Source organism: Nonomuraea sp. KM88 (assembly GCF_052245635.1).
GTDB lineage: Bacteria > Actinomycetota > Actinomycetes > Streptosporangiales > Streptosporangiaceae > Nonomuraea.
In genome coordinates this window covers 56483-219121 of the sequence record NZ_JBQQCC010000017.1, presented here as the reverse complement: position 1 = coordinate 219121, position 162639 = coordinate 56483, and the positions used below count along the sequence as shown (strand labels likewise).

General features: G+C 70.2%; 158 protein-coding genes, 1 tRNA gene, 2 pseudogenes and 2 riboswitches (1 of these 163 running past the window's edge). Of the genes and pseudogenes, 97 read left to right on the top strand and 64 right to left on the bottom strand.

The genetic code is table 11. The annotated features are described in order from the left end of the window. Positions 1–173: pseudogene (locus ACTWPV_RS38775) on the top strand (NAD-dependent malic enzyme); the annotation flags it as partial. A gap of 102 nt (positions 174–275) precedes the next feature. Here ACTWPV_RS38775 and ACTWPV_RS38770 read toward each other — a convergent pair. The 4 genes from ACTWPV_RS38770 to ACTWPV_RS38755 form a co-directional block, all read right to left on the bottom strand. Continuing rightward, complete coding sequence (locus ACTWPV_RS38770; protein WP_443155586.1) at positions 276–833, bottom strand: hypothetical protein; 558 nt, start codon at positions 831–833, stop codon at positions 276–278. Positions 834–986: 153 nt separating this feature from the next. Further along, the gene (locus ACTWPV_RS38765) at positions 987–2537 is read right to left on the bottom strand and encodes a glycerol-3-phosphate dehydrogenase/oxidase (RefSeq protein WP_443155585.1); all 1551 of its coding nucleotides are present in this window, start codon (positions 2535–2537) and stop codon (positions 987–989) included. Then, the gene (gene glpK / locus ACTWPV_RS38760; protein ID WP_443155584.1) at positions 2534–4027 is read right to left on the bottom strand and encodes a glycerol kinase GlpK; all 1494 of its coding nucleotides are present in this window, start codon (positions 4025–4027) and stop codon (positions 2534–2536) included. The genes ACTWPV_RS38765 and glpK overlap by 4 nt, the downstream gene beginning before the upstream one ends. Positions 4028–4107: 80 nt before the next feature. Next, positions 4108–4857, bottom strand: a complete 750-nt coding sequence (locus ACTWPV_RS38755) for an IclR family transcriptional regulator (RefSeq protein ID WP_347649791.1) — start codon at positions 4855–4857, stop codon at positions 4108–4110. Positions 4858–5357: 500 nt separating this feature from the next. Between ACTWPV_RS38755 and ACTWPV_RS38750 the strand changes: the two genes are divergently transcribed. Then, complete coding sequence (locus tag ACTWPV_RS38750; protein WP_347649792.1) at positions 5358–5975, top strand: TetR/AcrR family transcriptional regulator; 618 nt, start codon at positions 5358–5360, stop codon at positions 5973–5975. A gap of 16 nt (positions 5976–5991) precedes the next feature. On the opposite strand, the gene ACTWPV_RS38745 is transcribed toward ACTWPV_RS38750, so the two are convergent. Beyond that, positions 5992–6498 carry a hypothetical protein gene (locus ACTWPV_RS38745; protein ID WP_443155583.1) on the bottom strand — a complete coding sequence of 169 codons (507 nt, stop codon included), beginning with the start codon at positions 6496–6498 and terminating at the stop codon, positions 5992–5994. Between the two features lie 112 nt (positions 6499–6610). On the opposite strand from ACTWPV_RS38745, the gene ACTWPV_RS38740 reads away from it, so the two are divergent. Further along, entirely contained in the window at positions 6611–7189 is a 579-nt protein-coding gene (locus ACTWPV_RS38740) for a YqgE/AlgH family protein (RefSeq protein ID WP_132331907.1), read from the top strand. 22 nt (positions 7190–7211) lie between these two features. On the opposite strand, the gene ACTWPV_RS38735 is transcribed toward ACTWPV_RS38740, so the two are convergent. Beyond that, a complete protein-coding gene (locus ACTWPV_RS38735; protein ID WP_443155582.1) occupies positions 7212–7820 on the bottom strand; it encodes a TetR family transcriptional regulator in 609 nt (202 codons plus the stop codon). 157 nt (positions 7821–7977) lie between these two features. On the opposite strand from ACTWPV_RS38735, the gene ACTWPV_RS38730 reads away from it, so the two are divergent. The 6 genes from ACTWPV_RS38730 to ACTWPV_RS38705 all read left to right on the top strand — a co-directional run bounded on the left by ACTWPV_RS38730 (position 7978) and on the right by ACTWPV_RS38705 (position 15454). Then, entirely contained in the window at positions 7978–9585 is a 1608-nt protein-coding gene (locus ACTWPV_RS38730) for a DHA2 family efflux MFS transporter permease subunit (protein WP_443155581.1), read from the top strand. Positions 9586–9691: 106 nt separating this feature from the next. Continuing rightward, positions 9692–9952, top strand: coding sequence for a DUF3039 domain-containing protein (locus tag ACTWPV_RS38725; protein WP_132509798.1), 261 nt, complete (start codon positions 9692–9694; stop codon positions 9950–9952). Positions 9953–10028: 76 nt separating this feature from the next. After that, positions 10029–10901: a zinc metalloprotease gene (locus ACTWPV_RS38720; protein WP_443155580.1), complete on the top strand. Its 873-nt coding sequence runs from the start codon at positions 10029–10031 to the stop codon at positions 10899–10901. 28 nt (positions 10902–10929) lie between these two features. After that, positions 10930–12315: an MFS transporter gene (locus ACTWPV_RS38715; protein ID WP_443155579.1), complete on the top strand. Its 1386-nt coding sequence runs from the start codon at positions 10930–10932 to the stop codon at positions 12313–12315. Between the two features lie 83 nt (positions 12316–12398). Next, complete coding sequence (locus ACTWPV_RS38710; RefSeq protein WP_443155578.1) at positions 12399–13568, top strand: hypothetical protein; 1170 nt, start codon at positions 12399–12401, stop codon at positions 13566–13568. Between the two features lie 134 nt (positions 13569–13702). After that, a complete protein-coding gene (locus ACTWPV_RS38705; protein WP_347649799.1) occupies positions 13703–15454 on the top strand; it encodes a DEAD/DEAH box helicase in 1752 nt (583 codons plus the stop codon). Positions 15455–15524: 70 nt separating this feature from the next. Here the strand turns inward: ACTWPV_RS38705 and ACTWPV_RS38700 are convergent, their stop codons facing one another. The 3 genes from ACTWPV_RS38700 to ACTWPV_RS38690 form a co-directional block, all read right to left on the bottom strand. Further along, the gene (locus tag ACTWPV_RS38700) at positions 15525–16028 is read right to left on the bottom strand and encodes a GNAT family N-acetyltransferase (protein WP_443155577.1); all 504 of its coding nucleotides are present in this window, start codon (positions 16026–16028) and stop codon (positions 15525–15527) included. A gap of 92 nt (positions 16029–16120) precedes the next feature. Beyond that, positions 16121–17266 (bottom strand): hypothetical protein, encoded by a 1146-nt coding sequence (locus ACTWPV_RS38695; RefSeq protein WP_347649801.1) that lies wholly within the window; start codon positions 17264–17266, stop codon positions 16121–16123. Continuing rightward, a complete protein-coding gene (locus ACTWPV_RS38690) occupies positions 17256–18353 on the bottom strand; it encodes a helix-turn-helix domain-containing protein (protein WP_347649802.1) in 1098 nt (365 codons plus the stop codon). The genes ACTWPV_RS38695 and ACTWPV_RS38690 overlap by 11 nt, the downstream gene beginning before the upstream one ends. Positions 18354–18742: 389 nt before the next feature. Between ACTWPV_RS38690 and ACTWPV_RS38685 the strand changes: the two genes are divergently transcribed. From ACTWPV_RS38685 to ACTWPV_RS38670, 4 genes are all read left to right on the top strand, one after another. Then, a complete protein-coding gene (locus ACTWPV_RS38685) occupies positions 18743–18967 on the top strand; it encodes a hypothetical protein (protein ID WP_443155576.1) in 225 nt (74 codons plus the stop codon). Positions 18968–19152: 185 nt separating this feature from the next. Then, positions 19153–19524 (top strand): STAS domain-containing protein, encoded by a 372-nt coding sequence (locus ACTWPV_RS38680; RefSeq protein WP_443155575.1) that lies wholly within the window; start codon positions 19153–19155, stop codon positions 19522–19524. A 144-nt stretch (positions 19525–19668) separates the two neighbouring features. After that, positions 19669–19914, top strand: coding sequence for a CopG family transcriptional regulator (locus tag ACTWPV_RS38675; protein WP_443155574.1), 246 nt, complete (start codon positions 19669–19671; stop codon positions 19912–19914). Then, a complete protein-coding gene (locus ACTWPV_RS38670) occupies positions 19914–20336 on the top strand; it encodes a type II toxin-antitoxin system VapC family toxin (RefSeq protein ID WP_347649806.1) in 423 nt (140 codons plus the stop codon). The genes ACTWPV_RS38675 and ACTWPV_RS38670 overlap by 1 nt, the downstream gene beginning before the upstream one ends. A 10-nt stretch (positions 20337–20346) precedes the next feature. Here ACTWPV_RS38670 and ACTWPV_RS38665 read toward each other — a convergent pair whose 3' ends face one another. After that, positions 20347–20916, bottom strand: coding sequence for an isochorismatase family protein (locus ACTWPV_RS38665; RefSeq protein ID WP_443155573.1), 570 nt, complete (start codon positions 20914–20916; stop codon positions 20347–20349). Positions 20917–20931: 15 nt separating this feature from the next. Then, positions 20932–22215 (bottom strand): nicotinate phosphoribosyltransferase, encoded by a 1284-nt coding sequence (locus ACTWPV_RS38660; protein ID WP_443155572.1) that lies wholly within the window; start codon positions 22213–22215, stop codon positions 20932–20934. Positions 22216–22261: 46 nt separating this feature from the next. Here ACTWPV_RS38660 and clpS point away from each other — a divergent pair, with 46 nt between their 5' ends. From clpS to ACTWPV_RS38635, 5 genes are all read left to right on the top strand, one after another. Continuing rightward, complete coding sequence (gene clpS, locus ACTWPV_RS38655) at positions 22262–22555, top strand: ATP-dependent Clp protease adapter ClpS (protein WP_132330654.1); 294 nt, start codon at positions 22262–22264, stop codon at positions 22553–22555. Between the two features lie 10 nt (positions 22556–22565). Further along, positions 22566–23090 carry a DUF2017 domain-containing protein gene (locus ACTWPV_RS38650; protein ID WP_347649809.1) on the top strand — a complete coding sequence of 175 codons (525 nt, stop codon included), beginning with the start codon at positions 22566–22568 and terminating at the stop codon, positions 23088–23090. A gap of 10 nt (positions 23091–23100) precedes the next feature. Beyond that, positions 23101–23502, top strand: coding sequence for a Mov34/MPN/PAD-1 family protein (locus ACTWPV_RS38645; RefSeq protein ID WP_132594099.1), 402 nt, complete (start codon positions 23101–23103; stop codon positions 23500–23502). Between the two features lie 216 nt (positions 23503–23718). After that, entirely contained in the window at positions 23719–23991 is a 273-nt protein-coding gene (locus ACTWPV_RS38640; protein WP_347621821.1) for a MoaD/ThiS family protein, read from the top strand. Position 23992: 1 nt separating this feature from the next. Further along, entirely contained in the window at positions 23993–24940 is a 948-nt protein-coding gene (locus ACTWPV_RS38635) for a PLP-dependent cysteine synthase family protein (protein ID WP_347649810.1), read from the top strand. Between the two features lie 117 nt (positions 24941–25057). Here the strand turns inward: ACTWPV_RS38635 and ACTWPV_RS38630 are convergent, their stop codons facing one another. After that, a complete protein-coding gene (locus tag ACTWPV_RS38630; RefSeq protein WP_443155571.1) occupies positions 25058–26815 on the bottom strand; it encodes a DUF3352 domain-containing protein in 1758 nt (585 codons plus the stop codon). A 277-nt stretch (positions 26816–27092) separates the two neighbouring features. Here ACTWPV_RS38630 and ACTWPV_RS38625 point away from each other — a divergent pair, with 277 nt between their 5' ends. From ACTWPV_RS38625 to ACTWPV_RS38615, 3 genes are all read left to right on the top strand, one after another. After that, positions 27093–27884, top strand: coding sequence for a thioesterase family protein (locus ACTWPV_RS38625; protein WP_347649812.1), 792 nt, complete (start codon positions 27093–27095; stop codon positions 27882–27884). Positions 27885–28007: 123 nt separating this feature from the next. After that, entirely contained in the window at positions 28008–28949 is a 942-nt protein-coding gene (murI, locus tag ACTWPV_RS38620) for a glutamate racemase (RefSeq protein WP_443155570.1), read from the top strand. Beyond that, positions 28946–29698 (top strand): MBL fold metallo-hydrolase, encoded by a 753-nt coding sequence (locus ACTWPV_RS38615; protein ID WP_347649814.1) that lies wholly within the window; start codon positions 28946–28948, stop codon positions 29696–29698. Before murI ends, ACTWPV_RS38615 begins: the two co-directional genes overlap by 4 nt. On the opposite strand, the gene ACTWPV_RS38610 is transcribed toward ACTWPV_RS38615, so the two are convergent. Next, positions 29683–30921, bottom strand: a complete 1239-nt coding sequence (locus tag ACTWPV_RS38610; protein WP_443155569.1) for an MFS transporter — start codon at positions 30919–30921, stop codon at positions 29683–29685. The two genes, ACTWPV_RS38615 and ACTWPV_RS38610, sit on opposite strands and share 16 nt — an antisense overlap. Positions 30922–30989: 68 nt before the next feature. On the opposite strand from ACTWPV_RS38610, the gene rph reads away from it, so the two are divergent. The 5 genes from rph to ACTWPV_RS38585 all read left to right on the top strand — a co-directional run bounded on the left by rph (position 30990) and on the right by ACTWPV_RS38585 (position 35482). Beyond that, positions 30990–31709 carry a ribonuclease PH gene (rph, locus tag ACTWPV_RS38605; RefSeq protein ID WP_443155590.1) on the top strand — a complete coding sequence of 240 codons (720 nt, stop codon included), beginning with the start codon at positions 30990–30992 and terminating at the stop codon, positions 31707–31709. Further along, positions 31706–32296 carry an RdgB/HAM1 family non-canonical purine NTP pyrophosphatase gene (gene rdgB / locus ACTWPV_RS38600; RefSeq protein WP_347649816.1) on the top strand — a complete coding sequence of 197 codons (591 nt, stop codon included), beginning with the start codon at positions 31706–31708 and terminating at the stop codon, positions 32294–32296. Before rph ends, rdgB begins: the two co-directional genes overlap by 4 nt. Before the next feature lie 46 nt (positions 32297–32342). Further along, positions 32343–34100: a molybdopterin-dependent oxidoreductase gene (locus tag ACTWPV_RS38595; protein WP_443155568.1), complete on the top strand. Its 1758-nt coding sequence runs from the start codon at positions 32343–32345 to the stop codon at positions 34098–34100. 84 nt (positions 34101–34184) lie between these two features. Continuing rightward, entirely contained in the window at positions 34185–35216 is a 1032-nt protein-coding gene (locus ACTWPV_RS38590; protein WP_443155567.1) for a toxin glutamine deamidase domain-containing protein, read from the top strand. After that, on the top strand, positions 35213–35482 hold the full coding sequence (locus tag ACTWPV_RS38585; RefSeq protein WP_347649819.1) for a hypothetical protein: 270 nt from the start codon (positions 35213–35215) through the stop codon (positions 35480–35482). Before ACTWPV_RS38590 ends, ACTWPV_RS38585 begins: the two co-directional genes overlap by 4 nt. 14 nt (positions 35483–35496) lie before the next feature. Here ACTWPV_RS38585 and ACTWPV_RS38580 read toward each other — a convergent pair whose 3' ends face one another. From ACTWPV_RS38580 to ACTWPV_RS38545, 8 genes are all read right to left on the bottom strand, one after another. Then, complete coding sequence (locus tag ACTWPV_RS38580; RefSeq protein WP_443155566.1) at positions 35497–37737, bottom strand: alpha/beta fold hydrolase; 2241 nt, start codon at positions 37735–37737, stop codon at positions 35497–35499. After that, a complete protein-coding gene (locus tag ACTWPV_RS38575; protein ID WP_443155565.1) occupies positions 37734–38675 on the bottom strand; it encodes an ATP-binding cassette domain-containing protein in 942 nt (313 codons plus the stop codon). Before ACTWPV_RS38575 ends, ACTWPV_RS38580 begins: the two co-directional genes overlap by 4 nt. Before the next feature lie 197 nt (positions 38676–38872). Beyond that, positions 38873–41362 (bottom strand): ABC transporter permease, encoded by a 2490-nt coding sequence (locus tag ACTWPV_RS38570; RefSeq protein ID WP_443155564.1) that lies wholly within the window; start codon positions 41360–41362, stop codon positions 38873–38875. Position 41363: 1 nt separating this feature from the next. Beyond that, positions 41364–42110: an ABC transporter ATP-binding protein gene (locus tag ACTWPV_RS38565; protein ID WP_443155563.1), complete on the bottom strand. Its 747-nt coding sequence runs from the start codon at positions 42108–42110 to the stop codon at positions 41364–41366. 115 nt (positions 42111–42225) lie between these two features. Continuing rightward, a complete protein-coding gene (locus ACTWPV_RS38560) occupies positions 42226–42876 on the bottom strand; it encodes a response regulator transcription factor (RefSeq protein WP_443155562.1) in 651 nt (216 codons plus the stop codon). A gap of 14 nt (positions 42877–42890) precedes the next feature. Continuing rightward, entirely contained in the window at positions 42891–44060 is a 1170-nt protein-coding gene (locus ACTWPV_RS38555; RefSeq protein ID WP_443155561.1) for a sensor histidine kinase, read from the bottom strand. A gap of 247 nt (positions 44061–44307) precedes the next feature. Then, entirely contained in the window at positions 44308–44802 is a 495-nt protein-coding gene (locus ACTWPV_RS38550) for a hypothetical protein (RefSeq protein ID WP_443155560.1), read from the bottom strand. Further along, positions 44802–45401 (bottom strand): DUF6286 domain-containing protein, encoded by a 600-nt coding sequence (locus ACTWPV_RS38545; protein WP_347649827.1) that lies wholly within the window; start codon positions 45399–45401, stop codon positions 44802–44804. The genes ACTWPV_RS38550 and ACTWPV_RS38545 overlap by 1 nt, the downstream gene beginning before the upstream one ends. Before the next feature lie 137 nt (positions 45402–45538). Between ACTWPV_RS38545 and ACTWPV_RS38540 the strand changes: the two genes are divergently transcribed. Next, positions 45539–46732, top strand: a complete 1194-nt coding sequence (locus ACTWPV_RS38540) for an amino acid deaminase/aldolase (protein WP_443155559.1) — start codon at positions 45539–45541, stop codon at positions 46730–46732. 84 nt (positions 46733–46816) lie between these two features. Here ACTWPV_RS38540 and ACTWPV_RS38535 read toward each other — a convergent pair whose 3' ends face one another. Beyond that, positions 46817–47149 (bottom strand): DUF3618 domain-containing protein, encoded by a 333-nt coding sequence (locus tag ACTWPV_RS38535; RefSeq protein WP_443155558.1) that lies wholly within the window; start codon positions 47147–47149, stop codon positions 46817–46819. A gap of 150 nt (positions 47150–47299) precedes the next feature. On the opposite strand from ACTWPV_RS38535, the gene bcp reads away from it, so the two are divergent. Both bcp and ACTWPV_RS38525 read left to right on the top strand, forming a co-directional pair. Then, entirely contained in the window at positions 47300–47773 is a 474-nt protein-coding gene (bcp, locus tag ACTWPV_RS38530; protein ID WP_347649830.1) for a thioredoxin-dependent thiol peroxidase, read from the top strand. Between the two features lie 133 nt (positions 47774–47906). After that, positions 47907–47989 (top strand) — tRNA-Leu (locus ACTWPV_RS38525). Between the two features lie 97 nt (positions 47990–48086). On the opposite strand, the gene ACTWPV_RS38520 is transcribed toward ACTWPV_RS38525, so the two are convergent. The 9 genes from ACTWPV_RS38520 to ACTWPV_RS38480 all read right to left on the bottom strand — a co-directional run bounded on the left by ACTWPV_RS38520 (position 48087) and on the right by ACTWPV_RS38480 (position 56077). After that, positions 48087–48344, bottom strand: a complete 258-nt coding sequence (locus ACTWPV_RS38520) for a Txe/YoeB family addiction module toxin (protein WP_443155557.1) — start codon at positions 48342–48344, stop codon at positions 48087–48089. Continuing rightward, on the bottom strand, positions 48341–48601 hold the full coding sequence (locus ACTWPV_RS38515; RefSeq protein ID WP_443155556.1) for a type II toxin-antitoxin system Phd/YefM family antitoxin: 261 nt from the start codon (positions 48599–48601) through the stop codon (positions 48341–48343). The genes ACTWPV_RS38520 and ACTWPV_RS38515 overlap by 4 nt, the downstream gene beginning before the upstream one ends. Before the next feature lie 48 nt (positions 48602–48649). Further along, a complete protein-coding gene (locus tag ACTWPV_RS38510) occupies positions 48650–50026 on the bottom strand; it encodes an L-serine ammonia-lyase (RefSeq protein ID WP_443155555.1) in 1377 nt (458 codons plus the stop codon). A 72-nt stretch (positions 50027–50098) separates the two neighbouring features. Further along, entirely contained in the window at positions 50099–50488 is a 390-nt protein-coding gene (gene gcvH / locus ACTWPV_RS38505) for a glycine cleavage system protein GcvH (RefSeq protein WP_347649834.1), read from the bottom strand. Beyond that, on the bottom strand, positions 50485–51570 hold the full coding sequence (gcvT, locus tag ACTWPV_RS38500; protein ID WP_347649835.1) for a glycine cleavage system aminomethyltransferase GcvT: 1086 nt from the start codon (positions 51568–51570) through the stop codon (positions 50485–50487). The genes gcvH and gcvT overlap by 4 nt, the downstream gene beginning before the upstream one ends. 34 nt (positions 51571–51604) lie before the next feature. Next, positions 51605–51704, bottom strand: a riboswitch (glycine riboswitch). Positions 51705–51723: 19 nt separating this feature from the next. Then, positions 51724–51821: riboswitch (glycine riboswitch) on the bottom strand. A 53-nt stretch (positions 51822–51874) separates the two neighbouring features. Then, positions 51875–52567 carry a gamma-glutamyl-gamma-aminobutyrate hydrolase family protein gene (locus ACTWPV_RS38495; RefSeq protein WP_443155554.1) on the bottom strand — a complete coding sequence of 231 codons (693 nt, stop codon included), beginning with the start codon at positions 52565–52567 and terminating at the stop codon, positions 51875–51877. A gap of 9 nt (positions 52568–52576) precedes the next feature. Continuing rightward, positions 52577–53341: a 3-oxoacyl-ACP reductase gene (locus ACTWPV_RS38490; RefSeq protein ID WP_347649837.1), complete on the bottom strand. Its 765-nt coding sequence runs from the start codon at positions 53339–53341 to the stop codon at positions 52577–52579. Between the two features lie 8 nt (positions 53342–53349). Beyond that, a complete protein-coding gene (locus tag ACTWPV_RS38485; RefSeq protein ID WP_443155553.1) occupies positions 53350–54696 on the bottom strand; it encodes an aldehyde dehydrogenase family protein in 1347 nt (448 codons plus the stop codon). Between the two features lie 10 nt (positions 54697–54706). Next, a complete protein-coding gene (locus ACTWPV_RS38480) occupies positions 54707–56077 on the bottom strand; it encodes a glutamine synthetase family protein (protein ID WP_443155552.1) in 1371 nt (456 codons plus the stop codon). A 124-nt stretch (positions 56078–56201) separates the two neighbouring features. Here ACTWPV_RS38480 and ACTWPV_RS38475 point away from each other — a divergent pair, with 124 nt between their 5' ends. The 6 genes from ACTWPV_RS38475 (at position 56202) to ACTWPV_RS38450 (ending at position 62965) form a co-directional block, all read left to right on the top strand. Next, positions 56202–56906 (top strand): FadR/GntR family transcriptional regulator, encoded by a 705-nt coding sequence (locus ACTWPV_RS38475; protein WP_443155589.1) that lies wholly within the window; start codon positions 56202–56204, stop codon positions 56904–56906. A gap of 57 nt (positions 56907–56963) precedes the next feature. Then, positions 56964–57719 (top strand): hypothetical protein, encoded by a 756-nt coding sequence (locus ACTWPV_RS38470; RefSeq protein ID WP_443155551.1) that lies wholly within the window; start codon positions 56964–56966, stop codon positions 57717–57719. A gap of 51 nt (positions 57720–57770) precedes the next feature. Then, a complete protein-coding gene (locus ACTWPV_RS38465; RefSeq protein ID WP_443155550.1) occupies positions 57771–58415 on the top strand; it encodes a nucleotidyl transferase AbiEii/AbiGii toxin family protein in 645 nt (214 codons plus the stop codon). A 228-nt stretch (positions 58416–58643) separates the two neighbouring features. Then, complete coding sequence (locus tag ACTWPV_RS38460) at positions 58644–60371, top strand: ABC transporter ATP-binding protein (protein WP_443155549.1); 1728 nt, start codon at positions 58644–58646, stop codon at positions 60369–60371. Positions 60372–60424: 53 nt separating this feature from the next. Further along, a complete protein-coding gene (gene hutU, locus ACTWPV_RS38455; RefSeq protein ID WP_443155548.1) occupies positions 60425–62074 on the top strand; it encodes a urocanate hydratase in 1650 nt (549 codons plus the stop codon). A 57-nt stretch (positions 62075–62131) separates the two neighbouring features. After that, entirely contained in the window at positions 62132–62965 is an 834-nt protein-coding gene (locus ACTWPV_RS38450; protein WP_443155547.1) for a MurR/RpiR family transcriptional regulator, read from the top strand. Here ACTWPV_RS38450 and ACTWPV_RS38445 read toward each other — a convergent pair. Together ACTWPV_RS38445 and ACTWPV_RS38440 are read right to left on the bottom strand one after the other, a co-directional pair. Further along, entirely contained in the window at positions 62945–63694 is a 750-nt protein-coding gene (locus ACTWPV_RS38445; protein ID WP_443155546.1) for an ABC transporter permease, read from the bottom strand. The two genes, ACTWPV_RS38450 and ACTWPV_RS38445, sit on opposite strands and share 21 nt — an antisense overlap. Next, on the bottom strand, positions 63691–64644 hold the full coding sequence (locus ACTWPV_RS38440; RefSeq protein WP_443155545.1) for an ATP-binding cassette domain-containing protein: 954 nt from the start codon (positions 64642–64644) through the stop codon (positions 63691–63693). The genes ACTWPV_RS38445 and ACTWPV_RS38440 overlap by 4 nt, the downstream gene beginning before the upstream one ends. Before the next feature lie 287 nt (positions 64645–64931). Between ACTWPV_RS38440 and ACTWPV_RS38435 the strand changes: the two genes are divergently transcribed. The 6 genes from ACTWPV_RS38435 to ACTWPV_RS38410 all read left to right on the top strand — a co-directional run bounded on the left by ACTWPV_RS38435 (position 64932) and on the right by ACTWPV_RS38410 (position 71450). Further along, positions 64932–65606, top strand: coding sequence for an SDR family oxidoreductase (locus ACTWPV_RS38435; protein WP_443155544.1), 675 nt, complete (start codon positions 64932–64934; stop codon positions 65604–65606). A gap of 26 nt (positions 65607–65632) precedes the next feature. Continuing rightward, the gene (locus ACTWPV_RS38430; protein ID WP_443155543.1) at positions 65633–66805 is read left to right on the top strand and encodes an allantoate amidohydrolase; all 1173 of its coding nucleotides are present in this window, start codon (positions 65633–65635) and stop codon (positions 66803–66805) included. A gap of 22 nt (positions 66806–66827) precedes the next feature. Beyond that, the gene (locus ACTWPV_RS38425; RefSeq protein ID WP_443155542.1) at positions 66828–68198 is read left to right on the top strand and encodes a formimidoylglutamate deiminase; all 1371 of its coding nucleotides are present in this window, start codon (positions 66828–66830) and stop codon (positions 68196–68198) included. Between the two features lie 85 nt (positions 68199–68283). Beyond that, positions 68284–69471 (top strand): imidazolonepropionase, encoded by a 1188-nt coding sequence (gene hutI / locus ACTWPV_RS38420; protein WP_443155541.1) that lies wholly within the window; start codon positions 68284–68286, stop codon positions 69469–69471. Positions 69472–69539: 68 nt separating this feature from the next. Beyond that, positions 69540–70481: a sigma-70 family RNA polymerase sigma factor gene (locus tag ACTWPV_RS38415; protein ID WP_132509943.1), complete on the top strand. Its 942-nt coding sequence runs from the start codon at positions 69540–69542 to the stop codon at positions 70479–70481. Positions 70482–70685: 204 nt separating this feature from the next. Continuing rightward, positions 70686–71450: an MOSC domain-containing protein gene (locus ACTWPV_RS38410; protein ID WP_443155540.1), complete on the top strand. Its 765-nt coding sequence runs from the start codon at positions 70686–70688 to the stop codon at positions 71448–71450. Here ACTWPV_RS38410 and ACTWPV_RS38405 read toward each other — a convergent pair. Then, on the bottom strand, positions 71434–72357 hold the full coding sequence (locus ACTWPV_RS38405) for an ABC transporter substrate-binding protein (protein ID WP_443155539.1): 924 nt from the start codon (positions 72355–72357) through the stop codon (positions 71434–71436). The genes ACTWPV_RS38410 and ACTWPV_RS38405 overlap by 17 nt on opposite strands. 205 nt (positions 72358–72562) lie before the next feature. Here ACTWPV_RS38405 and ACTWPV_RS38400 point away from each other — a divergent pair, with 205 nt between their 5' ends. The 7 genes from ACTWPV_RS38400 (at position 72563) to ACTWPV_RS38370 (ending at position 80932) form a co-directional block, all read left to right on the top strand. Beyond that, complete coding sequence (locus ACTWPV_RS38400) at positions 72563–73876, top strand: ammonium transporter (protein WP_443155538.1); 1314 nt, start codon at positions 72563–72565, stop codon at positions 73874–73876. Continuing rightward, positions 73873–74211 (top strand): P-II family nitrogen regulator, encoded by a 339-nt coding sequence (locus ACTWPV_RS38395; protein WP_132594180.1) that lies wholly within the window; start codon positions 73873–73875, stop codon positions 74209–74211. The genes ACTWPV_RS38400 and ACTWPV_RS38395 overlap by 4 nt, the downstream gene beginning before the upstream one ends. A gap of 61 nt (positions 74212–74272) precedes the next feature. Then, a complete protein-coding gene (locus ACTWPV_RS38390; RefSeq protein WP_443155537.1) occupies positions 74273–76498 on the top strand; it encodes a [protein-PII] uridylyltransferase in 2226 nt (741 codons plus the stop codon). Between the two features lie 209 nt (positions 76499–76707). Beyond that, entirely contained in the window at positions 76708–79542 is a 2835-nt protein-coding gene (locus tag ACTWPV_RS38385; RefSeq protein WP_443155536.1) for a nitrate- and nitrite sensing domain-containing protein, read from the top strand. 25 nt (positions 79543–79567) lie between these two features. Further along, a complete protein-coding gene (locus tag ACTWPV_RS38380) occupies positions 79568–79990 on the top strand; it encodes a roadblock/LC7 domain-containing protein (protein ID WP_132330743.1) in 423 nt (140 codons plus the stop codon). Positions 79991–80010: 20 nt separating this feature from the next. After that, positions 80011–80373: a DUF742 domain-containing protein gene (locus tag ACTWPV_RS38375; protein ID WP_347649859.1), complete on the top strand. Its 363-nt coding sequence runs from the start codon at positions 80011–80013 to the stop codon at positions 80371–80373. Beyond that, complete coding sequence (locus ACTWPV_RS38370) at positions 80354–80932, top strand: GTP-binding protein (RefSeq protein ID WP_347649860.1); 579 nt, start codon at positions 80354–80356, stop codon at positions 80930–80932. Before ACTWPV_RS38375 ends, ACTWPV_RS38370 begins: the two co-directional genes overlap by 20 nt. A gap of 8 nt (positions 80933–80940) precedes the next feature. Here the strand turns inward: ACTWPV_RS38370 and ACTWPV_RS38365 are convergent, their stop codons facing one another. From ACTWPV_RS38365 to ACTWPV_RS38340, 6 genes are all read right to left on the bottom strand, one after another. After that, positions 80941–81738 (bottom strand): TetR/AcrR family transcriptional regulator, encoded by a 798-nt coding sequence (locus ACTWPV_RS38365; RefSeq protein ID WP_443155535.1) that lies wholly within the window; start codon positions 81736–81738, stop codon positions 80941–80943. A gap of 110 nt (positions 81739–81848) precedes the next feature. After that, a complete protein-coding gene (gene betA / locus ACTWPV_RS38360) occupies positions 81849–83483 on the bottom strand; it encodes a choline dehydrogenase (protein WP_347649862.1) in 1635 nt (544 codons plus the stop codon). Then, positions 83480–84415: an ABC transporter substrate-binding protein gene (locus ACTWPV_RS38355; protein ID WP_443155534.1), complete on the bottom strand. Its 936-nt coding sequence runs from the start codon at positions 84413–84415 to the stop codon at positions 83480–83482. The genes betA and ACTWPV_RS38355 overlap by 4 nt, the downstream gene beginning before the upstream one ends. A gap of 52 nt (positions 84416–84467) precedes the next feature. Then, positions 84468–85442 (bottom strand): ABC transporter substrate-binding protein, encoded by a 975-nt coding sequence (locus ACTWPV_RS38350; RefSeq protein WP_443155533.1) that lies wholly within the window; start codon positions 85440–85442, stop codon positions 84468–84470. After that, positions 85439–87355 (bottom strand): ABC transporter permease, encoded by a 1917-nt coding sequence (locus tag ACTWPV_RS38345; protein WP_443155532.1) that lies wholly within the window; start codon positions 87353–87355, stop codon positions 85439–85441. The genes ACTWPV_RS38350 and ACTWPV_RS38345 overlap by 4 nt, the downstream gene beginning before the upstream one ends. Further along, positions 87352–88455: a quaternary amine ABC transporter ATP-binding protein gene (locus ACTWPV_RS38340; protein ID WP_443155531.1), complete on the bottom strand. Its 1104-nt coding sequence runs from the start codon at positions 88453–88455 to the stop codon at positions 87352–87354. The genes ACTWPV_RS38345 and ACTWPV_RS38340 overlap by 4 nt, the downstream gene beginning before the upstream one ends. A 287-nt stretch (positions 88456–88742) precedes the next feature. Between ACTWPV_RS38340 and ACTWPV_RS38335 the strand changes: the two genes are divergently transcribed. The 5 genes from ACTWPV_RS38335 to ACTWPV_RS38315 all read left to right on the top strand — a co-directional run bounded on the left by ACTWPV_RS38335 (position 88743) and on the right by ACTWPV_RS38315 (position 94080). Next, positions 88743–91394, top strand: coding sequence for a sensor histidine kinase (locus tag ACTWPV_RS38335; protein ID WP_443155530.1), 2652 nt, complete (start codon positions 88743–88745; stop codon positions 91392–91394). After that, positions 91391–91813 carry a roadblock/LC7 domain-containing protein gene (locus tag ACTWPV_RS38330; RefSeq protein WP_347649868.1) on the top strand — a complete coding sequence of 141 codons (423 nt, stop codon included), beginning with the start codon at positions 91391–91393 and terminating at the stop codon, positions 91811–91813. The genes ACTWPV_RS38335 and ACTWPV_RS38330 overlap by 4 nt, the downstream gene beginning before the upstream one ends. Before the next feature lie 99 nt (positions 91814–91912). Continuing rightward, positions 91913–93028, top strand: coding sequence for an RNA-guided endonuclease InsQ/TnpB family protein (locus tag ACTWPV_RS38325; RefSeq protein ID WP_443155529.1), 1116 nt, complete (start codon positions 91913–91915; stop codon positions 93026–93028). Between the two features lie 190 nt (positions 93029–93218). Continuing rightward, positions 93219–93533 carry a DUF742 domain-containing protein gene (locus tag ACTWPV_RS38320; protein WP_443155588.1) on the top strand — a complete coding sequence of 105 codons (315 nt, stop codon included), beginning with the start codon at positions 93219–93221 and terminating at the stop codon, positions 93531–93533. Further along, complete coding sequence (locus ACTWPV_RS38315; protein WP_443155528.1) at positions 93514–94080, top strand: GTP-binding protein; 567 nt, start codon at positions 93514–93516, stop codon at positions 94078–94080. Before ACTWPV_RS38320 ends, ACTWPV_RS38315 begins: the two co-directional genes overlap by 20 nt. 1 nt (position 94081) lies before the next feature. Here the strand turns inward: ACTWPV_RS38315 and ACTWPV_RS38310 are convergent, their stop codons facing one another. Next, positions 94082–95041 carry an SIS domain-containing protein gene (locus ACTWPV_RS38310; RefSeq protein ID WP_443155527.1) on the bottom strand — a complete coding sequence of 320 codons (960 nt, stop codon included), beginning with the start codon at positions 95039–95041 and terminating at the stop codon, positions 94082–94084. Beyond that, positions 95038–95958, bottom strand: coding sequence for a phosphotransferase (locus ACTWPV_RS38305; protein WP_443155526.1), 921 nt, complete (start codon positions 95956–95958; stop codon positions 95038–95040). The genes ACTWPV_RS38310 and ACTWPV_RS38305 overlap by 4 nt, the downstream gene beginning before the upstream one ends. Positions 95959–96347: 389 nt before the next feature. On the opposite strand from ACTWPV_RS38305, the gene ACTWPV_RS38300 reads away from it, so the two are divergent. The 4 genes from ACTWPV_RS38300 to ACTWPV_RS38285 are packed head-to-tail and all read left to right on the top strand — an operon-like array spanning position 96348 to position 100155. Then, positions 96348–97472 carry a polyamine ABC transporter substrate-binding protein gene (locus ACTWPV_RS38300; RefSeq protein ID WP_347649873.1) on the top strand — a complete coding sequence of 375 codons (1125 nt, stop codon included), beginning with the start codon at positions 96348–96350 and terminating at the stop codon, positions 97470–97472. A gap of 5 nt (positions 97473–97477) precedes the next feature. Continuing rightward, on the top strand, positions 97478–98344 hold the full coding sequence (locus tag ACTWPV_RS38295) for an ABC transporter permease (RefSeq protein ID WP_443155525.1): 867 nt from the start codon (positions 97478–97480) through the stop codon (positions 98342–98344). Beyond that, a complete protein-coding gene (locus ACTWPV_RS38290) occupies positions 98337–99119 on the top strand; it encodes an ABC transporter permease (protein WP_347649875.1) in 783 nt (260 codons plus the stop codon). The genes ACTWPV_RS38295 and ACTWPV_RS38290 overlap by 8 nt, the downstream gene beginning before the upstream one ends. After that, positions 99106–100155, top strand: a complete 1050-nt coding sequence (locus tag ACTWPV_RS38285) for an ABC transporter ATP-binding protein (RefSeq protein ID WP_347649876.1) — start codon at positions 99106–99108, stop codon at positions 100153–100155. Before ACTWPV_RS38290 ends, ACTWPV_RS38285 begins: the two co-directional genes overlap by 14 nt. Here the strand turns inward: ACTWPV_RS38285 and ACTWPV_RS38280 are convergent. Next, entirely contained in the window at positions 100149–100754 is a 606-nt protein-coding gene (locus ACTWPV_RS38280) for a TetR/AcrR family transcriptional regulator (RefSeq protein WP_347621882.1), read from the bottom strand. The genes ACTWPV_RS38285 and ACTWPV_RS38280 overlap by 7 nt on opposite strands. A 125-nt stretch (positions 100755–100879) precedes the next feature. On the opposite strand from ACTWPV_RS38280, the gene ACTWPV_RS38275 reads away from it, so the two are divergent. From ACTWPV_RS38275 to ACTWPV_RS38250, 6 genes are all read left to right on the top strand, one after another. Next, positions 100880–102151 carry a glycosyltransferase gene (locus tag ACTWPV_RS38275; protein WP_443155524.1) on the top strand — a complete coding sequence of 424 codons (1272 nt, stop codon included), beginning with the start codon at positions 100880–100882 and terminating at the stop codon, positions 102149–102151. Positions 102152–102178: 27 nt separating this feature from the next. Then, positions 102179–103576 carry an aminobutyraldehyde dehydrogenase gene (locus ACTWPV_RS38270; RefSeq protein WP_443155523.1) on the top strand — a complete coding sequence of 466 codons (1398 nt, stop codon included), beginning with the start codon at positions 102179–102181 and terminating at the stop codon, positions 103574–103576. Between the two features lie 251 nt (positions 103577–103827). Next, positions 103828–107016 (top strand): nitrate- and nitrite sensing domain-containing protein, encoded by a 3189-nt coding sequence (locus ACTWPV_RS38265; RefSeq protein ID WP_443155522.1) that lies wholly within the window; start codon positions 103828–103830, stop codon positions 107014–107016. Next, positions 107013–107435, top strand: a complete 423-nt coding sequence (locus tag ACTWPV_RS38260; protein WP_090935862.1) for a roadblock/LC7 domain-containing protein — start codon at positions 107013–107015, stop codon at positions 107433–107435. The genes ACTWPV_RS38265 and ACTWPV_RS38260 overlap by 4 nt, the downstream gene beginning before the upstream one ends. A gap of 19 nt (positions 107436–107454) precedes the next feature. Next, entirely contained in the window at positions 107455–107859 is a 405-nt protein-coding gene (locus ACTWPV_RS38255; protein WP_226898832.1) for a DUF742 domain-containing protein, read from the top strand. Then, a complete protein-coding gene (locus ACTWPV_RS38250) occupies positions 107840–108418 on the top strand; it encodes a GTP-binding protein (protein ID WP_132601556.1) in 579 nt (192 codons plus the stop codon). The genes ACTWPV_RS38255 and ACTWPV_RS38250 overlap by 20 nt, the downstream gene beginning before the upstream one ends. 142 nt (positions 108419–108560) lie before the next feature. Here ACTWPV_RS38250 and ACTWPV_RS38245 read toward each other — a convergent pair whose 3' ends face one another. Beyond that, entirely contained in the window at positions 108561–108911 is a 351-nt protein-coding gene (locus ACTWPV_RS38245) for an ArsR/SmtB family transcription factor (RefSeq protein ID WP_443155521.1), read from the bottom strand. Positions 108912–108965: 54 nt separating this feature from the next. Between ACTWPV_RS38245 and ACTWPV_RS38240 the strand changes: the two genes are divergently transcribed. Beyond that, positions 108966–109730 carry an SDR family NAD(P)-dependent oxidoreductase gene (locus tag ACTWPV_RS38240; RefSeq protein WP_443155520.1) on the top strand — a complete coding sequence of 255 codons (765 nt, stop codon included), beginning with the start codon at positions 108966–108968 and terminating at the stop codon, positions 109728–109730. Between the two features lie 10 nt (positions 109731–109740). Here the strand turns inward: ACTWPV_RS38240 and ACTWPV_RS38235 are convergent, their stop codons facing one another. From ACTWPV_RS38235 to ACTWPV_RS38215, 5 genes are all read right to left on the bottom strand, one after another. Next, positions 109741–110577: a DUF4429 domain-containing protein gene (locus ACTWPV_RS38235; RefSeq protein ID WP_443155519.1), complete on the bottom strand. Its 837-nt coding sequence runs from the start codon at positions 110575–110577 to the stop codon at positions 109741–109743. A 282-nt stretch (positions 110578–110859) separates the two neighbouring features. Continuing rightward, positions 110860–111630, bottom strand: a complete 771-nt coding sequence (locus ACTWPV_RS38230) for an ABC transporter ATP-binding protein (RefSeq protein ID WP_443155518.1) — start codon at positions 111628–111630, stop codon at positions 110860–110862. A 158-nt stretch (positions 111631–111788) separates the two neighbouring features. Continuing rightward, positions 111789–112595, bottom strand: coding sequence for an ABC transporter permease (locus ACTWPV_RS38225; protein ID WP_347649968.1), 807 nt, complete (start codon positions 112593–112595; stop codon positions 111789–111791). Then, a complete protein-coding gene (locus ACTWPV_RS38220) occupies positions 112592–113407 on the bottom strand; it encodes an ABC transporter permease (RefSeq protein ID WP_347649967.1) in 816 nt (271 codons plus the stop codon). Before ACTWPV_RS38220 ends, ACTWPV_RS38225 begins: the two co-directional genes overlap by 4 nt. Further along, complete coding sequence (locus tag ACTWPV_RS38215) at positions 113404–114405, bottom strand: ABC transporter substrate-binding protein (RefSeq protein ID WP_347649966.1); 1002 nt, start codon at positions 114403–114405, stop codon at positions 113404–113406. The genes ACTWPV_RS38220 and ACTWPV_RS38215 overlap by 4 nt, the downstream gene beginning before the upstream one ends. Before the next feature lie 607 nt (positions 114406–115012). Here ACTWPV_RS38215 and ACTWPV_RS38210 point away from each other — a divergent pair. From ACTWPV_RS38210 to ACTWPV_RS38195, 4 genes are read left to right on the top strand one after another with little or no spacing between them, the layout of a single operon-like run. Continuing rightward, positions 115013–117769: a nitrate- and nitrite sensing domain-containing protein gene (locus ACTWPV_RS38210; RefSeq protein ID WP_443155517.1), complete on the top strand. Its 2757-nt coding sequence runs from the start codon at positions 115013–115015 to the stop codon at positions 117767–117769. Further along, entirely contained in the window at positions 117766–118188 is a 423-nt protein-coding gene (locus ACTWPV_RS38205) for a roadblock/LC7 domain-containing protein (protein WP_132339573.1), read from the top strand. Before ACTWPV_RS38210 ends, ACTWPV_RS38205 begins: the two co-directional genes overlap by 4 nt. A 38-nt stretch (positions 118189–118226) precedes the next feature. Next, positions 118227–118607, top strand: a complete 381-nt coding sequence (locus ACTWPV_RS38200) for a DUF742 domain-containing protein (RefSeq protein WP_132601579.1) — start codon at positions 118227–118229, stop codon at positions 118605–118607. Then, entirely contained in the window at positions 118588–119175 is a 588-nt protein-coding gene (locus ACTWPV_RS38195) for a GTP-binding protein (RefSeq protein ID WP_132339571.1), read from the top strand. The genes ACTWPV_RS38200 and ACTWPV_RS38195 overlap by 20 nt, the downstream gene beginning before the upstream one ends. Before the next feature lie 15 nt (positions 119176–119190). Here ACTWPV_RS38195 and ACTWPV_RS38190 read toward each other — a convergent pair whose 3' ends face one another. Further along, positions 119191–120174 (bottom strand): ABC transporter substrate-binding protein, encoded by a 984-nt coding sequence (locus ACTWPV_RS38190; RefSeq protein ID WP_443155516.1) that lies wholly within the window; start codon positions 120172–120174, stop codon positions 119191–119193. Between the two features lie 526 nt (positions 120175–120700). On the opposite strand from ACTWPV_RS38190, the gene ACTWPV_RS38185 reads away from it, so the two are divergent. The 5 genes from ACTWPV_RS38185 to ACTWPV_RS38165 all read left to right on the top strand — a co-directional run bounded on the left by ACTWPV_RS38185 (position 120701) and on the right by ACTWPV_RS38165 (position 127249). After that, positions 120701–123250, top strand: coding sequence for a sensor histidine kinase (locus ACTWPV_RS38185; RefSeq protein WP_443155515.1), 2550 nt, complete (start codon positions 120701–120703; stop codon positions 123248–123250). A gap of 359 nt (positions 123251–123609) precedes the next feature. After that, the gene (locus ACTWPV_RS38180) at positions 123610–124407 is read left to right on the top strand and encodes a DUF1838 family protein (protein ID WP_443155514.1); all 798 of its coding nucleotides are present in this window, start codon (positions 123610–123612) and stop codon (positions 124405–124407) included. Further along, positions 124404–125789 (top strand): aldehyde dehydrogenase family protein, encoded by a 1386-nt coding sequence (locus tag ACTWPV_RS38175; RefSeq protein WP_443155513.1) that lies wholly within the window; start codon positions 124404–124406, stop codon positions 125787–125789. The genes ACTWPV_RS38180 and ACTWPV_RS38175 overlap by 4 nt, the downstream gene beginning before the upstream one ends. A gap of 2 nt (positions 125790–125791) precedes the next feature. Continuing rightward, a complete protein-coding gene (locus ACTWPV_RS38170; protein WP_443155512.1) occupies positions 125792–126235 on the top strand; it encodes a hypothetical protein in 444 nt (147 codons plus the stop codon). Next, on the top strand, positions 126236–127249 hold the full coding sequence (locus ACTWPV_RS38165) for a nitrilase-related carbon-nitrogen hydrolase (RefSeq protein WP_443155511.1): 1014 nt from the start codon (positions 126236–126238) through the stop codon (positions 127247–127249). Here the strand turns inward: ACTWPV_RS38165 and ACTWPV_RS38160 are convergent. Genes ACTWPV_RS38160 through ACTWPV_RS38150 form a run of 3 tightly spaced genes read right to left on the bottom strand, consistent with a single transcriptional unit; the run spans position 127239 to position 129756 of the window. After that, positions 127239–128024 (bottom strand): ABC transporter permease, encoded by a 786-nt coding sequence (locus tag ACTWPV_RS38160; RefSeq protein ID WP_443155510.1) that lies wholly within the window; start codon positions 128022–128024, stop codon positions 127239–127241. The two genes, ACTWPV_RS38165 and ACTWPV_RS38160, sit on opposite strands and share 11 nt — an antisense overlap. After that, on the bottom strand, positions 128021–128800 hold the full coding sequence (locus tag ACTWPV_RS38155; protein WP_347649957.1) for an ABC transporter permease: 780 nt from the start codon (positions 128798–128800) through the stop codon (positions 128021–128023). The genes ACTWPV_RS38160 and ACTWPV_RS38155 overlap by 4 nt, the downstream gene beginning before the upstream one ends. Next, entirely contained in the window at positions 128797–129756 is a 960-nt protein-coding gene (locus ACTWPV_RS38150; RefSeq protein ID WP_443155509.1) for an ABC transporter substrate-binding protein, read from the bottom strand. The genes ACTWPV_RS38155 and ACTWPV_RS38150 overlap by 4 nt, the downstream gene beginning before the upstream one ends. Before the next feature lie 225 nt (positions 129757–129981). Here ACTWPV_RS38150 and ACTWPV_RS38145 point away from each other — a divergent pair, with 225 nt between their 5' ends. Beyond that, positions 129982–130791, top strand: coding sequence for a class I SAM-dependent methyltransferase (locus ACTWPV_RS38145; RefSeq protein WP_443155508.1), 810 nt, complete (start codon positions 129982–129984; stop codon positions 130789–130791). A gap of 4 nt (positions 130792–130795) precedes the next feature. Here ACTWPV_RS38145 and ACTWPV_RS38140 read toward each other — a convergent pair whose 3' ends face one another. The 4 genes from ACTWPV_RS38140 to ACTWPV_RS38125 are packed head-to-tail and all read right to left on the bottom strand — an operon-like array spanning position 130796 to position 134812. Next, the gene (locus ACTWPV_RS38140) at positions 130796–132244 is read right to left on the bottom strand and encodes a dihydroorotase (protein WP_443155507.1); all 1449 of its coding nucleotides are present in this window, start codon (positions 132242–132244) and stop codon (positions 130796–130798) included. A 38-nt stretch (positions 132245–132282) separates the two neighbouring features. Continuing rightward, entirely contained in the window at positions 132283–133059 is a 777-nt protein-coding gene (locus ACTWPV_RS38135) for an ABC transporter permease (RefSeq protein ID WP_443155506.1), read from the bottom strand. After that, on the bottom strand, positions 133056–133865 hold the full coding sequence (locus ACTWPV_RS38130; RefSeq protein WP_347649952.1) for an ABC transporter permease: 810 nt from the start codon (positions 133863–133865) through the stop codon (positions 133056–133058). Before ACTWPV_RS38130 ends, ACTWPV_RS38135 begins: the two co-directional genes overlap by 4 nt. Then, a complete protein-coding gene (locus ACTWPV_RS38125) occupies positions 133862–134812 on the bottom strand; it encodes an ABC transporter substrate-binding protein (protein ID WP_347649951.1) in 951 nt (316 codons plus the stop codon). Before ACTWPV_RS38125 ends, ACTWPV_RS38130 begins: the two co-directional genes overlap by 4 nt. A 578-nt stretch (positions 134813–135390) precedes the next feature. On the opposite strand from ACTWPV_RS38125, the gene ACTWPV_RS38120 reads away from it, so the two are divergent. From ACTWPV_RS38120 to ACTWPV_RS38055, 14 genes are all read left to right on the top strand, one after another. Then, complete coding sequence (locus ACTWPV_RS38120; RefSeq protein WP_443155505.1) at positions 135391–138159, top strand: nitrate- and nitrite sensing domain-containing protein; 2769 nt, start codon at positions 135391–135393, stop codon at positions 138157–138159. After that, positions 138156–138578, top strand: coding sequence for a roadblock/LC7 domain-containing protein (locus ACTWPV_RS38115; RefSeq protein ID WP_443155504.1), 423 nt, complete (start codon positions 138156–138158; stop codon positions 138576–138578). The genes ACTWPV_RS38120 and ACTWPV_RS38115 overlap by 4 nt, the downstream gene beginning before the upstream one ends. A 131-nt stretch (positions 138579–138709) precedes the next feature. Beyond that, positions 138710–139033 carry a DUF742 domain-containing protein gene (locus tag ACTWPV_RS38110; RefSeq protein WP_132335392.1) on the top strand — a complete coding sequence of 108 codons (324 nt, stop codon included), beginning with the start codon at positions 138710–138712 and terminating at the stop codon, positions 139031–139033. Beyond that, positions 139014–139601: a GTP-binding protein gene (locus tag ACTWPV_RS38105; RefSeq protein ID WP_347649949.1), complete on the top strand. Its 588-nt coding sequence runs from the start codon at positions 139014–139016 to the stop codon at positions 139599–139601. Before ACTWPV_RS38110 ends, ACTWPV_RS38105 begins: the two co-directional genes overlap by 20 nt. 57 nt (positions 139602–139658) lie before the next feature. Beyond that, positions 139659–141209: a signal recognition particle protein gene (gene ffh / locus ACTWPV_RS38100; RefSeq protein WP_443155503.1), complete on the top strand. Its 1551-nt coding sequence runs from the start codon at positions 139659–139661 to the stop codon at positions 141207–141209. Positions 141210–141793: 584 nt separating this feature from the next. Continuing rightward, a complete protein-coding gene (rpsP, locus tag ACTWPV_RS38095; protein WP_132601374.1) occupies positions 141794–142237 on the top strand; it encodes a 30S ribosomal protein S16 in 444 nt (147 codons plus the stop codon). Between the two features lies 1 nt (position 142238). After that, positions 142239–142484, top strand: a complete 246-nt coding sequence (locus ACTWPV_RS38090; protein WP_132335352.1) for an RNA-binding protein — start codon at positions 142239–142241, stop codon at positions 142482–142484. A 68-nt stretch (positions 142485–142552) separates the two neighbouring features. Further along, the gene (rimM, locus tag ACTWPV_RS38085; RefSeq protein WP_347649947.1) at positions 142553–143053 is read left to right on the top strand and encodes a ribosome maturation factor RimM; all 501 of its coding nucleotides are present in this window, start codon (positions 142553–142555) and stop codon (positions 143051–143053) included. Continuing rightward, positions 143053–143832 carry a tRNA (guanosine(37)-N1)-methyltransferase TrmD gene (trmD, locus tag ACTWPV_RS38080; protein WP_443155502.1) on the top strand — a complete coding sequence of 260 codons (780 nt, stop codon included), beginning with the start codon at positions 143053–143055 and terminating at the stop codon, positions 143830–143832. Before rimM ends, trmD begins: the two co-directional genes overlap by 1 nt. Positions 143833–143969: 137 nt before the next feature. Further along, a complete protein-coding gene (gene rplS, locus ACTWPV_RS38075; RefSeq protein ID WP_132601383.1) occupies positions 143970–144332 on the top strand; it encodes a 50S ribosomal protein L19 in 363 nt (120 codons plus the stop codon). Between the two features lie 141 nt (positions 144333–144473). Continuing rightward, positions 144474–145331 (top strand): signal peptidase I, encoded by an 858-nt coding sequence (gene lepB, locus ACTWPV_RS38070; RefSeq protein ID WP_347649945.1) that lies wholly within the window; start codon positions 144474–144476, stop codon positions 145329–145331. After that, positions 145331–145924 (top strand): signal peptidase I, encoded by a 594-nt coding sequence (gene lepB / locus ACTWPV_RS38065; RefSeq protein WP_347649944.1) that lies wholly within the window; start codon positions 145331–145333, stop codon positions 145922–145924. Before lepB (ACTWPV_RS38070) ends, lepB (ACTWPV_RS38065) begins: the two co-directional genes overlap by 1 nt. 51 nt (positions 145925–145975) lie before the next feature. Further along, positions 145976–146644 carry a ribonuclease HII gene (locus tag ACTWPV_RS38060; protein ID WP_443155501.1) on the top strand — a complete coding sequence of 223 codons (669 nt, stop codon included), beginning with the start codon at positions 145976–145978 and terminating at the stop codon, positions 146642–146644. A gap of 39 nt (positions 146645–146683) precedes the next feature. Then, on the top strand, positions 146684–147007 hold the full coding sequence (locus tag ACTWPV_RS38055; RefSeq protein ID WP_026215037.1) for a DUF2469 domain-containing protein: 324 nt from the start codon (positions 146684–146686) through the stop codon (positions 147005–147007). Between the two features lie 231 nt (positions 147008–147238). Here ACTWPV_RS38055 and ACTWPV_RS38050 read toward each other — a convergent pair whose 3' ends face one another. The 4 genes from ACTWPV_RS38050 to ACTWPV_RS38035 all read right to left on the bottom strand — a co-directional run bounded on the left by ACTWPV_RS38050 (position 147239) and on the right by ACTWPV_RS38035 (position 152363). Beyond that, a complete protein-coding gene (locus ACTWPV_RS38050) occupies positions 147239–148147 on the bottom strand; it encodes a tyrosine recombinase XerC (protein ID WP_443155587.1) in 909 nt (302 codons plus the stop codon). A 530-nt stretch (positions 148148–148677) separates the two neighbouring features. Beyond that, entirely contained in the window at positions 148678–149928 is a 1251-nt protein-coding gene (gene dprA / locus ACTWPV_RS38045) for a DNA-processing protein DprA (protein WP_443155500.1), read from the bottom strand. Between the two features lie 540 nt (positions 149929–150468). Continuing rightward, the gene (locus ACTWPV_RS38040; protein WP_443155499.1) at positions 150469–152004 is read right to left on the bottom strand and encodes a YifB family Mg chelatase-like AAA ATPase; all 1536 of its coding nucleotides are present in this window, start codon (positions 152002–152004) and stop codon (positions 150469–150471) included. Continuing rightward, entirely contained in the window at positions 152004–152363 is a 360-nt protein-coding gene (locus tag ACTWPV_RS38035; protein WP_443155498.1) for a YraN family protein, read from the bottom strand. Before ACTWPV_RS38035 ends, ACTWPV_RS38040 begins: the two co-directional genes overlap by 1 nt. A 375-nt stretch (positions 152364–152738) precedes the next feature. On the opposite strand from ACTWPV_RS38035, the gene ACTWPV_RS38030 reads away from it, so the two are divergent. Continuing rightward, on the top strand, positions 152739–152900 hold the full coding sequence (locus ACTWPV_RS38030) for a hypothetical protein (RefSeq protein ID WP_443155591.1): 162 nt from the start codon (positions 152739–152741) through the stop codon (positions 152898–152900). Positions 152901–153054: 154 nt separating this feature from the next. On the opposite strand, the pseudogene ACTWPV_RS38025 reads toward ACTWPV_RS38030, so the two are convergent. Together ACTWPV_RS38025 and ACTWPV_RS38020 are read right to left on the bottom strand one after the other, a co-directional pair. Beyond that, positions 153055–153642 (bottom strand): annotated as a pseudogene (locus ACTWPV_RS38025) (M23 family metallopeptidase); the annotation flags it as partial. Positions 153643–153766: 124 nt separating this feature from the next. After that, positions 153767–155182, bottom strand: a complete 1416-nt coding sequence (locus ACTWPV_RS38020; RefSeq protein ID WP_443155497.1) for an MFS transporter — start codon at positions 155180–155182, stop codon at positions 153767–153769. 73 nt (positions 155183–155255) lie between these two features. Here ACTWPV_RS38020 and ACTWPV_RS38015 point away from each other — a divergent pair, with 73 nt between their 5' ends. From ACTWPV_RS38015 to ACTWPV_RS37980, 8 genes are all read left to right on the top strand, one after another. Next, a complete protein-coding gene (locus tag ACTWPV_RS38015) occupies positions 155256–155870 on the top strand; it encodes an ArsR/SmtB family transcription factor (RefSeq protein ID WP_443155496.1) in 615 nt (204 codons plus the stop codon). 338 nt (positions 155871–156208) lie between these two features. After that, entirely contained in the window at positions 156209–157357 is a 1149-nt protein-coding gene (locus ACTWPV_RS38010; RefSeq protein WP_347649973.1) for a sensor histidine kinase, read from the top strand. Next, complete coding sequence (locus ACTWPV_RS38005; protein ID WP_347649935.1) at positions 157321–157974, top strand: response regulator transcription factor; 654 nt, start codon at positions 157321–157323, stop codon at positions 157972–157974. The genes ACTWPV_RS38010 and ACTWPV_RS38005 overlap by 37 nt, the downstream gene beginning before the upstream one ends. Before the next feature lie 231 nt (positions 157975–158205). Continuing rightward, the gene (gene rpsB, locus ACTWPV_RS38000) at positions 158206–159132 is read left to right on the top strand and encodes a 30S ribosomal protein S2 (RefSeq protein WP_443155495.1); all 927 of its coding nucleotides are present in this window, start codon (positions 158206–158208) and stop codon (positions 159130–159132) included. A gap of 255 nt (positions 159133–159387) precedes the next feature. Next, complete coding sequence (tsf, locus tag ACTWPV_RS37995; RefSeq protein WP_443155494.1) at positions 159388–160221, top strand: translation elongation factor Ts; 834 nt, start codon at positions 159388–159390, stop codon at positions 160219–160221. Between the two features lie 145 nt (positions 160222–160366). Beyond that, complete coding sequence (gene pyrH, locus ACTWPV_RS37990) at positions 160367–161065, top strand: UMP kinase (protein ID WP_347649932.1); 699 nt, start codon at positions 160367–160369, stop codon at positions 161063–161065. A 43-nt stretch (positions 161066–161108) separates the two neighbouring features. After that, complete coding sequence (frr, locus tag ACTWPV_RS37985) at positions 161109–161666, top strand: ribosome recycling factor (RefSeq protein ID WP_347649931.1); 558 nt, start codon at positions 161109–161111, stop codon at positions 161664–161666. A 117-nt stretch (positions 161667–161783) separates the two neighbouring features. Continuing rightward, a complete protein-coding gene (locus ACTWPV_RS37980; protein WP_347649930.1) occupies positions 161784–162623 on the top strand; it encodes a phosphatidate cytidylyltransferase in 840 nt (279 codons plus the stop codon). Here ACTWPV_RS37980 and ACTWPV_RS37975 read toward each other — a convergent pair. Then, positions 162620–162639: the 3' portion of a suppressor of fused domain protein gene (locus ACTWPV_RS37975; protein ID WP_443155493.1), read on the bottom strand. The gene runs 1000 nt beyond the window's last position; 20 of the gene's 1020 nt are visible here — the last part of the coding sequence; its start codon lies beyond the right edge, outside the window — the gene reads right to left on this strand; its stop codon occupies positions 162620–162622. The two genes, ACTWPV_RS37980 and ACTWPV_RS37975, sit on opposite strands and share 4 nt — an antisense overlap.

Here is a 162639-nt window from a genome sequence, read left to right as displayed (position 1 = left end):
CGGAGGAGATGTTGCTGGCCGCCGCCGGCGCGCTCGCCGCCGTCGTCACGCCCGAGGAGCTCGGCCCCAACTACATCATCCCGAGCGTCTTCCACCCCGACGTGTCCACCGCCGTCGCCGCCGCCGTCCGCGAGTCGGCCGGCGGGCGCGCGCGGGGCTTCACCGAAGCATAAGATCATTTCCTGTTTACGGCACAGCCAAGGTCGCGCCGCCCGCCGCACGCGGCTGAGGGCCTCCAGGGAGACGCTCGCTGACCCGCACATGGAATCCCGCCGTCACGGCGCCTGGTGGGCCGGATACGTGGTCTCCCGCGTGCCGTCGGGCAGCGTGAGGTCCTCCTGGCCCGGCTCCTCCCGGGTGAGGGCGGGCATCAGACGATAGCTCTCCTGGAAGACCAGGTTGTGGGCGTCCCCAGCGGCGATCACCCGCAACGTGCCGAGCTGCGCCGCGGCGTCCGCCTCGTCGAAGACGTTCAGCGGCCAGTCGCCCACGGTGTTGCCCCGCAGGTGCGGATGGTTGAAGTCGCTGCCGTAGTGGGCGACCACCGCGACCGGCTGGGCGTGGCACGCGCGCTGCTCCTGCCACGTCAGCGACCACATCGCGTTGAGCCCGCCCTCGCGTGACCGGGTGACGCCGCTGGCGACCACCTCCCCGGCGCCGAGGAGCAGGTCGGCGTTGAGCTCGTTCAGGGCGGTGCGCGCCACCGGGTCCAGAAGCCCGACCGCCGTGATGAACACCTGCTCCTTGTCGTCCCGCGAGACAGCCTGCCCATGAGTGCCGTCGCGCAGGTCACGGAAGTGCCTGAGCAGGGCTTCGTTGATGGGAGTTCGCATGCCCTCCCCCTGCCCAGCCGGGTCGCCAGGCCACCTCCCGGGGCCCCGGCACCGCCCCGCCGCGCTCCGAACTCGGCGCCGCGGACCCGCCGCGCCGAACCGCGTGCCGAACCCCGGGTCCGCCGCGCCGAACCGTGTACCCGGACCAGGTCGTCAGCCGAGCAGCTTTTCGATCCTGGCGCGCACGTCGGGCGTGTCGAGGCCGCGCACCGTGAGCGTCGTGCGGCGGCGTACGACGTCGTCCACCGTGGCCGCCCACTCGCGGTCGCGGGCGTAGACCGCCTGGGCCCAGATGTCCGGCCCGTCGGGGTGGATGCGCTCGCCGAGCGCCGGGTCCTCGCGGATGAGCCGCGCCAGGTCGAACGCGATCGACCCGTAGTGCGTGGCCAGATGCCTGGCCACCAGCGGGTCCATGCGCGTGCCCGGGTCGCGGTCGGTCCACAGCCGCATGGCCACCGCGTCGGGGCTGGCCAGCCCCGGCAGCGGCACGGCCGGCAGGATGTCGGCGAGATCGTCGCCCAGCGGCTGCCCCGGCAGGCGGGCGAGCGTGTCGAGCACGTGCCTGCCGATGTGCCGGTAGGTGGTCCACTTGCCGCCGGCGACGGAGAGCATGCCGCCCGAGCCGCTGGTCACCACGGTCTCCCGCTTGGCCGCCGCGACCTGCCCGGGGCCGCCGGGCAGCACCCGGAGCCCGGCGAAGGCGTAGGTGATGTCCTCGCGCCTGAGCTGGGAGTCGCGTACGGAGTGGCCCGCCTCGTCGAGGATCTGCGCGATGTCGGCCTCGGTGGCCCGCACCGCGGCCGGGTCGCCTTCGTACGCCTCGTCCGTGGTGCCGAGGAGCAGGTGGTCCTCCCACGGGATGGCGAACGACACGCGGTATTTGTCGATGGGTGTGGTCAGCGCGGCCTTCCACGGCTCCTGCCTGCGCAGCACCAGGTGAGCGCCCTTGGACAGCCGGATGCTGGGCGCCGCTGAGGGGTCTTCCATGCGGCGCAGGTGGTCGACCCACGGCCCGGTGGCGTTCAGCACGAGCCTGGCCGACACGCCGAACTCGGTCCCGTCGAGCCGGTCGCGCAGGTCGGCGCCCGTCACGGTGCCGCCCGTCTGGCGCAGCCCGACGACCTCGGCGTGGTTGAGGACGACCGCGCCCGCGTCCACCGCGGCCCGCACGGTCATGACGGCTACCCGGCTGTCGTTCATCTGGTGGTCGCCGTAGACGGCGGCGGCCCGCAGGCCGTCGGAGCGCAGGGCGGGCACCCTGGCCATGGCCTGCTGCGGCGTGATCACCCGGCCCATGCCGTCGCCGAACACCGACAGCGCGGAGTAGAGGAACACTCCCGCGCCGAGCTTGGCGGCGCCGTGCGGGCCGCCCTTGTAGATCGGCACCACGAACGTCAGCGGCTTGACCAGGTGGGGTGCGATGTCGGCGGCCAGGGCGCGCCGCTCGCGGTGGTTCTCCGCGACCAGCCGCACGTTGCCGGTCTGCAGGTAGCGCAGGCCGCCGTGGACGAGCTTGGAGGAGGCACTGGAGGTGGCGCCGGCGAAGTCGCCCGCGTCGACCATCGCAACCCGCAGTCCCGCCTGCGCGGCCATCCAGGTCACCGACGTGCCGAGGATGCCGCCGCCGATCACGAGCAGGTCGTATGCGGTGCCGGCCAGCTCGTGCCTGGTCTCCGCGCGGTCGGTGCCGATCGTGAGTGTCATGCTCTGCTCCCCTCCTCCTGCTCCACCCAGCCGAGGGTGCGCGCCACGGCCTTCTTCCAGTTGCGGTATTCGCGCTCGCGTACGGTTTCGTCGATCGCGGGACGCCACTCGGCGGCCTTGTGCCAGTTGGCCCGCAGGCTGTCGACGCCGGGCCAGTAGCCGGTGGCCAGTCCCGCCGCGTAGGCGGCGCCCAGCGCGGTGGTCTCGGCCACCATCGGCCGGATGACCGGCACCGCCAGCACGTCGGCGAGCGTCTGCATGAGCAGGTTGTCGGCGGTCATGCCCCCGTCGGCGCGCAGCGTGGTCAGGTCGAGCCCCGAGTCGGCGTTCATCGCGTCGACCACCTCGCGGGTCTGCCACGCCGTGGCCTCCAGCACGGCCCGCGCGAGGTGGCCCTTGTTGACGAACCCGGTCAGTCCCGCGATCACCCCGCGCGCGTCGGAGCGCCAGTGGGGCGCGAACAGCCCGGAGAACGCCGGCACGAAGTAGCAGCCGCCGTTGTCGTCGACCGTCCTCGCCAGTGTCTCGATCTCGGCCGCGCTGGAGATCAGGCCCAGGTTGTCGCGCAGCCACTGCACCAGGGAGCCGGTGACGGCGATGGCGCCTTCGAGCGCGTACGTGGCCGGGCCCGAGCCGATCTGGTAGCCGACGGTGGTCAGCAGGCCGTGCTTGGAGACGACCGGCTCGTGACCGGTGTTCATCAGCAGGAAGCTGCCGGAGCCGTAGGTGCTCTTGGTCTCGCCGGGGGCGAAGCACGTCTGCCCGAACAGCGCGGCCTGCTGGTCGCCGAGCGCGGAGGCGACCGGGACGCCGCCCGCCGTGCGGCCGTAGACCTCGGCGGACGGGCGGATCTCCGGCAACATCGCACGCGGCACGCCCATCGCGGCCAGCAGCTCGTCGTCCCAGCCCAGCGTGTGGATGTTCATCAGCATCGTACGGCTGGCGTTGGTCACGTCGGTGATGTGGCGGCCCGTGAGGTTCCACAACAACCAGCTGTCCATCGTGCCGAACAGCACCTCGCCGCGCTCTGCCCGCTCCCGCAGGCCGGGGGTCTCGTCGAGCAGCCAGCGGATCTTCGGCCCGGAGAAGTAGGTGGCCAGCGGCAGCCCGGCCCGCTCCTTGAACAGGCTCTCGTGCTCGGCCAGGGACCGGGTCAGCGCGTCGGTGCGGGTGTCCTGCCAGACGATCGCGTTGCGGACGGGCCGGCCGGTCTCGCGGTCCCACAACACGGTGGTCTCGCGCTGGTTGGTGATGCCGAGCGCGGCGATCTGGGCGTCCTCGATGCCGGCGCCGCTCACGGCCTCTCCGAGCAGGCCGCGCACGGCCTGCCAGATCTCGTCCGCGTCGTGCTCCACCCAGCCGGGCCTGGGGAAGATCTGGCGGTGTTCGCGCTGGGCGACGGAGATGATGTTGCCGGCTTCGTCGAAGACGATGCACCGGCTGGACGTGGTGCCCTGGTCGATGGCTGCGACGTAGTGCGGTCGAGGCACGAGCTTCCTCGCTTGGATCAGGGTTCGACAATGTCGAACGACGTGAGAAATGTTATGCGGTCGTCATGGGGGTGGACAAGTCAGCGGGCGAGGGCGCGCGTGATCGCGCGGGCGGCGTCGCGCACGTACGAGACGTACTCCATGTGCAGGGCTCCGTCCGGGGCCAGCCGCTCGACGGCGCCCCGGATGCCGATGGCGCCGACCACGATGCCGCGCGCGTCCTTGATGGGCGCGGCGATGGCCACCTCGCCCTCCGTCAGCTCCTCCGTCTCGGCCGCCCAGCCGCGGGTCCTGACCTGGTCGAGCTCGGCCTCCAGCGCCTTGGGATCGGTGAGCGTGGCCCTCGTGTACGCCCGCAGCGGCGCGGCCGGCGCCTCGCCGTAGGGGTCGTGGGCGAGCAGGACCTTGCCGAGGGCGCTGGCGTGCGTCGGCAGGTAGGTGCCGACCTGGAGGGTCTGCATGCTGTCGTCCGGCCTGAACACGTGGTGGATCACCAGGACGTGCCCCTCGTGCAGGGTGCCGATCCAGGCGCTCTCCCTGCTGCGCCCCGCCAGGGCGTCGGCCCAGTTGATCGAGCGGGTGCGCAGCTCGTTGACGTCGAGGTAGCTGCTGCCGAGGTGGAGCAGCGTGGCGCCGAGCCGGTACTTCCCCGTCGTCCGGTCCTGCTCGACGAACCCCACGCGGACCAGCGTGCGCAGGATGCCGTGCAGCGTCCCCTTGGGCAGGCCCAGCGCCTTGGCCAGCTCGGCCACGCCGAGCTGGCGCGGGCCCGAGGCGAGCAACCGCAGGATCGCGGCCGCCCGCTCGACCGATTGAATCGTCTCTCCCACACCTCGCACCTTAGTGCAGAGGAGTTCGATATTGCCGAACGGTGGTCGTGCGGCGGTCGACGGGCGCGCGGTTCGCGAAAAGGTGCCCGCCCACCAGCAGCGCGGCAGCCGGAGTCGGCCTAGAATGGCGCCAGCGGTGAACCCGGCAGACCACAACGCCCCGTTCAGCCCCGCGCCCGACCCCGGAATGCCCCCTCAGCAACGACATGGTCAGCAGGGAGAGCCCGGCGGGCGTGCGATGGCGGAGGCGAGTCCCCGGGTCACCTGCCACGAGCACAACCCCGGCGAGGTCGCCAGCCCTCCCGTGAATGAGGAGAGCCCGAGCACGCCATGCCCACAAGGAGATGCCCGCGCCGCCTGACCAGACCGGCGGCCCTGTCGATGAGCAGGGCCACCTGGTCCGCCGCGGGCCGTAAAAGGCCGGGGTCGTAAGAACATGCGCCATTAACGGGATGAGAGTCCCGTTAGCCGGGCATGCCGGTATGCGGTGAGGAGTTTAGATGGAACAACCTTCCCGTCTGGCGGGAACCGTGCGGCCGGGGGGCCGCACCGCGAGGGTACGCGCAGCCGTACTCGAGGCCACCCAGGACATCCTGGTCGAGCACGGCTTCCACGGCCTGACCATGGATCAGGTGGCGGCCAGGGCCGGCGTCGGCAAGACCACGGTCTACCGGCGCTGGGGGAGCACCCCCGGCCTGGTGACCGATCTCATGAAAGAGCTGGCCAACCAGTCGTCGCCGCACGCCGACACGGGCGACGTCGAGCGGGACCTGCTGGCCAACGCCGTGTCCGTCTGGGAGGCGGTCACCGACGGGCGGCTCGGCGCCACGCTGCAGGCGGTGATCGCCGCCGGGACCTGCGACGAGGAGGCCGCCGACGCGCTGCGGGCCTTCTTCACCCGCCGCATCGACGAGTGGGCCACCGTCGTTGACCTGGCGGTCAAGCGGGGAGAGCTGCCCGAGGGGACCGACGGCGGTGAGCTGGTCAGGGCGATCTCGGCCCCGCTCTACTACCGCCTGGTGGTCACGAGGGAGCCGGTGACGCGGCGGGACGCCGAGCGGTCGGTGTCGCGCGGGCTGGCCGCCGCGCGGGCCGGCGCGTTCGTTGCCGACTCCTAGCGGGCGCCGTCCGGGCTCACGGGGCCGAGCGCGGCCAGATCCAGCCGTACCACCACAGAATGCCTCCCATGATCACCAGTCCGCCCGCCGTGGCCAGCTTGGCCATGAGGTCCACGGGCGGACCTGTGAAGGGGAGGCGGTCGAGGTGGTGGCCCCAGGGGCAGTCGTTCTCCACGTCGGTCGAGTCGATCAGCGTGTCGGGGTTGTGCTCGGCGACCGAGTACGCCTCGATCTCGGCGCGGCTGCCCTTCCCCACCCGGACCTGCTTGACGACCGTCTTGCGCGCCGGGATCGAGCCGCTCGCCACCGTCCTGCCGTCGGCCCGCAGGTCGTACCTTGCCAGCTGGCGGGTCACGTTGCGGAGCGTGACGGTCGCCCGGCCGGAGCGGCAGGCCACGTCGTCGACCGTCATCGTGAACGGGTCTCCCGGATCTAGCCGCGGCCACGCCCAGGCGGTGGCAGGGAGGAGCAGTGCCACGGTCATGGGCAGCGTGGCCAGGACGACACGAGTACCGATACGCATGCGCTCCCCCCGGAGTGTGATCTTTGCTACGTAAGGTGCCCAAGGGGACACGAAAAGTAACATCGACTCACGAGGGGAGCGCACGCCCCCGGATACACGCCATGATGGATGTATGGCGGAAGCGATCTACGTCGGCGGGTTGTTGGTGGCGACGCCGCTCCTCGATGACCCCAACTTCCGGCGTAGCGTCGTGCTGATCCTCGAACACGACCACGACGGGGGCACTCTGGGCGTGGTGCTCAACAGGCCGAGCGACATCTCGGTGACGCAGGTGCTGCCCGTGTGGGATCCGCTGGTCACGGGGCCTCCGGTGCTCTTCGAGGGCGGGCCGGTGCAGACCGACAGCGCGCTCGCGCTGGCGGCGGTCCCGAGCGGTGAGGAGCCGCTCGGCTGGCGCAGGCTGCACGCCGGCACCCCGGCCGTGTCAAGGCTGGGGACGGTCGACCTGGACGCGCCGCCCGAGATCCTGCAGGGGGAGATCGCGCAGATGCGCATCTTCGCGGGGTACGCGGGGTGGACGTCGGGCCAGCTGGAGAGCGAGATCGCCGAGGGCGCCTGGTACGTCGTCGACTCCGAGGTCGGCGACACCTTCCACGCCGATCCGGGCTCGCTCTGGCGGCACGTGCTGCGGCGCCAGCACGGCGAGCTGGCCTTCGTGGCGACCTGCCCGGACGATCCGACGATGAACTGAGCCCGTCGGCGAGCCCCGCGCCTCAGAGGTCCCACCCCGGCCGCAGCGAGCGCTCGGCCAGCTCGATCGTCTCTGCCATGCGGCCGGTGATCTCCGGCACCGAGCCGTCGCGGCGCGGGCACTCGAAGCCGACGCGCATCGCCGACATGGCGAACGCGACGATCAGGTGGGAGAGCTGGTCGGTGTCGGCGTCCACACCCCTGCGCCCGGCGACCAGCTCCGCGAGACGGCGCTCCGTGCCGGCGCTCCTGGCCACCGACTGGCCGATCAGCTGCGGATTCTCGTCGAGGATCCGGCGGAGTTTGAGGAACCTCTGGTGCTCGTCCTCCGTTGAGCCTTCCATGTCGCTCATCACCGCTCGCACCGCGTGCATGAGCGCCGTGAACGGCGGCTCGTCCTGCGGGCGGGAGCACAGGGTCTCCACCATGAGCTGCTCGCCGTGGTCGTGGAACCACAGCACCAGGTGGTCCTTGCTGGTGAAGTAGCGGAAGAAGGTGCGGGGGGAGATCTCGACGGCCCCCGCGATCTGCTCGACGGTGGTCGACTCGTATCCTTGTTCGAGGAACAGGTCGAGCGCCGCGTCGAGGATCGCCAGGCGCGTCTTCTCCTTCTTGCGTTCACGCAGACCCACAGCGGTCACTCCCTCGAAACCTTTCTGTCATAGTGTGCCATAAGTCATACGCCGTCATGTGAAAGTCGGTTGTCTGAAGTCGTCGGCTGCCATAAATTAGTGAGGCTTGCGATATCTATGCCCTGATCTGGGGCTATATGTCATTTGAGGGGGAGTCATGGCTCAAGCGAAGGCGGTCAACGCGCCGTCGTCGCCCGGCCCGGACCGGACGAGGGCCGGCGGCAATCCGTGGCTGGTGCTGCTGGCGGTCAGCCTGGGCGTCATCATGGTGATGCTCGACGGCACGGTGGTGGGCATCGCCAACCCGGTCATCCAGGCCGACCTGAAGGCGACGCTGTCGGACCTGCAGTGGGTGACCAGCGGCTATCTGCTGGCGCTGGCGGTGTTCCTGATCACCGCGGGCAAGCTCGGCGACCTGTTCGGGCACAAACGCGTCTTTCTCATCGGTGTTGCCGGCTTTGCGATCACGTCCGTGGGCATCGGTCTCAGCGCCGAACTGGCCGGCGTCATTCCCGGCCTCTCGCCCGTCGGCGCGCTCATCGGCCTGCGTGTGCTGCAGGGTCTTTTCGGCGCGCTGCTCCAGCCCGCCGCCCTGGCGCTGCTGCGTGGAGCGTTCCCGGGGGAGAAGCTCAACCAGGCGATGGGCGCCTGGGGCGGCATCATCGGCCTGTCCAGCGCCGCAGGGCCGATCGTGGGCGGTGTGCTGGTCGAGAACGTGAGCTGGGAGTCGGTCTTCTTCATCAACGCGCCGGTCGGGATCATCGCCCTCGTCATGGGCGTCTTCCTGATCAAGGACAACCGCGCGCAGACGATGGCGCGGATCGACTGGCTAGGCGTGCTGCTGCTGTCGGGCGCGATGTTCTCGCTGGTGTGGACGATCATCAAGGCCCCCGACTGGGGCTGGGGCGACAGCACGACGCTGACCTTCCTGGGCGCGTTCGCGGTGCTGATCGCCGCGTTCATCCTCTGGCAGAACAGGGCGCAGAAGATCGGCAGGCAGCCGCTGGTCCCGCTGTCGCTGTTCAGGAACGTCTCGATCTCCATCGGCACCGTGCTGATGATGATGGTGGCGTTCGCGATGTTCGGCGCGATGTTTTTCCTGGGCTTCTTCTTCCAAGGCGTGCACGGCCTGACCCCGCTGGAGGCCGGCCTGCGCATGTTGCCGATGAGCGCCGGCATGATCGTCGCCTCGCCGCTGGCGGGCATGGCGATCGGCAGGCTGGGGCCGAAGATCACGATGGCGGCCGGTCTGCTGATCACCGCGTTCGCCATGTTCCTCATGTCCCAGCTCAGCATCGACGCGTCGTTCCTCGCGAGCGCCATCCCGTTCGTGCTGCTGGCCTTCGGCATGTCGCCGGTCTTCGTGGGCGCCACGGAGATCATCGTGGGCAACGCGCCGCTTGAGCTGAGCGGTGTCGCGGGTGGCGTCCAGCAGTCGGCCATGCAGGTCGGCGGCGCGCTGGGCACCGCGATCCTGGGCGCCGTCATGGCCGCCGAGATCTCCGGCACGCTGCCCGGCTACCTCGGCCCCGCCGCGCAGACGATCCCGCCCGCGCAGATGATCGGGCTGGAGAAGGCGGCCGCCTTCGGCGCGGCGCCTCCCGGGGTGCCGCAGCCGATCGTCGACGCCGTGCACCACTCCTTCATGGACGGCATGCACCTCGCCTTCCTGGTGAGCACCGGCATCGCCGTGCTGACCGCCCTGCTGACGCTGTTCGTCAAGGCCGGGCGCAAGGCCGAGGGCGTGCAGGTCCATGTGGGCTGACCATGTGGGCTGACCGGGCGGGCTGACCGGGCGGCCCTCGCCTTCGCGGCGGGGGCCGTACCGCTGGGTGGAGGACGCGGTCGCGAGCGGGCATAAACTCGGTGGGGTGAGCAGCACGAAGATCCTCCCAGAGCAGGAGACCACGCCGCGGACCTCGCACGGCGACGGCGATCACGAGCGCTTCGCCCACTACGCGGACAAACACAAGATCACCGAGAGCATGGTGACGGGCACGCCCATCCGCGCCCTGTGCGGCAAAATCTGGGTGCCCAGCCGTGACCCCAAGAAATACCCCGTTTGCCCGGAGTGCAAAGAGATCTACGAGGGCCTTCCCTCTGGTGACGGCGAGGGCGACGACAAGCAGTGAGTGTTGCTGAGCGGTAATCCTCCGCCAAACAGCTACGGTCTGTAGCCATATCGGCTCATTCCGTGGTGGAGGATCTATGGCTCGGCGTGCGACGGCCGCCTCGTTGGCATGCCTGCTGGCGGTATGGTTCGCCCCGGCGGTGCAGGCCGGCGCCGCCTACGCGGCCCGTTGCAGCCGTCATGCGCCGGAGGAGCCCTGGCCGCGCTCGCCCCAGCCGGGAGACGTGGCCAAGGTCCGGTCCGAGCTCGCCCGGCGCCTGGCGGGCGTCACGCCGCCGACTCAGATCACCGTGCCCACCGTGGTGCACGTCATCACGCGGCCTGACCGCCAGGTCTCCGACGAGGCGGTCGAAGCGCAGATCAACGTGCTCAACTCCGCGTACGCCGGCCGCTTCGGCGGCGTGGACACCGGCGTGCAGTTCCGGCTCGACGCCATCACGGTCCGGCAGAACGCCGCCTGGTTCGGCGACCCCGTCGGTCACGAGCGGGCCATGAAGAGCGAGCTGCACCAGGGCGGCCCCGGCACGCTCAACCTCTACATCGCCCAGCTCAGCGAGCACATGCTGGGCTTCGCCAGCTACCCCTACTGGTACACCGACGCGCCCGTGCTCGACGGCGTGGTCATCGACTGGCGCGGACTGCCCGGGGGCGCGATGACCAACTACAACCGCGGCTTCACCGGCGTCCACGAGATCGGCCACTGGCTCGGGCTGTTCCACACCTTCGAGAACGGCTGCAAGGAGCCCGGCGACGGCATCGACGACACCCCCGCCCAGGCCAAACCGACGAAGGGCTGCCCCGAGCGCGCCGACTCCTGCGCGAAGGCGGGCCTTGACCCCGTGCACAACTTCATGGACTACGCCCACGACCGGTGCATGTCGGAGTTCACCCAAGGACAGGCCAAGCGGATGCACGAGATGTGGGCGGCGTACCGGCAGGCGACGCCGTGAGCGATGCGGCGCTGACTACGATGTGCTGGTGACAGCACCGAAGGCACTCGACACTCCATACCAGCCGCCGCGAATCTTCGGTTCGCGCTACCGTACCGCGACCCTCGGCATCCTCCTCGTGGTCACGCTGGTCGCTTTCGAAGGCATGTCGGTCGGCGTCGCCATGCCCGCCATCGCCGAGGAGCTCGACGCGCTCAACCTCTACGGGATCAGCTTCTCGGCCTTCCTGATCGCCAGCCTGTTCGCCAACGTGGTGGCCGGCCTCTGGTCCGACCGACGCGGCTACCCCGTCCCGTTCGTGACGGGAGTGGTGCTGTTCGTCATCGGGATGGCACTGGCCGGGGCCGCGACGTCGGCGGTGATGTTCCTCGTGGCGCGGGCCGTGCAGGGGCTGGGGGCGGGAACCACCATCGTGGCGCTGTACGTGATGATCGCCCGGGTCTATCCGGTGGAGTCGCGGCCCAAGGCGTTCGCGGCCATCTCCGCGGCCTGGGTGGTGCCCGCCATGGTGGGCCCGGCCGTGGCCGGATTCGTGGCGGAGAACTGGGGCTGGCGCTTCGTCTTCTTCGGGATCATCCCGCTGGTGGTGCCCGCGCTGGTGATGCTCGTTCCGGCGCTGCGGCAGCCCTCATCGCCGGGCGAGGCTCCGTCGGGCGGGCCGAGGTCGAGGCCGGTGGCCATGACGCTGGCCGCCACCGCCGCGGCCGCCGGCGCGGGGGTGCTGCTGCACGGCGTCGACCGGCTGCACCTGCATCCCGTCACGGGGGCCCTGGAGACGGTGGCGGGGCTGGCGTCCCTGTCGTACGGGCTGTTCCGGCTGCTGCCTCCACGGGCGCTGCGGTTCGGGCGCGGGCTGCCCACCACGGTGATGATGCGCGGCTTCTTCTCGGCCGCCTTCTTCGGCGTCAACTCCTTCATCCCGCTGGTGTTGCAGGAGGTGAAGGGCTTCGACCTGTCGAGCGCGGGCGTTGCGCTGACCACCGGGGCGCTCGGCTGGTCCGCCGGCTCCTACCTGCAGAGCAGGAAAGAAGGGCAGGCGCACCTGCGGATCCGGCTGGGCATGGGATGCATCGCCGTCGCGGTCCTGCTCTGCCTGCTGGCCGTCCTGCCCGGGGTGAGCGGATGGATCGCCGTGCCCGCGTGGATCATCGCCGGCTTCGGGATGGGGTTCGGCATGACCACGGTCAGCATCACGGCGCTGAAGCAGTCGCCGGTCAACGAGCAGGGAGCCAACTCGGCGTCGCTGTCGGTGACGGACATGCTGGGCTCGGCGCTGTCGATCGGCGTCGGCGGCGCGCTGGTCAACCTGATCGGGCACTCCTCCTCCGAGATCGCCACCGGGTTCGTCGTCATCTCGATCCTCATGGCCACCATCGCGCTGAGCGGCACCGTGCTCGCCGGCCGCACCCGCTGAATTCCGCCTCTCCTGTCACAACGACAACGGATCGCCTGATCCTCGTCGCGAGGAGTGATAGGACAGCGGGACAAGGAGGTGTCATGGAGGGTGATCACCGTGTCTGGCCCCCGCAGACGGGCGCCCGGCACCGCCGTACCCCTCCCGAGGACGGCACCCCTCCCGAGGGCCGCACCTCTCCTGAGGACGGCAAGCCCGTGTGGGGCGCGCACCGCGACGGAAGGCCGCGGCGGGGCAAGAACCCCTTCGCGAGCGTCAGGGACACCGACGCCGATGCCAGGCGCTCTCCCGCGCCCGCGGATCCCGCGCCGGAGCGGAACGAGAGGCCCGTGCCCGATCCTGCTCAGGAGGCGGGCTGGGGGTCTGCTTCCGAGCCTGGCGACACCGGCTGGGGGGCTTCTCCCGAGGTCCCGTACGAGACGGGCTGGGGGGACCTCCCAGAGCGTGATGACGGGCCGTCGCAGAGAGGGCGGGAACGGTCCCATCCGCTGGACCTCGGCCCTGACCCGGAGGACGAGGAGCCGTGGAACCCGCGGATCCGCCGGGCCACGTACCCCGGCCTTCAGAACGGCGCGGACAACGGGCAGGACAACGGGTTCGGCGGCGGACGCGGCCGTGGGAGCGGCACGTCGCCGGTCGGCGAGCCCCTGCCGCCGTCGGCCCGCCTCTACGGCTCTCCGGCCGATCCCGGCGCGCGCGGGCGGGTGGGCGGCAGGAGGTGGCGCCGGTGGGCGGGAGCGCTGGTGGCGTTGCCTGCCGGGGCGGGGCTGATCGTGGTGGTGGCCGTCGTGGTGCTGCGGTTCACCGCCCCGCCGGCGGAGACGGGCCGGCTGAGCGACTCGCGGGCGGGGGTGTCGGCGGCGCTGCCGCAGGGGTGGCGCGAAGGGCCGGTGCCGCCCGTGACCGGGTTCACCTCGGTCATCAGGGACGACGCCGGAGCACTCGTCATGGCCAGACCGATGCCGTCGGTGGAGGACGCGGGGAAGGCCGCCAAGGAGGCGGCGGCGCTCTACTCCAGGCTCCTGCTCAAAGGGGACCGCGTGACCGTCGTCGAGGACAGGCAGGTTCCGGGTGGCCACACCCGGGCACTGCGGGCGGAATATCGGGACGTGGTCAACCGGCCGGCCTTCCTGCGAGTGATGCTCCTCACTCGCGGCGCCAGGACCGTCCTGCTCGTCGGGCTGCTCCAGCCCGCCGGCACCGAGCGCAGGCAGGAACTCGACACGGTCATGACGAGCCTGCGGCCGGGATGAGAGCCCGCCCGCCCCCTAACACGTGAGGATCACCTTGGCCAGAATCCTCGGCTCACGGCACGTCTTGTCGGTGGGCCCGATTACTCTAGGGTCACTGTGAGAAAGCGAAGCACACCAACCCCAGAGGTGATGCGGTGAGCACCTTCGCCGCGTCCCACCTTTCGCCTTCCTATCCCGACCGAGCCGCATGGGGCACCGCCCCCAAGCTGCGCGCGTGGCAGCAGGAGGCGTTCGACCTCTACTTCAGGCGAGACCCGCGCGACTTCCTCACCGTGGCGACCCCGGGCGCGGGCAAGACGACCTACGCCCTGCGCATCGCCAGCGAACTGCTCGCCAACGGGGTGATCAGAGCGGTCACCGTCGTGACGCCCACCGAGCACCTCAAGCGCCAGTGGGCCGACGCGGCCGGGCGGGTGGGCATCAACATCGACCCCGAGTTCAAGAACAGCCAGGGCGCCACGTCGCGCGACTACACCGGGGTGGCGGTGACCTACGCGCAGGTCGCCATGCACCCGGCGCTGCACAGGGCGCGCACCGAGGCGCGCAAGACCCTGGTGATCTTCGACGAGATCCACCACGCGGGCGACGCCAAGTCATGGGGCGACGGCGTGCGCGAGGCGTTCGAGCCCGCCGCACGGCGGCTCCAGCTCACCGGCACCCCGTTCAGGTCCGACGACAACCCCATCCCGTTCGTTGCCTACGAGGAGGACGCTGAGGGCCTCAAGCGCAGCGTCGCCGACTACTCCTACGGCTACGGCCCCGCCCTCGACGACGGGGTCGTGCGCCCGGTCATCTTCCTGGCCTACTCCGGCGAGATGAAGTGGCGCACGCGGGCCGGCGACGAGATCGCCGCGACCCTGGGCACCCCGCTCACCAAGGACCAGCTCTCCCAGGCGTGGCGGGCCGCGCTCGATCCGAAGGGCGACTGGATCCGCCAGGTCATGCAGGCCGCCGACCGCCGTCTCACCGAGGTGCGCAGGGGCGTCCCCGACGCCGGCGGCCTGGTCATCGCCACCGATCACGAGACCGCCCGCGCCTACGCCCGCCACCTGCGCAACATCAGCGGCGAGGGCGCCACCGTGGTCCTCTCCGACGACCCCGGCGCGTCGAAGAAGATCAAGCAGTTCGCCGCGTCCCAGGACCGCTGGCTGGTGGCCGTGCGCATGGTGTCCGAGGGCGTCGACATCCCTCGCCTGTGCGTGGGCGTCTACGCCACCTCGACCTCGACCCCGCTCTTCTTCGCGCAGGCCGTGGGCCGGTTCGTCCGCGCCCGCAAGCGCGGCGAGACCGCGTCCGTCTTCCTCCCCTCGGTGCCCACGCTCATGGGCCTGGCCAACGAGATGGAGGTCGAGCGCGACCACGTCCTCAACAAGCGGCCGCCGGAGGACGGCCTCGACGACACCCTCCTTGAACAGGCCAACCGCGAGAAGGACAACCCCGACGTCCTGGGCGACGAGCTGCCGTTCGAGACGATGCAGACGTCGGCCACGTTCGACCGGGTGTTGTTCGACGGGGGCGAGTTCGGCACGGGGGCCGAGCTCGGCTCGGCCGAGGAAGAAGACTTCATCGGCCTGCCCGGCCTGCTCGAGCCCGACCAGGTGGCCACGCTCCTGCGCAAGCGCCAGTCCGACCAGCAGGCCGCCAAGCGCAAGCAGCCGGCCGACGAGCCGCGGCAGACGCTGGCGCCGCACGAGCAGATCGCCGAGCTGCGGCGCGAGCTCAACGGCCTGGTCGGCGCGTGGAACCACCGCACGGGCCAGCCGCACGGGGTCATCCACTCGGAGCTGCGCCGCGCCTGCGGTGGCCCGCCGATCGCCCAGGCGACCGCCGAGCAGATCCAGGAGCGCATCGCCACCATTCGCCGCTGGGCCACCCAGCGGCGCTAGGCGCACCTGCCAGAGACCGGTGACGTGCCGGCCCGATGGGACGGCTCCCGTCGTGGTGGAGATGGTGTCTTCACCCGACGGGAGGGCTTCGCCCGCCACCTCTGGCGGGCGGCTCGTCCGACGCGGCGAGGCGCCTGACCATGATGCGGCACCGCTCAGGCCGGAGCTCGCGCCGGCCGTCCGGGTGGTAGACGACCTCTGTCGTGGCGACCTGCCCGTACGGCCATTCGGCGTATCCGAGACGCAGGTAGAGCCGCTGCGCGTCCTCGTTGTCCAGCCCGACGCCCAGGGCGACCCGGTCGTGGCCCAGGGCGGCGAGCCGGTCCTCGGCCGCCCACAGCAGTTCGGTCCCGATGCCCTGCTTGCGCCGCCAGGGCACGACCTCCAGGTGGGTGAGCAGGGCCACGCCCGGTAGATGGGCGCGTAACTCGGGCTCCTCCGCCGGGGCCAGCCAGACGTACACGTCGCCCACCGCCTCCTGGCCGTCCCAGGCGACGAGCAGGAGTCCGTGGCCGGTGTCCTGCCTGCCCAGCCGGTCGGCGAAATAGGCCTCCTGGCCGAGGGACCGGACCATGGCAGGAAGGTCAGTATGGATGGCTTTGCGAATTTCGGAGGCCCCCACGGACCACAGATTCCCGGATGCCGCTCCCCTGAATCAACAGGCGTTTACCGGGACGCCCACCAGCGCAGCGGCTTGGCCCCCGGCCGGACCACCCACTTCATGGCGTCCGCCACGTCTGATTCGAGCTGCGGGATCCCGGCCAGATGGCCGGCCCAGCGATGGCGATCCGCCTTCCATGCCCGCAGGTAGGAGACGCAGAAGTCCGGGGTGATCAGCTTGAGCCGGCCGAGCGCGGCCAGCAGCGACTCCTCCATGGCGGTGCGGTCGGTGGAGCCGGGCCGCAGCCTGACGCGGCGCAGCACGTCCTCGACGAACGCCCTGCGCCTGGCCAGGAAGCTCGTCCAGTGCGCCGGCCGGGTCGCGGCCTCCCAGCTGGCCCCGTCGCCGTCGAGCAGCCAGTAGACGCCCTCCGCCAGCACGTCGCCGAGCTCCTGGTCACGGGCGCGGACGGGCCGGTCGAACGGGTTGTACGGGCGCTGGGTCACCATGCCCGTCACCGCGAGCCGGCGCAGCGACGTCTCGCCCAGCAAATAGAACCAGTCCTCGTTGTAGATGTTCGGGAAGAACGACGGCCTGCGGGTGGTCTCGACGGCGAGGGCGCCGCCGCCCACGAACGAGTCCTGGTCGCCGCCGGTCAGCCGATGCGCGTGGCACACCACAGAGTTGTCCGGATAACCGCCGATGTGCATGCCCACCGCATCGTAGTCGTCGAGCAGGGCCGCCGCCGCCGCGACCTCCTTGTGTCCTCCGACCACGATGTCGTCGTCCAGGAAGACGACCCGCTGCCAGCCCATCAGGCGGGAGAGGAGCAGCCCGGTGTTGCGTTTGGCGCTGAGATCGGTCGCGCGGTGGAACGGCGTGCCCTTCACCAGCGCGGAGGTCGCGAAATCCGGCAGGTTGAGCCGGGCCGTGTCGTCGACGTCGATCACGATGTGGTCCACGCCGGTCGGCAGCAGGAGCGCCGCCGCCTCGTCCGGGCGGCTCCACCTGCGGCTGTGCAGGGTCACCAGCGGGCAGTCCAGCGCGACGGCCAGGCGGATCGCGTGGCCGAGCCAGCTGGGATGCCGGATCGTCGGTACGACGATCGCGTCGACGGTCCCGGACCCCGCGTGCTCGTGGTACAGGTCGACCAGGTGCCTGTGGGAGCCGTGATGATGCTCCGTGCCGGCTTGTGCTCTCTCATGCTCCATGGAGGGGACCCGGCCATTCGTGTAGCCGGTACGAGGCGACCGTCCAGTCGGGTGTGACGGCGACGCGGCCCTGCACCCTGACCCTCGTGAGGAGGCTGTACGCCTCCGCGTCGCGGAACCGGTCACGCAGGTAGGCGGTGTTGCGGTCGCGAAAGCGCGCGTCCGTGAGCGCGCGCACCACGCCGTAGACGCCTCGCGAGTGCATGCCGTTGCAGATGGTCAAGGTGTGGCTGGTGTTGTCCGGGTTGACGCCGCGGTAGAAGAAGCCGACATCCTCTGTGAGCCGTACGCCATCGCCTGAGCCGCTGGTGACGGTGTAGTGCCTGTGCGTTTCGCCGCCTTCGTCGACCTCGAAGTACGGCCCCCTCTCGCCCTCCCAGTCGGGCACCTGCCGCACCGGGAGCTCGATCCGCGAGAGCATGTACGCGGTGACCTCGTTGTAGTCGACGCCGCCGAGGAGCACCACGTGGGTGGTGAGGTCGTCGGCGCGAAGGTCCTCCGTCGCGCGCAGCGTCACGAGGCTGTGCGGGTTGGCGGCTCTGACATGGCCCCACAGCTCGAACAGGGAGTCAAGATCGGAGTATTTGTAGAGCTCGATGTAGTCGGGGCTCGACGGGTCCGCGTAGGTGATCTTCTCCCGCTCGTCGTGGGGGATCTGCGAGCAGATGATCGTGATCGGTTCGCCGTCGGCGAAGTGCCACGGTCCGTCATGGAGGGCGTCCGGCTCCGGGTCGGAGCTCTCGGCCCCCTGGAAGCGCAGCGCGTTCTTGCGCAGCCGGGTGAGCTCGTCGAGCAGGGCGCGGTGCTCCGCCAGCTCCTCGGCCGTCATGTCCGACAGGGGGAGCACGCGGGCGTGCCCGTTGGCCAGCGATCGCCGGGTGGCGAAGAACGCGGCGTACTTCTCGAGGCGGTGCACGGGCGGGATCTTGATCAGGTGGGTCGACTCCCACGACGAGATCAGTGGAACGCTGACCCCGAACGCGTCGCGCAACTGTGCCTGGGTGACCCGCAGCCCGGGCCATCGGCTGTCGCGGAGTTCGCGCAGCCGGCGCGCCAGCGCGGTCCGCGCGGGTTCGTCACCGCTCATGCCAAGCCTCATTCAAGTGAACTTCAGTGAATATAAGCCCCAGTGGCGAAGTCGGTGAAGAAGTCGCAGCTAGGGCAGCATAACCGTGCTACGTGCGCGAACGGATCGCACAGGAAGCACCAGTCTAGCCACAGCTCCGTGGATGCCAAGGGGGAATGTGTGGGTTGAGAGTGGGTAAATCTCTGCACATAGAGATTCAGTTAATGAAAGCTGAAGTCTACTGAATAAGAGGTGGAGGTGGTATCGCGACCCGAGTCCCATGAGCCGTACCAGGCCAGAGCGGCATCCCGCGCGGAAAACGAGCGCAGGCACCCCTGAGACGACAGCGAAGGGTGGCCCGCGATCCCGGATTTCTTGTCAGAGCGCGTCTCCGCACCAGGGAAACCTTCATGACCACACTAGTCCTCCACCTCTCGGTGGCCACGCCCATGTCATCCGATTCCCGGAACATGTCCCTCTTCATGCTGGCAACCATGATCACGCTGACGCTGGCCGCGATCCGCGGGCTGCTCAAGCGTACGCGCCTGATCATGGTGGTCAGCGGCACGAGCGCCCTGCTCGTGGTCCTCTCCGTCCTCGCCCTCGCCTACCTGATCACCTTCGGAGCGACCTGAGGAGGTCACCGCGCGCGGCGCACCGCCCCCTGCGCTGCGCGCGTGCCGACCGCGCCGCCGCGGGCGCGGTCACGCTGAGTGACTCTGTGTGTTTGGACACAGAGCAGTGACCTCCTGTTAGAAGCTCGACTCAAGCGGCAACAACCACGATTGGCTGTCTTGGGATACGCAGAAGGGCTCCGCCCATGTCGTCTGAGGCCACCGGCAGGTCGACGCTGATCGTCACTTCCGGCCTCTCTCGCAACGCCGTCATCATCAGACTCGAAGGCGAGCTCGACGTCAACGGGCTGCCGGTGCTGAGAGAGCACCTGCAGCGCGTGTGGGAACTGCCCCCGAAGCCGTTCCTGGTCATGGATCTGAGCGCGGTCTGGTTCTGCGACTCGATGGGCATGAACGAGCTCGTCGAGGTCCTGCAGCGCTGCGAGGCCAGGGAGACCAGGCTGCTGCTCGGAGGGGTGCAGGGGGTGATGGGGCGGGTGTTGTCGATCACCGGTCTCCGGCACGCCTTCGAGGTCTTCGACCACACCGACGACGCCCTGCGGCTGACCCGGGTCTGAAAATCTGTCGCGCGGGTGAAGATTCTTCCCTCGCCGTATGAGGTTGTCTCCGGCGGGTGTTGACCTTCACATGACCGTAGCGTCGCCATGTGAGTACTCTTCGTGATCGCCGGTGCCGCAGGGGTGCCGGGTTACCGTGGAGAGGTGCCTGAAGTGAGCCTGTACCTGCCCGATGACGTCCTGAGCCGGGTCGCCGAGGCGGCCCGCGCGCACGAGATGTCCGAAGGGGACTACATTCGCGAGGCGGTCACACGCGCTCTCGCCGAGGAGATCGTCGGCGAACGACCCCGTCCCAAACTCCCGCTGTTCCCGCTGAGCGGGGAGAACCTCACGGCGGAACGCGTCGACGAGATCCTGGCCGAGGGGTTCGGGAAGGACGGGCTCGACTGATGCTGGTCCTCGACACGAGCGGCCTGCTCGCCGCGATCGGTCCCGAGCAACCGCACCACGAGGAGGCACGCCAGGTGCTGCTGTCCGATCCGGGGCCGCTGCTGCTTTCGCCCTACGTGCTCGCCGAAGTGGACTACATGCTCCTCAAGCTCGCCGGAGAGCGCAGGGAGCTCCAGTTCCTGCACGACGTCAGTGACGGGAGCTACGAGATGGTCTCCATGACGGCCGCTGACGTCAGGCGGGCGGTGCACATCGTCGAACGCTATCGAGGCATGTCCATCGGACTGACGGACGCCTCGGTCGCGCTCGTGGCCGGACGGCATGCCACAACCAGGGTGCTGACGCTCGATCAGCGGCACTTCCGGGCGATGAAGCCGCTCTGGGGCGACGCCTTCACGGTGCTTCCCGCCGACGCGAACTGACCGGCCCAGGTCAGCCCAGTACGGGCGTCCCGCGCAGGGTGGCGCCGGCGGCCTTCAGCTCCGCCAGCGCCGCCTCCGTGGTCGCCGGTGCCACGCCCGCCGTGAGGTCGAGCAGCACCCGCACCTCCAGCCCGTGGCGGAGCGCGTCGAGGGCGGTGGCGCGTACGCAGTGGTCGGTGGCGATGCCCGCCACGTCGACCTGGCGCACCCCGCGTTCCTTGAGCCACTCCAGCAGCGGCACCCCGTCGCGTGAGGTGCCCTCGAACCCGCTGTACGCCGCGTCGTAGGCGCCCTTGCTGAACACCTCGTCCACTTCCGACAGGCCGAGGGCCTGGTGGAAGTCGGCGCCGGGCGTGCCGGCGACGCAGTGGGCGGGCCAGGTGGAGGCGTAGTCGGGGGTGTCGGAGAAGTGGTCGCCGGGCGAGATGTGGTGGTCGCGGGTGGCCACCACATGGTCGTAGGGGTGGTCGGCCACGTGACGGGTGATCGCCCCCGCCACCTGCGAGCCGCCGGTGACGGCCAGGCTGCCGCCCTCGCAGAAGTCGTTCTGCACGTCGACGATGATCAGCGCGCTGCCCATACGGGCCACGATACGTCAGGCGAATTCGGTGGGAATCGCCGCATAGCCCCTGCCGAGGTGGAGGGCGTCCAGGGGGAGGGTGGTGACGGCCTTGGCGTGACGTTCGCGGGCGGCGGACAGGGGCTCCCCGCCGACGACCTCGCCGTCGCGCACCAGCTCGTGCAGCAGGGGGATGCCGCCTTCAGGGGTGAGCCCGCCGGTCGTGATCAGCTCGGTGTCGCAGTGGCCCCTCTCGTCGAAGAGCCGGTACGCCTCCTTGCGGCCCCCGCGCGACGGCTTGCCCACCGAGCGCTTGGCCACGGCCTCCAGCCTGCCCGCGGCCGTCTCCCGGGCCACCAGCTTGTACACCAGCGCCGCCGTGGGCACGCCCGACCCGGTCACGAGGGAGGTGCCGACGCCGTAGCCGTCCACCGGGGCGGCGGCCAGGGCGGCGATGGCGTACTCGTCGAGGTCGGAGGTGACGAGGATGCGGGTGTTGAACGCCCCGAGTGCGTCCAGCTGCTCGCGCACCTCCTGCGCGGCCGCCGCCAGGTCGCCGGAGTCGATGCGGACCGCTCCGAGCTTGGGCCCGGCCAGCTCGACGGCCGTGCGGACGGCCTCGGCCACGTCGTACGTGTCCACCAGCAGCGTCGTCTCCTGCCCGAGTGAGGCGATCTGGGCCTCGAACGCGTCACGCTCCGAGTCGTGCAGCAGGGTGAACGCGTGCGCCGCCGTGCCGGCCGTGGGGACCCCGTGAACGCGGCCGGCCATCAGGTTGGAGGTCGAGGCGAACCCGGCGATGTACGCGGCCCGCGCGGAGGCCACGGCGGCGCTTTCGTGCGTGCGGCGCGAGCCCATCTCGATGAGGGGGCGCTTGCCCGCGGCGTTGACCATGCGGGAGGCGGCGGAGGCGATGGCGCAGTCGTGGTTGAGGATGGACAGCGCGATCGTCTCGAGGAGCACGGCCTCGGCGAAGGTGCCCTCCACGATCATGATGGGGGAGGCGGGGAAGTAGAGTTCGCCCTCGCGATAGCCGTAGATGTTTCCCGAGAACCGGTAATCGGCGAGAAACGCCAGGGTGGACTCGTCGACGACCCGGTGCTCGCGCAGGTAGGTGAGTTCTTCGTCACCGAAGCGGAAGCGTTCAAGCTCGTCCAGGACACGTCCCGTCCCGGCGACAACCCCGTAACGCCGCCCGCCCGGCAGGTGTCGCGCGAACACCTCGAAGACGGCGCGCCGGTGCGCCGCGCCGCTTCGCAGGGCCGCCTGCAGCATCGTCAGCTCATAGTGATCTGTGAGCAACGCAGTGCTCATGGTCATTGTCACGAGTCGAAGACTACGGCTCAGATAGGGCAGACTCGGGGATGTGGGTAGCACCGCTCCAATCGCCGTTGAGCGTCCGTCATCGGACGTCCGACCCGATCTGCCTTGGGTGACCATCGTCTGGAACGACCCGGTCAACCTCATGTCCTACGTGACCTATGTCTTCCAAACGGTCTTCGGCTATACCAGGGAGAAGGCCGAGAAACTCATGCTGGACGTCCACCACAAGGGCAAGGCCGTCGTGTCCAGTGGCACGCGTGAAGAGATGGAACGCGATGTGCAGATTCTCCACTCCTACGGCCTGTGGGCGACGGTCCAGCCGGATTCGGTCAAGTGAGGCGGCACGGGTGAGTTCGGGGTTCAAGCCGGGCAGGAACGGCGGCGTGATCGCGGTCTTCGAGGCCGCGGAGGTCTCGCTGCTGCGCTCGCTCGTGTCGATGATGCTCGGCATCGTCTCTCCGGGGCGGACGAGCGACGACCCGCTGGAGCGGGCGCTCGGCATCGGTGACACGGCGGTGCCGTCCGATCCGGTGCTGGCCAGGTTGTTCCCGTCGGCGTACGAGGACGAGAAGGACTCCGCCGAGTTCCGCCGCTACACCGAGGCGACGCTGCGCGACGGCAAGCGGGCGGACGCGCAGACCGTCTTCGACACCGCCGAGCCCGGCCACGCCGAGCTCACGGCCGAGCAGGCCCAGGCGTGGTTGCGCTCGCTCAACGACGTGCGCCTGACGCTCGGCGTCAAGCTCGACGTGACCGAGGAGGTGCACGACGAGATCGCGATGATGTCGGAAGACGACCCCCGCTACCCGGCCTACGTCACCTACGACTGGCTGACCTACCTGCAGGACAGCCTGGTCCGGGCCCTCTGGTAACTTCCGGGGCATGCTGTCGATCTCGCAGGAACTCGCGGACAAGATCGTCGCGCATGCTCGCGCCGATCATCCCGACGAGGCGTGTGGTGTCATCGCGGGCCGGGGCGGCGTGCCCGAGCGGTTCATCCCGATGGAGAACGCCGAGCGTTCGCCGACCTTCTACCGCTTCGACTCGATGGAGCAGTTCAGGGTCTGGAAGGAGATGGACGAGCGCGACGAGGAGCCCGTCGTGATCTACCACTCCCACACCGCCACCGAGGCCTACCCGTCGCGCACCGACGTGTCCTACGCCTCCGAGCCGAACGCCCACTACGTCCTGGTCTCCACCAAGGACGACACCGAGGTGGAGTTCCGCTCCTACCGCATCCTCGAAGGCGTCATCACCGAGGAAGAGGTAAGGTTCATCCCATGATGGTCCGGCAGGTGCAGAGCTTCCTCTTCGCGCACACCGCGGCTGTCGTCGTCTACGACTGTCCGTGAGCGATCCGCTGCGCGGGCTGCCGTCACGGCCCTGACGGGCACGGCGGTCCGGCGAGCCGATCTCCTGGTGGAACTTCCCCGGAATCCGCATCCTGCCGTCGGCGTTGCTGCCGATGGGACGACGACTGACCTGAGGAGACTGACCGCGATGGCCATCGAGGTTCGCATTCCGACCATCCTGCGCAACTACACCGACGGCGCCAAGGCCGTCGACGCCGAGGGCGCCACGCTCGACGAGCTGATCAGCAATCTCGAGTCGCGCCACCCCGGCATCAAGGACCGCCTGGTCGACCAGGGCGCGCTGCGCCGTTTCGTCAACGTCTACCTCAACGACGAGGACGTACGTTTCCTGGGCGGCCTGGGCACGCCGCTGTCCGACGGCGACACGGTGACCGTGCTTCCCGCCGTCGCCGGTGGGTGACATGCGTTTCGACTCGTTGATCGACTCGGTCGGCCGCACGCCTTTGGTGGGGCTGCCGAGGTTGTCACCCGCCTCCGACGTGCGGATCTGGGCCAAGCTCGAAGACCGCAATCCGACCGGGTCGATCAAGGACCGTCCGGCGCTCTGGATGATCCAGGAGGCCGAGAAGGACGGGCGGCTCACGCCCGGCTGCACGATTCTCGAGCCCACCAGCGGCAACACCGGCATCTCGCTGGCCATGTCGGCCAAGCTCAAGGGCTACAACCTGATCTGCGTGATGCCGGAGAACACCTCGGAGGAGCGCCGCCAGCTGCTGCGCATGTGGGGCGCCGAGATCATCTCCTCACCCGCCGCGGGCGGCTCCAACGAGGCCGTGCGCGTGGCCAAGGAACTCGCCGCGAAGAATCCGTCGTGGGTGATGCTCTACCAGTACGGCAACCCCGCCAACTGGCGCTCCCATTATGAGTCCACGGGCCCGGAGATACTGGCGGACCTGCCCACCGTCACGCACTTCGTGGCCGGGCTCGGCACGACGGGCACGCTGATGGGGGTCGGGCGGTTCCTGCGCGAGCAGGTGCCCGACGTGCAGATCGTCGCCGCCGAGCCGCGTTACGGCGAGCTGGTCTACGGGCTGCGCAACGTGGACGAGGGCTTCATCCCCGAGCTCTACGACGAGTCCGTGCTGACCACGCGCTTCTCGGTCGGCTCGGCCGACGCGCTGCGGCGCACCCGTGAGCTGCTGGCCTCCGAAGGCATCTTCGCCGGGGTCTCGACCGGTGCGGCGCTGCACGCGGCGCTGGGCGTGGCCAGGAAGGCGGTCAAGGCGGGCGAGCGCGCCGACATCGTCTTCGTGGTGGCCGACGGCGGCTGGAAATACCTGTCCACGGGCGCGTACGAAGGCACGCTCGAGGAGGCGGAGGACCGCCTCGAGGGCCAGCTCTGGGCCTGACGGCTCGCGCACCGCAGGTCGGCACGAGGGTGGCCGGTTCGGCGAACCGGCCACCCTCGTCCTGTGCACGGCTGCCCCGGCGGAGCTGGAGCCGCCGCGCACGCTCACCCGGTACGGCTAGTTGAACAGCACCCGCAGCGAGAACGTCGCCGAGCTGTCGGTCATCGACGTGCTCATGCCGACGGCCTTGAGCACCTGCGCGTTGGCCTTGTCGTCGCCCTGCATGGAGTTCAGGTACAGGCTCTCGATCTTGTCGAGGTCGACGAAGAGCGCCATGTTGGCCTCTTCCGGGTTGGCGACCGCCGTCTGGAACGTCTCCGAGTCGGCCAGCGTGCCCGTCTCGGCCAGCTTCTTGGCGTAGTCGTCCGTCGTCGCCACGGTGAAGACGCCGTCGCCGGCGACCTTGGCGAGCTGCGGAGCGCCCTGCGCGCCGGTGGCCATCGCCCGCTGGACCTTGTCCAGGATGGCCTGTGCCTTGGCCGGGTCGGTGGCGATGCGCGCGCCGGCCTTGAACTGGTTGTTGCTCAGGCCCTCGCTGTCGACCGCGAACGTGAAGTTCTTGCCGACGAGCGTCGCGAGGTCGCCCGGAAGGTCCAGCCCCAGGCGGGTTTTGGCCTGGGCGAGCATCTGCTGGGCCTGGGTGGCGCCGAGGGCCAGGGCCTGCTTTTCGATGTTGGCCCAGTTCTTGGTGAAGACCTGGTCGAGGCCGGAGATCGACAGGGCGCCGGCCGTGCTCGCGGGCAGGACGCCCAGGTTGGCCGGGGCCAACTCGCCCTCGGGGGCCATGCCCTTGGCGCCGTTGACGACGCCCGCCAGCTCGACGTAGGCGCTGTCGAAGCGGAGCGCGCCGGCGAACCTGGCGTTCTTGACCTGCTCGAGGCTCGCCTTCTGCTCGGGGGTCATGTTCTTCTCGGTCGCCTCGGCGAGGCCGCCGATGTGGGTCCAGAACGACAACACACCCTGCTCGCCGAGCGCGGCCAGGTCGTCGTTGAAGTCGGCGTTGTCGCCCAGGCTGCCTTCGGCCTGCGCGTACTTGGCGGCGAGTTCCGGCTTTTCCGTGATGATCGCGTAGTCCTCGCGGAAGGCGATGCCGTACTCGTCGCCCTCCATCAGCTTGGCGATGCCGGCCTTCGCCAGCTCCTCGTCCGTGATTTGGACGGCCACGGCGAGGTCGGGCTCGTCATTGCCGGACGGGACGGCGGCGAAGCCGATCCTGCTGCCCAGCCACGGGTCGACGTCCTTGGCGAAGTCGACCTTGGAGTCGCCGTCCTTGGTGATCGTGTCGAACAGCGCCTTGCGCGGGTCCTCGCCGGAGAAGGTGTCCTTGGTGACGGTGAACTTCCTGGCCAGCTCGAACAGCGCCACCTTCTGGTTGGCCGCCGGGTCGAGGTCGAGCCTGGCGTAGGCGATGCTGTTGGCGGGCAGCACCTCGTGCGGCTGGGTGCCGCCACCGCCGATGGCGCCCACGGCCCACACGGCGCCGCCGCCGAGCAGCACCACCGCGAGCGCGGCGGCGACGGCGATGATCCAGGCCTTGGGGCCCTTCTTGGCCGGCTCGGCGGGACCGAAGCCTTCGGGGCCCTGCTGCTGCCAGCCGCCCTGCGCGTGCTGGTTCTGCTGCTGCCAGCCCTGCTCCTGCTGCCACCCCTGCTGGGGTTGCTGCTGTTGCCAGCTCTGCTCCTGCTGCCACTGCTGCTGGGGTTGCTGCTGTTGCCAGCTCTGCTCCTGCTGCCACTGCTGCTGGGGTTGCTGCGGCTGCTGCCCGTACCCCTGCTGCTGCCATCCCTGCTGGGGCTGCTGCTGGCCATAGCCCCCCTGGGCCTGCTGGCCGTAAGGCTGCTGCGGTGGGTACGGCTCACCCGATGACATCGGCATCGTCGGGGGGTTCACCGGCTGCTGCCCCTGGTTCCAGTTGTATGCCGTGGTCCGGTCAGGGTCCTGGCCAGAGGGGGGATTATTCACAGACATCACTCAACTCACAAAGTGGACTAATGACCACAGCGAAGGTAGCTGATGTTGGTAGACCGCCGCTTGCAATGCGCTGAAGTACGACTTCGTGCCCGGTTGAACCCCTTCCGTAGCGGTAAGTCTCCCCGTCACGCCGCTAGAGTGTGGAAGCACTAGAACTAAGTTCCATACGAGGTGGGTGCGGATGACGAAGTTCGACGAGGCGACGCAGGCGATCAGGGTCGACGACAACACCTACGACGTGTGCCTCGACCCCGGATACGGGATCGGCGGCCCGCTCAACGGCGGCTACCTGCTGGCCGTGATCATGCGTGCGGCCGTGGAGGCCTCGCCGTTCGACCACCCCGTGACCACGAGCGCGCAGTTCCTCAAAGCGCCGGTCCCCGGTCCCGCCCAGGTCAAGATAGAGCCGCTCAAAGCGGGCAGGACGGCTGCATTCGCCAGGGCCACGCTCGTGCAGGACGGCGTCGCGCAGATCGCGAGTTCGATCACGACGGCCACCCTGCACGGCGCCGAGCCCGTCTACGCCGGCGAACCGGCCTGCGCCATGCCGAGCATCGACGACTGCGTCGCGCTCCCCGACCCCAAGCCTGAGTCGGGCATGATGCTGAACGCCCAGATGGAGGTGCTCTTCGACCCGCCCACGGTCGCCTGGCTGAAGGGCGAGCCCAGCGGCAGGCCCGAGTCGCGGGCCTACTTCAGGATGGCCGAGCCGCAGGACCCCGACCCGTACGTGCTGGCCCTGGCCGTGGACGCGCTGCCGCCCGTGGTGTTCTCCGCAGGCGCGCGCGGCTGGGCGCCCACCGTGGACCTCACCCTGCACCTGCGCGCCCTGCCCGCGCCAGGCTGGCTCACCGTGCTCTGCGGCGGCCGGCTCGTCTCCGACGGCTGGTTCGACGAGGAGGCGGAGGTGCGCGACTCGACCGGCCGGCTCGTGGCCCAGTCGCGCCAGCTGGCCCGCGTCGGCAGGGGATGAGCGTGTGGCCGCGACCAAGGCGCCACCACATCACGACCATGTTTCCCACATGAGCGAGCGCGGCGCGCGACTGTGAGCATTCTTACGCAGAGTTGATCGGGCAGGTCGCCTACCCTCGAAGGCGTGCCGGACGCGAGTATTGGGATCTTCGACAGCGGGGTCGGCGGCCTGACGGTCGCCCGCGCGATCATCGACCAGCTGCCCTACGAGTCGATCACGTACGTGGCCGACACGGCCCGCCAGCCGTACGGGCCGAAGAGCATCGCGGAGGTCCGCGCCTACGCCCTGGAGGTCATGGACCACCTCGTCGAGCACGACGTCAAGATGCTCGTCATCGCGTGCAACAGCGCCAGCGCCGCCGTGCTGCGCGACGCACGCGAGCGCTATGACGTCCCGGTCGTCGAGGTGATCCAGCCGGCCACCAGGAGGGCCGTGCGCGCCACCCGCACCGGCAGGGTCGGCGTGATCGCCACGAGGGCCACCATCGACTCGATGGCCTATCACGACGCCTTCACCGCGGCCCCCGACGTGCAGCTCACCGGCGTGGCCGCCCCGCGCCTGGTGGAGTACGTCGAGCGAGGGGAGACGATGAGCGACGAGCTCATCGAGGTCGTGCGCGACTACCTGGAGCCCATCAGGGCCGCGGGGTGCGACACCCTCATTCTCGGCTGCACCCACTACCCGCTGCTCACCGGTGCGATCTCCTACGTCGCCGGCGACGGGGTCACGCTGGTCTCCAGCGCCGAGGAGACGGCCAAGGACGTCTACCGGATCCTGCACGACCGCGGCCTGGCGGCGGGAGGCGAGGCCACCCCCCGGCACCGCTTCCGCGCCACCGGCGACTCCCTGCTCTTCGCCCGGCTCGGGCAGCGCTTCCTGGGGCCGGAGATCGACGCGGTCGAAGTCGCACCGCGGGGGGGTACCACCTCGAACGGCCACTCGGCCGCATCCGTGGCCGGCCTTCGCAGCTGCGGGAGCGCAGCCGCCGGCGTGCCTAGGGAAGACGCCGGGATCGAGGGGCCGAGCCGCGACGCGGAGCGTCGTACTGGGAAGGAGCCCACATGAAGGTGACCATCGTCGGCTGCTCGGGAAGCTATCCCGGCCCCGACAGTCCCGCGTCCTGCTACCTGATCGAGGCGGACGGGTTCAGGATGTTGCTCGACTTCGGCAGCGGCTCGCTCGGCGCGCTCCAGCGCCACATCGGCCTGTACGACGTGGACGCCATCTGCCTGACCCATCTGCACGCCGACCACTGTCTCGACGTCTGCGGCTACCACGTGGTCCGCACGTACGGGCCGGCCGCGCCGTACCCCATCGTGCCGATCTACGCGCCCGCGGACGCGCCGCGCCGGCTGGCGGCCGCGTACGGCATGCCGGACGAGCCCGGCCTCGAGACAGCCTTCGACTTCGTGCCGCTGGAGCCTGGAACGTTCGAGATCGGGCCGTTCACCCTGACCGCGGGCCTGGTCAACCACCCGGTCGAGGCGTACGGCTTCCGGGTGAGCGGTGGGGGCAGGTCCGTGGCCTACTCCGGCGACACCGGCGAGTCGGGCGAGCTGGTGAAGCTGGCCGCTGGCGCCGACCTGCTGCTGTGCGAGGCGTCGTTCGTCGAGCGGCCGGGGCTGCCGCCCGGCCTGCACCTGACCGGCCGGCAGGCGGCCGAGCACGCCGCCAAGGCCGATGTCGGCCGGCTCGTGCTCACCCACCTCGTCCCGTGGAACGACCAGGCGACCGTGCTGAGGGAGGCTTCCGAAGGCGGCTACGGCGGCCCGCTCGAGCTGGCCCGCAGCGGCGCCGTCTACGACCTGGCCTGAACCTCGCCGAAGTCGCGCATGCGCGGCAGCGGCGAGAACAGCAACGGCAGGAACGCCAGCAGCCTGCCCCCCATGAACACCCACAGGGCCTGCCGCACGCCGATCTGCTGGGCCACGAGGCCGCCGAGCAGCGCGCCCAGCGGCATCATGCCCCAGGTCATGAACCGCACCGACGCGTTGACCCGGCCGAGGACGTGCTCGGGGGTCACGGTCTGCCGGTAGGTGACCTGGCCGACGTTCAGCAGGACCGAGCTCCACGACAGGCCGATCGACGTGATCGCGAAGAACACCGCCCGCCAGTCGGGCTGCGTCATCGGCAACAGCAGGCCGAAGGGCGAGCCGATGGTGACGGCCAGCCAGGTCATCCGCGCGGTGCCGTACCTCCTGGACAGCCAGCCGCCGCTGAGGCCGCCCATCAGGCCGCCGATGCCGCCCGACATGAGCAGCACGCCGATGAGGCCGGGCGCGAGCATGACCTCGTCGGCCAGGAACAACACCGACTGGCCGAGGACCGCGCTCACGAAGAGGTTCATGGCCGCCGACGTGATCACGAACGTGCGCATCAGCCGGTCGTCCCAGACGTACGCGAGGCCCTCGCGGATGCCGCGCATCAGCGGCGTGGGCTCGGTGACGGCGGGCGGCCTGTCCGGCGCCTTGATCCGGCTCAGGAGGAGCACCGAGGCGAGCGCGCCGAGCGCGGTGGCGACCAGCGTGCGGGACGCCCCCAGCAGCTGCACGAGCGCGCCGCCGAGGGCCGGGCCCGACAGCGACCCGCTGGAGCGCACGACCTCCAGCTTGGAGTTGGCGTCGCCGAGCTGCGCGGTGCTGATCAGATCGGGCAGGTACGTGCGGTCGGCCACGTCGTTGAAGACCTGGGCCGCGCCGACCAGCAGCGCCACCAGGAACATCATCTCGATCGTCAGGAACCCCAGCTCGGCCGCGACGGGAATGCTGCCCAGCAGCAGGAACCTGGCCAGATCGGAGGCCATGAGCACGCGGCGCCTGCGCATCCGGTCGACCCACACCCCCGCGGGCAGGCCGATCAGAAGGAACGCCGTTGTCTGCAACGCCGACAGCACGCCGACCTCGGTGGGGCCGGCGTGTAATGCCAGCACGGCAACCAGCGGTAGCGCCACCCGCGAGATATTCGCGCCGAGTTCGTTGGCGACGTGAGAACCGAGGAACCGTAGGAAGTCAGGGTTTCGCAACACCCCCGTTGTCATTGCGTAAGGATCCATGTGTCGGACACATTTGGTCAAGAGCGTCGTGTCGCGGAGATAGGGTGATCTGCATGTCGCGACAGGATGGCCGCAACCCTGACCAGCTACGTCCCATAACCATCACGAGGCAATGGCTCACCCATGCCGAAGGATCTGTGCTCGTCGAATTCGGCGGCACCAGGGTGTTGTGCGCGGCCTCCGTCCAGGACAGCGTGCCCCGCTGGCGCCGCGGCAGCGGGCAGGGGTGGGTTACGGCCGAATATGCCATGTTGCCCCGTGCGACCAATACTCGTAACGATCGTGAATCAGTTCGGGGAAAAATCGGTGGCAGGACCCACGAGATATCGCGGTTGATCGGCCGTTCGCTACGCGCGTGCGTCGATTACAAAGCGTTGGGGGAAAACTCCATTCTGCTCGACTGTGACGTGCTGCAGGCCGACGGCGGCACCCGCACAGCCGCCATCACCGGTGCCTACGTCGCGCTGGCCGACGCGGTGTCGTGGATGCGCGGGCGCAAGATGTGCCCGGGCGACCCGCTGATCGGCTCCGTCGCGGCCGTCTCCGTCGGCGTGGTCGGATCGGTGCCGATGCTCGACCTCTGCTACACCGAAGACGTCGCCGCCGAGACCGACATGAACGTCGTGATGACCGGCGAGGGCAGCTTCGTCGAGGTGCAGGGAACGGCCGAGGGCGCGCCGTTCGACCGCGCGGCGCTCGACCAGCTGCTCGACCTGGCCGTGGCGGGCTGCGAGGAGCTCACGCTCATCCAGCAGGAGGCGCTGGAGTCATGAAGATCGTGCTGGCCACCCGCAACGCCGGCAAGATCGCGGAGCTGCGCCGCATCCTGGCCGGTTTCGAGATCGTCGGGCTGGAGGCGTTCCCCCAGATCGGCGAGGTCGCCGAGACCGGCGTCACCTTCGAGGAGAACGCCCTGCTCAAGGCGCATGCCGTCGCCCAGGGCTCCGGGCTGCCCGCGGTCGCCGACGACTCGGGGCTCTGCGTCGATGTGCTCAACGGCATGCCGGGCGTGTTCTCCGCTCGTTGGTCGGGCCGGCACGGCGACGACCGGGCCAACCTCGACCTGCTGCTGGCCCAGCTGTCCGACGTGCCCGCCGACCGGCTGACCGCCCACTTCGCCTGCGCCGCCGCGCTGGCTCTGCCGTCGGGGGAGTCGCGGGTGGTCGAGGGCGTCCTGCCGGGGCGGCTCGTCACCACGCCGCGCGGCAGCAACGGGTTCGGCTACGACCCGATCCTGGTGCCCGACGGTGAGGACCGCACGACCGCTGAGATGTCGCCCGGCGAGAAGGACGCGATCAGCCACCGGGGCCGGGCCTTCCGCGCGCTGACCCCGATCGTGCGCGAGCTGCTCGGCTCGTAACCACCGTGTAAGAACCGCCGGGCACGGGGCGGCGTACCGTCGAGACGTGCAGAGGAAATCGGTGGTGCCCGCCTGGGCCAGGGCCTTGCTGGGGCTGGTCGCCGGGGGCGTGGCTCTCGGGATCGCGCAGCTCGTGGCCGCGTTCGTCGGTCCTGAGACGTCTCCCGTGCTCGCCGTGGGCGATGCGACGGTCGATCTGACGCCGGCGCCGGTCAAGGAATTCGCGATCAGGACGTTCGGCGAGAGCGACAAGGCCGTTCTCGTCGGCGGCGTGCTGGTGGTGGTGCTCTTCGGGGTCGCGCCGCTCATCGGGATGCTGGCCCTGCGCCGGCTCTCCTACGGCTTCGCGGGGCTGGCCGTGTTCGGTGCGGTGGGGCTGCTGGCGGTGCTGACCCGGCCGGAGGCGGGGGTGCTGGACGTGCTTCCGACCCTGGCCGGCGTGGGCGCGGGCGGCTGTGCTCTGGCCTGGCTCGTACGCCGGGCGACCGGCGACGGCGACCCCTTCCACGGGATCGACGCGCGGCCGCCCCTGCAACCCGCGAAGGTCGGCGCCCCGACCGGAGGCGAAGCCGGCCCGGGGAGTGGCCCGTCGACCGGCCCGTCGAGCGGCACGTCGAGCGGCACGTCGGGTGGCGCCGGAAGCGGTCCGGCGAGCGGCTCCGCGAGCGGCTCCGCGAGCGGTGGCGGGGGTGCCGTGGAGCGGCCCGCCGTCATGTGGGTCGCGGGGGAGCCGCCGGCGTTCGACCGCCGCCGGTTGCTGACCGGCGCGGCGGGCGGCGCGGTGGCCGCCGGGGCCGCCTACCTGCTCGGGCAGACCCTCGGAGGGCGGCAGATGGTCGACACCGCGCGGGCGGGGGTGGCGCTGCCCAGGCCCGCGACCCCGGCCAGGCCGATCCCGGCCGGCGCGGACCTGCGCATCGGCGGGCTGTCGCCGTTCATCACGCCCAACAAGGACTTCTACCGGGTCGACACCGCGCTCGTCGTCCCCCAGGTCGATCCTGGCGACTGGACGCTGCGCATCCACGGCATGGTCGACCGGCCCGTCGAGATCACCTACGCGGACCTGCTGAGGATGCCGCTCACCGAGGCGGACGTCACGCTCACCTGCGTCTCCAACGAGGTCGGCGGCCCGCTGGCCGGCAACGCCCGGTGGCTGGGCGTGCGCATGGCCGAGGTGCTGCGCCAGGCCGGGCTCCGGTCCGGCGCCGACATGCTCCTGTCCACCTCCGCGGACGGCTTCACCTGCGGCACCCCGGTGGACGTGGTGATGGACGGGCGCGACGCGCTCTTCGCGGTCGCGATGAACGGCGAGGTGCTCCCCGTCGACCACGGTTTCCCGGTGCGCCAGGTGGTGCCGGGCCTGTACGGGTACGTCTCGGCCACCAAGTGGGTCGTGGACATCAAGGTGACCCGGTTCGACAGGGACCAGGCGTACTGGACGCCCCGCGGATGGGCGGCCAAGGGCCCGATCAAGACGCAGTCGCGCATCGACGTGCCCAAGGCCGCGGACACGCTGAAGCCGGGGCGGAACACGGTCGCCGGGGTGGCGTGGGCGCAGCACACGGGGGTGGACGCCGTGGAGGTGCGGTTCGACGGCGGGCAGTGGAGGCAGGCGAAGCTGGCCGAGGTGCCCGGGCCGGACACCTGGCGGCAGTGGTCGATCGACTGGGACGCCAGGCCGGGCGAGCACCGCATCGAGGTGCGCGCGACGGACGCGTCCGGCTACACCCAGACCGACGACTTCGCCCCGGTGGCGCCGGACGGCGCGACGGGCTGGCACACGCTCACGGTGAACGTCGTCTGATCCTTGTCGTGGTTTGCGCTGTTTGCCCAGGTAGAGAGGGGGAACTCTGGCGGTCAATCTGCCTGACTGCACCTCCCTGCCGTGGTGACGCCTCTACGATCGGTCGTCGAGCATGACAGGAGGCAGGCCGTGTTCCGCGAGCGCAAGCCGAGTGTCCGGTGGGTCCTTCCAGAGGGGCGTTACGACCCTGTGGTGGCCGAAGGGGTGCGGTGGCTCGACTACGAGCGGGCCGCCGAGGCCGGTGCAGCGCCCCCTGACGGCGGCTCCGCCCCCGCGCACCCGGCCACCTCGGAGCACGAACCACCAGGCCCCACCACCACGGATCCGGGGGAGCCCGCGCAACTCGACGAGCCCGGGGAGCCCGTGCAGCCCGCGCAGTCCAGGGAGTCCGGGGAGCTCGGAGAGTCGGGGAAGCCCGAGGTCCTCGGTGAGCTCGGAGAGTTCGGGGAGCCCGGGGACCTCGACGCATCCGCTGAGCCCCTGGAGCCGGTGGAGCTCGACTGGTTCGATCTGCCGCGGCGGCCGCCCAGGCTCGCCGACTGCCGGCCGTACGGTGTGCCGGGCGGGCTGGCCAGGCCGGACCCGCAGGTCGAGCGGGACCTCGCCGAGTCGCTGCAGCCCGGCGCCCGCTTTCCCGACCCGCGCGGCACCTGGGTGCGGCTGATCAACGGCGGCGGGCCCGCCGACGACCCGTTCCGGGCCTCCAACGCCGCCGACTGCGCGCTCGCCGTGCTGTCCACCTGGCACGGCGAGCCCGCGACCGCCGCGCCCCGGCTGCCCGAGTACGACAGGATCGGCCGGCCGGTGCTGACCGGCGAGCGGGGAAGCACGGCCAGGATCGAGCGGTGGGCGGGCCATCGCCTGCAGTACGCGGGGCAGGGGCGGCACGCCTACCCGCTGATCGCGCGGCGGTTGCTCGACGCCGGGCACGGCGCGAGCGCCGTCATCGTGGTGCGCTGGCCCGGCGGCGGCTCCCACGCCTGGAACGCGGTCAACGCCGACGGCGAGGTGATCTGGATCGACGCGCAGCGGGGGCACATGTCCGTCGAGCCGCCGTACACGACGGTGACCGGGGTGTTCTGCCTGATGCTCGACCGGCAGGGGCGGCCGCGATGAACCTGGACCAGGCCAGGTCGCTGGCGGAGGAGTATTTCAACGGCGTGCTCCCGCTCGATGAGGCGGTGCCGGTGGGGGTGTACGCGTTCGACGCGGGTTACGTCGCCTGGGTGCGGGATCTCGACCCCGACGACCCGGCCAGGCTGCCGGACGCCGTGGGAGGCGGGTGCATCGTGATCGACCGGGCCACGGGCGAGGTGGTGGCCCGGCCGCTCCTCGACCCGGAGACGGTGGCCGAGCTGTGGCCCGGCCGCAGACCCCGCTGAGACCCGGGCGGCCGTCAGGTGACGGTCTTGGGGCACACGGTGCCCCGCGCGGGGAGGCGCAGGCTGATCAGGTAGCGGTTGACGTGGCCGATGATGCAGGAGTTCCCGGCGTTGTAGAGGCCGTGGCCGTGTCCCTGGTACTGGACCGCCGCCGAGCCCGGTACCCGCCGTACGATGTCCGCGCTCCTGCCGTAGTCCGTCCAGGAGCCGACACCCAGGTAGGGCGGCAGTTCCTCGGCGGGCAGCGGCCCGGGCGGATTGGTGACGGGGGTCGGCCAGCCGACACAGCCGAGCGGGTGCCAGAGCTCGGTCCCGGCGATGTTGGGCAGCAGGCGCTCACCTTCGCGGCGCCTCTGCCGGTACTCCTCGTAGTCGCGGAAGACGATGCCGTCGAGGCAGTGGGTCATGTTCATCCCGGTGGACGAGGGCACCTTCGGGCTTTTCCTGGCCTGCCGGACGTAGTCGGCGAACCCTGAGGCGTCACCGTCGACGGCCCGCTTGATCGCCTCCGCAAGCTCCGTCCATCGGGGGAGGTCGGGCTCCTGACCTGGCGAGATGATGCTGGGGGCGGCGGCCTCCTTGATGTCGAACCCGCTGTAGGCGGCCGCCGGCGATTCGCCTTTGACCGGCACCGGGACACGGTCTGCCCGCGCCACCAGCGCCCTCCAGACCTCGCCGACGTCCTGGCCGTGCAGCGCGCAGGTGGTTTTCGCCGCGCACCAGGCGGCGAAGCGGGCGAAGGACTCCTCATGGGAGAGCCTGCTCTGCGCACGGTGCTCGTACGGGTTGACCGCGCCGTCGAACACCATCGCGCGCACCCGGCCGGGGAACAGCCGGGAGTATTCGATCCCGGGTCTGCCGCCGTAGGAGTTGGCGATGAAGCTCAGCTTCTCCTCTCCCAGAGCGACGCGGATCGCCTCCATGTCCCGCGCCACGGAGGCGGAATCCATGTGGTCGAAGAACTCGGGGTCGGCGCTGCGGCATCGCTGCGCCGCCGCCCGGTTGCGCCTGCCCAGCTCGGCGTACTCGGCGCGGGTGTCGGGCCAGGTGATCCACGGGCCGGAGAACAGGCAGTCGAACGACAGCACGCCCTTGTCGACGGTGTTGCGGGGCTCGACGCTGACCACGTCGAAACGATCGCGCAGTTCGGCGAAGCTGCCCGCGTTCCTGCTCAGATCCTCCACGCCCGAGCCGCCCGGCCCGCCGGGGATCGCGAACACCGTGCCCATCCTGCGTTGGGCGCCGGTGGCCGGCAGCAGCCCGACGGTCAGGTCGATCTTCCGCCCGGACGGCTCGGCCCAGTTCACGGGCACCTTGATCGAGGCGCAGCGCATCTCCTTGACGAGGGTCCTGTCCGCGCAGTCCGCCCAGGCCATCGTCGATGCGGGGTCCGGCGAGCTCGCCGCGGCGGCAGGCACAGCCGAGACCAGGACGGCCGCGGCAGCGCCGATCGCCAGCACCTTGATCCGGCGCCCGGCCATCGTGATCACCGTGGCGCCCGCCGTCAGCGCGGCGAGCACGTACGCCACCAGCAGCCCCGCCGCCGCGGCGGGGGGCAGGATGCCGCCGCCGACCCGCGCGATCTGGAGCGGCAGGTTCTCGATCATGAAGGAGCCGGCCTGCGCGCGCAGCGGCATGGGCAGCGTCTTGGCCACCACCGGCAGCACCACGATGATCACGGCCAGCACGACCAGAGCGCCAGGGGTGGAGCGGACGGCGGCCCCGACGCCGAGCCCGATCAGGGCGACCGCGGCCATCGACAGCCCGGCGACGATCACCGAGGGGAGCACGCCCGGATCCGACAGCGGCGTGCCCAGCGTCACCCCTTCGCGGAGCAGCTGCCCGGCCCGGTCGCCGAGCGCCGCCATGGAGGCCGCGTGCATGACGAACGCCAGAACCTGGCCGGCCACCAGCGCGACCGCGGCCAGGCCGGGAATCTTGGCCAGCAGGAGCACCCGCCTGCGTGGCACGGCCACCAGGCTCGTCTGGATCATCCCGGTGCTGTGTTCCGAGGTGATCGCCAGCGCGCCCAGCACGGCGAACACGAAGTAGGCGACCGCGATCCCGTTGCCGATGCCGTCCCCGTTGCCGGGGAAGGCCATCTTCTCGTCCAGCGTCTGGCCGTCGAACCCGCGGCCGATCATGAACGCGATCCCGGCGCAGGCCAGGACGGCCGCCACCGAGCAGGCCAGCACGTAGACGTTCGAGCGGAGCGTGCGAAGCTTCATCCACTCGGAAGCGATCACGTCGATCACCGCACGGCCTCCTTCTGAGTGCTCCCGCTCTCGCTTCTGAACTCGGTGCTGTCCTCCGTGAGCCGCATGAACGCCTCCTCCAGGGACGCGGCGCGCGGAGACAGCTCCACCAGCGCGATCCCCGCGGACAGCGCCAGCGCGCCGATCTCGGCCGCGTCCAGCCCATGGACGGACAGAGCAACGGCCCGGGCGCCGTCGTCCTCGGCCACCACCGTCGCCCCGTGCCCGCGCATGATGGCGGTGAGCTGTTCCGGGTGACGCGTGCGGACCAGCACGTCACCCTCGAAATGCCCGGCCAGGGCGTTCATGCCGGTGTCAGCGATCAGCCGGCCCCGTCCGATGACGATGACGTGGTCGGCGGTGAATGCCATCTCGTTCATCAGATGGCTGGACAGCAGCACGGTACGGCCCTCGGCCGCCAGCGAACGCAGCAGGCCGCGCAGCCAGCGGATGCCCTCGGGGTCCAGTCCGTTCAGCGGCTCGTCGAACATCAGCACCGCCGGGTCCCCGAGCAGCGCCGCCGCGATGCCCAGTCGCTGCTTCATGCCGAGGGAGAAGCCGCCGATCCTCTTGCCTGCGACGTCGGTCAGGCCGGCCTGGTCGAGGACGGCGGTCACACGGGCGCGGCCGATGCCGTTGCTGCGCGCGAGGCAGCCGATATGGTCGCGGGCCGAGCGGCCGCCGTGCACCGCCCCGGCGTTCAGCAGCGCCCCCATCGTGCGCAAGGGCCGGCGCAGCGACGCGTACGGTCGCCCGTCCACCAGCGCCTCACCCGAGGAGGGGACCTCCAGCCCGAGTACGGCCCGCATGGTCGTGGACTTGCCGGCTCCGTTCGGTCCCAGGAACCCGGTCACCAGCCCCGGTTTCACCGTGCAGGTCAGGTCGTCCACGGCGAGCGTGCGGCCGTACCGCATGCTCAGTCCCCTCACTTCGATCACGTCCCGCTCTCCTTCGCCTGGCCGGGCACGATCAGCACGCTCTGATCGGGCCTGCCCAGCCTCGCGGTCACGAGGGCCTGCCTCCATGGGTGCCGGTCCACCTCCCGGGGTGGAAAATCGCCACCCCGGGAGGTGGACCCAGCCCCACTGCCCTGAGCACGTGACCAGCGTTCCGCCCGAGCCTCGAAGGCTCCGGGTCAGCCGGTGGCGAGGGAACCGGTGATCGACGCCCGGGCGGCCCGGCGGGCCGGCAGGACCGCCGCCAGCACCGCGGCCACGCCGGAGAGCACCACGAACAGCACGATCTGCGCGACCGGCACTGAGAAGACGGCGCCGTCCAGCATGGCCATGATCGCGGCCCACCCGAAGGCGCCTCCGAACACGACGCCCACCAGCGCCCCGATCAGCCCGAGCACCAGCGCCTCGACCGACAACATCCCGCGCAGTTGCCGCCGGGTCAGGCCCAGCGCCCGCAGCAGCGCCGACTCCCTGGTGCGCTCGTGCACCGACAGCGAGAGCGTGTTGGCGATGCCCAGCAGCGAGATCAGGATCGCCAGTCCCAGCAGCCCGGTGATGATCATGAGAAGCATGTCCAGCGTCTCGTCGAACTGGCCGCGTACCTCCGTCGAGCTCGACACCTTCACGCTCGGATAGGGAGCCGCGGCCGCGTCGACGACCTCGCGCGCGCGGTCGGGAGGCACGCCGTCACCGATGCGGATCATCACCCGCGCGTCGGGCACCGCCCCGAAGTAGGTGTCGAAGGCGGTCTCCGCCACGGTGACCGGCGGCAGCACCGACTGGTTCCCGTCGAGCAGCGCGACCACCTCCAGCGGCACCGTCCCGGCCCGCGCGGTCCTGAGCCGCACCGAGTCGCCGACCCGCACGCCCAGGCCCTCGGCCTCGTTGTCCCGCAGCGCCACCCGGCCCGCGCCGAAACCCGCCATGGAACCGGCGGTGACGTAGGGCTCGACGGGTCCGCGGAACGTGCCGGTGATCACGTGCCGGCCGCCGATCGTGGCTTCGGCCTGGCGGATCTGCACCACGGAGGCCAGCTCCGGCGCGTCCCGCAGGCTCTCGGCGACGGTCCTCGGGACGACGGAGTCGCGGGATTGGTCCATCAGCACGTAGTCGATGGGGAACTGCTCGTCGAGCTTGGCCGTCATCGTCAGCCTGGTGGACGCGGTGACCACCGAGATCAGCGTCATGAGCGTCACCCCGATCGTCAGGGCGACCGTGGTGGTCGCGGCCCGCTTCGGGTTGCGTCCCGAGTTGCCGACGGCCAGGCGGCCCGGCACCCCGAACAGCCTGCCGGGGATCCAGCCGACCAGCGCGCTCAGCGGCCTGACCAGCACCGGGCCGAAGATCAGCACCGCCAGGAACGTCAGCGTGCCCCCGGCCATCACGACGAGCAGCGAGATCTCCCGGCCGGGTTCGAGCACGAACACGCCGACGGCGGTGGTGCCGAGCCCGGCCACCAGGAAGAAGGCGGCGAAGAGCCCGCGCAGCAGGCCCGCACGGAACGTCTGCTCCTCGGCCTGGCTGCGCAGCGCCGCGACCGGCGGGACACGGGTCGCGGACCTGGCGGGCAGCAGGGCCGCGCACACCGTGACCGCGAGGCCGACGGCCAGCCCTGCCGCCGTGGTGACCGGTGAGAGCGTGACGGCTGCGTCGGTGGGCAGCGGGGCGTCGACCGCGGCCAGCACCGTCAGCGTGAGCGCGGCCAGACCGTATCCGAGCAGCAGCCCCAGCGCGGAGGCGAGCGCGCCCACGACGGCCGACTCCAGCAGGATCGAGCCGAACACCTGCCCCCGCGTGGCGCCGATGCACCGCAGCAGCGCCATCTCCCTGGTGCGCTGGGCGACGAGGATGGTGAACGTGTTGTAGATGACCAGGGCCGCCACCATCATGGCCACGGCCCCGAACAGCAGCAGGCCCAGCGTGAACATCCGTGTCTCGACCCCGGCCGCCCTGGCCAGGTCGGAGGCCAGCTCGTCGCCGGTCTTGACGGTGTACGCGCCGCCGGCGGCCGCCGTGACGGCCTGCTTCAGCCCGGGGGCCGAGCCCGCGACGTCGATCTCGCGGTAGCCCCTGGCACCCGTCATGCGCTGCGCGGTGGCCGTGGTGAAGCCGACCGCGCCGGTGAAGGAGAGGTCCTGGTCGAGGCCGGTGTCGAGGAGGCCCACGAGCCTGAACCGGTGCTCTGCCTTCCCGGCGTCGAGCACGGTGATGGTGTCGCCGAGCCGGAAGCCCTGGGCCCTGGCGGTGTTCTCGTCGAGCACGGCGGCCCGGTCGTCGGTGCCGGGCCCGGTGCCGGCGACGATGTCGGCGCGGTCCAGCGGGCCGGTGACGATCGAGATCGCCGTGGTGGGGAGGTCGCCGACGGTCTTGCCGTCCTTGCCGAGCAGCGGCGCGGCACCGCGGACCAGGCCCTGCGCCTCCGTCACGCCGTCGAGGGCGCGGATCCGCTCCAGCACGCGCTCGGGCAGCACGGAGCCGGGGCCCTCGGGCAGGACGGCGACGTCCACCTTGCCCGCGTCGGCGGTGACCCGCTGGGCGAAACCCGCCTCGACGGTGTCGTTCAGCACGAACGTGCCCGCGATGAACCCCACGCCCAGCATGATCGCCAGCGACGTGAGCAGCAGCCGGAGCGTGTGGGCGCGCAGCCCGGCCAGAGCCGTCCTCAGCACCTCAAGCCTCCAGCTTCACGAGCGTGTCCAGCACGGTCTGCGGCGTCGGCGCGGCGATCTCGGTGACCAGCTCGCCGTCGCGCAGGAACACCACGCGGTCGGCGTACGACGCCGCGACCGGGTCGTGCGTGACCATGACGATGGTCTGGCCCAGCTCGCGCACCGACGTGCGCAGGAACGACAGGATCTCGGCGCCGCTGCGGGAGTCCAGGTTCCCCGTCGGCTCGTCGGCGAAGATCACCTGTGGCTTGCTGATGAGCGCCCTGGCCACGGCCACGCGCTGCTGCTGGCCGCCGGACAGCTCGGTCGGCCGGTGCGAGAGCCGGTCCGTCAGCCCGACGGTCTCGATGACCCGGTCGACCAGCGCCTCATCGGCCTGGCGGGCGGCGATCTCCAGGGGCAGGCGGATGTTCTGCTCCGCGGTCAGCGTCGGCAGCAGGTTGAATGCCTGGAAGACGAACCCGATCCGCTCGCGGCGCAGCAGGGTGAGCTGCCGGTCCGACAGGCCGGTCAGCTCCACGTCGCCGAGGTGCACGGTGCCCGACGTGGCCGTGTCGAGACCGGCCAGGCAGTGCATCAGCGTGGACTTGCCCGAGCCCGACGGGCCCATGATGGCGGTGAACGCCCCGGTGGCGAAGGCCACGCTCACCTCGCGCAGGGCGTGCACCCGGGCGTCGCCCTGGCCGTACACCTTGGTCAGCTCCGTGGCCACGACAGCGGTCGCGGCTCGGCGTTCGGTGAGCGTCACCTTCACTCCTTCTCCCTGGGGGCGCGGGCTTCAACGCGACCAACGCTAGGGGCGGAGATTCCGGGATCCATGGGCCCTGAGGAGGGACTTCAGGTGCGCCCCCAGATGACCCCGGTCAGCCTTTCGGCCGATGGGAGGGCACCACCAGCCCGGCCTCGTACGCGTACACCACCACCTGCGCCCGATCCCGCAGGCTCAGCTTGGCCAGCACCCGGCCCAGGTGCGTCTTCACCGTCGCCTCCGCGACCTCCAGCCCGGCCGCGATCTCCCCGTTGGACAGGCCGCGCGCCACCATGAGCAGCACCTCGCGCTCGCGCGGCGTCAGGTCGTCCGCCGCCGCCGGCGCCTGGCCGGGGAGTTGGGCGGCGAACGTGTCCAGCATCCGGCGCAACGTGCGCGGCGACACCGCGGCGTCGCCCGCGTGCACGAGCCTGATGGCGTTGACCAGGTCGGCCGGCGGCACGTCCTTCAGCAGGAACCCGGCCGCGCCCGCCTTGATCGCCGCGAACGCGTACTCGTCGAGGTCGAACGTGGTGAGGATCAGCACCTTCGCCCCTTCGATCAGCCGGGTGGCCTCGACGCCGTCCATGCGGGGCATGCGCACGTCCATGAGCACGACGTCGACGTCGGTGGACTCGAGGACCTCCAGCGCGGTGACGCCGTCGCCGGCCTCCGCCACGACCTCGATGTCGGGCTGCGCCCCCAGCACCATCCTGAACCCGGCCCGCAGCAACTCCTGGTCGTCGACGAGCATCACGCGTATCACCCGGCCGCTTCCCCCTACGCCGCTTCCGCCATGGGCAACCGGGCCAGCACCTCGAAGCCGCCGCCCTGCAGCGGGCCGGCCGAGACCGCGCCGCCGTACATGCCGACGCGCTCGCGCATGCCGATCAGGCCGTGCCCGTCATGGCTCGTGGGCGCCGCCGCGCCCCGGCCGTCGTCGGTCACGCGTATGAGCAGGTCAGGGCCGGTGAAGTCGATCTCCACGTCCGCCCGCACGCCGGGTCCGCCGTGTTTGAGCGCGTTGGTCAGCGCCTCCTGCACGATGCGGTAGACCGCGAGTTGCCGGCCCTCGGGCAGGTCGGCGGGGCTCCCGCCGATGCGCAGCCGGGCGGGCACGGCCGATTCGCGCACCATCTTCTCCAACCCGTCCAGGCCGGGCTGCGGGGTGTAGTCGGTCGCCGCGCTCTCGTTCTCGCGCAGGACCCCGACCAGCTTGCGCATCTCGGCGAGGGCGGCCCTGCCGGTCCTGGAAATGGTCGTGACGGCCAGGCGGGCCTGCTCGGGATCGTGGTCGAGGGCGTAGCCCGCCCCGTCGGCCTGCACCACCATCACGCTGACGTTGTGCGCCACGACGTCGTGCAGTTCCCTGGCGATCCTGGCGCGCTCGGCGGCGGCCGCCATCCTGGCCTGCTGGTCCCGCTCGCGCTCGGCCCGCTCGGCGCGTTCCTCCAGCCCTTCGAGATAGTGCCTGCGCGTCCTGGCGTACAGGCCGGTCAGCCAGATCGTCACCACGAGGATCGAGCCGCTGAAGAACATGCCGAAGGTGGGCACCAGCCAGTTGACCAGGACCAGCAGCACCCCGACCTCCGACACGAGGAGCGCCGCCAGCGCCCAGTGGAACGAGCACCGGTAGGCCACGCCCCAGAGGGCGATCAGCACCGCCATGTTGGCGGGCATCGGGTCGACGTCGGCCACCCACTGGAAGAAGCTGGCCAGCGCGATGATCGCGAAGGACAGGCGTGGCCGGTCGCGCCACACCAGCGGCACGACCAGCGCTGCGGAGAAGCCCACGTACGAGATCACGCCGGGGTTGACGCCACCGCCCGGCGCCTCACGTCCCGCGTACAGCACTGCCGTGATGAGGCACAGCGCGCCGAGCGGCGCCACACGCAGGACGGCGGCCAGCTTCTCGTGGCGTCTCGACCACGCCTGTACGCTTCCGAACACATCCTCAAGATATGTATCTATAGTGGGGTCTTGGTCAGCCTGGAGGGTGAAGTGTGTGTACGACCCAGGTCTGACGTGACCGTTCCCTTACGCCGGGCTTACAGGCGATCGGGCATTCTTGCTCATCGGGAGCGCCCCTTGTGGGTGAGTAAAGGGAGATCGTGATGGCGGATCATGATCAAGACGCCCGGGTCGCGCGGTGACGAAGAAACGCCGCGCGACCCAGTAGCCCCCGGCGCTCCGGAGCCTAACGGCGCACGTGCAGGCGGACCACCGTGCACATCTCGTCGTCGCGGATCTCGCGCCGGATGCGCCCCACGATGTCCTGGTCGAGCTTGCCCACCACCGCGCCCATGTCCGCCTCCGACGGGCAGGTCACGCTGATCCGCAGGCCGTCATCGCCGACCCGCACCTTGGTCTTGCCCAGGTTCTCCACGTTCTTCAGCCCGACGAACAACATGGCGGTGCCCGTGCCGTTGGGCGTGCCGCGGCGGCCCCAGCCCAGGCAGAGCAGCAGCCAGCGCAGCGAGACCAGCGACAGGAGCAGCAGGGCGAAGGCCAGCAGCCACATGCTCCACGGCTCCTCGGCCAGCGTCCGGTGGAGCTGCGCCGGCAGGACCTTCCCCTTGGGCGGCAGCTCGGACAGACGGCCCTCGCCGCGCAACCACGCGTACGCGCCCAGCCCGGCCAGCACGGTGCCGACGACGGCAAGCCCGACCCGGTTGCCGGCGTACTGCCGCATCACAGTGCCTTCCTGCGCAGCCGGACCACGACCTCGCCGGTGCCGAGCGTGCCCACACCCGCGAGCCGGTCGCCCACCGCGGTGCCGACCTGCCTGAGCATCGCCCCGGTGCTCTCGGCGTCGGTCACGACGGTGACCTCGATGGTGCGCCTGCGCAGGCGCACCCGGGCCTTGTCCACGCCCGCCACCTGCTGGGCCGCGGCGGCGAGCGTACGGCGCAGGCCCGGGCGGGTGATGCCGATGACGATCAGCGGGTCGGACGTCTCCACCGCGACCAGCCTGGAGGTGCCCGGCACGACGGCCAGCAGCACCATCAGCACGCCGGCGCCGCCCACGACCAGGGCGGCGGTGGACACCTTCGGCCACGCGGTCCTGCCCGCCAGCTCCACCACCTCGTTCACCGGCACCCAGCCGAGCGGCGCGCCGAGCAGTCCCGACACCAGCTCCGCCGTGGTCAGGCCCAGCCCCGCGGTCAGTGCGATCGCCACGACGGCCCCTGGGAGGGTCCTGGCCGGCCTGAGTGCCCTGTTCGCCCTGCGCAGTCCGGTGAGCCGCGGGGTGGCGGCGGCGCCGGGCAGTATCTGCTGAAGCGTGGTCATCACAAGGACAGAAGTACAGGGGAGCAGCATGGCCTGAACCGCGCCCTCGCCGCCGATTTGCCTGATCATTACGGGGACGAGGACTAATATGAAAGCCGCTCATATTCATTTGCCTGATATGTCGTTACGCTGCTGGTATGGATGCCCGCCAGCGCTATGATCGCGCCACTGCGGCGCTCGAGCCTCCGTTCGCGATCCTCGACCTGGCGGCCATGCGGGCCAACGCGGCCGACCTCGTCCGCCGGGCGGCGGGCAAACCGATCCGGGTGGCGAGCAAATCGCTGCGCAGCCGTCCGCTGCTCGAACGCATCCTGGCCATGGACGGTTTCCAGGGCGTCATGGCCTTCACCCTGCCCGAGGCGCTGTGGCTGGCCCGGCACGGGTGCGCGGACGTCCTCGTCGCCTACCCGACGGCTGACCGGCACGCGCTCGCCGAACTGGCCGGGGACGCGGTCGCGGCCGGGCGCATCACCGTGACCGTCGACTCGCTCGCGCACCTCGACTTCATCGAGGCGTCCGTGGACGGAGTGCGTCCTCGGGCCGAGCTCCGGATCTGCCTCGACATCGACGCCGGCTACGTCGCCCTGGGCGGGAGATTCCGGGCGGGAGCCCTGCGCTCCCCGATCCGCGAGCCCGAGCAGGCCGCCGACCTGGCCGCCGCCATCGCCGAACGCCCGGGGCTCCGCCTGGCCGGGCTGCTGGCCTACGAGGCCCAGATCGCCGGAGTCGGCGACGACGCTCCGGGCAACGCCCTGCTCGCCCGTGCGATCAGAGTCATGCAGGCGTGCTCCGCCCGGGAGCTCGTCGTCAGGCGCGGCCGCGTCGTGAACGCCGTCCGCCGGGTCGCCGACCTCGAATTCGTCAACGGCGGCGGCACCGGCTCCATCGAGCGCACCGTACGCGAGAAGGCCGTCACGGAGGTGACGGCGGGATCCGGACTCTTCCACCCGAGGTTGTTCGACTTCTACCGCGGCTTCACCGGCCATCCGGCGGCCCTCTTCGCCCTGCCGGTCGTACGCCGCCCGGCGCCGGACATCGCCACCGTGCTCGGGGGCGGCTATCCGGCCTCCGGTGCGGCCGGCAGGAGCCGCCTGCCGCAGCCCTACCTGCCGGCGGGGCTGCGCTTCTCTCCGGACGAAGGCGCGGGGGAGGTGCAGACGCCGCTGCTCGGCCAGGCCGCCGAGGACCTGCGGATCGGCGACCGGGTGTGGTTCAGGCACGCCAAGGCGGGCGAGATGTGCGAGCGGTTCGACACGCTCCACCTCGTCGACGGGGACACCCTGGCCGGATCGGTGCCGACGTACAGAGGCGAGGGCAAGACCTTCCTCTGACCTCCGGCGTGACGCGCCGGGCGAGCCCGGGCGGCCTGCGGAGTGCCGGGCACGCCCGGCGTGACCGGCCGGTGCACAGGAGCGTCAGGCGCGCTGCCGGCGGCGGCGCCAGAACACGAGGGCCGCCCCCACTACCAGCACCGCCCCGACCCCGATGAGGACGGGACCCAGGTCGGGCCGCTCCTCGTCCCACGCCCGCTCGCCATCGTCGGCGTAGCCGGCCGGCCGCGGCGCCACCCCGAGCGCGTCGCCCACGGACGCCACGAAGTGCCCCGCCCTGCTCTTGACGTCGCTCACCGTGCGTTCGGCGACCCGCTTGGGGCTCACCCGGTCGGCAATGGCGTCGACCGTCTGCGCCAACTCGGCGCGCGTCCGCGCGATCCGCCGCTCCAGCTCGTCGGGATCGGTGTCAGCCATGGCTTCTCCTTTCGACCGTGCGTGGCCGCCCCCGCTTCGTGTGCCGTGCGGGCTGCGGCCGTAGTGGTCGTGATCAGTCTGTCAGGTCGGCGGGCCGTACGGCACGGTGGCCAGGCCGGTAGGTTTGCGGGAAGAACCGAGGAGGGCCCCATGACAGAGACCAAGCTCGCGCCCGGCGACGCCGCGCCCGAGTTCGTGCTACCCGCCGCCGACGGAACCACCGTTTCCCTCGGCGACCACCGCGGCAAGCGGGTGATCCTCTATTTCTACCCCGCCGCGATGACGCCCGGCTGCACCAAGCAGGCCTGCGACTTCCGTGACAACCTCAGCCAGTTGACCGCAGAGGGTTTCGTGGTCCTCGGCGTGTCGAAGGACAAACCGGAAAAGCTAGCCAAGTTCGTCGAGCGTGACGCGCTGACCTTCCCGCTGCTCTCCGATCCCGACCTCGTCGTGCACAAGGCGTACGCCGCCTATGGCCCCAAGAAGTTGTACGGCAAGGAGATCGTGGGGGTCATCCGCTCGACGTTCGTCATCGACGGCGACGGGAAGGTGGAGCAGGCGCTCTACAACGTGAAGGCGACGGGGCACGTGGCCTCGTTGAAGAAGAAGCTGGGCCTGGCCTGAGCCGGTTCGCGGGCCCGCGAAAAAGGGCCCGCGCCCTTCTTCGGGCCCTTCTCCGGCCGGCGTTCATCACGGATGCGCGTCGTCCTCACCCGGAGCGCTAAACTGTCTGAAGCCCGCTTTCGGCGGGGACTACGCGGGCGTGGCGAAATGGCATACGCGGCAGGTTTAGGTCTTGTTGGTGGAGACACCGTGGGGGTTCGAATCCCCCCGCCCGCACAAGCGAACGCCCATCGGGCCCTTCCTGCTAGCTTGCTATTTCTCCGTATTGGCCCGGCATTTTCGACCAACGCGACAATCGGCATCCACGTGCCCTCTAGCCGTAGTGGTAGCGGGCCTGCAGGATGACGATCTCGTCGCTCTCGGCGAGATACACCAGGCGATGCTCATCCGTGATACGTCGCGACCATGCGCCTGCCAGCGCGTACTTGAGGGGCGCAGGTTTGCCGATGCCCTCGCACGGGTCGCGCAAGGTGTCCTCGATGAGCCGGTTGATGCGCTTGAGAATCTGCCGATCAGCTGTCTGCCAGTGGACGTAGTCTTCCCATCCTTGGCTGGTGAACGCCACCTTCACCGAGTTGCCTCGTCGTCCAGCAGTTCGTGCGGCTCGTGGCGACCTGTGACCGCCTCGTGATAAGACTCCATCAGCCGGCGTGCGTTGGCGGGGGAGCGGAGCAGATATGCCGTCTCCTGGAGAGCTTCGTATTCCTCCGCAGCCACAAGGTAGGCGTTGCCGCTCTTGGAGACGATTTCCACGGCACTGCGGTCGTTGTTGACCTCTTCGATGAGCGGAAAGAGGCGACGTCGCGCCTCGCTGGCGGTGATGGACACGTCTCCTCCTGTCGAGTCGTACAACATTATGGTACCACTCGATGGTGGTCAGCACTCGATCACGTTGACGGCCAGGCCGCCGCGTGAGGTCTCCTTGTACTTGTCCAGCATGTCGCGGCCGGTGTCGCGCATCGTCTTGATCGCCTTGTCCAGGGCCACGAAGTGGCGGCCGTCGCCGCGCAGGGCGATCCTGGCCGCCGTGATGGCCTTGTTGGAGGCGACCGCGTTCCGCTCGATGCACGGGATCTGCACCAGCCCGCCGATCGGGTCGCAGGTCAGCCCCAGGTTGTGCTCGATGCCGATCTCGGCGGCGTTCTCGACCTGCTCCGGGGTGCCTCCGAGCGCCTCCGTGAGGCCCGCGGAGGCCATGGAGCAGGCGGAGCCGACCTCGCCCTGGCAGCCCACCTCGGCGCCCGAGATCGAGGCGTTCTCCTTGAACAGCACGCCGATCGCGCCGGCCGTGAGCAGGAAGCGGATCACACCGTCCTCGTCCGCATGGGGGACGAAACGGGTGTAGTACGTCAGGACCGCCGGGATGATGCCGGCGGCCCCGTTGGTGGGGGCGGTGACGATGCGGCCGCCGGCCGCGTTCTCCTCGTTGACCGCCAGCGCGAACAACGTCACCCAGTCCATGGCCTGCAGCGGGTCCTTCTCGGCCGGCTCGGACTGCAGGCGGCGGTGCAACTGGTTGGCGCGGCGCTTGACCTTGAGCCCGCCGGGCAGGACGCCCTCCTTCGAGATGCCCCGGCGCACGCACTCCGACATGACCTGCCAGAGGCGCAGCAGGCCCGCGCGGACCTCCTCCTCGGTGCGCCCGAACGCCTTCTCGTTCTCCAGCATGAGCGCGGACATCGACAGGCCGGTGTTCGTGCAGTGTTTGAGCAGTTCTTCCCCGGTGGTGAAGGGGTAGGGCAGGACGGTGTCGTCCGGCTTGATGCGGTCGGCGCCGGTGGCCTTCTCGTCCACGACGAAGCCGCCGCCGACCGAGAAGTAGATCTTCTCCCTGAGCTGCTCGCCCGCCGCGTCGTAGGCGGTGAAGCGCATGCCGTTGGGGTGCTCGGGCAGCGAGATCTTGCGCTCGAAGACGAGGTCCCGGCCGACGACGAAGGGGATCTCGCGCATGCCGTACAGCCGGACGCTGCCCGACTCGCGCATCTCGGCCAGACGCCCTTCGATGGTGTCGACGTCGACCAGTTCCGGCTTCTCGCCGGACAGGCCCAGCAGGACCGCCTTGTCGCTGCCGTGGCCCTTCCCGGTCAGGCCGAGCGAGCCGTACAGGATGGCCTCCACCCGGGCCACGCGCGGCAGCAGGCCGTCCTCATGCAGGCCGCGGGCGAACTTGTGGGCCGCGGCCATCGGGCCTCCCGTGTGGGAGCTCGACGGCCCGATACCGATCTTGAACAGATCGAAGACGCTGATCGCCATTGATGATGCGCCCTTCATGAGTGCCGGGGCCCGGACGCGGGCCCCGGCGTCAGCCGATGAGGCCTGGCAGGGTCAGGACTCGCCCGAGGTGAGCGCGGCGTACTCCTCGGCGGAGAGCAGGTCCTCCGGGTCGCCCTCCATGCGCACCCGGAACATCCAGCCCTCGCCGTACGGGTCGCTGTTGGCCAGGCTCGGATCGTCCACGATGGCCTGGTTGACCTCGACGATCTCGCCGCCGACGGGCGTGTAGATCTCGCTGACCGACTTGGTCGACTCGACCTCGCCGACGGAGTCGCCCGGCTCGGTGACCGAACCGACCTCGGGGAGCTGCACGAAGACGACGTCACCAAGGGCGTCGGCGGCGTAGGCCGTGATGCCGACGGTCACGGTGAGGCCGTCCTCGACCCCGGAAACCCACTCGTGTTCCTTGGTGTAGCTCAGGTCGTCAGGGATGTTGCTCACTTGTTCCTCCTGTAAAAGGGCAGCTCGGCCAGGTCCATGGGTTCATGGCTGCCCCGGATGTCCACAGCCAGGCCTGAGTCGGCGCCGGTGTCCACGTAGGCCAGCGCGATGGGCTTGCCCAGAGTCTGGGAGGGCGCACCGCTGGTGACCTCGCCGACGACGGCGCCGTCCTTGGTGACCGGGTAGCCGTGGCGCGGCACCCGGCGGCCCCGGGCGACCAGACCGACGAGACGGCGCCGCGGCGGGTCGTCCTTGACCGCCTCGAGCGCCGACCTGCCGACGAAGTCGCCCGGCTTGTCGAATTTCACCACCCTGCCCAGCCCCGCGTCGAACGGGGTCAGCTCGGCGCTCAGCTCGTTGCCGTACAGGGGCATGCCGGCCTCGAGCCTGAGCGTGTCGCGGCTGGACAGTCCTGCGGGCTTGAGCCCGTACGGCTCGCCCGCGGTCACGAGCGCGTTCCAGAGCGGCACCGCGTCCTGGCCGGCCACGAACAGCTCGAACCCGTCCTCGCCGGTGTAGCCGGTGCGCGCGATGAGCGCCTGCCGCCCGTCGACGAGCCCGGGCAGGCCCGCGTAGTACTTGAGCCCGGCCAGGTCGGCGTCGGTGAGCGTGGCGAGGATCTCCTGGGAGCGGGGTCCCTGGACGGCGATCAGGGCGTACTGCTGCGAACGGTCGTCGACCACGGCGTCGTACGCCTTGGAGCGGTTCTCCAGCTCGTCGGCGACCTTCTCGTAGTTCGAGGCGTTCGCGACGACCATGAACTCCTCGTCCCCGAGCCGGTAGACGATGAGGTCGTCCAGCACCCCGCCCCGCTCGTTGACGATCATGGTGTACCTGGCTCGTCCGGGCGTCACGGCCGACATGTTGCCGACCAGCGCGTAGTCCAGGGCGGCGGCGGCCTGCGGCCCGGTCACGAAGATCTCGCCCATGTGCGAGAGGTCGAACAGCCCGGCGGCCTCGCGGACGGCCCTGTGCTCCGCGGACTCGCTCCCGTACCGGAGTGGCATGAGCCAGCCCGCGAAGTCGGTCAGCGTCGCGCCGAGGCTTTCGTGCACGTCTCGTAGCGGAGTAGGTCGGGACATTTATCGCACCTCAGGACAGGATTGGATGCCAGCATCCTCCCCCTCTGTCATCGATGCCTGAGAGCTTCGCCCGAGTTTTGCCGGACTTTCACCTTCGGCGAGACCCTGCGGGCCTGCTTTCCAGAGGTCACCTTCCGAAGAGACATGCTCCCGGTCAGCCGTGCGGTCCTTTGCCTTGAGAGGTTCGCGGGGAGGGCTTGCTCCTTCAGGGACCCTGACCGGCTGTCAGGGTGCTCTCCCGCACGGTTTGCTGGTGTGTCACGCCAGCCTAGTAGTGATTTGGGGGTCTTGTCGCGTTCGCTGGTCAGCAGGCGGCCACCAGGGCCTCGAAGAGGGCGTGGTCCTCGGCCGCCTCCGGGTGCCACTGCGCCGCCACGGTGAACGGCCCCGAGTCCAGCTCCACCCCTTCGACGGTGCCGTCGGCGGCGCTCGCGGTCACGGTGAGGCCGGGGGCGAGCCGGTCGACGGCCTGGTGGTGATAGTGCGGCACCGTCACGGGCGCCGTGCCCAGCGCCTTGGCCAGGCGGGTGCCGGGGACGGGGGTGATGGGCAGGTGACCGAACCGTCCGGGCGCGGGGGAGTGACCCGTGTGGCCGACCACGTCGGGCAGGTGCTGGTGGAGGCTGCCGCCAAGAGCGACGTTGAGCACCTGGAGGCCCCGGCAGATGCCGAGGAAGGGCAGCCCGGCGTCGAGGGCGGCGGCCAGCACGGCGAACTCGGCCTGGTCGCGGAATTCGCGGATGTAGCCGGTACGCTCCTCCGGCGTCTCGCCGTACCTCGCCGGATCGATGTCGCCGCCCCCGGCCAGGACGAGCCCGTCCAGGCGGCTCACCACCTGCGCGGCGTCCCCCGCGGGCGGGAGCACGACCGGCTGGCCGCCGGCCCGGACGACCTGCTCGACGTACATGTACGGCAGGAGCGCGACCGGCATGTCCTGCCAGACCGTGAACGTCGCCGGCTCCACGTAACACGTGACCCCGATGACGGGACGTCGCACGACGACCCCCTAGAGCGGCGTGACGTAGGCGCCGGAGATGCCGCCGTCCACCAGGAACTCGCTGCCCGTGATGAACGACGCGTCGTCGCTGGCCAGGAACGCGACCGCCGCCGCGATCTCCGACGCCTCGGCGAAGCGCCCGACCGGGACGTGCACCAGGCGCCGCTGCGCCCGCTCGGGGTCCTTCGCGAACAACTCCTGCAGCAGCGGCGTGTTCACCGGGCCCGGGCACAGCGCGTTCACCCGGATGCCCTCGCGAGCGAACTGCACGCCCAGCTCGCGCGACATCGCCAGCACCCCGCCCTTGGACGCCGTGTAGGAGATCTGCGAGGTCGCCGAGCCCATGACGGCCACGAACGACGCGGTGTTGATGATCGAGCCCCTGCCCTGCCGCCGCATGTACGGGATGGCGTGCTTGCAGCACAGGTAGACGCTGGTCAGGTTCACGTCCTGGACGCGGCGCCACGCGTCGATGCCGGTCTCCAGGATCGAGTCGTCGTCGGGCGGCGAGATGCCGGCGTTGTTGAAGGCGATGTCCACGCTGCCGTAGGTGTCGAACGCCGTACGGAACATCCGGGCGACGTCGTCCTCGTCGGCCACGTCGACGCGTACGAACAGGCCGCCGACCTCGTTCGCGGCCTTGACGCCCGCCTCCTCGTCGAGGTCGGCGCAGACCACCTTGGCGCCCTCGTCGGCGAACCTGCGCGCGGTGGCCAGCCCGATGCCGCCGCCCGCGCCGGTGATCACAGCCACCCGATCCTGCAATCTCTTCACGTGCTGCCTCACTCCCAGGAGATGAAGACGTTCTTGGTCTCGGTGAACGCCGCCAGGGCGTCGGGGCCGAGTTCCCGGCCCAGCCCTGACTGCTTGAAGCCGCCGAACGGGGTCCAGTAGCGGACCGACGCGTTGGAGTTCACCGACAGGGCGCCCGCCTCGACCGCTCTGGACACGCGGAGCGCGCGCCCGACGTCGCGGGTCCAGATGGAGCCGCTCAGCCCGTACGGGGTGTCGTTGGCGATGCGTACGGCGTCCGCCTCGTCCTCGAAGGGCGCCACCGACACGACCGGCCCGAAGATCTCCTCGGTGAACGCACGGTCGGTGACGTCCGGGGTGAGCACGGTCGGCGGGAACCAGTAGCCCTTGCCCTCGGGGCACGACCCCTGGAGGTAGGGGGCGCCGTCCTGGACGAAGCCGCGCACGCGGTCGAGGTGCTCGGCGCTGATCAGCGGGCCCATCTCGGTGCTCTCGTCGCGGGGGTCGCCGACGACGACGCCGCGCACGGCCTCGGAGAGGCGCTCCATGAAGGCGTCGTACACGCTTGCCTGGACGAGCAGCCGGGACCTGGCGCAGCAGTCCTGTCCCGCGTTGTCGAAGACCGCGTAGGGGGCGGCTTGTGCCGCTCTGTCGAGATCGGCATCCGCGAAGATGATATTTGCGGACTTGCCGCCTAGCTCCAGCGTGACCCGCTTGACCTGGGCCGCCGCCTTGGCCGCGATCTCCTTGCCCACCTCGGTCGAGCCGGTGAACACGATCTTGGCCACGCCGGGGTGCTCCACCAGCCGGGCGCCCGCGACCTCCCCCGCCCCGGGCAGCACCTGGAGCACCCCCTCGGGCAGGCCCGCGGCCAGGGCCAGCTCCGCCAGCCTCAGCGCGGTCAGGGGAGTCCACTCGGCCGGCTTGACGATCACCGTGTTGCCGGCCGCCAGCGCCGGGGCCACCCCCCACGACATGATCAGCATCGGGAAGTTCCACGGCACGATGACGCCCACCACGCCCAGCGGCTCCTGGAAGGTGACGTCCACGCCGCCGGGCACCGGGATCTGCCTGCCGTGGTCGCGCTCGGGCGCCCCGGCGTAGAAGTGCAGCACGTCGCGTACGGCGCCGGCCTCCCAGCGGGCGTTGCCGATCGGGTGCCCGGCGTTGGCCAGCTCCAGCCGCGCCAGCTCCTCGCCGTGCTCGCCCACCAGGTCGGCGAACCTCCTCAGCAGCCGTGCCCGGTCGCCGGGCGCCACCCGCCGCCAGGCGGCGTACGCCTTCCCGGCACGCTCCACCGCCCGGTCGACCTCGGCCGCGTCGGCCAGTTCGACGTCGGCGACGACGTCCTCCGTCGCCGGATTGACGATCTTCATCGGTCACCCGTCACATTCGCTCGAAACCACGGAACATCTCCCAGTCCGTCACCGCCGCGTCGAACGCCGCCAGCTCCACGCGCGCGTTGTTCGCGTAATGCTCGACGACCTCCTCGCCGAACGCTTCGCGGGCCAGCTTCGACCCCTCGAACAGGGGGAGCGCGTCCCGCAGCGTGTGCGGAACGGTCTCCGCGCCCGAGTCGTATGCGTTGCCCTCGAACGCGTCCTCCAGCGGCAGCTCGTTGTCGATGCCGTGCAGCCCGGCCGCCACCATCCCCGCCACCGCGAGGTACGGGTTGACGTCACCGCCCGGCACGCGGTTCTCGATCCGCAGCGACGGCCCGTGCCCGACGAGCCTGAGCGCGCAGGTGCGGTTGTCGACGCCCCACTTGATCGCCGTGGGGGCGAAGCTGCCCGGCACGTAACGCTTGTAGGAGTTGATGTTGGGGGCGTACAGGAGGGTGAGCTCGCGCAGGCAGGCCTGCTGCCCGGCGATGAAGCGGGCGCCGAGCTGAGAGAGCCCGTACGGCCCCGGCCCGGCCATGACGGGGTCGCCGTCGAGGCTCCTGAGCGAGATGTGGATGTGGCAGGAGTTGCCCTCGCGCTCGTTCGGCTTGGCCATGAAGGTGATCGACCTGCCCTCCTGGGCGGCGATCTCCTTGGCGCCGTTCTTGTAGATGGCGTGGTTGTCGCAGGTCTTCAGCGCCTCGGCGTAGCGGAAGGCGATCTCGTGCTGGCCCAGGTTGCACTCGCCCTTGGCGGACTCGACGTAGAGCCCGGCGCCCTCCATGTCGCGCCTGATCCGCCGGAGGAGGGGCTCGATGCGGGCGGTGCCCAGCAGCGAGTAGTCGACGTTGTAGAGGTTGGCGGGCGACATGTCGCGGTAGCCGCGCTGCCACGCCTGCTCGTAGGTGTCGTCGTAGACGCAGAACTCCAGCTCGGTGCCGACGTACGCGGCCAGCCCCCGCTCGGAGAGCCGGGCGAGCTGCCTGCGCAGGACCTGGCGGGGGGAGGGCGGCACGTCGCCGCCGTCCTCCCAGGTCAGGTCGGCCATCAGCAGGGCGGTGCCCTCCTGCCACGGCACCCGGCGCAACGTCGTCAGGTCGGGTTTCATCACGAAGTCGCCGTAGCCGCGCTCCCAGGACGACATCGCGTAGCCGGCCACGGTGTTCATGTCCACGTCGACCGCGAGCAGGTAGTTGCACCCCTCTGAGCCGTGGTGCAGCACCTCGTCGAGGAAATAGCGTGCGGACAGCCTCTTGCCCTGCAACCTGCCCTGCATGTCGGCGATCGCGAGGAGCACGGTGTCGATCCGCCCGGACGCCACCTCGTCGCGCAGCTCGCTGACGGAAAGGTATCCGGTGCTCGCTCCATCGCTCACGCTACGCCGCTCCGATCTGCGCTGACACGCGTCCCCGTTGATTGGGCTAGTCTTAGACCATTGATGTGTATGGCGGGATCCCTTGTCAAGACCTGAGGACACGTTGGACGAGTCGGCGCGTTTGATGACGGTGCTGCGCCCGGTCCGGGCCGGCAACGCCTTCGAGGAGACCGTGGAACGCCTGCTCCAGGCCATCAAGCTCGGTCTGGTCGCGCCGGGCGACAAGCTTCCCCCCGAGCGCGAGCTGGCCGTCAGGCTCGGCATCAGCAGAGTGACGCTGCGCGAGGCCATCCGGGCGCTGTCCGACGCGGGATACCTCGAGGTGCGAAGGGGCCGTTACGGCGGCGCGTTCGTCACGTACGCGCCGCCCGAGCCGGACGCCGGCCACCTGCGCGAGGCCGTCAAGGAGATGGGCATGGCCGACCTGTCGGACGCCCTCACGTTCCGCCTGGCGGTCGAGTGCGGGGCGGCCCAGGTGCTGGCGATGTCCCGGCCGGCGGAGGGGCAGCGGGCGGTGCTCGTACGCCGGCTCGCCGACGTGAACGAGGCCGGCCTCGACGACTACCGCCGGCTCGACACCGCCTTCCACCTGGCGATCGCCGAGCTGACGGGCTCGCCCCTGCTCGCCACGACCTGCGCGGACGCCCGCTCGCGGGTCAGCGACCTGCTCAACGCCATCCCCATGCTCCAGGTCAACCTCGACCACGCCGCCGTGCAGCACCAGGCCATCGTCGACGCCATCCTGGCGGGCGACCCCGACGCGGCCCGGCAGGCGGTGGCCGAGCACCTGGAGGGCACGGCGGCCCTCCTGCGCGCGTTCCTGGCCTGAGGGCCGCCGGTTGCGCGCATAAAGGGCTCATCGGCTCGTAGCATCGTTTCCAGCATCATGGGGACCTGGTTTCAGCACACCATCATCGCCACAGGACGGCTGCCGCTGTTCTGCTACTTCGTCGCGCTCATCGTCGCCTTCATCGCCACGCGCATCAACGTCCGCCTGATCAGGGCGAAGATCGGCTGGTTCCGCAACGTCAGCGTGGGCGAGATGCACATCCACCACGTCGTGTTCGGCGTCGTGCTGATGATGGCCGGCGGGGTCGCCGGCCTCATCGTCCCACCGGCGTCGCAGGTGGGCACGGCGGCCGCGGCGTGCGTGTTCGGCATCGGATCGGCGCTGGTGCTGGACGAGTTCGCGCTGATCCTGCACCTGCACGACGTCTACTGGGAAGAGGAGGGGCGCACCTCGGTGGACGCCGTCTTCATCGCGGTCGCCGTCACCGGCCTGCTCCTCATGGGGTTGCGCCCGCTCACCTGGGACTACGGCACCCCGGTCAACCCCGCCGTGCTCATCATCGCCAACCTGGCGCTGGCCGTCGTCACCCTGCTCAAGGGCAAGATCTGGACCGGGATGGCGGGGCTGTTCATCCCGCCCATGCTGGTGGTGGGCGCGTTCCGCCTGGCGCGGCCGGGCTCGCCCTGGGCCCACTGGTTCTTCACCAGGCAGTCACCGCGCAAGATGGCCAAGGCGATCCACCGGGAGGAACGCTGGCGGCGGCCGGTGATCAAGGCGAAGATCGCCTTCCAGGAGTTCCTCTCAGGGCGACACGATCTGCCGTCCACGCGGCGCGGGCGGTGGAACGCCTGAAGCATGGAGCTTCCTTCCTTCCAGCGGCGTTTGCTCCCGGCCGTGTCACCCGTGTGTGAGACATACGGTCTGGTGCTCGCGGGCGGTTACGCCATGAGAGCTCATGGCTTCACCGACCGGCCGGGCGCCGGCCTCGACTTCGCCACCGCCATGGAGACCCCCCTTCGCGAGGTGGCGGGCGGCGTCGCCGGCGCGTTCCTGGACGCGGGCCTGCGGGCATCGATCACCGACGTCACGCCGCGGACGGCGCGCCTGATGGTCGAGGACATGACGACCGGGGAAAGGTGTGCGATCGACCTGCTGCGCGAGGCGTTCCAGCAGCGTCCGGTCACCTGCGGCGCGGTTCTCGTGCTGGGCGTCGACGACGCCGTCGGGCTGAAGATGCGTGACGTGCACGAGCGGAGCCTGGCGTGCGACATCATCGACATCGCCGCGGTCGCGGACCTGTACTCCTACCGCCGCCTCGAACGGCTCGCGGCCGTGCACCATGACGGCTTCTCGCCTCATGAGCTGCTCATGCGGCTGGAGCGCGTCGAGGGCATGACCGTTGAGGCGTTCGAGGCGTACGGCGTGGACGAAGCGCGGATCGTGGAGATCCGGCAGTTCGTGCAGGGCTGGGTGGAGGACCTCAAGCTGCGGCGGGTCGACGACGGTGACGCCGGCCATGACGATCCCGATCTGCCGGACATCGACTGATCTCCTGCAGCCCGTCAGCTAGTCCGCGCCCACCAGTTCGGCGAACGTCCGGTCGGGCGCGGTCGGCGCCTCGCAGGTCGTCGGAATGCGCCGCTTCCGGATGCCGTCTCCTCCTCACGAAGGAGAAGTCAACCAAAGTTGACATACTAGGGTTGTCAATTTAGGTTGACTCTGGCGATCGGTGCCGATCGAGGGCTCCCGTTCGTTGGAGCAAAGTCGAGAAATGTCGTGAAGGGGGTTGCGGTGGTCAAGGAGTTGCTCGCCTACGTACGCCCGCACAGAAAGGTCCTGTTCCTGGGCGGCCTGCTGGGCCTGATCGGCTCGGTGGCGGGTCTGGCGATGCCGTTGCTGGCCAAGTACGTCGTCGACGCGTTCGGCCAGAACACGTCGATGGCCGGACCGCTGTTAGGGCTCACCGTCGCGGTGCTGGTGGGCGCGGTCGTGTCGGCCGGTGGCAGTTACCTGATGGAACGCACGGGCGAGGGCATCGTGCTCGGCGCCAGGCGCGGGCTCGTGGACCGGATGTTGCGCCTCAAGGTCGCCGACGTCGACCGGCTCAAGCCCGGAGACCTGATGTCGCGGGTGACCAGCGACACGACGCTGCTGCGCGCCGTGCTGACCAACGGCATCGTCGAGTCGGTGAGCGCGGCGTTCATGCTGGTCGGGGCCATCGTCATGATGGCGGCCATGGACGGCGTGCTGCTGCTGATCACGCTGCTCGTGGTGGTGGTGATCGGCGGGCTGGTCGCGTTGATCATGCCGAGGATCCAGCGGGCCCAGACGCACGCCCAGGAGGCCGTGGGCGAGATGGGAGCCGTGCTGGACCGGGCGCTGCAGGCGTACAGGACGGTGAAGGCGAGCGGCGCGGAGGAACGGGAGATCGCCGAGGTGGGCGAGGCGGCGGTCCGCGCCCGTGACAGGGGCCTGCAGGTCGCCGGGTGGACCTCGCTCGCGGGCGTGGCGACGTGGATGGCCGTGCAGATCGCGTTCCTGTGCGTGCTGGGCGTCGGCGGGTCGAGGGTGGCCTCCGGCACGCTCGAGGTGTCGTCGCTGATCGCGTTCCTGCTCTACCTGTTCTACCTCGTGCCGCCGATCGGGCAGCTGGTCCAGGGCGGTGTGCAGCTCCAGCAGGGACTGGCCGCGCTCAAGCGGATCAAGGAGATCGAAGAGCTGCCTGCTGAGCCGACCGAGCCGGTCCGCGTCGCCCAGGGCAGCGTCGAGCCGGTCGGGGTGACGTTCGAGGGCGTGGTGTTCCGGTACGGCGACGACCGGCCGATCGTGCACGACGGGGTCACCTTCGAGGTGCCGCCCGGCGGCCTGACCGCGCTGGTGGGGCCGTCGGGGGCGGGGAAGTCGACGGTGTTCGCCCTGCTCGAACGCTTCTACGACCACCAGGGCGGCACGATCAGGATCGGCGGCCGCGACATCCGCGACTGGCCGCTCGGCGAGCTGCGGGCCGCACTGGGCTACGTCGAGCAGGACGCCCCTGTGCTGGCCGGCACGTTGCGGGAGAACCTGCTCTTCGCCGCCAGGGACGCCACGGAGGAGGAGCTGCGCCGCGCGATCGCCCGCACCCGGCTCGACGACCTGGTGGCCAGGCTGCCCGAAGGGCTGGAGACGGCGGTCGGGCACCGCGGGGTGCTGCTGTCCGGCGGCGAGCGGCAGCGCGTCGCCATCGCCAGGGCGCTGCTGCGCAAGCCCAGGCTCCTGCTGCTCGACGAGGCCACCTCGCAGCTCGACGCGGTCAACGAGCTGCGGCTGCGCGAGGTCATCGCCGAGGTGGCCGCGGAGACCACGGTGCTCGTCATCGCGCACCGCCTGTCCACCGTGACCAACGCCGACCGGATCGTGGTCATGGAGGGCGGAGGGGTGCGCGCGGTCGGCACGCACGACGAGCTGGTCGGCCTGGACGACCTCTATCGCGAGCTGGCGGCCACCCAGTTCCTGGTGAGCTAGCCGATGTAGTCTGCGGGTGACATTGATGAATGCTCTCATTCAGGAGGGTCACCATGAGCCGCAGCGTGCGCGCGCCGCGAGGCACGACGATCACCGCCAAGGGGTGGCCGCAGGAGGCGGCGCTCCGCATGCTCCAGAACAACCTGGACCCGGAGGTCGCCGAGCACCCCGAGCAGCTGGTCGTCTACGGCGGCTCGGGCCGCGCCGCACGTGACTGGCCGTCGTTCGACGCGCTGGTCAGGACGCTGACGACGCTCGAGGGCGACGAGACCCTCCTGGTGCAGTCGGGGCGCCCCGTGGGCGTGTTCCGCACCCACGAATGGGCGCCCCGGGTGCTCATCGCCAACTCCAACCTGGTGCCCGACTGGGCGAACTGGGAGGAGTTCCGGCGGCTGGAGGCGGCCGGCCTCACCATGTACGGGCAGATGACCGCCGGCTCGTGGATCTACATCGGCACGCAGGGCATCCTGCAGGGCACGTACGAGACGTTCGCGGCGGTCGCCGACAGGCGCTTCGGCGGGTCGCTGGCCGGGACGATCACGCTGACGGCCGGGCTCGGCGGGATGGGCGGCGCCCAGCCGCTGGCCGTCACCATGAACGGCGGCGTGGTCATCTGCGTCGACTGCGACCCGCGCTCGGTCACCCGCCGCATCGAGCACCGCTACCTCGACGTGGCCGCGGAGTCGCTGGACGAGGCGCTGCGGCTGGCCTACGAGGCGCGCGACGCCCGCAGGCCGCTGTCGATCGGGGTGGTGGCCAACGCCGCGGAGGCGGTGCCCGACCTGCTGGCCCGCGGCGCGGAGATCGACATCGTCACGGACCAGACCTCGGCCCACGACCCGCTGATGTACCTCCCGGAGGGGGTGGCCTTCGAGGACATGGCGGCCGAGCGCGACAAGGACCCGGCCGGGTTCACCGAGCGGGCGCGGGCCTCGATGGCCCGGCACGTGAGCGCCATGGTGGGCTTCAAGGACGCCGGCGCGGAGGTGTTCGACTACGGCAACTCCATCCGCGGCGAGGCCCGGCTGGCCGGCTACGAGCGGGCGTTCGACTTCCCCGGGTTCGTGCCGGCGTACATCAGGCCGCTGTTCTGCGCGGGCAAGGGCCCGTTCCGGTGGGCGGCGCTGAGCGGCGACCCGGCGGACATCGCCGCCACCGACCGGGCGATCCTGGAGCTCTTCCCGGAGAACGAGGCGCTCGCCAGGTGGATCAGGAAGGCCGGCGAGCAGGTGCACTTCCAGGGCCTGCCCGCGCGCATCTGCTGGCTGGGCTACGGCGAGCGCAACCTGGCGGGCGAGCGGTTCAACGACATGGTGGCGTCCGGCGAGCTCAAGGCGCCCGTCGTGATCGGGCGCGACCACCTCGACAGCGGGTCGGTGGCCTCCCCCTACCGCGAGACGGAGTCCATGGCCGACGGGTCCGACGCGATCGCGGACTGGCCGCTGCTCAACGCCATGCTCAACACCGCCTCGGGGGCCGCCTGGGTGTCCATCCACCACGGCGGCGGGGTCGGCATCGGGCGTTCGATCCACGCCGGCCAGGTAACGGTCGCCGACGGCACCCCGCTCGCCGGAGAGAAGCTCGACCGGGTGCTCACGAACGACCCGGGTACCGGCGTCATGCGCCACGTCGACGCGGGCTACGACGAGGCGGCCACGGTGGCGGAGGAACGCGGCGTCCGCATCCCGATGCGCGAATCCTGAGTGACTCCTGATGCCGATGTGGGATGAGGACGCCGGGGTCGCGGCGTTGGAGGAGGCGTGACGGGCGCATATCACAGCGGGCTGGACCGGTTGCTCGACGGTCGCAGGCTCTCACCGGTGCAGCGGAGGATCACACTCTATTTGTCGGAACACCTGGAGGAGGCCATCTTCCTGTCGAGCGTGGAGCTGGCCGAGCGGGCGGGGGTGAGCCAGCCGTCCGTGACCAGGTTCGCGATGGTGCTCGGCTTCGCCGGCTATCCGGAGCTGCGGCAGGCGCTGCGCCCGCTGGTGCTGGGCGGGCCGCCGGAGGGCCCGCAGGAGAGCCTCATCAAAGGGGCCATCGACCGCGAGATCACAAACCTGGCCTCGGTGCGCGACCGGCTGCCGTCGCTCCCGCTGAAGGAGCTGGGCGAGTGCCTGGCCGCCGCCGAGCCGCTCCCGGTGCTGGGCCTGCGCGTCTCGGCGGGGCTGGCCACCACGTTCGCCTACTACGGCCGGCGCGTCCATCCCGACGTGCGCCTGCTCGCGCACGGCGGTTCGGAGCTGATCGACGGCCTGCACGCCGCCCGCCGCGCCGGGGCGGAGTGGCTGGTGGCCGTGGTGCTGCCGCGTTACCCGGTCGAGGTGATGAACGCCCTGGAATACGCGGACAAGCTCGGCTACCGGGTGGCCGCGATCTGCGACCGGCCCGACTTCCCCGCCGAGGTGGTGCTGGACGCGCCGGTCGGCGACCGGCTGGTGTTCGACTCCCACGCGGCGCCGCTCGCCCTGGCCATGGCCCTGGTGGAGGCCATGGCCGACGCGGCGCCGCTGCGCACCCAGGCGCGGCTGGAGGAGTACGAGCGGATGACGGACGAGACCGGCACGTTCCTAACCGGCGATCCTGCGTAGCGAGCGCATCGACCAGATCGTGGTGAGCACCGCCAGCACGATGAACAGCCCGAACGCCACCGGGATCGACGAGTCGGACAGCCGCCCGGCGAACAACGCCCGCCCGGCCTCGACCGCGTGGTAGAGCGGGTTGATCGGGGCCAGCGCCTTCATCCAGTCGGGCGCGAACGAGATCGGCACGAACAACCCGGCCAGCAGCATGATCGGCAGCATGAACAGGTTGAGCGTCTGCGACATGCCGTTCTCGTCGCGCACGGTCAGCGCCAGCCCCTGCGACAGTCCCGAGGCGAACAACCCGGTGGCCGCCATGAGCAGCAGCACCAGCACCAGCTCGACGACCCCGATGCGCACGCCCATCGCGGTCGCCACGACCAGCACCAGGATCGCCTGGCACACCAGCACGACCATGTCCTTCGCCACCCGCCCGAGCACGATGGCCGGCCGCCACGCGGGGCTGACGGCGTATCGCTCGAGCGAGCCGTTGCGCAACTCGGCGATCAGGCCGAACCCGGAGAACAACGAACCGAAGACCGCGATCATCATCATCGACGCCGGCGTGAACATGCGCAGCGCGTCGACGGTGGTGCCGCCCGGGGTCATGGTCTTGAGCAGCGGTGCGAACATCAGCAGATAGAGCACCGGCTGCATGATGCCGAACAGCGGCCAGACGGGATTGCTGAACGACTTCTTCAGCTCGTAGCCGGTGAACAGGACGGTGTGGCGGATCATGAGTCGGCTCCAGCGTCACGAAGGGTGCGGCCGGTCTTGGCCAGGAAGACGTCGTCGAGGGTGGACCTGTCGAGCGCGATCGAGCTCAGCCCGATCCCCTGCTCCTCCAGCGCCCGCAGCAGCGCAGGCAGCGTGTGCTCGCCGTCGTCGACGTAGACGCGCAGCACGTCCTCGTCGACGCGGGTCTCGCGGGCCAGGGGCCTGAGCGTGTCGGCGGCCTTGCCGAGGTCGTCCGCCCTGAGCGTGATCACGTCGCCGGACACCTGCCGTTTGAGGTCGCCGGGGGTGCCCTCCGCCACGACCTCGCCGTGGTCGACGATCATCAGCCGGTCGCACAGGGCGTCGGCCTCGTCGAGGTAGTGGGTGCTGAGCAGCACGCTCGTGCCCGCCTCGCGCAACTGCCTGATGCGCTCCCACAGGTTGGCGCGGTTCTGCGGGTCGAGGCCGGTGGTGGGCTCGTCGAGGAAGAGCAGCGGCGGGCTGTGCACCAGCCCGATGGCGATGGCCACGCGCCGCTTCTGGCCGCCGGAGAGCGTACGGCCCGGGCGGTCGGCCATCTCGGTCAGGTCGAAGCGCTCCAGCACCTCGGCCGTGGCCCGCTTCGGATCGGCCACGTTGTGGATCCTGGCGGCCATCACGATCTGGGCCCTGGCGCTCGTGGTGTCCTCCACCCCGCCGGCCTGGCTCACGTAGCCGAGGTTGCGGCGGACGGCGGCGGGCTCCTTGAGCAGATCGTGGCCGGCGATGACGGCCGTGCCCGCGTCTGGGGCGATCAACGTGGAGAGCATGCGGATCGTGGTGGTCTTTCCGGCGCCGTTGGGGCCGAGCACGCCGAAGATCTCGCCCTTCTTCACCTCCAAGCCGACACCGCGTACGGCCTCGACGGTCTGTGTGCCTTTCCTGCTCCTGGTGGTGAACGTCTTGCGCAGGCCGTCTGCCTGAATGATCATGAGGATTCTCGCTCCTTCTGGGCGACTCGCCCACCTCGAGCTGCCCGATCGCCGGCCGGCCCGGGCTTTCGGCATGGCTCTGGTCAGGCGGGGTTTCCCGCCCGGGTGCCGGGGGCGCCGTGACGTCCTCCGGCGCCTGAAACGTGTTCGAAGGTCTTCGCGCTCATCGCGAGCTGAGGCATCTTGCCACACAAGGCGCCTGGAATCTCCCTCTTTTTCGGCCAATCCATGAACCGCGGCGGGTCGACGGCTCCAGCGTGCCCTGTCAAGGTCAATAAGCTGGGCTCATGAGTGAACGACCGACGGCGCTGGTCACCGGCGCTTCCCGGGGCGTCGGCGCGGCCGTCGCCAGGGCCCTGGCCCCGACGCACGACGTCCTGCTCGGCGGCCGCGACGAGGCCGCGCTCGCCGCGACGGCGGCCGAGCTGCCCGGCGCGCGGCCGTGGCCGGTGGAGCTGACACGGGTCACGCAGGCCGACGTCGAGCACGTCGAGCGGCTCGACGTGCTCGTGCACTGCGCCGGGATCAGCGAGCTGGGCCGGATCGCCGACCAGCCCGCCGACGTGTGGCGCAGGACCATGGACGTCAACGTCGTCGCCGTCGCCGAGCTGACCAGGCTGCTCCTGCCCGCGCTCAGGCGGGCCGGCGGCCACGTCGTCTGCGTCAACTCGGGCGCGGGCCAGCGGGTGAACCCCGGCTGGGGCTCCTACTCCGCCAGCAAGTTCGCGTTGAAGGCCCTCGCCGACGCGCTGCGCCTGGAGGAGCCCGAGCTGCGGGTCACCACGGTCTACCCCGGCCGTACGGCCACCGACATGCAGCGCGGCGTGCGCGAGTTCGAGGGCGGGGACTTCGAGCCGGAGCGTTACCTCACCCCGGAGAGCGTGGCGCGGGCGGTGCTGGCCGCCGTCACCGCGGGTCCCGACGCCCACCTCACCGAGCTGACCATCCGGCCCAAGGGCTGAATGGGTCCATTCACTAGAGTGGGGTCATGCTTGAACCACTCGCGCACGTAGGACGAGATCCGGCGACCGGCGGCTACGTCAGAGACGCCTGGTCGCCCGCTGACCTGGAGCTACGCGAATGGTTCGCGGGAGAGGCCACGCGCAGGGGGCTCGACCTGCGCGAGGACCGCAACGGCAACCTGTGGGCATGGTGGGGCGACCCCTCGCCGCGGCGGCCCGGCGTGGTCACGGGCAGCCACTTCGACTCGGTGCGCCAGGGCGGCGCGTACGACGGGCCGCTGGGCGTCGTGTCGGCCTTCGCCGCGCTCGACCTGCTGAGAACGCGCGGCGTCACCCCCGCCGTGCCCGTCGGGGTCGCCTGCTTCACCGACGAGGAGGGCGCCAGGTTCGGCGTCCCCTGCATGGGGTCGCGGCTGCTCACCGGCCTCCTTGAGCCCGATCGGGCGCTCGGGCTCAAGGACGACGACGGCGACACGCTGGCCGACGTCATGACCCGGGCGGGGCGCACCCCCCGCGCGATCGGGCGTGACGGCGAGACCCTGGCCATGATCGGCACGTTCGTCGAGCTCCACGTCGAGCAGGGGCGCGGCCTCGTGACGGAGGGCCGCCCTGTGGGGGTGGCCGACGCGATCTGGCCGCACGGGCGGTGGCGGTTCGACTTCCGGGGCCGGGCCGACCACGCGGGCACCACCCGGCTGGCCGACCGCGACGACCCTATGGTGCCGTTCGCCCGCATGGTGCAGGCCGCGCGGGAGCTGGCGGAGCGGCACGGCGTGGTGGCCACGGTGGGCAAGGTCCGCGTCTCGCCCGGCAACGCCAACGCGATCCCCGGCCTGGTCTCGGCCTGGCTCGACGCGCGCGGCGCCGGCGAGGCGGCCGTACGCGCCCTTGTCGCGGACCTGGCGGCCGAGGCCCCGGCGGACGTGCGGGAGGAGTCGTGGACGCCGGTCGTCGACTTCGACGTGGCACTGCGGGACCGGCTGGCCAGGGTGGCCGGAGGCGACACGCCCGCGCCGATCCTGGCGACAGGAGCCGGGCACGACGCGGGAATCCTGGCGACGGCGGGTGTCCCGAGCGCCATGGTGTTCGTCAGGAACCCCACCGGCGTGTCCCACTCGCCCGATGAGCACGCCGAACGGGCAGACTGCGAAGCGGGAGTCGTGGCACTCGCGAACGTGCTGGAGGATCTGTGTCGCTGACCGAGACGAAGTCGAGATCCTGATGGGCGAGCGGAGCGCCGTGCCTTTCGAGGGGGTCGCGGGGGCCGAGACCCCCCGCGTGTACTGGTGCGAGCAGGCGTGGCTGCCCGACGGCGTCACCGACGGCGTGCTCATCGAGATCGAGGGCGCCAGGATCGCGCACATCGGCCAGGGCCCGCCTGGCTCCGCCGAGCGGCTGGCGGGGCTCACCATCCCCGGCCTGGCCAACGCCCACTCCCACGCCTTCCACCGCGCGCTGCGCGGCAGCGCCCAGGAGGGCAAGGGCGACTTCTGGACCTGGCGCGAGCGGATGTACACCGTGGCCGCCAAGCTCGACCCCGACTCCTATCTCCGCCTGGCCAGGGCCGTCTACGCCGAGATGGCGCTGGCCGGGGTGACGTGCGTGGGCGAGTTCCACTACCTGCACCACGCCGCGGACGGTCACCCCTACGACGACCCCAACGCGATGGGGCACGCCCTCATCCAGGCCGCCCGCGATGCCGGCCTGCGCATCGCGCTGCTCGACACCTGCTACCTGTCCGGAGGCATCGGCGTGCCCCTGGACGGCACGCAGCTGCGCTTCACCGACGGCGACGCCGAAGGCTGGGACGCCAGGGCGGAGGAGCTGGCGGCGGCGTACGAAGGGCAGCCCGACGTGGAGATCGGCGCGGCCGTCCACTCGGTGCGCGCGGTGCCGCCCGAGCAGATGCCGGTCGTGGCCGAGTTCTCCCACCGCAACGCCGCGCCCCTGCACGTGCACGTCTCGGAACAGCGGGCGGAGAACACCGCGTGCGTCGAGACGTACGCGGCCACGCCTGTCCAGGTGCTGCACGAGCGGGGCGTGCTGGGGCCCCGCTCGACAGCCGTGCACGCCACCCACCTGGCCGACGTGGACATCGAGCTGCTCGGCCAGTCGGGCTCCTACATCTGCATGTGCCCCACCACCGAACGCGACCTCGCCGACGGCGTCGGCCCGGCCAGGGCGGCGGCCGACCGCGGGGCGTCCATCACGCTCGGCTCCGACAGCCACGCCGTGATCGACCTGTTCGAGGAGGCCAGGGCGGTCGAGCTGGACGAGCGGCTGGCCAGCCACCAGCGCGGCCACTGGCGCGCCGACGAGCTCCTCGCCGCCGCCACCGTCACGGGGCACACCTCGCTCGGCTTCCCCGGCGCGGGGCTGCTCGTGCCGGGCGCGTGGGCCGACCTGGTGTCCGTACGCCTCGACTCCGTGCGCACGGCGGGCGCGCGCGGGCTGGAGGCCGTGGTGTACGCGGCCACGGCGGCCGACGTGCACACGGTCGTCTCCGGCGGCCGGCGCGTGGTCACCGACGGGCGCCACCGGCTCGGCGACGTCGGCGCCATGCTCGCCGAGGCGATCGGCGCCCTGCGATGACCGCCCGGACCGGATCCCGGCGCGCCACCCCGCGGTGACCGCGTAGATCGGCGCCCCTGCCAAGACCGACCACTCAGGAGGAACCATGACGGGCACGACGCTGATCGACGGGATCGGGCTCCTGTACACCGGCGACCCGGAACGCGAGGAGATCCCCGACGCGGCACTCGTCATCGACAGCGGCCAGGTCGCCTGGACCGGGCCCGCGAGCCGGGCGCCCGACGCCGACGAGCGCGTGGACGCCGGAGGCAGGGCCGTCATCCCCGGCTTCGTCGACAGTCACGCCCACCTGGTCTTCGCCGGCGACAGGACCGCCGAGTTCCAGGCCCGCATGTCCGGCGAGCCCTACACCGGAGGCGGCATCAGGACCACGGTCGCCGCCACCCGCGCGGCCGGCGACGCCGAGCTGGCCACCCGCGCCCTAGGCCTGGTGAACGAGATGCTCGCCCAGGGCACGACCACCGTGGAGATCAAGAGCGGCTACGGCCTGTCCGTCGAGGACGAGCGCCGCTGCCTGGAGATCGCCACCGCGCTGACCGACGAGACCACCTTCCTCGGCGCGCACGTCGTTCCCTCCGGCATGGACTCCGACGCGTACGTCCGGCTCGTCGCCGGGGAGATGCTCGAAGCGTGCGCCCCCTACGCGAAGTGGGTGGACGTGTTCTGCGAGCGCGGGGCGTTCGACGGTGACCAGACGCGGGAGATCCTGACGGCGGGCGTGAAGGCGGGGCTCGGGGCGCGGGTGCACGCCAACCAGCTGACGGAGGGGCCGGGCGTGCGGATCGCCTGCGAGATCGGCGCCGCTTCCGCCGACCACTGCACCCACCTCACGCCGGCCGACGTGGATGCGCTGGCCTCCTCCGGCACCGTGGCGACGCTGCTGCCGGGGGCCGAGTTCTCCACGCGGTCGCCGTACCCGGACGCGCGGCGGCTGCTCGACGCGGGAGCGACGGTGGCGCTGGCGACCGACTGCAACCCGGGGTCGTCGTTCACGTCGTCGATGGCGTTCTGCGTGGCGCTGGCCGTACGCGAGATGCGGATGACGCCGCTGGAGGCGATCAGGGCGGCCACGTACGGCGGGGCACGCGCGCTCCGGCGTACGGACGTAGGCTGGTTGCGGCGCGGAGCCCGCGCGGACCTCGTCATCCTCGACGCCCCCTCTTATGTGCACCTCGCTTACCGACCTGGCGTTCCCCTTGTCCACCAGGTGTTTCACGGCGGCCTCCTCCTTGAGGAGGACATCCAGAACCCTCCCTCCGACGTAGTGCTTTAGGGAATCTTTGCCTGTGGCCGGACGTTGGCCCGGTAGGGAACGCAGCTGCGGGAACGAGGTGCCTGGGGATGGCAAGGCCTACGGGGAGTCGCACGCAAGAGCAGCATGTCGCCGACCGCGACCTGCTGGGGACCTATCTGGCCGAGATCGGCCGGGTCCCGCTGCTCACGGCGGAGGAAGAGGTGGAGCTCGCCAAGCGGATAGAGGCGGGGCTGTTCGCCGAGCAGTTGCTCGACAGCGGGGGCTCGGAGCCGCGCATCGGGGACGCGGCGGACGAGGAGCTGGAGCGCCTGGCCATTTCCGGCCAGCGGGCGAAAGACGAGTTCATCCAGGCCAACCTGCGCCTGGTGGTGGCGGTGGCCAGGAAATACTCCGGCCGGGGGATGCCGCTCATCGATCTGGTGCAGGAAGGAAACCTCGGCCTGGTCCGCGCCGTGGAGAAGTTCGACTACCGGCGGGGCTACAAGTTCTCCACCTACGCGACGTGGTGGATCAGGCAGTCGGTGGGGCGGGCCATCCACGAGCAGGCGCGGCCGGTGCGGCTGCCCACGCACGCGGGCGAGCAGATGACCCGGTTGATGCGCGTGCGGCGCGACATCCTGGCGGAGTTCGACGCCGAGCCGACCGACGACGACCTCGCCGAGATCCTCGACCTGCCGATCGAGCGGGTGCGGGAGCTGCGGCGGTGGGCGTCGGATCCGGTCTCGCTCCAGCTCGGGGTGGGCGACGAGGACGAGACCGAACTGGGCGACATGATCGCCGACGAGACGTGGGCGGATCCCGAGCAGCAGGCCATCGACATCCTGGAGCGGGAGCGGCTGAACGAGTGGCTGACCGGGCTCGAGGGCGTCACCAGCGAGATGTTGCGCTGGCGCTACGGCCTGCTCGACGGGCGCGAGCACACGCTCACGGAGGTCGGTGAGCGTTACGGCATCGGCCGCGACCGCGCCCGCCGCATCGAGCGGGACGCGCTGGCCCGCCTCCGCAAGATGGCCACGGCCGCCGCCTAGGACAACGGGCGCGTGGGCCTACGGCGGGATGAGCGGGCCGTAGGCACGCAGTGCGGCGCCCGGCCCGAGGGGGTTCCCAAGAAAGCTTTTCAAGGGAGCAGCCCGAACGCGACCTGAGCAGCCCCACCGGCAGAAGCAAGCAGATCGGGGCTTCTCTGGGGGACCACCGGCACGCTGCGAAGCACGCACACGTAGGGTCGGGGGATGCGTGTGGAGATGCTGCGGCGGTATCCGGTGAAGTCGATGCTGGGCGAGGAGGTCGGGCAGAGCGAGGTGACCGAGCGCGGCCTTGCGGGGGATCGGGTGCGGGCGGTGCTCGACGTCGCCACCGGCAAGATCGCCAGCGCGAAGAACCCGCGGCTCTGGCGTGGCCTGCTGACGATCGAGGGTGCGCGGGTCCCCGGTGACGTGGAGCTGTCGCGGATGCTCGGTCGTGAGGTGCGGGTGATCGACGTGCCGCCGGCGGGCGCCGAGTTCGAACGGTCGGTGCCTGAGCAGGTGCTGGCGGAGGGGATCGAGGCGGAGGTGCCGCACACGGTGGGCACGCTCGGTGGGGCGTCTCCGGACGGCACGTTCTTCGATTTCGCCCCGATTCACCTGATCTCCACGTCCGCTGTCGAGCGGATCGGAGCGCTGAGCCCGCGCGGGCGTGTCGAGGCGGTCCGTTACCGGCCCAACCTGGTGATCGCGACGGACGCGGAGGGGTTCCCGGAGAACGCCTGGGCGGGCCGGGAGCTGCACGTGGGCGACGAACTGGTGCTCAAGGTGATCGTGGCCACGCCTCGCTGCGCCGTGCCAACTCTGGCGCACGGGCCGCTGGATCGCGACACGGAGGCCCTGCGCACCGTGGCCAGGCACAACCGGGTGCCGGTGTTCGACATGGGGCCGCAGCCGTGCGCGGGGGTTTACGCGCGGGTGCTGCGGCCCGGTCCGGTCAGGAAGGGCGATCGGGTCACGCCAGCGGGGTGAGGTGTTCGTCGAGGTCGTCGAGGATCTTGCCGGCGGCCGTGACGCCGATGCCGGTCATCCAGATCTCGTCGTCCACGGGGTGGGCGTGGCCCGACGTGACGGCCTTCAGGTTCTTCCACAGGGGACCGGCGGTGACCGTGGCCTGTGACTTGGCGGCGGCCTCGCCGTACGCGCTGTAGAAGATGGCGTCACCGTCGGCCTTGGCGATGTTCTCCTGGCTCAGCTTGCCGAAGCGCCTGTCGTCCTGGCCGGCCAGCTGCTGCGCTTCGGGCCGCGGGACGGCCGCGTCGCCCAGCACGATGCCGCTGAACGACTCGGGCCCGTACATCCGGATCTCGGTGGGCATGAACCGCACGATGCTCACCTCCAGCTTCGAGAACTTCGCCCCCACCTGTTCGGCCCGTGCCTCGTAGTCCGACAGCAGCCGCGTGGCCTGTTCCTTCTTGCCCAGTGCCTCGGCGTCGAGCAGGAAGTTCTCCTTCCAGGTGATGCCGACGCGCTCGGTGAAGACGGTGGGCGCGATCTTGCTGAGCTTGTCGTAGAAGGGGGCCTGCCGGAACTTGGAGCCGAGGATGAGGTCTGGTTGCAGCGCCATGATGGCCTCGAGGTTCAGCTCCTGGAGGGTGCCCACCGCCTTGGTGGACTTGAGCGCGGGGCCGAGGTATTCGGGCCAGGTCTGGTTCTGGGAGGCCTGCGCGGCGCCGACGGGCGTGAGGCCGAGCGAGATCATGCTGTCGAGCTTGTCGGTGTCGAGCACCACCACCCGCTTGGGGGCCATGGGCACCTTGGTCTCTCCCATGGCGTGTTTGACGGTCCGGGTGGGACCGGCCTCCTGCGAGGAGGTGGAACTGCCGCAGGCGACGAGGGTGAAGGAGAGCGCGGCGGCGAGGGCCAGGCGGAGACGCATGGGCATTCCTTGATCGTTAGGTTAGGCAAGCCTAAGTATCCCACGCGCCGATAGTGCGGTGCGGAAATGGTGCCTGTGAGAAGGCCGAAACGTCGGCGAAACACCCGTACGGCGAGATTCACGAACGTGAAACACACCTGGTCGAGCCACGAAACCCCGGCCGAACACGCTGTGGCCACACGTCACATGTAAGGAGGGTCGCGTCGTGAAGATCGATAGCGGCACGACTGCCTGGATGCTCACAGCCGCCGCACTGGTGCTGTTGATGACTCCGGGCCTCGCGTTCTTCTACGGGGGCATGACCAGGGCCAAGAGTGTCCTGAACATGATGATGATGTCGTTCGGCGCCATCGTCACCGTCACCGTCACCTGGATGCTCTTCGGGCACTCGCTGGCCTTCACCGACAACCCCAGCTCGGCCCTCAACACCTTCGTCGGCGGCTTCGACGCCCTGGGGCTGCAGAGCCTGGTCGACACCGCCACCGCGGACGACGGCACCGGCATGCCGAGCCTCGTCTTCTCCATGTTCCAGATGACCTTCGCCATCATCACCGTCGCGCTGATCAGCGGCGCGATCGCGGACCGGGCGAAGTTCGGGGCGTGGATGCTCTTCACCGCCATCTGGGCCACGGTCGTCTACTTCCCGGTCGCGCACTGGGTGTGGGGCACCGGCTGGCTCAACACCATGGGCATCGAGGACTTCGCCGGCGGCACCGTCGTGCACATCAACGCCGGAGCCGCAGCGCTCGCGCTCGCTCTCGTGCTCGGCAAGCGCCAGGGCTGGCGCAAGGAGCCGATGCGGCCGCACAACCTGACGCTGGTGCTGCTCGGCGCCGCCCTGCTCTGGTTCGGCTGGTTCGGCTTCAACGCCGGCTCCGAGCTGGCCGTGGACGGCATCACCGGGCTGGCCTTCATCAACACGCAGGTGGCCACCGCGGTCGCCGTGGGTGCCTGGCTCCTCGTGGAGAAGCTGCGCGACGGGCACGCCACCAGCCTGGGCGCCGCCTCCGGCGCGGTCGCCGGTCTGGTCGCCATCACCCCGGCCTGTGGTTTCGTCGACCCGTGGGCGGCGATGGTCATCGGCCTGCTGGCCGGCGCGAGCTGCGCCTACGCCGTCGGCCTGAAGTACCGGCTCGGCTACGACGACTCCCTCGACGTGGTCGGCGTGCACCTGGTCGGTGGCGTGGTCGGCGCCGTCGCCCTCGGCTTCCTGGCCGCCTACCCCGCCACGGACCAGCAGAGCGAGGGGCTGTTCTACGGCGGTGGCTTCGGGCAGCTCGGCCTGCAGGTCCTCGGCCCCGTCGCGGTCGGCGCCTACTCCTTTGTCATCACGTGGGTCATCGGCACGATCATCCACAAGACCATCGGCTTCCGCATCTCCTCCGAGGACGAGGTCACCGGCGTCGACATCACCACCCACGCCGAGACGGGTTACGACCTCGGCACCGTGCACGCCTCCGGCGTGAGCTCGCCCAACGGCCCCGTCACCGCTCCCGCGACGAAGAAGGTGGACGCATGAGGCTCATCACAGCGATCATCAAGCCCTTTAAGCTGGATGACGTCAAGGCCGCCCTCGAGCAGTTCGGCATCAAGGGCATGACGGTCAGCGAGGCGAGCGGCTACGGCCGCCAGCGCGGCCACACGGAGGTCTACCGCGGCGCCGAATACCAGGTCGACCTGGTGCCGAAGGTCAGGATCGAGGTCCTCGCCGAAGAGGACGACACCGAGGACGTCATCGACGTCATCGTCAAGGCCGCGCACACCGGCAAGATCGGTGACGGCAAGGTCTGGTCCGTGCCCGTGGACACCGTCATCCGCGTGCGCACAGGGGAGAGGGGCCCGGAGGCCCTGTGAGGAAACCCAGGCGACGCCCGGACGACGGGGTCCGGGCGGAGCTCGGCAAGGGGGCGCAGGAGTGAGGGGCGAGGCCCGTTCGTACGCCGCGGCGCGCAAGGAGCGGGCCGCGGACACCGACCGCTGGCTCAAGGATCTCTTCCGTACGGCCGGCGACGGCCGGCACGTTTCCCTGGTCGCCGTCGGGAGCCTGGGCAGGGGCGAGCTGGCCCCCGGCAGCGACCTCGACCTCGTCCTGCTGCACAACGGGCGGGCCGACGTCGCCAGGATCGCCGACCGGATCTGGTATCCGATCTGGGATTCGGCGGTCAACCTCGACCATTCGGTCCGCACGGTCGAGGAGGCGGTGACCGTCGCCCGCCAGGACCTGAAGGCCGTGCTCGGCCTCATCCAGGCCCGGCACGTGGCGGGCGATCCCGAGCTGACCCGCAAGGCCAGGGAGGCGGTGCTCGCGGAGTGGCGGGCCGACTCCCGGCGCCGGCTCGGCGAGTTGCGCGCCGCCGCCGACCAGCGGGCCCGCGCCAGCGGCGAGCTGGCCTTCCTCCTCGAACCCGATCTGAGGGACGGCCGCGGCGGGCTCCGCGACGTCCAGGCCATGCAGGCCGTGTCCGCCGCCTGGGTCGCCTCGGCACCCGGCCCTCGGGCGCGGGAGGCGTACGAGCTCATCCTCGACGTGCGGCACGCGCTGCACGTCGTCACCGGCCGTGGCACCGACCGGCTGGTGTTGCAGGAACAGGACGCGGTGGCCGGGCTGCTCGGCCTGCTCGACGCCGAGGCGCTGATGCGCAGGCTCGCCGAGGCGGGCCGCACCGTCTCCCACGCGTTCGACGCCACCTGGCGCACCGTTGACAGGCTCCTGTCAGGCCCCGCTCCCCGGGGCCGCCGCCCGCTGGCGGACGGCGTGGTCGAGCACGGCGGCGAGGTGGTGCTCGCCCGGGGGATCGACCCGCGCAAGGACCCCGTCCTGGTGTTGCGGGCCGCCGCCGCGGCGGCCGACTCGGGGCTGCCGCTCGCCCCTGCCACGGTGTCCGTTCTGGCTGCTCAGTCGCCGCCGATGCCGGTGCCGTGGCCCGAGGAGGCGCGCGACGCGCTGGTGTCGGTCCTCGGCGCGGGCCGTGCCGCCGTGCCCGTGTGGGAGGAGCTCGACCAGGCGGGCATCCTTGTCAAGCTGCTTCCTGACTGGGAGCGCGTACGCCACCGTCCCCAGCGCAACCCGATCCACCGGTTCACGGTCGACCGGCACCTGATCGAGGCCGCCGCGAACGCCGCCAGCCACACCCGCGAGGTCTCCCGTCCCGATCTCCTGCTGATCGGTGCTCTGCTGCACGACATCGGCAAGGGGTGGCCCGGCGACCACTCGGTGACCGGCGAGGTCGTGGTCCGCGACATCGCCACCCGCATCGGCCTGCCCCCGTCCGACGTGGACACCCTCGCGACCGTCGTCCGCCACCACCTGCTGCTGCCGGAGACCGCCACCCGCAGGGACCTCGACGACCCCGTCACGATCGAGAAGGTCGCGGCCACGGTCGGCACGCGGGAGGTCCTCGACCTGCTGGCCGCGCTGGCGGTCGCCGACGGCAACGCGACCGGCCCGGCGGCGTGGAACGGCTGGAAGGAGGGGCTGGTCGCCGACCTCGTACGCCGTGTCAGGTCCGTGCTCGCCGGCTCGCCCCCGCCCAGGCCGCCCGTGCTCTCGGCCGAGCAGGCCGCGCTCGCCCGGCACGGCGGCGGCGCCGTGCGCGTCAACGGGGGAGCGGTCACGGTCGTCGCTCCCGACCGGGTGGGCCTGCTGTGGAGCGCCGCGGGCGTGCTCGCCGCGCACCGGCTCGTCGTGCGCTCCGCCTCGGCCGCCTCCGCGGGGTCGACGGCCGTGATCGAGTTCTCCGTCATCCCCGAGTACGGCTCGCCGCCCGACCCCGCGACGCTGGAGGCGGATCTCCGTCTCGTCCTTGCTGGGCGTCTTGACATCGAGCAGCGGCTGGCCCGCCGTACACGCTCCATGAGGCCGCCTCGCGTGCCCGTCGCCCCACCCCGCGTGACGTTGGTGGACGACGCTTCCGCGACCGCCACCGTGGTGGAAGTCAGAGCCCATGACAGGCCGGGGCTGCTGTGGCGCATCGGGCGGGCGTTCGGCGAGTGCGGTCTTGACGTGAGGGCCGCCCGCGTGGAGACTCTCGGCGCGGAGGCGGTGGACGTCTTCTACGTAGTGGATCGCGCCGGTCGCTCCCTCAGCGGCGACGCGCAGAGGGCTCAAGTCCGTGATCAGGTGCTTGCCGCACTGAGATAACCAACAGCACACGACTGGCGGACATCTTTGTAACAATGGTGTCCGAAATGCCTGGTAAGTCGGATGCTGTGGATACCTTGTGGACGGCTTGAGGGCCTGTTGACTGAGGGGACGATTGAGGGGTAGCGGAAGCAGTGACTACGGGGAACTCCGGCGGCGGCCCAGCCGCGCAGCGGGACCGCGAACGGCGGTCACTGCCTCGTTTTGGCTTGCGCAACTGGCGCGTGCGGTGGCGGCTCACCGCGCTCATCCTGGTGCCCACCATCGCCGGCGTCGTGCTCGGGGGAGCGCGCGTGGTCGAGTCGGTCCAGAGCATCGGCGTCTACGACCGCACGGCCATCGGGGCCGAGCAGTCCGGGCGCATCCGCGACCTCGTGCAGGCGATCGGGCTTGAGCGTGACACCGCCGGATGGGCGGGCGCCGGCCGCGCCGTGCGCAAGAAGCTCGCCGCCCCGCTGGAGCAGCGCAAGGCCGCCGTCGACACGCTGGTCAGGGCCGTGCGGTCCGACCTCGACACGATGGACACCTCCTACGGTCCCCGCATCGTCAAGGCCGCCGCGCAGGCGAGATACGACCTGAGCCGGCTGGAGCAGATCAGGGAAGAGGGCCAGACCGACCCCGTCCGCTACGACTTCCTCACCGACACCCTCCTCAGGCTGCACGACGAGCTGAGCCTGCTGTCCGACGACTCGCAGATCATCGGCCAGTTCCGCGCGCTGAGCGCGCTCGCGTCGGCCAAGGAGGAGATCTCCCGGCAGCGCGTCCAGCTGATCCAGGCCTCCTACAACACCCAGCGGGTGGGCGCCGACGAGGTCGAGGCGTTCATCGCCTCCAACGCGCGCCAGCAGAGCGACATCGCCGCCGTCGGCGCGGAGGCCGGCCCCGACGTCGGGCTCGCCCTGTCCAGGAAGCTGACCGGCACCGAAGAGTACGTCAACGTCCAGCTCACCAAGGCACGCGCGATCACGCTGGTCAGCGGCCGGTCGCCGGGCGCGCGGATCACCGAGAACCTGATCTCCGCCACGGGCGACCGCGAGCAGTGGTTCAAGCAGAACACGACCACCATCGACGTGCTCCACGGGATCGAGGAGGACCTGGCGGGCAAGGTCGGCCTGCGCAGCCAGGAACTGCGCAGCGCCGAGATCCGCAACGCGGTCATCGCGGGAGTGCTCATCGTGGCGCTGCTGCTGCTCGTCCTGCTCCTCACCGTGGCCATCGCCCGGTCCATGGTCGGCCCGCTGCGCCGGCTGCGCACCGAGGCCCTGGAGATCGCCGGTTTCCGGCTCCCCGACGTGGTACGGCGGCTGCGCGTCAGCGGCGAAGGCTCCGTGGGCGAGGTACGCCCCATCGAGGTCGAGGGCAACGACGAGATCGGCGAGGTGGCCAGGGCCTTCGACCAGGTGCACCGGCAGGCCGTGCGGCTGGCGGGCGAGGAGGCCGAGCTGCGCAGCAACATCAGCTCGATGTTCGTCAACCTCTCGCGCCGGACCCAGACGCTGGTCGAGCGGCAGATCTCGCTGATCGACGGCCTGGAGAAGGGCGAGCAGGACGGCGGCCGGCTGGCCGACCTGTTCAAGCTCGACCACCTGGCCACCCGCATGCGCCGCAACTCGGAGAACCTGCTGGTCCTGGCCGGCCACGAGGCCACCCGCCGGCGCAGCCAGCCGGCCAAGCTGGTCGACGTCGTACGCGCCGCGCTGTCGGAGGTCGAGGGCTACGAGCGTGTCCAGGTCAAGGTGCACCGGGGCACCTCGGTGGTCGGCAGCGCCGCCAACGACCTGGTCCACCTGGTCGCCGAGCTGGTCGAGAACGCCATCCAGTTCTCCCCGAACAACTCCCAGGTCACGGTGACCAGCAGCCTCATCGAGGGCGGCGGCGCGCTGGTGTCGGTGACCGACGCCGGCATCAGCATGACCGAGGACGAACTGGCCGAGGCCAACCGCCGCCTGGCCGAGCCCCCGGTCGTGGACGTGTCGGTCTCCCGGCGCATGGGCCTGTTCGTGGTCGGCCGGCTGGCGCTGCGCCACGGCATCAGGGTGCAGCTCAGGAAGGGCGAGGGCGCGGGGCTGATCGCCATGGTGCTGCTGCCGCCCGCGCTGATCGCTGACGGAGCGCAGCAGCCGCTGCCGCAGCGGCCGTCGTTCGGCGGCGGGACCATGCCGGGTCAGGCGGCCGCCCCAGGCCAGGCCGGCGTGCCGGGTCCGGCGGGTGTGCCGGTGCCCGGCCAGGCGGGTCAGTCCGCCCAGAACGGGACGTTCCGGTCGTTCGGCAGCTTCGACTCCTTCGACCCTGGCTCCTTCCGCCCGGGCGGCAACGGCAGGGCCACGGGAGCGCCCCGGCCCGGTTCCGCCACGTACGACAGCGCGCCGGGGACGCCGAGGCCGGCGTTCGGGACGCACCCGTCCGACCCCGGCAGGGCGGGTGTCAACGGCTTCACCGCCGACACCGACGGCGGTTCCTACCGCAGGCAGCCGGCCTCGTTCGACTCGGGAACCTACCCGTCGTACCCGAGCAAGGGCTCTCCGCCATCCGGAAATGGCGCGTTCCAGACGCCGCCGCCGTCGTACTCCACGAACGACGTGCGCAGGCCGGACCCGGTCCCCTCGGTCGACGTGTCGCCGGTGGGGCAGGAGCAGGAGGAGTTCCTGCCGATCTTCGCGTCGGTGGAGTCGGCCTGGTTCCGCAGGCCGCCGGAGGAGCAGGCGGCGCAGGCGGAGGGCGGCGGCGATGCCACGCCGGGGCAGGCCGTACGCTCTGGGGAGGAAGCGTGGCGAACGGCCGCTGACGCCGGCTGGCAGGCGGCGGCCGCCGCGAGCGAGCCGAGTCTCGGCGGGATCACCGCCGCCGGGCTTCCGAAGCGCACCCCCAAGGCGAATCTGGTCCCCGGCACGGCGGCCGGCCAGGCGGCACAGCAGCAACAGCCGTCGCGGCCGGCGCCGGCGCAACCGGTCTCCGCAGACCGGATGCGCAGCAGGATGGCCGGTTTCCAGCAAGGTGTGCGACGGGCCCGCCAGGAAGTACGTGGACAGGAGGAACAAGAGTGAGTGAGCGTCCCGCTGGGGAGGATGCGTGACAACCCTGAGCCATGAGGCACATCGCTTCGACTGGCTGATCACCGACTTCGTCCGCAACACGCCAGGTGTGGCGCACGCCGTCGTCGTCTCCGCCGACGGCCTGTGCCTGGCGGCGTCGGAGGGCTTCCCACCTGACAGGGCCGACCAGCTCGCCGCGGTCTCGGCGGGCCTGCTGAGCCTGACCGTGGGCGCGTCCAGGGTCTTCGAGGGCGGGTCGGTGACGCAGACCGTCGTCGAGATGCAGCGTGGCCTGCTCCTGGTCATGGCGATCAGCGACGGTTCCGTGCTCACGGTGCTGGCCGCGCCCGACTGCGACATGGGGCTCGTGGCCTATCAGATGACGCTGCTGGTGGACAGGGCGGGACAGGCGCTCACCCCGGCCCTGCGCGCGGAGCTTCAGGCGGCCAGGACGCGGTGATGAACTGATGGGAGAGGGTCGTGTACGGCGTTGACGGGGCCGGGGACGACGAGCCCTTGTTCCGCCCCTACGCGGTGACCGGCGGTCGATCCGAGCCCCGCTATCACCTCGCGATGGAGACGTTGATCTCGTCGATGTCGATCCCGGACGAGGAGATGGCCCTGCTCACCCCCGAGCAGGAGGCCATCATGCAGCTGTGCAGGACGTTCCGGTCGGTCGCCGAGATCTCGGCCCTGCTCCGTGTCCCGCTGGGCGTCGCCAGGGTGCTCGTGGCGGACATGTCCGATGAAGGGCTTGTCCGCCTGCACCGGCCGCACCTCAGCGAGGGACAGCCAGACCTCAACATGCTCGAAAGGGTGCTCAGTGGACTACGCAGGCTCTAGCCCCGGCCTCACGTCGACCAAGATCGTCGTCGCGGGCGGGTTCGGCGTCGGCAAGACGACGTTCGTGGGGGCGGTGTCCGAGATCCTTCCGCTCACGACGGAAGCGGTGATGACCGACGCGTCCGCGGGCATCGACGACCTCGGCCTGACGCCCCACAAGCAGACCACGACCGTGGCGATGGACTTCGGCCGTCTGTCGCTGGATCGTGACCTGATCCTCTACCTGTTCGGCACGCCCGGGCAGCACCGGTTCTGGTTCATGTGGGACGACCTGGTGCGCGGCGCCATCGGCGCGGTGGTGCTGCTCGACACGCGCCGCCTGGCCGACAGTTTCCCGGCCATCGACTACTTCGAAGAGGCCAAGCTGCCCTTCCTGATCGGCATCAACGGCTGGGAGGGCCAGTTCCCGCACTCCGACCAGGAGGTGAGGGAGGCGCTGGCGCTGTCGCCGCAGGTGCCGATCGTGCGCACCGACGCCCGCAACCGCGAGGCGGTCAAGTCGACGCTGATCTCGCTGGTCGAGCACGTCGTACGGCTGCGCTCCGCTCCCGTGCGCTAGCGCTCCCGCTACGAGCGGGCGTTGCCCGGAGCCTGACCGCCCTCGTCGGCCCGGCTGTCCACCAGCGCCTCGATGCCGTCGAGCACGCGCCGGAGGCCGAACTCGAAGGCATGCTCGGGGCTGTAGGCGGCGTTGAGCTGCTCCCCCACCGCCTGACCCACCCGGGTCGCCGTGGGATAGCGGTCGACGTCGGCGATCCTGCCGAGGAAGGGCGAGTGCGCGGCCCACCACTGCTCGTCGGTCATGCCCGTCCGGGTCTCGGCCTGCGCGGCCTCCACCGCGCCCCGGGCGGTGCCGTGCACGAAACCGGTGATCAGGGTGATCACCGAGTCCATCTCCACGTCCGTCAGCCCGATCCCGTCGATCGCGCGCAGCTCGTAGTCGTACTTCGCGGTGACGTTCGGGCCGAGCACCGGGCGGCTCGTCGCCACCTGCAGCAGCCAGGGGTGGCGCAGGTAGAGGGCCCAGTTCGCCCTGGCGATCTGCTCCAGCCGGCCCCGCCAGCCGCCGGGCACGTCCTCCGGCCTGCCGGTCTCGCCGTAGACGGTGTCCAGCATGACGTCGAACAACTCCGGCTTGCCGGGCACGTACGTGTAGAGCGACATCGTCCCGACGCCCAGCCGCTCGGCCACGCGGCGCATGGACAGCGCCTGCAGGCCCTCCGCGTCGGCCACCTCGATGGCGGCCCGCACGATGCGGTCGACGCTCAGCTCCGGCTTGCCCTTGCGGCTGGCCCGCTCTCCGGTGCGCCAGAGCAGCGCCAGGCTGCGCGCCGGGTCGCCCTTGCCCGAGTACTCGACGGTCACCGTTGTACGGTACACCGTACGGCAGTCATCCTGGCACTGCGCCCTGTCCGCGGAATACCGGTAGTGGCCGCGCACCCGCGCACCGACGATCCGGAGCCAGGAAGCGCGGGTCAGGCCGGCCGGGGGTGGCGATAGAACTCCACGGGCTCCGGGGGCAGCGGGGTGTTGCCGAGGATGAGATCGGCCGACTTCTCCGCGAGCATCATGACCGGGGCGTAGATGTTGCCGTTGGTGACGTACGGCATCGCCGAGGCGTCCACCACGCGCAGCCCGTCGAGGCCGTGGACGCGCATCGTCCCCGGGTCCACCACCGCCGTCTCGCCGGTGCCCATCTTGCAGGTGCAGGAGGGGTGGAGCGCGGTCTCGGCGTCCCTGGCGACCCAGTCGAGGATCTGCTGGTCGCTCTGCACGGCGGGGCCGGGGGAGAGCTCGCCGGCGTCGAGGCCGGCCCAGGCGGGCTGGGCCAGGATGGTCCTGGCGTGCCTGACGGCCTCCACCCACTCGCGGCGGTCCTGGTCGGTGGAGAGGTAGTTGAAGCGCAGGGCCGGCTTCTGGCGGGGATCGGCCGACGTGATCCGCACCGAGCCCCTCGCGTCGGAGTACATCGGGCCGATGTGCACCTGGTAGCCGTGGCCGCCGGCCGGGGCTGAGCCGTCGTAGCGGACCGCGATCGGCAGGAAGTGGAACATCAGGTTCGGGTACGCCACCTCGTCGTTGGAGCGGATGAAGCCGCCGGCCTCGAAGTGGTTGGTGGCGCCGGGGCCGCTCCTGCGGAAGAGCCAGTCGGCGCCGATGAAGGGCCTGCGCCATCTGGCCAGCGACGGTTGTTGCGAGACCGGCTGCCTGCAGCCGTGCTGGACGTACACCTCCAGGTGGTCCTGCAGGTTCTCGCCCACGCCTGGAAGGTCGTGCACCATCTTCACGCCCAGGGGCTCCAGCAGCTCGCGCGGGCCGACCCCGGACAGTTGCAGGAGCTGGGGGGTGTTGACGGCGCCGGCGCTCAGGATGACCTCGCCCGCCTCGATGCGCTCGCCGTCGCACCGCACGCCGACGGCCCTGGTGCCGTCGAAGAGCACGCGCTCCACGAACGCGCGGGTTCTGACCGTGAGGTTGCGCCGCCGGCGTACGGGGTGCAGGTAGGCGCGGGCCGCGCTGAGCCGGCGGCCGCGGTGGACGTTGCGGTCGAAGGCCGCGAAGCCCTCCTGGCGGTAGCCGTTCACGTCGTCGGTCAGCGGGTGGCCGGCCTGCTGCACGGCCTCGAAGAACGCCTCGAAGAGCGGGCCGCGGGCCGGGCCGCGTTCGAGCTTCAGCGGGCCGTCGCCGCCGCGGAAGTCGGTGCCGGGCTCGGCCAGGCAGGTCTCCATGCGCTTGAAGTAGGGCAGGCAGTGCGCGTGGTCCCAGCGCTCCATGCCGGGGTCGGCGGCCCAGCGCTCGTAGTCGAGCGGGTTGCCGCGCTGGAAGATCATGCCGTTGATGCTGCTGGAGCCGCCCAGCACCTTGCCTCGGGCGTGGTAGACGCGGCGGCCGTGCATGTGCGGCTCGGGCTCGGACTCGTATTTCCAGTCGTAGAAGCGGCTGCCGATCGGGAACATCAGCGCGGCGGGCATGTGGATGAACACGTCCCACAGGTAGTCGGGCCTGCCCGCCTCCAGCACCAGCACGGACGTCGAGGGGTCGGCGCTGAGCCGGTTGGCCAGGGCGCAGCCCGCGCTGCCGCCGCCCACGATGACGTAGTCGTACCTCAACGGGGAATCCAGTCCTTCCACACGATCTTGTTCTCGGCGACCCATCGCTCGGCCGCCTGCTCGGCGGTCATCTTCTCGTTGATCATGTCGCTGGCCACGGTGTTCTGGTCGTCGTTGGTCCAGCTGAAGTTGCGGACCAGCTCGTACGCCGGCCCGCCGGTCTCCGCGAACCGCCGGCTGACGATCTTGTCGAGCAGGTAGGGCGGGTAGTCGCAGGCGACCTTGGCCGGGACCTCGTCGCAGCCCACCGCGTACGGGGGCAGCGCGACCTTGACGAGTCTGACCTTGGTGAACAACCATTGCGGTTCGTAGAAATACATGAGCAAGGGCGTCCGATTCCTCGTCGCGGACTGGGCCGCCTTGATCAACGCCTCCTCGCTGCCCGAGTAGACGACTTTGTAGTTGAGGTTGAGGTTCTTGACGAGTGTCTCGTCGTTGGTCACGAACGACGGGTCGCCGTCCAGGATCTGTCCGGCATTTCCCGTCTTTGGGGTGCGGAAGAGGTGTGCGTATTTATTGAGGTTTCGGTAGTCCGTAATGTCGGGATATTTCTTGGCCATCCACTCGGGGACGTACCAGCCGATCACTCCCTTGTTGCCCGTGAGACCGGCCGACAGGGCGACCTTCTTCTCCTCGATGAACTCCCTCTTCAGATCGTTGTGCCCCCAGTTCTCGACGATCACGTCCACCTTGCCGGACTCGAAGTCCTTCCAGGATTGCGCCTCCGCCGCCTTCCGCGTCTTCACCGCGTATCCCAGCTCGTGCTTCAGCAGGTACGCCAGCACGGCAGCCTGGGCCTCGTAGCCCACCCAGGCGTGGACGTCGATGGCGACCGTCCCCTTGGACACGGTGGCCGAGTCGGGCTCCCCGGTGGAGCAGGCCGCCAGGAGCAGGGCCGCGACCAGCGGCCCGACGAGCGTCTTCGTTCGCATCAGAGGTCTCCGTGCCCGGGCCCCGCGTGCCGGGACCCGGGTCGTCGAGGGGCTACTTGGGGATCCACGCCTGCCACTTGGCGGGGTTGGCCTCGACCCACTTCTTGGCGGCCTCCTCGCCGGTCATGCCGTTGTTGGTCATGTCGTCGGCGACGGCGTTCTGGTCCGCGTTGGTCCAGCTGAAGTTCTTGACCAACTCGTACGCCTTGCCGCCGGTGTCGGCGAACTTCTTGCTGACGATCTTGTCGAGGTCCATCTCCGGGTAGTCGCAGGCCACCTTCTTCGGGTCGGCGTCGCAACCCTCGGTGTAGGGCGGCAGGTTGACCCGGACCAGCTCGGTCTGGCTGAACAGCCAGTGCGGGTCCCAGAAGTAGAACAGCAGCGGCTTCTTCTGCGCCTGCGCCTGCTGGGCGCCCTTGATCAGGGCCGCCTCGCTGCCGCCGGTGACGATCTTGTAGTCGAGCTTGAGGTTCTTGATCAGCGCGGCCTCGTTGCTGACGTACGACGGGTCGCCGAACAGCAGCTGGCCCTTGCCGCCCGACTCGGAGGTCTTGAACAGCTCGGCGTACTTGTTGAGGTTCTTCCAGTCGGTGATGTCGGGGTGCTCGTCGGCCATCCACTTGGGGATGTACCAGCCGATGACGCCCTTGTTGCCGGTGGAGCCCGCCTCGACGGCGACCTTCTTCTCCTCGATGAACTGCTTCTTCAGGTCGGGATGGCCCCAGTTCTCGATGATGACGTCGACGTCGCCGGTCTCGAAGCCCTCCCAGGCCAGCTGCTCCTTGATCTCGGGCAGCTCGACCTCGTAGCCGAGCTCGTTCTCCAGCAGGTACGCCACGACGTTCGCGCTGGCCTCGTAACCGACCCACGGATTGATGGCGATCTTCACCGTGCCGGCGGAGGCGCCCGAGGCGCTGGCGCCGGCCTCCGGCGCGGCGGAGCTGGTCGAGGTGTCGACCGTGGCTCCGCCGCAGCCCATCGTGGTGAGTCCCAGGGCGAGAAGGCCTGCGAGCAGGCGAATCTTCATGTGAACTTCCTCTTTCGGGGGGAAGAGCGCCTGTCGGCGCCCTGCGTGATGCGGTCGAGCATGACTCCGAGGAGCACCGTGGCGATGCCGGCCACGAAGCCCATGCCGAAGTCGGTCCGCTGGGAGAACCCGAGGACCACGTCGTAGCCCAGCGCGCCCGCCCCGACCAGGCCGCCGATGACGACCATGGCCAGCGTCATCACGATGCCCTGGTTGGCCGCGAGCAGGATGGCCCTCCTCGCCATGGGCAGCTGCACCTTCCACAGCAGCTGGCCCGGGGTCGAGCCCGCCGATGCGGCAGCCTCGACGACCGTGGCGGGCACCGCTCTGATGCCGTCCTCGACCAGGCGTACGACCGGCGGGACCGCGTAGATGACGGAGGCGAAGATCGCGGTGAACCTGGTGGTGCCGAAGAGCGCCAGGGCCGGCAGCAGGTAGACGAACGCGGGCATGGTCTGCGCGGCGTCGAGGATGGGCCGCTGCACGGCCGAGAAGTGCGGCGAGCGGGCCGCGGCCACCCCGAGCAGCAGGCCGATGGCCAGCGTGACGAGCACCGCGACGGCGACCGTGCTCATGGTCATCATGCTGTGCTCCCACAGGCCGAGCAGCGCGATGGCCAGCAGGCAGGCCAGCGCCGTCAGCGCGGGACGCAGCCCGCTCACCCGCCAGGCCGCCGCCAGCACCGCGAGCGCCACCAGCCACCAGGGGGCCGAGGTGAGCAGCGACTGCAGCGGGTTCAGCAGGGCCTGGGTGGTGGCTTCCCTGATGAACGTCGTCACCGGGTACCAGGTCGTCTCGGCCCAGCGGACGGCGGCGTTCACCTCCGCCACGACGTTGAGGGTGAGGTTCTCGGGCCAGACGCGCGGCGACACGGGGATGAGCGCGAGCCCGGCCAGCGCCAGCGCTCCCGCCCCGGCCAGGTCGACCCGTGAGGTCCGGGCGTGCGCGTCCCTGCGGGAGAGGGCCATCGTCATCCGGTCGAGCGTCACCGCCATGATCACCACGGCCACGCCCGCCGGGAGCATGATGCCGACCTGGGCTCGCGACAGGCCGCGGATGATGTCGCCGCCCAGCCCGGGTGCCGAGATCAGGTTCGCGATGACGACCATGGACAGCGCCATCATGATCGTCTGGTTGACCGCCAGCGCCATCGTGGACCTGGCCAGCGGGAGGTAGACCTTGAACAACGTCTGCCGGCCCGTGGCTCCCAGCGAGGCGGACGCCTCGACCGCCGTGGGGGAGACCTCCGAGATGGCCAGGGCGGTGATGCGGATGGCGGGCGGGATCGCGTAGATCATCGTCGCGATGGCGCCGGCGGGCGCGCCGATGTGGAAGAACAGCGCGAGCGGCGCCAGGTACGCGAACGTCGGCATGATCTGCATGACGTCGAGGACCGGCGTCAGCGCTCTGCGCACGCGCTCGGAGAGCCCGGCCCACACGCCCAGCGGGATGCCGACGGCCAGCGACAGCAGCACCGCCACCGCGACCAGGGCCAGCGTGTCGACGCTCGACTCCCAGAGGCCGAGCAGGCCGAACGCGCTCACGCCGCCCACCGCGAGCGCCGCGATCCACCGGCCGCCGGACAACCAGCCCAGCGCACCCATGACGCCCGTGAGTCCGGGCCAGCCGAGCGCGAACAGGACGGTGTGGAAGGCGTCGTAGAGCCCGCCGACGAACAGCCTGATGTAGTTGAGGAAGTACAGGAAGAGCGGGTTGTCGTTCCTGTTGTCGTCGATCCACTCGCGCAGCTCGGTGACGGCCAGGAACGGCGCCGCCTCCCTGCTGTGCGGCAGCGTCGCCGTGTCGCGGAAGGCCAGGTACGCCGCCGCGACCAGGACCGCCGCCCCCGCGGGGGCCGCCCACCCCGGCAGGCCGAGCCAGGCCGGCCTGCCGGCGGCCGTGGCGCTGCTCATGCGCCCGCTCGCACGGGGCTCTCCTGGCCCGACAGGAAGGACAGCAGGTCGACCCGGTCCACGACGCCTGCCAGCTCGTCGCCGTCCACGGCCCTGATCGGGTGGGCGGAGGCGGCGGAGGCGGCGATGGCGTCCCTGATGACCGTGGTGACCGGTAACTCGGGCCCGTCCAGCGACTCGCCGGGCTCGGGGGGCCGGCAGAGCCGGCGCAGCGTCAGCACGTGGCTTTTCGGTACGTCACGGACGAAGTCGGCCACGTAGTCGTCGGCCGGCGCGCCCACGAGCTCCTCCGCGGTGCCGAGCTGCACGATCGAGCCCGCCCGCATGATCGCGATCCGCTCGCCCAGCTTGAGCGCCTCCGACAGGTCGTGCGTGATGAACACCATCGTCTTGCCGACTTCCCGGTGCAGGCGGATGACCTCGGCCTGCATGTCGCGCCTGATCAGCGGGTCGAGCGCGCTGAACGGCTCGTCGAACAACATCACCTGCGGGTCCACGGCCAGCGCGCGGGCCAGCCCGACCCGCTGCTGCATGCCTCCGGAGAGCTGGTCGGGGTAGGCGCCGGCGTGGCCGTCGAGGCCGACCAGGGCGAGGATCTCCTCGGCCCGCTCGTGCCTGGCGGCCCTCGGCGTGCCCTGGATCTCCAGACCGTAGGCGACGTTGTCGATCACCTTGCGGTGCGGCAGCAGGCCGAAGTGCTGGAAGACCATGCTGACCTGGTGCCGCCGGATCTCGCGGAGCCGGGCGGGCGAGGCGCGGCCGATGTCCTCGCCGCCGATGGTGATCTCGCCGGCGCTGGGCTCGACGAGCCGCGTGAGGCAGCGTACGAGGGTGGACTTGCCGCTGCCGGACAGCCCCATGACCACGAAAACCTCGCTGGGGCGTACCTCGAAACCGACGTCCCTGACCGCGGCGGTGCAGCCGGTCTTCTCTCTCAGCGCGGCGGGATCGAGATGTCTGTCCTCGCTGTTCAGCACTTTCTGTGCCTTGGGCCCGAAGATCTTCCATAGGCCGTCGACGGTGATGGCCGCGCTGTGAGAATCGCCCACACTCGCCTCCTCGTTATGACGTCGCTCAACATATGTGGTGATTAGCGACATTCTCAACGCTGTGACACTCCGGAGATCACGGTGCGGCTTCCGTGTTATGCGTTGAAACGTACTAACCGCTCATTAGCGGACATCTATCTTGATCTGGGTTAATCTCTCGCCCGGGTGCTTCACGCATGGTGTCCCAAGTTCTATCCTCAGGAGTCACACGACTCGACTTTTGTCGCGTTAAGTTCGGTTGGCCGTCCTGTATGGGATGTGTTCCAATTACCCGCACTTGCTGATTTCCCCCGGGGCGTATGCCCCTCATATACGCCGATTCGGGCGAGGTGCGTTCGGTGAGTACACAGCTGGGCGAGAGGCAGGCCGGCGAGAGCGGCTGGCGGCTGCGCAACTGGCGCGTGCGGGCGCGCCTGGTCGCGCTCATCCTCATCCCCACGGCCGCCGCCGTGCTGCTCGGCGGTGTCCAGGTGCTCGCCTCGACCTCCGCCGCCGGCGACTACACCCGTACGAACCAGTTCGCCCGGATGTCCGCGGAGCTGGGCGAGCTCACCCACCAGGTGTCCACAGAACGGGCCAGGACCGCGTGGTACATCGCCCGCGACCGGCCCGCGGTCGAGCTCGGCACGGTGCGCGCCCAGATGGACCAGACCGACCTGTCCGTCAAGCAGGTGCGCGGCCTCGCGCAGTCCCTGCTGAACGACGTGAGCGGGCGCACCGCGGACCAGATCGAGACCCTGCTCAGCCGCCTGAACGACCTGAGCACCCTGCGCGCGCAGGCACTCGACGCCAACCTGCTGCCCGGCCCGGCCGTCGAGCTCTACACGACCGTGATCGCCGACCTGCTGTCCGTGCACAACGAGCTGATCAAGGGCAGCGTCGACGACGAGCTGTTCCGCCAGACCCGCATGCTCGACGCGCTCGCCCGGGCCAAGGAGAGCGTCTCCTACCAGCAGGCGCTGGTCACGATCGTGCTGGTCGAGGGGGCGTTCGACCCCGACCAGCTCAAACGCTTCCTCGGCGAGCAGTCCAAGGAGGCCAGCGAGCGCAGGGGTTTCGCCGAGGAGGCCACCTCAGGCGAGCGCCGCTTCTTCGACGAGACCGTCAACGGCAGGTCCGCCGAGCGCATGTTGTTCCTGCGCGAGCTGGTGATGATCAGGGCCACCAACGAGCTGCCGCTGCGCGGGCTCGACCAGGCCAAGCGCGACGACGCCAAGGAGTGGCACGACGCCGCCGCGGTGGTCGTCGACTCCATGCGCACGGTCGAGCGGCGCCAGGCGGAGGGCATCGTGGCCCGCAGCGAGGCGCTCAGCGCGGACGAGCGGCGCAAGGCGTACGTGACCGCGGGCGCGGTCCTCGCGCTGCTGGTGGCGGTGCTGCTGATCACCACCGGTGTGGCCAGGTCGCTCGTACGCCCCCTGCGCCGCCTGCGCAGCGAGGCACTGGAGATCGCGGGCCGGCGGCTGCCCGACTTCGTGCAGCACCTGCGGGAGTCGCGCGACGGCGCGGTCAACGCTGAGGTGCCGCCCATCGGCATCTTCTCCAGGGACGAGGTGGGCGAGGTCGCACGCGCGTTCGACGAGGTGCACCGCGAGGCCGTACGGCTGGCGGGCGACGAGGCGCGGTTGCGCTCCAACGTCAACGCCATGTTCGTCAACCTGTCCAGGCGCAGCCAGACGCTCGTCGAACGGCAGCTCACGCTGATCGAGCGGCTGGAGCGCGGAGAGCGCGACGACGCCCGGCTCGGCGACCTGTTCAAGCTCGACCACCTGGCCACCCGCATGCGGCGCAACAGCGAGAACCTGCTCGTCCTGGCCGGCCAGGAAGCCGCCCGCAAGTGGAGCGAGCCGGTCGAGCTGATGGACATCGTGCGGGCGGCGCTGGGCGAGGTGGAGAGCTATGACCGGGTCAGCATCCAGGTCGAGTCGGACGTCGCGATCGCCGGCCAGGCCGTCACCGACGTGGTGCACCTGCTCGCGGAGCTGGTCGAGAACGCCGTCTCCTTCTCCTCCCGGGACACCAAAGTCATCATCTCCAGCGGCCGACTCGACGAGGGCAGCCTGATGGTGTCGGTCACCGACCAGGGGATCGGCATGAGCCCCGACGAACTGGCCGAGGCCAACTGGCGGCTGGCCAATCCGCCGGTCGTGGACGTGTCGGTGTCGCGGCGCATGGGCCTGTTCGTGGTCGGCCGGCTGGCGCTGCGGCACACCATCAAGGTTCAGCTGCGGGCGCAGGACATCGGCGGGCTGACCGCCATGGTGCTGGTCCCGCCGATGTTGCTCACGGAGGTGCCGAGCGCGCTGCCCGCGCAGGGACGGGTCCAGGTGCCGAGACAGGCGCAGGTGCGTACGCCGTCCTTCGGGACCGCCGACTCCTTCGCCGCCCCTGTGCACCCGCCCCCGCCCGCCTCGCTGACGGGCCCTCCGCCCGGGCATCCGTCGTTCGACGCCGCACCCGTGGCGGCCGAGCCGTCGTCGTGGTTCGGCCCGTCGCCGACGACCCTGCCGGCCGCGCCGCCGCCCACCCTGCCGCCCACCCTGCCGCCCACCCTGCCGCCCACCCTGGGAGAGCAGCCGCCGTACACCTATCCGGGCGAGCAGCCGCCGTACACGCAAGCGGCCGCGCCGCCGCCCGACCTGGCAGGGCCGTCCCAGGACGAGTTCCTGCCGATCTTCGCCGCCGTCGAGGAGAGCAGCTGGTTCAGCAAGGCGGCCCCCACCGCCGACCACCGCGACTCCTCCTGGACCTCGCCCGCCGACCAGGGATGGCAGGCCGCGGGCGCGGCCGCGGAGCCCGCCCAGAGCGGCACCACGAACTCGGGCTTGCCGAAAAGGACGCCGAAGGCGAATCTGGTACCAGGCACCGCGAATCCGGCGCCCGCTCCCGCTCCCGCTCCACCGCTGTCCCCTGATCGGCTGCGTTCCCGGCTGGCCAGCTACCAGCAGGGCGTGCGCAAGGGCCGTGCCGAGCTCGAGGAGGACTCGTGAAGGAGCTGAGCCAGGCCGCCAGGGACGTCAACTGGCTGGTCACCGGCTTCGTCGAAGAGGTGCCCGGCGTGGCGCACGCCGTCGTGGTCTCCGCCGACGGGCTGCCCATGGCGTACTCGCGGGGCTTCCCCAAGGACCGCGCCGACCAGCTCGCCGCCATCGCGGCGGGCCTGGTCAGCCTCACGCACGGATCGGCGCGGGTCTTCGAGGGCGGAGGGGTCACCCAGACGCTCGTCGAGATGGAGCGCGGGCTGCTGCTCGTGATGTCGATCAGCGACGGATCCTGCCTGGCGGTGCTGGCCGCACCCGACTGCGACATGGGGCTGGTCGCCTACCAGATGACGATCCTGGTCGAGCGCGCGGGCCAGGTGCTCACGCCCGCCGTACGGGCGGAGCTGTCCGCCGCGCGTCCGTGGTGATCATGTGTGTTTACAGGCCGCAGACCCGGGGCTTCAGTCCTGGGGATAGGCCGGAATGGGGGTCAAGCTTTAACATGATCAAGCGCTATCATGTTAAGCATGTCCCAGATCGTGAAGCGGGCCTACAAGTACCGCTTCTACCCGACCCCCGAACAGGCGGATCTGCTGAACCGCACGTTCGGGTGTATCCGGCTGGTCTGGAACAAGGCACTCGCCGAACGCAACCGGCGCTACACCGACGAGCACGTCTCGACTTCGTACGTGGACACGGCCAAGTGGCTGACCGCATGGAAGCAGGACCCGGAACTGGAGTTCCTGCGCGAGGTGTCGAACGTCCCGTTGCAGCAGGCGTTGCGCCGGCAGCAGGTAGCGTTCAACAACTTCTTCGCCAAGCGTGCCCGCTACCCGCGCTTCAAGTCCAAGCACAAGTCGCGGGCATCGGCGACGTTCCAGAACAACGCCTTCTCGTTCCGGGATGGCGTGGTGAAGCTGGCGAAGATGGACGCTCCGCTGGACATCGTGTGGTCGCGTCCGCTCCCGGAAAGAGCCGAGCCGTCCACGGTGACGGTGTCGAAGGATGCGGCGGGACGCTGGTTCGTGTCCCTGCTGGTCGAGGAGAAGATCAGCCCGCTGCCGCCCGTGGATGCGCAGGTCGGGGTGGATGCCGGGCTCACTCATCTGCTGACGCTTTCCACCGGCGAGAAGATCACGAATCCGCGCTGCGAACGACGGGACAGGCGGCGCTTGGCCAAGGCGCAGCGGGAGTTGGCCCGGAAGGCGAAAGGCTCGGCGAACCGGGCCAAGGCCAAGCTGAAGGTGGCGCGGGCGCATGCCCGGATCACCGACCGGCGTCGGGACTTCCTGCACAAGGTCACCACTCGATTGGTGCGCGAGAACCAAACGCTCGCGATCGAGGACCTGACCGTCCGCAACCTGGTCAAGAACCACTCGCTGGCCCGCGCCATCTCCGACGCCTCCTGGCGGGAGTTGCGGGGGATGCTGGAGTACAAGGCCGCCTGGTACGGGCGGACGCTGGCGGCCGTGGACCGGTGGTTCCCGTCGTCGAAGCTGTGCTCGGCTCGCGGATGCGGGCACGTCAACGGGTCCATGCCGTTGAACGTCCGTTCGTGGACCTGTCCTGCCTGCGGGAGCGTCCACGACCGGGACGTGAACGCGGCGAAGAACATCCTCGCGGCCGGGCTGGTCGAGAGGTAAAACGCCTGCGGAGGGCTGGTAAGACCGGCCCCGGAGTCTTCCGGGGAGGCGTGGCCCGATGAAACAGGAACCCCGATCCGGTGACGGATTGGAGTCCCCTGCCTTTAGGCGTGGGGAGGAGTCAAGGGAGTGAACCGTGGCATCGTGGGATAACGGCGAGCCGGAGCCCGAGCGCAGCTCGCTCGTCCGCATGTACGCCGTCACCGGCGGAAGGACCGCGCCGCGCACCGAGCTGGCCATGGAGGCTCTGGTGTCGTCGGCGACCTCGGCCCAGCTCGGTTCGACCTACACCCGCGAGTTCCGGGCGATCAGCGAGCTGTGCCGGCAGGTGCGGTCCGTGGCGGAGATCTCGGCGCTGCTCAGCGTCCCGCTCGGAGTGGCGCGGGTGCTCATCGCCGACATGGAGGCGGACGGGCTGGTCAGGGTGTACCAGCCGCAGCTGAATGCGGGATTACCCGATAGAAACCTGCTCGAAAGGGTGTTAAGTGGACTTCGCAGGCTCTAGCCGGCTCACCTCGACGAAGATCGTCGTGGCGGGCGGGTTCGGCGTGGGCAAGACCACGTTCGTGAGCTCCGTGTCCGAGATCCTGCCGCTGACCACCGAGGCGGTGATGACCGACGCGTCGGCGGGCATCGACGACCTCGGCCACACGCCGGGCAAGACCACCACCACCGTCGCCATGGACTTCGGGCGGCTCTCCCTGGCGGACGACCTGATCCTCTACCTATTCGGCACGCCCGGCCAGTACCGGTTCTGGTTCATGTGGGACGACCTGGTCCGCGGGGCCATCGGCGCCGTGGTGCTGGTCGACTCGCGCCGGCTCGCCGACAGTTTCCCCGCCGTCGACTACTTCGAGGAGTCGCGGATCCCGTTCGTGGTCGGCCTGAACGGCTGGAACGGCGAGTTCCCGCACGTCGAGAGCGAGGTGCGGGAGGCGCTCACGCTCTCGACGCACGTGCCGATCGTCCGCATGGACGCGCGGGCGCGCCCGGCGGTCAAGCACACCCTCATCACGCTCGTCGAACACGCCATGGCCGTACGCGCCGGCTGACCTACCGGCCGCTCCACCAGTGGGCGGCCACCAGCTCGGCCACCAGGGTCTCCGTGAGCAGGGCCACGTCCGGGTCGCCGTCGTGCCGGTAGCGGATGGCGGCCGCGGCGTCCTTCACCTCCGCGCCGACGGCCAGCACGGTCGAGCCCCGCAGGCGTACCCAGTCCATGGCCTGGTCGTCGTAGCGGGAGCCCGGGTAGAGCAGGGCCCGGTAGTCGAGGGTCTTGGTGAGGTAGACGTCCACGTGGGACCAGTCGCCCGTCTCGCACGCGTCGGCCGGGCGGCGCGGGCCCTCGCGGAACATCAGCGCCGACTGCTCCGCCGACGACAGGCGCTCGGCGGGGGCGACGGTGTAGACGCCGTGCGGGCCGTCGAGCAGCTCCAGCGCCCGCGGGAGCCAGGCGTCCCGGCGTTCCAGCAGGTCGGCGGTGGCCTCGGCGGCCCGCTCCACCAGGGCGGGGACGTCGCGGTCCCGCCCGGTGAGCGTGGCCTCCATGAGCAGCAGCAGCGTCAGGGTGTGCTGGAACGTCCGGCACGCGACGCCGCCGCGCTCCTCGCCCGCGTGCATGGGGATCACCAGGTCGGCCGCCTCGGCGAGGGGCGAGCCCGGGGCGTTGGTGAGCACGGCGACGGGGGAGGGGCCGCCCGCGTAGCGGGCCGTGGCGTCGAGGGTCTCCCCGCTGGCGCCGGTGGCCGAGATCGGCACGACCAGGGTGTCCTGCCTCGCCGGACAGGTGGCGGCGGCGGAGGCGTAGTCGGCGTACGCGTCGACGCCCGCCGCGCGCAGGCGCAGGGCCGCCACCCCGGCGGCGTAACGGGAGCTGCCCATGCCGAGGAAGAGCACCCTCGTGACGCCCGGAGGCAGGGCCAGGAACGGGTTCTCCTCGGCCAGGGCGCCGGCCAGGCTCCGCAGCGCCTCCGGCTTGGCCTCCAGGTCGGACAGGTAGAGCTCGGGATTCACGCGTTGTCCTCGGCGTTCTCTTCGGGATACCAGGTGCGCAGGACGCCCATGGGGGCGTAGCGCCAGCGGGGCAGGTGGCGGGCGGCGTAGATGAGCTCCCGGCACTCCTGCTCCACCTCGAACGGGCGGATCAGCCTTTCGTCCAGCAGGTCGGGCCTGCCCCGCTCGGCCAGCCGGGCCCGGTAGGCGGACAGCAGGGCGGCGCGGGCGGCGGCCGCCCACGCGGCGGCCTCGGCGGGCGGCGTGGACCGCCGCCTGATCGCCACCTGCGCCACGTGCTCCAGGCTGGTGGTGAGCTGGGCGACGTCCCTGGCCGCCGGCTGGTACGGGTCCGCGCCCGCGACCGTGGGGTTGCCGTCGAAGTCGATCACCGCGTACCCCTCGTCCCACCGGAGGATCTGGCCGACGTGCAGGTCGCCGTGGATCCTGATGCGCGGGCCGGCCGCGGGGACGGCCAGCGGCGCCAGGTCGCGCCGGAGGGCGGCGGACCTGGCGGCCAGCCATTCGCCGTCGTCGCCGCCGGTCAGTTCCAGGGCCTCCGCGAGCGCGCACCCCGCCCGCTCCGCCAGATCGGGGCCGGCCCCGGCGGGCGGCGGCAGCGTGGAGAGGGCGAGATGCAGGTCGGCGGCCAGGCGGCCGAGCGGCGCGGCGAAGGCGGTGGCGCCGGTTCCATCACCGGTTCCCCCCGGCGACGCGGCTTCGTCGACGCACCACTCCCAGCCGTCCCGCGCCCCGGGCAGGTAGCCCGTGACCAGGGCGAGGAGGTGATCGCGGCCGTCCAGCTCCGCGGTCAGCGCCGCGTAGGGAGGAGCGGTGTCGTTGAAACCCGCCTCAACGAGATGGGCGAGGAGCTCCGGGGCGGGATGCGGCAGGGGAGCCGGCGGGGTCAGCCACTTGACAACGACCTTTTCGGCCACGACAACGGAGTGGTTTGTCTGGTCCACGTGCGGGCCGAAACCACGCTCACCTGGGGCCCCAGTGTGGAGATCCCCGGAGGCGTACGAGAAGGTGGGCAACGGGCGGAAGCGCCGCACCGCGAAGGGCGGCGGCGGATCCTCGCCCAGCAGCCCCACGAGCGCGGTGGTGAGCCCGCGATCTCGGCCGGTGAGGGGCTTCTCACCGAGAGAGATCAACCGGGGCCCTATTGAATCCCAATTCAACACGATCGCCAAACTTCCAGGTAGCAATGTCATAAAAAGTCTTGCCCATGTTGATATCTGCTGCAACACTCCTGATCTGGTCCGCTGTGTCCGGTAAGGTCGCGCGACCCCTCTTAACACCGCAAATTCAAGAAGGAGTAGCGGCCGTGTCCCGTACCCGGTTCACCCGTCGTCTCCCGGCCGCCGTCGCGGTGGCCGGCCTCGCGCTTGCCGTCGCGGCGTGCGGCGGTGAGTCGTCGACAAGCCCAGAAGGCACGAACGCGGCGGCGGCCGACGACCTCAAGCCGAACGCGGACCTGACGAAGCAGTCGATCCAGGTGACCGTTTGGGACGGCTACCTGCCCGAGGAGTTCACCAAGGGGGCCAAGGACAAGCTCAAGGTCAAGGACATCAAGATCGCCCTGCACGCCACCAACGAGGACGCGATGGCCAAGCTCACCGCCTCCGGTGACAGCGGGGTCGACGTGGCGTTCGTGTCCGGCCAGTACGCCCAGGCGCTCAACGAGCAGGGCCTGCTGGAGCCGATCCACCCCGAGCTGATCCCCAACCTGGCCAACCTCTACCCCGAGGCCACCCAGCTCTCCTACGACAAGGGCAACAAGATCTCCGTGCCCTACACCTGGGGCACGACCGGCATCTGTTACCGGACCGACCTGGTGAAGAAGAAGCCGACCAGTTGGAACGATCTTCTCAAGCCGCCGGCCTGGGCCGACAAGAAGGTCACCATGATGACCACCGAACGCTGGCTGGCGCTGCCGGCGCTCAAGGCCCTCGGCTACTCGGTCAACACCGACAAGGACGAGGAGATCGCCAAGGCCAAGGAGCTCCTCGTGGCGCAGAAGCCACATCTGCTCGGCTACGACGACACGACCTTCGGCGACAAGCTGAAGTCCGGCGAGGCCATCATGGTCGAGGCGTGGGACGGCTGGTGCCCGACGACCGACCCGAAGGGCAACATCGCGTTCGCGGTGCCGAAGGAAGGCAGCGACCTCTGGGTGGACACCATGGTGATCATGAAGTCCTCCAAGAACAAGGAGGCCGCCCACGCCCTCATCAACTACATCCTCGCCCCCGAGAACCACAGCTGGGCCGCCGAGAACATCAACTACAAGGTGCCCAACAAGGCCGCCATGGAGCGCGTGAAGGTCGCCAAGGGCTCGCTGCTCGGCATCAAGCCGGACGAGCTGCTCGACGGTGAGTCGATCGTCGACCTCGGACAGGCGTCCACGAAGTACACCCGCCTGTCGACGGAAGTCACGGCGCAGTCGTAACAGCGGTGACCTCTGAGCTCAAGGCCCGGTCGGCGTCCCCTTCGCGCGGACGCCGGCTGGGCGCGTTCGTGTTCCTGTCGCCGGGCCTGACCTACCTCGTCGTGCTCCTGCTGGTGCCGCTGGCCCTGGTGCTGAGCAACACCGTCTTCCAGCGCGGGCGCTTCGGCGGCATCGTGTACGAGTTCACCACCGAGAACTTCGCCCGCCTGATGGACCCGCTCTACCTGGGCGTGGTCGGCGGCTCGCTGCGCATCGCGGCCCTGACGACGGCCATCGCGCTGCTGATCGGCTATCCGACGGCCTACGCGATCGCGCGGCTCTCGCCCCGGTGGAAGACGATCGCCCTGGTCGCGATCGTGCTGCCGTTCTGGACCAACTTCATCATCCGCGTCTACGCGTGGATCATCCTGCTCAGCGGTCCCGGGCTGGTCAACAGCGGGCTGGCGGCGATCGGGCTCGGGCCGTACGAGCTGCTCTACAACCAGGGTGCGATCGTCGCCGGGCTGCTCTACTCGTACCTGCCGCTGATGGTGCTGCCGCTGTACGCCGCGATCGAGCGGCTGGACCCGCAGCTCAGGGAGGCGTCGGCGAACCTCGGCGCCTCGCCGTTCACCACGTTCCGCAAGGTCACGCTGCCGCTCACGGTCCCGGGCGTGCTGAGCGGCTGCCTGTTCGTGTTCGTGCCGAGCTTCGGCAACTTCGTCATCCCCGAGATCCTGGGCGGCAACAAGTCGATCATGGTCGGCAACCTGATCCGCGACCAGTTCCTGAAGGCGCGCGACTGGCCGTTCGGCTCGACGCTGGCGCTGGCGCTCATCGCGGTGCTCCTGGTGCTGCTGATGGCGCAGGCATGGGTGGCGCGCCGTGCGTAGGTCCAAGCTGCTGTTCGTCCCGCTCTGGGTGACGTACGTCTTCCTCTACCTGCCGATCGTCGTGCTCGTCGTCATGTCGTTCAACGCCGGCGAGTCGGCGTACACCTATGAGGGGTTCAGCCTCAAGTGGTACGGCGAGCTGGCCGCGGACGAGCGCGTCAGGAACGGCCTGATCAACACGCTGATCGTGGCCGTGGGGTCGACCGCGATCGCGACCGTGCTGGGCACGCTGCTGGCCGTCGGCCTGGCCCGCCATTCCAGGTCCAAGGCCCTCGACGCGCTGGCGCTGATGCCCGCCGTACTGCCCGACCTGGTGCTGGCGATCGGGCTGCTGCTCTTCTACGGCGTGATCGCGCTGACGCTCGGCCACTACTCGGTGATCCTCGCGCACGCCCTGTTCTCCATGGCGTTCGTGGCCGCGGTGGTGCGCACCCGGCTGTCCGGGGCCGACACCTCGCTGGAGGAGGCCTCGCGCGACCTCGGCGCGGGACACGTGGTCACGTTCATGAAGATCACGCTGCCGCAGCTGGCGCCGGGCATCGTGGCGGGGGCGCTGCTGGCGTTCACGCTGTCGCTCGACGAGTTCGTGATCGCCTTCTTCACCATCGGGAACGCCGAGCCGACGCTGCCGATCGTCATCTACTCGATGATCCGTTTCGGGGTGACTCCCAAGATCAACGCGCTGGCCGCGATCCTGCTCCTCGTGAGCTTCGTAGCGGTGATCGCGGGCCAGCGTCTGACGAGGATCGGAGAGAGACAGAGTGCTGAAGGTTGACGGGATCACGCGCAGGTTCGGCGACGTCACCGCGCTCGACGGCGTCTCGCTGGAGATCGGCCAGGGCGAGTTCTTCGCCCTGCTCGGGCCGTCGGGGTGCGGCAAGACCACGCTGCTGCGCATCATCGCCGGGTTCGAGACGCCCGACCGGGGCACCGTCACCCTCGACGGGGAGGACCTGCTGGCCCTGCCCCCGAACCGCAGGCCGATCAGCCTGATGTTCCAGTCGTACGCGCTGTTCCCGCACATGACCGTGGCCAAGAACGTCGCCTACGGCCTGGAGCGGGAGCGCCTGCCCCGCCAGGAGATCAGGCAGCGCGTCGGCGAGGTGCTGGAGACGGTCGGGCTGACCGCGCACGCCTCGCGCAAGCCCGCCCAGCTCTCCGGCGGGCAGCGGCAGCGGGTGGCGCTCGCCCGTTCCATCGTCAAGCGGCCGCGCCTGCTGCTGCTGGACGAGCCGCTGTCGGCCCTGGACAAGAAGGTCCGCGCCGACATGCAGCTGGAGCTGAAGCGGCTGCAGCACGACGTCGGCATCACGTTCGTGGTCGTCACGCACGACCAGGAGGAGGCCATGTCGCTGGCCGACCGCATCGCGGTCTTCGACAGCGGCACGGTGTGCCAGGTGGACGAGCCCGTCCCGCTGTACGAACGGCCGCGGTCGCCGTTCGTGGCCGGTTTCGTCGGCGCCAACAACCTGTTCGAGGGCGTCGCCGGCGGCCTCGACGGGCTCGAGAGCGAGGAGTTCGGCGTGCTGGCGGGCACGCCCATGACCGAGCTCGCGGCGGGCAGCAAGGCGCTGCTCGCGGTACGCCCCGAGAGGGTGAGGCTGGTCGACGAGAGCGAGACCGCCGGCCTGCGGGGCAGCGTCCTCGACGTCAGCTTCTACGGTGGCGTGTCGCACATCTCCGTGGACGTGCCGGGCCGGGTCGAGCCGGTGCTCGTCGCCGTCCAGGGCGCCAGCGCGGTGGAGGCCGGGGCCAAGGTCAAGGTGCGCTGGAACGCCGAGGACGCCGTCATCATGGCGGTCGATCAGTGAGACAGGTCGTTGCCCGTGGCCGCCCGGGCGTAGGAGAGGATCAGTTCGGCCGCCTCGGCCGGGCCGATCACCGGATGCCTGGCCGTGATGCGGTAGCCGTACGCGTCCTCCAGCGCCACGAGATTGCGCGCGACCGTCAGCGAGTCGGCGCTCAGCCGGAACACCCCCAGCGCCGCTCCCGTGTCGAGGATCGCCTGGTACATCGACACCTGGCGGTCATAGAGCGAGGTGAGCAACACGCCGTAGACCCTGTTGCGGCCCGCGGCCCCGCCCAGTTCGTTGAGCAGGCGGACGTCGGGGTCGAGCGGCCCGGTCGGCAGCCCCGACCTGATGGTCACGACCAGCTTCTCCACCGGATCGGTGAAGTCGGCGAGCCGGCGCAGCCGCTGCTCGTAGAAGCGCTCCATGCCGGCGTGCTGCGCCTCGACCAGCAGTTCGCTGAGGTCGGGGTAGTGGTAGAGCACGGCTCCGGAGGTCAGGCCGGCCTCCTCGGCCACGTGGGAGAGTTGTACTCCGTCGATGCCATGGCGGATGATGGCCCTGCGCGCGGCCTCGATCAAGTCGATGCGCCGGTCACTCCGGCTTTTACGCTGAGCCACCCCCACCACCTTCACCCGTTCGGCTGCTGTTCAGTTGGCCGTGACCATAGTGCCCTTAAGTTGACCTTCACGCTAGATGCGTTTTTGAATTCCCCTTCAAATTGATCAGCAGTTCCGGAGTCTCCATGTCTCTCACCATCCTGTTCATGCCGGAAAGCGCCTACGGTCCCACCAACAACAGCATCGGCATCGGCGACATCCTGCGTCGCCGCGGTCACCGCGTCGTCTTCGCCGCCGAGGCGTCGTGGAAGGGCAAGCTCGAAGCACTCGGCTTCGAGGAGGACCTGGTCGACCTCGCTCCGCCACCCGACGACGCCGAGGAGCAGGACCCCGGGCAGTTCTGGAAGGACTTCATCCGCGAGACCGCGCCCGAGTACCGCAAGAGCACCCGCGAGCAGCTCGAGACCGTCGTCAAGCCCATCTGGGCCGAGCTGATCGACGGCGCGAAATACTGCGAGCCGCAGCTCAAGGCCATCATCGAGCGGGTGCAGCCGGACATCATCGTCGAGGACAACGTGCTCACGTTCCCGGCTCTGGTCACGGCGGGCAAGAAGTTCGTCCGCATCGTCTCCTGCAACCCGCTCGAGGTCCGCGGCGAGAACGTCGCGCCGGTCTTCTCCGGGCTCCCCGCCGGCGACCGCTCGGAGTGGGAGGCCTTCCGCGCGGAGTACGACCGCACCCACCGCGAGCTCTGGACCGCCTGGAACGAGTGGTGCGTCGAGCAGGGCACCGAGCCGCTGCCGGAGCTCGACTTCATGCACAACGGCGACCTGAACCTCTACGTCTATCCGGAGATCGCCGACTACGCCGACGCCCGGCCGCTGGGCGACACCTGGCACCGGCTCGACTCCTCGGTCCGCGAGACGGAGGAGAAGTGGGAACTGCCCTTCCGGCGTGGCGAGGGCTCGCTGATCTACTTCTCGCTCGGCTCGCTGGGCTCGTCCGACGTGGAACTGATGCGGCGGGTGATCGGCGTGCTGGCCGACACTCCGCATCAGTACATCGTCTCCAAGGGCCCGCTGCACGAGGAGATCGAACTTCCCGCCAACATGTGGGGCGCGGAGTTCCTTCCGCAGACTAGGATCATCCCACTGTGTGACCTCGTCATCACCCACGGCGGTAACAACACGACCACCGAGGCGCTGCACTTCGGCAAGCCGATGATCCTGCTGCCACTCTTCTGGGACCAGTACGACAATGCCCAGAGAATGGATGAGTTGGGCTATGGTGTCAGGCTTTCGACCTACACCTTCACCGACGACGAGCTGAAGGGGGCGGTCGCGCGGCTGCTCGGCGACACCGGGCTGCGCGCGAGGCTGGCCGCCGCGGGCGAGGAGATCCGGCGCCGCGACGGGCTGCGCAAGGCCGCCGACCTGATCGAGCAGCTCGGCAAGTAGCACGACCCCTGAGAGCGAAGTCTTCCGATGCGTGAACTGATCAACCCCGCGACCGGGCTCCCGTGTGCCGAAATTCCGGACACGCCGGTGGAGGGCGTGGCGACGGCCGTACGGTCGGCGCGCGCGGCGTTCGAGACGTGGTCGCAGACCACTCCGGCCGAGCGCCAGCGCCTGCTGCTGCGGCTGGCCGACCTGGTGGAGGCCGACGCCGAAGAGCTGACCAGGCTCGAAGTGGAGGAGACGGGCAAGCCCGCCGCGGTGTTCAGAGACGGAGAGCTGCCGTTCGCCGTCGACAACCTGCGCTTCTTCGCCGGCGCCGCCCGCTCGCTCGAAGGGTCGGGCGCCGGCGTGTTCAGCCCTGGCTACACCTCGGTGATGCTGCGCCGCCCCGTCGGGGTGGTGGGGTCGATCGCGCCATGGAACTTCCCCTTCGTCATGGCCGTGTGGAAGGTCGGCCCGGCGGTGGCCGCGGGCAACGCGGTGGTGATCAAGCCCGCCCCTCAGACGCCGCGTACGACGCTGCGGCTGGCGGAGTTGTTCGCCGAGGCGGGCGCGCCCGAAGGGCTCGTCCAGGCGGTCACCGGGGGCGCGCAGGTCGGTCAGGCACTGGTCACCGACCCCGGGGTCGACATGGTCAGCGTCACGGGCTCGACGGAGACCGGCCGCGCCGTGATGGCCGGGGCGGCGGGCACGCTCAAGCGGGTCCATCTGGAGCTCGGCGGCAAGGCCCCGGCGCTGGTCTTCGAGGACGCCGATCTGGCCGAGATGGCTCACGGCGTGGCCATGGGGGCGACGTACAACAGCGGGCAGGACTGTACGGCGGCCACCCGCGTCTACGTCGCCCGCGAGGTGTACGCGGACGCGGTCGAGGCGATTCGGGCAACTCTTGCCAACATCACCGTCGGCGACCCGTGGGACCCGGCGACCGACATCGGCCCTCTGATCTCGGCGGCCCACCGGGACCGGGTGCACGGGTTCGTCTCGAGGTCGGGCGGGCGGATTCTCCACGGGGGGTCGCCGATCGATGGGCCGGGGTTTTACTATTCGCCTACGCTTGTCAGCGAGGTCGGTCAGGACAGCGAGATCGTCCAAGGCGAGCTTTTCGGCCCTGTGCTGGTCGCTCTGCCGTTCGAGGGCGAGGACGAGGCCGTCAGGCTGGCCAATGGCACCACGTACGGCCTGGCGTCGTCGGTGTGGTCGCGCGACGTGTCGCGGGCGATGCGTGTGTCGCATCGGCTCGACGTGGGTGTGACCTGGGTCAACGACCATCTGCCCATCGCCAGCGAGGCGCCGCACGGCGGGGTGAAGGGCAGCGGGTTCGGCAAGGACATGAGCCAGGAGGCGGTGCAGGACTACTCGGTGACGCGCCACCTCATGGTGAAGCACGCGGCACCGGCCGAGCGGGATTCGTTCCGGCCCGCCTGAAAACGTGTACGGCGGTAGACGCCCCGAAGTGCTGCTTTGGGCGTGTTTGATGGGATATGTTCGGTTGGCCGATCTGGTACGGGTTGTGTTCCAATTACCCAGCCGGACAGAATCCCATGCGCCACACGCGTGTCTGATTTTTTCGAGCACGTACCGGCGAGAGGTTGCGAGAGTCAGTGAGGACGGATAACCCCAGACATACGAGGTCAGGGGAGTACACAGGCGGACGGTTCCGGCTGGGGAACTGGCGTGTGCGCTCAAGGCTGGTCGCGCTGATCCTCATCCCCACGGTCGTGGGTGTGCTGCTCGCCGGCATCCAGCTGGCCGACGCCATCGGCACGAGCGCCGAATACCGCCGGCTCACCCAGGTCGCCGAGCTGGTGCAGCGCATCGGCGCGCTCAACCACGAGCTGGGCAAGGAACGCACGCTCACCGCGTGGTACGTCGCCGACCGCAGGAAGGCCCAGCGCTTCGTCCAGGTCAAGACCCAGCGGCAGACGACCGACAAGGCCAAGCAGGACGTCGTCAACGCGGCCTCGGCCATCGACGCCGCCCACTCGGCCCGCGTCCGCGAGGGCGTCGCCAGCATGAACCGCTGGCTCAACGGCCTCGACAGCCTGCGCGCCTCCATGGTCGGCAACGTGCCCCCGCGCGCCGTCATCGGCACCTACACCACGATGATCGAGGTCTTCTCGTCGGTCCAGGCCGGCATGGGCGACGGCGTCACCGACGACTCCCTCCTGGGCGACGTCGCCGCGCTCGGCGCGCTCCAGCGGGTCAAGGAGGAGGTCTCGCGGCAGCAGATCATCCTCCTCGTGGCACTCGTCCAGAGCAAGCTCGACAGCGACGACTGGGCGGAGTTCCTCGGCTCCTGGAACAAGCAGCAGGCCGAGCAGCTCACCTTCGAGCAGGAGGCGTCCCCGGCGGACCTGGAGGCGTTCCACGAGGGCGTCAAGGGCCTGGAGGTCGACCTCGCCGACGCCATGCGGCAGCGGGCGCTCGCCCAGGTGCGCGCCCTCAACCGGATCAGGGACCTCGACGTCACCACGCGCGCCGACCGTACGCGCTGGTTCGAGAGCACCACCGCGGCCGGTAACGCCATGCGCAAGGTCGAGGACGGCCTGGCCACCAAGATCGTGGCCGGCACCCGCGACCTCAGCGACACCGAGCAGCGCAACGCGATCATGTCCGGTGCGATGATCCTCGTGCTGCTGCTCCTCGTCCTGATCATCACCACCCGCGTGGCCGGCTCGCTGGTCCGCCCGCTGCGCCGGCTGCGCGCCGAAGCGCTCCAGGTCGCCACGACCCGGCTGCCCGAGACAGTCCGCCTGCTGCGCGAGTCCGGCGAGGGCGCCCATGTGCCCGAGATGCCGTCGGTCGGCGTCAACACCCGGGACGAGATCGGTGAAGTGGCGCGGGCGTTCGACGAGGTCCACCGCGAGGCCATCCGGCTGGCCGGCGACGAGGCCAAGCTGCGGGCGAACGTCAACTCCATGTTCGTCAACCTCTCCCGGCGCAGCCAGACTCTCGTCGAGCGGCAGCTGCAGCTCATCGAGGGCCTGGAGCAGGGCGAGGAGGACGAGCAGCGGCTCGCCAACCTGTTCCGCCTCGACCACCTGGCCACCCGCATGCGCCGCAACAGCGAGAACCTCCTGGTTCTCGCCGGCCAGGAGGCCGCGCGCAAGTGGAGCGAGCCGGTGCCGCTGGTCGACATCGCCCGCGCCTCGCTCTCCGAGGTCGAGAACTACGAGCGCGTCCAGATCCAGATCGCGTCCGGCACTCTCATCGTCGGCCCGGCCGTCACCGACGCCGTCCACCTGCTCGCCGAGCTGATCGAGAACGCCATCTCGTTCTCTCCCCGCGAGAGCAAGGTCCAGGTGACCAGCTCGCCGGTCGAGGGCGGCGTGCTCGTGTCGATCAACGACCTGGGCATCGGCATGAGCCAGGAAGAGCTGGCCGAGGCCAACTGGCGGCTGGCGAACCCGCCCGTCGTCGACGTGTCCGTGTCGCGGCGCATGGGTCTGTTCGTGGTCGGCCGCCTGGCCCTGCGCCACGGCGTCCGGGTGCAGCTCAGCATGCGGGAGACGGGCGGGCTGAGCGCGCTCGTCATGATGCCCGACATGCTCATCAGCGACGGCTCGGGCGCGCCGCAGCAGGGCGGCCAGTACGAAGCGTTCACGACGTTCGACCCGAGCATGTTCGGGCAGCCGTCCACCAACGGATCGGGCTCCCGCTCCGGGGCGCCCTCGGGCGAGAGCTCCGAGCAGGTCGTGGACACGCAGTGGCCGGGGTCGCTGCCCGCGCCGGGCACCGGCAACTGGCCGTCGTTCGGCGATCAGCAGCAGCCCGCCGCCTTCGGCGAGCAGCCCGAGCAGCAACCTGCCGCGTTCGGCGAGCAGCCGCCGGCGTTCGGGGAGCAGCCGCCGGCCTTCGGCGACCAGCCGGCTCCGTTCGCGGGCCAGCCGCAGGAAGCGCAGGAGGAGCCGGCCTGGCCGTCCTTCGCCCAGGAGCCGCCGGCCACGCCGTCGCCGTTCGGCGAGCAGCGCTGGCCCTCGTTCTCGGACGAGCCCCCGCCCTCCTCCGCGTCGCAGCCGTTCGCGGAGAACCGGTGGCCGTCGTTCGCCGAGCAGCCCCCGCCGCTGCAGGATGACGAGCCGCGCTGGCCGTCGTTCGCGACGGAGCCGCCGCAGCAGCAGCCGCAGGACGAGTCGCGGTGGTCGTCGTTCGCCGACCCGTTGCCGCGCAGGTCGTTGTTCGAGGCGGAGGACCGGCCGCGGCCGCAGTTCGACCCGTCGTACCACTCGCCGTTCTCGGAGGAGCCCAAGCCCGCCGACCAGTTCGAGCAGAACGGGAATTCCGCCTACAACCCGTTCGGGCCGGGCGACTACTCCTCGCAGGACATGACCGGGCCGCTGCCCGCGGTGCGCAACTCGCCCATGGAGGAGCAGAGCGAGGAGTTCCTGCCGATCTTCTCGTCGGTCGGCTCCGACTGGTTCCGCAGGCCGGAGCCGGAGCAGCTGCGGCCTCGTCACGAGCCGCAGCCCGAGCCCGAGCACGAGAGCACCGCGGTGCAACCGGCGGTGCCCGCGGACCCGCCGCCCGCCGCTCCCGCCCAGCAGACGCCGGGCAAGCTGCCTCAGCGCAAGCCGGGGCAGTCGGGCGCCGGCGCGTCGTGGTCCTCGCCCGCGGACACCGGCTTCCAGGCCGCGCAGGCCGCCGCGCAGCCTGCGCAGGCCGGCACGACGCCTTCGGGGCTGCCCCGGCGCGTCCCCAAGGCCAACCTGGTGCCCGGCACGGCCAGCCTCGCCGAGCCCCAGGCCACATCACCGGCGCCGCAGATCTCACCTGAGCGGTTGCGCAGCAGGCTCTCCAGCTTCCAGCAGGGTGTCCGGCAAGGCCGAGCGTTCACCCGCGGAGAAGAAAATGAGGAGGACAAATGAGAGAAATGAGCCAGGGAGCGCGCGGCATCAGCTGGCTGATCACGGACTTCGTGAACAACGTGCCCGGCGTCGCTCACACGGTCGTGGTGTCGTCCGACGGGCTGCCGCTGGCCTTTTCCGAGGGCTTTCCCAAGGACCGGGCCGACCAGCTCGCCGCGGTCGCCTCAGGTGTGATCAGTTTGACCCAGGGAGCGGCGCGGGTCTTCGAGGGCGGTATGGTGACCCAGACCGTCATCGAAATGCAGCGGGGCCTCCTGATGATCATGTCCATCAGCGATGGGTCCTGCCTGGCTGTCCTGGCCGCACCAGACTGTGACATGGGGCTGGTGGCATACCAGATGACTCTGCTGGTCGAGCGGGCGGGCCAGGTGCTGACTCCGGCGGTGCGCGCGGAGCTGCAAGCGGCCCGTCCCCGCTAGGGGGCGGTGACAGGAGATCATGGTGTCAGGTCAGGGTTGGGCTGGTGATAGTACCCCGCCGCATCCGGCGGTTCCCCGTCCGCAGAAACCGAGTTCCCTGGTACGGCCCTATGCCGTGACCGGGGGGCGTACCGCGCCGCGGATGAAGTTCGCCATGGAGGCCCTGGTGTCCTCCGTGACATCGGAATACCAAGACATTTCCCTACTTAGTCCGGAGTATCAGGCGATCATTCAGCTGACCCGGAACGTCAGGTCGGTTGCCGAGATCTCCGCCCTTTTACGCCAGCCTCTCGGTGTGGTCCGGGTGTTGATCGCCGACATGGCGTCGGAGGGCCTGATCCGCGTGCACCAGCCTGCGCTGGACGCGGGAAAGCCGGACCTCAACTTGCTCGAAAGGGTGCTCAGTGGACTTCGCAGGCTCTAGCCCCGGCCTAACCTCGACGAAGATCGTCGTGGCCGGGGGCTTCGGCGTGGGGAAGACGACGTTCGTGGGTGCGGTGTCGGAGATCCTGCCGCTCACCACCGAAGCGGTCATGACGGACGCCTCGGCGCACGTCGACGACGTCTCGCTCACGCCGAACAAGACGACGACGACCGTGGCGATGGACTTCGGCCGGGTCTCCCTCGACCGTGACCTGATCCTCTATCTGTTCGGCACGCCCGGGCAGCACCGGTTCTGGTTCATGTGGGACGACCTGGTGCGCGGCGCCATCGGCGCCGTGGTGCTGGTCGACACGCGCCGCCTGGCCGACAGCTTCCCGGCGATCGACTACTTCGAAGAGGCCAAGCTGCCCTTCGTGATCGGCATCAACGGCTGGGACGGCCAGTTCGCGCACGCGGAGGAGGAGATCCGCGAGGCGCTGTCGATCGGCGGCCACATCCCGATCGTGCGGCTGGACGCCCGGCAGCGCGAATCCGTCAAAGGCACCTTGATCACGCTGGTCGAGCACGCCCTGACCCGCCGCATGCACAGCCCGGTCTAGCCGGCTCGACGGCCCGCCACCCTTGCCTGACCGGGGTGGCGGGCCGCTTGCTGCCCCGGCTCCGGACCGGCCGGAACCCCCGATCGCTCCACGATCCCGCGGTGGTGCCGGAAGGTTGCCGCGCGCCCGCCGGCGCGGGGCGTCAACGATCGGCGTCGTCGCGCAGGCCGACCTGGCAGCCCACGTCGTCGATCTCCATCGCCGCGAGCACGACCTGGAGCAGGCCGGGGAAGCGGGCCTGTAAGTCGTCCCCGCGCAGGGTCACGTAACAACGGGTGCCCTCCTGGCGGGTGCGGGTCAGCCCGGCGTCGCGCAGCACGCGCAGGTGATGGCTGAGCGTCGATTTGGCCACCGGTGCGCGCAGCTGCCCCCAGCCGCGCTCGCGGCCGTCGGCCAGCACGCGCACCAGCCCGACCCGGATCGGGTCGCTCAGCGCGGCCATCACCTCGGTCAGTGCGATCTCGCCCAACTCGGGATGATGTGCCTTCTGCATGCGTCCATGCTAGCTTGTTCGACGTTTCACGAACATCGAACATGGGGGAACGTCGTGACCGATCGACCAGGCGGCCGGATGGAGGGCAGAGGGGTGATCGTGACAGGGGCGGGCACGGGGATCGGCCGCGCCGCCGCGCTCGCCTTCGCCCGCGCCGGAGCGCACGTGCTCGGGGTGGGCCGCCGCGCCGATGTGCTGCGGGAGACCGCGGACCAGCACCCCGCCATCGCCGTCCACGCCGCCGACGTCCGCGGCGAGCATGCGCCGGAAACGATCGTCGGCGCGGCGATCGAGCGGTGGGGGCGCCTCGACGTGCTCGTCAACAGTGCCGGCGCCACCGCCATGATGGCGCTGGCCGACACCGACGCCGAGCGCGTCGGGGACCTGTTCGCGCTCAACGTCACCGCGCCCAGCCTGCTCGCCCGCGCCGCGCTGCCGCACCTGAAGGCCGCCCGCGGCGCGATCGTCAACGTCTCCAGCACGTACGGGCACCGCCCCCTGCCCGGCGCCGCCCACTACGCCGCCTCCAAGGCCGCCCTGGAGCAGTTGACCCGCAGCTGGGCCCTGGAGCTCGCACCCGACGGCATCCGCGTCAACGCCCTGGCCCCCGGCCCGACCGAGAGCGAGGCACTGGCCGCCTCCGGGCTGCCCCAGGACACGGTCGAGCAGATCAAGCAGGACGAGGCCGCCCGCATCCCGCTCGGCCGCCGTGGCGAGCCCGACGAGGTGGCCGCCTGGATCGTGCACCTCGCCGACCCCGCCGCCACCTGGATCACCGGCCAGGTCCTCACCGTCGACGGCGGCCTGGAACTCGTGTGAGCCTCTGCCTTCAGATGCGGGAGAGCAGCTCCGCCTTCTTGACCCGGAACTCCTCCTCCGTCAGCAGCCCGGCGTCGCGCAGCTCGCCGAGCTTGACGATCAACCCGGCGACGTCGGCCACGGCCCAGGGGAGCGTCTTCACCGCGGGGACGGGCTCGGGGGCGGGGATGGCGGCGAGGACGGCGGCGGCGAAGGGCAGGGACTTGTGGGTGGCACCCCAGCCCAGCCCGAACACGACGGCGGCGGGATCCTTGTCGGGCTCGGGAGGCGGTCGCCGCCCGCGCACCCTGAGCCGCAGGCACCCGCTCCCTCCGTCCGGCGTGTGCCAGTCGACACCCTCCAGGTCGGCGGGGGTGTAGCGCTGGTCGCCCGCCGCGTACTTGGCCGACGTCGCGCCCGACCAGAACCAGGTGAGGGTGACGGTCTCGCCGTCGAAGGCCGCCGCGCCGTCCCAGCCCTTGAAGGCACGTGGCGGCTCGGGAGGGGACACCAGGAAACGTGTGGCCGGACCGCGGTCGGTGAGGACCGAGCGCAGCTCATCCGCGTAGTAGTCGGCGAGCGACTCCTTGTCGGCCGGCAGCACCAGCCGGTAGGGGTCGGCGGCCTCCTTGAGCTGCCCGGCCGCGGCGGCCATCAGAGGGTCGGCCCCACGCCTGAGGTCGGCCCGCAACACCACGGTGCCCCGCTTGCCTGGAGTGAGGGTGACCTTGGCGATCGCCTCGTGGGGCACCACCCGCTCGCCGAGTTCGGAGAGAAGTTTGGGCGCTTTTCCGCTTTCGGGCTTGATACGCAGGAATTCGGATTCGAACTCCCACGAGCAGCCCCGGCCTGCCAGCACATCCGCCACGACTTCCAGAATAAGCTTTCATGCGCTGACCGGCCGGAGTACAACCACATAACCCGGTCAAAGGCACGCCGTGACGGCGGCCGTCCCCGTGCGGGTCAGCGGGCGTCCCCCTGGAGGCGCTCAGCCACGTGCGGCGTGTGGCGTGACCTTGGCGCCAGCCGTAAAGAATGCGGTTTTTCTGCGCGGCCACGTGGCCGCTGACCAGACAGCCGGCCGCGGCCCTGAAGAGGGGCGGTCGCACGGCCGCGTGGCCGCGCGACGGGAGGGGACGAGGCGACTGATCTATACGGTCGCGTGGCCGCGGACCAGACGGCCGACCTCGGCGCGCAGGTGCACGAAGTCGGGGTGCTCGCGGGTGGAGATCTGGTCGCGCGGCGCGGGCAGCTCCACCTTGAGGTCGCCCACCACGTGCGCCGGGGCCTTGGAGAGCACCACCACGCGGTCGCCGACGTAGACGCTCTCGTCGATGTCGTGCGTGATGAGCACGATCGTCATCTGGTGGTGGCCGCGCACCTTGAGCACCAGATCTTCCAGGTCCTCGCGGGTCTGGGCGTCGACCGAGCCGAACGGCTCGTCCATCAGCATCAGAGTCGGCCGGTACGCCAGCGCACGCGCGATCGCCACCCGCTGCTGCATGCCGCCGGAGAGCTGGAACGGATATTTGCGCCCCGCGTCCTGCAGCCCGACCGATTCCAGGGCCTCGTGGGCGGCCTCGCGGCGCTGGCGCTTGTCCATGTTCTTGCGGCGCAGCGGCAGCGCCACGTTGTCGGCCACCGACATCCACGGGAACAACGAGCGGCTGTAGTCCTGGAAGACGACGGCCAGGTTGTCGGGGGTCTGGCGCACCACGTCGCCCTCGACCCTGATCTCGCCACCTGTCGGGTTGATCAGGCCGGCGATCGAGCGCAGCAGCGTCGACTTCCCGCACCCCGAGGGGCCGACGATGCACAGCAGCTCACCCGCCGCGACGCTCAGGTTGAGCGCGTCGATGGCGTGGTGCGCGTTCGGGCTGCCGCCGCCGTAAACGTGGGAGAGGTTGTCTATCTCGAGCAATGGATGTCCTTGGGGGCGAGGCCGCGGATTGCACGGCGGCTCTTGCGGAGCCGGGGACGACAACTTTATCGGAGGGTAAATTGCCGGACATGTCGGTTAGGTAACCTATTGAGAACGTGATCTCAGTCTTTCACGGGCGCCACCGCCATGGGGGACGCTCACGGAGCCGCCAGTTGCTGGGCGGCGTGGTGCCAGCCGAGCACCCGGCGCTCCGCGACCAGGAAAAGCTCGTTGAGCAAGTATCCCAGCACGCCCAGCAGCACGATCCCGGCCCAGATTCCGGGCAGGTCGAACGTGGAGTACGCGTCGGTGATCTGGAAGCCGATGCCGTTGGTGGTGCCGGGCAGCAGTTCGGAGAAGACCATGACGATCAGCGAGAGCGACAGGGCCAGCCGCAACCCGGCGAACATCTTGGGCAGCGTGGACGGCACCACCACCCGCAGCAGCAGCTCGGCCCGCGACAGCCGGAACGCCTGGCTCGTCTGCAGGTGCAGCGGCTCGACCGAGCGGGCACCGTCGGCGGTGTTGAGCAGCACCGGCCACACGATGCTGAACATGATGAACGCCAGCTGCATCCGCAGCCCGAACCCGAACACCACGAGGAAGACGGTGACCAGCGCGGGCGGCGGGATCGCGCGCAGGAACTGCAGCACCCCGTCGAGATAGTCGTACGCCCTGGCGGACAGCCCCACCGCCAGCCCGAGCACGACCCCGGCCAGCGCGCCCCCCGCGAACCCCGCGGCCATCCTGCCCAGGCTCGGCAGGATGTTCTCCACGGCCGCGTCGGTCAGGAACAAAGCATCCGGCGGGCCCGAGAACCACATGGCGTGCATCCGGGTCACGATCGCGCTCGGCGGCGGGAAGAACGTGCTGCCCGCCACCCGCGTGGCCGCCTCCCAGACCAGGACGAGCACGAGCAGCACCACCCAGCGGAACGTCGCAGTGCCCAGCCCCCCGCGCCTCATGGCCGCTCTCCCAGCTGCGCGTGGTGCCAGCGGAACGCCCGCCGCTCGGCGGCCACCAGCAGCGCGTTGACCACGACTCCGAACAGGCCGACCCAGAACACGCCGGCCAGGATGTCGACCATCCGCGCGGGCACGGCGATGCCGGCGAAGAAGATGAACACGCCGATGCCCTCACCCCGCCCGGCCACGATCTCGGTGCTGACGGTCAGGATGAGTGCCACTCCGGCGGCCAGCCTGATCCCGGTGGTGATGAAGGGCGCCGACGACGGCAGCGAGACGCGCAGCAGCACCGCCGGAGGGCCGAAGCCGTACGACCTGAGCGACTCCTTGGCCAGCGGGTCGACGCCGCGCAGGCCGTACATCGTGTTGTAGAGGATGGGCCAGAGCGAGGCGTAGACCACCAGCGTGACGCGCAGCTGGAGCCCGGTGCCGATGACGAGGGCCACCAGCGGGATGAGCGCCACCGACGGGATCGGCCGCAGGAACTCCACGACCGACCGCATCGCGGCGTCGACGATCGGGACGCTGCCGAGCAGCAGGCCGAGCGGCACCGCGATGGCGGCGGCGATGCCCAGCCCCATCGCCCAGGCGAGCAGGCTGGTCAGGGCGTGCCCGAGGAAGGCGGGATCGGCCGACAACGTGACCGCCCGCCCGACGATCTCCGTGGCCGGCGGCAGGAACTCCGGATCGGCCAGGCCCGTCCGGCTTGTCAGCTCGATCAGGGCGGCGAAGGCGAGCGCCCCAGCCGCCCGGCGCGACCATCGGGTGGTCGTGGACGCCGGACGGGCACGGGACAGGGTCTGCGCGCTCACCCGGACGTGGTGGGCGACATGAGGGTCTTCACGTCGATCGCCTTGGACAGCCACTTGGCCTCCAGCATCCAGTCGGCCACCCGCTGGAGGCGGACCGGATTGTCGTTGCTGGAGAAGTAGGGGAAGGTGACGGTGGCCGCCGTGGCGGCGTTGATCTGGGTGAAGGTCGGCAGCACCTTGGCCACGACCTCACGGTTGTTCTCCATCAGCTTGCCCGCGTTGTGGATGGCTCGCTGGAACGCCGCGGCGACCTTGGGATTCTTGTCGTACCACTCCTGCGTGCTGACGTAGCCGGAGATCGGGAACTCCGCGGCGGGGCCGGATGCGGGGTCGAGGATCTTGCGGGCGCCCATGGACGCCGTGGCGGCGGTGACCATCGGCTCGCCGAGGTAGGCGGCGTCGATCTGGCCGCCCTTCCAGGAGGGCATGATGTTCTGGAACGTCACCTGCACGTATTTGATCGTGGCCGGATCGACGTTGTTGGCCTTGAGCACCTGCGTGAGCGCCAGTTCCTGGAAGTTGTGCAGGACGTTCACATTGATCGTCTTGCCTTCGAGGTCTTTCGGCGCCTTGATGGGCGAGTCGGGCAGCGCCATGATGCTCAGCGAGTCGGGGGAGGCGCGCGAACCCTCGGCCAGGATCCGCAACTGGAGCGAGCCCTTGTCGTGGGCGGCGAACATCGAGACGTAGTTGCCGAACATGGCGTCGATCTCGCCGTTCAGCATCATGGGGATGGCCTCGGGGGAGGCCTGGACGACCTGCGGAGTGACCTCCAGGCCCTCCTTCTCGAAGAGCCCCTGGTCGATGGCCACGTAGAGGGCTGCGCTGTCGATGGCGGGCAGGGTGGCGACCTTGATCTCCGTCTTCTCCAGGCCGCCGTTGGCGGGTGCGGACGATGGCGCGCCGGCGGTCGTTGAGCCGCCGGTGCTGCACGCGACTACACCGAGTATCAGAGCGATCCCGATGATGGCGGTCCTGGCGGGACGGCCAAGCCTCATGTCAGGGACTCCCTTCAGATGGAGCCAGGGGGGAAACCGGGGGGCTTCTGCTCCCGGCGGGCTGCGTGCCTGACGCACAACAGAGATCGACCGTAGCACCAAATTAGTGGTCATTATCGCGAGAACAACACTTGTGGTTGCAATGTCTGTTTCGGGCTCTATCGTGAAATTCTGGTGACCGATACCCGCCCGAATGATTGTCCGGTTTGGGACTGGAGGTGAACGCGAGGCAACAGTAACTGATGGTGCATACTATTCGATCTTTTCTGCGAGTCAAGAGGTGGCCCGCGGACGGCCCTCTATTGCCTGTTTCTCCTGATGAGAGGCCCTCTACCGATTCTGTCGAATTTTCTGGACACTGGGGGATAAACACCCCATACGGGCACTAGTGGTGGTTGGCCCTTGGCGACCCCTGTGCTCAAATGGCGCTTATCTGGACGTACATATTGCCCCACCTGCAATAACCTGCACGGCCCCGAGAATTCCCCCTCCAGGCGAGAGGTTGCGAAGGCAAGTGAGAACGCAGAGCGCCGAAGCTTCCGCCGACCGCGAGCCGCACGGGCATGAGAAGCGACGGTTGTCTCAGCCGACCTCGAAAAGGTTCGGATTGGGCAACTGGCACGTACGGTCGCGGCTCGTCGCGCTGATCGTCGTTCCCACGGCCGTGGCCGTGGGGCTGGGCGGACTGAACGTGATCACCTCGCTCAGTGACGCCAACACCTATCAGACCCTCAGGGAGGTCGCCGAGTTCAGCCAGCAACTCGGCACCGTCACGCACGAGCTGTCCTTCGAACGCGACGAGACCGCGCTCTTCATCGCCCAGGGCCGTCCCGACAACCGCGAAGCCCAGCTGCGCACCACCTACAGCGCGGTGAACGGCCACATCGAGGAGGCCAAAGAGCGGGCGGCGGCGATCACGGACACCCACGCCGACGCCGTACGCCCGGTGCTGCGCCGGCTCGACGAGATCCGGACGGTACGCGACACCGCGGTCAACGGGAAGATCCAGCCCCTGCCGATGATCCAGAAGTACTCGCAGATCATCGCGGCCCTGCTGCAGTTCCACGACCAGGTCGGCCAGGTCGCGGTGGACGACGAGGTGTCACGCAGCGCCGGCTCGCGGGCCGCCATCGCCAGGGCCAAGGAGCAGGCGTCCGAGCAGCGCGGCATCCTGGCCAGCGCGCTGGACAGGAAGGGCTTCGACAGCGGCGAGCTCGACGCGCTCACCGACGCCAAGTCGCGCGAGGAGAGCGAGACGACGCTGTTCGCCACCCTGGCCAACCTCGAACAGCTCGAGCTCTACCGCAACACGGTCGTGGGGCACGACGTCGACCAGACCGACCTGTTCAGGCTCCGGGCCATGGCGCAGGCGGCCGAGGGCAAGGACCTGAGCATCGGTGGCCGGCCCGCCCAGGACGCGGCCACGTGGGTCGAGGTCAGCACCGGCAAGATCGACGCGCTGCGCACCGTGGAGAAGGAGCTGTCCTCCTCGGTCATCCTGCGTGCCAGGGCTCTGGAGGAGAGCGCCAACCGCTCGGCGCTGATCTCCGGCGGCTTCATCCTGGTGCTGCTGCTCGTGGTGCTCGCGATCATCTCGCTCATCGCCCGCTCGCTGATCAGGCCGCTGCGCAAGCTGCGCGGCGAGGCGCTCGACATCGCGGGCAACCGCCTGCCGGGCACCGTACGCGAGCTGCGTGAAAGCGGGGAAGGAACGGTCCCGCCGGTCGACCCGATCGGCGTGGACACGCACGACGAGATCGGTGAGGTCGCGCGGGCGTTCGACGAGGTGCACCGTGAGGCGGTGCGGCTGGCGGGCGAGGAGGCGCGGCTGCGGAGCAACGTGAACGCGATGTTCGTGAACCTGTCGCGGCGTAGCCAGACGCTGGTGGAGCGGCAGATCACGTTGATCGACGGTCTGGAGCAGGGTGAGCAGGACGAGCAGCGGCTCGGGAACTTGTTCAAGCTGGATCACCTGGCCACGCGTATGCGGCGTAACAGCGAGAACCTGCTGGTGCTGGCGGGGCAGGACCCGCCGCGCCGCTGGAGCCAGCCGGTCAAGCTGGTCGACGTCGCCCGCGCCTCGCTTTCGGAGGTGGAGAACTACGAGCGGGTCGTGTTGCAGGTGCCCGACGGGGTGTCGGTGGCCGGTCAGGCGGTCAACGACGTCATCCACCTGATCGCGGAGCTGGTGGAGAACGCTCTGTCGTTCTCGCCTCGTGAGACGCGGGTGACGGTGTCGGGCAGCAGGATCGACGGTGGCGGCGTGATGTTGTCGATCACCGACTCCGGCATCGGGATGACGCAGGAGGAACTGGCCCAGGCGAACGAGCGCCTCGTGGAAGCCCCCACCGTGGACGTGTCGGTGTCGCGGCGCATGGGCCTGTTCGTGGTCGCCCGCCTGGCGCACCGCCACGGCATCCGGGTGCAGCTGCGCCCCCACAGTTCCGGCGGGCTGACCGCGATGGTGCTGATCCCGGAGAACATGCTGGGCACGCAGGCGCCTCCCCTCACCGGCACGCCGTCCTTCTCCGGCAACCAGCCCCCCGCGTTCTCCGGCAACCAGCCTCCCGCCCTCGCGGGTGCGGCGAGCGGCGGGCCCAGGGACGAGCCGTACTCCGGCCCGCATCCCGCCCCGCCGGCCGTGGACTGGCCGCAGCCCCCGTACCAGCTCGGCCCCGGCCACCCGTCCTTCCCGTCGAACCCGGACCAGGGCGGCAACTGGCCGCCGTCGGCTCCCTGGCAGCCCGAGCCCGGCGGCTGGCCGCAGGAACCGCTCGGCTACGACGGGGCCGACGTGTGGAACTCGGGCGGCCCGCACCGGGGCCCCGCGCTGAACGGCGACCGCGGCCTGCCCAGACGGCCAGGACCCGAGCGCCCGCCGGGCGGCTGGAGCAACGACACGATGCCGCCGCAGCGGCCGGGGTTCGACCGCCACGACCCGGATCCGGGCACGTCGGGGTCCATCCCGGCGGCTCCGCCCGCCTCCGGCGGGGACGACTACCTGCCGATCTTCGCCGCCGTCGAGTCCGCGTGGTTCGGCCGCGACGGGAGCGGCGCGAGCTGGGGCCCGTCCAAGGCGGACGAAGGCTGGAGTGCGGCGGAAGCGGTGGTGGAGCCTGTGCGTAATGGATCGACGGCCGCCGGGCTGCCCAAGCGGGTGCCCAAGGCCAACCTGGTGCCCGGATCGGCGGACACCTCGTCGTCGCCGAAGGGAGTGACGCCGATGCCGTCGGTGTCGCCGGACCGGATCCGCAACCGGCTCTCCAGCTTCCAGCAGGGGTTTCGGGCGGCACGTGATGACATCAGCGAGGGCAGGGCGTTCCCCTCTGGCCCAGCGGACGACAACAGGGAGGAGGACGCATGAGAGACCTGAGTCACGCGGCACGCGGAGTCGACTGGCTGATCACCGACTTCGTCAGTACCGTTCCCGGGGTCGCGCACGCGGTGGTGGTTTCGTCCGACGGGTTGCCGCTTGCGGCGTCGTCGGGTTTTCCGGCTGATCGGGCGGATCAGCTGGCGGCGATCGCGTCGGGTCTGGTGAGTTTGACGCAGGGTGCGGCGCGGGTGTTCGAGGGGGGTGCGGTCAATCAGACGATCGTGGAGATGCAGCGTGGGTTGATGCTGATCATGTCGGTCAGTGATGGTTCGTGTCTGGCTGTGTTGGCGGCTCCGGATTGTGACATGGGGTTGGTGGCGTACCAGATGACGCTGATGGTGGATCGCGCCGGTCAGGTGCTGACTCCGGCTGTGCGTGCGGAGCTGCGCGCCAGCCAGACAAGGTGACGTAGGTGACAGACCCCCGATGGAACAGCGGCGACTGGGTGCCTCCGCCTCAGCCCCAGTCCCAGTCGCCGCTGAGTCCCGACCCGGCGTCGCCCGTCCGCCCGTACGCGGTGACAGGCGGACGGACGGCGCCGCGGGTCAAGCTGGCGATGGAGGCCCTCGTGTCCTCGGCGACCGCCGAGCAGCGGGAGTTCTCGCACATCACGCCGGAGTACCAGGCGATCAGCCAACTGTGCCGGCAGGTCCGGTCGGTGGCGGAGGTGTCGGCCCTGCTGCGGATCCCCCTGGGCGTCGTACGGGTCCTGATCGCTGACATGGCCGCCGAAGGTCTGGTCCGCGTGCACCAGCCACAGCTGGATGAGGGTAGGCCGGACGTCAATCTGCTCGAAAGGGTGCTCAGTGGACTTCGCAGGCTCTAGTCCCGGCCTCACCTCGACGAAGATCGTGGTGGCTGGAGGTTTCGGGGTGGGCAAGACGACGTTCGTCGGTGCGGTGTCGGAGATCATGCCGTTGACCACGGAGGCCGTCATGACGGATGCCTCCAAGGGCATCGACGATCTGGGCATGACGCCGTTGAAGTCGACGACGACCGTGGCGATGGACTTCGGCCGGGTCTCGCTGGATCGTGATCTGATCCTGTATCTGTTCGGGACGCCCGGGCAGCATCGGTTCTGGTTCATGTGGGACGACCTGGTGCGGGGTGCGATCGGTGCGGTGGTGCTGGTCGACACGCGCCGCCTGGCCGACAGTTTCCCGGCCATCGACTACTTCGAGGAGGCGCAACTGCCGTTCGTGGTGGGCGTCAACGGCTGGGACGGACAATATCCGCACAGCGACGCCGAGGTCCGCGACGCCCTGACCCTGGCCCCGCACATCCCGATGGTGCGCCTGGACGCCAGGTCGAAGGACTCCGTGAAAAGCGCGCTGATCAACCTGGTCGAACACGCCCTCTCGGTCAGGATGGCCGTGCCGGGCTGGGGCGGCTGAGCTCTTCCGCGAGCGTCACCGCCCGGGGATGGGCACGACCATCGAGGCCACGTCGACCTTCGACTCCAGGTAGCCGAACTCGTACATGAGGTCCGCCACCCGCTGGATGCGCGTGGCGTTCAACGACGTGGGAAACGTCCCCATCGCCATGGTCATCACCGCCTCCTTCGGGGTCTGGGTGTAGAGCGGGACGACCTCGGCCAGCACCGCGCGGTCGGTCGCGGCCAGGCGCTGCGCCCTGGACACGGCGCGCTGGAAGGCCGCGGCGGTTCGCGGATGCCGGGCCGTCCACTCCTCCGTCGCGGCCCAGCCGTCGATCGGCAGCGCGTCTGTGGGGCCGGTGTTGGTGTCGAGCAGCAGCCGCGCGCCCGCCTGCTGGGCGGCCGACAGGAACGGCTCGACCATCCACGCGGCGTCCACCCGCGACTCCTTGAGCGCGGCCAGTTGGGCCTCGAAGTTCACCACGACGAACTTCACCTGGTCGGGGGCGACCTCATAAGCCTTCAGATGGGCGCTCATCGACATCGTGCCCAGGTTGTCGAGCGAGTTGACGGCGATCGTCGCGCCCTTGAGGTCCTTCGGGCCCTGCAGCGGGGAGTCGTTCATGACCACGACGCCCGCGATGCCCGGCGCCGCGGCCAGGCTGTCGTGCAGGATCTTGATCTTCGCCGCGCCGCTGTCCTGGATGTTGACCAGGGACACGTAGCTGCCCTTGAAGATGTCCATGGTGCCGTTGAGGATCTTCGGCATGACGGTCTGCGGCGCCTGGATGACCTCCGTCCTGACGGTCAGGCCCTCCTCCTTGAAGAACCCGCGGCGGTCGGCGATGAAGACCGGAGCCGACGAGGGCGTCGGGCTGACGCCGATGGTCAGCGCCGTCTTCTCCGGGCCTCCCTGCCGGCCGCCTGTGGGCGGTCCGGGGTCGGCGCCGCCGCAGGCGGTGATGACGATCGTGGCGGCGAGCGCCACGCAGGCGCGGAGGGCGGGCCCGGATCGCATGGTCCTCCTTGGCCGGGGCATCGAGGCCGCCGTGGACGCTGGGAAGTGGACGCGGGGAGTGGACACCGGGAAACGGAACCGGAGGCGGCGGCACGCGGACAGGCGGTGATCGTACAGCAGGAGTGTCGCGAATGCCATGAATGGTCCCGGGGCACAGCTCAGTGAAACATCGCTGATTGTCGGTCGCTGTCCGGCTTTCGTGACGTCTCTGCTTCGCTGGGGGTTGTTTTGCTGTACGTCATCCTTTCCAGGCAGTCAGGTGATTTGTAAGGTTGGCGCAACCTGCCTGGCGTGTGTTGAAATTGCTCTTCGTCTCGGGGGCGCATCAGATGCCGATGCCGGCGTATATGTAGGCCAGAGAGTGGAACCAGTGAGCAACCGATCGCCTGCGGACGTCCACCGTCCCCATCCGCCTTCACCGTCGAAGCCGCATGGCCGAAACGGCGGAAAAGGACGGCGCAAATTCCGGTTCCGGGATTGGCGGGTACGTTCGCGGCTCATCGCCCTGATCGTCATCCCGACCGGAGTGAGCATCGTGGTCGGCGCGCAGCAGGTCATCACGTCGTGGACGCTGGCCGGTCAATACCAGCGCGTCATGGACAAATCCGAGCTCAGCGCCTCCGTCACCGAGCTGACCCACCAGCTGGCCCTGGAACGCGACCTCGCCGTTCACTACGTGGCCGCCGGCCGTACCCCCGAACGCGAGGAGCCGCTGCGCGCGCAGTTCGGCCGAGTGGACTCCGCCGCCGAGGCGTTCCGCGAGAAGGCCGCGACCATCACCCCCGCGTACGGCGAGAGCGCGTCGACCCTCACCCGGCAGATGCTCAGCCGCCTGCCGGAGATCGCCGCCACCCGCAGCACCGTGCTCGGCTCCGCCCTGCTCGCCCTGCCCACCGTCACCAAGTACTCCCAGATCATCGCGGTGCTCGCGCAGTTCCACGACGAGATCGGCAAGGGAGGCGACCAGGAGGTGCTCGCCGGCGACGTGGCCGCCCTCTCCGCCCTGTCCAAGGCGTACAACGCCGCCTCCGAGCAGCGCGGCCTGCTCACCGGCGCGGCCGCCGCCGGGCGGTTCCAGAGCGGCGAACTCGACCGGTTCATCGCCGCCCGCGCACGGCAGGAGAGCGAGGTCAGCGTGTTCAAGTCGGTGGCCACGCCCGACCAGCGCCAGCTGTACGACGACACCGTCACCGGCGCCCTGGTGGACCGGGCCGAGGCGATCCGGCTGCGCGCGCTGGCCCAGGCCACCGACGGCAACCGCATCGACATCGAGGCGGAGCGCCAGGACGACGCCGACCACTGGTTCGAGGCGAGCAGCGGCTCCGTGAACGGGATCTGGACCATGCAGCGCCGGCTCGGGGAGGAGATCAACGTCCACAGCAGGACGATGAAGGACGCCGCCCGCCAGGACGCGCTCCTGGCCGCCGCCTATAGCCTCCTGCTGCTGCTCGCGGTCCTGGTCGTCACGGCCATCATGGCCCGGTCCCTGGTCAGCCCGCTGCGCAGGCTCCGCACCGAGGCCCTGCACATCGCCGGGGCCCGCCTGCCCGAGACGGTCCGCCTGCTGCGCGAGCGCGGCGACGGGACGGGACTCGTGCCCGCGCCCATCGGAGTCGACTCCCGCGACGAGATCGGCGAGGTCGCGCGGGCGTTCGACGAGGTGCACCGCGAGGCCATCCGGCTGGCCGGTGAGGAGTCCCGGCTGCGCGCCAACGTCAACGCGATGTTCGTCAACCTGTCCAGGCGCAGCCAGACCCTGGTCCAGCGGCAGCTCCAGATCATCGACGGGCTGGGGCAGGGCGAGCGGGACGAGCGGCGGCTGGCCGGCCTGTTCACCCTCGACCACCTGGCCACGCGCATGCGGCGCAACAACGACAACCTGCTGGTCCTGGCCGGGCAGGACGCCCCCCGCCGGTGGAACGAGCCGGTCGGCCTGGCCGACGTGGTGCGCGCCGCGCTGTCGGAGGTCGAAGGGGCTGAGCGGGTCGCGGTCAAGCTCGCCGGCGGCGTCGCCGTCTCGGGACAGGCGGTCAACGACATCGTCCACCTGCTGGCGGAGCTGATCGAGAACGCGCTGGCCTTCTCGCCGTACGAGACCCGCGTCACCGTCTCCACCGGGACCATGGAGAGCGGCGGGCTCATGCTCTCCATCGACGACACCGGCATCGGCATGACCCGGGACGAGCTCGAACAGGCCAACGCCCGGCTCGCCCGCGCGCCCACGGTGGACGTGTCGGTCTCCCGCCGCATGGGGTTGTTCGTGGTCGCCCGGCTGGCGCAGCGCCACGGCGTACGGGTGCGGCTGCGCTCGCACGCGGCCGGCCTGACCGCGATCGTGTTCCTGCCCGGCTCCCTGCTCCACTACCACCTGGGCCCGGCCCAGCCCACCCCCGCTGCCTTCCCTTCGTCGCCCGACCGGCCCTCCGGCTTCTTCACCCCGCCGCCCGCCCCGCGTGGTGCCGGGCCCGGCTACTTCGGCACGCCCGCGGCCCAGCACGTCGCGCCCGGTGCCGAGCCGGAGCCCTACTCCACGCCCGCGGTCGCGAACTGGCCGTCCTTCGCCACCGACCCCTCGGACACCGCGGCACCGCGGGACCTCGCGCCGCCGCCGGTCTGGCCGGGCCCGCCCGGTCCGTACGGCCCCGCCCCACCGCCCAGATCGCCGGCATTCTACCCGCCGCAGGCGGGGCCACCCGCTCGGGGCGCGGACGACTACCTGCCGATCTTCGCCGCCGTGGAGTCGGCCTGGTTCGACCGCGACCGCAGCGACGTGTGGAGCTCGCCCCAGGCGGACGCCGGATGGAGCGCCGCGCAGGCCGCGGCCAGCCCCGTCGACGACGGCGCCACCCCGTCCGGCCTGCCCAAGCGCGTGCCCAGGGCCAACCTGGTGCCCGGCACCGCCGACAGCGCCTCCACTCCCAAGGGCGTGGCCCCCATCCCCCGGATCTCGCCCGACCGGGTCCGCAACCGCCTGGCCGGCTTCCAGCAGGGCGTCCGCGCGGCACGCGACGACCTCAGCACGGGCAACCCCACGCCTCCCGGCCCGTGGAGAACGCCGCCGGGGCAGGGCGCATGACGGGACACGGCCCGCGCCAGGCGGCTCCAGCGGCGCCCGCACGGCACGCGGCCCGGCCCCACCGCGCTCGAAAGGGAAGAACCGCTGAATTCTGCGGGAAGTCACGGCTGGACAATGCCGGTGAGCGCATGATCAGAATAGGCGTCGTCCTGCTTTCTCGGTGGGGAGCATCCATGTTCACACGCAGACTGACGGCGTCTTTTGCTCTCGTCCTGTTGTTCGCGAGCGGCGCCATTCCCGGCGCGGCGGCGGATGCCGGATCCAGGACGCCGACCCACCCCGGTCCGGTGTTCAGAACGGTCACCGGGAAAAGTGCTCTGCTCTCGCTCCAGACTTTCGGCCGCCCCGACGGCAAGGATATGGTTTTCCGGATTTCGGGGTCGGTTTTCGCGGACGTCACGGGCAACACCCTCGACCCCGCCATGCGGCACGGCCAGAAGCTCTTCAACATCGAGGGTTACAACATCCGGCGGCTCCACCGGGTGCCCGGCACCAACCAGCTTTACCAGCTCTCCCGCGAGATCGTGTTCTACACCGACCCCGCCGACCCGGCGCGGATCGTCCGCGAGTGGAAGAACCCGGTCGACGGCAGGACGTACCCGGTCGTCCCCATCAACAACGACGCGGTCAACTTCGGCCCGTTCCCGATCACGCCCTCCTTCCAGGGGCCCCCGCTGGTGAGGGTGCACGACGAGACGGTGTGGACCAGCGACATCCCCGTACGCACCGATCTGGGCGCCACGCTCGGCGAGCGGTTCGGCCTGGTGGGCGGCGTCTACACCGCGCAGGAGATGTTCGACTTCTCGGTGGACGGACGCGAGGTCGCCGCCCGCGCCGTCCCCGGCACCGTCCCGCGCGGCGCGATGAAGACCAAGGTCAGCTGGGCCAGGACCAGCCCGTGGGCGCCGTTCATGTGCCTGGCGGAGACCGAGGTGCGCGGCGGGCTCACCTACCACGCCCGCGGCTGGTCGCTCGACTCCTACGACGACGTCGAACCGTGGTTGCGCGCGGCGGTCGAAGCGGAGCATCCACGGTTCACCTCCGCGCCCGCCGGGCCGGGCCCGAGCGAGAACTCCTGGACGTCCTTCCACACCAAGCAGCTCGGCAAGGGCGCCACCACCTGGGCGGCCTGGTGCGCCGCCAACGGCCGGTCATGAGCACCGTACGCAACCCGCTCACCGGCTGGGCCGAGCGGGAGCTCGTGCCCGCCACGCCCGCGCAGCTGGCGGACCTGGCGGCCGAACTGCGCGAGCGCGCCGGCGGCTGGCGGAGGGCGGACAGGAGTGAGGTCCTGTCGGCGTTCGCCGCCGCGCTCGCGGCCGACGACGACCTGCTGGCCGCGCTGGTGGCCGACACCGGTCGGGTGGGGGAGTCGTCGCTGGAACGGCGGCTCGCCGCTGACCTGGTCGGGCGCTGGGCCCGCGAGGCTCCCGCGCTGCTGGCGCCGCCCGAGCCGTTCGCCGCGTCGGCGCCGGGGATCGTCGTGGGCGGTGACATGGTCCCCTACGATCTCGTGGGCGTGCTCAGCCCGTGGAACCTGCCCCTGCTCATGGCCCTCATCGACGCGGCTCCCGCGCTGGCGGCCGGCTGCTCCGTGCTGGTCAAGCCGAGCGAGGTGACGCCGCGGTTCATCGAGCCGCTGATGCGGCTGGTGCCTCCCGAACTTCCGCTGAGGGTGGTCGAGGGCGACGGCGAGACCGGTGCGGCGCTGGTGGGAATGGTGGACGCCGTGGTGTTCACCGGCAGCGTCGAGACGGGGCGGCGGGTGGCCGAGGCGGCGGCCCGCGCGTTCGTGCCCGCGTTCCTGGAGCTGGGCGGCAAGGACCCGGCGATCGTGCTGGCCGGCGCCGACCTCGACCGGGCCGCGTCCGCGATCCTGTGGGGCGGCACCGCCAACGCCGGGCAGTCCTGCCAGTCGATCGAGCGGGTCTACGTCGAGCACGACGTCCACGACGACTTCCTCGACCTGCTCGCGAGCAAGGCCGCCAGGGTGGGCCTGACGTGCGAGGGCGGCCCGATAGGTCCCCTCATCCGGCCGGGGCACGAGCAGGTGATCGCCGCGCAGCTGGCCGACGCGACGGCCAGGGGCGCGATCGTGCACACGGGCGGGGAGATCGAACGCCACGGCGGCGGCCACTGGTGCCGGCCCACGGTGTTGTCCGGGGTCACCCACGAGATGCGGGTCATGACGGAGGAGACGTTCGGCCCGCTGCTGCCGGTCATGGCCGTGGCCGGCGCCGAGGAGGCGGTGGCCCTGGCCAACGACTCCGTCTACGGGCTGTCGGCCGCCGTCTTCGCCGCCTCGGAGCAGGACGCCATGGAGGTGGCGGCCCGGCTGCGCGTGGGGGCGGTCAGCATCAACGACGCCTCGCTGACCGCTCTCGTGCACGAAGGCGAGAAGGACTCGTTCGGGCTGTCCGGCCTGGGCCGCTCGCGCATGGGCGCCGCCTCGATCCGCCGGTTCCTGCGCCGCCGGGCGTTCCTGGTGAACCGGTCGCCGGCCGCCGACCCGTGGTGGCATCCGCTGGAGAAGGAGTGAGCGTGGGACTTCGCGAGGACATGCCGCTGCTGGCGCGGCACGAGGGCCGGTGGGAGGGCGAGTACGTGCACGTCGACCCCGGCGGCGCCGTGCTCGACCGGCACCGCGTCGAGATGACCTGCGCCATCGTCGGCGACGCCACCTACCACCAGACCAACCGCTACACCTGGGACGACGGCCGGGTGGAGGTGCACGAGTTCCCCGGCCGCCATCTCGGCGGCGGCCGCTGCGGGTTCGACACCGACCGGCTCAAGGGCGAGTTCTGGGAGCTGGACGAGTCCACCATCTACCTGCGCTGGCAGTTCAAGGCGGAAGGGGAGGACCTGCGGCTGTTCGAGCTGATCGTGCTGAGCGGGACGGGCGACACCCGCAGCAGGGTCTGGCAGTGGATCCGCGACGGTGTGTGCGTGCGCCGTACCCTCATCAACGAGCGGCGGGTCGGCTGAATGACCGCCTACACCGCGCTCGCCCTGCAGGTGCGGACCCGCGCCGTCAACGCGGCCGCCGACCCGCGGGCCGAGATCGCCGCCGCCGTCGACCGGATCGCCGAGCGGGTTCGCGGCTCGGCGGCGTGGCTCGGGCCCGGCCTGCGCCTGGTGGTGCTGCCGGAATACGTGCTGACCGGGTTCCCCATGCGCGAGAGCTTCGCCGAGTGGCGCGAACGGGCCGCTCTCGACCCTGGCGGCCCCGAATACCGAGCGCTCGGGGAGATCGCCGCGCGGCACGAGCTGTTCCTGTGCGTGAACGCGTACGAGCGCGACGAGCACTTCCCCGAGCTGTACTTCCAGGCGTCGGTGATCCTCTCCCCGCAGGGGGAGGCGGTGCTGCGTTACCGCCGGCTGCACTCGATGTTCACGCCGACCCCGTACGACGTGTGGGAGCGGTACCTCGACGTCTACGGCATCGACGGGGTGCTGCCGGTGGCCCGCACCGAGATCGGCAACCTGGCGGTGCTCGCCTCGGAGGAGGTCCTCGTGCCGGAGCTGGCCCGCGCGCTGGCCCTGCGCGGTGCCGAGGTCTTCTGCCATCCCACGTCGGAGGCGTCCTCGCCGGCGCTGACGCCCAAGGCGATCGCCCGCCGCGCCAGGGCCGCCGAGAACCACGCCTACGTCGTCTCGGCCAACAGCGGCGGCCTGTCCGGCATCGCGATCCCCGGAGACTCCACCAACGGCGGATCCGAGGTGATCGACCACGAAGGCCGGGCGCTGGCGCTGGCGGGTGCGGGCGAGTCGCTGGTGGCCGCCGCGGAACTGGACCTGACGGCGCTGCGCCGGCACCGGCGGCGGCCTGGGATGGGCAACCTGCTCAGCCGCGTGAAGACCGGCCTGTGGGCCGAGGAGTACGCCCGCCACGACGGCGAGCGGCCCGGCGGCCTGGCGGCCGGGCCGCGCGACCGGGCCTGGTTCACGACCAGGCAGATCGAGGCGATCGAGCGGCTGTACGGCGACGCTAGGCCCTGACGCCGCGGTGCCAGGAGAGCACGAGCCGCTCGACGCCCAGGAACGCGGCGTTGAGGGCGATGCCGAGCAGGCCGAGCAGCACGATCGCCGCCCACATGGCCGGGATGTCGAACTGGCTCTGCGCCTCCAGCATGCGGTGCCCGATGCCCTCGCTGCTGCCGACGAGCTCCGAGATCACCATCATGATCAGTGCCAGCGACACGCTCAGCCGCAGCCCGGCGAAGATCTTCGGGGAGGCGGCGGGCAGGATGACGCGGACGAGCCGCTGCCAGGGGCCCAGCCGGTAGACGACGCCGGTCTCGATGTACTGGCGGTCGACGTGGCGGGCGCCGTCCATGGAGTTGATCAGCACCGGCCAGATGACGCCGTACACGATGGAGGCCAGCTGCATCGGGGTGCCGATCTTGAACAGCACCAGGAACACCAGCACCAGCGTGGACGGCGGCACCGAGCGGCCGAAGTGCACGAGCGGCTCGACCAGGGCCGACAGCAGCCACGAGCGGCCGAGCGCGACGCCGACCAGCACGCCCGCCGCGCACGCCACCGCCCACCCGGCGAACAGCCTGGCCAGGCTCGGCAGCAGGTCGGCGACGGCCTCGTCGGTGAGGAACGCCCGCGACGGCGGGCCCGAGAACCACATCTCGTGCAGCCGTACGACGATCCGCGACGGCGGCGGGAAGTAAGGTGCGTCCGCCGAGCGGGTGGCCAGCTCCCAGCCGAGCACGGCCACGGGCAGCAGCCAGTACCACACCAGCCGGCGGGCGGCGACGGTCATGACGGCTCTCCCGCGCGCGCCCGGTGCCAGCGGAACAGGCGGCGCTCGGCGGACGTGAACAGCACGTTGGCGGCCAGCCCGATGACCCCGGCCCACAGCGGGGCGGCCAGCATGCGGTCGGCCCGGTTGGCGCTGCCCGCCAGCGACTGGAACGCGCCGATCCCGCCGCCACCGGGAGCCAGCAGCTCCACGCTCACCGCCACGATCAGGGTGACGGACACGGCGATGCGCACGCCGGTGGCGATGAACGGCGCCGCGCTCGGCAGGCTCACCCGCAGCGCCACGGCCAGCGGCCCGAAGCCGAAGCTGCGCAGGGTCTCCTTGGCCAGCGGGTCGACGTCGCCCAGGCCGTACAGGGTGTTGATCAGCAGCGGCCACGAGCAGGTGTAGACGATGAGCGCGACCTTGGCGTCGTGGCTCACCGGGAACAGGAACATGGCCAGGGGGATGAGCGACACCGAGGGGATCGGCCGCAGGAACTCCACCAGCGGGCGTACCGACCGCTCCACGAACGGCACCGTCCCGAGCAGCAACCCGGCGGGCACGGCGACCGCGATCGCGATCGCCAGCCCGCTCGCGCACGCCTCCAGCGTGGCCAGCACGTCGGCCCTGAACTGCGCTTCCAGCGGCAGCCGCGCCGCCGTCACCAGCACCTGCGACGTGTACGGCAGCACGTCGGGGACGAGCCCGACGCGCCCGGCCGCCTCGGCGACGGCGAGGAAGCCCGCCACGCCGAGCGCGCCGAGCGCGGCCCGCGCGATCCGCCGATCGATCATCCGCCCAGCGGCGCGAACAGCTGCGCCGCGTCCACCTTGGACTTGAGGTAGCCGTAGCCGTGCAGCAGGTCGCCGAGCTTCTGCACACCGGCCCTGTCGGCCTCGAGCGAGAACGTGCCGAGCGTCATCGCCGCCGCCGCGTCGGCCGGGATCTGCGTGTACGTCGGCACGACCTCGTCGATGGCCTTGCGGTCCTCGCCCGCGATCTGCTGGGCCTTGGCCAGGGCGCGGTGGAAGGCGGCGGCGGTCCTGGGGTTCTTGGCCAGCCAGTCTTCCGTGACGCCCCAGCCGTCGATCGGCACGCCGGCGGTGACGCCGTCGGTGGTGTCGATGATCTGGGTGGCGCCGTCCTTCTTCGCCGCGGTCAGGAACGGCTCGACCAGCCAGGCGGCGTCGACCTTGCCCGAGGACAGCGCGCTGATCTGGTCGGCGAACTGCACCGGGACGTATTTGACGTCGTCCGGCTTGAGCCCGGCCTCCTGCAGGTGGGCGTTGGTCAGCGTCTGCCCGAGCGCCTTCAGCACGTTGACCGCGATCGTCTTGCCCTTGAGGTCGGCGGCCGACTTGATCGGCGAGCCCTCGGCCACCACGACGCCGGCGACGTTGGGCGCGGCCTCCTGGCTGTGCTGGAAGAGCTTGAGCGTGGCCGCGCCGGAGTCGTTGATCGCCATCAGGGACACGTAGCTCGTCAGGAACGCGTCCATGCTGCCGTTGAGGATCTTCGGCATGACCGCCTGCGGAGCCTGGATGATCTCCGTCTTGACGGTCAGCCCCTCCTCCTTGAAGAAGCCCCGCTTCTCCGCGATGAACAGCGGCGCCGACGACGGGACCGGCACCACACCGACCAGCAGATGGGTCTTCTCCAGGCCGCCCGCGGAGCCTCCAGGAGCCGCGGTGCCGCCGTCACCGCTCTCGCCGCCCCCTCCGCACGCGCTCAGCGAGAGGGCGATCGCCATGCCTGCGGCTAGTATCCTGGCCAGCTTCATCGCTTCTGCCTTTCTGGGGGACAAGGGGGTGCCCAGAGGGTCGTCAGGATGTCGAGCCTACGGTAGCCGATCTCTCCTGACTCGCCCTTTGTCGATCAGCTATGGGCATGGCAAGCTCGGGTCCGGCACATCTGATCATCGGACCGACCGCACGGCGCCCCCCGGGCCGCGTGCCTGCTGATTGCGAGGAAGCTGATGGATGCCAAGGAGTACATGGCCGGCGTGTTCGACCGCGCGTCCGGCAGTTACGAACGCGTCGGCGTGCCGTTCTTCACGCCCGTCGCCGCCGAGCTCGTACGCCGCGCCGCCCCCGGCCCCGGCGACCACGTGCTGGACGCCGGGTGCGGCACCGGCGCCTCGCTCGTGCCGGCCGCCCAGGCCGTCGGCCCCACAGGCCGGGTCGTCGGTCTCGACCTCGCACCCGGGATGGTGGCCGCCGCCACCGCCGAGGTGGAGCGCCACGGCCTCAGCCAGGCGGCCGTCGTGCTCGGCGACGCGGAGCACGCCGAGGACCTGCTGCCGGGCGAGCGGTTCGACATCGTGCTGGCGGGGATGATGCTCTATTTCCTGCCCGACCCGCCCGCCGCCGTGCGCTCCATGGCCGGGCTGCTGCGGCCGGGCGGGCGGCTGGCGGCCAGCCTGCTGGTCCGGTCGAGCCCCGCCGAGGCCGAGCTGTTCGCGCTGGTGGAACGGGCGCTGGCGCCCTACACCACGGGGGCGGGCAGCGCGCCGTTCCACCACACCCTGGGCGCGCCAGGCGAGCTGACCGGGCTGTTCGAGCAGGGCGGGCTGGGCGACGTCGAGTGCGCGGACGTGGTGTTCGAGGTGACCGTCGGGGCCGGGCAGGTGTGGGACTGGCTCTGGTCCGCCGCCCGCAGGGCCTCGCTGGAGAGCATCCCCGAGTCGCTGCGCCCCGAGGCCAGGGCCGCGCTGGAGGCGTCGTTGCCCCAGGAGGGTTTCCTGCTGGCCCGCACCGTGCGTTACGCCACGGGCACGCGCGCGTGAAAGCTCACGCGGGCCGGGACACGTAGCGTCCCACCGGACGGCCCACGACCTTGCCGGCGTCCAGCACGCGGTTGCCGCGCACGAACGTGTCCGTCACCTTGGCCGTCAGCTCGAAACCCTCGAACGGCGTGTATTCCTGCGTCGACTCCGAGTCCTGCGCCCGGACCGTCCAGGTGCTCGCGGGGTCGACCAGGCAGATGTCGGCGTCGAAACCGGGGGCGATCGTGCCCTTGGTGCGCAGACCGTACCTCCTGGCGGGGTTCCAGGAGGTCAGCGCGGCGATCCTGCCGTACGGCAGGCCCCTGCGGCGACCCTCCGTGATCAGGCCGGGCAGCAGGTATTCCGCCCCGCCGAACCCGGCCTTGGCCACGAAGACGTCGTCGCGCGGATCGCCGAACTTGAGCTCGTCGCGGCAGCAGGCGTGGTCGCTGACGACCCAGTCCACGGTGCCGTCGAGCACGTACTCCCACAGCGCCTCGACGTCCTCGCGCGGCCTGATCGGCGGGTTCACCTTCGCTCCGAGGCCGCTGGCCGTGTCGACGTCGGCCAGCAGGTGACCGATCGTGACCTCGCGGCGGAAGTCGATGTGCGGGAACGTCGCCGCCATCCGCACGGCCGCGTCCAGGGCCTTGCGGGACGACAGGTGCAGCAGGTTGACGTTGGCCAGCCCGGTCTCGTGGGCGAGGTAGGAGGCGATGAAGACGGCCAGCCCCTCGGAGTGCTGGGGGCGGGAGGCGCTGTAGGCGGCCAGCCCGCTCAGTTCTCCCGCCTCCTCGACGAGCTTCGTGTACGCGGTCATGATCTCGGCCGTCTCGCAGTGCATCGACAACGAGATCTCGCCGGCCAGTTCGGGCAGGCGTTCCCTGGCCGCCTGCACCCCGCGCATCACGAACTCGAAGTGCGCGTAGTCGTAGCGCTCGCCCTCCGGCAGCATGAGGAACGCCCGCTGGTCGTCGGAGCGCCCGTGCAGCCCGTGCCCGCCGTAGAACATGAAGATCTTGAACGACGGCACCCCGAACCGCTCGACCAGGTCGGGCAGCTCGTCGATGTGCCCGCTCGACATGGGCGCCAGGTGGAATCCGTAGTCGACGTAGGCCCGGCCCTCGGCCTGCCTGAGCACCTCGGGGAAGAACTCGGCGTAGGGGCCGCCCTTGTTGAGGTAGTACTGGCCGGTCCGCATGTAGGTGAGCGCGGTGGTCACGCCGCCCTGCGCGCTCGCCCGGCTCTCCGACTCGGTGTCCTCGGGCAGCGGGTTGTAGATGCCCCAGTGCTGGTGGGCGTCCACGACACCGGGGAAGGCCAGCCTGCCGCCGCCGTCGATCACCTCGCCGGCTCCGGCCAGCCCCGGCCCCACCCGGACGATGCGGCCGCCCTCGACGGCGATGTCCGCCGCCACGGGCTCGTCGTGCTCGTGGGTGACGACCTTGACGTTCTTCAGCAGCAGCTCGGTCACGGGGGAGTGTCTCTCCTAGCGATTAGGCGATCAAGCGATCAAGCGATGCGGTGGGCGTCGCGGTGCCAGGCCAGCACGCGCCGCTCGACCATCAGGAACAGGGAGTTGAGGACGAAGCCGAGCACGCCGAGCACCAGCACGCCCGCCCAGATGGCCGGCATGTCGGCGTTGCTGTTGGCCAGGCTGAGCAGGTAGCCGATCCCCTCGGTGCTGCCCTTGAGCTCGGAGATGACCATGAGGATCAGCGCCAGCGAGACGCTCAGGCGCAGGCCCGCGAAGATCTTCGGCGCCGCGGAGGGCAGGATGATGCGGAAGAGCCTGAGCGAGGCCGGCACGCCGAACACGGTGGCGGTCTCGACCTTCAGCCGGTCCACGCTGCGTGCGCCGTCGATGGAGTTGAGCAGGATCGGCCAGATGATGCCGAAGACGATCGTCGCCACCTGCACCTGGGTGCCCATCGTGAAGAGCACGAGGAAGAGGGGGAGCATGACCGGCGGCGGCACCGCGCGGGCGAACTCCACCAGCGGCTGCACGACGTCGGCCAGCCAGGCGGTCCTGCCCAGCGCGACGCCGAGCGCCACGCCGACGACCACCGCGACGGCCCACGAACCCGTCACCCTGACCAGGCTGGGCACGAAGTTGTCGACGGCCTCTTCGGTGAGGATGTACGGCCCGGAGAACCACATCTCGTACATCCGCGTCACGATCAGGCTCGGCTCCGGCAGGTACGCGATGTCGAGAGAGCGTGCCAGGAGCTCCCAGCCGCAGAGGACGACGGGGATCAGCCACAGCCGCTTCAGCAAGGTGCGCATCATGTCGTTCGCCACCTGAACAGACGCCGCTCGGCCCGTACGAGCACGGTGTTGACGACGAGCCCGAGGAAACCCGCCCACAGCAGGGCGGCCAGGACGTCGATCATGGCGTCGGCGCCGATGCCCGTGCTCGCCTGGATGAGGAAACTGCCGATGCCGGTCGACCCGCCCACGATGTACTCCACGCTGATCGCCAGGATGAGCGTGATGGACGCGGCGAGCCGCACCCCCGTCGCGATGAAGGGCGCCGCGCTCGGCAGGGACACCCGCCACAACACGGCTCCGGCGCCGAACCCGAACGTGCGCAGCGTCTCCTTGCTCACCGGGTCGACGTCACGCATGGCGTACATGGTGTTGATCAGGATGGGCCAGGACGCGGCGAAGACGATGAGCGCGACCTTGGCGTTGAGCTCGGAGGGGAAGAAGAACAGCGCCAGCGGGATCAGCGCCACGGACGGGATCGGCCGCAGGAACTCGACGAACACCCGGGTCATCTCCTCGATCACCGGGACAGTTCCCAGCACCAGGCCGATGGGGACCGCGACCAGGACGGCGAGCGGCAGCCCGACGATCGCGGCGGTGATGGTGCCCAGCAGGTGGTCGAGGAACTCCGGGTCGACGGCGAGTGCGACGGTCCTGGCCAGCGTGTCCACGGCCGGCGGCAGCCATTTGATCGCGCCCGACGCGCCGAGGACCTGCCACAGCAGCAGAAAGCCCGCCACGCCTGCGGCGTGGCGGGCGTACTTGACCAGCCGGGCGCGGGCGAGCGGGGACCGCTCGCGCCGCGCCGGTGTGACTGTAGCCGTCATCCCTGGGTGGGAGCCGTGTAGATCATGGACTTCACGTCCATCTCCTTCTTGAGCATGCTCGAGTCGAGCATCAGGTCCGCCACCCGCTGGATGCGCTCGGCGCTCAGCGAGGTCGGGTAGGCGCCCAGGTTGATCGTGGCGGCGGTCTCTGCCGGGATCTGGGTGAAGGTCGGCAGGACCTTCGTCACCGCGCTACGGTCGGTGGCCGCGATGTTCTGCGCCTTGGCCATCGCCCGCTGGAACGCCGCCAGCGTCTTGGGGTTGTCGGCGACCCACTTCTCCGTGGCGGCCCAGCCGGTGATCGGCAGACCCTCGGTCGGGCCCGACATCGTGTCCACCAGCATGGTGGCCCCGAGCTCCTTCTTCGCCTGGCTGACGTAGGGGTCGGTCATCCAGACGGCGTCCACGTCGCCCTTGTCGAGCGAGGAGAGCCAGTTGGTCGTCGGGACCTCGACATAAGTGAGGTCCTTGTTGGGGTCGAGGCCGGCAACCTTGAAGTGCGGGTTCATGGTGAGGACGCCCAGGCCCTTCAAGGCGTTGACGCCGACCTTCTTGCCCTTCAGGTCGGCGACCTTCTTGATGGGGGAGTCCTTCTTCACCATGATGCCGAACGCGCCCTGCGCGCCTTGGTAGGAGTCGGCGATGTACTTGAACTTCTCGGTGCCCTGTTCCTGGATCGTCAGGATGGTGGCGTAGCTACCGAGAACGACGTCCATGGCGCCATTCGAAAGCTTTCCCAGGACCTGCTGCGGAGCCTGGATGGGCTCCTGCTTGACGGTGAGGCCTTCTTCCTTGAAGAAGCCTCGTTCCATGGCGATGAACAGCGGCGCCGAGTCCGCGCCGGGATATTGGCCGATCAGCAGGTCGGTCTTCATACCGGCGTCGGCGCCTGAGCCCTCGGCCTTGTCGTCAGAACCGGAGCACCCAGTGATGACGAGGGTGGCCACAAGCCCAACCAGGGCAGTACGCCCTAATGCACCGAACCGCATTGCGGGTCTCCTTTGAACCGGGGGGTGAGTGCGAACGGGGGTGTTCAACGACGCTGGCACCTTAGCGCAGGCCATGCTTACCAGGTCACCTGGAACGCCGGAAATTAACAAGATATATCCACATATATGGTATTTTGCGGTGGTTTGTCCGTTTGTCGGGAAATCTGGAGTCCTTGACGTGGGACCGTTGGGGCAGGTGTGGTGAATTGCGTAAAATGCTGAGCCGTGTGTTGCTTGTGATCTTTGCGGTATTGGCCGATCTCAGGTAGATGTGCTCCAATTAGCTCTCGCCCCAAGGGTGCGTCGGCGTCACATGGCAAACATGCGTAATGACGTGATCTACGTGCACCAGGCCATCCGAGGAGAGGTTGCGGAGGCAAGTGAAGACTGTGATCCCCCCTACGGGCGGCGAACAGGGCTTAACAGAAGAAGCCCCCCGACAAGGCCCCCGTGGGCCAGAGAAGTCCGAGCCGGACGGCGTGGACGCGGTCGACAAACGCCAGGCGGGATCTCGCTTCTCCATACGCAACTGGCGAGTGCGCTCCAAGCTGCTGGTCATCGTCATCATCCCGACCCTGGCCGCACTCGTGTTCGGTGGCCTGCGCGTCACCACCTCGATCGCCACCGCCGGTGAGTACGCCCAGGTCAACGAGGTGGCCGTGCTCGCGAGCCGGCTGACCGCCCTCGCCCACGAGGTCGAGCGCGAACGTGACCTGACCGCCCGGTTCGTCGCCCTGGGACGCCGGACATCCGGCGACGAGAAGGCCCCCGCGGACGTCGCGGCCCAGTACGAGAACGTCGACAAGCTCGTCGCCGAGGTCAAGCCGGGCATCGAGACCCTCATGTCCTCCGACAACTCGGCGGCCCCCGAGGCCCTGCGCATCAAGAACCGCTTCGACGAGCTCGCCACCTCGCGAGACACCGCGGTCGCCTCCCAGCTCGACGTCAACTCCGTCATCGAGCTCTACGACCGGACCATCTCCGACCTCCTCTCGCTGAACGACAAGATCGACCAGGGCGCGGTCGACAAGGAACTGTCCGCGAGCGTGTCCGGCTTCGCCGCCCTGGCCCGGGCCAAGCAGTACGTCTCCACCCAGCGCGCGCTGCTCGTCGCCGCCCTGGCCACCGGCGAGTTCGGCAAGGCCGAGCTCGACGCCTTCATCGCCGCCCGCGCCCAGCGGAACAGCGAGCTCGCCACCTTCAAGTCGCAGGTCTCCCTCCAGCTCCGCCAGGCGTACGACGACTCCGTAAGCGGCCGGTCCGTGGACCGCGCCGAGGTCCTGCTGGCCCGAGCCCTGCTCCTGCAGGACGACGGCCTGCCCCTGCGCGACCGCAGGCTCGGCCTCACCCGCGACGGCAAGGCGTGGTTCGACGCCATCAGCGAGACCATCGACGGGATGCGCTCCGTCGAGCAGCAGACGGCCGACTCCATCGTGTTGCGCAGCCGCACACTGGAAGGCGCGGAGCAGCAGAACGCCGTGATCGTCGGTGGCGTGATCGCCGCCCTGCTCCTCCTCGTGCTGCTGGTCACCGTCTTCATGGCCCGCTCGCTGAGCGGCCCCCTGCGCAGGCTGCGCAGGGAAGCGCTGTTCATCGCCGGCCGCCGCCTGCCGGAGACCGTCAAGCAGCTGCGTGAGAGCGGCGAAGGCTCGATCGGGCCCGTGACCCCGATCGGAGTCGCCTCCAACGACGAGATCGGTGAGGTCGCGCGGGCGTTCGACGAGGTGCACCGTGAGGCGGTGCGGCTGGCGGGCGAGGAGGCGCGGCTGCGGAGCAACGTGAACGCGATGTTCGTGAACCTGTCGCGGCGTAGCCAGACGCTGGTGGAGCGGCAGATCACGTTGATCGACGGTCTGGAGCAGGGTGAGCAGGACGAGCAGCGGCTCGGGAACTTGTTCAAGCTGGATCACCTGGCCACGCGTATGCGGCGTAACAGCGAGAACCTGCTGGTGCTGGCGGGGCAGGACCCGCCGCGCCGCTGGAGCCAGCCGGTCAAGCTGGTCGACGTCGCCCGCGCCTCGCTTTCGGAGGTGGAGAACTACGAGCGGGTCGTGTTGCAGGTGCCCGACGGGGTGTCGGTGGCCGGTCAGGCGGTCAACGACGTCATCCACCTGATCGCGGAGCTGGTGGAGAACGCTCTGTCGTTCTCGCCGCGCGAGACGCGGGTGACGGTGTCGGGCAGCAGGATCGACGGTGGCGGCGTGATGTTGTCGATCACCGACTCCGGCATCGGCATGACCCCCGACGAACTGGCCCAGGCCAACGAGCGCCTCGTGGAAGCCCCCACCGTGGACGTGTCGGTGTCGCGGCGCATGGGCCTGTTCGTGGTCGCCCGCCTGGCGCACCGCCACGGCATCCGGGTGCAGCTGCGCCCCCACGGCTCCGGCGGGCTGACCGCCATGGTCCTCATGCCGGAAGCGCTCCTGGGCTCGCAGGCCCCCTCGTACGGCCCGACCCCCGCGAACAACGGCATGGGCCAGCAGGACAGCATCTCGTTCGACGAGGGCTTCGGCGCCGCCCGTCAGCCCACGGGACAGCCGCCCGTCCCCCAGTGGGGCGCGGGCGGAAGCTACCAGCCGGGGCCCGGGCACCCGTCGTTCCCCTCAGAGCCGTCGTTCCCGTCGCAACCGTCGTTCTCGTCGCAGCCCTCGTCCTTCTCTCCCAGGGGGAGCATGGACTCCGGCTGGCCCTCCGATCCGCGCAACAACGGCGGCGGTTACGACACCGCCGACGTCTGGGTCCCCTCGCGCAACCCCGCGAGCCCGCCCGGCAACTGGATGAGCAGCAGCAACCCGCTGCCGCAGCGGCCCACCGGCGAACGGGCGAACGCCGGCAGACCGGACCCCGACGCGGGAAGGTACGACTTCCCCGAGACCGAGTCCGCCGCGACAGGTCCGATGCCCGCCGTGCAGCCCGCCTCCGCCGGCGACGAATATCTGCCGATCTTCGCCTCGGTCGAGTCGGCCTGGTTCGAGCACGGCCCTGACAGCGACGCCACCTGGGGCTCCGCCAAGGCCGACGCCGGCTGGAGCGCCGCCGAAGCCGTCGTCGAGCCCGCACGCGACGGCGCCACGGCCGCCGGGCTGCCCAAGCGGGTGCCCAAGGCCAACCTGGTGCCCGGCTCCGCCGACACAGTCTCCGCGCCGAAAGGCGTCGCGCCGATGCCCGCGGTCTCGCCGGAGCGGGTGCGCAGCCGGCTCTCCAGCTTCCAGCAGGGGTTCCGGGCGGCACGTGATGACATCAGCGAGGGCAGGACGTATCCCTCCGGCCCCAGGAGTGTTGAAAGCAGGGATGAGCGGTCATGAGTGACCTGAGCCAGTCGGCACGCGGGGTGGATTGGTTAATCACCGATTTCGTCAACTCCGTTCCCGGGGTCGCGCACGCGGTGGTGGTTTCGTCCGACGGGTTGCCGCTTGCGGCGTCGTCGGGTTTTCCGGCTGATCGGGCGGATCAGCTGGCGGCGATCGCGTCGGGTCTGGTGAGTTTGACGCAGGGTGCGGCGCGGGTGTTCGAGGGGGGTGCGGTCAATCAGACGATCGTGGAGATGCAGCGTGGGTTGATGCTGATCATGTCGGTCAGTGATGGTTCGTGTCTGGCTGTGTTGGCGGCTCCGGATTGTGACATGGGGTTGGTGGCGTACCAGATGACGCTGATGGTGGATCGCGCCGGTCAGGTGCTGACTCCGGCTGTGCGTGCGGAGCTGCGCGCCAGCCAGACCAGGTGATGTAGGTGACAGACCCCCGATGGAACAGCGGCAGCTGGAACTCCAACAGTGGCGGCTGGAACTCCCACAACAGCGGCAGCTGGGAGCCCCCACCTCCTCCGCAGCCCTCCAGCAGCGATCCCGCCTCGCCGGTGCGGCCCTACGCCGTCACGGGCGGGCGGACCGCGCCCAGGGTCAAGCTGGCGATGGAGGCCCTCGTGTCCTCGGCCACGGCCGAACACCGGGAGTTCTCGCACATCACGCCCGAGTACAAGGCCATCAGCCAGCTCTGCCTCCAGGTCAGATCGGTGGCCGAGGTCTCGGCGTTGCTGCGGATCCCGCTCGGCGTGGTGCGTGTTCTGATCGCTGACATGGCGGCCGAAGGTCTGGTCCGGGTGCACCAACCGCAGCTGGATGAGGGTAGGCCGGACGTCAACCTGCTGGAAAGGGTGCTCAGTGGACTTCGCAGGCTCTAGTCCCGGCCTCACCTCGACGAAGATCGTGGTGGCCGGGGGCTTCGGGGTGGGCAAGACGACGTTCGTCGGTGCGGTGTCGGAGATCATGCCGTTGACCACGGAGGCCGTCATGACGGATGCCTCCAAGGGCATCGACGATCTGGGCATGACGCCGTTGAAGTCGACGACGACCGTGGCGATGGACTTCGGCCGGGTCTCGCTGGATCGTGATCTGATCCTGTATCTGTTCGGGACGCCCGGGCAGCATCGGTTCTGGTTCATGTGGGACGACCTGGTGCGGGGTGCGATCGGTGCGGTGGTGCTGGTCGACACGCGCCGCCTGGCCGACAGCTTCCCCGCCATCGACTACTTCGAGGAGGCGCAACTGCCGTTCATCGTGGGAGTGAACGGCTGGGACGGCCAGTACGCCCACAGCGACGCCGAGGTCCGCGACGCCCTGACCCTGGCCCCGCACATCCCGATGGTGCGCCTGGACGCCAGGTCGAAGGACTCCGTGAAGGCCACGCTGATCAACCTGGTCGAACACGCGCTCACGGTTCGGATGGCCGTGCCCGGCTGGAGCGGCTAGCAGAGCGGCTAGGCTGGAGCCTTAGACGTACCTTCGCTTCGAGGACTGGCCAACCACGTGTTCGAGACGCTATCCGACCGGTTGACATCGGTCTTCTCCTCCCTCCGATCCAAGGGGCGGCTGTCCGATGCCGACATCGACGCCACCACCCGCGAGATCCGCATCGCGCTGCTCGAGGCCGACGTCGCCCTCCCTGTGGTCAAGGCGTTCGTCGCCCAGGTCAAAGAGCGCGCCCGCGGCGCAGAGGTCTCCCAGGCGCTGAACCCGGCGCAGCAGGTCGTCAAGATCGTCAATGACGAGCTGATCGGGATCCTCGGCGGTGAGACCCGCAGGCTCCGTTTCGCCAAGACTCCCCCGACCATCATCATGCTCGCCGGCCTCCAGGGCGCGGGCAAGACCACGCTGGCGGGCAAGCTGGCCCGATGGCTGCGCGAGCAGGGGCACGCGCCCATGCTGGTCGCCGCCGACCTCCAGCGCCCCAACGCCGTCCAGCAGCTCCAGGTGGTGGGCGAGCGCGCCGAGGTCGCCGTCTACGCGCCCGAGCCCGGCAACGGCGTCGGCGACCCGATCGGCGTCGCCCGCACCTCCATCGACGAGGCCAGGCGCCTGCAGCACGACATCGTCATCATCGACACCGCGGGCCGGCTCGGCATCGACCAGGAGATGATGCGCCAGGCCGCCGACATCCGCGACGCGGTCCAGCCCGACGAGGTCCTGTTCGTGGTCGACGCCATGATCGGCCAGGACGCCGTCACGACGGCGCAGGCGTTCATGGAAGGCGTCGGCTTCGACGGCGTCGTGCTGACCAAGCTCGACGGCGACGCCCGCGGCGGCGCGGCGCTCTCGGTCAGGCACATCACCGGCCGGCCCATCATGTTCGCCTCGACGGGCGAGAAGCTGGAAGACTTCGACGCCTTCCACCCCGACCGGATGGCCTCCCGCATCCTCGACATGGGTGACATCCTCACCCTGATCGAGCAGGCCCAGAAGACGTTCGACGAGGAGCAGGCCGCCAAGATGGCGGGCAAGCTCACCTCGGGCGAGAACTTCACGCTCGAAGACTTCCTCGAGCAGATGCAGATGGTCCAGAAGATGGGGCCGATCAAGAACCTGCTCGGCATGATGCCCGGCATGGGGCAGATGCGCGACCAGATCAACTCCATCGACGACCGCGACCTCGACCGCATCGCGGCCATCATCCGCTCGATGACCCCGGCCGAGCGCCAGGACCCCAAGATCATAAACGGTTCCCGCCGCGCCCGCATCGCCACCGGCTCCGGCGTCACCGTCAGCGCCGTCAACAACCTGGTGACCCGCTTCTTCGAGGCCCAGAAGATGATGAAGCGGATGGCCGGCGGCATGGGCATGCCCGGAATGCCGGGCGGGGGCGGCCGCGGCAAGGGCGGCAAGTCCCAGAAGAAGGCCAAGAAGGGGCGGCGCGTCAGCGGCGACCCGCGCAAGGCCGCCATGGGCAAGCCCTCCGCCGAGACGCCCGCCGAGCCCAAGCAGGGCGGCGTGCTGGGCAACCTCGGTGGCAAGCTGCCCCCGGGGGTGGAGTTGCCGCCCGGCTTCGACCCCTCCAAGCTCCGGCTCCCCGGCCAGAAATAACCCCGCTCCCGCCGGTGCGCACCCGGGCCCGGCGGGCCCATCACCGCGGCTCCGCCCGGCCCGCTCGCCACACCTTCGAGCGCCTGGCCCGGCGCGTCCTGGGCCGGGTTGCCGCCCTGGCCGGGTTGCCCGGTACGCCTCCGGCCGGCCCGGTCATCCCGACTGCCGGGCCTGGCCGCCCGCCTCGCCCACCCACCACGTCGACCGGCGCACCTCCTGCCGGCCGACCGATCGGCGGCGGTCCGGGCTTCGCCCGTTGCCCGGGCCGTCCGCGGTTGCCCGAGGCCCGTCCACCGGTCGCTCGGAATGAGGGTGTGGTGAAGGGCGCGGGGTGGGGGCATACCAGGGCCGATGGGGCCGTAACGGAAGGGAGGCCGGGAGCTTGCCGACCCTTTGCGGCGACGTGCCGCCGGCGGTCGTGGGCAGTGTCGTCGATCTGGCAGAATGACATGTTGGAACACCGTGACCAGGCGGGTGCCCTCTCACCTCCCGCAGGACACGCCTGTCCCTGGAGCGTCGTCCCGTCGTGCCCCACTCGGCGAGGCGCCGTTCACCCACATGCGAATGCAGGAGAGACCACACCCGTGGCAGTCAAGATCAAGCTCAAGCGGCTCGGCATGATCCGCAACGCTCAATACCGCATCGTCGTCGCCGACAGCCGCACCAAGCGTGACGGCCGGGCGATCGAGGAGATCGGCCTTTACCACCCGAAGGAAAACCCTTCGCGCATCGTGATCAACGCTGAGCGTGCGGCCTACTGGCTGGGCGTCGGCGCGCAGCCGACCGAGCCGGTGCTCAAGCTCCTCAAGCTCACCGGCGACTGGCAGAAGTTCAAGGGCGAGCCCGCCCCCGAGCCTCTCAAGGTCGCTGAGCCCGCGCCTGACCGTCACGCCCTTTACGAGGCCGCGGCCAAGGAGGCGCTGTCCGGTGGCGACACCGGCACGGCCGCCACCACGCCGCCGAAGAAGGCCAAGAAGAAGGAAGAGGCCGAGGCCCCCGCCGAGACCCAGGCCGAGGGCGAGGCCTGACGTGCTCGAGGAGGCTCTCGAGCACCTCGTTAAGGGCATCGTCGAACATCCAGACGATGTCCGGGTCCGCGCACGCCGCATCCGCAGCGGGCGCGTCCTGGAGGTCCGGGTGCACCCCGAGGACCTGGGGAAGGTCATCGGACGCGGCGGGCGCACCGCCAAGGCGCTGCGCACGGTCGTGAACGCCCTGGCCGACGGGAAGTACGTGCGAGTCGATCTGCTCGATCTGCACGAAGTAGTCCGTTAGCGTCAGGTTTGCGCGCCCTCATCGGTCCTTCCGATGGGGGCGCTCGCGTTGAGGAAGGGCGAATTCACGTGCAGTTGGTCGTCGGCCGGATAGGCCGTCCGCACGGCGTACGCGGTGAGGTGACCGTGGAGGTGCGCACCGACGATCCCGAGCTGCGTTTCGCCCCCGGCACGTCGATCGCCACCGATCCCGCAGGCCGAGGGCCGCTCGTCGTCGAGAGCCGCCGCTGGCACAAAGGGCTGCTGCTGGTGTCGTTCGCCGGGGTCGCCGGCCGTGACGCGGCCGAAGATCTGCGCAACACCATGCTGGTCATCGACTCCGGCGAGGTGCCGCCGCCCGACGATCCCGACGAGTTCCACGACCACCAGCTCATCGGCCTGGCGGTCGAGACCGCTTCCGGCGAGCCCGTGGGCGAGATCACCGATGTGCTCCATCACGGCCAGGACCTTCTGGTCGTGCGCCGGCGCGGTGCCGACGACGCGCTGATCCCGTTCGTCAAGGCCCTCGTACCCGTGGTCGACGTGGAGGCCGGACGGCTGGTCGTCGATCCGCCGGAGGGCCTGTTGTGATGCGGATCGACATCGTCTCGATCTTTCCCGAGTACTTCGGGCCGCTCGACGTCTCGCTGATCGGCAAGGCGCGCGAGCGCGGCACGCTCGACGTACGCATGCACCAGCTCCGCGACTGGGCCCACGACGTGCACAAGTCCGTGGACGACACCCCTTACGGCGGGGGCCCCGGCATGGTCATGAAACCCGAGGTGTGGGGCGAGGCCATCGACTCCGTGATCGGTGACGGCACGCCGCGGATGATCGTGCCGACCCCGAGCGGGCGGCCGTTCACCCAGGAGCTCGCGCAGGAGCTGGCGGGCGAGCCGTGGCTGCTGTTCGCGTGCGGGCGTTACGAGGGGATCGACTCGCGCGTCGTGGAGGAATACTCCGGGCGGCTGCGGGTCGACGAGGTCGGCATCGGCGACTACGTGCTGGCCGGCGGCGAGGTGGCGGTGCTGGTCATGGTGGAGGCCGTCGGCAGGCTGCTGCCAGGTGTGCTCGGCAACGCCCAGTCTGCCGTCGACGACTCCTTCGCCCCAGGGGCCATGCGCAACCTCGTCGAGGGGCCCGTCTACACCAAGCCTCCCGTCTGGCGGGGGCGTCAGGTGCCCGACGTGTTGCTGTCTGGACATCACGGAAAAATCGCGAGATGGCGGCGAGATGAGGCGCTGCGCCGTACCGTGCGAAACCGGCCTGAACTCGCGGCGGAGCTCGACCCCGAGACGCTCGACAAGCACGACAGGAGACTTCTCGAGGAGCTGTCGTTTCGCGTCGAGCCCGAAGATATGGCAAACTGAATCGCTGCCAACCTGTTGTGGTTGGTCTGTCATGCCCGGGAAACGGTCCTGGGTTTCATCACATCAGCAGGCGTGTCCGCCACGAGCCATGGCCGGGTGGACCTCCGCGTGCTCACGAGGACTTGAGGACAGCTCTCATGCACACGAAGATCCAGGAGCTCGAGAAGGCGACCCTGCGCAGCGACGTGCCGGATTTCCGCCCCGGTGACACGCTCGAGGTTCACGTACGCGTCGTCGAAGGCAACCGCTCCCGCATCCAGGTCTTCAAGGGCTTCGTGCTGCGCAGGCAGGGCAGCGGCGCCCGCGAGACCTTCACCGTTCGCAAGGTCAGCTATGGCGTCGGCGTCGAGCGCACCTTCCCTGTGCACAGCCCCGTCATCGAGAAGATCGTGCTCGTCTCCCGCGGCGACGTGCGCCGCGCGAAGCTCTACTACATGCGTGACCTGCGCGGTAAGGCCGCCCGTATCCGCGAGAAGCGCGAGACGACGCCCGCGAAGTAAGTCCTGCTCATTCCGAGGTCCGCGCTACGGCGCGGGCCTTTCGGCTTTACGGGGCCGTTTCCTTTATGTGGAGCGACTCGTGCGTGGGTGTAACGTCGGTCCAGGCTTGTCGAGCCAGGACATCATCTAGGCTCGTCAGCGATGACTAGCGAGAGCCAGGAGCACGGCGCGGCGCGCCGCCCTGTCGAGGACGAGGTGGACGTGGTCGCCGAAGAGACTCAGAAGCCGGCTAAGGGCGGAAAAAAGGAGAAGAAGGGGTCGTTCTGGAAAGAGCTTCCTGTTCTTGTCGTTGTCGCTCTGGTGCTGGCACTGATCATCAAGACCTTTGTGGTCCAGGCCTTCTACATTCCGTCGGAGTCGATGGAAAACACCCTGCTGACCAACGACAGGGTTCTCGTCAACAAGCTCGTCTACCACACGCGCGACATCGAGCGCGGCGACGTGGTGGTCTTCTCGGGCGTCGATTCCTGGGACGGCGAGTTCCAGATGGAGGAGCCGTCCAACCCGGTCGCGGCGTTCTTCCGCTGGGTCGGCACGGCGTTCGGCGTCATCCCCGGCGAGAAGGACTACATCAAGCGGGTCATCGGCATCGGCGGCGACCACGTCAAGTGCTGTGACTCCAAAGGCCGCATCACCGTCAACGGCACGCCCATCAACGAGGAGAGCTACCTCTATCCAGGCAACGTGCCCTCTGACAAGTTCTTCGACGTCACGGTGCCGTCCGGGCGGCTGTGGGTCATGGGCGACCACCGCTCGGTGTCACTCGACTCCCGCGCCCACACCGGCGACGCGGGCGGCGGATCCATTCCGGTGGGCCAGGTCATCGGACGGGCGTTCGTGATCGTGTGGCCGTTCGACCGCGCCTCCTCGATAGACATCCCCGAGACATTCGCCCAACCCGCGCTCCACGCGCTCGGCGGGTCCGTACCGCTGGTCGCCGGGTTCGGGCTGGCCGTACCCTTGGTCCTGGTTCGGCGCAGGCTGCGGAGGAAACGCTGATGGCCGTCACCAAGAAGGCGGAGGGCGTGGGCAAAGAGAAGAAGAAGGGCAGTTTCCGCGAGACGGTGCTGCTGCTCGTTCTGGGGATCGGCATCGCGCTGCTGCTGCAGGCCTTCGTGGTCGGGTCGTTCTACATCCCGTCCGTGTCGATGGAGAACACCCTGCAGCTCAACGACCGGATCTTCGTCAACAAGCTTTCTGGCAAGCCTGAGCGCGGCGACATCGTGGTGTTCAAGGGCTGGAACGGCGAAGACACCATCAAGCGCGTCATCGGGGTCGGCGGCGACCACGTCAAGTGCTGCGACGCCGACAAGCGCATCACCATCAACGGCAAGCCGCTTGACGAGTCCTCCTACCTCTACCCGGACGATTACGCTTCCGGCGATAAGTTCGACGTCAAGGTGCCGGCCGGCAAGCTCTGGCTGATGGGCGACCACCGCAGCGCCTCGGCCGACTCCCGGGCGCACATGGAGGAGCCGGGTGGCGGTTTCATCTCGGAAGACGCGGTGATCGGCAAGGCTGTGGTGCGCTATTGGCCGCTGTCGCGGGGCTATCTCTTCTCCCAGCCTGAGGCTTTCGACAAGGTCAAGTAGATCCGCTTCCGGTCGCGGTTTGCGGCGAATGAGGCGTACGCTGCCTCTGTCATGACAGTTGCGTTCCGCCCTCGCCCCAGCGTCGTCCGGCGAGATTCCGGACTCTACGCCTACGAACGGGCGCTCGCCCGCCGCGGCCTCACCCCCATCGCGGGTGTCGACGAGGCCGGCCGTGGCGCGTGCGCGGGGCCGCTCGTGGTCGCGGCCGTCATCCTGCGCAAGCCGGTCGACGGCCTGGGAGACTCGAAACTGCTCGCTCCGGCGGTGCGCGAACGGCTCTACGACGCGATCGTGCGCGTCGCCCACGTAGGCATCGTGACCATCCCACCTGGGGAGATCGACGCCAAAGGTCTCCACAAATGCAACGTTTCGGGAATGCGGCGTGCTGTCGCACAGTTGTCCGGTAACCCTGAGTACATCCTGACGGACGGCTTCCCGGTGCCCGGGTTGCCCGCACCGTCGCTCGCCGTCTGGAAGGGGGACCAGGTGGCCGCGTGCGTGGCGGCTGCGTCGATCGTGGCCAAGGTGACGAGGGATCGCCTGATGGTCGCGCTGGACGAGCGCTTCCCGCAGTACGGCTTCGCCGAGCACAAGGGGTATGTCACACCAGGACACCGGCTGGCGCTGGAAACGCATGGTCCGTGTCCTGATCACCGTTACTCCTTCGTCACGGTGGCGAGGGGGATGGGTGAAAATGAAATGGGGGCCGGGGTTGCCTGACCAGGCGAACCGGGGGACCGGTACGACAGGAGGACCGCGATGAGCGCAGAGGATCTCGAAAAGTACGAAACCGAGATGGAGCTGCAGCTTTACCGCGAATACCGCGATGTCGTCGGTTTGTTCACATACGTGGTGGAGACTGAGCGGCGGTTCTATCTGACCAACTCGGTCGATCTCGATGTCCGCACTGCGGAGAACGGCGACGTCTTCTTCGACGTGAAGATGCAGGACGCTTGGGTGTGGGACATGTACCGGCCCGCCCGATTCGTGAAGAACGTACGGGTCGTCACGTTCAAGGACGTCAACGTCGAAGAGCTGGCCAAAGCAGACCTGGAGATGCCCAAGGAGGGCTTCTCCGGGTAACCGCGCGGTGAGAGGCGACGCCTCCGCAACCTCTCGCGCCACGGGAGCGTGGCCCCTCAACGCCCCCTGGGAACGGGGCGATCCTCGGGCTGAGCCGGCGTGGTCCTGACGTGCCGTGACCGGCATCCGTCCAGACGGCAGCGACCCGAAGGGCTGTAGCAGGTGGTCTGTCGTTGTGTTGCTCGGGTGCGGCGGTGAAGCAGCCCGCGCTCGTCACGCCAGTGGGCTCGCTCAGGCCCTGGGATGCGCTTGCCGGTAGGCCGCCCGCAGACGCTCGATAGAGACGTGAGTGTAGATCTGCGTGGTGTTCAGCGACGCATGCCCGAGCAACTCCTGAACGCTACGCAGGTCCGCACCACCCTCCAGCAGGTGCGTCGCCGCGGTGTGCCGGAGACCGTGCGGCCCCATGTCCGGCGCCCCATCGACCTGGGCCAGTCGCGCGTGCACCACCCGCCGGACGGTTCCCGCATCGATGCGGCCCCCGCGTACACCGAGAAAGAGCGCGGGCCCCGACCTGGCTCGGGCCCACAGCGGCCGTCCATGAATACACCATTTGTCCAGCGCTCGGAGAGCGGGCAGCCCGAACGGCACCGAACGCTCCTTACGCCCCTTGCCCAGAACCCTGATGACGTGCCGGTCACGGTCGACATCGTCGACGTCCAGTGCGCACAGCTCGCTCACCCGCACACCTGTGGCGTACAACAACTCCAGCAACGCCTGATCGCGGAATTCTTTCGGCTCCGCGGTGGCGGGGACGTCCATCACGGCCTGCGCCTGCTCCTGGTCGAGCACGGACGGCAGTGACCGGGGTGTCCTGGCGGTGCCCAGCAACAATCCGGGGTCCGTGGACAGCCAGCCGCGACGATGACAGTAGGCGGTGAAGGTGCGGGCACAGGCGGTTCGGCGTGCCAGCGTGGCTCTGGACTTTCCCGCTTCGTGCTGGCCGGCCAGCCACTCCCTCAGAGCCCCGATGTCCAGGCCGTCGAGGTGCCCGCCCATGTGATCGAGCAGAGAGGCGATGTCGGTCAGATAAGCCCGGACCGTGTGTGGTGAGAGGTCACGCTCCAGCCGCAGATATCGGCCGAAGTCGGCCAGAGCTTCGTCCCTGCTCGCCGACGTAACACCGTCCGTCCGGGCCATGTCTTCCACGTCACCATCATCTTTCGTGTCGGTCATGTCGCGGTGCCGAGCGCCGTCGGTTGCGCTGTCATGATGCCGCGTTTCCCTTGCTTTGCGCTGGCTGAGGTGCCGCGCCCCTTCGGTTGCGCCGGTCGTGATGTCGTGCTCCCGTCGTCTCTTTCGTCCCGCCGGCCGAGTCCGCGTAGCGGTGACGGTTCCCCTCTCGCCGTCGCCGGCCGTGTCCGGGCGATGGTGACGGCTCCCTTCGCCGTCGCCGGTACGAGCTCCGTACTGCCCGCATCATCGCCTCATGCGCCGAGAGCAACCTCAACAACCGATTGTCATGATCCGCAACTATGTCAGCAAAAAGTAGGAGTCACTGGTGCGTGGTCCTCTTCGCCTTCCGGTGGACACACGCCAGACTGTTGTGTGCGGCCATCGCGGTGCTCTCCCACGGTCTTGATGCAGACCCTCCAAGGATCACGCGATGGCCGTCACCATGTCCGCCCCGCCCCGTGACGCGGTGCGGGTCAGGGACCGTGACACGTCCGTCAGGCGTCCATCCTCCCCGCCGCCTGGTAGGGCACGGGCAGGTCGTCCGGAAACGGAGGTTCGTCCGCCTGTCCGGCGGCTTCCGCGGTGGGTGGGGGTTGTAGGGCAGTTGACTCGGGAGCCTTGCGATAGCTCGTTGCCGGCTTGCGCAGGCGCCAGCCGTTGGCGGCGCGTTCTATGTAGCCTGCGGCTGCCAGGCCGCCCAGCGCGCTCAAGGTCACATCCAGGCTGACTCCCGCGGCAACCGCTATGGAGGCTGGACCGGCGCCGCCTCGGGCAGGGACCGCGTCCAGCACCCTCTTGGTGGAGTCGTTGAGTTTGTCCCTGGAAACAGCGGCCACCCGGCTCTGCGGAGCAAGATCGTCGCCTATCACGCCGACGAGGTCGATCATCTCCTCCGGGGTCGTCACACATACCGCTTTGCGCTCCCGAAGGAGCCGGTGACAGCCGGCCGACATGCTCGAAGTGATCGGGCCAGGCACCGCCCCCAAGTGCCTGTTGAGGGACAGGGCATGGGCGGCCGTGTTGAGCGCGCCGCTGCGCAACGCCGCCTCCACCACCACGGTGCCTCTCGACAGGGCGGCGATCAGACGGTTTCTGATGAGGAAACGTGCCCGGGTGGGATGGACGCCCGGTGGGCACTCGCTGATCACGACCCCCCGCTCCCTGACGGCCGCGAACAGGGTGTCATGGCTGCTCGGATAGCAGACGTCCACGCCGCAGGCCAGAACGGCCACCGTCGGTGCATCCGATGCCAGAGCTCCCTTGTGGGCCGCCCCGTCCACGCCGTAGGCGCCACCTGACACGACCGTCCAGCCTGATTCGCTGAGACCGACACCGAACTGGGCCGCGATGTGCGAACCGTATGACGTGGCGGCCCGGGCGCCGACCACGGCGACGGACTTGAGGCACGCGAAGCGGAGGTCGGCCGTGCCGTGCAACCACAGCCCGAGGGGGCGGCTCGGCCCCAGCTGGTCCAGCTGGGTAGGCCATTCCTGGCTGCCGGGAATGATCAACCTGGCTCCGGCCTTCTCGCCTGATTCCAGGTCGGCTGCGGGCTTGGCGGTCGCCAGGCGGGCGTACCAGGCGTTCAGGCGGCGGGTCAGGTCGGGCGGGCGCTCGTGCCGGGCCTCCTGAGCGGCGAAGCCGGATGGCAAGGCGCGTGCACGGATCGCCGCCGCCGCCTCCGACGCGCCGTACTGGGCGACGAGGCGGCCCATGACCGGGTCGCCCACGTCAGCGGCGCGCATGAGAGCAGCCCTGGCCACCAGCTCGTCTGTCTCCGGTCGCCCTGATCGCCGGGTCACGGCGACCGTAGCCCGCTCACCGTCCGCGGTGGGTCGAGGTGCTTGTGAGGATCCGGCGTCCGGCGTGCGAGGAGCCGGCGCAGTGGGGGTCTCCTGGCTGGGAGAGGTTTGTGTACCCACGTCCTGGACGGGTGAGGTCTGGCCGCTCGTGTCCTGGACGGGAGAGGTCTGGGCACTCGTGACCTGGATGTGGAACTGCTGGGCGGGCGGGATGGCTGGATTGGAGGCAGAGGGCCGAGGCGTCGTGGTCGCTGGGGCGGCGGGAGTGGATGGCATGGGGCTGACGGTGCCTTCGTGGAGTGGGATGGACGATGGGAGGGCCACAGGGTGTTCGGAGACGGGGCAGAGCCGGCGCAGGGCTCGGACGCGGTGGGCGCGTGCGGAGGTCTTGGAGTCCAGCGGGAGGGCCTCTCGAGAACCTGGAAGTCCGAGCTGGAAGGGGCGCGGCGGCGATCGGGGCGCCGGCGGAAGGATCCGGCGGTGTCACGACGTGACTCCCAGCCAGAAACTGAGGGCGCCGGTGGTTTCGTCCTCCTCCGGGCGGTCCTTGCCTGCCAGATCGGCGAGGGTCCAGGCGACCCGGACCACCCGGTCGAGGCCGCGTGCGGTGAGGGTGCCGGAGTCGAGGCAGGACGTCATGGGCCGCATGGCCGCCTCCCCTGGGCGGTAGTCGGCATGCAGCATGGAGGAGGGGATCTCGGCGTTGGTGCGCCAGGGGGTGCCGGCCAGGCGCTTGGCGGCTCGGTCGCGGGCCACCAGCACGCGTTCGGCCACCGTCCTGCTGGTCTCCACGAACTGGCGGTCGGCCAGGAGCTCGCGCCTTGACGAGCGGACGACCGTGACCTTCATGTCGATGCGGTCAAGGAGCGGGCCTGAGAGCCTGCCGAGATAGCGACGTCTGGTGGTTGGGGAACATCTGCACGTCTCGCTCTTGTCGTCGGCCTGGGCGCAGGGGCAGGGGTTCGCGGCCAGGACCAGCATGAACCGCGCCGGGAACGTGACCGATCCCGCGGATCTGGACACCGTCACCCGGCCGGACTCCAACGGTTGCCGCAGGGAGTCGAGGACATGGCGGGGAAACTCGGGAGCCTCGTCCATGAACAACAGGCCCCTGTGAGCGAGGGAGACCGCCCCCGGGCGCACGACCGTGCTGCCGCCGCCGATGATCGCGGCTGACGTCGCCGTGTGGTGCGGGGCGACGAACGGCGGCCTGCTCATCATGGGTGAGTCGGGCGGCAGCACACCCGCGACGGAATGGATGGCGGTGACCTCCAGGGCATGATCGAGCTCCAGATCCGGCAGCAGGGTGGGGAGGCGTTCGGCCAGCAGGGTTTTGCCGGTGCCGGGAGGGCCGAGCATCCACAGGTTGTGGCCGCCTGCCGCGCACACTTCGAGGGCTCGACGGGCCACCGGCTGGCCGACGACGTCAGACAGGTCGGCTGCGGGGACGGGGGCGGAGCTCTGAGGCTCCACGATGTCGCCGGTCCGGGCCTCGGGCGGGTCGTCGCCGGTGCGCAGCCACTCGACCAGCTGGCGCAGGCCGGACACGGGGACGACCTTGACGTCGGGCACCAGGGCCGCCTCGGCCGAGTTGGCGGCGGGCACGACGACCGTGGCGCCACCGTGCCCGGCGGCGCCGAGCACCGAGGGGAGGACGCCGCGCACGGGTCTGATGCGGCCGTCGAGGCCGAGCTCACCCAGGAAGAACGGCTCCGCGATGCGCTCAGCAGGGATCACTCCCGCCGCGCCGAGGATCGCCACGGCTATGGCCAGATCGAACTGGGATCCGCGTTTGGGCAGGCTGGCGGGGAAGAGACTGACGATGATGCGGGCATCGGGCCAGGGATAACCGCTGTTGACGACCGCCGACCTGACTCGGTCGCGAGCCTCGCTGAGCGCGGTGTCGGGAAGGCCGATGAGGTGGATGCCGGCCAGTCCGTTGCCCACGTCGGCCTCGACCTCGACGGTGCGCCCGGCGACTCCGACGACGGCCACGCTGCGGGTGCGGGCCACGGCCATCAGATCGCCCCCCGCACGTGGCGCAGCGCGAAGTCGCCGGCGAAGCGCTCGATGGCGATCACGTCCACGCGCACGGTGTCGAAGGTGCGTTGCTGCGTGGCCAGCCATTTCGCCGCCAGCATGTGAAGCCGGGCCAGCTTGGCCCGGCTCACGCCCTCCAGGGCTGTGCCGTGGGACGTGCCCGATCGTGTCTTGACCTCGACCACGATCAGGCGGGGGCCTTCTTCGGCGATGACGTCGATCTCGCCGTGACGGCAGCGCCAGTTACGCTCGATCACTTTCATCCCTTGTGCCTCCAGATAGGTCACGGCTAGCTGCTCGCCCTGTCTGCCGAGGTCGAGTCTCTTGTTTGCGGGCATGTGCCACCTCCGTCTGGCTGTCGGGCACCGACTCTCGTGGATGGAGGTGGAGCGAGGTCGGCCGAACGGGGTTCTGGGGATGGCGGGGTGGGTTACCGGGAGGTTGTGGATAAGGGCCGAGCCGGTTATTAGTCGCCCGCGACCGCCGACCGCGGTGCGGCCGGCGGTCGCGGGCGCCTCTCCTGCGGCGCTGCTTGCGGTGGCGGCCCTGTGGCGCGGCCTGTCGGCGAGAGAGGGGGCGGGAACGCAGGCGTCGGCATACGGTCGTGGCGAGGTTGAGGAGAAGGAACCCGCCCAGTAGCGCGGCCAGGGCGATCGTGCTCACAAGCGGGGTGGCCGAAGCCGAACGCGCGAGAAACGGCGAGGGCGTGGTGGATGGCAGTGCCTTATGGACCGGTCGCGCGGCGGGAGCGGTGGCGAACGTCGCTGGTGGACCGGCAGTCGGCCGGTTCGCTGCGGGCGCTCGTGCAACGGGTGCGGCGGGCGCTGGTCGAAGGGGGATCGCGGCCGATCTCGCCTGCGGTGGAGCGACGGTGACCGAACGTGCGGGCGCTGGTGGCGTGGTGGGAAGGTCGGACGGTGACGGGGAACCGTGGTGGCCTGAAGGATCAGGGCCTGCCGTGGAGCCCGCCTGCCAGAACGGGAGAAGGCGGATGGGGGCGTGGCCCAGGAGGAGGAGAGGGTCGAGGTAGCGGGTGTCGTGGAGAAGACCCCAATGGAGGCACGGCACCTGACAGTGATCGGTCGAGGACTCGAGCACGCCCAGCTTGGCTCCCTGCTCGACGGACTGGCCCTGTGTCACCGATGACGTGACCGGTACGTACGTCGTGCGCAGGCCACCTGCGTGCTCGACCGTGACCACGCCCCGCCCGCCGACCGGACCGGCGAATCGGACCGTGCCCGCGCCTGCCGCCAGCACCGGGGCGGCTTCCTGGGCGGCCAGGTCGACACCGCGGTGACCGGCCAGCCAGGGCTCCGGGGGCGGAGCGAATCGGCGGATGACGCGAGGGCGGCCGTCCAGCGGCCAGCGCCATGTGGGCGGTGAGGCCCTTGCCGCTGCGGGTGCTGGGACAGCGAGGACGGTGGCCGCGAGGACGACGGCCGTCAAGGCGGTGCGGGTGATGGTGAGGGCCGTCAAGGCGCTGCGGGTGGTGGTGAGGGCTGTCTGGGCCGTGCTGGTGGAGGCGGCGGTTGTCAGAGCCGCGCGGGTGGTGGTGAGGGTCGTTGGGGCGGTGCAGGGGGACTGCGGGTGGTGGCGGGCCGGTGGGCAGGCGGTCATGGCGCGAGTTTCGGCTACGGCGCCTTGGCGGTGGGTCGGTGAACGCCGCTCTGTGGAGGACGCTGGGTTGTCCACAGGCCGGGCGCTGATTTGGGGTGCGAGACCACGCTGACTGGCTAGTCGTTCAGGAGACCCGGGGCTTGGAGTTGAGGAGGTCGTCAAGAGAAGAGGAGAGTGCCGGGTCGGCGCCTGGCTCGCCCGAGGCCCTGAACCTGGTACGGCGCGGACGCAGTGGAGACGTCCAGATCCACAGGGTGCTCAGGGCGATGCCCGCGGCGCAGACCAGGATGACCGGACGCAGCCCGATCGCCTCCGCGAGAAGGCCTCCGAGCAGACCGCCGAGGGCGAGGACGCCCTGCACCGCGAACGTCATGGTCGCGTTGACCCGGCCGCGCAGTTCGGCGGTGGTTTCGCTCAGGGTGATCGCGCCCATGCAGGTGGCGAAGGCCACCACGATGCCGCCTGTGAGCGTGCCCGTCACGGCCAGGACCGACAGTTTCCACCACAGCGGGCCGGTCAGCAGTCCCACCGCGAGGATCTCCGAGGGGAAGAAGAGGACGGCGGCGAGCAGGACCCGGTTCTCGCCGTAGCGTTTGGACAGGCGGGCCGAGAGCCAGGCGCCCAGCAGGCCACCCGCCCCGCTCAACGCGATGAGGACACCGATCACGCCCTTGGGGATGCCGAGGGTGTTCACCATGTAGAGCATGTAGACGGCCGTGAACGCCATCGCGAAGAAGTTGATCGTGACGCCCGCGCCGAGCAGCGCGCGCAGGATCGGATGGGTGACGCTGACCTTCAGTCCTTCCTTGACGTCGCGCCACATCCCCCGGGAGGCGGCCGGTTCGTTCCGTTCCGGGGTGCGGATGGAGCGCAGCAGCAGGGCCGAGGCCAGGAACGACAGCGACTCCGCCAGGACGGCCAGCGGTGCCGTGAGCACCTGCACCAGGAGCCCGGCCAGCCCTGGTCCGCTCACGGAGGCCACCGAGTAGGACGCCTGCAGGCCGGCCATCGCCTCGGTGCGCTGCCCGGAGGGGACGACGGCCGCCAGATGGGGGAAGTTCGCGGCTCTGAACAGCACTCCAGCCGTGCCGATCACGAGGGCCACGATGATCAGCCAGGCGACGTTCAGCACGCCCAGCAACCAGGCGACCGGCACGGTGGCGGCGGCCGCGCAGGAGACGAGCTCGCACGCGATCATCAGGGGACGGTGCCGCGTGAGCCGGTCGGCGATCGCCCCCGACTGCAGCCCGAACAGCAGGGCGGGCACCGAGGCGGCCGCGGTCAGCAGGCCCATCTGTGAGGGCGATGCGGTCAGCAGGGTCACCGCGGTCAGGGGGATGGCCAGCTTGGACACCTCTGATCCGGTGATCGAGACCGTCCTGGCCGTCCAGAGCAGGCGGTAGTCGCGCTGCTTGCGCAGCGGAGCGGCGGCGGCTTCGAGCTGGGGGACGGGCCCGGTGATCGGGCTGCCCGCATCGGGCGGTCCGCCGGCTGGGTGCTCGACGGCACGCCCACGCCGAGTGTGAAAGGTTCCCTTCATAGATGTGAAGCTAATCCTTCAGAGTTGTGAAGGCAACCTTTCAGATATCCGCAGGCAGAGGTACCGTGGGCACATGACGCGGGAACCTGGTTGGCTCAGCGATCCGAAGGCGATGCGGGCGCTGGCGCATTCGGCGCGGCTGACGATCCTCACCCAACTGGCCGACGAGGGCAGCGCCACCGCCACCGAGGTGGCCGAGAACGCGGGCATCACGCCCAGCGCCGCCAGCTATCACCTGCGCATGCTCGCCAAATACGGTTTCGTCGAGGACGCGCCGCCCCGCGGCGACGGCAGGGAACGACTGTGGAAGGTCGTGGACACCCCGATCGGCGTGGGTGTGAGTCCCGGCGACCCGCCGGAGGTGCGCGAGGCGAAGAAGTCGTTGATAGCGCTGTTCAACAAGGAGGCCCGCGAGGAGGCGGAACGCAGCTGGGCCAACCTCGACAACGACACGGAGGAGTGGCGCTACGCGAGCGGTTTCAGCCGCACCAGGATCAGGGTCGACGCCCAGGAACTCGGCCGGCTCAACGAGGAGATCAAGAAGCTGATCGAGCCGTACGTCGCCCGCTTCCGCAGCCAGGACGAAGCCCCGGGCGGGGCCAGGATCGCCGAGGCGCATATCAGCCTGTTCCCGGTCGCGAAGCGGGTCGCCCCCGGCCTGCCCACCGAGGACCACGACGCGCCCTGACAACCTCCGCAGGCCCACCGAGGGCGGCGACCGCGTCCCGACCGGGCACGCCCCGCGCGATCACGACGTGGCCGACCGGCATCATTCGACGAACCGGGCGAACCGCTGCTCGATGGACTCGGCTCTGTGCCTCAGCTGGATCGCCTGGTCGACCGCGAGCGCGTCGCCGTACCACATCGTCAGGCCGGTCACTGCAGTCATGAAACCCGGCCTCCGCGTGACGGGGCCACCGCCTCCATCGCCGTGCGTCCCCTGTGCCGGTGGAATTTCGCCACCCTGATGGTGGGGTCAGGTCTACCGCGCCGGTCGTGCGGAGCGGGCAGACTGCTCGGGTGAGCATGATGCGCCGCATGGCCGAGCCCGTGGGCGGCCTGCTGCTGAACGCCGCCGCCGGCGTGGCGGCATGGGCGCTCCTCCTGCTGCTCGCCGGGTGCGCGGCGCTGGTCCCGATCGGCGGGCTCGGCGTGCGCCCGCTGGCCCGGGTGCGGTCGATGGTCCACGGGCTGGCGACGTTCCAGCTGGCCTGGGCGGCCCGCGCGCTCGGCCACGAGCCGGCGGCGCCGGAGAGCGCCCACGCGCGGGAGGGCGCTCACGCCCGCGAGACGGCCTGGCTGACGGTGCAGGCCGTGACCGGCCCGGGCGGCGTGCTCCTCGTGGGCGGGGTGCTGTCGGCCGACGCCGTCCTCTGGAGGCTGCAGACGGTGCGGCCGAGCAGCCAGCTCACGGTCGCCCTGTCTCTGGCGCTCGTCGCCATCGTCGCCGTCGCGGTGGCCGCCGTACCACTCCTGCACAAGGCACAGGCGCGGCTGGCGGAGCTGCTGCTGCGTCCCGGTGACACGGACCGGATCAGGCAGCTGACCGAGTCGAGGGCCGCGGCGGTGAGCGCGCAGGCGGCCGAGCTGCGCAGGATCGAACGCGACCTGCACGACGGCGCGCAGGCCAGGCTGGTCTCGGTGCGCATGAACCTCGGCCTGGCCAGGCGGGCCAGCGATCCGGGTCAGGTTCGCGAGCTGGTGGAGGAGGCGTGGGAGTCGGCCGGGCAGGCCCTGACCGACCTGCGCGACCTGGTCAACGGCATCCACCCTCCCGTGCTGGCCGACCGGGGTCTGGCCGGGGCGCTTGAGGCCGCCGCGCTGCACGTCCCCCTCACGGTGGACGTCGACATCGACCTGCCCGCCCGGCCGGAGGCGCCCGTCGAGTCCGCGGTCTACTTCGCCGCCGCCGAGGCCCTGACGAACGCGGCCAAGCACAGCGGCGCCCGCCGCGCGTGGGTGCGGCTGTGCCACTCGGAAGGCGTTTTGCGGCTGGTGGTGGGCGACGACGGGAAGGGCGGCGCCGACGCGGGCGGCACCGGCATCGACGGCATCAGGCGCCGGTTGTCGGCGTTCGACGGGACGCTCGACGTCCGCAGCCCGGCCGGCGGGCCGAGCGAATTCATCGTGGAGATACCGTGCGCGTTGTCATCGCAGAAGATCTCGCCCTCCTGAGGGACGGGCTCGTCCGCCTGCTGTCGGCGTCCGGGTTCGAGGTGGTCGAGGCGGTCGGCAACGGGCCGATGCTGCTCAGCGCGCTGACCCGCCACCGGCCCGACGTCGCCGTGGTCGACGTACGGCTGCCGCCGACCCTGACCGACGAAGGGCTGCGCGTCGCGCTGGAGGCCCGCAGGCGACGGCCGGGGCTGCCGGTGCTGATCCTGTCGCAGTACGTCGAGCAGCTCTACGCCCGTGAGCTGCTGTCCGACCAGGCGGGTGCGGTCGGCTACCTGCTGAAGGACCGGATCGGCGACGTCGACCAGTTCGTCGAGGCGGTGCGCAGCGTGGCGGCCGGAGGCACGGCGATGGACTCCGAGGTGATCGGCCAGCTGCTCGCCCGCAGGAAGCGCGACGAGCCGCTGGGCCGCCTGACCCCCAGGGAGCGCGAGGTGCTCGCACTCATGGCCGAGGGCCTGTCGAACGCCGCGATCGCCGCCCGCCTGCTCGTCACGGACAAGGCCATCGCCAAGCACACCAACAACATCTTCGCCAAGCTCGGCCTGCCGCCGAGCGACGATCACAACCGCCGGGTCATGGCGGTACTGGCCTACCTGAGGGCGGAACCGGGCTGACCCGCGTCGTTTGACCACATGCGGTCAGCCTGAGGCGGCGTGGGAGGTAGACTTTCCGGTGGCCTGTGGCACAGGCCGACTTCGCATGCCTCATTGCGGACCGCGCCGTCGGTCCGGGCCAGGCGCCCGGCTGGAGCGGTTTCGGGGCATCAGGGCGGCAGACACGCGCTGTCGCGTCACAACCGAGAATCGCGCCCATCCGCAGGGCGCCCAGACCTGGAGGACCAGCACATGGCCCCCGTCGTCACCATGCGACAGCTGCTCGAGAGCGGCGTTCACTTCGGTCACCAGACCCGGCGCTGGAACCCGAAGATGAAGCGCTTCATCTTCACCGAGCGCAACGGCATCTACATCATCGACCTGCAGAAGTCGCTGTCCTACATCGACCGCGCCTACGACTTCGTGAAGGAGACCGTCGCCCACGGCGGCACGATCCTGTTCATCGGCACGAAGAAGCAGGCTCAGGAGGCCATCTCCGAGCAGGCGGCCCGGGTCGGCATGCCCTACGTCAACCAGCGCTGGCTGGGCGGCATGCTCACCAACTTCTCCACCGTGCACAAGAGGCTGCAGCGCCTGAAGGAGCTCGAGGAGCTCGACTTCGACAACGTCGCCGCCTCGGGGCTCACCAAGAAGGAGCTCCTCATGCGCCGGCGCGAGAAGGACAAGCTCGAGCGCACGCTCGGCGGCATCCGTGACATGGGCCGCGTGCCCAGCGCGGTGTGGGTCGTCGACACCAAGAAGGAGCACATCGCGATCAGCGAGGCCAAGAAGCTCGGCATCCCTGTCGTCGCGATCCTCGACACCAACTGCGACCCCGACGAGGTCGACTACCCGATCCCGGGCAACGACGACGCCATCCGCGCCGTCGGGCTGCTGACCAGGGTCGTCGCCGACGGTGTCGCCGCCGGTCTGATGGCCCGCTCCGGCGCCGCCCGCGGTGACGAGAAGCCGGCCGCCGCCGAGCCGCTGGCCGAGTGGGAGCGCGAGCTCATCGAGCAGGGCACCGGCGAGCGTCCGGCGGGCGAGGCCGACTCCGCCGCTCCGGAGGCCCCGGTTGAGGCCGCTCCCGCCGAGCCGGCCGCTGCGGCCGAGGCTCCCGCCGAGACCGCTCCCGCGGCCGAGGCTCCCGCCGAGGACAAGCCCGAGCAGCAGGCCTGACGGCTGATCGAGGGACGCGTCCCCGCCGACGGGGGCGCGTCCCGGCCTGGCGAAGCCGGGCCCGCACAGGTGATAGGCCGCGGCGAGGCTGGGCAGCATACCGGGCGAGGCAGCAGTAGGGCCGGGCCGGTGCGCGCCCCCGACCGAGGCAGAGTTCCTGTACGGCACGCGCCCGCCGTGCCGACCCTGGGGTGGGCCGCCGATCACGGCGCCCGCCCGATCCACGACGACGAAATTTCACAAGGAATAAGAGCAATGGCTTCCGTGAACATGGCCGACGTCAAGCGGCTTCGCGAGATCACCGCTGCCGGCATGATGGACTGCAAGAAGGCGCTCGAGGAGTCCGGTGGCGACTTCGACCGCGCCATCGAGCTGCTGCGCCTGAAGGGCGCCAAGGACGTGGGCAAGCGCGAGGCGCGCACCGCCTCCAACGGCCTCGTCGCGCTCAAGCAGGACGGCGACTCCGCCGCCGCGCTCCTGGAGCTCAACTGCGAGACCGACTTCGTGGCGAAGGGCGAGCGCTTCCAGGAGCTGGCTGCCCAGGTCGTGGCGCACATCCTCGAGACCAGGCCCGCCGACGTGCCGGCGCTGCTGGAGTCCTCGTTCGACGGCAAGACCGTCAAGGACCACCTCGACACCGCCAACGCCGCGCTCGGCGAGAAGATCGAGATCCGCCGGTTCGCGGTTCTGGAGGGCGGCTACGTCGGCGCCTACATGCACCGCACCGACCCGGCGCTGCCGCCCGCGGTCGGCGTGCTGGTCCAGCTCGACAAGCCCAACGCCGAGGTCGCCAAGGACGTCGCGCAGCACGCCGCGGCGATGGCCCCGCAATACCTCAAGGCGGCCTCCGTACCCGCCGAGGTCGTCGAGAAGGAGCGCAAGCTCTTCGAGGAGATGACCCGCGAGGAGGGCAAGCCCGAGGCCGCGATCGGCAAGATCGTCGAGGGTCGCGTCAACGGCTGGTACAAAGACTTCACCCTCCTCCAGCAGACCTTCGTCAAGGACGGCAAGAAGAGCGTGGGCAAGTACGCCGAGGAGAACGGCGTCGAGGTCCTCGGCTTTGTCCGTTTCAAGGTCGGTCAGGCTTAGGCTTAGGCAAGCCGCCAGCTCAACGAACCGCCGAACGAAGGAGGCCGCCGCCGTGCAGGAACACCGGGAGCCAGCCCACGAATCCCCACGGACGGCGGCTTCCTCGTCTCCACACCCGCCGAACCCGCTGCGGTGGAAACGGGTGATGCTGAAACTGTCGGGCGAGGCGTTCGCCGGCAGCGAGCCGCTGGGCATCGACCCGGTGATCGTCGACCACCTGGCTGACTCGATCACCGAGGCGGTCCAGGAGGGTGTGCAGGTCGCGGTCGTGGTCGGCGGCGGCAACATGTTCCGCGGCGCCACCCTCTCGCAAGGAGGCATCGACCGGGCCAGAGCCGACTACATGGGCATGCTCGGCACGGTCATCAACTGCCTGGCCCTGCAGGACTTCCTCGAACGGCGGGGCGTGGAGACACGCGTGCAGACGGCCATCACCATGCAGCAGGTGGCCGAGCCGTTCCTGCCACGCCGCGCGATCAGGCATCTCGAGAAGGGCCGCGTGGTCATCTTCGGCGCCGGGCTCGGGTCGCCCTTCTTCTCCACCGACACCGCGGCGTCCCAGCGGGCGCTCGAGATCGGCGCCGAGGCGCTGCTCAAGGGCACACAGGTGGACGGGATCTACGATTCCGACCCCCGCAAGAATCCGGATGCGGTCAGATTCGACCACCTTGACTACGGCGAGGTGCTGCTCCGCGACCTCGCGGTCATGGACGCCACCGCGATCAGCCTGTGCAAGGACAACGATCTGCCGATCGTGGTCTTCGACCTCATGGGCGAGGGCAACATCCTGCGCGCCGTCCGCGGTGAGAAGATCGGCACGCTGGTCAGTCCCGCAGGCAAATGAGCGAGCGAGCCCGACACCGCCAGCTAGAAGACAGGGAGCCGCTGTGATCGACGAAACCCTCCTCGAAGCCGAGGACAAAATGGACAAGGCCGTGTCTGTCGCGAAGGAGGACTTCGCGAGCATCCGTACGGGCCGGGTCACCCCTTCGATGTTCAACAAGATCAACGCCGAATATTACGGCACGCCGACGCCGATCCAGCAGCTGGCGTCGTTCCACGTGCCCGAGGCGCGCATGGTGCTCATCCAGCCCTACGACAAGAGCTCCATGTCCGCGATCGAGAGGGCCATCCGCGACTCCGACCTCGGCGTCAACCCGACCGACGACGGCCAGGTGATCCGCGTGACCTTCCCGGAGCTGTCCGAGGAGCGCCGCAAGGAATACATCAAGGTCGCCAGGAACAAGGGCGAGCACGCCAAGGTGTCGGTGCGCAACATCCGCCGGTCCGCCAAGGAGGTCCTCGACAAGATGATGAAGGATGGCGAGGCGGGCGAGGACGAGGTCAGGCGGGCCGAGAAGGAGCTCGACGACATCACCCAGAAGCACGTCGCGAAGATCGACGAGCTGCTCAAGGTCAAGGAAGCCGAACTGCTCGAAGTCTGAGCGGGGCGCCCGGCGGCGGGCCGCCTCCGGTGGGCCCCTGCCCATGGGGCGAAGGCAGCGGGCATGCACTCTGCGGCCCTCGCCCGGACGGCGGGGGCCGCGGCTTTGGAGAACATTGTGGAAAAAAGTACGGCTGGCACCAGCTCGAGCGGCGGCAGCCGTACCGGCAGAAACCTGCCTGCCGCGATCGCGGTGGGCGTCGTGCTGGGCGCGCTGGTCCTCGGCACCCTCTACACGGTCAAAGAGCTGTTCCTCGTGGTGGTCGCGGGCGCCGTCGGCGTCGGCACGGTGGAGCTGATCAGGGCGTTCGCCACCCGTGACATCAAGGTGCCGGTCGCGCCCGTGCTCGCCGGGCTGGTGGCCATGCAGGTGGCGGCCTACTGGGGCGGTTCGGTCTGGTTACTGGCCGCGTTCGCCGGGTTCGCGCTCGTCCTGCTGATCTGGCGGATGTTCGGTGACGGCACCGACGGCTACGTACGTGACGCGTCCGCGTCGGTGTTCACGCTCTTCTACCCCTGCCTGCTTGCCGCGTTCGTGCCGCTGCTGCTCAAGCCGGACGACGGCGACCACCGCGTGCTGATCTTCATCGCGGTGACCATCGCCAGCGACATCGGCGGCTACGTCGCCGGGGTGTTGTTCGGCCGTCACCAGATGACGGTCATCAGCCCGAAGAAGACCTGGGAGGGCTTCGCCGGGTCGCTCGTCGCGTGCGTGGCGGTCGGTGGCTGGCTGGTGACGTGGTTGCTCGGCGGCGAGCTCTGGCAGGGGGCGCTGATCGGCGGGCTCGCGGCGGTGCTGGCGACCGCGGGCGATCTGATCGAGTCGATGATCAAGCGGGATCTCGGCATCAAGGACCTGGGCACGATCCTGCCCGGCCACGGCGGTCTGATGGACCGGCTCGACTCGCTGGTGACGGTGCTGGTGCCGGCCTGGCTGCTGATGACGCTGTTCTTCTAGCGGTGTGTCTCCAGCG

Bases quoted from the DNA above. Each gene is read 5' to 3' on its own strand.
- ACTWPV_RS38665 (WP_443155573.1), bottom strand. From the start codon at position 20,916: ATGGGCAGCGCGCTGATCATCGTCGACGTGCAGAACGACTTCTGCGAG.
- ACTWPV_RS38180 (WP_443155514.1), top strand. From the start codon at position 123,610: ATGGTTTTCCGGATTTCGGGGTCGGTTTTCGCGGACGTCACGGGCAAC.
- ACTWPV_RS38630 (WP_443155571.1), bottom strand. From the start codon at position 26,815: ATGCCGATGTCATCGGGTGAGCCGTACCCACCGCAGCAGCCTTACGGC.
- ACTWPV_RS38435 (WP_443155544.1), top strand. From the start codon at position 64,932: ATGAGTGAACGACCGACGGCGCTGGTCACCGGCGCTTCCCGGGGCGTC.
- ACTWPV_RS38225 (WP_347649968.1), bottom strand. From the start codon at position 112,595: ATGAGGCGCGGGGGGCTGGGCACTGCGACGTTCCGCTGGGTGGTGCTG.
- ACTWPV_RS38060 (WP_443155501.1), top strand. From the start codon at position 145,976: ATGACAGTTGCGTTCCGCCCTCGCCCCAGCGTCGTCCGGCGAGATTCC.
- ACTWPV_RS38405 (WP_443155539.1), bottom strand. From the start codon at position 72,357: ATGCGTCTCCGCCTGGCCCTCGCCGCCGCGCTCTCCTTCACCCTCGTC.
- gcvT (WP_347649835.1), bottom strand. From the start codon at position 51,570: ATGTCCCGACCTACTCCGCTACGAGACGTGCACGAAAGCCTCGGCGCG.
- rdgB (WP_347649816.1), top strand. From the start codon at position 31,706: ATGAAGATCGTGCTGGCCACCCGCAACGCCGGCAAGATCGCGGAGCTG.
- bcp (WP_347649830.1), top strand. From the start codon at position 47,300: ATGACAGAGACCAAGCTCGCGCCCGGCGACGCCGCGCCCGAGTTCGTG.
- ACTWPV_RS38670 (WP_347649806.1), top strand. From the start codon at position 19,914: ATGCTGGTCCTCGACACGAGCGGCCTGCTCGCCGCGATCGGTCCCGAG.
- ACTWPV_RS38260 (WP_090935862.1), top strand. From the start codon at position 107,013: ATGAGAGAAATGAGCCAGGGAGCGCGCGGCATCAGCTGGCTGATCACG.
- ACTWPV_RS38415 (WP_132509943.1), top strand. From the start codon at position 69,540: ATGGCAAGGCCTACGGGGAGTCGCACGCAAGAGCAGCATGTCGCCGAC.
- ACTWPV_RS38690 (WP_347649802.1), bottom strand. From the start codon at position 18,353: ATGAGCGGTGACGAACCCGCGCGGACCGCGCTGGCGCGCCGGCTGCGC.
- ACTWPV_RS38255 (WP_226898832.1), top strand. From the start codon at position 107,455: ATGGTGTCAGGTCAGGGTTGGGCTGGTGATAGTACCCCGCCGCATCCG.
- lepB (WP_347649944.1), top strand. From the start codon at position 145,331: ATGGCCGTCACCAAGAAGGCGGAGGGCGTGGGCAAAGAGAAGAAGAAG.
- hutU (WP_443155548.1), top strand. From the start codon at position 60,425: ATGAGCCGCAGCGTGCGCGCGCCGCGAGGCACGACGATCACCGCCAAG.
- ACTWPV_RS38355 (WP_443155534.1), bottom strand. From the start codon at position 84,415: ATGCGAACGAAGACGCTCGTCGGGCCGCTGGTCGCGGCCCTGCTCCTG.
- ACTWPV_RS38345 (WP_443155532.1), bottom strand. From the start codon at position 87,355: ATGAGCAGCGCCACGGCCGCCGGCAGGCCGGCCTGGCTCGGCCTGCCG.
- ACTWPV_RS38770 (WP_443155586.1), bottom strand. From the start codon at position 833: ATGCGAACTCCCATCAACGAAGCCCTGCTCAGGCACTTCCGTGACCTG.
- ACTWPV_RS38275 (WP_443155524.1), top strand. From the start codon at position 100,880: ATGTCTCTCACCATCCTGTTCATGCCGGAAAGCGCCTACGGTCCCACC.
- ACTWPV_RS38535 (WP_443155558.1), bottom strand. From the start codon at position 47,149: ATGGCTGACACCGATCCCGACGAGCTGGAGCGGCGGATCGCGCGGACG.
- ACTWPV_RS38245 (WP_443155521.1), bottom strand. From the start codon at position 108,911: ATGCAGAAGGCACATCATCCCGAGTTGGGCGAGATCGCACTGACCGAG.
- rph (WP_443155590.1), top strand. From the start codon at position 30,990: ATGTCGCGACAGGATGGCCGCAACCCTGACCAGCTACGTCCCATAACC.
- ACTWPV_RS38730 (WP_443155581.1), top strand. From the start codon at position 7,978: ATGGCTCAAGCGAAGGCGGTCAACGCGCCGTCGTCGCCCGGCCCGGAC.
- ACTWPV_RS38410 (WP_443155540.1), top strand. From the start codon at position 70,686: ATGCGTGTGGAGATGCTGCGGCGGTATCCGGTGAAGTCGATGCTGGGC.
- ACTWPV_RS38700 (WP_443155577.1), bottom strand. From the start codon at position 16,028: ATGGTCCGGTCCCTCGGCCAGGAGGCCTATTTCGCCGACCGGCTGGGC.
- ACTWPV_RS38685 (WP_443155576.1), top strand. From the start codon at position 18,743: ATGACCACACTAGTCCTCCACCTCTCGGTGGCCACGCCCATGTCATCC.
- ACTWPV_RS38680 (WP_443155575.1), top strand. From the start codon at position 19,153: ATGTCGTCTGAGGCCACCGGCAGGTCGACGCTGATCGTCACTTCCGGC.
- ACTWPV_RS38470 (WP_443155551.1), top strand. From the start codon at position 56,964: ATGGGGACCTGGTTTCAGCACACCATCATCGCCACAGGACGGCTGCCG.
- ACTWPV_RS38130 (WP_347649952.1), bottom strand. From the start codon at position 133,865: ATGACGGCTACAGTCACACCGGCGCGGCGCGAGCGGTCCCCGCTCGCC.
- rplS (WP_132601383.1), top strand. From the start codon at position 143,970: ATGCACACGAAGATCCAGGAGCTCGAGAAGGCGACCCTGCGCAGCGAC.
- ACTWPV_RS38550 (WP_443155560.1), bottom strand. From the start codon at position 44,802: ATGCGGCAGTACGCCGGCAACCGGGTCGGGCTTGCCGTCGTCGGCACC.
- ACTWPV_RS38625 (WP_347649812.1), top strand. From the start codon at position 27,093: ATGACGAAGTTCGACGAGGCGACGCAGGCGATCAGGGTCGACGACAAC.
- ACTWPV_RS38660 (WP_443155572.1), bottom strand. From the start codon at position 22,215: ATGACCATGAGCACTGCGTTGCTCACAGATCACTATGAGCTGACGATG.
- ACTWPV_RS38475 (WP_443155589.1), top strand. From the start codon at position 56,202: ATGACGGTGCTGCGCCCGGTCCGGGCCGGCAACGCCTTCGAGGAGACC.
- ACTWPV_RS38750 (WP_347649792.1), top strand. From the start codon at position 5,358: ATGGAACAACCTTCCCGTCTGGCGGGAACCGTGCGGCCGGGGGGCCGC.
- ACTWPV_RS38610 (WP_443155569.1), bottom strand. From the start codon at position 30,921: ATGACAACGGGGGTGTTGCGAAACCCTGACTTCCTACGGTTCCTCGGT.
- ACTWPV_RS38055 (WP_026215037.1), top strand. From the start codon at position 146,684: ATGAGCGCAGAGGATCTCGAAAAGTACGAAACCGAGATGGAGCTGCAG.
- ACTWPV_RS38035 (WP_443155498.1), bottom strand. From the start codon at position 152,363: ATGCCCGCAAACAAGAGACTCGACCTCGGCAGACAGGGCGAGCAGCTA.
- lepB (WP_347649945.1), top strand. From the start codon at position 144,474: ATGACTAGCGAGAGCCAGGAGCACGGCGCGGCGCGCCGCCCTGTCGAG.
- tsf (WP_443155494.1), top strand. From the start codon at position 159,388: ATGGCTTCCGTGAACATGGCCGACGTCAAGCGGCTTCGCGAGATCACC.
- ACTWPV_RS38640 (WP_347621821.1), top strand. From the start codon at position 23,719: ATGGCCATCGAGGTTCGCATTCCGACCATCCTGCGCAACTACACCGAC.
- trmD (WP_443155502.1), top strand. From the start codon at position 143,053: ATGCGGATCGACATCGTCTCGATCTTTCCCGAGTACTTCGGGCCGCTC.
- hutI (WP_443155541.1), top strand. From the start codon at position 68,284: ATGACGGGCACGACGCTGATCGACGGGATCGGGCTCCTGTACACCGGC.
- ACTWPV_RS38215 (WP_347649966.1), bottom strand. From the start codon at position 114,405: ATGAGGCTTGGCCGTCCCGCCAGGACCGCCATCATCGGGATCGCTCTG.
- ACTWPV_RS38050 (WP_443155587.1), bottom strand. From the start codon at position 148,147: ATGGCCCGGACGGACGGTGTTACGTCGGCGAGCAGGGACGAAGCTCTG.
- ACTWPV_RS38425 (WP_443155542.1), top strand. From the start codon at position 66,828: ATGGGCGAGCGGAGCGCCGTGCCTTTCGAGGGGGTCGCGGGGGCCGAG.
- ACTWPV_RS38720 (WP_443155580.1), top strand. From the start codon at position 10,029: ATGGCTCGGCGTGCGACGGCCGCCTCGTTGGCATGCCTGCTGGCGGTA.
- ACTWPV_RS38740 (WP_132331907.1), top strand. From the start codon at position 6,611: ATGGCGGAAGCGATCTACGTCGGCGGGTTGTTGGTGGCGACGCCGCTC.
- ACTWPV_RS38445 (WP_443155546.1), bottom strand. From the start codon at position 63,694: ATGATCCGCCACACCGTCCTGTTCACCGGCTACGAGCTGAAGAAGTCG.
- ACTWPV_RS38485 (WP_443155553.1), bottom strand. From the start codon at position 54,696: ATGAAGATCGTCAATCCGGCGACGGAGGACGTCGTCGCCGACGTCGAA.
- ACTWPV_RS38040 (WP_443155499.1), bottom strand. From the start codon at position 152,004: ATGGCCGTGGCCCGCACCCGCAGCGTGGCCGTCGTCGGAGTCGCCGGG.
- ACTWPV_RS38395 (WP_132594180.1), top strand. From the start codon at position 73,873: ATGAGGCTCATCACAGCGATCATCAAGCCCTTTAAGCTGGATGACGTC.
- ACTWPV_RS38165 (WP_443155511.1), top strand. From the start codon at position 126,236: ATGACCGCCTACACCGCGCTCGCCCTGCAGGTGCGGACCCGCGCCGTC.
- ACTWPV_RS38440 (WP_443155545.1), bottom strand. From the start codon at position 64,644: ATGATCATTCAGGCAGACGGCCTGCGCAAGACGTTCACCACCAGGAGC.
- ACTWPV_RS38350 (WP_443155533.1), bottom strand. From the start codon at position 85,442: ATGAAGATTCGCCTGCTCGCAGGCCTTCTCGCCCTGGGACTCACCACG.
- ACTWPV_RS38615 (WP_347649814.1), top strand. From the start codon at position 28,946: ATGAAGGTGACCATCGTCGGCTGCTCGGGAAGCTATCCCGGCCCCGAC.
- ACTWPV_RS38010 (WP_347649973.1), top strand. From the start codon at position 156,209: ATGATGCGCCGCATGGCCGAGCCCGTGGGCGGCCTGCTGCTGAACGCC.
- ACTWPV_RS38015 (WP_443155496.1), top strand. From the start codon at position 155,256: ATGACGCGGGAACCTGGTTGGCTCAGCGATCCGAAGGCGATGCGGGCG.
- ACTWPV_RS38430 (WP_443155543.1), top strand. From the start codon at position 65,633: ATGCTTGAACCACTCGCGCACGTAGGACGAGATCCGGCGACCGGCGGC.
- ACTWPV_RS38585 (WP_347649819.1), top strand. From the start codon at position 35,213: ATGAACCTGGACCAGGCCAGGTCGCTGGCGGAGGAGTATTTCAACGGC.
- ACTWPV_RS38635 (WP_347649810.1), top strand. From the start codon at position 23,993: ATGCGTTTCGACTCGTTGATCGACTCGGTCGGCCGCACGCCTTTGGTG.
- ACTWPV_RS38510 (WP_443155555.1), bottom strand. From the start codon at position 50,026: ATGGCGATCAGCGTCTTCGATCTGTTCAAGATCGGTATCGGGCCGTCG.
- ACTWPV_RS38545 (WP_347649827.1), bottom strand. From the start codon at position 45,401: ATGACCACGCTTCAGCAGATACTGCCCGGCGCCGCCGCCACCCCGCGG.
- dprA (WP_443155500.1), bottom strand. From the start codon at position 149,928: ATGCGCGCCGCTGACGTGGGCGACCCGGTCATGGGCCGCCTCGTCGCC.
- ACTWPV_RS38745 (WP_443155583.1), bottom strand. From the start codon at position 6,498: ATGCGTATCGGTACTCGTGTCGTCCTGGCCACGCTGCCCATGACCGTG.
- ACTWPV_RS38115 (WP_443155504.1), top strand. From the start codon at position 138,156: ATGAGTGACCTGAGCCAGTCGGCACGCGGGGTGGATTGGTTAATCACC.
- ACTWPV_RS38145 (WP_443155508.1), top strand. From the start codon at position 129,982: ATGGATGCCAAGGAGTACATGGCCGGCGTGTTCGACCGCGCGTCCGGC.
- ACTWPV_RS38340 (WP_443155531.1), bottom strand. From the start codon at position 88,455: ATGTCGCTAATCACCACATATGTTGAGCGACGTCATAACGAGGAGGCG.
- ACTWPV_RS38645 (WP_132594099.1), top strand. From the start codon at position 23,101: ATGCTGTCGATCTCGCAGGAACTCGCGGACAAGATCGTCGCGCATGCT.
- ACTWPV_RS38020 (WP_443155497.1), bottom strand. From the start codon at position 155,182: ATGAAGGGAACCTTTCACACTCGGCGTGGGCGTGCCGTCGAGCACCCA.
- ACTWPV_RS38325 (WP_443155529.1), top strand. From the start codon at position 91,913: ATGTCCCAGATCGTGAAGCGGGCCTACAAGTACCGCTTCTACCCGACC.
- ACTWPV_RS38160 (WP_443155510.1), bottom strand. From the start codon at position 128,024: ATGACCGTCGCCGCCCGCCGGCTGGTGTGGTACTGGCTGCTGCCCGTG.
- pyrH (WP_347649932.1), top strand. From the start codon at position 160,367: ATGCTGAAACTGTCGGGCGAGGCGTTCGCCGGCAGCGAGCCGCTGGGC.
- ACTWPV_RS38320 (WP_443155588.1), top strand. From the start codon at position 93,219: ATGTACGCCGTCACCGGCGGAAGGACCGCGCCGCGCACCGAGCTGGCC.
- ACTWPV_RS38150 (WP_443155509.1), bottom strand. From the start codon at position 129,756: ATGGCGATCGCCCTCTCGCTGAGCGCGTGCGGAGGGGGCGGCGAGAGC.
- ACTWPV_RS38175 (WP_443155513.1), top strand. From the start codon at position 124,404: ATGAGCACCGTACGCAACCCGCTCACCGGCTGGGCCGAGCGGGAGCTC.
- ACTWPV_RS38190 (WP_443155516.1), bottom strand. From the start codon at position 120,174: ATGCGATCCGGGCCCGCCCTCCGCGCCTGCGTGGCGCTCGCCGCCACG.
- ACTWPV_RS38710 (WP_443155578.1), top strand. From the start codon at position 12,399: ATGGAGGGTGATCACCGTGTCTGGCCCCCGCAGACGGGCGCCCGGCAC.
- ACTWPV_RS38155 (WP_347649957.1), bottom strand. From the start codon at position 128,800: ATGATCGATCGGCGGATCGCGCGGGCCGCGCTCGGCGCGCTCGGCGTG.
- ACTWPV_RS38270 (WP_443155523.1), top strand. From the start codon at position 102,179: ATGCGTGAACTGATCAACCCCGCGACCGGGCTCCCGTGTGCCGAAATT.
- ACTWPV_RS38135 (WP_443155506.1), bottom strand. From the start codon at position 133,059: ATGATGCGCACCTTGCTGAAGCGGCTGTGGCTGATCCCCGTCGTCCTC.
- ACTWPV_RS38205 (WP_132339573.1), top strand. From the start codon at position 117,766: ATGAGAGACCTGAGTCACGCGGCACGCGGAGTCGACTGGCTGATCACC.
- ACTWPV_RS38695 (WP_347649801.1), bottom strand. From the start codon at position 17,266: ATGGAGCATGAGAGAGCACAAGCCGGCACGGAGCATCATCACGGCTCC.
- ACTWPV_RS38765 (WP_443155585.1), bottom strand. From the start codon at position 2,537: ATGACACTCACGATCGGCACCGACCGCGCGGAGACCAGGCACGAGCTG.
- ACTWPV_RS38540 (WP_443155559.1), top strand. From the start codon at position 45,539: ATGGATGCCCGCCAGCGCTATGATCGCGCCACTGCGGCGCTCGAGCCT.
- rpsB (WP_443155495.1), top strand. From the start codon at position 158,206: ATGGCCCCCGTCGTCACCATGCGACAGCTGCTCGAGAGCGGCGTTCAC.
- ACTWPV_RS38030 (WP_443155591.1), top strand. From the start codon at position 152,739: ATGGCAGTGCCTTATGGACCGGTCGCGCGGCGGGAGCGGTGGCGAACG.